We start from the raw sequence: 171,074 nt of genomic DNA, 5'->3' as shown, positions 1-171,074 counted from the left end.
TTAAGAACCTCTCGAACCTGCATACCCTCAAAGTATACGGTACCGACATCGGAGACCAAAGTATCGCCGTATTTAAGAATTTGGTGAAATTGAAAAGCTTGTATCTATGGGATACGAACATATCGGAAGTGGCATTGCAGGAGCTAAGAAAGGCATCCCCGGTACTTTTGATAGATAATGGGATTGATTCTGCCGTTCAACCATTTTTCGTGGGCGCCGATTCCATTCCGAAAGCGGGGGACGTAGAACAGTCAATCCAATAATTGATAGGCAATCGGAGGTGAAAGCACTGGGAATCCGGGGTGGCCATCATTTTTCTGCGGATTCAATTTCAATCCAATGCCCGATAAAGTATATTTGATATGTATTGTGAATTACCATAATAGCACGTATAAATATTAACACCGCATAAAAATGAAATTTGACTTAAAGGGAAAAACGGCCATCGTCACCGGGGGCGGCAGTGGAATAGGGCTTGCCATTTCAAATTAAGCGTTTCGAAAGATTTTCACTTAATCATCAGATAATTCTCTATTCCATAAAATATGGTTGTTCGGAAAATCATTCTATGAAAATTAAGGTTTTATTGAACTATCAAATATACTTTTTGCTGTATCTATGGTATTATCCCTCAGCACATGCCCGCTACGCTCCGTCCCGAGCAAAATGCTTCGTTCTAATATTCTTGGATTCAAGTCCCGTTTATCGAGTATCCATTTCACAAATCCAACGAATGTGAGATAGTGAACTTTAACAATATATAATACAGGACTAAAAATTAATTACTGCATCCAAAGCCTCATCCGCTTCTTTATGAATAAAATTCGCCTGATAGTTTATGGTGGTTTTTAAATCGCTGTGACGATAGAGCTTTTGTAGCATCAGTGGATGAATCTTATCTCCTGCAATATTGCCAAACGAATGACGTGCAATGTGCATGGTTATTTTTTTGCTAATCTCGGCCTTTTCAGCAATCTTCTTTAAATGTTTATTGAATTTTAAGGTCGCATTTTTTGTGCTACGAAGCATACGGTCCGTATTGTCACGGTCAATACCTCTTAATTCCGGAAAAATGTACTCATCCATGTCGAGAATAGTGACGGAATATTGGTTGATAATGTTTTGGAGCTTGTCTGATATTTTTAATGAGATTACCTTGCTGTTTTTATTCATTTGATAATAAAGCCGCCCCTCTTGAATATCCTTCCATTTTATTTTCAAAACATCTGCAATTCGCATTCCTGCCAAATAAAAGCTGAACAACCAAACATTCCGAGCATGTTTTAGAGGCGCATGTTCTGAAAGGTTTAAATTTTCGATACGGGCAATTTCTTTAACGGTTAGACCTATTTTCACTGATTGAGGGATTTTGATTCTAATCTTGCCCTTCTCTGATCCAAATGGATAAAATTCCTGTTTTACTAGTTTTTCTTGTATAGCCCTATTATATAGTGTCCGGATGAACATGAGAATATTTGCAATACTTCTGTCCCCTAGCGTGCCCCTGGCCTTTAAATAACTTTTAAGGCCTCTAAGAAAAGAAACAGTAATCTGGTCAAAGCTTAATGTCTTGTCCCCAACATAGTCTTTAATTCGATTAAGCAGTGGACGTTCGCTATCGATACGAGAAAGTTTCTTGCTTTCCTCTAACTGCTTAAAGTGTTTTTCAGCGTAATCAAAAAAGGAGTGCCCGGTTAGCGTTGTCGTTAATTGAGATTTCAGCTCTTGCACAGAAAAATGGTCACCATCTTTTGCGGCGGTATCCAATAAAATGGCATTCGCTTCAGCTTGCTTAATTGCGATCAGATTGTTTAAACGTGATGAATTAGGGTGTGATTTTTTCACACGCTGCTTTTTTTCATCCCAGTATTTCGGATCAAGATACTGTCCTGTATACAGATACGTGGATTTTCTATCCTTCGTGACGCGAACAGAAATAGGAAAAAGTCCTTTTTTGTTGCTTTTTTTTCTTAATATCGTAGTAATTGTTGCCATACTTCCTAGCGTATATCGGATCTTGTGGACGGTAAAGATACAAAAACTGGGTACAACATAGGTACAACAAATGATGGTTTTTCTTGGTTTAATATGGTCTTATTTGATTTTTTAGTTCGCTTAACTTGCACGTTTTCAGTCAAATAGATTTATATGGGGTTAAAAGCATATAAGTTCGAGTCCTAGTAGGCCAACGTGATAATCCCCTGATTCTAATAAAATCAGGGGATTTTTTATTTTCTGGCACGACATATTTTATTGTTCTAAATAGTATTTTGATGCACCAACATCAATAGCTGTTTTTTTGTGCGTGATTGTTTGCAATCTATCAATAGGGCGAAGTTGAGCGATAGCCACTTTAAAATTTTCCTATACCACAAAGAGTCTTGCATTATGGTGAAAATGGATTGGATGATTGATGATATCCGAAACCTTGCATAACTTTTTCAATGACTTTTTGATTTTCAATAGCTTTTTCGTAAAAAAAACAGTAGTCGACCCAGATTTTTTTCGTGGATAGGCAGGCTTTTTTATTCAATATTAGTAACAAGAATAACTATCTGAATAGTAATAATTTAAATTATAGAATTTCTTTTTTGTGTTGCATTGTGTAACATCGTTAGCTGCATGTTAATAATTAGGCGCTTATCAAATGGATACATTTTGTTTCCATAAAAAATCCATGAAAGTTGTTGTATGCAGTTTTTCATGTTATATTTCCATTTTTGTCCATAGCACAAAAAAACAAACCTCTGTCAAGTATCGGCCCAATTGTTTTAATGTAAGAATATACATGGCAAAGGGTTTAAAGTTCATGTTTTAGGTTTCTTATGGAATTGAATCGATTTTGAAGATGACAGGCGTACCATTGAAAAAGTTGGAACTCGGGTGGTTAGGGCAAAAAAATAATTAACCAAAATTTCAACAGCTGTCCTTAATGTTAGATTTATTGAAGCAGGAGAGACAAACAAATTAAAAATAACCAGAACACTTATGAATTTTTTCAACGTTTCAAAGCTTGACGTTTTCCTTTGTTTAGCTGTAATTTCTTTTTCTACAACAGGTATACTTGCCCAGAAAAACCCAAAAGATGAGCCCGCCATGGTAAACAAGGCGCCTTCTGTTTTTAATTCTGAATATGAGAAAGTCAAGTCTAGGGTGAGTTATGTTCCGGGGGTTAAGGTAATTAGAGGGGAGACCCATGTGATTGTTCCAGAGCAAGAATTTTTCTGCCCTGCCGGTAGTGTTTTCAAATATAACAATGGAGACATTCAAGTATTTGATAGGCGTTCAAATAATGGAGGAAAGACGTGGCGTCAGGTTCCCCATATTCTGGAAAATTCTACCTACCAGTTCCCTGGGCCAGAAGGGGAAGTGGTCATGTTTCAGTCGGATAATCAGGCGGGAGGTTCGACTAGCGCGGGAAGACCGGAAATTTCTTTGCAAAAGACTAATGAGGAAGGGGTTTTGGAAGCCAACTTTTTTCGTTCAAAGGATAATGGATTAACTAGAATAAGTGACCCTGCCAGGATTTATCTACCTGAAAAATTTAAGGATTGGTCGGGAGTTTTATGCCGCAATATTGTTGGGCTTGATGATGGCAGCCTTCTTATGAGTATGTACCTCAGAAGTGGAGTCAAGAACACCATTGAGAATAAATTTCGTGACATTGTTCTAAAATCCTCGGATAGAGGTAAGACTTGGCATTATTTATCAACCGTGGCTTTCGATATGTCAGAAGATAATAGGGGAGAGGGTTTTAATGAAGCATCCCTATTGGTTCTTCCCGATGGCAAAATCAACTGCTTCATGAGGTCGGGCGCTAGTTATCAAGCCTCCTTAGGTAGTTTTAATAATAACGATTGGGATAATAAAATGCCTTTCGGATTGGGGCAACAAACACCTATTTATAAGAGCGTTTCTGTTGATGGCGGTAAAAACTGGAGTATTCCGGATCCCATAACTGACCATGGTGTTTGGCCAGATGCTACTCTGATGAAAAATGGAATTACAGCATTAACTTATGGGCGGCCTGGCAACTGGATAATGTTTAACGAAGGTGATCGAGATACCTGGGGACCAATTATTCCATTCTACAATGATCTTTATCCCCCAGATTGTGGGAATTATGTTTCAGCGACGGAAGTAGCTCCAGACGTCTTGCTGGTAGTTTATTCCCGCACCAACCCAAACGATCATTGGAAAAGTGAAATTGTGGGCACGTATTTTAATGTTCAGGCAATGACCGAGTAAAATAAATTTAATATATGATGAATTCAAAAGTTTGCTACGTATTTCTTATAACCACAATGATACATAATTTGTGTCTTGGTCAAATGGATAAAACCTTTCTTGACCCGCCCAAATTGATAAAGAATCCATCATCAGTGGAAAATTATTCACCTGAAAGCAGAAAATTCACCGGTATTTCCAGCCTAGCAATAAGTCCTAAAGGGCGTATGTGGGCTACATGGTATGCCGGTATAACACCAGGGGAAGATTTTAATAATTATGTAGTTGTTGCTACCAGTGGGGATCAGGGAGAAACTTGGGAGGAAGTTCTTATAATAGATCCCGATGAACAGGGTCCTGTTCGGGCATTTGATCCTGAGCTATGGGTTGACCCTGAAGGTAAACTCTGGGTATTTTGGTCACAATCAATTCATAAGGAGATGGATAAGCATTACGATGGCATTAATACCGGTGTGTGGGTTTTGACGGTGGATGATGCAGAAGATAGTAACCCATCATGGTCAAAACCAAAACGGATTATTGATGGTATCATGATGTGTAAGCCAATCGTATTATCTACAGGTGAATGGGTTTTACCAGTTTCGACATGGCAAATAAACGATGGAACAAAAGCAGTTATATCAGTTGATCATGGCCAAAGCTGGCAAGTACGTGGTTCTGTTAACGTTCCGGAATTGTTTCGCAATGCTGATGAACACATGATTGTTGAGAGAAAAGATGGAACATTGTGGATGCTTGTTCGAACCAAATATGGGATAGGCGAAAGCATTTCAAAGGACAAGGGATATTCTTGGACTTCTCTAATACCTTCTAAAATTCAACACCCAACGGCTCGATTTTTTATTCATAGACTTAATTCTGGAAATCTTTTACTAGTAAAACATGGGCCAATAGATATGAAAATAGGCCGATCTCATCTGATGGCCTTTGTGTCAAAAGATGATGGACATTCATGGTCAAATGGGCTATTACTGGACGAACGAAAAGATGTTTCATACCCAGATGGTCAGCAAACAAATGATGGAACTATTTATATTACCTATGATTACAAACGTAAAGGCGATCAACAAATATTGGTAACTAGTTTTTCGGAGGATGATATAGCCTTGGGCTCAGATAGATCAATCATAGAGGTGTTTAAACGAAGAAAAATTATTAGCCAAGGAGGAAAAAAATAGTGCTTTATAAATGTTGAAGGTCCATTAGATTAACGAAGTAAGAAAATCCCGATACTGTATCGGGATTTTTTTATTAGAAGGAGCCAAAGTTGGTAATGTTCTGATGATGTACCTCATTCCTGTGATGTGGTCTTCTTGCTTACAAAGCCTTTGTCAGCTTGCCTTCCGCATATGATTTTCTGATTTCTTTCTTATCAAATTTGCCCACGCTGGTTTTGGGCACTTCATCGACTTCAACATAGTCCGTAGGAATTTGATATTTTGCAAAATCCTGAGCCAAAAATGCAATCAGCTCTTTATCCGTCGGGCGGTCTTGTGTGTTATTTAGAACCAAAAGGGCCAAAGGCCGTTCTACCCATTTGGCATCGGGAATGGCGATTACAGCGGCCTCTTTTATTTTCGGATGGGAAATAAGGGCCGATTCAAGAGCAACACTTGATATCCATTCACCACCACTTTTGATAAGATCTTTGGTTCTATCGGTAATATGCATATAGCCGTCTTCATCAATAGTACTTACATCCCCGGTTTTAAACCATCCGTCTTTGGTAAAACTTTCATGATTGTTCGTTTTGAAATAAGCACTCACCGTCCAAGCTCCTTTGACCTGTAACTCTCCCATGGTTTTTCCGTCTTTAGGAGCCAAGGTACCGTCGTCTTTCATGATTCTCAGTTCTACCCCGGGAAAAGCAATGCCTTGTTTGGCCCTTATTTTGAGTTTTTCTTGGTAAGGGAGCTGATCGTGTTTGGGTTGCAATCGACACAATGTTCCCAATGGTGATGTTTCGGTCATTCCCCATGCTTGAACCCCTTTTATGCCAAAATCTCTTTCAAAATTATCGATGAGGCTCATAGGCAGTGCCGAACCTCCAACGAGGTATTCCTCTAAAGCCAATTTCTCCTTAGGGGGATTCTTTTTCATCTCATCGTAAACACCAAGCCAAATAGAGGGAACCCCATTTGCCTTGGTAACCTTCTCTTCGATGAGTATTTTAATAAGGGCGTCGGGTTTTAAATTAGAGGAAGGCATAACCATATCAGATCCGGATAATAGGCACATGTAAGGGTAACCCCAGGCCATTACATGAAATTGGGGTACGATCAACAGGATAATATCTCTCGTACTTACATTTCCCGCATTAGGCGCAAGAATAGTAGATGCATGTAAAAAAGTTGATCTGTGTGAATAGAGAACGCCTTTGGGAAGACCGGTTGTGCCACTGGTGTAACACATGCCGCAAGCATCGTTTTCATCTAGGGTGGGCCAGTCAAAATCTTCCGATTGGTCGGCAATTAAATCTTCATAATGCATGGTGTTTGGCAATGTGGTCACAAAATCTTTTGGTGCATTAAGAAGTACAAAGCACTCTACTGTTTCAAATAGCGGAGCAATTTTTTCTAAAAGAGGCACTAAAGTGGCATCTACAAAAATGACCTTATCTTCTGAATTATTAACGATATATTCCGTTTGCTGTGCCGACAAGCGAATGTTTATCGTGTGACAAACGGCTCCAACACCGCTTATGCCATAATATAACTCGATATGCGGACCATGGTTCCAAGCAAAGGTGCCAACCATATCTCCTTTGGTAATGCCCAATTTTTGGGTCAAAGCATTCGCCAGTTGCTTACAGCGTTTATACATGTCGCCAAACAAATACTCATGGCGCGTACCATTGGGTAAATAGGTTATTATTTTTTTATGGTGAAAAACACTATTTCCATATTCAAGAATGGTGTTCGTGGTAAGCGGGTAATCCATAATTAAGCCATTCATCTCATAAAGTTTTTGGTGGTTGCTTTGGTCGGACTAATAATGCTATATTAAATTCATGATTTCCTAAAAACAAAATTCCCGAAAAACGGAAATGTCCTCTACAAGATACTAAATCTTTGGTGTTTTTGAAGTGAATTTTTCCATTCCCTAAGTCTTGGTATTGAGAAAAGTAGGTGGTATGGAACGTATGGTGGTGGAAATATTTTATTGGAAAAGTTCTGGGTAGTTTATCATGACTGATCTAAATATTATTTACGGTTCTTTCAATCATCCAATCCGTTATTTTTTCATAATTATAGCTCAAGTCGGCTTTTCCCCATTGTTCACAAGAGTATATTCCTTTATAACCAGCCTTTTCAAAAATTCGGATACATTTTTCAAAGTCAAAGGATATATGTTGCATCTGATCGGTGAAATCTTTGGTCTTTGCGGAAATCAACTTGGTGTAAGGGGCTATTTTTTCTAGGGCGTCGTATCTTATATCTGGTTTGAGATTACCAAAATCTGCGAGTAATGCCAAATTAGTTTGCGAAACATCATTAATAATCTTCAAATGGTTTTTTGTTTCAGAAAATAGGTCATTATGATTTTCGACCAGCACACCAATGCCCCTCGTTTGGGCGTATTTTGCTATTTCCTTCAACGAAGACCCTGCTTTCTCATAAGATATATGCATGGTTCTTATTCGAACCGATTCAGACTCAAGAAAGGCAGCAATGTCTATCCATTCTTTGATTTCCGCGATAGCTTTTAATCGATTTTCTTCAACGATATCAGAGGGGTCGAATTTTCCTTCGCTTTGTAAATTGATTAATTTGGAGCCGTTTCGCTTAAGTGCTCTCTTTAAATCTTTTAAATATGGTTTGCTGGTTGTTTCAAAATGTTTAGTCCAGATTTCTACATTATGCACACCGAATCTATCTGCGAAATATTCGGGTATTTCATGAAGGGTTAATTCATTCTTTAATTCTTGATTGCTAGGCTTGGTCAACTCAAATTGATTGCGAAAAATAACGGTGGTCAAACCAATACGCTCTAATTTTTTGGCTCTGGTGGGCCACAAGCCTGTTTGTGGTAAAATTAAAAGCGCCGTCGCCGAATATGTAGAATGTTTGATGAAATTTCTTCTTTTCATACACATTACTTTTTTATCATATTTCTATGTATCCAAGGCTTTGCGTCTTGAGCATATTTATCTTCTCCTACAATATCAAAATCGCCATCACCATCGATGTCAACAACACTACCCGAATAAATTCCTTTTCCTTCGGCCACTAGTACCGAATTCTTAAATTCACCTTTGTCGTTGATGAAAATTCTAATTTCCCGATTGTCCCAAGCTACGGCAGAAAGGATGTCTAAATCGCCATCATTGTCAAAATCGGCCAATTTTGCGCAATGTGCTTTGTTATAATTCGATTTTACTATATGTTTTCGCCATTCCTTGACTTCTTCCGGATTTTCAGGACCTTCATACCAAGCAAGGTCATAATTTTCACCACCATATTTTTTGAAGTGCTCGGCAGGCGAAAGTACAACATCTAATCTGCCATCATTGTTTATGTCTCCCACTTCTTCCTTAGTCGCGGGGTTTATGCTTTTATAGCCAGATTCGATATCAAATCTTTCGTAAGATTCGGTACGCGGATTTTCAGGCGTTCTGAACCAATGTCCGGTCATGGTAATATCAGGAGAACCATCTGAATTAATATCTCCAATGGCCAGCCCTTCCCCTGCTTGGCCCGTATAAGCGGTTACGGTCTGCCATTCATCAATCTTATTCTGAAAAACAATCTTTACCGATTCTGGATTTTTATGTCTTACAATTACGTCAAGCTTTCCATCGGCATCCATATCTGCAAGTCGCATATCATTGGCATGAAACCCATCAATACTTGATATTAGATGAAAACTCCATGGGTCATTAACTTTCTTTTTACCGGGATTCTCAAGGAGATAAACATTTATAGGCCCGGTTGAGTGCCCATCGTTACTAAAAATCAAATCGATGTCACCATCGTTATCTACATCACCACATCGCGCGGAACCGATAAAATCATCTAAAGCGGTGGGAATACTGAAATTATGCCGATTCCATTCTCCAGATTTGTTTTGCTCGAACCAAGCTAGGGTCGCGCGGTCTTCGGCGTGAACACCGCCCTCTAGCACAACAATGTCAATAAGACCATCACCATTAATATCTTCCGAATCAACACAAGAAACACCCGACACTGTTCCATTACTTACATCTAAGGGTTTTGCAAAAGTGAGGGCCTGACCCTGAACACCTAAAATGGTAGTTATGGATAAAATCCAAAAGGATAGACATATTTTTACTTGCTTCATTCTTGTTTTCAATTATTTCTGATGCTGTTGTATTTTGCGAAACATATCGCCGAAAATCTTATCGCGATTAAGAAAGGTAACGGTACGGTAGAAATGTCTTGAGTTATCAAAACTATATGTTATTTGATCTGTCAAAATGGGGGCATGCCTAATTTCTGATTGAAACCAAGAGGGGTTTACGGCATAGGCAATTGCAGAAATATCCCAGATAATTTTAGAATATGCATAATGATCTTTATGGTAAGCTTTGAAAATATCGATTAAATAATCGCCAATAGCTCCTTGCCCCTTTAAATAGGTTTCTAACTCGGGTATGGTCGTTTGAAGATGTGAGGTTACCGGTTCGGTGGGCAACTGAATGAGTGGCACCCCGGAATCAAAAAGTACTTTAGACGACAGCAAATCTTGTTTAAGGTTGAATTCATAGGCAGTTTTCCAATCGAGTCCTTTACCTCCCAACCAAACGACTACAATTTTGTTAATAATCTTGGGCTCCAATAAAATGGCAGAAGCCACATTTGTAGGTGCACCCAAAGTGAGCACATACAATGGACCTTCAGATGCCATTGCTTTTTTTATCAGGTCTTTCGCGGCATCACTTTGCAATGGTTGGGTATAGTCTTTTAAAAAATCTTCTGAACCCTTATGTACCAAACCTTTCGGATTTATCCCCAATTTTTCCATTAACCTAAGAATTTCTTCGTGACTTTTTTGCATACCATCTCGGGGACTTACCGAACGATTATTTAAGTAAGGAGCTGCATAAATCGCTTGTACTTTCATTTGTTCCGGGGATAACAGCGCATAGACAACGGCAAATTGATCATCAATTTCGTTATAGGTGTCAGTATCGATAACGACATTGATTTTGCCTGTAGCCGGTGCTAACCGGTGTAAGCGTAATTCTTCTGATAATTTGGGCATATCTTGCGAATACACATTTCCAAGACCAATAAAAAGAACAAAGGCAAAATATACTAGGCATTGTCTTACACGTAGTTTTTCCTGGTTAAGGGACCAATCACTAAGATGTTTAAAGCGCTGAATAACTTTGTAAAATGATATTTTAGTGTTCATTGTAAAATAGATCAGGTTTAATCTTAAAATTTAATGAGTACTAGTCAGTTAATTTGTTTTATACTCAAGCTGGTTTAAAACTAATGAAAACTGAGCGAAAATGGCGGCTCCTTTAATATTTACTCAAGTCCGTTAGTTTACGAAATAACTAATTTTGTTTTTATCGGGTACGATACAAAATGAAATGGAGGTAGGTGTCGGCACAGTGGACGGTATTGTTTGGAAAGGTTGTATGATAAAAAAAGCCTTTTTACAATTTTTTAAAATGGCTTTTTTATGTACGTTTATCATTTGAGGAATGTATTTTTTTTAACCGTTTAAAACGGCCAACACCCGCTCGGGGGTAAAAGGAAGGTGCCTCAACGGTTTGCCCGTTAATCGTAAAAAAGCATTAGCTATAGCGCAGGCTACAAGTGGAGTTGCCGTTTCACCTACACCTTCAGGAATTGAGGTCGAGGGTATCAAGGCGGTTTCAATACTTTCGGGAATATCTTCCATCCGTAATAATTGGTAGTCATCAAAATTGGATTGCTGTACCCGTCCGTCTACAATAGTGATTTGTTCTTTGAGTACGCTGCTCATTCCCATGATCAGGCCTCCTTCCATTTGTGCTTTTACATTGTCAGGTTGCACAATTACCCCCGCGTCCAAGGCGACCCAGAACCGATGTACCTTTATTTTTCCAGTTTTCTGGTCCACAGAAATTTCACAGACGCCCGTACCCAAGGATCCATGTTCTGCAAAGGCCACTCCTTTGGCGCGTCCTGCCTTTTCTGGTCCGTTCCAATCCGATATTTCCGTAGCTTTTTCCAAGGTGGCCAATGCCCTTGGCGATTTCACCATTAATTTTCTCCGAAGCTCGATGGGGTCGGCTCCTTGGTCCATGGCGATTTCATCCAACAGACATTCAATCGCAAACTTATTAGTGCCATGACCAACGGAACGCCAATGTTTTAGACGTACACCATGTGAAGTTTCCCGCCATTCGGCCCATTGATTGGGAATATTATAATGGTGGTTTTTTATGCCACTGGCTACCAGATTACCCCCATCACCTATCACAAAATGGGAAAGTCCGGTAATTGCACCATCTTTATCCGTACTAGCGGTCAACCGCTGCAAGGTCAAGGGTCGAAAGGCCCCATGCGTAACATCATCTTCGCGGGTCCATATCAATTTTACGGGACGTGGCGCCATCTCTTTTGCCAAAAGGGCACATTCTTCAACAAAATCGTTCATACTCCTTCTGCCGAACCCTCCGCCTAAATATTGCAAATGCACATTTACATTCTCAGGAGCAATATTTAAAAGTTTAGGTACGCCCAACTTCGTATCCGTACCTTGTTGGCTGCCGACCCAGACTTCTGCGCTATTAAAATAGGCCGAAACTTGTATCACGGCATTCAAAGGTTCCATTTGGGCGTGATAAACATAGTCGTTTTTAAAGTCGGTACGGTATGTTTTTGCAGCTGTACGCATCGCTTTTTTTACATCGCCCTGTTCTGTAATTATTTTACCGTTTTTTTTGCTATCAGCAATTTTTTCATAGTCATGGTAGATTTCTTGAGAGTTGTAACCTGTAGCCTGTGACTCGCTCCAATCTATTTTCAATCTCTTTTTTGCATTCAATGCGGCTTCTAAGGTGGTTGCAGTTATACCAATGGCATAATCGAACGGGATTACTTTTAGAACGCCCTCCAATGCTAGAATTTCCGTTTGATTATTCAGTGTAGGCTGCGAGCCGTGTAGATTTCCTCGTTCAAGTACACCATAAACCATATTGGGCAATCGAATGTCTATGGCAAACTGCGCCGTACCATTTACCTTAACCGGAATTTCAGTTCGAGGTATCCTCTTTCCCACTAATTTATAGTCCTTCGGGTTTTTGTATTGGTCTTCGGTGAAATCGGGTAGAATGTCGGGCATTTTTAAAAATGGAACTAGCGCTCCGTAACTCAGTTCCCTATGCGTAGGTTCGTGAATGACATTACTGTTCGCAGTAGTTAGTTCAGAAATGGGAACATTCCAGTGTTTTGCAGCCGAGTACATTAGCACATGACGCGCCTGGGCCCCTGCTTTTCGCATCACGGGATAATTACTTTTGGTCGTTCGACTTCCAACGGTAAACATAAGCTTGCTTCCCGGTGCCCATCCTTCTGAACCATAAATTTCTACTTCCTGTGGTGAAAATTCGACTTTGACCTTCGACCAGTCCGCGTCCATTTCTTCGGCAAAAAGTACCGGTAAAGAGGTCATGGATCCCTGGCCCATTTCGGCCGCAGGGTTGTAAATAGTTATCTCCCCCTCTTCCGTTATTCGTACCCATGCAGTAAGCTCATGTTTTGCTAATTGAGCGCGGACTTTATCTGTCTTTTTACAGGAAACCAGTTGGGGCAAAATACCGGATACCCCAATAAAAAGGGCCACACCACTCGATGTTTTTAAGAATTCTCTACGGCTGCTGTGTTTTGTCGCTGTTTTCATGATGCTTTAATGGCTCTTAAGTTATTGGCGTTTTATTTTCAGCAGCCAATTCAATAGCTTTTACGATTCGAAGATAGGTTCCACACCTGCAGAGAATACCATTCATGTATTCTTTGATTTCCTCCCTTGTCGGATTTGGATTTTCTTCCAAAAGGGCCACCGCCTGCATAATCTGTCCCGATTGGCAATAACCGCATTGCGGGGCTTGCGCCTCGATCCAGGCTTTTTGTACGGGGTGGTCGCCCTTCTCCGATAAACCCTCGATAGTCGTTATCCGTTGTCCATCGGCAAAACTATCGATTGGTAGCACACAGGCCTTCATCGGCGCATTGTCTATGTGAACGGTACAGGCGCCACATTGCGCAATACCACAACTGTATTTGGTGCCGGTCAATCCTAAATGTTCCCGCAGAACCCAAAGCAATGAAGTACCTTTCGCAACGTCGATCCGGTGTTCTTTGTTGTTGATATTTAAGGTGAATAGTGGCATAACGAAGATTTAGAGCTTAAGATAATGAAATTGCGGCTAAAAATTTATAGGAACGGATTATTTTGTATAGCTTAAACTAAAGAAACTTGTATCTAATGAGTTCATATTTTTAAAGTTGTAAGACATATTTTTTTTGTGATGTAAAATGGGCTATTTTTAGCGATGAAAGCACTTCGAATTGATTTAATTATTCATGCTTAAAAACTACATCGTGCATAAAAAAAACACCTCCCAATTATTCATTGTTCTCCTATTTTTATTTTCGTCCATTGCAGGGTATTCCCAAACCAATTATTCGGTATTGGATTTCTGGACTTATTATTCCGATGCTGAAAATGTGCTCTACAAGCAGCAAAGTGAACTGTCTTTTCAAAGTTTGGACCAAAGAAAACAAGATATAGCCGAGCTTCGAACAATAAATGACTGGATAGTACGCCAAGAGCTGGTCAAAGAAAAATTGAACGAATCCGTAGGGCCCTTTCCTGAAAAAACACCGTTAAATCCGGTAATCGTAAAGAAAATAAAAAAAGAGGGGTACAGCGTAGAAAAACTGTATTTTGAATCCATGCCCGGTGTAAAGGTTACCGCAGCCTTTTTCTTGCCTGAAGGAAAACGAAAAAATCTGCCAACCATAATTTACTGTAGCGGTCATACGGATCTGGCGTTTCGAAGTGATGTCTATCAACATGTTATTCTCAATTTGGTTAAAAAGGGTTTTGCCGTTTTGGCTTTTGACCCTTACGGTCAGGGTGAACGAATACAATATTTTGATGAGGGAATGGGGAAATCACGCTTTGGCTCCACACAAGAACATTCATACCCTGGCGCACAACTTTTTATCAACGGATCCTCTTCGTCTAAATATATGATATGGGATGGTATTCGTACCGTAGATTATCTGTTGACGCGTAAAGAAGTCGACAAAGACCGCATTGGTATTACGGGCCGGTCTGGCGGTGGTACCCAGTCTTCACACATTGCGGCCTTCGACGAGCGAATTAAAGCAGCTGCCCCTGAATGTTACCTCACCACCCTAGAATACCAATTGAAATCTGGCGGGCCACAAGATGCCGAACAAAACTTTCCTAGAGGTATTCGCCTTGGTTTAGATCATGCCGACCTTTTAGAGGTGAGGGCGCCCAAGCCTACTCTGATGATAACAACAACGCGTGATATTTTTAGTATTCAGGGCGCACGAGATACTTATGATGAGGCGCGAAAGGCTTTTAAAGCTTTTGGTCAAGAGGAAAATCTTGTTAAGATTGAAGACAATGCCGGTCATAAATCGACTTTGAAAAACAGGGAAGCCATGTATGCTTTTTTTCAAAAACATCTTGACAATCCGGGGAATTCAAAAGATGAAGAAACCACTCCTTTTCCTGTACAGGAATTGCATGTTACCGAAACAGGTCAACTTGCTACCTCATTGCAAAGTAAATTTTTGTTCGATATCAATAGGAACGTCGCCCAATCGAACAAAGATATATTAGAAGAAAAACGTAGTAACCTTGACCAGCATTTACAAGGGTTGAAGAAAAAGGTGAAAGAAATATCGGGCTTCGAGGCAAACGATAAAACCGGAAAATTGATTTTTTCAGGCCAGACTGACTTTGAAACGTATTTTTTGAATAAGTATTTAATTGTACAATCGGAACATAAAATAATTCCTTTTGTGACTTTTGAGCCCAAACAGGCTTCCGGACAAACCGTTCTTTATCTGGATAATCTGAACGAAAAAAAATCAGATTCACTTTACGCGCTTCCTTTAGAACTGGTAAAAAATGGAGCAACGGTAATTGCTCCCGATTTACCGGGGTTTGGTGAATTAGGTCCAGGATATTTAAAAGGAGATGCTTATTTTTCCAATACTTCGTACAACCAGTGGTTTGCCGGAATATTAAATGGGAAAAGCACGGTAGCGCTTCATGCCGAAGTTATAATAACGCTACTTCAATTTTGTAAGGACGAACTAAAACTTGGTGACACGAAAATTATAGGAATGGCGAAAGGCGGCTTTGCCTCTAGTTTATTACACACCTCTATTTTGGGTGTTGATTTCGATAAAATAGCGCTAATAAACCCTATGCCTTCATTTCAGAACATTGTTTCCGATAAAGGTTATGACCCCAAATTTATTCCTTTCACCGTGGCCGGGGCTTTGCCTAATTATGACTTACCAGACTTGTCGGCTGCTTTCGCTCCTAAGAAAATGATGATTGTTCAAGAAAAAGATGCGGACGAAGATCAGTCTTCTTGGCACGCTGATGTTGTGAAAAAACAATACGCATCCAAAGGGAAGCAAGCAAACCTTTCAATTGTTACCGATGATTCGGGTCGAGGGTTGCAAAAATTATTCGATGTATTTATGTCCCATCTATAGCGCTGTATCTATTTAAAATAACGAGTATATTATGAATAAAGTTACATTTCTTGCACTCTTGTCTTTAATTGGTATAGCCTGCTCAGATTTAAAATCGAAGGTTAAAATATCTGCAAAAGACAACTTGCTTTTTGACAAGGCCCAAGAGAATGCTATCGCAGCTAACGAAGGCTTTATTCGCTGTGAAAATTTTGTTCAGGGTTGGTTGAATCACAGCGATCCCGAATCAGGGCTTATTCCTAGAAATCTAGATGGGGATACGGATATATGGAATGCAAAAGATGCCGCAGCCGATAATTATCCTTTTATGGTTCTTACTTCCTTTTTTGTGGATCAACAATTATTTGATGGAAAAATGCTGGATATGCTTCGTACCGAAAAGCAATTGACCTCTCGGCTAAACTCACTTCCCGACACCTACTCCTTTTCTAAAAATGATTTTGAGAATCAGGAATTGGATATGGGAAGCATCATTTTCGGAACTTCGGAATATGTAAAAGACGGATTGCTGCCTTTAACCGAATGGCTGGGAGAAAGTCCTTGGTCAGAGCGTATGATTGAAATGATGTACGACTTAAAAAATGAAGTGGATGTCGCCGGTCAGGTACAAAGAGGTGGCTCGGGCAATTCTACACAGGAAGAAGTGAACGGTGAGCTGTTGCAAACGCTTTCCAGAATATACTGGATGACGGGCGATGCTGAATTTTTGAACTGGGCTATTAAAATTGGTGATCATTATCTACTGGGCGATCACCACCCGACTCGAAATCTTGAATATCTACGACTCCGCGACCATGGGTGTGAGTTGATTTCGGGTCTCTGCGAATTATATGTGGCAACCAGTTTCGCCAAGCCTGAAAAAAAAGAAGCGTACCAAAAGCCATTACATGAAATGCTGGACAGAATTTTGGAAGTAGGTAGAAATGAAGACGGATTTTTTTATGATGCCATAAACCCACAGACAGGTCAAATCGTTCAAGAGCGCATTGCCGATAATTGGGGCTATACGCTGAACGGTTACTATGCGATTGCTTTACTCGACGGTAAGCCGGAATATAAAGACGCAATCATAAAAGTATTTTCCAACTTAAACAAGTATAGAAATCATGATTGGGAAAATGGGAGTTCTGATGGTTATGCAGATGCTATAGAAAGTGCTCTGAATTTGTACAATCGTATGCCCGAAGCTGAGGTTGCAGATTGGATGGATAGTGAAATAAAAGTGATGTGGGGCAAGCAACAAGATGACGGAGTTATCGAGGGGTGGCATGGCGATGGTAACTTTGCCAGAACTTCTATTATGTATAATCTTTGGAAAAGTAAAGGGCTGTATGTTAAGCCTTGGAGAGAAGATCTGTTGTTGGGGGCAGAACAAAAAGGAGACTCACTATTGATTTCTATAACAGCCGAAAAGCCATGGACCGGGAAGCTTTATTTTGATACGCCGAGACATAAAACAAATCTTAAATTACCCATTGATTGGGCACGGATCAATCAATTTCCTGAATGGTTTACCGTAGTCGAAGACCGTAAATATCAGCTTGTAGATTTCGATAAACCCCAACCGACCACATATGTTGGCGGGCAACTTAGTGATGGCATCGCTGTTGATATAGAGCAGGGTAAAAAGCTGGTTGTTTATTAATTCAAAAAATAATTGAGCTGTCAAGTCAAAATTTATAGGAGTCTTTTAATTTGGAAAATGATCTACAATAACTAGTAATCTGCGCCATACCAAAAGGGTGCCAAGGGCGAAGTGGTTAGCATTATTGTAAACCACAAACAATAATGAATATGGTAAAAAATGACTTTGGTGTTCTATTGTCACTTAAACTGATAATACTCTCCGTTGTGCTAATTGGTTGTAGCAATGTTACTGAAAAAGAGCTATTGGTAAGTTCTCCTGATAAAGCAATCCGAATACAGCTTTTTGAAAATGGAGGAATATTGACTTATTCAATAAACCGAAATGGGAAGAATCTAATTTCAAGTTCTGAACTTTCCATCTTACCGAGGCAAATGGTATCGGTTATCAATACCAATATTAAGGAAGAGAAGAACAGTTGGAATCCGGTTTGGGGGCAGTTCAGTGAAATCACGGACCATTATAACGAACTACAGCTGTCTTTGGATTATGAAGGTGTTCCGGCTACTTTGTATGTTCGGGCTTATGACGGCGGTAGTGCTTTTCGTTTTGTAATCGATGACTTGCCTACAGAGATAAAACCTGCTTTTTTTATAGAATACGGTCTTTCCAATACCGATGAAATCTATATGCCGGCTGGGGAAAGTATGCCCAAAGGACCTATTGTTATAAATGATTTTGCAGAGATGGATTCCATTCCCTATCGTTGGCAGGTGCCTTTGGTCATAGAGACGAATCAAAATCAATTTATATCACTTCTCGAGTCTGATTTGGTCAGTGCACCGGGTTTTTCGGTAATCGATTTTGAATACGACCGAGAAAGAAAAAAAATTATTTCGAACAATGAATTTACTTTTCAAGAAAACAAACTGGTGACCCCTTGGCGCTTGATACTATTGGAGGAAAAAATCGGTGATCTGCTCACGAATACCGTGCCCCAAAATGTGGCAGCACCTTTGGCCCTTGAAGACCCATCGTGGATCAGACCGGGAAAAACATTATGGGACTGGCGCGTACATGGGTATACCACAGCAGATGGGTTTACCTATGGTATCGATACGGAAAGCTATTTGCGATTTATCGATTTTGCTTCAGAGAACGGTATTGAATATTTTATGATCGACGATGCCTGGTATACCGATGTTTCCGAAGGGAAAATCGAGATGTCCGATAAATTGGATTTGCAAAGGGTTATGGACTATGCCAATGATAAAGGGGTGTCTGTACTGTTATACTATGATAGACGCCAGGGGAGTTATGGTGACGAGGCACTTTTTCCGTATTATCAAAAATTGGGTGCAAAGGGCATAAAATACGGATTTATGGGCAGTAATGTTCCCTTTACCAGGGATGCTATTCAGTTGAGCGCAGCAAGTAAGCTTTTAATAGATTTTCATGATAGTCCAGTGCCGTTTACAGGTGTCACAAGAACCTATCCTAATGCCATAACCAAGGAATATTGCCATGCCCAACAAGATTCAAGACGTTCGTTCACCCCACAAGCTTTTATCAGAATGGCATTGATAAATGCTTTGCAGGGTCCGCTTGATATGAACAACGGTTGTTTTGATATTACCGGAATCAATGCAGGGGAACGGGAAAAAGGACCGAAGGCCCAAAACTTATATACCACGGTTACCGCTGAAGCAGCTAGAACCTTGATTATTTTTAGCGGTCTCGTTTGTATTCCGGATGCTCCCGAAGCCTATGCCGAAAAAAGCGACCTTTTTGAGTTTATTAAAGAAATGCCCGTGGGAAAATGGGACGAAACAAAAATACTTCATGCCAAAATGGACGCCTATATTACTACAGCTCGAAGACATGGTGAATCATGGTTTGTCGGCTCGGTATATAATGAGCCAGGGGGTACGCTTCCTGTCACCTTGGATTTTTTGGATGTGGGAAAGGAATACGATATCACCTATTATGAAGATACTGATGAAACTCACTTTAAGACCAATCCTGAGGCCTATCGGGTGCGAAAAGGAACGGTGAAAAAAGGAACTGTCATCAACGCAAAAATAGCCCCCGGCGGTGGACACTGCATGTGGATCAGACCAACAAAAGACTAAAGAATGATAATGCGATTCCATAGTATAAAGTATATTTTAAGTTGTATTTCCATGGCGTTTTTGATTTCATGTGAAAACAAAAAGGAAACGGTGGAAACGACCAAGAAACCGAATATACTTTTTATAGTGGTCGATGATTTGGGCTATGCCGATTTAAGCGTTATGGGAAGCTCGTATTACGAGACTCCTCATATTGACGAGTTGGCAAAGGCGGGCACCATTTTTACCAATGGCTATGCAACCTGTGCTGTTTGTAGTCCGTCACGGGCAAGTTTATTGAACGGACAGTTTACTGCAAGACATGGTCTCACACAATATGAGGGGGCAAAATCAGGGCGGGCTTGGAAAAAGCTGAACCGGCACACCAAATTGTTGCCCCCAGATTACAAACATCATTTAAATCAGGAAGATGTGACCTTGCCCGAAGTACTGAAAGAAAATGGATACACCACTTTTTTCGCGGGTAAATGGCATTTGGGTAGCGAAGCGGATCATTCACTTCCTACCGATCATGGGTTTGATGTCAATCAAGGGGGTTATGAAAAGGGCGGGCCATACAGCGGAGGTTATTTTTCTCCTTTCAACAACCCACAAATGAAAGATTATCCAGAGGAGAAAGGCATGCCTCTTTCTATGAAACTTGCCAAAGAAACTTCTGCATTTATCCGTGAACAAAAAGATTCGACATTTTTGGCCTATCTCTCTTTTTATGCGGTACACTCCCCAATACAGACCTCGCAGGCGAAATGGGGAAAATACCGTAATAAGGCCGACAGTATGGGCATTGCTGAAAAAGGCTTTGAAATGGAGCGGGTACTACCTGCTAGAAAGTATCAAGACAACCCTGTCTATGCCGGATTGATAGAGCAAGTAGATGAAGCCGTTGGAAGTGTACTTAACACCCTGAAAGAGCTTAATCTCGACAAAAATACGGTAGTCGTTTTTACTTCTGATAATGGAGGTGTAACCTCGGGCGATAATTTTTCTACCAACCAGCTGGAACTTCGTGGTGGCAAGGGCTATCAATGGGAAGGCGGATTGCGAGTGCCCTATTTTATTTACGTGCCATGGATGCTACAAGAAGGTGCTAAAAATGAAGTGCCGGTTTCCGGTGCTGATTTGTTTCCTACACTTTTGGATTTGGCGGATATTCCACTTCAACCAGAACACCATGCAGACGGAGTTAGTCTCAAACCACTTCTTAAAGGAAAGTCAATAGCCGATAGAGCCTTGTATTGGCACTATCCGCATTATGGAAACCAGGGTGGTGAACCCGTTTCCATCATGCGAAAGGGTAACTGGAAAATTATTCAGTATTGGGAGGATGGTCACACGGAGCTCTATGACCTAGATTCCGACTTGGGGGAGATCTATGATTTGTCAGGTGAAAAAGAAGCTACGATGCTTGAAATGAAGAAAGAACTGATGGGTTGGCTTAAAAAAATGGATACGCAATATGCAACAGCAGATCCTTTATGGGATGAAGCTGCATGGAAGCAAAAGCTTAGTGATAATAGGAACAATTTAATGCCAAGATTGGAGAGACAACGACAAGAAATGTTATCCCCCGATTGGCGGCCCAATGAAGATTGGTGGGGTAGTAAAAAATAATTTCAAAGAATCATTTTATGGGGCAAGACAGTATCCCTAATCTAATAAATAAGTATAGAGTTTATGAAAATAAATAGCGCCAAATTTGTATTCGTATTAGGTCTTGTGATTGTCATCGCATCCTGTAAACAAAATAAAAAAGAAAAACAAGCCGAAGAACCGACGAATGCGGTGAATTCTATTGACTACATTCCATATACGGATGATTTAAGCTTTATGAAAAGCCATACTCCGATAATAGAATTGTCCGATTCATCGGGCAGTAGCAAAGTTGCCCTTGCGCCAAACTTACAGGGCCGAGTAATGACCAGTAGTTCGTCGGGGGCAAACGGAAGAAGTTACGGGTGGATCAATAGGGAACTTTTCGAATCGAAAGATACGCTGGGTCATATCAATGCCTTTGGCGGTGAAGAGCGCTTTTGGTTGGGTCCCGAGGGAGGGCAATATTCCATTTTTTTTGAAAAAGGAGCTGAGTTTACGCTGGATACTTGGCAAACGCCAAGACTTATTGATTTGGAACCCTTCGATATCAAAAGTAGTGCCGCGAACAAGGTTGTATTTACCAAGAAAGCCTCTTTGGTAAATTATTCCGGATTTCGATTTGATTTGGGCATTGAACGTGAAGTAGCTTTACTATCCACAGAAGAAATACGAAAAGAACTTGGTATCGACACCTTGGGCGAAATAAGAGCGGTCGCCTATAGAACCACAAATACATTGATAAATACAGGACAACAAGATTGGAAAAAAGATACCGGATTGTTGTCTATTTGGTTGTTGGGCATGTTCAACCCATCGCCGAATACGACTATTGTTATACCTTATGTTTCCGGTGATGAAAAAGAACTGGGCATGGTCGTTAACGATACCTATTTTGGCAAGGTACCGCCAGAAAGATTGATTGTCAAAGAAAACGTACTATTTTTTAGTGGTGACGGCAAATATCGGAGTAAAATAGGGCTGTCTCCCATGCGGGCAAAAAATATCGCAGGATCGTATGATACCGAAAATGGTATCTTGACCATTATAAAATATGACAAACCAGAAGGTGTAATGGAGTATGTAAATTCTTTATGGGAAATACAGGACGAACCCTACTCGGGAGACGTAGTGAATTCTTATAATGATGGTCCACCTTCACCTGGGGAAAAAACACTAGGGCCCTTTTATGAACTCGAGACTTCCTCTCCGGCTTTAGCTTTGAAGTCCGGTGAAAGTGGCAGCCATGTGCAGATGACCTGTCATATAGAGGGCGGTGTTACTGCCTTGAATCCAATTATTGAAAAAGTTTTTGGGGTAAGTATTGAAGATATTGAAAAGGCTTTTGATTAAAAGAAATTAAAGAAAGAAATCGATGACAATATTGAAAAAAGACATACCATATTTCACAAGTGTCTGCCTTATGGTTGCATTAGTTTTTCTATTGGGGTGTAAATCAAAAGATAAAGAACAACCCCAAAGAGAAGTTGTAAATGTCCCTAATACCAACAGCGAACCGATTAGTTTTACCTATGATGAGGTCAAGGGTATTGGGCGAGACAGCCTTTTTAACAGACGAGACAACAGCGATATTATAAAAGTCGAGGATACCTACTACGTCTGGTACTCCCGTATGGACAGTCCGACGACCGCAGGATATTGGGCAACGATTTGGTATGCTACCTCAAAAGATGAGGGCTATACTTGGGAAGAGCAGGGTATGGCCTTGGATGTGGGGCCAGCGGATTCCTTTGACCACACCGCTGTTTTTACACCCAATATTCTGGTACGCAATGAAAAATACTATCTGTATTATACAGGAGTAAAGCCTACACCGGGAAACTCTGAAGGACTATTTGAAAATAATTCTAAAAATGATTTTACGGCAATAGGCCTAGCCGTAGCTGATAGTCCTGACGGTCCCTTCAAAAGAGTGAAGAACAACCCTGTTTTGAATATTAGTGATTCTGCCGAAGATTTTGATAGTTATCGAATTGACGACGCCAGTTTGATGATTAAAGATGACAAAATATGGTTGTATTATAAGGGAAGGTCACTTAGTCATGGCGAAAACGGACCGGGGCTTACAGAAATGGGAGTCGCGTATGCCGATATTCCGGAAGGGCCATTTGTTAAGCATGATGGTTCGCTTTTGGATAAAAGCCACGAAGTGTTGATTTGGAAAAAAAATAAAGGTGTGGCCTCTTTAGCTTCTATTGGTAAATCTATTAATTATGCCGAAGACGGCGTTCATTTTTCGGCTATCCAAAATAACTTGACGCAAATTCCCAAAGCACCGGGATTGTACCGCCCACATCTTGAAGATGGCAATCCGGAAACAGAAAGCCCGGGTTGGGGGATAGCCATGAATGGCGGAAAGGGACAAACCTATTTGTTGCGTTTTGAAATGAAATAGGATATGGAAAAACGAATTTAACTTCTAATCAATAATTCCTGATTTTGGCTGCAGGTTTTATGTGATTGATTGAAAAAGCGTGTACGTTTAGTCGAAGTAAGGATATTGAAGGCGTAAAAATTGTATTGCACGCATGTGATCCGTTGATTAATAGTAAATTCTTTTTTACAATTTTTCGGATTATCAATAAAATCCATACCAAAAAATTTATCATTCATTGATTTAGGAATGACTTTTTAAAATACTCATAAAACCTGCGATTCTACCACTGGGATGCTTTTTGAACTATCTTGTAGGCATCGGGCCTATCTAAATTTTTGAACAGGTTTTCGGTCCACTCATATGTTTTGGGCTGATTGCCGATGATAACCAATTCATTAGGAAATTGCAAACCTGCCACTTGCGCCAAATCGGTAACCCGTAAACAATTGAGCATTTCTATGGCTTCGCCTTTACCCGTAGGGTCGCTAGGCATGTTCTGGGTCTCTGGGGAATCTTTAAGCAAAAGTGTTTTTACATTACCGTCCAATAGGGCCGCATAGGGAGCTATGGCCGCCAATTCGCCGTGAGCGAGAATATTGATATTACTAGAGTCAACTCCTGGAATAGTACGAACGGCCTTCAAACACCTGAGCACGTCGTAGACCCTCATTGAGGCGATTGTTCTTCCTGTCCAAGCCGCTGCCCTTCGAATATGCCATTGCTGTGATGGTGACCAGCCCGTATCTCCGATTCCCCTGGCCTCAAAATAGGCAACAATCATTTTCTCTTGGAGACCAGCGGTCAAGGAAGGCGATTCATAACGTTCTTCGTTAGGATTTTTTAATACTACTAAAAGTGGTCGGTTCTTATCAGTTGGTTGGCCGGTTTGAAGAGAGACCTTCAAGCGCCAGCCTTCCTCGGAAACGAAGCTGTAGTCTTTTCTTTCATTGCCTGATTTACTTGATGATATAAAATCCAATCGCATATCCAACGGGTGGGGTTCATTGGGAAAAGCACCGAATGTCTTTTCTTTCAAAAAGGTTTTTACTTCGCTTCTATAAGAATCGAGTTGATCGATTGTTTCGATTACAGGTGGTGTGGCCAACTCCACGAACGAATCCTGTATGGTTTTCGTCCCATCGTCCTTTGGCACACCATTTACATAAGCTTTTAATTCTTCCTCGGAAAGTTCCTTGGTTGTATCAATTTTGCCAAGGGCTTCCGGTTTGACATTTTTTCCTTTTAATTCCTTTATGAAAAAAGCGAGAATTTCAGGTCGCAGTTCTTCTTTCGACCCATAACTATGTCCTCCCGTGGCATCTTTCATAATCAAATTTTCGGGTCTTCCGTAGACGGAATATATGCGTTTTGTTTTGTCGTACAAGGTATGTACCGCCTCTATGGAATAGTACAAATCACGATCGGGCTGTGCGATCATAAACGGCCGCGGAGCGATCAGTGCTCCGATGTCGGAGAAGTCGATGCCATAGGTATTGATAGGCATCATACAGTCGCAATGGTCATCGATTGTTTTTTGCGCTATTTGACCTTCTAGTGAACTTGCGCCTGCAACTGCTGCTGCAGCTTTTATCCGAGGGTCTGCAGCCGGCAGATACCAGCTTTGGGAGCCACCTCCCGAAATGCCGGTTACACCCATGTTATTTTTATCCACTTCTGGCATTGCGGATAACAAATCTAAACCGCGAATACCATTCCATACTTCTACACCGGCAGGATTGTAGCCTCGGCTGTACCAATGGAACCAGCCATTCGATTCTTGGCCTAAATGTTCCCCTTTTACCTCCCCGCGCTGAATGGTTTCGATAATCAGGCATACAAAACCGTTTTCGGCAAAACTTTTCGCGTGCGCCTGATAGTTATGTTTTTGTGTATGGGCATGGCCACAGACATATAATATGGCTGGTACCGGTTTTTTAATTCCGTCGGGAATGTAGAGATTAGCGGGTACATATAGGCCTGGTAAGGATTCATAGTACAACTTTTCTATCCTATAACCCTTTCTTTGAATGGTGCCCGTTTTTGTTACGTTAAGTGGGGACCTTTTTCCCCCAAAAGGCTTTCCCTGTAAACCCAACATCTCTAGAAACTGTTTGTGTCGTTCCTCGCGAACGGCCTCCCAACTCGTTAGATCATTGATGTCTTTTAAGGAATTATGGGTGATATCACTGGCAACCTTACATAGATATTGACGGATGTTGTTGGATTGATTAAAGTCCGCCGTGACCTTAGGCCCAAGAAATTGAGAAAAAGTCAAAATTGGCCAAAATATAGAAAGAATAACTAATACAGATTGCCTTATCATTAAACTCTGTTTTATCATTTTTACAATTTTATATTAAACTTGCCGTGCCATTAGCTCAATATCGACCAATAATATCGGATTTTTTTGATCATTTTCCGAAATACCGCAGCAAGGAAGCAAGGGTCTGATTTTTTCCTTTCAAGGAACAAAAAAACACGGGTGATAGCGTTTGCCATTTCTTTTTCATGCACTCCCGACATTTAGAATCAATAATGCCTCAAACGTTTAGAAAAGATAAAGGAGTTTTGTGTCTCGAACATATCTTGTGTTGCATGGCAATACCAACCCTTTCCCTTAGACTAAATTAACATTATTCCCATAGATTATGTTTAAGTTTTATCGCTCATGGCCCAAAATAAAGCGGTTACTTCAGTTACTTGGATGTGAAGGCAATTGTCTAGGCATCAATATCAAACCTCAAAACCCTAACATTATTGAAATTGGGTTTTTTGGGAATTATTTCCAAAAATCAACAATAATATGGTTTCATATCTATTTCCTAATTTTCTTTTCAAAATTCCGAAAGCTTTCGTTATCTGAGCTTCTACTGTTTTTGTAGAAATATCAAGGTGCTCCGATATTTCATTGTTGGTAAGACCCTCCTTTTTACTGAGGATAAAAACCTTTTGACATTTTGGAGGTAGTTTTTGAATTTCCGTATTTACGATGGTAATCATTTTCGCAATGGCGTTTTCGTCGGTATTCTCTACAACTTCGTGGGTCGACTCGACATATTTTTGATGCAAAAGCATCATGGCCTTATTTTTCTGATAGGTATTTATGAATTCATTGTAAACGGATTTGTATAAGAAACTACGAATAGAAAAATTGGGATTTAACTTTTTTCTCGACTTCCAAGTTTTTAAAAACACATTTTGAACAATATCTTGAGCCATAGCTGGATCGTGTGTCAGGGTTAGGGCGTAGGCATGTAGCTGTCTATGAAATTTGTCCAACAAGAACATATAAGCCTTTTCATCTCCCATTCTGAGATTTTCTGTCAAAACTCGATTATCGCTAAAATCCATGATAAAGTATTTATATCGCAAAATAAATCCAAAAATAATAGGATTATGAAAAAAATATTAAAAAAAAGTTAGGGTATTGGAAATTTGTCTTGTAGTATATATAAGAAAGATTATAAAATGATTTCCAAGGAAATTGAAAATTGTATAGTAAAATACCTATCACAATCGGCGGATGTTGCGGATTTGGATTTACTAAACAAATGGATTGTGGAGGAGGACAATCAAGTGATTTTTAAAACTTTCGTAAAAACTAATTTTGCGATAAACCTGGCCATGGACGACCCGAATAAAGATAATATTAGAGAACGGCTGCTTAAGGAAATTAGAAAGGAAAAAAGTTCTTTCTATAGACGCCGATTTTCGTCCGTTGCAAAATATGCTGCAATTGCCATTTTATTTTTAGGACTTGGTTTGTTAGTAAAACAAAGTTTTTTTGGAAAAAGTTCCAATCACGAAATAGTTCCGCGTGAAGATGTAATTACATTACAGTTGGGAAATGGGGATGTTAGAATAATTAATGAAGATGATAAATCTTATGTTATAAGAGCAAATGGAAATAAAGTTGGATTGCAAAAAGGAGACCGATTGATTTATAATAAAAGTTATTCTCAATCGGAATTAGTTTACAATACGCTTCGCATTCCCAATGGGAAAAGATTCAGTGTTATATTGTCAGACGGAACTAAAGTTCATTTGAACTCTGGAAGTTCTTTAACCTATCCCATTGAATTTATAAAAGATAGGGTTCGTAAGGTTCAGGTTGCGGGAGAGGCATACTTTGAGGTCACAAAGGATGAGAATCATTTATTTGTTGTAAACACTCAGGGTCTTAATGTACAAGTTTACGGTACCAAATTCAACGTTTCAAATTATTCTGAAGATGATGCTGCTGAAGTAGTTTTAGTAGAGGGAGAAGTCAGTCTATCCGATTCTGATAAAATCAGAAAGAAGGGCGGGGAATTCTTTTTAAAACCTGGTTTTATGGGCGTTTTCAATAAAATGAACAAAAAGATTAGCAACAAAAAAGTAAATACAGACCTCTATACTTCATGGATGAACGGAAATTTGGTTTTCCGAAATGCTACTTTCGAAAATATCATTCAAAAACTAGAGCGGCACTATAATGTCGTCATCATTAACAATAATAAGGATTTAGGTCAGGAAACTTTTAATGCCACTATAGAAACAGAGGATGAAACTATTGAGCAGGTCTTCAATTATTTCAATAAAGTATATCAAATAGAATATCAGATTGTAGAAAACAAAATTATCATCAATTAAAGTCAAGCGCTAATGAACAAAACCAATTTTTAAGAAACATCACTTTTACTCCAGTACATTGAATAAAAAAATCGGAAAATGCTGTAACATTTCCCGATTGCAAAAAGTGATTAAACCCAATTGAGTAACCACTAATAAACATTCAAAATTATGAAAAAACCACCAAAGTCTGGGGCTGTTTTCCCTTGGCGTCTAAATTATAATGCAAAAATGAAGTTGTCACTTCTGTTTTTCGTTACCCTAAACTTTATAATGCAGGCGAATTCTTCTTATTCGCAAAAAACTAAAATTTCCATAGATAAGGAGGATGCTATGGTTCGGGACATTATCGATGAGATAGAAACGACCACTGAATTCAAATTTTTATTCAACACCAAAGCAGTAGATTTAAATCGTAAGGTGTCAATTAAAGTAAAAAGAGTTCCTATAGAACGTGTCTTGGAACTGCTTTTTAAAGAAGTAGATACATCATACGAGCTAGAGGATCGTAAAATATTATTGAAAAGGAAAACGGAAAAAAAGGGGGCCTTAGTGGTTCCGCCCATAATTAACTCCACAATACCGCAGAAGACAATAAATGGAAATGTCTCAGACATGAACGGGCAGCCTTTGCCCGGTGCAAATATTGTAGAGAAGAATACGACCAATGGTGTGACGGCCGATTTCGATGGAAATTTTTCAATACAAGTTTCAGATGAAAATGCCATTTTGGTGGTTTCCTATATAGGATTTGCTACGAAAGAAGTATTGTTAAATGGGCAGGCCACAATTAATATAGCACTTGAAGAAAGTGCATCAGGCCTAGATGAAGTTGTGGTTGTGGGGTATGGCTCTTTGAAAAAGGGAGATATCACCGGTTCTGTCGGATCTTTGAAGATGGACGAAACTTTAAAGAGTAGGGCAGTGGTTGATTTTGGCCAGGCGATGTCAGGTAAGGTTGCAGGAGTACAAGTTCTTAATGGCAGTGGTAGGCCTGGTACATCATCATCGATTCAAATTCGGGGTATTAATTCTATATCGGCCGGAAGCTCACCTTTAATTGTAATTGATGGTGTTCAATTGCCCGAATATAATTTGAACTCCATAAATAGTTCAGATATTGAGTCGATAGAAGTCTTAAAAGATGCTTCATCTGCATCAATCTATGGATCTAGGGGTGCTAATGGAGTCATTTTAGTTACTACAAAATCTGGAAAAGTAGGTGAGCCAGAACTACAGCTAAATTATACGACTAGTATTCAACAGGTAATCCGAAAAATAGATGTTATGGATGCTGCGGAATATGCGCAGACCGCTATTGATGGGGCCCAGAATGGATGGATAGACAGTGGAGGAGACCCTAATGCCCCGAACACATTGGAAGCCAGGGGAAACTATAAATATACATGGCCTATTGAGCTAGAATCTCCGGAAAATTTAGCCAACACTGATTTTCAAAATTTAATTTTTAGGGCTGCCCCTATACATAAAATTGATTTGAGTTATTCGGGAGGGGATGAAAAATCAAATTATAGTATTTCTGGTGGATATATTAATCAGGAGGGTATCGTAATTACTTCAGATTATCAGAAGTATTCTTTAAATATGAATGTGGAAACTAGAATAAAAGATTGGTTGAACGTGGGTGCTATGTTGAATACTGTTTATGACCATGAAAATGAACCGTATCGAAGAATTGTAGAGTGGGCGGTACAATACCCGGCCATATATCCAATTTATGGTAATGATGGATATTTAGGAGGACCTTTAACGGTAGACGGATTTGAGAACTATTCAGCAATTTTATTCAGACCTAATAATGGCCATCCTTTATACCGTATTAATGATGATATCCAGCATCGTAGGTTCACTACAATGGGTAATTTTTTCACTGAATTTAAATTCAACGATTATCTAAGTTTTAAGACATCATTCAATGCATTTTATAAAAATGAAGGCAACACGGACTATAATGCCGGAGATCATAATTTAGGTGATTCGTTCAAAACGACCGCACGTTTCACAGTTGATAATAATAGAACATTAAGTTATACATGGGGCAACCTTTTGACTTTTGATAAAAAGATTAATGATCATAGTGTAAATATAATTGCCGGTTTTGAGTACAACCACCGTGATTATTATATGGATTTGGCAAGAAGACAAGGTTATGATAATGATAACATACATTCACTCTCTGCAGGACAAGATATAATTGAAGCCACCGACGCAGCCACGCAGACCAATTTGGTATCGGTATTGGGCAGAATTAATTACAATTATTTAAGCAAATATATTGTAGCCGCTTCTTATAGAAGAGATGGCTCTTCAAGATTTGGACCGAATACGAAATGGGGAAATTTCTATTCTTTTTCTGGTGCGTGGAGGGTTTCTGATGAAGACTTTATGAAATCGTTTAAAAATGTAAGTAGTTTGAAGTTGAAGGCAAGTTACGGCGTCACGGGTAATGATAATTTTGCCGACTATAGGTGGATCAGTAAGTTGACTCAAGCTAGAACTGCGATAGGAAACAGTCTTATAACCACTTATTATCCCTCGAACATTGAAAACCCTGATTTGGAATGGGAGGGCACGAAACAATCAAATTTTGGTCTGGATTTGGGGTTGTTTCAAAGCAGGTTAAACATAGGTGCAGATTTTTATCATTCGAAATCTGATAATCTTTTACTTGATATTCCAATACCCTCAACAAGTGGATATACCAGTGCTTTCACCAATAATGGAGAAGTAGAAAACCAGGGCCTTGAAGTTGATATTCAAACAATCAATGTTTCAAACGAAAAACTCACATGGAGTACGCAGTTGAACTATTCAATGAATAGAAGCGAAGTGACACAGCTTGGTAGAAATAATGCACCAATGATTTTTAGTCTTGGAACGGCTGGTGGGATGCAGAAAATCAATCAAATAGGGGAGCCTGTTTTTGGTTTTTATGGATATCAATATGACGGAGTCTATATGAATCAGTCAGAAATAGATGAGGACCCTTCGAGTCCGGCATCGGCATCTCCTGGAGACGGTCGTTACAAAGATGTGAATGGAGATGGAGTCCTTAATTCCGATGATCGTACGATAATTGGAAATGTCCAGCCCGATTTCACATGGGGCCTCACAAATAACTTTATAATGGGCAATTTTGATTTAAGCTTTTCATTTCAAGGTGTAGTCGGTGGGGAAATCTACGATGACAATGCGCATAGGTCATTGTTTTATCATGAAGGACGTAATTATTTAGAAGAAGTGAATGGTAGATGGCGTTCAGAGGAGGACCCTGGTGATGGATATCATTTTAAAGTTTCCGTAGATGTTGATGGCTTAGAAAAGACGGCATCAAGTTATTGGCTCAGCAATGGAACTTACTTAAGACTAAAAGATGTGACTATTGGGTTTAAGTTGCCGGAAAACATCATTTCTAATTTTGGGATTTCAAATGCCCGATTGTTTTTTAATGGGGTCAATTTGTTTACGATTTCGGATGCTCCGATTTTTGATCCCGAAAACTTCTTGAATGCAAATGTGACCAGTCCGCTTTATCGAGGTGTAGGTGGCTCTGCCTATCCATCTGCGAAGGTATATTCCTTAGGGCTTAATGTAAAATTCTAATAATAGCGCAATGAAATACATATATATAATTTTTTTGATAATTGGATTGCTTGTTGGTTCGGCATGTAGTAACAAACTTGATCTTTATCCAACTACCCAACAAACCGAAGGAACATTTTATCAAAATGAACAAGAAATTGAACAAACAGTTGATGAAATTTATCACCAGTTAGGGTTGGTTTATAATGCTAATGGATTACCTGATCTTTTCGGTGAGTTGTATTCAGATAATACTCAAATATTATTGCGAACGGGCGCAAATAATTTTGGAGAGCAAATTACCGATTATTTTTTGCAATCAGACAACGGCCTAATTCGTTCGGCTTGGGAATCGTGTTACGGTGCTATTGGTATTTGCAACAATGCCATTTATCAACTTGAAAATACATCGGTTAAAATTGAACCATCGAGAATAGACCAGTTAAAGGCCCAAGCCACTTTTGTTAGGGCATTACTATATTTTAACATGGTTAGGGCTTGGGGAGCTATTCCTTATATCGATACTAAGATAACACCGGAAGAATCCTATAGCTATCTTAGGGTGGAACCTGATGAAATATATCAAAACCTTATTCAAGACCTTAATTTTGCCAAAGAAAACCTACCAGAGTCTTATACGGGAAATGATATTGGACGAGTCACAAAATATGCCGCGTCAGCAGTTTTGGCGAAAGTTTATCTAACACAAGGCAATAGCTCTGCGGCAAAAACAGAACTCGAAATTATCATAAACAGCAACCGTTATTCTTTAGATGCTAATAACGATGGTACGGTTAACGAAGAAGACTATTTGTTTCTATTTAAATCTGATACTAAAAACAGTAAATCATCTATACTCGAAGTTCAATATTTATCGGGAGTCAATGCTAGTAACGCTAACCATCAAGTCAATTATACACCGTTCTTTTTCGATTTTCACCTTCCGGATCAAGATATCACTTTTCGAGGAAATGGCCATAACACACCCAGCGAAGATTTAGAAATCGAGTTTGAGGAGAATGATCCGCGTAAAGAAACTAGCATTTACCCTGGGTATGAGAACCTTTCAACGGGAGAGTTTGTTGACTATCCCTTTACCATGAAATTTTTTGATCCAGATTACGAGAACGAAGGACAGAATTTTGAAATTATCAGATATGCGGATATTCTACTTATGTATGCTGAGATTACCCAAGATGCTCAGTATCTGAATATGGTGCGTGAAAGGGTTGGAATGCCAACTTTTGGAGCGGTAGGTTACCCGTCTGGTGATTTTCCAACTCTTCCCTTGGCAATAGAGCATGAAAGGAGAATTGAACTTTGTTTTGAATTCCATCGGTTTTTCGATTTAGTCCGGACCAATAGGGCAGTTCAAGTAATGGAGTCAAAAGGGTATAGCATAAGTGAGAGTAAATTAGTATTTCCAATACCCTTGAACGAAATTGACATTAACCCTGAAATAACCCAAAATAACGGTTATAACTAAGAAAAGTTATTTTCCACTGAAATCTTCATTTCACATATAGATAACAATTATGTTAAATCGACACACTTCTATAAGGAATAGTATATGCCACGTAGCTCTTTTTACAACGTTCGTTGTTCTATTAACAAGCTGTAAGGAAATCAGAGCTACTAATATAAAAGTGGATAAACGACCAAATATTCTATTGTTAATGTCTGACAATCAATCTTGGAATCACCTTGGTTGCTACGGAAACAAGGTACTCAAAACGCCTGCAATTGATAAGGTAGCCAAGGAGGGTGTTCTTTTTACAAATGCCTATTGTGCGGCACCCTCTTGTTCGCCTGCTCGAGCGGCGATGCTAACGGGACAGCATATATGGAGGTTAAAGGAAGCTGCTAATCTATGGAGCAGTTTTCCCCAGGTAAAAGTCTACTCAAAATTATTGGAAGATTCGGGCTATACGGTCGGTACGGAAGGAAAAGGATGGGGCCCTGGCAATGCAACGGTAAATGGTTGGAAGCACAATCCTGGTGGGAAAAGGTTTGATTCTTTCACAGAATTTTATAATGGAATTGAAAATGGTAACCCATGGATGTATTGGTTCAGTAGTCGAAATCCGCATAGGCCTTATGATGCGAATAGTTTGAATAAACGAAACATAGCCTTGGGCGATATCGAGGTTCCTTTGTACCTTCCGGATAATGAAAATGTCAGGAAAGATATAATTGACTACTACCATGAAATTGAGTCGTTCGATAAAGAAGTAGCGTCATTTATTAAGCTGATGACAGAAACGGGGCAACTTGAGAATACGATAATAATAGTTTGTAGTGACAATGGATGGCAGATGCCCAGAGGCTTGGCCAATTTATATGATTTTGGAACCAGGGTGCCGCTTATTATTTCTTGGCCTGGTCGTTTTATGGGTAACAGAAAAGTAAACGATTTTACAAGTTTGAATGATTTGGCTCCTACCTTTTTAGAACTTGCGGGAATTGATATTCCCAAAGAAATGACCTCAAAAAGTTTACTAGACATCTTATCGTCAAAAAAGTCTGGCAGATTAGAAGAAGACAGGAATTTCGTGGTCACAGCTAGGGAAAGACATGCTTTTGTAAGACAGGGTGGTGTAGGTTATCCCGGGAGGGCTATACGTACAGACGATTATCTCTATATTAGAAATTATAGACCTGAAGAATGGCCCGCCGGTGAACCCCCGCTTTATGGTGACGTAGATGCCCATATGTTACAATATTCTTCGCCGACCAAGATATTTATGTTGTCAAACAAAGAGGATGCCCTTGTCAAACCATTCTTTGAAACGGCCTTTGGTAAACGGCCAAGTGACGAACTTTATGACTTAGCGAAAGATCCAAATCAATTAAATAACGTTGCGGGGGAATTAGAATATGAAGGAGTTGAGAACTATCTTTCAAAAAAACTCACTGATTATTTAGTAGCCACACTTGACCCAAGGGAGACAGAAGTCGGTTTTGATTGGGATGCCGTAGAATATTATAAAGAACTGGATAAGCATCCGAAGCCTAGCAAAGAAGCGATTATAGTTTTAGGTCTCGAGGAGGAGTATAATTATGTAATAGACTGAACTCAACCTAATGATTTCAAGACCTTTTTTGGTATTATTTCCGAAAATAGTTCTAACCGAAAAATGGTCAAACAGCATATTTGAGATTAACCGATGAAAATTTATTACATGAAAAGACTAAATATATCATTCGTATTATTCATTTTCGCTTCTCTGGTCTTTGGGTATACCCAAGGACAGAGCGGGACTGTAATGAATGAGGCACCCAATATCATAGTGTTCATGGCCGATGATGTCAGCTGGAACGACCTTGGCTGTTACGGAAATACGTTCGTCGACACTCCCAATATCGATAAATTGGCTGCCAACGGAATGGGGTTCGACAATGCCGTCTTGACGGCAAGCTCTTGCAGCCCCAGCCGAATAAGCATAATGACCGGGCGTTATCCACATAATACCGGGGCAGCGGAACTTCATACCGAGCCAAAGGTAGATTTCGGGTCGATCGCCTCTAGTTTAAAGGCCAATGGCTACTATACAGGTCAAGCGGGCAAGTGGCATATGGGCAGTTTGCTGCGTAAGGGATTCGATAAAATATATGAGAAGAAGGAAGACAATGGGGATGGAGGGGAGAACATGTGGGTCCCGTCTATCGAGAATAGGGACAAGAACAAGCCTTTTTTCTTTTGGTTCGCGGCTTACGATGCCCACAGGATCTGGGGCGAGAACAGTTTTTCCAATACCCACGAACCTTCACGGATCGGTGTTCCGCCAACCTTGGTAGATAACGACAGTACGCGTTATGACCTGGCGCAGTATTATGATGAGATTAAGCGATTCGACCACCATATCGGCAAGGTCGTGGAAACGTTAAAAGCACAGGGTGTCTATGAGAATACGCTGATATTCGTAATGGCCGACAACGGCCGCCCGTTCCCCAGGGACAAGACAAGGATGTACGACTCGGGAATGAAGACGCCCTTTATCGCGCATTGGCCCGCCCGTTCTTTAAAGGGTGCAAGCAATAGCTTGATCAGTAGCGTTGATCTCGCCCCCACGATCTTGGATGCCTGCGATGTGGCCGTGCCAAAGACTTTTCAGGGAAAAAGTTTTAAAAGACTCTTCGAAGATCCATCAAAGGAATTTAGAACCTATGCGTTTGCCGAGCACAATTGGCATGATCATGAGGCCCATGAGCGCATGGCGAGGACCAAAGATTTTATCTACATCCTTAATTCCAGGCCGCAGTTTCCGAACCAAGGCCCTGCCGACGCCCTTAACAGCCCTACTTTCAGGTCGCTGCAGGAGCAAAACAAAAACAACAGTTTGACAGGCGCACAGTACGACGTGTTCTTGGCACCCAGACCAGCCGAGGAACTATATTCTGTCAAGAACGATCCGTTGCAACTCGATAATATAATCGACCGTAAAGATTACGTAGCCGTTCAGAAGGAACTCAAACGGGAACTGCAAAATTGGATGGAGAAAACGGGAGACGAAATCCCCGGGAACTTAACAAAGGATTGGTACACTAGGGACGGAGGAAAAAAAATAGGGAAGAATTTTAATATCAGGGGAGAAATGCCGGGCGTTCAGAACGGGGGAGAGCGTAGAAATACAATTAATGGTTTTAACGATTAAAATAACATTCAATATGAAGAACTTTGGTATACTAATTCTTGGTCTATTCTGCTTATTCGGTTGCAATGATCAAAAGAAAGAAAGTGACCCGACAAAAATTGCCGTTGATCAGCGACCTAATATACTTTGGATAGTGGCCGAAGATTTAAGTCCGGTATTGCCATCGTTTGGAGACTCCACAGTCGTTACCCCCAATATCAGCCGTTTGGCCGCAGAGGGAGTTAGGTATACAAATGTATTTTCTCCATCTGGTGTCTGTGCGCCTAGTAGGGCCGCAATTGCCACGGGTATGTACCAGAACCATATAGGGGCGCAACACATGAGAACCAGGGGAAATGGAAAATTCTTGCCAGAAGTAATTCAACCTTATGGTGCAATGCCTCCCGCCGATATAAAGATGCACAGTGAACATTTAAGGCTTGAAGGTTATTACTGTTCCAATAACAGTAAAGAGGATTATCAATTTATGGCACCTGTCACAGCATGGGACGAAAGCAGTAAAAAAGCCCACTGGAGAAACCGTGGGCCGAATCAGCCATTCTTCTCGATATTCAATCTTGGGGTTACCCATGAATCACAGATATGGGCTAAAGCCAAAGATTCGCTGTGGGTGGATAAAGATTTAGATGTGCCCGTACCCCCCTATTTGCCGGACAATGAAATAGGGCGTACAGATGTCAGAAGAATGTATTCCAATGTTAAGGAAATGGACCATCAAGTAGGTGAAATACTGGCCCAGTTGGAAGAGGACGGCTTATTGGAAAATACGATTATATTCTGGTATGCCGACCATGGCGGACCCTTACCGCGGCAAAAGCGTCTTTTGTATGATTCGGGAATGAAATTGCCATTGGTAATACGATATCCGGAGAAGAAGAATGCGGGTACAATAGATGATCGTTTGATAAGTTTTGTAGATTTTAAGCCCACTTTGTTGTCTTTGGCGGGAATCCAACCGCCCGAAAATCTTGACGGTAGAGCCTTTGCTGGAGAATTCGAATCCAAGGACAGGAGAGAATATGTATATGGTGCAGCGGACCGGTTTGATAAACGATACGATATGATTCGGGCGGTTCGTGACAATCGCTATAAATATTTAAAAAATTTCCGCACGGAACAGGGCTATTATTTGCCCGTAGCCTATCGAGAGCAAATGCCTATTATGCAAGAATTACTTCGAATGCGGGATAATGGGGAGCTTAATAAAAATCAGGCACAATGGTTTCGGGACAAAAAGGCGCCCGAAGAATTATTCGATACTTGGAACGACCCCTACGAACTGAACAGTTTGGTAAGCAACCCCGAATTTAAAGAAAAATTGGAAGAACTGAGAAACGAATGTGAGCGCTGGATGACATCAATAGACGACAAAGGCTTAATGCCCGAAAAAGAATATGTAGCGTCAATTTGGCCCTCTGGAACCCAGCCTAAAACACAGGATCCCTTAATTGACGGGACAAATGATCGGATAGCAATTAGTTGTAAAACGGATGGGGCTTCCATTGGGTATCAAATTTTAAAGGATAAGGAAGAAGTCGGGAATGTGTGGCAGGTTTATAAAGAGCCTTTTTCTTTAAAAGAAAATGAACGTGTCACAGCCTTGGCCCATAGAATAGGATACCTACAAAGCAATCATGTTTCTTTCGGAAATGATTGAGTTTTAAACTTAAGGAATACTGTGGTTCAATTTCAAATAGAAATAATAGAATGAAAACAGAATACAATATACTTTTTGTGATTTTCATGGTGTGTTGGTATAGTTCTGCTCAAGAAATGGCTAGACCTAATATTCTTTGGATATCCGCGGAAGATATAAGTCCGGCTTTTGGGTGTTATGGTGATAAATATGCAACAACCCCATATATAGATGAGTTGGCAAAGAATGGATTAGTATTTACCAATGCATTTTCCACGGCCCCTATTTGTTCCCCTTCTCGCTCGGCATTGATTACTGGTTTATACGCCACTTCAGCAGGTACTCAAAATTTAAGGTCGGAGATAAATATCCCCGATTACCTAAAGACAATTCCAGAGATTTTAAGGGAGGAAGGATACTATTGCACAAACAATTCAAAAACTGACTATAATTTTGATCCTAAAGGACGTTGGAACGAGAACGGGAAAGAGGCCCATTGGAAGAATCGTCCAAGGCAAACTCCTTTTTTCAGCGTTTATAATTTTGGAGAAACTCATGAGGGAAATGGAAATAGTACAGATGATACTTTTACCAAGGAAGTAGTGAAAAAACATAATCCGCAAGAGGCTCAATTACCTGTTTATTTTCCTAAAACAGAAGAGTTCAAAAAGATATGGGCGAGATACTATGATTTGATAACGGTATTTGATAAGCGGGTGGGGAGCTTGGTTGCAGAACTTAAAGCTTCGGAAGAATTCGAGAATACAATAATATTTGTTTTTTCCGACCATGGTTTTGGTTTGCCTAGATACAAACGGTGGCTTTATAGCACTGGGCTACATGTTCCTTTGGTGATGCATATTCCTGAAAGATACAGAGATCAGTTTAGGATTGAAAATGGCACCAACAACCAGATGGTGAGTTTTATTGATTTTGCGCCCACGGTTCTTGAATTAGCAGGAATTGATGCTACGAGGTATATGCAAGGACAATCTGTTTTTTCCCCAGATAATCGAACCGACCATTTACTGGGGGCCCGCAGTAGGGCTGACGATGTCTATGATATTTCTAGGTCCATACGAACAAAAGATTTTATGTATATACGGAATTACATGCCCCATCTTCCGTATATACAGAATAGTCTCATATTTTCTGATAAAAAGAACAGTTTTGCTGAACTTTTGAGGTTAAAGTCCTTAGGGAAGCTAAACCCGGAAGCCGAAGAATTTTGGAATCCAAAAGCAACTGAAGAGCTGTATTATTTAAAAAATGATTTAGAAGAAGTAATAAATATCGCCAATAATCCAAAATACCAGGATGTATTGAAAAACATGAGGGAAAAACTCCATACTAAGATTTTGGAATCTAAGGATATCGGATTTTTACATGAATCCGAATATATGGAGAGGTCTAAGAATATAACGCCCTATGATTATGCTCAAAGCAAGAATTATCGCCTTAATGAAATTTATGAAGCCGCAGAACTGGTAGGTCGAAAAGAAGTCAGTAATGCGATATTATATGCTAAAGCAAGAGACAACGATAGTGGAGTGCGGTTTTGGGCTATAGTGGCTCTGCGTCAGCGTTTGTCTAATAATAAGGAACTAAAACAAATACTATTAAATGCTTTAGACGATTCTTCACCTGCAGTTGCATTGATAGCTGCCGAGACATTGTGTGCAATAAATATGGAAAATAGGGCACTTCCTGTAATCGAAAAATATCTTAAGGATGAGAGGCCAACGGTAGTACTTCAGGCCGCTATGACCGCAAGATTGATTGAAAGAAAAGCGAGCCCCTTGGTTAATGTTGTGGAGCATGAATTTGAGAAGTATAAAGGGGATGTATGGGGGAGATATAAAAATTGGTATTATCCTATGTTTATTGGTTTCGCATTTGACCAAATACTAATGAACTGTAGTGTTGAATAATTAATGGAATAATTCTTCTCTTTCTATAGGGTGTGATTTTCTTTTATCCGCTTATTAAGTTAATCTTTGGAATGTAACCCTAACTTGTTTTTAGGGAAGCTTAAAAACGAAATCCCTTTTTACGGCACTGAGGCTAATACAAAAGTAACAGTTCTAATCTTGAGAAAAAATATGATGCTGGGTTGCCGTAAAGTAGTCCCGGAATATTTGGTTTAAAACGGTGTTTTCATTACAAGATCGTATACCGAGCAACGGGAATACAGCTATGATACTTTTAGAAATTTCTTGTACCGAGCGCGATGCCGTATCATGAATTTGTTGGATCAATTCTTCGGAGAACGACTTTTCTTCGCTCAATAGCTGTTCTATTTCTTGAACATAAGTGTCAACTTGTTTGTTTGCGATGTTGACGATAGAGGTCAGGGTTGTCAGCTTACACTCATCTAAGCTATGGGAAGCCTCCTCGAGGTAGTGCTCTGCCATTCCGATGTAGTTGACCCACAGGGTTAAATCGGCAAATACCGAAAAATGGATTTTATAGACCAATTGGGGCAGGTAAAAGCGATTGTACAAAAAACTGTATTTATGGTCGACCACCACATTGTTCACGCTAAATGAACGCGTTGCCGTAGCTTTCATCCCCATAGTATCCCAATCGTCATAAATGGTCACCTGGTTTCGGGGAACAATAAAGGAACGGATCAGAGGATCCATATTTTCGTCTAGCAACGGCTCACCATTTTCCATAATTTTCGCATTTAAGGTGAAATGCGAAAGGTAGGGTGCCCCTGTGGCATATTTCCAAGTACCTGAAATCTTATAATTATTCCCTTGTTTTTCCGCGGTTCCGAAGGCCCCGCCACTACCTCCGAAACAAACGGGGCCTTGCTCATCGACAAAAATCTCTTGGGCGACCTCGGGCCGTAGGTTTCCTATAAAATAGTTGGCACCGCTACAGAGCGTGATCGTCCAACCTAGGCTTCCGTCGATCTTGGCCAAAGATTTAAGTGTATTCAGACCTTCGGGAAGGGTAGATTCAAGTCCTCCATACTTTTTGGGCACCCAAAGGTTCCAATAGTTGTGCTGCTCGATCCATTGCAAGGTTTCAACGGAGTAAAGGTCTTGGTTAAGACAGCGTTCCCTAACCGTCCGTATATCGTTAATTTGATTCATTTTTGACAATTTTCAACTGAACACCCTGCATCACTTTTAATTTGTGTAACTATGACCTCCTCCATATTTAGTTGCTGGTCATAACTAGGGAATCAGGGTTATTTTTATTCTTTTCGCTGTACTCGTGGAGTAGCCATTTCCCCCGAAAAGTTTTAGGCCCCAAAGCTATTATAATCCTCTTGTTAAAGAAATTAGTATCTGGAAAATTTGACGTTTTTTTTGTATCTTCTCTTCCATTATTTCAAATGCCTCCCCCAAGGTCTCCGGCAAGGAACGCCTTTTTACGTACATGCTTGGATTTTCCGTTTCGATTTTCAAGGGTATGCAATACATTATAAGTAATCAGCGTAAGAACAAAATAAATTTCTATGGCTTCAATATCACTTAAAGTAAACGGTAAGGTCTACCAGATCGAGGCAGAGGATGATATTCCATTATTATGGGCACTCCGTGATCATGTCGGCCTAGTGGGCACCAAGTATGGCTGTGGCATTGCTCAATGTGGCTCTTGCACAGTGCTTGTTGGCGGCGTGGCAACGCGTTCATGTATGATGCCCGCAAAGTCGTTGGGCGAAGCAGAAATTATCACCATCGAAGGCCTGGCCGAGAATGGGGGCAAGGCCCTACAAGATGCCTGGGTAGAGCACGATACGCCACAATGCGGTTACTGCCAAGCGGGGCAGATCATTTCGGCGGCAGGATTGCTGAAATCAAATCCCAATCCGACAGATGAAGAAATTGACACGGCCATGCGGGGAAATATCTGCCGTTGCGGGTCGTATGTACGAATCAAAGCGGCAATTAAGACGGCAATCAAGAAGGGAGGGGTTGTAGCATGACCAAGATAAATCTTAGCAGAAGGGGCTTTATAAAGGTTACAGGACTTGCAGGTAGCGGTCTTGTACTAGGTTTCCATTGGGCCGGATGTACGCCTGTTAGACCAGCGGAAGCGGCAAAGGTCGTACTTGAACCAAATGCATATATAAAAATTTTGTCCGATGGTATGGTAACACTCATGTCACCAGTTCCCGAGATAGGGCAGGGGATCAAGACCGCAATCCCTATGATCATAGCGGAAGAACTTGATGTAAGTTGGGACAACGTCATAATCGAACAGGCGCCGTTGGCACCTGATTTGTACGTAAGGCAAAGTGCGGGCGGTAGTCAGGCCGTTCGCCAATTGTGGACCACGGTTCGCACCGCAGGAGCTGCAGGCCGTAGGATGTTGATGGAAGCAGCTGCAAGGGAGTGGAAAGTGCCAGTAGCCGAATTAACGACGAGTGAAGGTATAATCAATCATGGGAAGAGTGGTAATTCCATAGGGTATGGAGACATTGCATCAAAAGCCAACGATATCGAGGTGCCCGAGGAAGTGACTTTGAAAGATCCCGGGAATTTCAAAATAATAGGAACATCCAAAAAGAATGTCGACGTCCGTGACATTGTGGAAGGAAAACCATTATTTGGAATGGACATGAAAAAAGAGGGTACTGTAATTGCAATGATCACACACCCTCCGGCCTTTGGAATGAAGCCAAAATCTGTAGATGACAGCGCTGCTAGGGCCATTCCCGGCATCAAGGATGTATTTACGATTACGGTCTTCCCTGAAGATATCGAAACACGCTGGTCGGGCAATAATGCGTTTCCTGAACTTGTCGTGGTTACCGGAGAAAGCACCTGGAACGTAATGAAGGCAAAAAAGGCGCTAAAGATCGAATGGGAAACGGTGACGCCCGGTGAAAACACGGAAGACCATATGAAACAGATGGAAAGCCAGATCAGCGGTAAAATGACAGCACCGGACAGGATAGATGGAGACCCGAAAGCGGCCTTTAGGAAAGCGGTAAAGGTAATTGAGCGTACGTATTCAGCACCTTTTTTACCACACAATACTATGGAGCCTATGAATTTTTATGCCCATGTCACTGGTGATAAAATAGAATTGGAAGGACCCACACAAACCCCCCAAAGGCTACGTGATATAACCGCTCAAATTATGGGTATTCCAGAAGAAAACATTACTGTCAATATCCTTCGCGCGGGTGGGGGATTCGGGCGTAGGTTATACGGGCATTATGGCGTAGAAGCGGCTGTGATCTCAAAGCGGATCAACGCTCCCGTCCATTTGATTTACACGCGTGAAGACGATATGACCCAAGGAACATACCGTCCCGATTATCGGGTCAGGTATAAAGCAGGTATTGATGCAAATAATAACCTCGTTGCCCTTACTGTTTCCGGTACAGGGACCAATGGAGGGCCAGTGGCGAGCAACCGTTTTCCTGCGGGTGCATTAGACCATTATGCAGCAAAAAATTACAGTTTGAAATCTAATATATCGACCGGTGCATGGAGGGCCCCACGGTCAAATTTCATTGCCGGGGCCGAACAATCGTTCCTTGATGAAGTGGCCGAGGCCTGTGGAAAGAATCCAATGGATTTTAGATTGGAATTGCTCGAAAGGGCCAAAAACGACCCAGTTGGTGAAAAGAATGATTACGACCCTGACCGCTTTATCGCACTGCTCAATTTGATCAAGGAAAAATGTGAATGGGGCAACAAAGTGGAAGGAGTACATCGGGGCATTTCAGCCTACTACTGTCACAACAGTTATATTGCACAGGTGATCGATATAGAAATGAAAGATAATAAACCAGTGATCAAAAAAGCATGGTGTGCGGTCGATTGCGGTATTGTTATCAATTTAGATGGAGCCAAAAACCAAGTTGAAGGCGGAATAATGGATGGCATTGGTCATGCCCTATACGGAAACATCACGTTTAAAGATGGGGTCGTCGATCAAAAGAATTTTGACACGTATCGTCTCATTCGGCACGGGGAAGGACCCGAAGCCGTAGAGACCTACTTTATTGATAACGACATCGACCCTACCGGATTAGGTGAGCCCGCCCTGCCACCCGTTGCCGGTGCATTGGCCAACGCCTTGTACAGGGCCACAGGGAAACGCCTCTACCATCAACCCTATATTCTTGAACTGGAAGGAAGGGAAATCAACTTGGGGTAATAAAACCAATACCAGAATAATTATACAGCGCCAATATTATCTATGGGCGCTGTTTTTTTGTGCTCCCTAACGATTTTGAAGAAAGCTTTAGTTTTTTTAATTATATTTTAGGAGTATAACTGCAATCATAAAAAATATCTCCAAAAGGTGTTATGTAAAAATATAGCTAGACGGCTGATTTCATAACGATATCGACAAATTTTGTTGACTGATACTCCTTTCGTAAATAAAATTCTATATTTCACCGATTTGTTAATTATTGGCAATAACTAAACATTTTTTTAATCTTGTTGCTTTAACAGTTTTACGATATTTAGGAATATAATAAACAACATTTTTTAATACAATTAAACGATGCGTTCCTACAATTGGAGATAAGTATCGGTTTGGAATTTCTAAGTTTATCCATATAGATTTTTGGGATACATGAGTTTTAATGTAAAACTTCAGTTTATATAAATATCGAGCAGTGGATTACAACAGATAATAAATAGAGGTTTGTATTTAGAAAAAAAGCGCAGATAAACTATGAAAAAAACTAATGGCAGAGTAAATGAGGGTAAGCTTGCGAGGCATGGTTTAAATACGCCCTGTCATTCACTTCCTTCTGTTAGTGATATCGAAGCGCAAAATATGCATATCCTGGGGATTCCCATTTCGAAATGAATCAGGGAGCCTACCCAGTAATAGAGAAGGAAGTCAAAAAGAGAGATATTGTTAAAGTAAAAATGGTTCAGGGAGGCGATCATGTGATTCGGTCGACAATACAATAGAGCACTAATTCAAAGAATACATTCCATCCATAAAAAATTAGAAGTTTTATGAAAACGCGAAGTCTATCCGCAATAAAAAACGCCCCCATTTTTTTAGGGGTTTTATTTACTATTTCCCTGCGAATCGCAGAAGTTATTGTCAAATAAATAAAAATCGATTTATGAGTAATATTTATAGAGTATTTCTTTCGCTTGTAATATTCTGTTGCGCGATGCAGGACGTGAATGGTCAAAATGAATTATGGTTTTCCGCTCCGGCAGAACGTTGGTTCGAGGCGCTACCCATTGGAAACGGCATGCAGGGAGCTATGGTTTATGGTGGAATAAAGGAAGAACAATTAGCACTTACTGAAAACACCTATTATTCGGGTGAGGTTTCGCAGAACATCCAAAAAGGTGCCTCGGGCTATATGCCGAAGATTCGAAAGGCTTTATTGTCAAATGACCACCAAACCGTGGAAACCCTTTCCAAGAATATTTTGGGAGAGAAGTCAAATTACGGCACCAATTTGCCCATGGCAAACCTTAAAATTGGTTTTGAACACGGTGAAAATGTAAAAGGTTATAAGCGTTCCTTAAGTCTAAATAATGCCGCAGTAAGGATTAATTATAATATAGGGAACGTTACGTATACTCGGGAATATTTGGCCTCCAACCCCGATGGTGTCATTGCCATCCGCTTTACAGCTAATAAAAAAGAAGCCTTGAATTTTACTTTGGAACTGGACGGTTACGAGCGCCCCTTGGAGGTTTCGAGCGATGGCAGCAATTTGTTTTTTACCTGTAAGGCGTGGGAAAAAAAACATAGTGATGGGCGAACGGGAGTAGATGGCCATGGTGCCATTTCGGTTACCGAAAACGATGGCACGACTTCCTATGAAAATGGAAAACTACTTATTTCCAAGGCTTCCAATGTTACCGTGGTGCCTACGATGGCCACTTCTTTTATGGGTAATGACTCCAAAAAGTACATTTCCGAAAAAATGGCCTTGGCGAAAAAGAAATCATTCCAACAGCTGAAAAAATCACATGAAGAAGATTACCGAAAACTTTTCCACAGGATGAGTTTTGCATTAGGCTCGGATTTACAAACGGAAGTGCCTACCGATGAGCGGGTGAAAAAAGTTGCCGCTGGCGGAACGGATACCGGACTCATTCCCCTAATGTATCAATATGCCCGTTATTTGACAATTGCGAGCAGTAGGGAAAATTCGGTTTTACCTAGCCACCTTCAAGGTATCTGGAATGACAACATCGCTTGCCAAATCGGCTGGACCTGCGATATGCACTTGGATGTGAATACCCAAATGAATTATTGGCTTACCGAGACCACGAACCTACAGGAATGCGCTACGCCCTTGTTTTCTTGGATCGAGAATACCTTGGTGCCTTCTGGTGAAAAAACTGCAAAAGGAGTGTATGGCGCAAATGGATGGGTAGCCCATACAGTATCTAATCCGTGGGGGTTTACGGCTCCCGGTTGGGATACGGGCTGGGGTCTACACCCGACCGGAGGGGCATGGGTTGCTTCGCATCTGTGGGATCACTATGCCTTTACGGGGGATGTTGCCTTCCTTAGAGATCGCGCTTATCCGGTTCTTAAAGGTAGTGCGGAGTTCTTTATGGATTATATGTTTCTTGATTCTGAAACCGGACATTGTATGACCGGGCCTTCCTATTCCCCCGAAAATAAATTTTTAATCGATGGCGAACGGTTCGCATTGGGCCGAATGCCGACTTCTGACCTTGTGGTAATTAGGAAAATACTAAAAACCTGTATCAAGAGCGCAAAAATTTTGGGAATCGATAAAGAATTCGCTGGCCGTTTAGAGAAGTATCTAGAGGAAATGCCTCCGTATCAGATTGGCTCCAAAGGGCAGCTTCAAGAATGGTATTTCGATTATGAAGAAGCGCTGCCCAACCATAGGCATATGACCCATTTGTTGGGTGTTTTTCCGTACGCTTCCATTACGCCCGAGGTTACACCTGAATTTGCCGATGCCGCTTGGAAATCGGTCTTGCTCCGAAAAACACCCAAAGAAAACTGGGAGGATACTGGTTGGGCCAGATCGATGCTTCTATTGAATTCCGCACGTTTATGGAAACCTGAGGCGGCCTATGAGAACTTGACCGATATGCTCAGATTACTTACGGAGGACAATTTGATGGTCATCCATCCACCAACTGCAGGGGCGCAATCCAATGTGTACGAACTGGACGGAAACACCGGAATGTGTGCAGGTGTGACCGAAATGCTTTTTCAATCGCATCTTACCGCGAAAGACATTAACGTTCAAAAATTGAAGAGCGCCGCCGATACGCCGATACTTCACTTGCTACCGGCCCTGCCCTCGGAATGGGCCGAAGGCGAAATAAAAGGGTTACTGGCTAGGGGAGGGTTTGAAGTGAATATTCGGTGGAAAGAAAATAAAAACATAGAGGCCAAAGTAACCTCCAAAACCGGCCGACCTGTGGTTTTACGATATCAAAATCAATTTATAGAATTGGATTTAAAACGTGGGGAATCCTACACTTGGAAACCGTAAAATGCATCTTTGTATCTAAGATAACACATGAAATTTAATAGAGTTTCCTAACCAAAAAGAAGAAATACTACCGTACACAGAACAAAATATTAGGAGTTAAAAAATTAAGTGGTTTAGAAATCTGAGTAAGGTGGGTTTGAGTATACTTGTGCCTTGCCTCTAATACGATTGGGGAAAATCTCTGATACCAGTACCCAAAAAACAGGAGCAAGAATAAGCACATAAATAGCTATTGCGTTAACGACCAAAACTACCAACAAAACCCTTGAAGTTTGAAAAAGTAGAACAGTACAGAATATCGTTTAAAAATGAAGTAACATCCTTCTTATCACAATCGGTGATGTTCACTATTTCGGGACGGTTTGTTTTGAGCCATTTGAGAAAATTCTTGATTTTGTTCTCATAGCCTCTTTTGGTCGTCGGGCTTTATATTTTTTCCTTGCGGGCAAATCGTATGCACTTTCGTATTCAAGGGCAACAAGTTCGTTAAAATTAGTCATAAAAAAACGGCTTAGCGAAAACTAAACCGTTGTTTTTAAATATTTTACTCTTAGTAGCGGGGACTGGACTCGAACCAGCGACCTTCGGGTTATGAGCTTGAAAAAATCCCGAATTTTTATGCTATTTATACCGTTATTCTAATTAATCGTGTACGAGAACGTGTACCCTGATTAGAAATAAATTTCACTCAAATATACATTAAAATTTTCACCATATTAAGTACTCTTTATTGTTGGGGTACATAACCCGTAAGCATGTTCACATTTGGTAAGTATAAGCCAAGCATTGAAGGATGCTCAATTGGATACACTTAATATTAGTATAGAAAATAGTTTTTCCCAATTTCTTTAAATTCGGACAGTTCTGGCTGCCATGAAGCAAAAATCTCATATGGGTGGGCATCTCCGTATATCATATCTTCTAATCGTTTTGTAGATATAAGTCTGTCCATAACCTTCTTGTTCCATTCCATTTGATCAGGATGAACTTTGTGAATTGCCCAAACCATTGCAATGCCTGCTTTATATGATTCGAAAAAATCTCGGTTTGTTATGTTGACATATATGCCTTTGCAGACTTCTCCTCCGAGATATGGGGTGCTGCCGTGAAAGCTCATTTTTTTCGGTGTGAATGTGACAGTATCAAATTGAACACCTTTTAGCTTTAGATTATTTAATAATTCTACGACTCGGTCATTATTAATCCAAGGAGCGCCAATATATTGAAAAGGTTTTTCAGTGCCTCTCCCGGCTGATATGTTAAGCCCCTCGAAAAGGCAAGTTCCAGTATAGGCAATCAACGATTCCAAAGAGGGAAGATTTGGTGATGGTTTAACCCATTTTAGCCCCGTCTGATCTAACCACATCGAACGCTTCCATCCCAACATTTCGATTACATGGAGCTTGGCTTTTTTTCTACCTCTGAGCATATTTTCTCCATTATAAAGATTAGCCAGTTCACCTATTGTCATACCATGAATGACAGGAATTTTACCAAAAGCACCAAATCCAAATAGGAATTGTTTACCTGTTAAAAAACCATCCATTTTCACCCCGGTAATGGGATTAGGTCTATCCAATACTACCACTTCAATATCGTTTTCAGCAGCAGCTTCCATTACGAAACCAAGAATATTGACATGTTCATAAAACCGTGCACCTACTTCTTGTATGTCAAATATTATGACTTGAACATCTTTTAGCATTTGGGGTGTTGGTTTATGATGCGATCCATAAAGTGAATATTTGGGGAGCCCGGTTTCCACATCTATATCTACTTCTTTGTCTTTTGGTATTGAATAATCGTTGGTCCGGATATTGAAATGCATTCCAAAAAGGGCGATCAGTTCAGAATGGGGGTAATTAAAAAGGCTGTCGGCGAGGTGTACTCCGTTTGACAGCCGCCCTGTATGATTTGAAACTAAGGCTAATTTTTTCCCTTTTATGAGATGGGCATATTCAGAAAATAATCTGTCAGCACCAACTTTGACCGGTCCTTTGGACGTTGAGAGGGAAGAAAGAGGTTCTTCCATTAAAAAATCGTGTGCAAATGTAGACGTGAAAATAAAGACTAATATAATAAGAAAAGCTTGGGTTTTCTTTTGTAAATATTGGATTGATTGGCCTGTAATTTGCATAGTGATATATTCTTTTAATTATTATTTAAACCTATTTTATATCTAAAGTAAGTTTATACCTTTTTTTCGGTATTCACTGAGGATTGAGTCTTTGGGGTCTAGTTCCGTTACTAAGGTATCTAGAGCGTGAATTTCGCAAATTTTGTATCGATTGGATGTATTGAGTTTTTCTGATATGGAGAGGGAGACAAATCGTTTGGAAGCATTGATCATGGCTCGTTTCATTTGAGCAATTTCCCAGTCAACTTCAGTAATTCCTTTTTCCAAATCAAGGTATCCGGCTCCTAAAAAACAAATATCTGCTTTAATATCATTCAATGTGTTAATGGCACTTCCCCCTACCGCTAATTGTGAATCCCATGACAACTTTCCGCCAATAAAATAAACCTCGTTACGTTTTGATTCCCTGCTAGTTAGTTCAATCGCCATGGGTAGGCTGGGGGTGAAAAAAGTCAAATCAAGTTTTTGGGGAAGTAATTTTGCAAATTCTAAATTGGTTGATCCTCCGCTTATCAATATTACATCACCATCTTTCAGTAGAGAAATTGCTTTTTGAGCAATAATGGACTTATTACCAAGGTCATAAATTTCCCTAGTTCGATCTGTATAAATGTTGAACCCATTGGACACCGCTCCTCCGTGGACTTTTCGCAGTTTCTTTGCTATGTCGAGTTCTTTGACGTCTCTACGGACTGTATCCATAGAAACATTTAAAATGTCGGCCAAATCTGTTAGTAAAACACGATTATGAATATGTACTTCATTAAGAATTATTTGATGTCGTTTTTTCTTTTCCAATGTTAGTTAGTTTTGAGCATGCGATAAAATAAAGCAAAAAAATCAATAATTGCATAAAAAAATTGCAAAAGGTTAAAATATGCTTAGTATCCTGCAATATATTATTGCATTATTTAAAATTATATTGATATGTTTGTTCAAAACCTTTCAAAAACGCACTATTATGAAAAGAACGTTTTACCTAATGCCAACTCTTCTGTTGGTGTTTTTTGCACAAATCCTTGCCGCTCAAAATCCCAGTGTGTCCGGGACTATAAAAGATGATGTTGGGGTTCCTCTTCCTGGAGCTAGTATCGTAGTTAAGGGCACCTCTACAGGTGTGGTCTCCGATTTTGACGGGAACTTCTCAATTAATGTTGAGGACAACGGAGTTTTGGTTGTCTCCTATTTGGGGTATTTAACTAAAGAAGTGACAGTAAACGGTCAATCAAATCTGGTAATCGATATGGTTCAAGATGCGGCTAGCTTGGAAGAAGTTGTGGTCGTAGGTTATGGTCAAGTCAAGAAAAGTGATTTAACAGGTTCTGTTTCTTCAATAAAGGGAGAAGATATCAGTCTACAAGCAGTGGGCAACCCTGTACAAGGACTTGCAGGGACTACAAGTGGTGTGCAGGTTCTTCAGGAATCGGGTCAGCCTGGGAGTAATCTGAGTGTTCTGATAAGAGGTGGAAATTCCCTACTCGGGGGAAACAGCCCTTTGTATGTTGTTGATGGCTTTCCGATTATCGGGGATATTAGCTCAATCAATCCAAATGATATTGTATCAATAGAAGTATTGAAAGATGCTTCTTCAACCGCCATATATGGATCCAGAGGAGCCAATGGTGTGATTATAGTTTCTACTAAAAGGGGTAAAGAAGGAAAGACAGTAATTGAATACAGTGGTTACACGGGATTTCAAAAAGTGAGTAAAACTATTGATATGTTAAATGCCAAAGAATTTGCAACACTTGCAAATCTTAGAGCTGCAAATGATGGTGACGCTGCCTTCTTCACCGATTCTGAAATAGCTTCATTTGGACAGGGTACCGATTGGCAGGATGAAGTTTTTCAAGAAGCTATAATACAAAACCATTCGGTAACCGTTTCAGGAGGGAATGATAAAACCTTATTTAATATTTCAGGTAATTATTTTAGTCAAGATGGGATAATTTTGAATTCAGGATATAAATATCTGCAATTAAGTACCAGTATCGAGCATAAAATTAATTCCAAGTGGAAAGTATCTTTAAGTAATATCATTAATAGGAGTAAAAGCAATAGTATTTTTAGTAATAATACCGAGAGGGGTGCCGGAGTTTTAAGTGGGGCATTGATTGCTCCTCCGACTGTACCTGTCTATGATAGTGAGGGTAATTATTCAAATGTCAGACAATACTCGTTTAGCCCTGATATTTTAGAACATCCAGTGGCTATGGCTTTGGAAAGAAAGCAGCTGGTGACTAAGAATTCATTACTGTTAAATTTAAACTTAGAAGGGAAATTAACGAAACACTTGGTTTTTAATACTTTTGTAGGGGCTCAACACGATAGTTCTAGGGGCGATAATTATTCCCCTTCGATTTTTCAACCCTCTGCAACTGGGTCGGCGTCCATATCCTATAGTGAATTAACAGACATAATTAACGAGAATCTCTTAACCTACACAAATGTGATAGGAGAGGATCATGATTTTAAGCTTTTAGGTGGAATCACCTCTCAAAAGACTACAAGTCAATCTCTAAATGCTAGTTCGACCGGGTTTCTTTCGGATGTTCTCGAGAATTACAGCCTTCAGTCAGGAAATACTCCAGGTACTCCACGTTCGGCAGATAGCGAATATTCTATTCTCTCTGGGTTGGGTAGATTGAATTACGGTTACAAGGGACGATATTTGTTTACAGCAAGTATGCGAGCTGATGGTTCTTCTGTTTTTGGTAAATCTAATAAATGGGGTTATTTCCCGTCTGCCGCAATTGCTTGGCGTGTGAGTGAAGAGGAATTTTTGAACAATAGTGATGATATCAGTAGTTTGAAATTGAGGGCAAGTTGGGGTAAGACAGGTAATACTGCTGTTTCTCCCTATCAGTCGCTATCAATTCTATCGAGTGTTCAGACAGTATTTGATGATAATTTGAATATAGGGTACGCACCAGGTAGCACGAGATCCAATCCTGATTTGAAATGGGAGACTACTGCCCAAGTCGACTTGGGGATTGATCTTGGACTGTTTAAAAATCGCTTGCTTTTTACTTTTGATTATTATATCAAAAAAACAGAAGATTTATTGGCTTCAATACCTGTTGTTTTGTCTTCTGGATATTCTACACAAGTCACTAATTTGGGTGATATGGAAAACAAAGGGTTTGAACTTTCTTTGAATTCTACGATTCTTGACGGGGCATTTAAATGGGATTTAGGGGGTAATTTCTCTGTAAATCGTAATGAGGTGCTTTCTTTGCCGGGAGGTGGAGATATTTTTGGCGTTGGCTTCACTGCTCTGCCAGCAATGAGCTTGGTGAGAGAAGGGTACCCAGTTGGTGTTTTTTATGGTTTGGTTGAGGATGGTCTTACCGATGATGGAGCAATTAACTATGTTGACACCGATGTTAACGGGGAGATCAATAGTCTAGACCGCCAAATTATTGGTGATCCTAATCCCGATTTTGTATTTGGCTTGAATTCTAGTTTGAATTACAAAAATTTTGGCTTAGACATTCTGATAAATGGAGTTCAGGGCAATGATATTTTAAATTATAATTTAGCCAATGTGGCGGATGGTTTTAGTTTTGGTATTAACCAGGTCAGTGATGTTTTGGGGAATTATTGGACACCGGAGAATCCTGACCCCAATGCTAAATATCCTAAAATCAGTAAGAATACCAGATATGAGGGATCTGACAGGTTCATTGAGGACGGTTCTTACGTTCAAATAAAAAATATCAAACTTTCTTACTCATTGAAAGGAGATGATTTTAAATTTTTGCCCTTTACAAATGCTCAGATATATGTAAATGCGCAGAACTTGGCAACATTTACTGATTATTCCTTTTATTCTCCGGCAACAAATACCCGAGGTGGAGGAATTTCAAAAGGTATTGATCAATTTGGATATCCCGATACCAGAACATTCATGCTTGGAATCCAAGCAAGTTTTTAAATTTTACCATTAACGTATAATAAACTGTCATGAGAAGAATACTATTATCAATACTAATTATACTTCCAATTGTATCGTGTAGTGATTTTTTGGAAGAAGTTCCTAACGATCGAATTTCAGAAGCAAACTTTTATCAAAATATGGACGATGCCATTGCTTCTGTAGATGCAATTTATTCGCCTATGAGAGATAACTTTAGATCTCTTTATATGTTGATGTTGGACATTCAGGCCGACTATGCTGATGGAAGGGGCTCCACTCAACCATTGGGCGCATACGAAGGGTTTGACCAAACAAATATCAACAGAGCGGAAACGATGTGGGGTCGGTTTTATCAAAGTATCAGAAATGCAAACATAGCCATTGAGCAGATTGATTTTATAGATATAGATGAAGCTAGTAAGAATGCCTTAATTGGGGAAGCCCGATTTCTTCGAGCCTACTGTTATTATCATATAGTGCGGCATTGGGATGGTGCTCCGTTGTATCTTGATACAGAAAACCTAGATACCAGTAAGAAAACTTCTGCTGAATTGTACGGGGCAATAATTTCTGATCTGGAAAATGGGGAAAGTTATTTACCTGCTTCTCCGACTCAATTCGGCCGCCCGACCAAGTGGTCGGCAAAGGCATTGCTTGCTGAAGTTTATTTGACAATTGGGGAATGGGGCTTGGCAAAAACAAAGGCCAAAGAGGTAATTGATTCCGGGGCATTTTCTTTGGTAGAGATAAGTGCTGCCGGAGATTTTAATAATATTTTTGGCCCCTCGGCAAATGGTACGAGTGAAGAGATATTCTATTTGAAATTTAATCATCAGGATGGTTGGGGTTGGCCAATGAATCTTCTATGGAGTGAAACAACATATTCTCCCTTTGGAAATTATGTTATCTATTCTGTTCCAGGACCATTTTTTGATAATTGGAATGATGATGATTTGCGGAAAGAATGGAATGTGTTTACCGAATACATCAATAGAGATACCGGAGAGTTAGAGACATTGCCTTCCTCAACACCAATACTTTGTAGCAAATTCAGAGACCCTGATTCCCCGGAGAGGGAAGGACATGCAAATGATTACCCTATTTTAAGATATGCCGATGTGCTGCTTATCTATGCTGAAGCAGCTGTTATGGACGAAAATTCAGTTTCTGATCTGGCCTTGGAATCTTTGAACAAGATTAAACGTAGGGGTTATGGGTACCCTTCAAATGCAATTTCTCCGGTTGATTTTCCGGCTAGTGGCTGGACACCCGATTCTTTTAGAGATGCAGTGTTGCAAGAGCGGGCATATGAGTTGTATATGGAAGGCAAACGCTGGTTTGATCTTAAGCGCTCCGGCAAGGTAAAGGAGTTGATTCTAGCAAACACGGGTAAAACGGTTAGTGATGTGCATTTACTGTGGCCAATACCGCAACAAGAGATTGATACCAATCCAGAAATTGGACAGGAAGATCAAAACCCTGGCTATTAGTATTAAGATATAAAAATCCATTTGGGAAAATGGCGTATACTGTTTTCCCTAAATTGAAAAATGTCCACTAAGTTTTTGCGATTATAATGATAGGATAGTAATGTATTGTTGATTGTAGGAGCGTTAATGTAATTTCTAAAAAGGAATGCTCAAATAAATGAGGATGACAAATAATTTACTAGATGTACTCAATCAAAGAGCGGTCTTTATAGGTGTTGTATGCTCTTTCTTCTTTCAAACCATTATAACCAAGGCCCAAACCCACGCAGAAGTAAAATTGACGGAGGGTGGACCATCACTCATTATAGACGGAAAAACCTATCCGCCTTTCGCGTATATGTCATACCTGGGGGAGGAAAAATATTATAAAGAGGTCGCCGATGCAGGCATCCATATTTATAATATTCCTGCCTACCTTGCTGATAGGGGTATCAATTCAATTTCGGGTATAGGAGCTTTTCGAAAACCCATTTGGGTTGGCGAGAACGAGTATGATTTTTCCAGTGTAATTGACGATTTTGATAAAGTCATAGCAGCGGATCCGCATGCCAAAGTGATCGTGCGCCTCTATCTGGATCCACCATTGTGGTGGGAAAGATTGCACCCCGAAGCTTCGGCCCATTTGCCTGACGGAAGTACCTTTCGCCAGTGTTATTCTTCTGAAATATGGAAAGCCAAAACGGGCAAAGTGCTTGAAGATTTTATCGAATGGCTGCAAAAATCATCGTATAACACAAATCTCGCGGGAATACATGTGGCCAGCGGACTAACCGAGGAATGGTTTTATCATCCCAAACAATACCAAGATCAAAACCCTGTTCGATTACACGCTTTTAGGCAATGGTTAAAAGATAAATATAGGAACAATGGTGCCTTGCGAAAGGCATGGAACATGCCTTCAGTTACTTTTGAAAATGCCCAATTGTCCAATGTCGATGAACCGGTAATAAGAAAGGAATGGAGGAATCCCGACCAGGATCAAAATTATATTGATACATATCGCTTCCATGCAGAGGTCTTGGTCGATAATATTGCCTATTTCTGCAAAATCGTTAAAGAAAAAAGCAATGGTAATCTTTTAACGGGAGCCTTTTCTGGATACCATTATTATGTAGGGGATGCTAGGCGTGGACACGGTGCCCTCGCAAAGTTGTTGGATTGTCCGGATCTTGACTATCTGTCGAGTCCCAATGTCTATCATCGTGTGATAGGGGAGGACTGGCCGGCTATGGCGGCGATAAATTCAGTTCACCTCCATGGTAAATTATGGCTTACGGAAAACGATACCAGGACGTCCATAACCACCTTGTTAAAAGATCGTTCAAACGGCATAGCCCCTCCGGGGCAGTATGAGAGCGGGGTATGGCTAGGCCCAGAGGATATGGATACATCTGTATCGTTTTTGTGGAAAAATACCGCAAGAATGCTTGCTTATGGTTATGGTGGCTGGTGGTTCGATATGTGGGGAGGATGGTTCAGTCATCCTGAACTATTGAATGTTTTAGAGAAAACTCAACAATTATATACCAATTTCTCACTGTCACCGGGAATAAGGATGAAACCACAAATAGGGATAGTGGTGGATGAAGAAATTTCTTTTTGGGACCCAACTTATGGCCATCTTACTGAGAATATTTTATCCAACCGGTATCCATTGGCGAAAACAGGAACCTCTTATGATCTTTTTCTTCGAACAGATCTAGAAAGCATGCCAACATCCCAATATAAGGTAGTTTGGCTTATGGGCTTACTTGAGCTAAGTGCAAAGGAAAAATCTAGTATAAAAAAGTGGAACAAACAGGGTGTAACTGTATTGTGGACGAATGGTAAAGGAACCGAAATCTTTAGTCCAAATGCTGATGATTTTTTTATGGAAGGAAAACTTAAATGGTCTGCCCCGGAATTGGCAGGGATATGGGATAAAGCAGGTGTACATAGGTATATAGATACCGATGATGTATTCTATATAGGCCGAAACTGGATGGGTATCCATACCATTGAAGGCGGTGAACGAACCATCAATTTTCCATTTAACGCCCAAGTGATAGATCCATTGGAGAATAAAATATTATACGATTCCACCAGACAGTTCAATTTGACTTTGAAACCAAAATCAACGGTGCTTTTAAGAGTGAACCCTTTAGAAGACTAAAATATAATCTAAAACAAATAGTGATGAAAACAATCAAAAAATATTACTGTCTACTTGTGTGCTTCATCATGTTAGGATCCCTAGTCTCTTGTGGTTCCAACGATGTAGGAGAGGATTTGTCAATTGACAACGGTAAATTAAAATTAAGTTTTAGTACAGAAAATGGCTCGCTGGTTGATTTCCAGGATTTAATCCATGACTATGAATTTTTAGACGATACAGGGACATTGGAACTGCCTTGGGAGGTCAATTTTAATGAATCCCAAGATTCTTTAACGGCGGCTCCCGCAAATTTCACCTATTCAAAATCGGGACCTCTTAAAGTAATTTTAAAATGGAGCGGCTTTAAAGGAGAAACCCATAAGGATTTCGGTATTACGGCAGAAGTAACTCTGGATGAAGAAAAAGCGCTGTCGTATTGGAAAATATCCCTCGACGGAACTCATGGTAAGCAAATCAATAGTGTTGTATTTCCTAAAATATCAGGGTTAAAGAACATGGGAGAAGAAAAATTAGCGGTTCCCACATGGATGGGGCAAATTTTAGATGACCCCAGGGAATATCTTTCACAAAGCACCAAAGACGAAAAGAAAATGGCATGGGAATATCCTGGGCCTTTATCATTACAATGCTTGGCGTTATACAATCCAGATAAAGTAGGTCTCTATACTGCGGCCAATGATACCGAAACATTTAGAAAGAGCTTTTCGTTCACACTTGACAAGTCAAATAATTTGACGTACCGAATGTTGAACTATCCCTCCTTTGATAAAGAGGTCAACTTGTATGCACCCTCCTATGAAGGGGTAATCGGATCATTTAAGGGAGATTGGATTACGGCTGCCGAACAATATAGAGAATGGGGGGGCGCCCAGAAATGGTCATTGGAAAGCAGGTTTGAAAAGGGTTTGAATCCAAAATGGCTGGAAGAAACGGCCCTATGGGTGTGGAACAGGGGGTATTCGGAAAATGTTCTGGTACCAGCAGCTGATTTAAAGCAACGATTGGGGCTGCCTGTGAACGTTTTTTGGCATTGGTGGCACGGGTGCTCTTACGACGAAGGTTTCCCGGAATATTTGCCACCTCGTGAAGGGAAAGAATCTTTTGTGCAGGCGATGAAGACTGCCCGCGATAAGGATATTAACGCTATTGTTTATATGAATTCATTTCAATGGGGAAATTCTACCGAAAGTTGGAAAACCGAAAATGCTTCAGAATATGCCGTAAAAGATATTAATGGCAATATGAGAACCCATTCTTATAATATTTTTACAGGCAATTCTTTGACAAACATGTGTATGGCAACACAGTTTTGGCAAGATAAATATACATCTTTATCCGATGATGTGGTAAATACGTACGGGACGAGCGGGGTGTATATGGATCAAGCCTGTATGAATAGAGCTTGTTATGATAGCAACCACAATCATCCGCTTGGGGGAGGCAATTATTGGCTAAAGAACTTTGGAAAACTTACCAATCAAATTCGGTCTAAATTTTCTGAAGAGAAGCCATCTATTTTGGCAGGTGAAGGCGGTGCCGAAGGCTGGATGCCATATTTAAATGCCTTTCTAACACTGCAGGTCAGTAGAGAGAGATACGCAGGAGTAAGCCGATGGGAAACTATACCGTTCTTTCAGGCTGTTTATCATCAATATGCGATTACTTACGGTAATTATTCATCCTTAGTAACACCGCCCTATGACGCCCTTTGGCCCGAGGAATTTAGACCTGATAATTTAGAGCGGCCGTTAGATCCGAAATTCAATAAGCAGTTTCTGATGGAGCAGGCAAGGTCTTTTGTATGGGGTATGCAACCAACTATTTCAAATTACCATAGTTTTTTAGCTTCCAAACGAAAAGAGGAAATAGATTATTTAATGGATATAGCCCGTGTTAGATACAAAGGATTAAAATATATGCTTTATGGAAAATTCTTGAGGGCGCCTAAAATTAAAATTCCTGAAGAAGAATTGAATATTTCCAAACTATCAATATATGCTGGAAGAAAAGGGAAAGGTGTTACTGCGTATAAAAAGGAACACCCTTTAGTCTATGTAGGTGCTTGGAAGGCTGATGATGGGAATATTGGCATACCATTGGCTAGTATTAGTGAAAAAAGCATCGATTTAAATTTTACCATTAACAAGGAAGATTATAAACTTCCAAGCAAAGGAAAAGTTTTTATTACCAATAAAGAGGGTAGGGAATTACTGTTTGACTTTAGCGAAGGGGATATTCAAATAAATTATGAATTATCACCGAGGGAAGTAAGTTTTATTGAAGTTGTGCCTTCTTCATAATCCAACACAAAAATGACAGGTTTGAGAGAAGAGTGCTCGTGAACTATAGGAAGCTTTTTATTGCATGCATTACTTCTACCTAAAATTATACAGATGAAAAAGGTAATTACCGGTCTTGAAGTTTTGAAAGGGGAATATTCCCGTTTTAAAGGGAATGTGGCATTATTATGTCACAATGCTTCTGTTGATTCCAATTGTAAGCATGCTACCTTTATATTCAAAGAAGTATTCGGTGCCAGGTTCATAAAAATTTTTGGTCCGCAACATGGTTTTTCAACTGATGCGCAGGACAATATGATTGAGACGGACCACGCAATACATCCTTATTTTAAAATCCCGGTATACTCTCTTTACTCTGAGACGCGGGTGCCTACGGATGAAATGCTTGAAGATATAGACCATCTCTTTATAGACCTTCAAGACGTCGGTTGTAGAATGTATACATACATATATACACTTACACTTTTACTTGAAAAATGTAATGATAAGGATATTGAGATATTGGTGTTGGATCGTCCAAACCCTATAAATGGGGTAGATATTGAGGGAAATATTCTTGAACTTGATTTTGAGTCATTTATAGGCAGGCATCCCATACCGGTCAGACATGGTATGACAATTGGTGAGGTTGCCCTAATGCATCAAAAATATTGGGCCAGGGAAAAAGTTGATTTAAAAATCATCAAAATGAATGGATGGGAAAGGGAAATGACTTTTGTGGATACATACTTGCCATGGCTATTACCTTCTCCCAACCTTTCAAGAGCTGAAAGTGCTTTTACCTTTCCAGGAGCAGTTCTTTTTGAAGGAACTAACTTAAGTGAAGGTAGGGGTACTACGCAGCCTTTGGAAATAATAGGGCATCCGAACATTGAACCCTTCGGTTTTTATAATAATCATTTAAAGGAAGCTGTCAAGAGAAGTCGTCTCGAGGGGTTTGTTTTTAGGCCTATCACATTCCTTCCAACATTCCATAAATATAAGGATGTTGTGTGTGGTGGGTTTCAAATACATGTAACTGATAAGAAGAAAATAAAACCTTGGCGAGTTGGTCAACTGCTTCTGAGAGAGCTGTTTCATCATTTAAAAGATGATTTCGAATGGTTAAAACCACCTTATGAGTACAATCACAAGAATGAGCCAATAGATATTATCAACGGATCTGACAAATTAAGAAACTGGGTGCAAGAGAATGACGCTATAGAAATGCTTGATTCTTTTGAAAATTTAGAGGGATACAAAAATCAGCTCGATTCCATAAAAATTTACTAGTAATTATAATTAATAAAAAATAGTCGTTTGAATCCAATATTAGTGCTTTCTGCCATTGTGATTTACTTCGTTTTGCTAATGACGATATCCTATTTTACGTCAAAGGGTAGAAGTGATGAAACCTATTTTACAGGAGATCGACAATCTCCTTGGTTTTTGGTGGCATTCGGTATGGTTGGAGCCGGCCTGTCTGGTGTTACATTCGTTTCACTACCTGGTATGGTGGGGAATAACAATTTCTATTTTTATCAATTTATTCTAGGTAATGTAGTCGGTTACCTGTTCATTACATTTGTTTTGATACCACTTTATTATCGATTAAGATTAGTGTCGGTCTATTCTTATCTCCAAGAAAGGTTTGGAAACAAAACTTACAAAACAGGTTCGTTGTTTTTTTTAGTATCCCAATCTTTTGGTGCTGCATTACGATTATTGTTGGCAGCTAAAATTCTTCAATTTGCTCTTTTCGATAAATTTAATATTCCTTTTTTCTTAACAGTTATTATCATCTTATTATTGGTGTGGTTATATACCAACAAATCGGGTATAAAAACGATTGTATGGACAGATACCATGCAAACTACTTTTCTGATTCTGGGAGCTGTTATTACGATTTATACCATAATGTCTTCATTGAATCTCTCTGTCGGTCAGTCAGTTCAAGAAATAGTAAATCACAAATACTTTGAAATCTTCAATTGGGATGGCAAGTCAAGCAATAATTTTTACAAACAGTTTATTGCTGGTATTCTCGTAGCCATCGCTATGATCGGTTTAGATCAAAATATGATGCAAAAAACGCTAACCTGTAAAAACAAATGGGATGCGCAAAAGAATACACTGACCTATAGTTTGATCTTGGCCGTTACGCAGTTTCTTTTCATGGGTTTGGGAGTTTTGTTATATCTCTATGCTGAGAATAAAGGAATTTCTCTGCCCATCGGTGATAAGGGTCAATTTTTGGACACGGATACATTATTTCCTGATTTAGCATTGAACCATCTTGGCCTAATTGCTGGAATGTTTTTTTTATTAGGTATAATAGCCGCTTCCTTTTCAAGCGTAGATTCTGCATTGACCGCCCTTACTACATCGTTTACGTATGATTTCCTTGATATTTCGCATAAATCTAGTAAAGAGAAAAGAAAATTAAAAAATTGGGTCCTAGTAGGTTTTTCAGGTGTGATTTTTGTCATCATCATGTTGTTTTCAAACAGTAGGGGAGATGTGATTTCGCTCATATTCAAAGTAGCAGGTTATACTTATGGTCCGCTTTTAGGACTTTACTTATTCGGAATGTTTACCAAAATTGTAATCTGGGATAAATGGGTGCCGTTAATTTGCGTGATGGCCCCGATAGCAACCTATTTATTAAGTATGTTATTGACAAATAACTGGGGTTTTGATTTTGGATTTATAAATATTGCCGTGAATGGTTTACTAACGATAATGGGACTGTTAATTATTAAAAAGAAATGAAAAGATGCACAAAGTGAAACTTATAACGGAACAACCTTCCAAATATGACAACCTCGAAAAAATGAGTATCCGAGAATTATTAAATAACATTAATAAGGAGGACAAATCTGTTCCGCTAGCGATAGAAAAAGCAATACCCCAGATAGATGAATTCGTGAGTACTGCTGTTGTAAAAATGCAGGATGGTGGTAGGTTATTTTATATTGGGGCAGGTACAAGTGGTAGGTTAGGCGTGTTAGATGCTTCTGAATGCCCTCCTACTTTTGGAGTTTCCGATAATTGGATAATAGGATTGATTGCCGGGGGTGATAAAGCATTAAGAAAGGCTGTTGAAAATGCAGAGGACGATGTGAATCAGGCTTGGAAGGACTTAGAAGAATTTGATATTAACCATAAAGATGTGTTGTTAGGCATTGCCGCTTCCGGGACAACTCCCTATGTAATTGGCGGTTTAAAAGAAGCAAAGAGAAATAATGTAATCACAGGAAGTATATCCTGTAACGAAGGCAGTCCATTATCTTTCGAAGCGGATTATCCAATAGAATTAATAGTAGGTCCTGAGTTTGTTACCGGTAGTACTAGAATGAAGGCAGGTACGGCGCAAAAATTGGTTTTGAATATGATTTCAACGGCCGTGATGATAAAGTTGGGCAGGGTGATGGGGAATAAAATGGTAGATATGCAATTATCTAATAAGAAACTGGTTAATCGTGGAGTTAAAATGCTTGTGGACGAATTGAACATCGATGAAAAAATTGCATTGATACTATTGGAGAAACACAAAAGTGTTAGAAAGATATTAGAGGAACATAAGCTTAATCCTGAAGAGTAGGGATTAGTTTTTATAATTACGAACTTCATTTATTGAGATTTTAAAGAAAAATTATATAAATACACTATTCGTCTAAAAATAAATAAATATGAAGAAGACTATCAAATTGACCATGTTTGCAGCACCTTGTATGCTGTTATTATTTGTTTCGATATTGAGTTGCGGACAAGGGTCCAAAACCTCTAAAAAAGAAACAATTGTCGAGGAGAAGGGTATTGTAGTCGGTGCAAATCAAACCGAAGAATATTTAGAGCTTTTAAGAAATAAAAACGTAGCTGTAGTAGGGAATAATACATCAGTAATATTTAAAACTGGTAACGGAGGAGAGCGCTATACACATCTCGTTGATTCGCTTATGTCAAGTGGTATTAATATATCCAAGGTTTTTGCTCCAGAACATGGTTTTAGAGGTGATGCCGATGCCGGGGAAAAAATTAAGGATTCAAAGGACAGTCAAACGAATATATCAGTGGTTTCTCTTTATGGTAGCAATTATAAGCCGTCTGCAGATCAGTTAGACGGTATTGACATAGTTGTTTTTGATATACAAGATGTCGGGGCGCGTTTTTATACCTATTTATCGACAATGCATTATGTTATGGAAGCCTGCGCAGAAAATGATATACCTGTTATTGTTTTGGATAGGCCTAATCCCAATGGCCATTATATTGATGGACCAATGGTGGAAAATGGGAATGAAAGTTTTGTCAGTTTACACCCTGTACCTATTGTTTATGGAATGACCATCGGGGAGTATGCAAAAATGATTAATGGTGAGAAGTGGCTTAAAAATGGGGTACAATGTGATTTAACGGTTGTGCCTTTGGAAAATTACACCCATAATACTGCTTATAGCCTTCCTTTGAGACCCTCTCCGAACTTGCCAAATGATAAATCCATAAACTTATATCCCAGTTTATGTTTGTTTGAAGGTACTGATGTCAACAGTGGTAGGGGGACAGAGAAGCAGTTTCAAATTTTTGGCTCACCATTTCTTCCTCAAGCTTCATATGACCACACTTTTGTGCCTGAACCCAATTTCGGAGCCAAAACTCCTAAGCATTTAGGGGAAGAATGTTATGGACTTGATTTGTCAAAAACACAAGACTTGGATAGCTTGAACTTTTCATGGCTTTTAGATGCCTATAACTTAACGACCAACAAGGAAAACTTCTTTAAACGATATAAGCATTTTGACAGGTTGGCCGGTTCAGAAAAGCTAAGAGAACAAATTGAGCAGGGAAAAACTCTCGCAGAAATTAAAGCAACTTGGAAAAGTGGGTTAGACGAATTCAAGAATGTACGCAAGAAATATTTGATCTATGAATAAACTTTCATATCATGAAAAATTCTGATTTTGTTTGAATTGTAATGAATTGCTTTGGACACGCTGACATTTGCTATCCTATTGAAGCTAAATAAAATGCTCATATATGATTAAAGCAGTCTTAATTATTTTAGGCCTAGTTAGTATTTCTTTGATGGGGAGTACTAAGGAAAAATGTTTCGTGACCTATCAAAAGAATGGTTTTAAAGGACATGAAAAATTCATAGTTTATGTCAGGGATGAGGTGAACCCTATTTACTATTATGGTTTCGAGATTTCTCATGAAGTAGACACCTCACTATTGATTAATACTAATCAATATCGACTTCAAAAAGCCAGTATATATGAGTTTGATGGTCGAGGGATGCGTTTAACTGGTCTGGAAGCACTGGCCACTGGGGAATCGGAATTCGTTTATAAAACTTTAGACGCAATAGACTTTACAGGAGGTTGGCATGGTGATGAAAGGTTGACTGAAGTCGATTTTTTTATAGACGGCCGGGCATTGTCTGAAATAGAATTGTCTAAGGGCTTTTCTTTAAAGCCCTGTACCGAATTTAGCTATGAGCAAAAATCATTAACCTATGTGACCAAAAAGAATGGACAAACGGATTATATTAATGATGAAGTTGAGGGAGTGCATTCGAAAACATCAACTTTTAGGAATAGTGGCTACAAAACCACAAATCGAATTATTTGGCAAAAACAAAGTTGTATTGCTATTGGCTATATGTCCATATCCTCGATAGCCACCGATATGGGTGAGTTTTGCCAATCAGATATTTCAAAGAAATATAAATTGGATCGATTATCCGGAAGGAAAATAAACGATAAGAATAGCACGATTTATATTTGGAATGAGACCAACGGCACTTCTGCAATAGTTACTAGTGAATTTAGTATTAACAACGACTCGGCAATTCAGTTCGTTTGGGACGTGCCGAATTACAATAAATATTATCGAAATGTTGTCTATGAAAACTCTATTTCGGTTAATAAGGGGAATGAATGGAAAAGTGTTACTAATGTTTTGTTTAATATGGAAAAAAAGTAGCAGTTCGCAGTACCAACTTAGGGACTATCTCCTACAGTGTGTAAGATTGTTTAATTCAAAGTCCCCCTTCCGTAGTTGTCATTTGTTATCATTTCTCTCTAATGCCAACTTCATCTACTCTTGAGATTGCTGTTTTGTCTTTTAGCCTTCTTGAAAACCTATTCAAGGACTCTTTAAAAATGGATTTGTTATTGTAAATATCTTCAAATTCGACTATGACACTCACTTGCGATAAAAAAGTACGGAGATTAAATAAAAATTCCTTCTCACTAGCACTAACTCCTGATTTAAGTTTTTTTTGCAACAAAGTAATCTCATCAGTCGATTGAAGAATTTCCTTATTGTTTCGGACATAGAAAGTGTTCCAGTATTCAAATTTGAGATCATCATTCATGAGATTTACAATCGACTCTGATTTTTTATTACCCGATATAAATTCAATAGAGTTAATTATAAGTGGACCATTTCCCTTATTTATAAATTTTATATAAATATCTATTTCATAATCTCCAGTTTCAATCATCGGTAGAGGCTTGAGCGATTTCTCGTTGTGTAGTTTCTGTAGTTTTATTGACGATTTTGTGTACAATAAAGCAATTAAACTAATTATAACGGCTATGGCTCCAATAATTAAATTATAGTCTATTTCCATTTATCCTAAGATTACTTTTTTAAAGATTGAAGAATATTCTGTAAAATTAGCATCCAGGATGCAGTTATGGTCTCCATACTTCAAAAGGTGATACCTTGTCTTTTCTCCATTGTATCTATTATTGAGTATGTTGAATTGTTTGGCTGAATTAGGGAATCTAGCGTCCGTATTGTAAAATAACAATATTTGCCCGGCAAAACTATTAAGCTTAGCTTCATTGTTATAGAATTCATTTAAACCAAGGGTTAGTTCATTTGTATTTATAAAACTATGTCCACCGTGAATCATTTGATCTTCTACAATGACTCTTTTTATCCATGCAACAGTATCAAGGATTCCATTCTCAATTATCATTGTTTTCGCCTGAATTTTGCTTGCAAGCTCTATGGCGGGTAATGACCCAAAAGACCTACCGAACACTATTGTCTTTTGGTTTTTGAGAATGTCTATTTCTTGAAAATATTGGAGATCTTCAAGTAAATTGATTAAATCTTGATTGCCCTGTCTAGTTCCAAAGCCTCTATATTCATATATTATATAATTAGACTTGATTATTTCAAACAAATTTTTATACGCATTCCAAAACTCATATGCGGATTCACCATTTCCATGAAAGCAGATAATTGTCTTATCGGAACCATTATCCTGAAATAGAAATTCTAATTGTTTATCTCTTATTACTTTAAATCCATCTGGGCAGCTCTGGTCCGTCGAAGGAAAAAAAATCAAAGAGGATACATCAGTAAGACTTTTCATGCTTTGTACGATAGGGTTGATTTTTAAAGGCTTATAATAATCCTTTGTAAGATTAGTTGACTTCCTTCCGGCAAACCGGACAGCTTAAAATTAGAATTTTTCAACTATAAATTTTAATAGCTAGATAAAAAAAACCATTCCAAAATCTCTACGCCACAATTATCCTTTAAAATCCCATCATCCAAAACATTTAATTTGCCGATAGCACATTGTTGGTCTTCATCTCCTTCAAAAGGAATAAATTCCGGTTTTCTTGTCCAAAGTGAAGGATAAAGTAATAGTGCTCGGTAGGAATTCCAATATCTATTGTAAACGAACATTTGGCGCAAATCATTGGCAGACGGTTTACCGACTCCTATATTTTTCCATTTTGTATCAATAACATATGTTTTGTCCGATTTCCGTATTACGATATCAGGTCTGATTTTTATGCCGTTCCAAAAGGATTTTGATTCCTGGCCTTTGACTAACAAGCCTTCCATGTGGACAGTTTTGAGCTTTGATAAAACATACTCTTCCCATAAATCATTCATGTCAAAAAGCAAGGCGAGCATCTTTTCCTTTCCACTGGATATGTTCGGGGCAAAATTCAATATAATGAGGCGTGCAATTTCCAGGGCCGTTTTGTACGGTTGGGTCTTTCTGTTGACGGTCAGCTTCTTAAAAGTATTGGCATTCACAGTAACCTGGGAAACTGCTGGAAAATCGGCCTGAACCCGTTTACATTTTGAATAGAGGTACGTTCCCGCTGAAAACTGACCGATAATATCCATTGCCAAGGATAAAATTTGATGGATTTGATGGTCATGATCGTAAATCTGATGTGAGGTATGGAAACGTTCTTTGTGGATCAGATTTTGGTTTATATGGGCTGCAAACTCCAATTTGCCTTTTAAGGCCTTGACATTACCTATTTTGGTACGATATTGTTTTATTAAACCTTGTCGAACCAATAACTGTATCTCGTTTAGAAACCATTCGAAATAAATGTCCAACAAATGAATTTGCTGTTTATTCACATTGGCCTGGCCCACTTTATTGACTTTTAATCGCTTTGTAGCACGTAGCATATTAATCAATACTTTTTGCCATAATTCTTCATCCGAAGAACCTCCGTCTATTTTTGGTAAAATCTCGATTGTCAATCCGTCTAACTTAATGACGCCGACATATTGAGAGAATTTAATTCCTCTATGCAGTAAGGTGAAATATTGATTGTTATGAAGTTGATTCAGCTTCGCTAGGGCGTTAAAGTGTTTTTCCTCAAACTTAACGTCATTATACTGACGACCATAGTATAGTGTGCTATGCTCAAAAACTTGCAATATGCAATTGCGCTTACTCATTTGAAATGCCAAGTAACAATTTTATTGCTTTTTCTATATCAACAATTGGAGAAATGAGATTGTAGATTATATCTGTCTCGGGTACTTCTATATTTTTGAATTGTGCGAACTCAACTTTTTTAGAGTCTTTTACCTCGACAAAACCCTCACCCAAAACCAATGCAATTTTTTCATAGTCGTTATAAAAGTACTCTTGCAACAAGGGAATAATATTGTTTTTAAAAACATTTGCAAGCGCTTTCGTATCGCCACTCTTTAATTTTATAAAGTATGAATGGCCAATGGTATGATCTCTATCCAATAGAGCTTCTATGCGAGCGTTTATCGTTTCCAATACTTGCATTAAATTGAAACCATCATAGCTTATATGCTCCAATAAACCTGGTTTCGGCAGTACCTCCTCGAACACAAATCGTCTTCTTAAAGCGGTATCAAGGGCTTCAACACTTCTATCGGCCGTGTTCATGGTGCCGATAATATGAATGTTCGGGGGTACACCGAACGGTAGTTTGCTATATGGCAGTTGTACTTGGAGTGCTTCCGGTTTTCCTAAACGTTTGTCAGTTTCTAAGAGGGTAATTAGTTCACCGAAAATTTGTGAGACATTGCCTCGGTTTATTTCATCGATAATCATAACAAAGGATTCTCCGTTTCTATCCTTGTAATCTTGATTCTTGAGGGCCCTTACCACCTCTATTTTTTCTTCGAAGGTGTAGTTCCTTTCCTCATTTTTTGGCGATTTAGAAAGTTGTTTCTTATTTCGAATTGCATTTAGAACCGCCCAAAAGGTAGTAGAATTGCTACCTCCAATTATTGATCTGAACTGGTCGTTAATATTGTTAAGCTCGTTTAAATCGGTAATGGCTTTTTGTAGTTTAGAGGCTCTGTCTTTGGAAACTGTATATGTTCTAGAGCCACCGTGATGCTTCACAATAATATTCCCGTTTTGGGAAATACTATCGACAATCACTTTGCCGCCAGTTTTTGTATCCAATTCAACGATTTCCTGGGTAGCCAATTTTTCTTCCAGTTCTTGAACAAAATTGTCAAAGGCCAGCGAAAAATCAAGTACGTTTTCAATTTCTTGCGATTCGTTTTGTTTTACCATTGCGAAAGAGGCATTGATGCATAATCTAGCGAAAATACCTTCCTCAATACGATAAACAACGGGATCTCCTTCTTTTTCAGGGACAACTGGTTTAATGCCTTCGATAAAGTCCTCATAGGCCATGCTCTGATGAAACGTGGTAAAAATAATTCGGCCTTCATTAACTTTGTTTTCGAACAAGTTTTTGACATCTGCTCGTTCAAGGTAATCAACCGACTCACCTAAAAGTTCCAATGATCTATTTATTGTTTTATAGGTCTTACCAGTACCTGGGGGACCATATAAAATTTGATTAAGCGGAAAGTCCATTGCCTTTGTAACGTCTTTGTTTTCCATAATACCGAATAAGCGTTCATAATAGTTATCGTAATCAGGGTGTTCTGATTTATAGTTGGTAACATTTGTAAGCGTTTTCAATACTAAATTCAATTCTCCGGTATCCCAACTTCCTTTCTTTTTCCAATTTACTTTTCGACGACTTTTGTAATTCTCGTCATTTTCTTCGTAATAATAATCTGATGCGATTTCTCCGTAACCTAAAAGCTTCGAGGTTCCCTTTTTAACAAATACAATGTCTCCAATATTCATTTCGGACATAAACTCGTAGTTTGCTGTAGCATCATTCTTTTTTGAACTATCTGTCTGGAACAAATTTTGGAGAGCCTTGACCATTTCTTTCTTTGAACTGTATTTTGTCAAATCTCCTAGGTCATCCCAGCCCAATGCCATCATTTTATTGGCATAAAAATTTTCCCATTCCTTCGAATTTTCTCCTGGCGCATATAACCAATAGCTTGGCTCTTTCGATGCGTAAGCGAAAATTGAATAAATAAAATCTTGAGTCAAGATGTTATTATCATCTTCCCTATAAGAATCGGCTGTTAATCTATTTTGATGAAGTTTAATTAATTCTTGGTCGCTGGATATAATTTGCTTTACTTGTTGGTTAATACTATTGTTAATCAATATTTGTTTTACTACTTGCCCGGCCTTTGGGGGCTCTAGTTCGAATTCTTCACAAAACCTTTTAAGTACACTGTGTTTGAACAAGGAATATTTAGCAGGGTACTTAAAACCAAGCAATATACTTATAGCTCTTGCATCTTGGTAATGCATCTTATCATCCCTTCCCGATGACTTGTTATAGTCAACGAGTAAACGGTCCATCACCGAAATATACTCTGGAATTCGCTGTTCTATGTCCTTGTCTTCATCTAGCAAGTTCTTTAAGGCTCCAACCACTGCGTTCTGATTGATCAAGGCAAATTCTTTAAGGGTATTTATTGGCAGGAAATGACTTCCGGCCCACAAATTTTCATTTCCCGGAAAAGAAGCTTCCAACATCGCCACAAAATCATCCGCTTCTGGATTCCAATGCTTTTGAAAGTTTTGTATGGCCTCCCATTTGTATATTTCATCGTACTCCCCTGAGCTCGTAATTAATTCTTTATATTTTTTTATGTAGGGTTGTAATGCTTTTTTTAAATCCATATTGTAAACACCACTTTCAAAATCAAACCCTTCTAAAAACTTGAAATAATTTTCCTTTCCTAAAATAGCAATGGGAATACCTTTACTATGCTTTCTATCATAATCGTAAAAACCTTTGTTCTTTAAGCGTTCTTTTTTAGCGTTTTTAGATTTTATATAATTGATCAATCCCTTGTAATTTTCCGCATCGACTAAAAACAGATCTCTCTCTGGAAAAAATTCATTTATTTCATCTAACCTTGAGATTACCGAATCAACAGTTTTACCTAAATATGATTTATATGATATGGGGGCTTTTTTAAGTAACCATTTAGCGAATTCTTGTTTCATATTCAATTTTTGCACTGCTAGATTTTTAGGAACTATGTCAAAACCATTTTTTTTAAATGCCTTAAAGCAGTCTGTATCGACTCCCCCTGCAAAATAACGCTCAATTTTCCTGCCGACGGCGTGAAAGTTGGCATAAGCCATAATAGCTTTTGGTGGAAAAGTATCCCCTTCATAAATTAAGTCGTATGTAGATGATGGGCCAAAGCCATTGGGTAGGCCTCTTTCATTGTAATCGAGAATTCCTTTTATGATGTGATTCTTATTGACTTTTTCAAACATAATATTGTTACTTGTTAGAATGAAGGCATGCCCCTTTTCGTACAGCGGTTATAACATACATAAATTGTTTTTACTTTAGAATCGTGTTGTTCCAAAATTCTTAATAATACTCCTTAATATAGGCATAGGCCCTATCAAATAATGTCTGGTCCTTGATTTTATATTTGGCCCAAAGAATCTTTCTGAGTGAGCTTTGTACTTCACGTTCCCCCTGATTGGATTGTTGCCAACCAGGAAAGCTTACCATTCGAACAATGGTATCAATATCAGTGACAATTCTTTCGACAACGGCAGGCGTCTTATCTGTTTTTAATTCCAGAAACAATTCGGTCAATGCAGCTTGGGGTGTTTTTTCCTGAACGAGGTCTGCCAATTCTTTTTCTGCTTGGACCGTTTCCTTGGCCAGTTTACAGAGTTCTTTGACAAACTCAATGGAACTTATTAAACCTTGTTCCGCTTTATCCCGCAATTCTTCCAAGCGCTCACTCAACTTTTTGAATTTTGGGTTGCCAGCATGCTTTTTAAATCTCTTTACTAAAATTTTTTCCAGCTTTTTTGCATTCTTAGGGTCTGGATTATTGAATATTCCCTCTATTACATCGGCATCCAAAATAAACTCATCTAATTGGTGTACGTTGCCAACGTGAATGTTTTCGTGTATCAATTTGGTAGTTTGCGCTCCAAGAGAAAACCAAAGTAGTTTTCCTAGATTATCACTTGCTGGTCTTACAGATTCGAAAACTTGGGAAAGCCATTTGTAATCTTCATTATAAATATCCAGTATATTATCTGGAGATAAGGATTCCCAAAGTTTGGACAGGTACTTATAATCTTTGGCAAAGGCATCTTTCTTTTCATCGGTGTTAATCGCATTCTGAGCTGCTTCCAAACCTTCAAAACCAGATAGGGTTCTATCAGTTTCTTTAAAATGGCTAAGCGCTTCAAGCATGGCCTTAGGTAGTTTTTCCCTTAAATTTGATAAATTGGTTATAACTGTTTTCACACTTTCTTCATCAAATTGCAGTGCTTTGGCCGCATCATCAAATACTCCGAAATAATCTACAATTCTACCAAATGACTTGCTGGGAAATAGACGATTAGTACGACAAATGGCTTGTAAAAGCGTATGGTCTTTTAAAGATTTGTCTAAATACATGGTCTGTAAGATCGGAGCATCGAATCCCGTAAGTAGTTTGGCGGTAACTATAATAAACTTTAAATCGGATTGTGGGTCATTGAATTCATCCACCATTTTTTCTTGTTGGCCCTTGTCCATTCCCCACTTCTGCTTGAATTCTAATGCATCATTGGCAGAAGTGGAAATAACCACCCTACTGGCTTCCGTTGAAAAATAGTTGTCCAATTCTTCCTTGTATTGAACGCAGGCATAACGGTCCGGGGTTACAATCATTGCTTTAAAACCATGCGGATTGACCTTTTCTTTAAAATGGATTGCGATATCGGCTACTATTTTGGAAACACGTTCAGGCGATTTTAAAAAGGCCGCCATTTTTGCCGATTTCTTGTTCAAAGCATCCGCCTCCTCATCAGTTAGGGCCGTACTTTCTTTAAACTCCTTGAATGCCTTATCTATGTTTTCCTTGTCAACATGCACATCTAACAATCTAGGTTCAAAATGCAACGGCAAGGTTGCGTCGTCCCTAATAGAATCTTGGAAGGTATAACGAGACATGTAACCGCCGGTATCATCTTCTGAACCAAAGGCCCAAAAGGTATTTTTGTCAGCCTTGTTCACCGGAGTGCCCGTAAGACCAAAAAGGAATGCATTGGGTAAGGCTGCGCGCATTTGTCTCCCCAGATCACCTTCTTGAGTCCTGTGTGCTTCATCTACTAGAACTATGATGTTCTCGCGTGTGTTCATATTGGGCTTGGCATCACGAAACTTAAATATCATGGATACGATAATCTTTCGAGTATCTCTTTCCAACATGCCCTGTAGTTCCTTGATGCTATCGGTAGTTTCTACATTGGCAATATCTGCAGCATTAAAAGTCCCTGATATTTGGGTGTCCAAATCAGTACGGTCTACGAGTATGATTACCGTTGGACTTTTGAGTTCCGGATCCCGCCTTAGTTTTTGCGCGGCAAACACCATTAAGAATGATTTTCCCGATCCTTGAAAGTGCCAGATCAACCCTTTCTTAATACGTCCTTCCTTTACGCGTTCTACAATTTTATTGGCCCCTTCATATTGTTGAAAACGGGGAATTATCTTTATTCTGCGCTTCTTTTTATCTGTAGAGAATAATGAAAAATTCCGTAGAATATCCAACAATCGAACTGGGTTTAGTAAATGCGATAATTCTTTCCCAATTTCTCCCAGGCCCAGTCTTTTGGATAGTGCGTCCTCATCATTTTCCAACCGCCAGGGCGCCCAATATTCTAACGGACATCTTATAGCACCGTAATACAGTTCTTTTCCTTCTGTAGCGAATGAAAGTATGTTAGGCACAAATAATTGTGGAACGGCATTCTCATAAATATCATGTACTTCATGCGCACCATCCAACCAACTTACCGAAGGACGAATTGGGGTTTTTGCTTCTCCCACTACAACTGGAATACCGTTAATCAGCATTACGATATCCGGAATTTTTGTTTCTCGATGATGAATACGGAATTGGTTGGTAACTGTATATTGATTATTTGAAAGATTTTCAAAATCTATTAGCCGGATTGGCACATGACGATTGTTCTCCCCAAAAGGCATAGTTTTTTCACCGGTCATCCATTTGAAAAATTCTTCATTGGCCTTTACCAAACCTACTTGGTTTACTGCCAACAGAATTGCCCTTAATTTGTAAATGACTTCATCTGCTAAATCTGGATTCTTACTAATCTCTGGATTTAGCCTTGTCAAGGCGGCTTTTAGTTCCGATTCTACCAAGACCTCATTAACGCCTCGTTGTTGTTCTTTGGCTAATACAAATCCCCAATTTTGAGTATAATTTGGAGTAGGCTCTTGAACATCGCCTTTATTTAAGTTTACCCCAGTAAGTTGGTGTATGATGTAATGTTCTACGCTATTAAGTTCGTTAAATGCCATCAATAATATTTTGAAATCTTTCTTTAATTATTTCCATACGCTCATCTGCCTGTTCATAATACAAGCTACCTCTAATTGCTGTCATGATTGTACGGTTTTCTGTAAGGTTTTCGAGTTTCTCGGACAAATACAATTTTAGCTCTTCATCAGATGCCAATACTTGCGTTTCAATATCAGTGGTGTAGTTAAATAAGTACACTAAATCTTCCAAATCATGGCTTGCATAAATGTCTTTGATACCTCGGTCAAAAAAAGCTTCCATTTTGGTGGCCAAAAAATAGGGTAGTGGTAAAACTTTTATGATGATATCCTCTAAAGCTACAGCTATGGCCTTATCGAACCCTTTCTCAAACCAGGGGTTGGAAGGGGCCCATCCAACGGTTTCGGTAGCCATTACATCAATTAATAAATCATCGTAATGAAATCTACAGGTAACGGTGTCCTCCGCACTTTGAGAAAATCCTTTTGCCACTAAGTCTTCTCGAAGTTGTTCCAATTTTGCATAGGTCGCAATTTGAAAGGTAAGGTCAATATCTTTGGTAGGCCGAATATCTTCTGCAGCATCATCATCTATATAAAGGCTTACCATTGCACCACCTACATAAACTACTTGTTCGTTTAATTCACCTAAGGCCAATGCTACTTTCATAGTAGCTAACCTATTTGTCAAAGTATTTTTTAGCATAAACGTTGTTCTAGAATCGCTAAAGCCCTGTTTTTCTCACGAGCACGACCAACACGAACGGCATCAAAGAGCGCCAATAATTCATGAAGATCTGTATCTAGAATGACTGCTTGTGGTACGGTTGGGTATAGCGGAGCAATACTTTGACCTCTAGATTGCCCTTTGGCGTAAGGCCAAACATATTTTTCATCACTTATGAACTCCAAATCTAATGGAGGAGCACTATGAGCAGTTACAGTACCTCGAACGATAGGACCTGGGTGTTGTGGAAATGAGACTGCCAATCCATACTTTATAAAGTCAAAAAATAGTTTTCGATTGATTTCCTTTCCATTGTTAATTAAAAGACCTGAGTATGTAGATCTAGATAAAGAACTGCTTATTTCTGATTGACTCATCTCTAGGCTTAACGCCAAGTCTATTTGTGTATACGCAGGGTCGTTTAAAGAAATTAACTTTGCCAACACCACGATATCTTGTGGTTTCATTTGGTGTAAATTGTTTTTTTTCATAATTATCGTATATCGCGATATGCAATAATAATACATAACATACATATATACAATTTATTATATAAAATTATCGCATATCGCGATATGCGATATTACCTGTATTTAATCAAATTTTTCGTAATTAACAACTTGGGAATCTCTTCTTGACTCACAATAATATTCTTTATCAGAATATGAAGATTTGTTTACATCCCCTTATTATATGCTAAGCTTTATTTCTTCAAAATATTTTCTTAGTAAGGCTTGATTTTTTTGTAAACCAAACCTTCTAATAAAGTAATACTCAAAATTTAATAAGGCTGTTCTCGCTAGTTCCGAAAAAGACTGATTGTTATTATATAACTTTAAAAGTTTCAAAACTTCATTTTTTACTACGTATCGAACAGTTTCCTTACCTACATTATTCTTGTTGAAATCATTAACAACTTTTTTAAGTTCAAACAAAACATCACTTATTAACTTTTTACGAGCAATTACTAGTGGGTTTCTATATAATTTACATTTCAAAATGGTTTCTTTTCCCTCATCCGTATTGCCCTTTATTTTTCCGGAAGGCAAAAATGTAATATGTTTTCTTGGACAAGTTACTTCTGGATTAATAATTAAGGGACCTTCATTTAAATAATCCACATAATAACTCCTTAGCTTGCTGAAGTTAAGTTCTCCTGATGATATGATTGAAGGATTATTTATTCTAGTTCCAGTTGATTTTATTGGGAAAAAATTTGCTTTTGATCTATTACATTTGGAACATGAATATAGCAGGTTTGACCACTCATAACCTAACCAATAATAACCTGGATGATTTGCCTCCTCTGTAACTTTAGCTTTTGGTCTGTAGTGTTCCACTTGTAAAGATGCTCCTGCTGTAGTGTCATTCTCACAAAAAGCACATTTATTATTATATATCTGAGATAACTTAGTTTTAATAATGCTACTGGCGTAATATGGGGTACTAAACTGATGCTTTCCTTTTTCAGATAATGATTTTATTACTTTACTCCTACAATTATTAGAGGTAAGAGATGAAGGTATATTTATAAAATCTTTTGTGACTTTTTTCATTCTAAGATTTATTTAATGAAGTCATTAAAGGTTTCATCATCTTTAGCTTTTAGAATATTCAATTGTTCGTTAAGTTCAATATCTAATTCATATTTATCAAAACTATCTAAAGTATTTACTTCTAAAACATTAACGTCTTTATGGGTGATTTCTTCTAAATCAAATAAATCTGAGGTTAATAATGCATTAGGTAAAAGATTTTTAAAATTTTCTTCTAAATCATAAAGTCTCGTTGTATAAACGCCCTTATCACAATCTCTATTGACAACAAAAAATGCTGAATCTTCAGGAGCTCCCAGTAATGGAATTGGACTGTGAGTGGTAACAATAAATTGTAAAAGCGGAAATGTTTCTGAAAGGGTAATTACTAAGTCTCTTTGGGCCTTAGGATGAAGATGTAAATCAATTTCATCTATCAATACGATTCCTCGTAATTCTGATGGGTCTGAAATTTTTGGTTGCTGGTAAAATAATCTGATAATTATATCTGAAACTAAATTTAAAATATTCTTATTACCTGACGATAATTCATTCCATTTTAAAGGTGTTAATTCTTCGCTACCTTTAGTATGGATTAGATATTCAATATCAAATTTACCTCGTCCTTTCCTTTTATATTTAATAGTTCGTAAGTCAGGAATCAAACGAGGCAAAAGAGATGCAATTTGATTCATTCTAGAATCTAAATTATAATTTCTTCTGTTACCTTCCCGGTCCCATAATTCTAGTTGTTTGTCAAAACTTAGAAGTTTAGAACCATCTTCAAATAGAGATTGGAATGAACCCTTTTTACTTAGCGCTTTTTTAAATGTTTGATCTTCTATTTTCCCAGAAGTTTGTTGTAATCTATAAGGTCCATACATGGCCAACCCTCTAGAGACTATAGCTCTTTTAAGCTTAACATTTTCGTTACCAAATCTGCTAAAAGGTATTGTTCGCCTTAATGATGAAAGTTCTGCGTTAACGGTAAAGTTTTTATCTCTTAATTCTTGAGGGGATAGAGTTCTGTTACCTAAAGTGGTACCAATCGCTCTTAATAGCATTGTTTTTCCAGAACCATTTTCCCCAGTTATAAATACCCAATTTGAATCACTGAAAATTAGCTCTTCATTTTTAATTAACCCGTAATCCTTAATAGCGATTTTATTAAGTATGTCAGCTCTATTTTCGTCTTCTACAGAGTATAATGTAAGTTCGGCAGATTCACTTTGGCGGAACCTAAATAAATTATTTATTCTTTCATTAAATTCTTTTGCAGGGAATTTGATAATGTTCTCATCAATCTGATATCCTTCATTTTCACTTTTATTAATTGTTTCAATAATATTATTGATATAGCGATAGTCGTTATTTAAAAATTTATCTAAAGAATTTATATAGTCGATAAGTGGGTAATTATAATTTTTATAAAAACTTTTACCATTATCGTCTTTAATTAATTCGAGTTTGTTCGTCCAAAACTCATTATTTACCAGAAAGTTTCTTAATCGTTCATAGATGTCTGATTGTATAATGAGTTTGCAAGGTTCATTAGGGTTGATTAAAAAAGAAATTGCTGGTCTATCTTTTTTATAGTCCATACCTGTCCAGAAGGAAATGGCTACAGTTTCTTCTCCATAAAACCAATAGCCCTTATCAAGATTACCTTTATTGTTAGAGGCTCTAACAACAAAATGTAAATCGAGAAAAGTTTCTGATTTTTCTAATAAGTAATTAAATATCTCTTCGTGTAGCTTAAAATAATCACCTTCTTTTTCTAGGTTGGATTCACTTTCATCATATCTTTTCTGGATAATATCAATTGATGCGTGTGTTGCATTGATTTCCTTAATTTTATCAAGACCAAAATTGGGTCTTACGGTTTTAACAGTTCCATATCTTCCACCGCCGATGGTCGCTTTTTGTATTCCATATCTTGAAACTCCTAATTTTGGATTGTCACGGATGTGTAAAACCCATTCTTTCACCTTTACCCTAAGAGAAAAATCTTTAGATTTATCTTCATAAACTTTGCTAACAATTCCAAAAGCAACTAGTTTTCGCTCATATTTTATTATTAAAATATCATTAGATTCAATTGAATAATAAGTGCCCTTTTGCTGGGTGTCAGGGTGTAAAGCAAATTCGTTGGTCTCAATAATGTCCGTGAAATTATCTTCTATATAATCTGACCCTGGTTTGCCTGCACTAACTACAAAGAAATTCATAATTCTAATTTTTAAATACCCTAATCAATATGATTTTTCAATCCCAAAAATTTTCGTAAATAAGTTCTTCATAGCGCCAAAGAGCCATTCTTGACGTTTGAATTTGAAACTGCGTTATGTTATCAGAATTGACTTTGTCATATTCCTGCAAAAAACTCTCCCAAACAACAATGTTTTCCTGCTTTTGATTTGGATAGATATTTATAGGTTTATTATTTATGCCCATCCCTTTTAACTTATGGCCTTTTAATTCAAATTCTTTTAAAGCGAGCACTAAAACTTCATAATTGTAGTTTTCAATATTCTCCTTAAAATTGTTCAATATAGGTTGGACATAAAGCAGCAAAATCTCAGACTCTTTATGTTTTAAATATTTAAAATCATAAATTGTAGTTATTAGAATAGGTCCAAATTCAAAATCTAATCTAAATAAACCCTGTTTAAATTTTGAAATTTTTGCACTTAGCTCATCGTATTTAATCATATTATAATTTAAATCTTCCTCGCTTAAAAAAAGCTTATTAATAATGTTGACAAAAAGCATAGCATTCCCATTAGTAAATCCCATAGCACCCATAATAGTATGTTCATTAGGGTGCATCCTAGAGTTTCGCATAACCCTGGCTCTATCAAACTCGGGTTGTAAAAAAGTTAGATATTTGCGTTCACAGATTTCTTCTATAACTTTGTAAAGTTTTTTATCGTAGACATCTCCTTTCTTATTGGGAGGTGATTTTAAATCAATTTCTAATTCCTTTGCTTTTAATTTTACAGCCATTTCCATTACAAGTAATATCTTACTCATAGCCTCGTCGTAAATGGGATAATAGAAGAAGGCATGTGCCATTAGATAAGTTGCTGTTTTAAAAGCTTCTACTATATCACTTGGTACTTTAGAATGAAATTTTCCTTCTACGACAAATTTTTCAACAAAATCATCTTTAGATTTTATATTCCATATCTTCCATCTATCATCAGGTTTATACCAATTCATACCCTAAAACACCTGATTAATTAAACTCTTTTGTAAGGCTTTGGAGCTTGATTTTTTGGATTCTAAACCAAATATGTTTTTGGAAATTGATTCTAGCTTTTTTGCTATTTCAATCTGTTTATTTTTATCAATTTTAGGTACTTTGACCTTGGCTAAATCAGAATTATAAATATGCATGACTGTGGCTCCTGTTCCATATTTATTCAATTGCTGTCTAACAAATTGAGAGTTCATTAGGTAACCTAGATAATATCCATTCATATCATATGGCCTAAATATAAGAGTATCGCTTCCTGCATAAGCTTCTATATTATCTACAAAAGAAGCAGATTTTCCTATTTCTGTTATAGTTTCACCAGAACCTGCAAAAAGAACATCATCCTTTTTAAGTAGTAGACTTTTTGATTTATCCTCTTGAGAGATAAATGAATTAAATTCTCTAATTATTCTATGGTGTTTTGTGTATAATTCTCCATATCTAACACAAGGAAAACCTTCTTCTTTAACAGCTGTTTTTGGGATTCCTTTACCTTTTAGTAATTCTCCTAAATTAATTAATGGAATAAGTTCTCCTATTTTAGAATATTCTTCTAAAATCTCGCGAATCACCTTACCTTTAATTGAAATACCATGAATTTCATTCTCAATATTTGAATTTAAAGTAGATTCTAATTTTTTTAAAGCATCATTCTCCCTCTCAATCACCTCATCCATAGCCCAAAGTAATTTAGCAAGTTTGGCCTGTTGGTCTTTTGGGGGGAGGAGGAATTCGTAGTTGGCCAGGTCTTTAAATTTTACTCTTGGAGAGAGGCCACCCGCGGAATGTTTTATAGCATAATCAAAGAATTTTTCATTCTGAACTACAAAGGGCAACAATTCTGGTAGCAAGTTCTCTTTAGCTCTAAAAACCGTAATATCTCCTGAACAAATTCCACTAAATGAAGCTTGTGCGGCTTTCTTAAGATAGGCCCTTCTTCTACCAAACAGTACATCACCTTTTGAGAAGCGTTTAGTAAAAGTAGTGGCTTCTTCCAAGGTTGCCGAATTTCGTAAGTGAATATCTTCCGATTCAATATGCTCTAAGCCAACTACATGCTCAATACCGTCAGCAATGGGGTTTTTAGTAGATTCTTTAGGTTCAAAAACGACGTCGCCGAACTTCACAAGAGTCCATCTTGTTTTGTCTATTGATAATCTTTCTTCTAACAACGCCTCCATTAACTTTCCAGTATTTCAAATAGTTCATTCATTGATGATTTCAGTTTTTTTCCTGCATCATTCCAGTTTTCATAAGCCGTTTCAAAAGGTAATACCCGATTTTTTTTACTCTTCTCCGGCTGTACGTAAAGACTTATTGCCATATTGGCATTATTGGCAAGAACATCTTCAATCTTTACCAATGCTGCAAAATGTTCTTGACTTTTAAACTTTTGATGGGCATCAAATATTTTATTGATGTGCTTCTCTTCGAGAAAACCAATTGTTTTTTCTTGTTTGACTTCTTCTACGGCATTAATAAAAAGAATTTTACCTTTCTTGTCTACAGGCTTATTGGTCTTGGTTATCAATAAGCAGGCTTCCATAGGAGAGTTATAAAACAAATTGGGGCCAAGGCCTATAACGCATTCTACTAAATCGTCCTCAATCATTTTTCTGCGCATGCCGGCTTCAGCGTCTCTAAATAAAACACCATGAGGCCAAAGGGATATGGAACGGCCATTTTCTAAATCTAAACTCTTCTGTATATGCTGTTGAAAAGCATAATCTGCACAACTCTGGGGAGGCACGCCCCAAAGGTTACGGCCATAAGGATCACTTTCAAAACTTTTACGGTCCCAGGCTTTTATAGAATATGGTGGGTTGGAGAGAATTACATTGAAGGTCTTCAGTTCATCGTTATGCAAAAAAGCGGGTCGGGCCAAGGTGTCGCCACGTACAATGCTAAACTCTTCTATGCCGTGCATAAACATGTTCATACGGGCAATGGCAGAGGTAATGAGATTGATCTCTTGCCCATATAACTTTAGCGTGCGGTATTCTTTGCCTTCTTCCTTCAAATGCAGGGCACAGTTCAATAGCAGTCCACCACTTCCGCAAGTAGGGTCGTATACACTTTCCCCGGCTTGCGGGTCCATAATCATGGTCATTAGCTTTACCACGGTGCGGTTGGTGTAAAACTCGGCCGCAGTATGGCCGCTGTCGTCGGCAAATTCCTTAATCAGGTATTCGTAGGCATTGCCCAGTTTATCGTCGGGAATATTGCTTAAACTTAGTTTGTGCTGGGAGTAATGCTCAATTAGGTTGGTGAGGGTTTCATCGCTCAATCGGTTTTTGTTCGTCCAGCTGGCATCGCCAAAAATACCGTACAAGGTATCGGGGTTGGCCTTTTCAATTTCGCGCATGGCATTTTGCAGTGCCAAGCCCACATTTACGGTAGTTTCGCGAACATCGTTCCAATGGGCGTCCTTTGGTACCTGAAAATGGTGGTGCTCCGCAAAGGAGGCATATTCCAAATCGCCATCACTTTCTTTAAGGGCAACTTCAAACTCCTCGTCATACACATCGCAGATACGCTTAAAAAACAACAACGGAAAAATGTATTGTTTATAATCTCCGGCATCTATGGTGCCCCGTAATTGGGTGGCCGCCCCCCAAAGGTATTTTTCTAGTTGTTGTTGGGTCATATTGTCTCTATAATGGAGGTGTGAATGTTTTTAAATGATGTGTGGTCTACTTCAAAACCTTTACCTTCTATATCATGATAAAGAACATCTAATTTAACATTGTCTAACGCCATAACTATTTGGTTGTTTTCTTGCATAGTCTTAGCATTAATGTTGCCGCCATAGACTACGACCATATGATATTTTAAAGTATCGGAAACAACCACGTCCCTTGCTTTTTGATTTTTTAGGTTTATCCAAGCTTTATTTCTTTGCTTCAGTTTCTCAATAAAATTATGTTTCTTGGTCACGTAATCTTTTAAATAACGGTTCCAACCTAGGTCTGTTTTCAAATCAAAATAATGGGTCATAACATTTTCATTATTGACTATCATTAAATCTGGCTTAAAAGAAATGGCCTTGGATCCGTCCATTTCTCTAAAAGAAATAACCTTGTCAACATAATAAGTGAGCTCGGTACTATTTATTTTTTTTGCAACGTATAAGGCAAATAAATCCTCCACATGTCCCGATATCGAATGGGCCATTCCTCTCTGAATGGTATAACCACCATCATTATAAATTAGATTTTTAGAATCTTTTGAAATGCACTTCACTTTATCGATAAAATCTATTTCGGTCATCTGAGAAACTCTTCTTAATTATTAATACGCTCATTAGTTTTACAAATATTGTCAGTGCACTATTTACGGAGGAAACCATATCAAATTGACAGAATTATTCTACATCCCAGTTTTAACACCAGGGCAATAGGTATTAATGACATATTGCTATATTTAAGATTTAAACAAACTCATTTTTTGTTTTAGTCTCTATGGTTTTCAAAACTGAGTTAATTATATCGTTGGCACTAATGTCATTGCCTTTCGTTAGTTGTTCTATAGCCGCAATTACAAATTGTCCACGTTTTTTAATGAAAGCGTTAAAATCTGCTTTGATCTTCTCTTTTTTCATTTCAGAAGTTAAGTTTTCGTATCCACCATTTTTTAATTCTTCAATTGGAATAAGATGTGATTTTAAACGGGTATTAACAATGTCCTCACTTGTCCAATCATACCGATCCTTCAAGTAAGTAAAAGGCTCCTTATTGCTTATGTTAAGATTTGTTTTGTCTGTGATTAGAGCACAATTTAAAGCAAGATCCGTTTCTATATCAGCCTTTTTCAGAATATCTCGAGGAAACACATGATGATAATGTCTTTTGTTGTCTATAAGCTGCTGTCTGTTGATTTGTGAGCCATCTGCAAAGTCTATTGCTCCTAACTTATTGAAAATTGCCATAATCCCTCTAGCTCTAATATTTTCTCGGTTGGGCCAACCAACTTGCATTAATTCTTCTAAGGTTGACAATGGATATTTATTTCTATTTAAAACTGGAACATCACTTTCTTTGGATAAAATCACAATCTCTTTCGATTTTTTTATCTGGTTTTTTAGAGCTACAAAATCGTTATAAGCATGTGTGGCGGCAGAATTTTCATAACGATTTGTAAAGAAACTGGACCATAGATATTTTCTTAGAAGAATTTCCGCTTGTCCCCGTGCATCAAGAATTTCTGGAATATGGGTGTAAAGAGCAGCAATAACCGCTAAGACGGCATTGGTGGGCAATCTTTTTTTATCATATATACCTTGACTTTCTAAGAAGTTAGCCATTTTGGATAATCCATCTGCCATCGAATCCCAATTGGCAATCATAGTATCTTTCTCCATATCCCACATTCCCCGCTGGTTTGGTAATTTTTCTTGAATTAAAGCCGAGGTTGCAAGTATTAAAAAAGGGAGTTCAAAATAATGTTGAATATTTGTATGCTTAGAGTTTAGATTATTTTGATAGTCATCAAGTGAAACTCCTTTTACTCCCTCAATCTCAGCTCTAATAATGTCGTACTGTGATAAAGGTTTGCTGTTTGTATTCATATTTATGAATACTTGTAAAGCTGTGTCTTTTGAGGTTGCTGATGGAAGAGCTAAATAGGGTAAATTAAAATGGGCAATTGTTTCACGTACATCTCTAATGATATTAAGAAGTTTTTGCTTGCCGGTCATCCAATCCATTAACAAACTCTCATAATCATCTTCCGAATTCATTGGTTTATACTGTAACATAGCCTTTTCGACCCAACTCTCATATTCTTCTGCAATATCTCCAGGCCTAAATAAATTCATGGGAATGTAGCCGCGAGACAATGTTTCGTTAGGTATATCTACCCATAATGGTTTTAATCTTTCCTTTTTATCAATCCATCTACCTAGGTAGAACACTGTATAATCTTCATAACAATCATCACCTTCCTCCAATGTGTCATCGTAGTCGCTCAAATAAATAAAAAAGGTTTCACTTTTATAATTATTGTGTAAAGCTCTCCATAACGCGGTTAACCTTTGTTGTCCGTCCAATAAATGTTCTGTTACTCTTGCTCCTGTTTGAGGTGCTGTAACAAGGTATCTAGAGATAAATTGCTCCTTGTCCACATTAAGTAATAAAGTTACTCCCAAAGGTAAATTTTGCACTACTGTATCTAATAGACTGGCTATCCGTCTTCTGTCCCAAGCTTGATGACGTTGAAATCTTGGTAACTTAATTTCACCATTTTCAATTTTTTGAAACCAAACAGAGATTGGTCTATCTTGGGCATTGCTAGAAGGCATTTTTCTTGAATTCATATTTTATAAAAATTCGTTTAATATTGTTTTGAACTTTTCTTCTGCTACTAAACTTCTGTTCCAGGCCTTTTTTAAATCAGCTAAAGCTTCATCTACAGACGGCAAATTGTCCTCTATAATTTTTTCTACATATAGTGGGATATTTAGATTGTAATCATTTTGGAGTAAGTCTTCTTTGGTAGCTACTTTTACATAATTCTCAACATCTTTATATGTTTTGAACCATTCAAAAATTTGGGTTACATGCTCCGGCTCCAAAAAATTTTGTGCACGTCCTACACGCACTTGTTCGGAAGCATCAATAAAAATAACTTTGCCTTTCTTCTCTGTTTCTTTAGCCTGTTTGAAAACCATTACACAGGCCGCCAATTGGGTGCCATAAAAAATATTTGGTCCTAGGCCAATAACCGCCTCCAACATATCTTGCTCCAATAATGCTTTTCTAATTTTGCCTTCTGCTCCTTTTCTAAACAGAGCTCCATGAGGCAACACCACGGTCATACGACCGGTACTGTTCATAGACTTGATCATGTGCTGTACCCAGGCCATATCTCCATTCCCTTTGGGGGGTACGCCGGCGATGTTTCTTCCGTAAGGATCATTGGCCCAATTTTCTGCTCCCCATTCCTTCAATGAAAACGGCGGATTTGCAATGACACAATCAAACGTTTTTAAACCATCTACTTCGAAAAAGGCAGGGTTACGAAGGGTGTCGCCACGAACTATTTGAAAATCCTCAATTCCATGCAAGAACATGTTCATTCGGGCAATGGAACTTGAAGTGAGGTTTTTTTCCTGCCCAAAAAGTTTTAATGTTCGGTAGTCTTCGTTGTTATGTTTAAGATGGTCTACACATTCCAAAAGCATCCCGCCCGTTCCACATGCAGGGTCATAAATGGTTTCGCCCTCATGTGGGTCTAGGATCAAACCTAGTAAATGGACCACCGATCGCGGTGTATAAAATTCACCTGCTTTTTTGTTGGTAAGATCGGCAAAGTGCTTTATCAGGTATTCATAAGAGGTACCCAGTAAATCGGAATCCACATTGCTATTCCATAAGTCGTATTGAGAGAAATGCTCAATAAGGTCTATCAACAAACGATCAGAAAGTTTGTTTTTGTTACTCCATTGCGCATCGCCAAAAATGCCATATAGAAACTCCTGATTGGCTTGCTCAATGCCTCGTAATGCCTTTTCAATGGCAAGTCCGACGTTGGTGGTAGTTTCCCGAACATCTTTCCAATGGCACCCTTCAGGAATTACAAAACGATGGAATTCCGGTAAATTAGCGTACTCTGTATCTCCATCAGATTCTTCAAGAGCAATGCGGTATTCTTCATCATAAACATCAGATAGCCGCTTAAAGAACAATAATGGAAAAATGTATACCTTAAAATCTGAAGCGTCTACAGGTCCTTTTAATATCCATGCGGCTTTTGATAAATATTGTTCTAATTGGGAGAGAGTGATTTTATCTTTGGTCATTATTCTATGTTGGTGTAATTGGTGCTTGTGAACAAACCTTAAAACTTTGGCAATTTCAATAAGTATTTACTTAATTCGATTCATCGGTTTCCAATGTTATTTGTTTTATTTAAAATTCATTTGCTTCGTTCCCTTAAAGTGCAACTTCTTGAGTGGCCTCCAAATGCCAATCTAAGCTTCGATAAATGAACGAATTTAAAGACCTCAATCTTTTTGCATATATGTAAAGGTCTTTTCGGCAATCGTCTACAATGGGCCAAATAAAAGATGCCAGTTTGTTTTACGATGATTTGTTCACTTGTTGTTACTGGTTAGTAGCTTGAACCTCTAAATATATCGATTTCCAATAAAATGTCACGGGGTATTTTAACAAATTACTAAAAAAGCAATGTGAGTACAATACGGATTTGTGTAATCCTAAAAATTTATGGGATTTTTTATTCTATGGCAAACAATACAAAGATTCTCGATTCATGTTTGCTGTTTCTCCTAAATTAAAACGGCACAGATAGGGTATTGGAAATTTTTCTTCAGAACTGTATATGGATTTCTGTTCTTATCAATCTTCATTTGCGACTATATCAGATATTGAAGTAACTTGTTTTCGGTTAGGTTAATACTTTGCACAAAGCTTTTACTTTGTAAATGGTTGATATTAATATGTACAAAATAATTTTACCCTATCCATACCCTATCTTAATTATTTGCAGATATCCTTCGGTGTTTTATAAAACGGTTTTGATAAGTCAACATCAAGGCAGGATTCGGGTGTTACGACATCCTAGTGCACCCTAATTATACGAATAAGGTATGATCATACCCTATTTGTTAACTATATATGGTATTGGTAATCAGTAACATAAAATTATCATACCCTATTCTATACCCTATCCGTACCCTATGCCATACCCTATGGATACCCTATCGTTTTTTCGCATACCCTATCTGAATTATTTACAGATATCCTGCGTTGTTTTATAACACCGGTTTTGACAAGTCAACATCAAGACAGGATTCGGGTGTTACGACACCCTGTTGCACCCTAATTACATCAATAGGGTATGACCATACCCTATTTTTAAATCATGTATAGCGTTGATAATCAGCAATATAAAATTATTATACCCTATCCGTACCCTATGCCGTACCCTATGCCGTACCCTTTCCATACCCTATCAAATACCCGATCGTTTTTTCACATACCCTATCTGAATTATTTACAGATATCCTGCATTGTTTTATAACACCGGTTTTGACAAGTCAACATCAAGACAGGATTCGGGTGTTACGGCACCCTAGTGCACCCTATTCCATACCCTATCCGTACCCTATGGTTAACCTATCGGTTTTTCGCATACCCTAACTGAATTATTTACAGATATCCTTCGATGTTTTATAAAAACGTTTTTGACAACTCAACCTCAAAACCTGATTCGGGTGCTACGACACCCTAGTGCACCCTAATTATGTGAATAGGGTATGATCATACCCTATTTGTAAATCATGTATAGTATTGATTTTGAGTAATATAAAATTATCATACCCTATCCGTACCCTATTTTATAGCCTATCCATACCCTATCCATACCCTATGCTATACCCTATCGGTTTTTCGCATACCCTATCTGAATTATTTACAGATTTTAAGTTGCTCTTTTAAAGACGTTGTCGATTAGATATCGAATGGCTTCGGCATCGGTCAATACCGGTCTTTTTTTCTTGTCGGATTTTTGTTTGGGATTCACCGTTTCCTTTTTAACAGGATCCGCTTCGGGTGTTTTGGTAGCCTCGGTATCGATATCCCGGTTCCTTTCGAACCCGAATTCGTCGTTGAGGTTGAGCAAGACCTTTAGATACGCCTCGAAAGTAACGATCTCGTCCAGTATCGGAACCGCCAAAAGAAGGGCATTGGCGAAAAAGCGGTTGTCGCCCATAAGGAAACGGGCCAGCCCTTCGGGGAAATTCACGATCAAATTTTGGGGCAGTACGTCACGTCGTATTTCCAAGAGCTCCATCTTTTCAGTATTGCTTACCCGTTGGCGTCCGTTCGGGCCTTTGTGCATCCGGATCATATCGATACGGTCCTGAAGTATTTTTTCCGCAATATACAGGTAATGGCCGCGGGCGACCTTTTTGACCTCCATTGGTTCCAAAAGGGTCGTTTGCCTGTTATAATTATAGAAGAAATCGATGAACATATTGGTGATCAGATCCGCATAGTTCGAGACAATGAAGTTATAGAATGCATCCATAAGTTCTTTACGGGGCTCAGTTACCTTTCTGCTGTTGGCTTTGGTGATGGCGATGGGGGTGCCGTCCAACGGTATGGATATCACATCTGTCGAATGGTAGAGCCCCTTGGCTACATAAAAAGCGATACGTTCTTCCTGCGAAAGTGAAAGGAGGTCCGTTTTTGCCAAAAGTCCGAAATAATCCATACGAGTTTTAAATATAGTTGTTTAGTTGTCGACTTCCCTCGATCTAAAAAGTGCGGAATAATCCTGGGGCAGCACCGCATCGATGTCCCTTAAATATTTTTCGAGTGCCGTCTGTGTCGTATGGCCAGTGATGAGCATCAAATTGCTCTTTACCTCTAGGGGAGTCATGGTCTTTTCCATTTCACGATAGAGCTTGGTGATATAAGTATGCCTGAAACTATAGAGCCCGTAATCCTTCCCAAGTCCAAAGTGCTCTTTGACCTCTTTGAACCGACTTGTAAAATAGGTACGCTTGTTCATTTCGGCGGTGTCCCAAACGCCCCCGATTCTTTCAGGGGTGAAGAGGGAATGTTCCCGGTCCATTTTCGACAGGTCGGGCAGTTCGTCCAATAGGATCTCGGGGATGATCTTTATTTTGACCGCTTTGTTCTTGGCGCGTACATATAATTTACCGTCTTCTATATCGAGGTCGCCTACTTTTAGTCGACATACCTCGATGGGCCGTAAAAAATTATAGGAAATGAACTGTATGAACAGGCGGAGCACCGGGTCGTTCTTCTTCAAATACAGATCGATTTCCTCGACCTGTTTGGGTCTATACGTTTTGTTCCGTTCTGGAACGGATTTCAGCACGTTTATTTTCAGGATAAAGTTTTCCGTAATCTGTTCGTTGTCCTCCAAGGTGGTAAAGAACGAGCTCAACGCGCCACGGGCATTATTGCGGTTGCGCGGACTTGTTTTTTCGAGAATGGCGTTCAGGTATTGGATAACGGTCTTTTTATCGATCTTGGTGATATCGGAGGTGTCATCCATATTTTCTTCCAGCCAACGTTGGAACTTTAGGATATGGCTCTTGTATTTCGGATAGGAATTCTCGTTAAGGATGCTTTTTTTGATACGTAGCCCGATCTCGAAAGCTTCCTTGACCGAAACTTTTTCCTCCTGTTCAGCTTCTTCGCCCTGCACGGGTGTTTGGGGTGTCCCGACACCCGTTTCAGAGGGTGCGGCCTGGGGCAGGGGAGAGGGCTTTTCTTTTACGACTGGTCGTGGTTCCGGTTCTTGGGTAATAACGGTTTCTGGATCCTGAATTTTTGTTTCCTCTTGTTTAACTGTTTTACCAAAAAATTTGGCCTCCAGTTCCGAGTTGTCCTTATAAGGGTCGAACCCGTACTCGAGCAATAGGAGCAGGTTGCGCTGTAGGGTCTTCAGGAACTGTAATCGTTTGGTCTTGGTCTTGTACCGATTGGCACCTGCCTTGATATTAGGAAGTCGTTTAAGTTTTCCCGTTTCGGAATCCCTAAAGGAAAAATAGACGTACCAATCCTTTTGCAGTGCCTCGGTCCGTTCCTTTTTCGATAGCTTCGACCAGTTGTCGACATCGACTCCACCGGTATAGATTTTGGGTTCGGAATAGTTCAATTTCATTGAAAAAACGTGTACGTTTTCGTGTACGTTCTGTAAAAGTACGGAAATAGCGGGCATAAAAAAACGGTCTGTGGGAACACAAACCGTTGAATTAATTAGCCTTTGGCCTAGTAGCGGGGACTGGACTCGAACCAGCGACCTTCGGGTTATGAGTTTGAAAATATGACTCAAAATGGCCTATTTCCCCCTATTTTTTAACTAAATCGTATTCGGAATCGTATGCGTTGATTAATATTCATCTGAATTCAAATATAGGTTAATATTTTGATTGTAATACATATTCATCATTGCCGTAATACATATCAGAGCATCCTGAAAAACTGAGAATAATTGTATGTAGAGTACCTGTCCTAAACTTTGGGGAATCTTCACAGGCCTATCACAATATAAATATCATAAAGGAAAAATCTGAAATATACACGCCGGATTTTGCACAAATTCAAAAGGCGAGAATTCCCTATATAAAACCCTTAAGCTCAAGGAAGCTCGCTAAATATATTGGATCCTGTCCAACTGTTATCAAGGATCCCGATGAGCGAAGGTATTTACAAACACTATTGGATAATATCTCGGAACTGCAGGTAATTCAAAAATTGGTACAGATTTTCAGAACGATGTTAAGAACAGGACGCGGTAATATAAACCGATGGATCGAATTTATTAAACGCTCAAAATACAAGATGGCAGGATTGACGACTTTTGCCAATGGTTTGCTAAGGGATATTAAAGCCGTTAAAAATGGGATTAATATGCCCTGGAGCATTGGTGCTGTAGAAGGACATGTAAACAGGATAAAGAGTATAAAAAGACAAATGTATGGCAGGGCTTGCTTTGACCTATTGCGTAAAAAGGTAATATTATCTCAAACCGGCTCATCCATTAAGGGGAGCTTACACATTTTTAGGGAAGGCTACAAAGTGGCTTGAATGGATCTGTCCTTTGCTGAATTAACGGAATTTACAACCGTTACAATTGTTAACTTTAGATTTTTCCAAAGATGTTGATTGGCAAACCTATTGAAAATCCAAGTGCTCCTTTTTCTTTTAAAGTAAGTGGACTTAGCTTATTCTTAATATCAGGAATTTCATATTTTAAAGTGAAACTGGCAAGTGTTTTATCTGTTCCCTTTTTCTTAGTAATTGGAATTGTTATTCCGAAACCAATGTCAGTCGATTTTAATTCTTTAGTAAGTGTTTGTTTTCCATATGTACTTAATCCAACATAAAAGTCTTTAGAAGGGGATATCAATGCCATTAAATTGTAATTAATGTTGGATGTGTTCTTTGTTATTATCTCTCCTTGTTTAATCTTTTTTTCGTCTGATGAAACTTCTATGATATTACCGTTTGCATCAGTTATCGATTCAATTTCACGGATGTTAACTGATTTTAATGAAGAATAATTGTTGTCATTTGTTTTGAATTCAAAGCCTAATTTACCGTTAAAAGAAAGCCAATTTGTGATGTTCTTAGAAGGGTAGAAGAAAAAGTTAACGTCTGATTTCAAAATTAAACTATTTAGGTTTTGTTCTGAAAACTTATCTTTATTTAAAAGTGTTAAATCTCTATTATAAGTTTCCAATGTTGAATAATTATAACCTGCTTTAAAATTTACCCACGACCAAAATAATTGAGAAGCTTCATTTATAGTTCCATTTTCAACATTTCCTCCGAATAGACTATTAATATCTGATGTATAAAATTTAGTAGTTGTAGTTAAAAACTTCGTGAAATTAAAATTTATTCCTAAGTCAGGTAACCATTCACCTTTTTTAACTAAGGGTGTATAATCATTAGAAGACCCTATTTTTCCGTCAATATAAAATTGATTAAAGACTCCATTGTTTAAAGGTATGTTAAACTTTAATTCAGGGCTTTGTGTTATGTCAAAGACGAAACTGGTTATGGGAGTTTCTGTATTTGTACCTACTATTTTTCCAATAAAATCGTTCAATTCGGCACGTCTGATTGAATCAGGTCTCTCGTCTAGTATTTGTTGGGCATTAGAAAGTAATACTCCAAAAATCATAAATCCACTTAAAATATACTTTTTCATATTATTAGGCTTTTTAATTAATTCTAATTGGATTGCGGAGGCTTTCCCATAATTGCTGCAATTATAATTCAGATTTGTTAAGAAATTGAACTCTGAAGCAATAATATAAATGTAAGAAATGGAACCTTATGTTTTTAAAATGTGTGTGTTAATTTTCTTACTTGAAGTGGATTTCGTTATTTCTGACTAACGGGTGTAGCCTTCCCGTTTTGTTGGCTTCCCCTTTTTGTAGGCTTCCCCTTTTTGTAGGCTTCCCTAAAACACTTGACAAATTGCTTCAATGTCATTACTGTTTCTAATCTGGCTACAAATGTTCGACCTTACTCCTTGGGGTAGTCGAGATAAAACGGCGTAGATATCTTTGAATTTCTGTCTTAATACTTTTCTGTGCCTGTTGACTATTAGGCGAAAATCAGGATCGAAAAAAGAGAAATCAAAAGGACCTGTGAGCATCCCCCGATCTTTAGTGGATAAGTATGCTGGAGATTTGAATATTGAAAGCAAATAGTCCTGTGAATATAACTGGTTTATATTTAGAGAACACGCGATTCTGTACTTTCTTAGTTTGTCAATATCCTTTGGTTTCTTGTAGGATTATGAAAGTGGATAGATACAACCTACCATTGGATGAATGGGTGCAAAAAACGGTCAAAGTGAACCACTTAAAACGGATTTTTTTGAACCACTATAAAAAATAGTTTAAGGTTATGTTGTAAAAGGGTTTGCAATAAATATTGCTATGCTCACTTTCATCCGGCGCACGTGGTTCACTTTGACCGGCTCATCCACTATGCGTACCTTGGTACGTTTATTTAAGTTGATTTCAACTTAAATGGAAAGTTATCTAAATAGTAAATTGTTGTAGTCGAATACTTTTTTGTTATAGATTTAAAGGAATTCAGGTGATATAGGATTAATGCGGTCCATTTAATGAGTCATTCTTAACGGATCAAAAGTCAATTTTGCAGCTAATTCAATTACTCCTATAGTACAGTTATTGTTCAGTAGATTGTTTAAATCCATTTCTCTTCTTAACAAATCATTATACTCTGTAACCATATCTGCATGCGATGTATATGTAAAAATATTGTGAAATGGGTCTAGAACAGTCATAATGTTATTTGAAATATTTCCATCGTCATCAGTTGGAAAATCCCCGCCAATACCGCCTATCGGGAATCCTCTCGAGCCCGCAATTCCAGTTAAGAACCCAGATAAAGCTGCTTCTTGGCCGTAGCCTGCAGGGTCAACATGTGTAAAAGCGGTTTGAGTTGAACCGGCATGACATCCTGAGCATGTGTTTTCAGAAAAACTCCTTAAAGCTTCGTGGTCGTTAATTTGAGTTCTGGAATCTCTTGTTCCATAGTAAGATGGGTGATTGCCGACAGGTGGAAATTCTGTATGGGCTTTCCCACCTAAAAAATCTTCTCCTTCAAATTTTTCAGGAACTGTATGCTTATTTCTTTTTATCAAGAATGCGAATGAGTTAATATACCTTTCAAGCCTTTGAACATCGGCATTTATTGGAAATTTATTATTATATTTTACTGCTGGTTCCTGTTTTACAGTTGTAGGTGACAATCCTGTATTCGTAAGAACAAACTCGCGTAGTTCCCAAGGTGAGTTAAGCGCAATTTCATTTGTTCTAAGTTGATTTAAAGAGCTTTCATTGGGTTTGCTGGTGTTTGTGCCACATTGAGTGAACTGATTTGTAATATTCTCTAATGCCGCATTATATGCCGGTGTTCCTATTGTTAAGTTATTCAAATTTTCCCACTCTTGAGCATATGCAACAAGATCCGTACAATTGGTTTTATTAATTCCATATTCTAAAATAATATTGAATTCTTTTCCAAGGAAGTGACAGTTATCTAGAACCGTGAATACGAATCTTCCTTCACCTGCATTAGAAAACCCATATCCTGAGTTCCCTCTCAAATCTAACCTATTTACTATCGCGGTTAGCTTCATTGGTGCGAATTTCATATCTAATACTCCTACTCCAGAAGGCGGTAATCCGCTTCTATCTTCCCATTCGCTGAGCACGTTAGATATATTTCTTGCGGCAACAGTTTCACCATTAATAGTTTGTTGTGATGTCCAAGTAGAAAGCCAATCTCTAACAAAAGCGGACACTTGAGCATCATTAGCAATTAAATTTGGAGAAGGAGATGCCAACTGCCTCATTAACTCTCCGAAAGTCCATACTCCGTTTGGATTTCCTTGATTACCCGACGTTGCACATGGATTAAAAGTTCGAGTAGGATCTTCTACGACCTTTGTATCTACTATTAATAGGTATTGTTTTCGCTGCGACAATGTACGTGGGGGACGGTTCAAGGGTAGTAATCCGATCGGAATTGAAATTTCTTCGTTTTTTGTAAATATTCCAAATTGAAATTTCTTAATATCTTCTATTGGGTGAAATTTCATTCTTCTTCTATCAAATGTAACCAAGCTATCATTTTTAATAATCTGTTTCTGTCGATTCAATAATTCGGATTGAAGTTTTTTGATATTTTCTTTAATTAAAATTGAGAAATTACCATCATGAGCATTATTATCTGCTCCTTTACCATCATCTCTTAAAACCACTTTTTGATTATCAATTAATAATGCTAGATAGCTTGATTGGATTTCGTTTTTTTCGAAAGTTGCTACCAATCTAATATTTTCATTTTCCGAAGTTGGGCTTTCCAGAATTTCTATTTTTATTTCCTTAGCAATTGGAGGTTGCATTTCGAATGCAGAATTGATTTTTGTTTTCTCTACAATACTTTTGTAATCATTCTTTTCTTTAGACAAATCACATGAAATAAGGAAAATTGTTGCTATTAATACGAACCATATTTTATTTGTATTCATAATGCTTATTTTAGCTAGGTTAGGTTTTTTAACATTTCATTCCGCATAAGAATATAGTATAGCCAAATCAAAGTTTTCATATTGCGTAGAATGATGTAATCAAGAATTGATTGTAAAAATATAATCTATCAGAAAATTATAATGTACCAATGTATAGTTGTAGGTTAATTCTGTATAATTAACTCATTTTGACGTACATATGATTATGTTGTGGTTATCACATTTATACTATCAAGACAATTCAATAAGTTGCAAAAATCGGTGATAGTATACCACTCTCGCCGCGTTAAACTGAGCCACCCAAAACTAGTCAAAGTGAACCACGTGCGTCGGTCGAAAATGAACCACTGAAAAAGTCGATTCTATTTGTAAAAAGCCAACGGTGTTTTTTTGATAAAATGACGATGGCTAATTGTAGCCTTACCCGTTTTGTAGCCTTACCCGTTTTCGGGCATTGCAAAATGCAATTTTTTTGTTATTAGTATCCTCAACTTCCATATCTATTTTTTGGTAGATTTGGACTTTTCGGTAGTTCAAACCCACCTTCCAAAATAAACTTCTGTAACAAGTTGTCTACACGTATATTAACTTTAAACTGAGGCAGCTTTTTACCCTCCAATTCTCCAAAGTAGATTTTGGCTTTTTCTTTGTCTACAGTATTTTTAAGGTCTGAGAACCTACCGTACTCGTTGATGCTTTTTGCACTAAGACCTGATTCCATCATACTACGCAGACGAGCTTCATCTAAACCCAACACTGTAGCTATTTTGCGTATTTGGTCATTTTTAGCATTGTACTGGTATAGTGTAATGTAGTCTTTAAGTGTTCTGCCCGCTTCTAGTTTTACATTACCACGCTGTACATCATGCAGGAATAAATTAGCATACTTCTGATGCTCTTGGGTAAGGCTTGCAAAAGACTTGTGAAGTTCATTCAGTGTTTGTTGCACATCTTCTTTCCTTACAGCCTCATCTTGTAGTTTTTTTAGATACTTCTCAAAACGAGAATTCATATAGTCAGCATCAATTTTCCCTGTATCAATCTCTGTGATATATCCTTCTATCTCGTATGGAACACCAGAACCCATTGCTCCTTCACCCGAGCCTGAAAGCTCTTTATAACGCAAAACTAAAATATCATAGGTATGTTTATCTAAAGCTAGCGTAATATTTTCTTTCTTTCTACCTTCTCCGAAAGTGTATTCTAATTTTTCCCACACAAAGCGTTGTACTTTAGCTGCTTCTAAGTACATATTGAAGGCATTAAACAACTTGGCAAAACGACCACGTTCCGTTAGGTCATCTGGTAACTTTTCAAAATTGGCAACTCCTGCAAGTTCAAATAGTTGTGCAATCTCATCATACACGGCATTTATTGCTTTTAAATTGTGGGGTAAACGCTCCACAAACAAGCCGGTTACTTTATCACCAGAATATAATTTTATGGCTGCGTTTATATTGCGCTCCATGGTGTGTGGCTTACGGTAATAACGTATGGTGCCGTGTGGTTTTTCATCACGTTTAAAGAGACGGTTGGTACGTGAAAATGCTTGTATGATGTTTTCATACTCCATCTTCTTGTCCATATACAAAGTGTTTACCCACTTGCTGTCAAAACCTGTGAGCATTTGGTCTACTACAATTAAAATGTCCAATTGCTTCTCGGGTTCTTTCTCTATTCTTAGGTATGGTGCTTTATGAGACATTCTAGAAGCAATATCTTTTTTCATTTTAGCGTAGTTCGCTAACTTAAAATCTTGTTCATATTGCGCATTGTAGTCTTCTATAATTTCTATAAGTGCATCTTCTTTATATTCAGAATTGCCGTTATTATCAATAGTAGGGTCAAAGAGTGTTGTAATTTTTAAGTCGGGTTTTACACGCTTTAATGTTCTGTAATAGCGCACAGCCATGGGTATACTACTGGTAGCAAATATGGCGTGGAATTTTCCATTCTGGCTCAAAATGAGCCAGTTGCCCAAAATATCTTCTACTACTTTTGAGATGTGTTGCTCACGGTCGTATTGGGCATTGGATAAATGGTCTTCTATACCTGTTTCATAGGTGCCTGCATCATTATATGAACCTGCCATAGGCACATCGTTCAAGTACTTTAGAAATATCTTCTTCTTTTTTGTATCGCCCAAGGCATCTTCTACACTAGATGCTTTAGATTTTTCTAAGGCCACCGCCTTGCGCAGGTCTTTATCTTTATAAGTAAGAACCTTGTATGGGTCAAACCCTAATACGTTGCCATCTCGTATACCGTCTGCAATGCTATAACGGTGTAGCTCGTCTCCAAAAACAGTAGCGGTGGTATTAAGTTTCTTTTGGTTTTCATCTTGTATGGGCGTACCTGTAAAGCCGAAAAATATAGCCCAAGGAAAGGTCTTTTTTATAGTAATTAGCATATCGCCAAAGGTGCTACGATGTGCCTCATCTACAATAAAGACAATACGCTTATTGTTCATCATGGCTATGTCTGCACCTTTAGTTCCTTCCTCCTCGGTAATAAGACTCATTTTTTGAATAGAGGTGACAATCAAAGTATTTGCTGGGTCGTCACTTTTTAACTTCGTCACTAAAACGCCAGTGTTCTCCGTTGCTTGTACATCTTCATTGTCATCACTAAAGCCACGGTATTCTTTTAAAGATTGTGTGCCAAGCTCTATTCTGTCCATTAAGAAGATTACTTTGTCCGCATCTTTTGAGTTGGCTATTAGCTGTGCACTTTTAAAACTGGTCATTGTTTTGCCAGAGCCTGTAGTGTGCCATACATACCCGCCTAGTGCTTGTCTACTCTTCCAATCTGTTTTTGCTACTTTATCACTTATAGCACTTGCTGCATAGTATTGATAGCTACGCATTACTTTAAGAACGCCATCACTCGTATCTGGTACGGTGTAAAACCCTATAAGCTGGTGCGCCATAGGTATAGAGAGTAAATAAGTAACTACATCACTCCATAAGTTTAAGGGTTCGTTATTAAAGTCTGCCCATTGAAAATAATAGTCTTTGTTGAATATACCATCTGGACCAGGGTTTGCAAAGTACCTTGTTTCGTTAGGCTCCATGGCTACAAAAACTTGTACTAAAGAAAACAAGCCTGTAAAGACACCAGCACGTGCGTACTTTTCTATCTGATGGTATGCTTGACTTACTGGAACATTACTTTTTTTAAGCTCTATGTGTATAAGCGGCATACCGTTTATAAGCAATATTAAATCTCCACGACGGTCGCCTAGTATGTTAGACTTGCTTTTGTATTGTGGTTGCTGTGCTATTTGATACCTACTTTGCCCAGCAGCAATTTCGTGGCGGTCATAAATTTTAAGACTTACTTCTTTACCAAAATGCAAAGTGTCCTTTTCGTTATCTCTTGTAATGGCTACCGTCTTACCATTTATAAAACCATTAAGCTTAAGTGGTGTACGTAAGGTGTTTACCTGCTCTAGTATTTGCTGCATCTCACCCTCCGTAAGTGGGTGGTCATTAAGGCGGTCTATATCGCGGTTGTTCTCAAAAAGTATATTTGCCCAGTTATCTAGTAAGTCTTTTTCTGTAGGTTTTTTAATGACCTCACTTTCCCAACCTTTATGCGATAAGGCTTCTATAACGGCTTCTTCAAAATCACTTTCTTTATTAAAAATCATATTTATAAACGGTACTAGTTGGGTTGGTTTTAAGCGACAAACATTTTACTAAGGCAGGCTTTTTTAATGCTGTTAAGTTTTTTCAGTTGCTCATTGTGATTTAAAATTAGGTTATCAAGGTTTTCAAAATACTGGCCTATTTTTATTTGTTCATTTTCAATAGGAAACTTGAAAACCATATTTTTAAATACTCCTGTTGTTATTTGATTTATTGTCGCTCCTAGGTTTTCTTCGACTTGCTTTTGAAATAATAGAGTACTTAACATAGCATTTAAAAAGGATGGTACTTTAGCTCGAATTCCTGTCATAAATGCACCTATTACCGTATTATTCATTGCTCTTTTTACTTGTGCATGCTTACCAATTAAGTTTCTTGAACCATTTCTAACTACAACTACTATATCTCCAACTTCCACATATGTACAATTAATAACACTTGAATCAACATATACGTTATCGGCATCAATAATTTCATCTCGTTTGACATTTGAGGAGCGCAAAACCAGCGTATCTGCCTTACTATCTACATCAAGAGGTGAATATGTTAAACCACTGAAAAAATGAACTTCATTGTCTAAAGTAGAATCTTCCCACTCCCCATCAAAGCCTTTAAAACGTATCTCTGGGATTGTAGCGCCCTCTTGTGGAAACATCTTAACTAGCATTGCTTTTTTTAGGTTTTTAAGTTTTGTGAGTTTAATCTTAGATACAGATATTGATTTATTTAAATTTTTAAAAAAATCACCAACAACTTTCTGTTCTTCTATATTAGGAAAGAAGAATTCCATTTTCTTAAAGGGACCAGTTGTAATTTGATTAATTGTTGCTCCTAGATTTTTTTGAATTTCTTTTTGAAAGGTTTGAGTATCCAGTAAAGCATTTATAAAATCAGAATTATTCTTAGGTCTTAGTCCGGTCATAAAAGCACCTATGACTGTATTTTTTAAAATTTCCTTTATTTGAGCATGTTTGCCAATTAGTGAACGTGAACCATTTCTTACTACTACAGCAATATCACCTTTTTCAACATTTAGACAATTTACAATCTCGGGATTTACAAAGACATCATCAGCATTAACAAGTTCACTGTTTTTTACATTAGATGAGCGTATCACAAATGTTCCTTCACCTTTTTGTACGTCTAGCGGTGAATAAGTTAATCCACTATAGAAATCAATTTCATCTTCAAGATAGTTTTTTTTCCATTTGTCATTAAAACCCTCAAACCGCACTTCTGGGCTTTTATTTTCTGTTGCCATATTAAATATTAGTTTTTAGTAGGTACTTAAACTCGCTTAGTGCTTTTAAATCGTGCTCGTTTCCTGTAAGGTTGCCCAATAGCCCTGCAAGTTCGTTTTCAGCTTGCTTAATATCTTTGGCTACATCACTATAGGTAGTAGCATATTTATCTGTTAGTTGCTGTAACTTTCGAGAAAGCGTATCTATAATGGCATCAGGCATATTTTCTAATGCTTTAACTAATGGTTGTACCCATTTATGTTCAAGCAGGTCATTTATCTGTGCATCGGTTAAATTTTCAATAGTTTCTTTAGTGAGCATGTGGAGTGCAGCAGCTTCTTTTTTAATTTTTGCTTTTAGGTCCTTTTGCTCTATAAGTAATTGGCTTGCTTTTACTACTTGGTATTCAAAAGTGTCTTCTTTAAATGTAAAAACACTCTGCAATTGAGACAGGTATTTGTTTACTGTAGTTTTACTATAGGTGCCATCTTTATTAGCATCCATAGCGCTCCATTGTATTGCTTTGTTGGCTTTTATAAAAGTTTCTTTTTCTAGTTTACGTGCTTTATTGTCTAGTAACTCTTGGTAGGCTTTAATCGCATTAATTTCTGGAGTTTCTACTTCTGCATAGGCTTCCTTTACCACTTCGTTTAACTCCTTGGCTACAAAGGCATCACTTTTATCATTAAGCAGGCTACTGTCTTTTTCTTCTTCTGGTAATGCTTCAATAATTTCGTCAATCTCCGTGGCAATAGCGGTAAGTCGGCTTTCATTTATAGTGAGCGCTTCAAGCTCCTTTGACAAATACCGTTCTTGAACTAGAGTAAATGGCATAATACGACCCTTCCAACCTTCTTGTACTTCAGTTTCTTTACCGTTTTTCTTTTTCATCACCATATTAGGGTCTACTACACGTGCAGCATCAAAGCCTTCGGTCTGTATAATTTCTAGGTCTACCTTTATAGTTTCCCAGTTATCATCTAACAGTTGGTAAGCTTCATATTTGTCTATAAGCGGTATGGTCTCTAGACGTTTAAAAATTTCGTTGCTTAATATTGTTTTCTCTTTGTTTACCTTAACAGCAGCTGTATTGCTTACTAATTGCTGGCTTAGGTACTGGTCAAAGTCCTTAAACGCCTGGGTATACGCATTCGCAAAAGCAGTAACATTAGCGTGATTTACAATGCTTTCTTTTATAGCTGTTACTTTCAACTTAGCATTTACGGCTGTAGTTCTTTCAAATAATGCTTCACGTAACTCTGTGAACGCATCCCAATACTTATGTAGTTCGTCTATCTCATTTACCGGAATACCACCAAACATAGAGGCATAGATATCCCATTTTTCGGCAGGCTCAGAAGAGTCTACATAGCGCGGTATGTTTAGGTTGTACTCGTTGTTACGTATTTCATCACGCTCAACCGTTCTAGAAAATTTATGTATGTTAGCTCTATCACGCACCGCATCTGCAATACGCCTTATATCACTAGCACGTAACTTGTTGTTTTTGCCATCTTTAAGAAAACCTTTTGAAGCATCAATAATTAAGGTATCGGTATTGGTACGTTTTTGTTTTAAAACAATAATAATAGTAGGGATGCCCGTACCAAAAAATATACCCGATGGCAAACCAATAATGGCATCAATGTGGTTTTTTTCAATGAGCTGTTTGCGTATTTTACCTTCTTCACCACCACGAAAAAGTACCCCATGTGGTAGTACAATATTCATAATGCCATCTGGCTTTAAATGGTACAAGTCGTGTAATAGAAAGGCAAAATCTGCCTTGGTTTTAGGCGCAAGACCAAAACGAGCATAACGAGGATCAGCTTCCTTATTAGTTGGGGTCCATTTTTGTGAATACGGTGGGTTAGATACTACCGCATCTAAATACAAGGTGTTATAAGTATGTACTGGGTCGTTCTCATCAAAGAATGGCCAATCGTCTTCTAAGGTATCACCATTTCTAGTCTGTATGTTCGTTGGTAAAATACCACGCATCACCAAATTCATTCTGGTAAGGTTATAGGTATTTTGCTTTAGCTCCTGTGCATAGTATTTAATGTTGTTTTCATCATCCATATACTTCGCAATGCTGTTACCTATGTTAATAAGCAATGAGGCAGAACCACTACATGAATCATAAATTTCAATTTGCTTACGGTCTTTTAAATGGTCTGAAATAATTTCTGATATAAGTACAGATACCTCATGGGGCGTATAAAACTCTCCTGCTTTTTTACCTGCGTTTGCCGCAAACTTTTCAATTAGGTATTCATAGATAAAACCAAGAACATCATAGTCTTGTTTGCCATCCATAGGGATGCTCTTAATTAAATGCAGCAAATCTGCAATGGCTTTGGTTTGCTTGGCTGCGGTATCACCTAATTTACTTAAACCTGTTTCCAAAGTATTGAAAATACCATCAAAAAGCTTTTTGTGTTTAGGACTAATTAGTCGGCTAAAAGCAGATAAAGCTTCTCGTACATTTGATACATCAAAATCTTTACCAGCACTGATCCAAGTGCTAAACAAATCATCATAGGCTATAAAGTATCCTATGTTTTTTTTAATGAAATCTACCGTTTCGGTATCTTCTTCGCTCAAGGCTTCAATATCCTCTTGGGTGAAATCTTGATTTTTAGCGAACTGTATTTGCTTTTCCGATAGGTATTTATAAAAGATGAAGCCAAGTATATAATCTTTGTATTCATTTGCCTCAATTTTGGAACGCATTTGGTTTGCAGATTCCCAGATTTTGGCGGCTAGTTGTTGCTTGTTCATTATTTTTTTAAGTTTATTCTTCTTTGTTAGAGACTAAAAGTTCTTTTGCATCTACATTTAAAATATGGGCTACTTCGTAAAGCACTTCTAAGCTAGGTTGGTTACGGTTTTGCACATACCCATTCACAGTATTAAAGCTCTTACCTAGCTTATCCGCTAGCCATACTTGCTTTATACCTTTTTCTTCCAATACCTCTTTTATACGATTCATCTTTTAAGTGTTTTTGGGGACAGAGATTAAAAATAGACATTACACTATATATACCAAGTATTGCATTATATTTTTATTCAATTATTTAGGTTCTTTTGATACAAATTTTTAAGCTCCTTTGTTTTTCGGTGGCGTACCCTCACGCAATGCCCGCACCTCATGAACTTTTGGAAAATACCCCCCCCCACTTTTATATTAGTTGATTTTTTGCTGAGACGTTTTATAAAATTGTTGTAATACAAAAAGGAACCCCATGTAATACACTTTGTTTTCCACCTAATAAAGGTATAAAGGGTAAAATTCCTGTATTACAGATATAATGATAGATAGAATGCGCTAAGTCCATCGAAAAATGATGTAATAAATGAGATTTTAGTATATTTAAGTATGTGTTATTCGACTACATTGGACAAGGAACATGACGAAGTGGAGGCAAGGATCCGAAGACGGTTCAAGGTGCCCTTGGAGTACAGACCTTACTACTACCAATCTGCCTTTAACCATGAGAACCTATATATTGTTCCCCAAAAGGAAAAAGAGGAGATCGTTCCGGCTGTTTGGGGCCTAGTTCCCGAATATGCAATGAAGGGTAATATTAGCGAGTTCTTGAATAAGAATTATACGAACAATGCCAGGGCCGAAACGATTTTTGAAAAGCGCTCCTATAAAGAGTTTCCATTAACCAATAGATGTTTGATCCTAGCTTCCGGTTTTTTCGAACCCCACCACCTTAAGAATACTGCCTACCCTTACTTTTGCCATTACACCGATAATTCCATTTTTTGTTTCGCGGGACTGTATTCTCAAATTGATGATGAAGTCTATAGTTGTACGATTATTACGGTAGAGGCCAACGATTTTTTTGCGGAAGTACATAACAAAAAAAAGCGGATGCCCTTGGTGCTTGATGAAGAATTTGAGGAGGAATGGCTAAGGAACGATCTAAGTAGACCACATATAGAGGAACTTATGAGGGTAGGGTTCACTACAAAGGAATTCGAGGCCTATTCCGTTACACGCAATCTATATAAGCCAAACTACGAACGCAATACACCGGAGGCAATTAAGTTTGTGGACTACTCAGAATTGAATCAACAGGGTTCGTTATTCTAGGGAATAAGCTCAATTGGTTCGAATCAATAGGCTCTTGTACGACTATATCATTATCATATAGCCAATACTGCATATAACCTACAAATTCATCTTCGTTTTCATCCGCACACTCCATACAAAAGTTGCATCCCAAACCAACCGCCTTATTGGGGAAATCATCCGGTTTCTCGATAGTGTAGACCTCGCCGCACTTGCAATGTAAATTTATATTAGATTCCATATCAGTTTTTATTATATGTGTTAAAATTACAAAAGAATATGGTCAAATTCCATAAATTTGGAAATAATCCAAATACTCTATAATTGCAATGCATACAATTGTCTTCCATAACCGAGATACAAAAGCAATTAGAAGTCTTTTAAAAGAGATAGGGGAGGCTAGATATAACAGTGCCCTAATGGATGAAGGGATTACGCAGCCCCCGATAACAATGAACGGATTCTTCTTAGAATTTGATACCAAGACAAATAACTTAAGCCTGTTCCACCGCTACCCGTCCCATGTAACACTTTTTATAATGTCCGTGTTAGGTTATTGGAGTGTGCCGAATGAAAATTGGATAATGGTAAGGAAAGAAAATAAATAGAAATAATGAGCCTATATAGACAGGAAAAATTGATTTATACCCTTTTAAAATTCAGGTGGAAAAAGTATGGCCTTACTCATATTAAAGTGGAATGCTATAATAGGTTTCAAGGTGATAAATACATCTGCCGATTAGAGGTCTTCAAAGGTGGTAGGGGAATCAAAAACAGATTAATGAAGTATGAGGCCCAATTGGAGGATAAGTTTGTTGTGGAAGCCGAAAGGAGGCTAAAGGAAATTCTTGTCGCTGTTCCTTGATAATTTTTCTAATTATAGAATCTGATTGATGCTTTTAATGGTTGATTGCCGTTTCCTTAGTGACGAAATTAGAGTAGTAGGTGTGGCAATCTCCAACTCGCAGGATTAATTAAGTTACTAGACATTCCTTAGCCAAAATTAAATCCGCTAAATCGTATCCATCTCGAATATTCTTTTTTCTTTCAAGAAGATCACTACACTCTATTTCGAAGCCCTCTTTTTCAAGAAGCTCCTTCTTGTCGTTCCATTTTAGAAATTCGGTCTTATCGGGATAAAGAATAATGTTGTGGTTTTTTAAAGGCTGTAACAATGGTTTTTTCAGATTTGATTTCGAACCCGTAGCCATCCAATGATAGGAGGGAAACCCCATGCTCATGATGATGGCCGTTTTTTCCGACTCAACAATGCAAACGGTATTTTTGTTCCGGTCATTTTCAAGTAGGTGTAATCCAAAAAGACACTGTTGTAATACAAAGTCCTTGACACGTAAAACCTTGTGCATCCAATTGATATGTGAGTAAGGTTTTTTTACTCTATTTCCTGAATTACAGTCATATAGCATGACTTTGCCCGTACGGATTCTTAATTCATTATCAATTTGCCAGAAAATCGTAGCCCCATTCCAATGGTTAGAAGTTCCTATGTAATACTCCTCTATTACTCGTATTACATCTTCCTCTTCGAAGTGTTTCAATAAAAAGGATATAAAATGGTTGTGATCATAATCAACACCGAATTCACCTATTAAACTTTCGTTCAAAAACGTGGGTTTATTAGGTGTTGGTACGAAGTTTAAATCGTTCAAGGGTTTATTGGACGATGGTGATGTAAAATAGCCACATTTGCTTTCGCGGTCGCAGCGCCCATAATTATAACCTGCATAATTACCGGACCCATTGTCGAAAAAACGTACATAGGATTTCCGGTTACATTTGGGGCAAAGGAACTTTTTACTTGACTTGTCCAATGAATATTTGTACTGCATTTCTTATTGAATTTTTACCTCGTACCCTCGTACCTTTATTCGGGGTACGAGGGTACGATTTGATATTATTGTAATACACGATGTTAACTACATAATGTTATCGATTAAGTATCTGATACCATCTTCTACCGTAAAATCCGGAAGTTTCTTCCGCTTTTTCTTGATCGGAGTTTTATTGGGAATATCTTGCCCGAGCATATAGTATAGCCGTTCCTGCTCTTTCAGGGAAAGTGCTTTGGCTATCTTATATACATCGGATGCTATCATTAGTCAATACCCAGTGTTTTCTTTCTTTTGCGAACAGTAGCCTCATTAATTCCCAATTGCCTACCTATTTCGACATTGGAAAGGCCTTGGGAAATAAGGGATTTCATGGCTTCATCCCTTTCGTCAAGTCCGTTACCGTTACTTGTATTACATCGTAGATGATCGTATTCGGAGTTATAATGGAGAAATCTGAATTCTAAAAAGTTTACATCTTTTTCCAATGAGCATGTAATGACATTTTCAGTATGATAAACTTGTTCCGTATTCCGCTGTTTTATCTGTTTGAGATAACGGTGCTTAGGGTCGTTCTGGCTAAAGCCTATGGCGAAGGCACTATCACAGAAGTTGATAAGCATTTTACTGCCTGCCAGATCGTTCTTGCTGATAGGTTTTGAATCGTCCCTTTTCGGAGTATGTGCCAAGACCAAAATGGAAACCGAAGACTCCTTGGTTATTTTTTTCAACTTCTTCATCAGTTCCAAGGCATGTTTGGACTTTTCATTATCGTTTCCCAAGAAAGTAAGGTTATCGATGATGACTACCTTGGCGCCACTTTTATTGATTATAGATTTGAGCTGGTCACATAAATAATCCTCGATTCCCTTATACTCTTTCGGAATGTCGGTAAGCGGGTTTATTTCCGCTCTAAGGAAATTTTGGCTAAACCGATAGTGGTTCTTATAATCTTTGGAATAACGATTTTCAAATTGTTTATCCGAAAGTTCAAAATCCGTATATACTACCACTTGTGCCTCGGCTTCCAACTTGAAGTTGTCAATAGGGATTCCACTACTAATACTCTCTGCAATTTGTACGGCAAGTATCGACTTCCCGACATTGGTATCCGCATAGAGAATGGCAAGTTCGTATTCATACCAGAATTCACTGAATAGCATATTCGGGATCGGTCTGCGTTTGGCCTCGTCTATCCATGTGTTGACCGGTTTTACTATCAGACAATTTTGGTCCGCCTTCTTTTTAAGGAGCTGAGATTCTTTGGACCTGATGTCTTCACGGATTGTCTCCTTGACTTTTTCAATTGATTGTTTACTGCTCATAGTTCCTTATTTTCAAGTGACCATAATTCATTGATCAGTAAACAATAATCGAAGGATAGAGCGTTGCCCGAAATGGGAAAGGTGAAATGCTTGTTCGAGTAGTCCGGTTCTACTACGAAGCGGTTTAAGTCACTTAGAACTTTTAAAAATTCCAACTTTAAGTCTTGAGAGAAGGAACTTCGCTTTAAGGTCTTTTCGACTTTGTACTTGATGCCGTTAATCGCCTCAATAGAATTGTTGTCCGTTGGCTGCATGTATTTATAGAACAGCCAAGCCAAAAGCGTCGTAAATTCATAACTTTTTTCAAAACCGGGGATAGGCCGCCCTTCATCCAATATTATTGGCTCCAGATCCAAATTAATGCTCGGTTCATCCAGTTCCTCATAGGAATCCTCCAAGTGAGTGGTAATTACATCTCTTATATAATCGGATAATGAGCAGCCAAAGTCTTCGGCTAGATTCTGTAAAGTAGTTTTCTGGTCATTACTGACCCTTAAATTAATCGTTGTATTCATTTTGTGAATTTTGGTTAATGCAAGTAACTGCGATTAACCAAAAAACACTTGTCCCGATTTATGTCCGAGGCTTGTCTTTTCTTGTCTGAAACTAGGGAAGTTTGTCCAGATTGTTAATGGTAAGGTATTCTAAGGGAAATTGTGCCATTCTTCTTGTAAGAATTCAACCCGTTCGCTGTGTTTGTCATTGATCAAATTGGAGTAATCTCTAATTTTGGTAATCCTAATTCCATGAACATCTAAAAGGAATTTCATAAAATCCTCTTTATTGCCATTTAATAGATTATTAGATCTGAGCACCTCGTGTAAACTTTCTATCCGGGCTGGTATTACATCTTCAAAACTCTCTATTTGGTGATGGACGAATTTATAAGTTGTAAAATCCTTGAATAATTTTTCATATTTCTCATACAGTTGTCTAAGGCCGTCCTTTCCGTTGAAAAGGCTATCTTCTTCGAACTGATATGTTTTATTTAAATTCAACAATATTTCCAAATTAGCCTCAAAGTCAATAATTTGATGTAATATAGGGGTGCTTTCAAATGTGTTACGATTGAAATAGTAGATTTCGCCTCGTAAAAAGGCCAATATTATAGATCTTTGGCTTATAAGCAATTCCTTGAATTGATTACGCTTTCCATAAAGGACTCCGAATCTGTTTCTGTAGGCATCGAGTTCACCTGGAAGACATTCTTTATAGATACGTTTAAATTCCTTCAAGGCCAACTTCTTTTTTTTCTTTTCCGAAAATCCGAATACCGTATTGTTGAACTTGGCATGAAATAAAATAGGGGCGTGTTTTAAGTATGCCTCATAAGTATTTAGAATGAATTTGTAAATGCTGTCCGTAAGCTCGTCACTAGCTATAAATTCCTTGTTGTCTTCCGAAAGACCAGTTTTAAAATTAATTTGTCCAGGTACGTTATCATCTATGTGTTGATTTGGGATGAAGGAAACAGAATAAGAAACACGGAATAACTTTTTCTCCAACAAATAGTTGTTCTGTTCGTCCCTGGTCATCTCAAAGAATGCGGGATTTTTTATGGAACCGAAATATTTATACTGCATTTATTCCAATAGTTTTGAATAGTCCTCGGGAAGCGCTGCATCAATATCCCTAAGGTATTGCTCCAAGGCTTTCATCGAACTGTGGCCCGTGATTAATTTCAATTTACTTTTGACTTCGAAAGGACTGGCGTTTTTCGCCAATTCCCTATATAATTTGGTGATGAACGTATGTCTGAAACTATACATGGTATAGTCCCCGCCCAACCCGAAATGGTCCTTGACCTTCTTAAACCGTTTTGTGTAAAAATTCCGCTTGTTCGATTCCGAAGTAAACCATACGCCTCCTATACCATCGACCGTGAACAGGAAGTCATTTTTGTCGAACTCTGTCAGGTCGGGAATTTCCTTTAGCAAGATATCAGGAATGATCTTTGTCTTTACTGGTTGGTTCTTGGCTTTTAGGTAAAGTTTTTTATCCGTTACATCGATATCCTTTATTTTTAACCTACATACTTCTACAGGTCTAAGAAAGTTGTAGCAAATGAATTGTATGAAAAGACGTAATACAGGGTCATTTTCCGATAAATGATTGTCGATTGTTTCTAAAAGTTCAGGTGTGTAACTTTTATGTCGGGTGGGTATCGCACGTAATACATTGATTTTCCTAACAAAATTGTGCTGTATTACATCATTGTCCTCCAAAGTTTGAAACAGAGAGCCCAAATCGGTTCGTGTATTGTTCCTGTTTCTTGCACTGGAACTTTGTAATACACTGTTCAAGTAGCGTATTACAAGTTTTTTGTCAATTTGGTCAATGCCTTCCTTTAGTTTGAAACCTTCGCTGGCCAGCCATTTCTTGAACCTTTCGATCCGGCTTTTAAATTGTGGGAAAGAACCTTCGGACAAGACGCGCTCCTTTGTTTCCAGAACAAGACTGAAGGCGTCAGCTATACTGATAACATTCTCCGTCCGGATTTTTTGTTCCGGAACTTGCTTCAAAGTAGTCTCCAAGGCCGGCTCTTTTTCCTTTTGGGGATCGAGGCGATTTTCCAGATATTCGATGAGCGATGCATTTTCTTGGTATGGGTCGAATCCCTCCCGAAGTACAATGGCGAGTGCCTTCTGCATTTGTTTAAGGATATGGTATCTGCTTTCCTTGTCCTTGTACCTGTTGGCACCGGCTTTGATCTGGGACTGTCTTTTTAGTTTTCCCGTTTTGGGGTCCCTGAAGGAATAATAGACGTACCAGTCCTTGCCTAGTGACTCTTTTTGTTGCTTTTTAGACAACGTGGACCACTGGGAAATATCGACCGCTCCAGTATAGATTTTAGGTTCGGAAAAGTTCATTTTCATGCAAAAAACGTATTCGTTTTCGTATACGTTTCGCAAATGTAGAAAAATAGAGGACATAAAAAAACGGATTGCACGCATGCGATCCGTTGATTTAATTGGCCTGTGGCCTAGTAGCGGGGACTGGACTCGAACCAGCGACCTTCGGGTTATGAGCCCGACGAGCTACCTACTGCTCTACCCCGCGATGTGGACGGCAAAGATACAACGCTTTGATGATCTTATCCAAATCTATTTTGAATTAAATGGAAAAAAAGCGGTTAAAATTTTCATCAAAAATTTAAAAAGACGTACTTGTAGTTTGCCATTTCCAAAATCTTGCTATTTTGTAACGATTTTAAGCAAAAATCCTTCACCTTAATGCACCCGATTATTTATGGATAACTATGGTTTTCTCTCAATTTTACCACCCATCATCGCTATTGTACTGGCACTCAAAACCAAACAAGTTTATATAGCCCTGCTTTTTGGGATATGGTTTTCTTGGATCATCATCAATGATTTTAATTTTCTTACTGGAACCTTGGCAACCATTGAGGGGATGGTGAATGTTTTTAAATCTCCGGGAAATACCCGAACCATTATGTTCAGTGCCCTGGTAGGTGCATTATTGCTATTTATTCAATACTCAAAAGGGGTAGAGGGATTTATAAACCAAATCAACAAAGTAATCCTGTATTTTGAGAAAAAGCAAAGCGGCTATAGTAGGGTGGTAGTGCAACTCATGGCATTGCTAACAGGCCTTTTGTTGTTTGTCGAGACCAGTATAAGTTCCTTAACGGTAGGAACGCTATATCGTCCAGTTTTTGACAAACTGAAGATTCCCAGGGAAAAATTGGCCTACATAGCCGATTCCAGTTCTGCCCCTTCCTCTATTTTAATTCCCTTTAATGCTTGGGGAGCCTTTATAATGGGATTATTGCTCACCCAAGGCATAGAAAATCCTTTCGGGACTATGCTTTCTTCCATAGCATATAATTTTTATCCTATTCTTGCCATAGTCATTGTTTTTGTGGTCATTATTACCAAAAAGGATTTAGGGCCTATGGCAAAAGCTGAAAAGCGCACAAAGGAAACAGGGAAATTGTTAAGTGATACAGCCAAACCCATGTTGTCCAGTGAGGTGACCTCTTTCGAGTCCAAAGAAGGAATCAAGGCAAAAGCTTACAATATGATCGTGCCGCTGGCTACTATGGTATTGATGATGCCAATATATTTGGCCTATACGGGTTGGGATGCCGTGGAGGATGCGGCTTCTTTCGGAGACCATATTTTTAAGGCAATTGGCCAAGGTTCCGGTTCATCGGCTGTGTTATATGCTGTGCTTACCGCAATCTTTGTGGCCATGGTACTGTACAGGTCTCAAAAAATAATGAAGACCAAAGAAATGATCGATCTTGTGCTAAAAGGGATAAGCGAGTTGATGCCCTTGGCCTTGTTAATGCTTCTTGCCTTTGCCATTGGCGATGCCTGTAATGAACTGGGAACCGGACAGTTCATAGCCAATTGGTCTAAAGACTGGTTGTCACCGGCTTTTTTACCGGCTGTTATTTTTGTAATCAGCTCATTTATTGCCTTTTCGACCGGAACTTCTTGGGGTACTTTTGCTATTATGATGGCGATTTCCATGCCTATGGCCGAAATTCATGGGGCACCACTGCCCTTAATAGTAGCCGCTACTTTAGGGGGAGGGGTTTTTGGAGATCATTGTTCGCCTATTTCGGACACCTCCATTATTTCATCTATGGCCGCGGCCAGTGATCACATAGACCATATTAATACGCAACTGCCCTACGCCCTTATCGGGGGGATTGTGACGGTTGTTCTTTACGTGATTTTGGGTTTAATTATGATATAAATGATCCTATTTAAGTAGAGATACTTCCCCGCTTGGGTGGCAGTTTCCTATTTATCAATCTTTTGTAGAGTTACAAACTACTATTTTCAGCCTTTGGATGCTTGGGACTGGGTAAGGTAAATTAGAATTCAGAAAGCATTTGGGACGGATTTGGTAATAAGCTCAAAACTTGCTCAATACCTGATGATACGGTGAAACAGCGCTATTTGGGAAAGTAAAGTCCAAGAATTTTTTTGGTTACCTTTGCAATTCAAATAGCTAAAAAGAGAAGATGTTGCATAAAGCCGGTTTTGTAAATATTATAGGTAATCCTAACGTGGGTAAATCGACCTTGATGAATGCCTTTGTAGGTGAGAAATTATCTATTATTACTTCGAAGGCACAAACTACGCGCCATCGGATTTTGGGTATTGTCAATGGGGATGATTTTCAAGTGGTCTTGTCAGACACCCCTGGTATCATCAAACCGGCGTATGAACTACAATCAAGCATGATGGGCTTTGTGAAATCGGCTTTTGAAGATGCCGATGTGCTTTTATATATGGTGGAAATAGGAGAAAAGGCGTTAAAGGATGAAAGCTTTTTTGATAAGATCCGTGGTAGCAAAATACCTGTGCTGTTGTTGCTGAATAAAATCGATACTTCAGAACAGGAAATATTGGAAGAACAAATTCAATATTGGCAAGAACAACTTCCGAGTGTCGAGATTCATGCCATTTCTGCACTACAGAATTTTAATGTAAAAGGAGTCTTTGAACGAATTATCGAGCTGCTACCAGAAGCACCTCCATATTATCCCAAAGACCAATTGACAGATAAGCCCGAACGTTTTTTTGTGAACGAGACCATTCGTGAGAAAATCTTGATACACTATAAAAAAGAAATTCCGTATTCCGTAGAAATCGAGACCGAAGAATTTGTCGAAGATGAAGACATCATTCGCATGCGGGCGGTAATCATGGTAGAACGTGATTCTCAAAAAGGTATTATCATCGGCCATAAGGGCAGCGCTTTAAAACGTGTTGGGGTAGAGGCACGTAAAGATCTGGAGAAATTTTTCGGCAAACAGGTACATATAGAACTTTATGTAAAGGTGAACAAAAACTGGCGTAGCGATGCGCGGCAGTTGAAACGTTTTGGGTACAATAGTTAAATGCCTGAACCATTTTAAACCGTTCAATTAAAGAGCTTGATTTTTTTTAACTTTCTTTCAAATCTCAAATTTTGTCTTTGACCATAAACGAAGACTAATATTAAAACCTTCAAGAACAGCTGCCTTTTAATATACCAGTTTCTTTCATAATCTTGAGACAGGCTTTCCTGAATTTATCGGGTACTCCAAATAGTGTAGCTTTGAATGAATATCTTTTAGTGGAATTTTTTGCGTCTGAAGGCTTTTGGTTATTCCTGCAAAAGAATCTTTCAACGATATAAATCTTCTTGTAATTATTAATATAGTCTTTAATACTGTTTCTATCTATCAAATCTACTAGTCTAATTCCCAATTTTTAACGGACTTAACATAACTTCAGAAAAGTGGATGAAACCCAGTGCGATTCCCTTTACATTTTTCATGATGCATTTGAACAGGTTCTATGAGATAGCATTTTTTCCTCGGATTTTTAATAGTACTTTTGTCGCAAAATACAAAGAATGAGTGCTATAGTGGCTATTGTAGGAAGACCCAATGTCGGGAAATCTACTTTTTTTAATCGTTTGATCCAGCGCAGAGAGGCTATCGTTGATGCCGTCAGTGGGGTGACTCGCGACCGGCACTATGGTAAGAGTGACTGGAATGGTAAGGAGTTTTCGTTGATCGATACAGGTGGTTATGTGCTGGGCAGTGAAGATGTTTTTGAAAAAGAAATCGATATCCAAGTAGAACTTGCCATTGGTGAAGCAGATGCCATCATATTTATGGTCGATGTTGAAACCGGGGTTACCGGCATGGATGAGGATGTCTCAAAGCTATTGCGTAAGGTAAATAAACCTGTTTTTTTAGCAATCAATAAAGTTGACAACGCGCAAAGGGCTGCTGATGCCGTTGAATTTTACGCTCTTGGGTTGGGTGAATATTATACCTTGTCAAGCATTAACGGTAGTGGAACCGGGGAATTGCTTGATGCGTTGGTAAAGGTACTGCCCGATGTTGAGGAGGTGGTTGAAGATTTACCGCGATTTGCCGTTGTCGGTAGGCCAAATGCAGGAAAATCATCTTTTATAAATGCTTTGATAGGCGAAGAGCGGTACATTGTCACCGATATTGCAGGTACCACTAGGGATAGTATCGATACACGGTACAATCGTTTTGGTTTTGAATTCAATTTGGTTGATACCGCTGGTATTCGCCGAAAAACCAAGGTCAGGGAAGATTTAGAGTTTTACTCCGTAATGCGATCGGTAAGGGCCATCGAACACTGTGATGTTTGTTTGGTGGTTTTAGATGCCACCCGTGGTTTTGATGGGCAGGTCTCGAACATATTTTGGTTGGCCCACCGGAACAATAAAGGTATTGTTATTCTGGTCAACAAATGGGATTTGGTAGAAGATAAGGAAACCAATACCATGAAGCAGTATACTCAAAAAATAAGGGAGGCCATCGAACCTTTTACCGATGTTCCTATTATCTTTATTTCGGTGCTTACCAAGCAACGTATTTTTAAAGCTATCGAGACCGCAATCCAGGTTTATGAAAATAGGTCGAAAAAGGTGGTCACGCGAAAATTGAATGATGTGATGTTGCCCATTATTCAAAATAATATGCCACCGGCCTACAAGGGAAAATATGTAAAAATCAAGTTTTGCACCCAGTTGCCCACACCGTACCCTCAATTCGCTTTTTTCTGTAACCTGCCTCAATATATTCGTGACCCCTATAAACGTTTTTTGGAAAATAAACTAAGGGAGAATTTTGATTTCACAGGGGTTCCAGTTACCATTTTCATGCGCAAGAAGTAGCATCGGTAGTTGAAAGATTATGATTTTTAGGCCATTTGTTTTTAAACTTTTGGCCTTTTATTTTGCCCTTGAACTTCCCGTAGCTGTACCCCCTAATTATAGGTAATTGATGTAACTCAACTATTAAAGTTATGTTAACCTAGTGATTAGAACTAAAAGATTAGTTTAATTTGATTGCATCAATTCATCAATCAAAATCAAATCAATTTGAGGAAGTCTACTATTGCCCTGTTTTTTTTCACTCTATTTTACACATTTACCAATGCCCAAGATTTCAGTATTAACGGAAAAGTGGTCGATTCTTTTTCTAAAGACCCCCTTGAAGCCACTACGGTATATGCAGAATCGATAAAGGACAGTACACTGATAACCTATACTATTTCTGATAAAGCCGGCTTTTTTGAACTAGAGGGAAAGTCAAATTTGACAGAAGTCAATCTTTTCTTTTCGTACAATGGGTACAAAACCACTCTTAAAAAAGTTGTACTTAAACCCTCATTGAGTCTTGGTGAAATTGCAATGGAAGAACAGGCCGAGGAGCTTAAAGGGGTAGAGGTCACCGGGGAACGGGTTCCAATTCGTATAAAAAAGGACACCTTAGAGTTTAATGCGGATTCTTTTAAGACGCGTCCTGATGCGACGGTGGAAGAAGTGTTAAAAAAGCTACCAGGTGTAGATGTTGATAGCAACGGAAAAATTACTGTAAATGGTAAAGAAGTAAGCCAAGTTTTGGTAAACGGGCAGGTTTTTTTCAGCAAAGATCCCAAAGTAGTGACCAAAAGCTTGCCTAAGGAAGTTATTGATAAGATACAGATAACCAGTACCAAAACCAAAACCCAAGAATTTACCGGCGAACAAGGTGATGGTGATAGTAAGACCATTAACCTCACTATTAAGGAAGACAAGAATAAGGGGTTATTGGGGCGGCTTTCGGGCGGGTACGGTACAGATGAGCGTTACCAGGCCAACGGACTTCTTAATTATTTCGATGGTCAACAGAGAATAAGTGCCATTGCCTCAAGCAACAACATTAACAGTGCAGGGTTTTCCTTTGATGAGATTTATGGCATGATGGGGAGAACGAGGGGAGGGATAAGTATGAATAGCAATGGTGGTTTTTCCGTTGGGGGTCTATCTTTTGGTTTTGGTGAGGGTATAACAACTTCCTCAAATCTAGGTGCAAGCTATGCAGATTCAAAAAAGGGGGAATATAAAGTGAGCGCAAATTACTTTTATGCGAACAGTGATTCCTATAACGACCAGAAAACTTCGCGGGAGAATATTCTACCGAACGGACGCTTTTTCACCGATTCGGAGTCTAGGTTTGAAGGGACTACTTCTGGCAATCAAGGTTCTGCAAATCTTGAATTCGATATCGACGAAACTTTACGTATATCGATCGAGCCTTCAATGAGTGTGAACCGTACAAATTCATCAAATGCTGGTTTCACCGTTTCTTCCGATGAGACGGGAGAAATTATCAACCGTAATGAAACCCGCACTGTGGGCGATGGCCAACAGCGTGATTTTACCAACAGAATGGATGTTTTTAAAAAACTGGATACCTTGGGCCGGTATATCAGGCTTTCCTTCTCAAATAATAACAGGGCTAATGAAGACATTACCAATTTGGAGTCCGTTCGGGAAGTTTTCGGGGATAATCCCGTTCAAGAAATACTTGATCAGCGCACTATGGTGACCGATAAGCACGATAATTACACCTTAGGGGCAACTTATCGAGAGGTTCTTGGCGATAAGCTGTTTTTGGACTTTGGGTATGAATATCGGAACAATAAAGATTATAATAAAAGGGAAGTTTTTGATTTTGATGATTCCATCGGTCGATATACTGATTTCAATGAGACTTTAAGTTCTGATTTTAACTTCAAGAACCGACAGCATTATCCATCTTTGGCACTAAACCGAAATGGAAAAAAACTTCGTCTCGGGGTTACGGCGAGCTTAATGAATACGAAACTCGAGAATGAAGATTTTTCTAGAAATAGCTCCTTCTCCAAAACATACAATAACTTTTTGTTCAGGGTATCGGGTAATTATAATATTGATCAGAGCAAACGAATTTATATGGGGTATTATTCCAGGTTGAATCTCCCTTCAATAAACCAATTGCAGCCGGTAGCAAATATCAACAACCCACTTAATGTTGTGATTGGGAACCCTAATCTTTCTCCATCGGTAAACCACAGTGTCAATTTAGATTTCAATAATTATAGTTGGAAAGAGCGAACGGGATATTTTATATACGCTTGGTTGTCTGCCGAGCAAAATAAGGTAGTACCGGTTACGGTTACAGATGAAAATTTCTTGCGAACCACCACTTATACAAATGTCAAAGGCAATCAAAACGGACAACTGGGAACACGGTACTCTAAAGAGTTCAAAAAAGATAGTACACTTACCGTAAAGGTAGATGTAAACCCTTATTTGAGTTATCGAAAAGAAATTGGTTTTAATAACGGCAATAGACTAGAGGCGCGAATATGGTCGATAACCCCTAGAATTACGACTACTTTTAATTATAAAGAGTTATTGGAAATCGTACCAGGATATCGTATTGCGTTCAACGATACAAAATACAATATCGATACTTTTAAAGATATCAATTTTATTTCCCATACGGCTGAATTTAAGACTACGACCTATTGGCCCAAAGGTCTGGTATGGGGTAATGATATAAGTTATACTTACAATGGCAATGTTGGCCCTAGTTTTGACCGAGACTTTTTACTTTGGAATATAAGTCTAGGAGTTCAAATGTTTAATGACAAGGGTACATTCAAAATACTGGCCTACGATTTGCTCGACCAAAATAACAATACGCGAAGATCTACGGGCCAAGACTACATTCAAGATTTTCAAGGCACGGTATTGCAACGATACTTCATGGCAAGTTTTACGTTTAAGTTCGACCAATTTGGTGGTAAAAAACCTTCTGGCAATGGTATGCGGTTTTTTTGATGTCCGATTTGTATTGAGAAACGTCTTTTTCTATGCATAGTGAATCGTTCGTTATGAAGAATTATTTTGTTAGTATTAAAGTTATGTTAACCGTACACCTTTAAACTATAAGATTAGTTTATTTTGAAACCACCAAGCCATCATCGATCAAAAACACTTCAGTTTGAACAAATCTTCTATTGCTCTCTGCTATCTTATTTTATTTTTTAGTTTCTCCAACGCCCAAGATTTTATCATCAAGGGTAAAATTGTTGACGCTTTTTCCAAAGTGCCACTGGAATCCGCTACGGTTTATGTCGAATCGCTAAAGGATAGTACGCTGATTACCTATAGTATTTCAGAAAATAATGGGGCGTTCGAACTAGAGGGCAAAACGAAGCTAAAGGAGGCCAACATTTTCTTTTCCTATAATGGATATAAAACTTTGGTCATGAAACTGAACATTAAGCCGTCGGTTGATTTGGCGACCGTACAAATGGAAGAGCAGGCTCAAGAATTAAAGGGCGTTCAGGTATTGGGAGAACGCGTACCGATAACTATAAAGAAAGACACACTCGAATACAATGCAGATTCTTTTAGCGTACGTCCTGACGCTACAGTTGAGGAAGTACTAAAGAAACTACCGGGTGTAGAAGTGGATAGTGATGGCAAGATAACGGTCAATGGAAAGGAAGTAAATGAAATAACGGTCGATGGACAAGTATTCTTCAGTAAGGACCCTAAAGTCGTGACAAAAAGTTTGCCGAAAGAGGTGATTGATAAAATACAGATTACCGATACCAAAACAAAGAAACAACAGTTTACGGGCGAAGAGAGTGATGGGGAGAACATGAGTATAAATCTGACGATTAAAAAGGATAAGAATAAAGGGTATATGGGTAGAGTCGCCGCGGGTTATGGCACTGATGAAAGATATCAGGCGAACGGTCTTCTCAATTATTTTAATAATAAAGAACGGATCAGCTTTATTGCAAGTTCAAATAATATAAATAATTCAGGGTTCTCTTTCGACGAAATTTATGATATGGTCGGAAATACTAGGGGAGGGTATTCCGGTGCACGTGAATCAGGTCTCATCAATAATTATGGCAATGGTATTACCACCTCTTCAAATTTGGGGGGCAGTTATGCAAATGCGAAGAAAGGGGAATATGAAATAGATGGTAATTACTTTTTTGCCTATAGTGATAATTATAACGACCAAAAAACTAGCCGAGAGAATATTTTGCCCGATCGTAGATACTTCAGCGATAGTGAATCAAGCTTTAAGGGTACGACAAATTCAAACCGTGGCGGTGCCAATATTGAATATGATATTGATGAAACACTTCGAATTTCGATAGAGCCCTCCATGAGTGTGAATAGAACAACTTCGAAGAGTATAAACAACGCCACTTCAACGGATGCTAATGGCGAGTTGATCAACAGTAATGAACGAACCTCTGATGATGATGGATTTCAACGTAATTTCTCCAACCAATTTAATATAATGAAGAAGTTGGATACCCTTGGAAGGTTCGTGAGTTTCTCCTTTTCAAATACAAATACCGAGAATAAGAATATATCTAATTTGGTTTCCAATCGTCAAGTTTTTGGGGATGATCCAAGTGAAGAAAATCTTGACCAGCTTTCTAATGTTGACAACAAACGTGATTCTTACGACCTCGAAGTATCATATCGACATCCCCTGACCGAAAAGCTGTTTTTAGATTTTGAATATGAATATAGACATGACAATAGAGACAATAAAAAAGATGTGCTAAATTATGAAGAGGCGACCAACAGGTATACCGACTTTGATGAGACCCTAAGTTCTGATTTCAATTTTAAGAATGTACAGCAAACCCCCTCGATAGGATTACGGATTAATGATGAAAAACTCAATTTTAACTTTAGGGCATCATATAAGTTCACAGATTTAAACAATCAAGACTTTTTACAGAGTACCACATTTTCCAAGGCCTACGAAAATTTACTTTTCAGCAGCAGATTGCGCTATACCATAAGTAAGAACAAGCGGCTTTACGCACGCTATCGTACTAGCCTAGACGTACCATCTGTCAATCAATTACAACCGGTTCCGAATGTGAATAATCCGCTGAATATCGTTATCGGTAACCCTAACTTGTCTCCGGGAGTAGAGCATAACATCAGTTTTAATTATAACGATTACAACTGGAAAGAGCGTACGGGAATTTATGCATACTCGGGCATCGAGGTGCAAAAGAACCGAGTATCGGCTATATCAACTACCGACGATAACTTTTTACGTACCACCAGATTCACCAACATTGACGGCAATTACAATGGCTACGCTGGCATGGGGTATTCAAAGCAGATAAAAAAGGACAGCACCTTTACGGCCAAATTTAACATAAGACCAAGTCTTAGTTTTGGTCAACAGGTCAGTTTTACAAATGGTGTAGAATTAAAGGCAAAAAGGTTTGACGTATCGCCCCGCATTTCCACCACATTTAATTTTAAGGAACTTTTAGAGATAGAGCCCGGATATGGAGTGTCTTTTAATAATACCAAATATAATTTGGATGGAATAGAGGATGTCAAGTACACGTCTCAGAATGCCAATTTAAGAATGACTTCGTATTGGCCGAAAAACTTGATTTGGGGCAACGATTTACGATATAGCTATAACGGCAATGTGGGTCCCGGATTTAAAAAAGATGCACTGTTCTGGAATATGAGCCTTGGCCTTCAGGTCTTAGAACAAAAGGGCACTATTAAAGTGCTCGCTTATGACTTGTTGGACCAAAATATTAATACCCGAAGAACAACGGGCGAAGATTTTATCCAAGATTATCAGGGCACAGTTTTGCAGCAATATTTTATGGCCAGTTTCACCTATAAATTTGATCAGTTCGGTGGAAAAAAGGATCGAGGAAGTCGGTCTTATAGAATGTAGCCTGAAGTCTTTTTTTGCAGAGAATACTTGTAGATGATGACTTCTAGTATGTATCCTGAATTCTAAGTTCTGGGGTAGGGGCAGATTTTATGATGGTTACCATCCTCCCGACGCGCCGCCACCACCGAAGCCACCGCCACCGAAGCCGCCTCCGAAACCACCGCCACCTCCAAAGCCACCGCCGCCTGAACCACCACCGCGGTAGCCACCTCGGCCCATGTTGCTCAGAATGATGATATCCCAAAGGTCGAGTCCGGAAGAGCGCTTGCCGCCATTTTTTCCTCCGCCACCCCTGCGATTTCGAGTCGATAGAATAACTAAAATAATAAAGAAAATCAGTATGGGTAAGAAAGATCCGAAAGGAAAGCCATTGCTGTCATCAAAAGAACGTTCTTCTTTGAATTCGCCTTTCAGTGCTTGAAAAATAGCGTCGGCACCATCATTTAATCCGGCATAATAATTATCTGATCTAAATTGAGGAACGATTACACTTTCAATGATGCGTCGAGATAGGGCATCTGTAAGATTACCTTCAACGCCGTACCCCGTATTAATCGCAATTTTACGGTCATCCTTGGCTAAAAGAACCAATACCCCATTGTCTTTACCTGCTTGGCCAATGCCCCATTTCTGTCCCCACTGGGCACCTAAATAGGTGATATTTTCTCCTTCGGTAGAAGCGATGATGGCGACTACGATTTGGGTAGATGTACTATCGGAATAACGTATCAGTTTTTGCTCAAGGGCCTGTTCTTGGCCTGCTGGTAAAAGGTCGATATAATCATAAACACTCGTTTGCTTAGAAGGCTTCTCGGGTATTTGAAATTGTGCCACGGCAGTGGTACACCAACAAATGATATATACAAAAAGACTAACCTTTAGATACCTCATTGCTTAGCTCATTTGTGTCGTTGGAATTCCAAGGAAAATGTGATTTTAGTTCGTTGCCTGCTTTTAAAATGCCGTCGATAATACCCTGTTTGAAATTACCTTGTTTGAACTGTAGTTCAATTGCATCTTTGGTGGTATTCCAAAAATCTTTGGGAACGACTTTGTTGATTCCTCCATCTCCGTAAATTACGAACTTCCGATCGTTAACGGCCACATAGATCAATACGCCATTTTCCTCTTTGGTATTGTCCATCTTAAGTAAATGGAAAACTTCTTTGGCACGAACAAAATGGTCAGAGCGGGTATGTGCTTCAATATGTACCCGTATTTCTCCCGAAGTATTTTTCTCGGCTTCGAGAATGGCCTGTACAATCTCTTGTTCTTCTTCTGCCGTTAAAAAATCTTCTACTCTTGACATTGGATCAATTGAAATCGAAATTCACATCAGGTGCCTGTTCCGATCCTGCATCGGCCTTATAACGTGCCATTTCTTCGAAACCAAATAACCCGGCCAAAAGTTTGCCTGGAAACTGCTTGGTATGTACGTCGTAAATGTTGACCGCCTCATTGAATCGATCACGGGCAACATTGATTCGGTTTTCGGTACCCTCCAATTGCGACTGAAGTTCCAAGAAATTCTGATTTGCCTTTAATTCAGGATAACGCTCTACGACGACCATCAATTTGCTGAGCGCTCCAGTAAGTCCGTTTTGAGCTTGTTGAAAAGCAGCGATATTGTCCGTAGTAAGATTATTCGCGTCGATAGTGGTAGAGGTAGCTTTTGCTCGGGCCTCGATGACATCTGTAAGTGTTCCGCGTTCAAAATCGGCAGCTCCCTGAACGGTTTTAACCAAGTTGCCAATAAGGTCATTTCTTCTTTGGTAGGCGCTTTCGACATTCGACCATGCGGTTTTGGCATCGGCCTCATATTGAACAGCGGTATTGTTGAAGCCAACGGCCCAACGGTAAAGGCCAAATGCGATGACCCCTAGAATTATTAAAATTATTAATCCTTTTTTCATGGTAGTGTTTATTAAAAGTGAATTATAGCTGGTCTTTTATTTTGGCAAGCTCCGTTTTTACGCGCTCCAACTTTTGAATGATATCAAAATTGTTCAATGTCTTTTGTTTGTTTTCCTTTAGGTGCGTTTTAGCGCCCTCAAGGGTAAAACCACGTTCTTTCACCAAGTGATAGATCAACTGAAGGTTCTTGATGTCTTGGGGCGTAAATTTGCGATTACCTTTGGCGTTCTTCTTAGGTTTTAAGGCATCGAATTCCTTTTCCCAAAATCGAATCAAAGAAGTGTTCACGCCAAAAGCTTTGGCCACCTCACCAATACCGTAATATCTTTTTTCAGGTAAATCTATGTTCATTAATCCAATGATTGATTTTCTTGGCTGGCGTATTTCAGCATGTTTTCAAATTCTTCTGCTGTTAAACTGCCGTAATAGAAATTAATCGGGTTGATTCGGTCCTTATCTTTCCATACCTCATAATGTAAATGCGGTGCTTCTGAGCGCCCGGTGTTGCCAACAAAGCCGATAAGGTCTCCCCGTTTCACTTTTTGACCTCTTTTTACATTGTAGTTGCTCAAATGTGCATAAAGGCTCATATAGCCGTAGCCATGTTCAATGCGAATGTGTTTGCCAAAGCCCGAAGCGTTATTGTCGGCTCGGGTCACTTTGCCGTCACCACTAGCATAAATCGGAGTGCCTTTGGGTGCTGAAAAGTCCATACCACGGTGCATTTTTCGTGCTTTGGTAAAGGGGTCGGAACGCCATCCATAGCCAGAAGCCATATGTCTTAGGTTTTCATTACGTATAGGCTGTATGGCAGGTATTGCCGCCAATAACTTTTCTTTTTCCGCTGCCAGTTTGGTGATTTCATCCAGCGACTTTGATTGGATCGCCATCTGCTTTTTAATGATGTCTAAACGTTTGGTAGTGGCAATGACCATTTCCGAGTTGTTGAATCCTTCCAATGATTTATACCGGTTTATTCCACCAAAACCAGCTTTTCTTTGTTCTTCGGGTATAGGATTGGCTTCGAAATATAAACGATAAATGTTATTGTCACGATCTTCGATATTCGCTAAGACCTCTTCGATCTGCTCCATCTTTTTGTCCAAAAGTTCGAATTGCAGTTCGTAATTCTTTAATTCACGTTGTAGCGATAATTCCCTTGGTGTGTTGATAAGGTTGGTATTTAATAACAAGACAAGGCACACTAATCCAAAGAGCATAGAGCCTAAAAAAAACAGCGCAAAATTGCGATACCGTTTAGATTTTTGGGGTTCAATCTTTCGGTAAGAGAGCGTATCGGGATCGTAATAATATTTTACCTTAGACATGAAGGGATTTTATCCTATTTTTGTGCATTCGTTTTAACAAAACAAACAAATATAAAAATTGTTTTGTAGAAACCGTTAAAATTTGTAAAACCTTAGCATTTTCTATGACTTCCAAGGAAACAAGGAATCAATTCTTAAACTTTTTCAAAGAAAAAAGCCATAAAATAGTTCCATCTGCACCGATGGTCATCAAAGATGATCCTACTTTGATGTTTACCAACGCAGGAATGAACCAATTTAAAGAGTACTTTTTGGGAAATACAGTTCCTAAAAGCACCCGTGTTGTCGATACCCAAAAATGTCTGCGCGTTAGTGGAAAACACAATGACCTTGAGGAAGTAGGTAAAGACACCTATCACCATACCATGTTCGAGATGCTCGGGAACTGGAGTTTTGGTGACTATTTTAAGGAGGAAGCCATAGCATGGGCCTGGGAGTTTTTGACTTCGGTCTGTAAAGTAGACCCGAATAGTCTGTATGTCTCTGTTTTTGAAGGGAGCGAAGATGCAGACAACCTGAAAATGGATGATGAAGCCTTTGGTCTCTGGAAAGCAATTGTGCCCGAAGACCGGATTATCATGGGCAACAAAAAAGATAACTTTTGGGAAATGGGCGATCAAGGACCTTGTGGTCCCTGTTCGGAGATTCATGTTGATATTCGTACGCCGGAAGAAAAAGCTAAAGTTTCAGGAGCTTCTTTGGTAAACAAAGATCACCCTCAGGTGGTAGAAATATGGAACTTGGTCTTCATGCAGTATAACCGAAAAGCCAATGGCGATTTGGAGCCTTTACCTGCAAAACATGTAGATACCGGCATGGGCTTTGAGCGCTTATGTACGGTGCTTCAAGGTGTTCAATCGAACTACGATACCGATGTTTTTACACCAATTATTCGGGAGATAGAAACAATCGTAAACGGTAAGAATAGGCAAAATGAAACAAAATATGGCCAAGATCCCGAGATTGATATTGCCATTCGCGTTATTGCCGATCATATACGGGCGGTGGCTTTTTCCATTGCTGACGGACAATTACCAAGTAATACCGGTGCCGGTTATGTAATTCGAAGAATTTTAAGAAGGGCGGTGCGCTATGGGTTTACATTTTTGAACACCAAAGAGCCCTTTATGTACCGATTGGTCACGGTGTTGGTGAATACTATGGGCAGTGCTTATCCTGAACTTAAAGAGCAACGTCAGTTGATTGAGAACGTAGTTAAAGAGGAAGAATACTCTTTTTTAAATACCTTGGATCAAGGTCTCGTTCTTTTAGATTCGATAATTAACAGTACGAAAGGCAAAGAAGTGGATGGCAGAAAAGCTTTTGAGCTTTATGATACCTACGGCTTTCCCATTGATCTAACAGCATTGATTCTCGGGGAAAAGGGCTATACCCTAGATGAAAAAGGTTTTGAAACCGCCATGCAGGCACAAAAGAATCGTTCGAAATCAGCTTCCGCGGTATCAAAAACAGATTGGACTATTCTCAGCGATGATGTAGAACAAGAATTTGTGGGCTATGATATGTTGAATGCCAATGTGAAATTGGTGAAATATCGTAAAGTAGTCTCGAAAAAGGAGGGCGAGCAGTATCAACTGGTATTTAATATGACCCCATTCTACGCTGAAGGTGGCGGGCAAGTTGGGGACAAGGGCTACTTGGAAGCTTCACAGGGCGATGTCGTTTATATTTTAGATACCAAAAAGGAAAATAACGAGACCGTACATTTCACCAAAAACCTACCCAAAAATTTAAATGTCACTTTTAAGGCTGTCGTTGATAAGAAACAAAGACATCGAACTGCTGCGAATCATACCGCTACCCATTTATTGCATCAAGCTCTTCGAGAGGTACTGGGGAAACATGTGGAACAGAAGGGTTCTGCGGTTCATTCGAAATATCTCCGATTCGATTTTTCCCACTTTGGAAAGATGACTCCCCAGGAGCTTCGAGAAGTGGAGAATTTTGTGAATGCACGCATCGACGGACAATTGGCATTGCAAGAGAATAGAAATACAACGATGAGCGAGGCTATCGAAGAAGGCGCTATGGCCTTGTTCGGTGAAAAATATGGAGATACGGTTCGTACCATACGGTTCGGGCAATCCATTGAGTTATGTGGAGGTACACATGTACAGAATACGGGAGAGATATGGCATTTTAAAATTCGCTCAGAAAGTGCCGTGGCAGCTGGTATCCGGCGAATTGAAGCCATAACTTCAGATGCCGTTAAAGATTTCTATTTTGAGAATAATAGAATGCTTTACGAGATTAAAGATCTACTGAACAATGCGCAGGACCCTGTAAAGGCAGTAGTAAATTTACAGGAGGAAAATGCCAAGCTCAAAAAAGAGGTCGAACAGTTGTTAAAAGACAAAGCAAAAAATCTCAAGGGTGAATTGCAGACAGAATTGCAAGATATCAATGGCGTCAAATTCCTTGCGAAGAAACTAGATTTAGATGCGGCTGGAATTAAGGACCTTTCCTTCGAAATGGGTAATAATAGAGACAATCTCTTTCTATTGTTCGCAACCGAGCAAAATGGAAAGGCTTTGCTTTCTTGCTATATATCTAAGGAATTAGTTGCCCTGAAAAATTTGAATGCAGGAACTATAGTCCGGGAACTCGGTAAATATATTCAAGGTGGCGGCGGCGGTCAACCTTTCTTTGCAACGGCAGGTGGTAAAAATCCCGCAGGTATTGCAGAGGCTTTAGAAAAAGGAAAAAATTATCTATCATCATAGCGGCCAAAGAAACGGTGCGAGCTTCTTCGATTTGGTTCTGAATAAGGCATTATGGTCTTATCGTGACACTGGTGCGTAAATATTCAAGAAAGAGATAATTCAAATGAAACTCCAGACCCAAATACCGCTAAACCCCGAAAAAAATCAAATCAGTTACGACAGCGAACTGTTGTTGATAGGGTCATGTTTTGCGCAGCATATCGGAAGTAAACTGGATTATTTCAAATTTCGGAACCTTCAAAATCCATTTGGAATTCTATTTCATCCCGTTTCTATTGAGAACCTAGTTTCAAGAGCAGTTCGTGGTATCCCTTATTCGCATGATGAGGTTTTCTTTTACAATGAACGGTGGCATTGTTTCGATAGCCATTCGGATCTCAGCGATTTATCCGCAGAAAAATTGCTGCAAAATTTAAATTTAAGGCTGGAACGCACCAGGGAGCAAATTGTCAAGGCGACGCATGTAGTCATTACTTTGGGAACGGCATGGGCCTACCGCCATATCGAACAAGGTACTTTGGTTGCTAATTGTCATAAAGTGCCCCAAAAAGAATTTAAAAAAGAACTGTTGTCAGCGCACGAGGTTGCCACCAGCATTAAAAAGACAATGCAACTTATACGAACGATAAAGCCAAATGCCTATTTTGTTTTTACCGTTTCCCCGGTGCGTCATTTAAAAGATGGTTTTGTTGAGAATCAACTAAGTAAAGCACACCTGATTACGGCGATTCATAAAGTTCTTGATACATCCGTCACGCAGAGCGATGTCGAAGCGTATTTTCCTTCGTATGAACTGATGATGGACGAGCTCCGCGATTATCGTTTCTATAAGACCGATATGGTACATCCGAATCAACTTGCAATTGATTATATCTGGGAGAAATTCAAGTTTGTCTCGATTGCCGAAAATGCCCATACAATTATGGACAAAGTTGATGTCATTCAAAAAGGAAGGTTGCACCGCCCCTTCAATGCTGCGTCTGAACAACATAAAAAGTTCGAAAAGAACCTCGATGAGAAAATTAAAGATCTTCAACGAGCGTATCCCTTTATGATGTTCTAACTTCCTTCTATAAAAAGAATGAAAATAAGAGTGAAGTTTAGGTTATTGCAGAGTACAAAGCAATCTGTACCTTTGAAATATACAATGAAAATTTTGTGTCAAGTTTTTAGTCGTGGCACATGACTTAACTATTCGAGACATCCATGAAAAAGATATTAATCGGTGTAGTGGTTACATTGGCGGTGGTACTCATCTTCCGGTCCTGTTCTGAGGAAAAGGAAAGCAAATCCATTCTTCAAGAAAACAGCATGCTTATTCAGCAACAAATCGAAAACGTATCAAAACTGATTGTTACCGAAGGATATTTTGCCGAGGTGTATAATTATAAAGATTCACAACAGCTCTTTGGTCCATTGATTACGGCGCATAAAAAAGCTTTGGTTGTAGTGAATGCAGAAGTTACCGTAGCCTACGACCTCAGTAAATTAGATTTAGAAATTGATCAAGAAACGAAAACCTTGCGCATAAAAAGTATTCCGGAACCTGAAATTAAAATTTATCCCGATTTCGAATATTACGATGTCACCGCTGATTATCTGAATCAATTTAATGAATCGGACTACAACAAAATTAAAAAGAGTGTAAATGCCTCTTTGATGAAAAAAGTAGAGGTATCTTCTTTGAAGACAAATGCCCAGAACCGATTAATAAGCGAACTTTCAAAATTCTATATTTTGACTAATTCTATGGGATGGACGCTAGTCTATCAAGATCAAATCGTAGATCAAAATCTTCATGAACTTATGCTCAAAAAATGATGTTTAAGTATACGAGAAGTAGGGTTTCAAGGAAAATATATTAAAAATCGCAGCTTACTATCGTCATAATTGCTTCTGTGCCCATTGAATATATTGCTCCCAATCGTAATCGGTTACGTCATGAATTCCGGTTCGAATGTGATAGGCGAGCGTGTTTGGAATAGGTTGATTGGTCATTGGCATTTCGTCGGTGGCAATACCATCTTTTTTAAACAATTTATATACTTCGGAAGCATAGTGAGCCGAAAGAAATTCACCTTTTGGGTCGGCCCATTGGTCTTCTTGGGCACTGGCGACATACAAGGGTCTCGGCGCAATTAATGCTAGTAATTCGTGCTGGTCTATCGGTAAGGCCTCCTCGTTATTGTTGTATGCTTTAAAATTACCGCTAAACCAATGGGGGAAAGATTCATTGATACGCCCAACGGTCTCTCCAACTTTCCGTTTTGACAATGCGGCCCCGCCGCAACCGGAATCATTGGAAATAACGGCAGCAAATCTTTCATCGGTGGCACCGGCCCACAAGGCGGCCTTGCCTAATCGGGAATGTCCGAAAACTACGACCTTTGACGAATTAATATCTTTTGACTTTTCGAAATAGTCCATAGCCCGACTATAACCCCAGGCCCAAGCCGCAAGACTTCCCCATTCATTGTCATTTGGTTTTTGTTGACCTTGAGAGTAGAGCAAAGAATGAACGCCATCAGTAAAATCATCTTTGTCGGGGTCGACTTCCCCATAGTAAATGGTAGCTAGACCAAAACCGGCATCGATAATTTCCTCAATTGCCCATCGGTTCGTGCGAATACCACGTGTGGCCGAAGTAAATTTGTTTCCGGAAATTCCGTATTTGTCACTATTTCTGGCCCAAGCTTCAGAGATTAGTATATTTTCGTCGTCGGCAACCGTATGGTTTCCTAAGAAGTTATATCCTAAAAATAGGGGGGCCTTTTTTACGTTCTTCGGTAAATAGATTAACATGGTGAAATGCAATGTTCTACCATTTCTATCGAAGGAAAGTTCGACCTGACGGCGTTTAGCCTTTCCGTTTATAGCGTTCTCCCCTTGCTCCAAGATCTTAGCGGAGAAATCATTGAACTCGGCAGGAATCTTTCCGTAAACATTTTCCTCGAAGAAGGTGTATAGCTCAGGTCTTCGTATGCGTTTCCATTGCCCTTTTCGTGTTATTTTCTGACCATCAAAAGTGGTTAAAGGGTCGGGAATATCAAAATTAGGAATTTTGCTCTCATCGTAATTGGGTTCAAATTGAGAGAAGGAGAGCTGTGTGTTCAGTAAAAGAAGGATGGCAATAAAAAATAGTTTTTTCATTTTATGCGGGTAATATTTAGAACCGAGCTTAGTGTAGCTACTTAGTGTTTATGGTGAGCAAATTAAATTAATCAATAGCATTAAAATTAAGAATATCGGTACTCCTATTTCCGAAATGACAGGGTAAGAATTGTCTCAGGTCGGGTAGTCATTCCTTTCGATTTAAGAGTATGTTACGAGGTCGATTTGCACTTCTTTGCTTAAGACAGAAAGCTCTTTCCAAAGCAAGTGTAAACGAGCTTTATCCGAACTATCCAAGGACTGGGGTTTCTTCCGACTGTTTAAGGTTAACTCTAGGCCTCGTAAGTTCATGAAATACTTGGCGCCGATTGAGTATTTCTTACCGATGACCGATTTGTTCTTGAGAATAAAGTCGTTGACTTTTTTTACGGATGGCGATACTTCTTGACCTCTTCCATTTTGCCATAAATAAGAGAATAATTCTGGATAATAATTACCGGCAATACATGAAATGCCCGCACCACCATGTTGAATAGAATGAAGTGCATCGGGTGAATGCGCATTGTAAATGCCTAAAGAAGAATTAGAAGTTATCGCTATTTTCTGCGCTACCAATTCCGCATTACAAGTGGTATCTTTAAAGTATAGGAATCGTCCGGTTTTTTGGAGTTGATCCAGCATTACAGGACTGACCTTCCGGGAATAGGGACTAGGGCATTCGTAAATACCCAAAGGGATATTTCCGGTCTGATTCATAATGCCTTCGAACGAATTTAATAGTGCAGTATCCTTTTCCTCCTTTTTGACCATCATGGAGGGGATCAAAACGACAGCCTGAACACCTGTATCATAGATTTTCTTTATAAAATCTGCATTTTCAGCTACTTGCTCTGAAAAGGTTCCGGTAGAAACTACGGGAACATTGCTATGTTCGACAACAAACTTTGTAAGATCGATGCGTTCTTGATTACTGAGGTCGTACATTTCACTAGAGCCACAGTTCGCGAATAGGCCCGTTGAACCAGCATCTTCATACCAGCGAATCAATCGTTGTAATCCTGCGTAATCAATAGATAAATCGTCATTAAAGGGCGTCATCATTACCGGCCAAAAGCCACCGGGCAACTTGTTTTCTTCATTATGAAAAGACAGATTTTCAAAACCCCTACTCAACCAAATTCCACCTATAGCGGTCATGAATCCGGTACCTATAAATTTTCTACGTGTCAAATTTGTGCCTTTCATTCTGTACTAATTTTACTTGCAGCTTATTTTAAGCTAAAATTGCCGGGTTAAGTTACTAAATTTTTGTTCACTAATGCTAGTCCATCATCTATCAAATGTCCGACTTTCGGACGGTTGTGTTTAATTTTTTCGAGATGCGCCGCAATCTCCGAAGCAAAGCTTTCATCACCATTGTTTTTAGCAAGCTCATATAGTTCGATGGGTAGCAGCCAATCTTTGGAATGCTTCTCTTGTAGTTCCTTAAAAACTTTATTGCGCGAAATTGTAGTATTCTTTCCTTCCCTGAAATGCCGAATTTGCTCGTAGTATCGTTCAAGTGACTTTCGCTTCTCGGAAGTTTTTGGTTTGTTGGCTGATGATGCTAGGGTATGGGTCACTAAATCAAAACTCTTAAGGTCGGCCGGTCCGTTGAAGGCAGACACAATTTCTTTGCCTACAGCCATACTGTAAAGTTCGGAAGGCGAGGTGAAAATGATACTGCCTTTGTGGGTAACTGTACAATTCTTAAACGTAATTAGAAGAATCTCACCCTGCAGATTTCTTGTGCCCGTAATAATTTGTCCGGCAACATGAATTCCGCCTTCGAATTCTAACGAAACGGTTTCTCCCTCATAAATTTTGTAAGCTTTTAAGTCGCGCGGACTCATATTTTCGATGGCTAAATTGATGCCTTTAAGTTTTCCAATGGGCGTTCCGAAACCGGTAGAGTGTCTTTTTGAGCTATGACCCACTAGTTCTTTTTCGCGATAGGCCAGTGCCGTTTCTCCTTTGGTCTGAACATAGACGGGCTTCCCGTCATGGGTGAGCACACTGTCGAAATTTCCTGAAATCTGTAGGCCCGTGCTTAGTTCAATAGTACCCAATGATTGAGAATCAATGAGTTTTTGAACACTATCGAGTCCTCCGGTTCTTAAAGCCATTGTGTCGGCAAAGTCTTCCAATACCTGACTCAGAAATGCAAAATCGGGTGTTACAAAAAGTTGGGGTTGTGGTTTGGTAATATCAAACGAAGTGTTCACGGCTTCCAGTGAATAGGGTATTTTTTTCACCTTATCGGTCATGCACCAAGCGCTTTCACCAATTGAGGATAGCAATCCTGCTCCATATATTTTGGGATTGTCGATTGTACCGATAAGGCCGTATTCTACAGTCCACCAATGAAGGTTGCGTATAAGGGCCATCTCACTGGGCTCCCCCATATTCTCTTGCAATAGTTCAATTTGTTTTTCGGCTTTTGCAATTTCTTTTTTTAAGGTCTCAGGGGCTTCTTTTATAATGCTGAGATGTCGAACTGCTTCATATAATTCAAAATCTTTGGCGCTTGAAATAGCTTTACACCCGATTTCGCCAAATCTTCTTAGGTATTCGGCATATTCAGCGTTGGCAATAATCGGAGCGTGACCGGCGCCCTCATGAATGATGTCTGGGGCGGGTGTATATTCGATATGTTCCAATTGTCGAATATCAGAAGCAATGACCAGCACGTTATAGGCTTGAAATTCCATAAAGGCGGAGGGCGGAATAAACCCATCTACGGCAACGGCTGCCCATCCGATTTCTTTTAAAATTCGGTTCATACCATACATGTTCGGAATATGGTCAATAGCAATGCCTGTTTTTTTTAATCCTTCGGTATATGTCTCATGGGCTACAGCACTTAAATAATCGACATTTTTTCGCATCACATAGCGCCATACAGCTTGGTCGATGGCCGTGTAGTCTGTATAGTTCTGCGGTTTAATAAACTGTTTTAAGTGTTCGGGTAATTTATCTAATATGGGGTTGCTCTCGTAGGTCATCGGTACATTTATATTTCGTCTCTGCTATGGCGCATGACGTATTATAAAGATACAAAAAGTCCCCGCTTTTAGAGAAGTGGGGACTTTGTGATAATAGAGTGGAGCTACTTTTTTGGTGGTGAATATTATTTGGCAACCACGGCATTTGGTGGGTATTCTTTAAGAATTTGAGATACAAACTCCCGAATGCGTTGTTCCTTTTTATCCATATTTTCTATGTTGCCAAGGTTTCCTATGCCTTTGCCCTGCCATACCAGTTCTTTGTTCTTGGCATCTATTAAATCGATGTACAATGAACCTTCAGTTCGTGTGCTTACATTATTTCCTCCCCAACCGGGTCCCCAATAATAAGGGTTCCATCCCCAGCCGTAACCGCCCCAATAGTTGTTGTAAATATCAACTTGTTCCTTTTCCTTTGTGAAAATGCTTATCAAAATGTCGGGATCCTCAGATTTTACAAAACCTCGAGAACTCAATTCGGCATCAATAGCTTTTAATATCCGTTTTTTGTCAAGGTCGGAAATTTGAGCCTTGTCAATACCAGTTTTGTAGAAGGCGTACGATTTGTAGGTAGTGAAGTCAGCTTCCTTGTCGAAATCGGATAAAACGCGTACAGAAGTACAGGAAGCCATAAACACCATGGCAAGTACGGGAAGCACTAAGATTTTTATTCTTCTCATAGCAATTTTTTTTTGAGTTAAATACGTTTAATTTTATCTAAAAATATCTCAAAAACTGTGCCGAATACGCTTTGAGCCATTGTTCCTAAAACGAAAAGCTATCTCGTGGTAGTCTTATTGTTATATCCATAAGGGCAGTGTCGACAGCTACTTTCGCAACAATAGCCTCTTTTAAGGTGGTAACGTTCGGTAAAAACCCTGTATCCTTCTTTTGATAGATAAAAATCACCTTCTTCCACAGGAATTATCTTCTTCATACGCCTATAAAATTACGAGATCTGTGTTGAAAAGTGTCTTTTTAAATCGTTAAACCGCCGGTTTTATGGAGAAATTGTGTAGTTGAACGATTTAAGACAATTGTTGGTAAAAAAATTGGTTACTTATATTTGCAACGTCTGTTTGTAACTAAATTTGTGAACACTCGTTTAAAAGCTGGATTATGATTTTAGTCTTTAAACATTTCTTTTATAAAAATTATGTTGGCCTTTCATTATGGCCTTTCATTTTTCTAAAGAACGACGCGCTCAAAGAAGATATAGTGCTCATCAACCATGAGAAAATTCATCTGAGACAACAGCGAGAACTTTTAATCGTTCCCTTTTATGTCTTTTATATAATAGAGTGGATTTTGAAATCCATTTTTTATATGGATAGATACAAAGGCTACCAAAACGTTAGTTTTGAGCGGGAGGCCTACGACAATGAAAAGAACCTTGATTATTTAAACGAACGGAATATGTTCAGCTTTATTAAATATCTTTGGCGATGAAAAATAGTCGCATTGGAGATTGAAAATCAACCCATTCACCTTCCTCTTCTCAAAGAAAAACAAGTATCCCTTTCTATAAAACGGGAAGACTTGATACATCCTTTTATTTCAGGTAACAAGTATCGAAAATTAAAGTATAATATCATTGCGGCCAAGTCGCAGGGGTTCAATACGTTATTAACTTTCGGCGGGGCTTATTCCAACCATATTGCGGCTACGGCCTATGCGGGAAAGTTGAGTGGTATTAAGACAGTTGGTGTTATTCGTGGAGAAGAACTTGTTGAAAAGTGGACTGAAAATCCAACCCTGAAATTAGCAAGTGCACATGGTATGCAGTTTAAATTTGTGGATAGGGAAACTTATCGCAACAAAGAAAAGCTAGAAGTTTTGAGCTCGCTTAAAGAAGAATTTGGACAATATTATCTCTTGCCGGAAGGGGGTACGAACAGCTTGGCAATACGCGGGTGTGAAGAAATTTTGACCCCTCAGGACGCTTCCTTTAACTACGTTTGTTGCGCTGTGGGTACGGGCGGTACGCTATCGGGAATTATCAGGGCCTCAAGTCCTAAACAGCAAGTTTTGGGCTTCCCGGCGCTAAAAGGCGACTTTTTAAACGAAGATATTCGTAAATTTGTACATAAAGAAAATTGGACTTTGCAAACGGAGTATCATTTTGGGGGATATGCCAAGGTATCACGGGAACTCATTAGTTTCATCAATGATTTCAAACGGAATACCCATATTCTATTAGATCCCGTCTATACAGGAAAGATGTTGTTCGGTCTGTTTGATATGATTACAAACGACTATTTTGTAGCAGGAACTAAAATCTTGGTTATTCACACAGGAGGGTTACAAGGTATTTCGGGAATGAACGCAGTTTTGCAAAAGAAAAATTTACCATTGATTGCCGTATGACTAATAAATTAATAGTTGCGCTAGTTTTAGGAATCTTCTTGATAGGCTGTAAAGCGAAAAAAAAGACGGCTTATGCCAAGTCGCATAAAAAATCGACTCCTGCCGTGGTCTCTAAACCTCCTGCCAAATCGACAAACCAAAATACCGATTATCCTTTTCCTGAAGATAACGGAAGATTTGAAAAATTTCCAATAGCTACAGTCGACCAATATATTGAGACCTTCGCTGAAATTGCCCAATTCGAGATGAAAGCTTATGGAATACCAGCCAGTATTACCCTTGCTCAAGGTATGTTAGAGAGCGGTTTCGGAAAAGGGGCCTTGGCGGTGAAGACCAACAACCATTTTGGAATCAAATGCCACACCGGATGGCAGGGTGATTTTGATCACCACGACGATGACGAAAAGGGTGAGTGTTTTCGTAAGTACAATCACCCCATGTACTCTTATCGGGATCACAGTCTTTTTCTAACCACACGCTCGCGTTATGCTTTTTTATTCGATTTACGTACCGATGATTATAGGGGATGGGCAAAAGGCTTGCGACAGGCAGGATACGCTACCGACAAACGATATCCCCATAAATTGATCGAGCTTATCGAGCGGTATGATTTGGGGAAATACGACAAAGCGATAGTAAAACAAGGGTATGGCCGAAAGCACGAAGTTGCAACGAGAGATTCTAAAATTGCAGCACACCAAAACATGGTACACGTAGTAAAACAGGGTGATACGCTCTATTCATTGTCTAAACGATACCGAGTTTCTGTCGATCAGCTTAAACGCTGGAACTACATGATGGGAAACACAATTTCAATTGGTCAGAAACTTACCGTGAAGACCGAATCTTATAACTAGTTTTTTATGCGATATCAAAGAAGTAGCGCCTTATTTGTAGAGGCCAAGAAATATATTCCAGGTGGCGTAAATTCGCCTGTTAGAGCTTTCAAAGCCGTCGGGGGTGATCCAATTTTCGTAAAAGAGGCCAAAGGAGCCTATTTTTATGATGAAGACGGAAATCGGTTTATCGACTATATCGCCTCTTGGGGTCCACTTATTTTGGGTCATGCCCATGCCCCCGTAATCAATGCTGTCATTGAAAAGGCTAAAAAGGGAACCTCATTTGGCATGCCAACGGAAATTGAGACAGAATTGGCTAAGCTCGCCGTTTCAATGGTGCCCAATATTGATAAGATACGTTTCGTAAATAGTGGAACCGAGGCTTGTATGAGTGCTGTTCGATTGGCGCGAGGATACACGGGCAAGGACAAGATTATCAAATTTGCTGGTTGTTACCACGGCCATTCCGATTCGTTTTTGATTCAAGCGGGGAGTGGAGCGGTAACTTTTGGAAGTCCAAACAGTCCCGGGGTGACACAGGGTACCGCTAAAGATACCCTTTTGGCAAAGTATAACGACTTGGAAAGTGTCAGGGCTTTGGTGACAGCGAACACAGATGAGATAGCCGCTATTATTATTGAACCTATAGCCGGAAACATGGGGTGTATTGTTCCACAGGAAGGATTTATGGCCGGACTTCGGGATATCTGCGATCAAGAAGGTATTTTATTGCTATTCGATGAGGTGATGACAGGGTTCCGTTTGGGCAAAGGAGGAGCTCAGGAAGCCTTGGACATCAATGCAGATATTGTGATGTTCGGTAAGGTTATTGGTGGCGGATTGCCTGTAGGGGCTTTTGCTGCAAGGGAAGAGATTATGTCGCATTTGGCTCCTGAAGGTCCTGTATACCAGGCGGGAACATTGAGTGGAAATCCCTTGGCTATGAGTGCAGGTTTGGCCATGTTGACCGAACTGGAAAAACATCCCGAGGTTTTTGAAAGCTTGGCAGATAAGACCGAGCATTTACATGAAGGCTTTGATAACGTGCTTAAAAATAAGGGCATACCCTATCAAATCAATCGTTACGGGTCAATGATATCATTACATTTTACAGATACTCCGGTAGTTGATTTTGAAAGCTCGGCCAAAGGAAACAATGCGCATTTTAAAAAATATTTTCATGGAATGTTGGATAAAGGAATTTATCTACCACCTAGTGCTTTTGAAAGTTATTTTCTGAACGATGCCCTTAGTTATGGCGATTTGGATGAAACCATTGCCGCGCTGGATAGTTTGACGTTCTAGTATTTATAGATGAGATTTTGAGCCAATTTTTGATTTGAGGTTTCGAACAATTAATGGAGTTTTACATTAAGCATAAGGTTGTCCATAGTTCGGGCAATGGCATTAGGGTCGACATTCTCTTTGATCGAAACGATGGCATGATGCTTATTTGGTAAATGCTTGTCCGAGTTCCATTGGTTGCTGCCATCTTCATGCACCGATACATAACCATTGTGGTTGATGTCAAAATAGAGCGAAATCTTAGCTTCATCTAGAAGCATTATTGCAACCTGATCCCATGCAGGTCGTCCAGCAAAATTATTGTACAACTCGTATCCAAGGTAAACGGGGTTGTGTTTGTTCAATCGGAATTTAAGATATGCTCCACCGGTAAGGATTTGATTACCTACTTCCCATCCACAGAAAACAACCTCTTTATTCCAGTTTTCTAAGCAATATATCGTTGAAGCAGGATCTGGCCGATAAAAATTGGCTTCCTTTCCTTCAGGATATGTACCTCCCATACACAACCACTTTTTTACTTTTTTTTCGACTAATTCTTTTCCCGTCAATTGTGAGATATCGTCACCTTCTGACTGTAGTAAATTTTGAAGACTGGTCAAGTGACCGATTGTAACAATGACGACTGAATTGTCCTCACTTTCCATCAAGAGTTTTCTATATACGCGGGCAGATTCGGTCGTTTGAGTAATAGAAGTTAGGTCGTGCGGAAAGGCTGCACTGACCTGTTTTGTATATTTTGATAAATTGTCAAGTGTTTCTTGCTGTTTTAAAAATCCAATAGGTATGTCGGGTCGTTGGTAAAAAGTATTTATGGCATCAACACATTGGTATGAATAGGAATCGGAACTTGTAACAACGACACCGAGCAAATCTATGATTCCTGATTTTTGATAGGAATGAAGCATGGCCAACGCCTGAACATCGTCTACATCAGAATCAATATCCGTATCGAGAATAACGTTGGTTTGTGCAGCACATGTTAACGTGAAGCATAGTATAAATATCCGAAAAAAGATTTTCATTGTATTGTTTATTTGGGAATCACCTTCCTTTTGTCCTTGAACTAGAACAGCCAACGATATATGTATCAATTGATCACTTGTTCCAATAGCGTCAATAAGTGCATGATGTTCTTTTAGCGTGATTCTATGTTTGTGAAAAAAGTTTATTTTTTTTGTTCCATTTAACCTTTGCTACAAACACACTGCCATCACTACCGTACTTCTCAACGCCTTCCGGCTGCATCCACTCAGACACCGTTACCCATGTTTCATAGGGAGATATATCGGTGACTCCGAAATTCCCTAAACGAGCCCCTCTTTCAGGAACAAGAATTTGTTCGGTATCCCGAATCACACATAATCGTTCGGGGTCGACCTCGGCCATGAAAAGTGGTGCCCGATGTCTAAAGATATGGTCGTTGTTCGCACCTTTTCGAGTGTATACCAAAAACAGTGCTTCACTATGCGTTAGCCAATGCTGCTGGGTATTATAGCTGCCAAGTTCTGTTCCATCATCAAATGTCCATGGTTGGTATTCATCAAAGTTCAATCCATCCTTGCTTCGTGCCACATAGCCTTTTTTATCATTCCGAATGGTCAAAAAATAGGTGTCATTGAATTTTGTCAAAGAAGGTTCTCCCAAACCACGCGTTTTATCATCTATATCAAGTTCGGTGCCATGCGAAAGATATTCCAGTTTCTTTCCGTCAAAGGAACATTCACAGATGGTAACTCTTGCATTTTTACCTTTGGGACTAAAATATATTGGGAGCAATATTTTACCATCTTTGAGGTCATAGCGCTGAACGCACCCTGCCCCGGCATTGAAAAATTTATCGCCCTTGGGCATTTCAAATTTTTGCCAATCATTCCATCTTTTTGTTTGCACATCATAAGTAGCGTATCCCGTATGTCTAGGTCGTGGATTGGAAACCTTCCAATCGGGAGTATAAACTACGGTATGCCCGGTGCCCAATAGGGTTTTTGACGCAACGTGCCATTTGGGCCAGAAATCACTTAGCGCTACCGGTCGTTCGATGCCATCAATGGTTTCGAATCTTGGGGCCAATGCTTTTAATTCCTTTGGGGCGGACCAATTTTTTGACAAGTCTTCGGTGTGCAGCTCGAACATTCCGTAAAAAACGTCACTACCCGCCAAATCAAGATTATTCATGGTCATCACCACTGAAGGGTTTCCATTGGTTCCCATTCCAGGTATTATACCTGCACGTGGGTGGGTCCAACACCTTTTACCATCAAACAGTTTTGTGGGAGCGTCTAATGCTAGTTCATAATTCAAAGTCTCTTGCTCGCAGCTATTGAAAAATGGAAGGAAAGAAATTGAAATTCCTCCGATCAATGAAGATTGTATGAACTTACGCCTATCTAAACTAAATTCTTTATTGCTATTCGTCATGGTGAAATATAGGTCCAATCTGAGACCTAAAGATACATAGTCGACGAAAAAGATGCCCTTAAATATTCAATTAAGGAAATGGAATTAATAGCTTGATTAACGGAGCGAGATTTTGAACTTTACAAATCAATGAAATGAATCTTGCCATTTAAGGTGGTTTTAGAACAGTTTTTAAACAAAAAGAAGGGTCAACCTTTTAGAGTTGACCCTTCTTTTTAGTGCTATTTACTTTCTAGCGCGTTGTCTGTCCTTATCGCCGCGATGATGGTTTCGTTTGCTATGCTTCATCTTTGTCCATTTTTCAAATTGGTCTTCAGAAAGTATTTTTTTCATTTCTGCTTTTTGAGCAATTTGATGATCTAACATTTCACTTTTCATTGCATAACGTTCTTCAGAAGTAGGCCTCTTGGCATCGCCCTCTTTTTTCGCCGCCTTTCTTTCTTCCATTTTTGTTTTCCTAAGCTCTGCATTCTCCAAATTCACTGCTTGAATCTTCGATTGCTGGGCTTGCGAGAGATCTAGGGCCAAGGTCATTTGTTTTGTTTGTAGGGTTGCTACTTGTTCCGGGGTCAAATCTTTCATTGCCCCTCGGTGATTGCCTTTACCTTTTTGCGCCATGGCCGTCATACCGACCAATAGCAATACTACTAGTGCTACATTTTTCATATTTTTTTATTTTAATGATATTGTAGGTAAGACAGGAGGTTATCCCAAAGGTTTAAAGACAGCCTTTGTTTTGTGATTATTTTAACCGAATCGCTTTTTGAAATAGTGGAAAAAGAAAAGGCGTGGATTATAATCCACGCCTTTTACTATATAAAGATAGGTTTGGTAATTTTTTATTTTATTTGCTCCAAAGGTAGGTCTGTAGAAGAAATTTGATTTGAATTAGTTTTGGCTAATTCTGTGGCTTCCGAATAATTCGCTTCCGTGGTTTCATCTTCAACATTAGAATACAAAACAAATGCAGCTACAAAACAAACGAAATATAAAAGACTTTTTACTTTATCTGACATGATTCGGGGTTTTTAATATTCTTCAGCTAAGATAGGCAATGCACAGGCTGAAAAAAGCGAATTGTTGTGAAATGCCCTCCTTAGTGTTGTCAAAAGTAGAAAAAATGTGGTTTAATTGTTTGTTTCATCGGCTATTTTTACCGTTCATCGGATTTTGTGTCTTTCCTTGTGTGGGGTCATTAACTAATTCGGTTCTAAAATTAAGGCTATTCGTGCTGTGATATCTTGTAGATGATAAAGGCTCATAGCATCAGATGTCTTGGGTATGGCTCTTTTAATGAGATTGTTTAAACCAGCAAGTTCAGCTCTGGCTACGGATCGAATATCCGATTGATTTGTGTTCACGGCGGTAGATTTTTGGTATCCACCGAAATCAGGCCTTTTGTTTTCGTTTCCGACAGTCATAAGATAATGCAATCTATCAATATATGCTTTTTGGAGATTTCTACGATAGGTATTGATTTCTTGTCCGCTTCGAAGTTCAGACCAAAGTCCGGTTCTTAGGTCGGTCATCATATCAAGCAATAGATAGGCATTACTTTCATTAATGGTTTCGTTTTCGATAATGCGTTGTAATTTTCCCAAACTCAAAATGTTGTTTAGTGTGGTTACCTGCATTTTTCGAATGGTTTCTATGGCACCGGAGTATTGTATTTTATTAAACAAGTTTTCATCAATTAGCCATTCTGGCGTTGTGAACAATTGTTCTTGAACAAAAAGTAGGCAGTTTTTCTGATGATCCCTAGCTACCGGGGTGTACACCGCACCTTCTTGGTCGTACGTTTTATGGTGTTCATATACGCCTCCAATATTATTTGACACATGACCCATATACCTGCTGAATTGGGCAATTACTTGACCATATAGTTTTTTGACATCATCATAGTTCTTTCCTTTTTCTGCGGTCCATGCCAACAATTCAGGCATAATACGTTTCAAGTTTCGTATGCCGTAATCACTGGCTTTTATGGCGTCATCCCCCAAATCTTCAGTTTGTGAACTAGGGTCGATAACCTCGCCCATTTGTTGATGACCAAAACGATATAGGGGGTCACCTGCATGTTCTAAAATCCATTCGTCTAAAATCTGTTTTTCTTCTTCAGGTGTTTTGTGAAGTATAGGTTTATAGCCCCAACGAATGGCATATTTGTCATAGATACCGATATCTGGCATCAAGGCTACATCACCATCTTCGGGTTGCGCCACATAATTAAAGCGTGCATAATCCATAATAGAGGGAGCTGTACCATACTTTTTTGTAAAGGTCGCCGAGCGTAATGAATCTACGGGGTAAGCAACACTGCTTCCCATATTATGTGGTAAACCTAAAGTGTGCCCGACTTCATGCGAGGAAACGAAACGTATTAATCGACCCATCACTTCATCTTTGAAAGATAGACTTCGGGCATCAGGATTAATGGCCGCAGTCTGTACAAAGAACCAATTGCGCAACAAGGTCATTACATTATGATACCAGTTGATATCGGATTCTAAAATTTCACCACTTCTAGGGTCGCTAACATGTGGGCCGTTGGCATTGGGTATGGGGGAAGCCAAATAACGTACCACGGAATAACGCACATCTTCGGGAGACCATTCTGGGTCTTCCTGTACTGTAGGGGGCTCTTTAGCAATGATGGCATTTTTAAAACCCGCCTCTTCAAAAGCGGTTTGCCAGTCTTCGATACCTTGTTTGATATAAGAAATCCATTTTTTGGGTGTGGCCCTATCGACGTAGTAAACAATCGGTTTCTTAGGTTCTACCAATTCACCACGATTGTATTTTTCAACATCTTCCTCTTTGACCTCAAGTCGCCATCGGTCTAAAAATTTTATTGTCTTACTTTCTTGAACATCAAGACCATAATCGGTCTGGCCTCTTGCGAACCATCCTACGCGTTCATCAAAATAGCGACGCTTCATCGGTTCGTTAGGTAGCAACACCATAGAGTTGTTAATTTCAACCGATATCGATCCTAGGCTGCCATTGCTGGGAGGTTTTTTGGCGATATAGGTTTTTACACTTCTGGCTTCTACATTTAAAGGATAACTTTTTAAAGATTCGATATAGCTACGGCTTTCGTCCAATTTTGATACTTTATATCTTTCACGATATGCTTCTGGTAAACCCAGGGCGGGTGCATCTTTTGAAAATAACGGGTCGACTTCGATTACAGTTGACGATGAGACACTATCTTTTTTGAAGGCCTTGATGTCAAAAGCGTACAATACCGGTTCAAAATTGGAATTCAGCACAGCTTCATGAACTGGGAGCGAATCAGCGGCGATAATGTTATAGCTGACAACCCTTAGCAGTACTTGTTTTGCTTTCTTTTCCCAGCGTAACACTTTAGTGTTTATTTTTCCTCCACCAAATCCTAGCCCCGATGCAGTCTTGGAAATGCGGCTGACCATCAACATTTCCTTATTGAATAGCGTATCGGGTATTTCATAAAAGTACTTGTCGTCAACGATATGAACATCAAAAAGACCTTTATCGGTTTTGGCCGTTTTTGTGATCACCTTGTCATACGGTTTGATTTTTTCCTTTTTAGGGGAGTCTTCCGATGTTTTAGTTTCTTTCTTTTTGAAAATCTGGGCTTCCCCCGTATGGGAACCTAATAATACAAGCGCAATAAAGATTTTGAGAAGTAATGGTTTACTCATTTTTTGATTTAGTTTATTGAAGTTTCAAAGTACCGAAAAATAAACAGATTTTTGAAATGACGGATGGTATGATGTAACATTTATAGTTTTCTACAGTCTTATAGGTAGAGAATCTTCATGAAAAGATTTGAATTAGCTTGGTAAAAGCCATCTACCTATGTAGGTGGCTTTTTCTATGGGTACTAATTACCCATTGTGCCAAGTCAATTTATCACCATTTTCACTTTAATTCTGGTTGGATAGCCTTATGAAATGGTTGATTTTAGTGTTTTGTTGAATCGATGAAAGGTAGGTTTACGACGTTATTATTCGACTCGGAGTCGATTAACTCAATTTTAACATTAAAAATCTTCAATTTTTTGTCGTAAAAAAAGCATTGAAAAAGTGTCAGGACGTTAAAGAACTATTTGTTAAAATAGGAAGTTGACAATTTTTACACGCAGATATTGCCAATGTTTCGTTTTGGGCATTTTTGCACTTTAATCCAGTAATAAGAAAATGCAATATTAGTCGAAAACCCCTGTTATATCTTTGCTTATAAATTAACCTACAAGCGTTATGATTAAAAGGACTTTAACATTAAGTATCGTATTTGGATTATTTATTGTCAACGGGATGTTGGCAAGCAATCCGAAAACAGAAGGTAGATTTGATATCAATAGTATTGTCTATATGGAGGAAGAGCCCGAAATTGAATTGGGTTTTGATACTGCGGATTATTTACCTGAAGGATTTGACCCTTACAAATTCTATTTTAATATAGAAGGTTTGAAATATATTGAGAACGACGAGATTGACTTGAATGGTTCTCAAACAAATTTGCCATTGGATTTCAATGCATATGCTTATCCTTCGGATGTAGAAAGCATTAATTACCTTGATCCAAATGACAACGTTAGTTTAGATTTAGAAACTGCTACCTATCTGCCAAAAGGCTTTGATGCGTTCGCTAGATAAGTCTTTTTTAACTTACAACTGATAAGCCTTCGTGAATAACGAAGGCTTTTTTTTTTGAAATTAAATTTATTGATTCAGAAGTGTTAGAATACTAATGGAATAATAAACTTGAACATAAGTATGAGTAGTGCTACCGCGATGAGGTTTAGTATGATACCCACTCTTGCCATTTCGTATACTTTTATATAGCCGCTGGCAAAGACAATCGCATTGGGTGGAGTGGCCATGGGGAGCATAAAGGCACAGCTACTTGCCATGGTCACAGGAATCAATAAATAGAGAATCGGTATTTCGAGACCGATGGCTATACCGGCGACCACGGGCGCTAAAACGGCGATCAGTGCGACATTGCTCATCAATTCGGTCATGAAGAGCATTAAAAATATAAGAAGAATGGCGGTAATCAAAACACTGATGTCGCTAGCAGCAATGGCATTGGCTACCAAATCGACTATACCACTGACCGACATTCCTTTAGCAAGCGCAAGTCCTCCCCCGAACAAGATTAAAATACCCCATGCAAGTTTTTGGGTATCTTTCCAGTGAATAATAAAATCGCCTTTTTTGATATTATAGGGCAGTGCGAAAAGCGCAATTGCGGCGAACATACTTATGATGGTGTCGGTGAGTTCCAATGAAGGAAAAATTTTGTTGATCAGGGTTCTGAAGATCCATAGAAAAACGGTCACTCCGAAAATTACAAGTACCATTTTTTCTTTACCGCTCATGGGGCCTAGTTTATGAAGCTCGTCGGTAATGACTTCTTTTGAGGCAGTGAATTTAAGTTGTTTGTTCGGAAACATCCATTTGACCATTACGAAATAGATAATGGCTATCATGACGATAGAGAACGGCAGACCGATAATCATCCATTTTAGAAAGGAGATTTCAATTTGGTATTCGTTTTCTAAAAGACCGATCATGACTGAATTTGGAGGGGTGCCGATGACCGTTGCTATTCCACCGGCATTTGCCGCAAAGGCAATACCCAGCATTACGCTTAAGGCAAAGTTACGGTCGTCTTTTGTAAAACCATCAGCATCGTTGATCAAGAGTCCGATGACCGACATAGCTATCGGAAGCATAACTACCGTGCTGGCCGTGTTGCTGATCCACATGCTCAATGATGCCGTTGCTATCATAAAGCCTAAAACAACCTTATTCGGTGTTGTTCCCGTTATTTTTATGATATTCAGGGCAATACGTTTGTGAAGGTTTACTTTTTCCAATGCCAAGGCAAGCACAAAGCCACCAAAAAAGAGAAAAATTATCGGACTGCCGTAATTGGCACCAACATCTGCCGCGGTCATTACATTTAGTATGGGAAACAAAATTATAGGCAATAGGGCGGTAACCGAAATGGATACGGCTTCGGTAATCCACCAAATGACCATCCATAAGGCAACTGCAATTACTGAATCGCCTATCTCGGAAATGAGAGGTGAAGGCAGGTTGACGATAATGAGAAAAAGGATCGGGCCTATGAACAGTCCCAGTTTTTTGCTAATATTCATTTGTTTTGGTTGGTGCCTCTAATCTATGTTTTTTCTTCTGGTTCTGAAAATTAATAAATTATAGAGTCCGATGGAATAGGCGGCAATTCGTAATTGCCATAATCAATGTTAATTTTACCATTGTTGAGACTTTGAATTCCAGATTTTTGTAAACCGCTGTTGAACAGGTAAACGGCCTGCAATTTCTTGAACTGAGCAAATTTTTCAAGTTGGGTTTCTTCAAATTTTGTAGCCGCCAGATTGATTGATTTTAAATTTTCTAGCTGGGCCAATTGTTCAATATTTGCACCGGTTATTGCTGTATTGTCTAATTTCAGAATAGTCAGGTTTTTAAGTGTGGCCAATTTTTTAAAAATGGCATCGGTCACTTGGGTTCCCCCGAGGTCTAAAATAGCAATTTGTTGACTGATCGGTTTTAATAGGTGAAAATCCGTATCGCCAAATGAAGGTTTGTTGATGCAGGTTACTTGAAGAAAGTTAGAGACCTTGCTAATATTCTGCACGTGTATGCCTTCTGATTTGATAACGTTAACGCTGTCTTGAGCAGCGGCAACGATTTCTATATCTGGATAATCATAATCATGTTTCTGCGGAAAAAAAGAGAGGAACAAGTTTTTCTCAAGGCCCAATTCACCAATGGAACCTTCAAAGGGATTGCCTAGGTCGATCCATGTTTTGACCAATGTTATTTCTTCTTTGGTTGGTTGGGTCTTCTCTTTTGGGGGCATATGATCCTCATCGTCTTTTGGTAGTATTAGCCGAGCATAAAGCGGACTATCCCCTGAATTATTTGTTTCGATGACCGGTCCGTTTTCACCTCCCTCTAAAATTCCTTCCTTAGAATGCAGTTCAAGTTCGCCCTTGGCTTTTTTACGATTGTGACAACTTGCACATTTATTGTTTAAAATAGGGTCAATTATATCAGTATAGAATTGTGCTTCTTGCCAATTCTCTTCGTTCAATGCGATTTCTTTTTCTTGGAAGGCCGTTATGCCCAATGTAGATTTTATCGAATTTGGTAGCGGTTCGGTCAAATACCCTTCCCCATGGGTGATATTGCCGCCCAAATGCCCTGTTAAGGAAATCATGGCCAATAACACTATCGAAAAATAGACCAGAGGCATGCTTTTGAAGATGGTTATTTTTCGAGGTTCCCGTAGACGTAAATACATCAAGAGACAGAAGACCGCCGTGGCTATACCTGACCAAAGATGAAATTTGATTGTATCGAAACCATATCCCTCACCCAGATACTGTAAGTATCCGGTAATACAAGCCAAGACTGCAGCTATAGCGCCCCACATAAATATGAATCCGATTACGAAACGGTACTCCCTTTTTTTGCGATCATGCCATTGTAACAGTAACCCTAAGATGATAAAACCAATAGGTAAATGAACAAGAAGAGGGTGCAGGCGCCCCAAAAGTTGTTTTAAAACGTCCATAAAAAGTTGCTTTTATTCAATGTTCATTCGCTTTAGCGCCTTAATGATAAGGACATTGGCCTTGCTTTGGTCGGCCACCGAAATTTGTGTATGAGATAACGTGGGTACATTGCTTGGTGGCCCAAATGCCGTGTTCAAAACAAATGGCCCCTGGGGTTCTTGTTGTTTTCGCGAAGAGGCGGAAGGTGTGGTTATGAATAAAATCAGCGTATAAAATAATCTCATTGAGTGGTAAATCGGTTGGTTAATTTTAAGTATTTGCCTTTTGAGCTTTGGAGATTTATGCCAGTATTTCTTTTATAATATCGCCTTCAACATCTGTCAATCGAAAAGGTCTTCCCTGAAAATCAAAAGTAAATTGCTCATGATCAAAACCGAGTAGATGAAGAATAGTGGCATGAACATCATGAACAGACACCCGGCCTTCTACCCCTGAAAATCCAATGTCGTCGGTTTGCCCATGGGAAGCACCTTTTTTAATGCCGCCACCGGCCATCCACATGGTAAAAGCATCGCCGTGATGATCACGACCTTTGTAGGCCATTTTTTTATTGCCCCTGTTTTCTTGCATGGGTGTTCTACCAAATTCCCCGCCCCAGACAATCAAAGTGTCATCAAGCAAGCCGCGTTGTTTTAAATCTAAAACCAAAGCTGCAATCGGGCGATCAATTTCACGACATTTGTTTCTGAGCCCTAAATCAACGGATCCCGCACGAATGTTGCCGTGGGTATCCCAGCCCCAATCGAAAAGTTGGACAAAACGAACACCATCTTCAACCAGTTTACGGGCCAATAAACAGTTGTTGGCAAAGGATTCCTTGCCAGGCTCAACGCCATACATTTGTTTTACATTCTCGGGTTCGTCATTAATATTCATGACTTCGGGCACCGCAATTTGCATGCGGTAGGCCATCTCATATTGGTTAATACGTGCCAAGATTTCAGGATCGGCATATTTGGCATACTCGTCTTTGTTGATTTTATTTATTGCCTCTATGGTGCTCTTTTTTAAATCACGAGTAACTCCTTCGGGATCTTCGATGTAAAGTACAGGATCGCCTTTGGAACGACACTGAACTCCTTGATAGACGGAGGGTAAGAAACCACTTCCCCAAACACTCTTTCCTGCATCAGGGGTATTTCCGCCCGAGGTCAATACGACGAAACCTGGTAGGTTTTGATTTACGGAGCCCAAACCGTATGTGGCCCAGGCCCCAATGCTGGGACGACCCAATCGGGGACTTCCAGTATGCATAAACAACTGGGCGGGGCCGTGATTGAACTGATCTGTATTTACTGCTTTTAGAAAGGCTACGTCGTCTATTATCTTTTTGAAATGTGGCATAAAGTCGGAGACCCAGTTGCCCGATTCTCCTTCTTGTGAAAACTCAGCCTGAGGACCCATTAATTTGGGTGTGCCTTTAATGAAGGCGAATTTTTTTCCTTCTAGCAAGGATTGGGGACAGTCTTGTCCGTCCAATTTATGCAATGCCGGTTTGTAATCAAACATTTCTAATTGCGAAGGTGCTCCGGCCATATGAAGATAAATGACCGATTTAACTTTCGGGGCATAAGGAGGTGCGAGCGTAGCCAACGGATTTAAATCACGTTCAGAGAAAGCGGTTAGTTTCTTTTCTGCTGGCTTACCAAGGGGATCACATCCCATAAAAATTGAACTTAGGGCGAGGCCTCCCATTCCTTGGGCACAACTTTTAATAAAATGCCTGCGGGTCTTTGCTTCTACTTCCCGAGCCAGTTTTTCTTGAATCAATTTTTCTATTACGTCTTTCATTAGGCCTTGGTTAAAAATTCGTCTAAATTCATAATCGCATTGGCGACAATCGTCAAAGCGCTTAATTCAGGGCTAGGTTTTGTTTCGAAGTGAAGGTATAATTCCGCAGACCCGGAATTTCGTTTAAACTCCTTCAACGACTCCTCATATAGCGACCGAAGTGTTTTCAAGGTCGCTGGCGTTATCTGGGTATAAGTGGCCCTTTCGTAACTGTCGGTAATGCTCTTGTCTATGTCATCTACAGTTTGGGTGTTTTTGGCCAAATGGTACGATGCTTCTAGATAAACGGGGTCATTGAGCGTAACCAATGCTTGCAAAGGAGTGTTGGTCACTGTTCTTCGAATGGTACAGACCTCTCGACTACCGGCATCAAAAGTCAAAAAAGATGGATAGGGACTAGTACGTTTTAAATAGGTATAAACGCCTCTTCTGTATCGATCTTCACCTTTACTTTCTTCCCATTGTGCGCCATTGTATACCGTTTGCCATACGCCATCGGGTTGAGGGGGCATTACACCTGGTCCGTACATTTTGTCACTTAGAAGTCCCGAAACGGCCAATGCTTGATCACGTATTTGTTCAGCACCTAAACGAATTCTCGGACCTCTGGCTAACAATTCGTTATGAGGATCGGTTTGGTACATCTCGGGAGTGCTTTCGGAATTCTGGCGATAGGTTCCCGACATCACTATTTCTTTTACCAACGCCTTTATACTCCAATTATGCTCGTTCATAAAACGGAGGGAAAGCCAATCTAACAAAGCGGGATGAGACGGTGCTTCCGATTGGGAACCAATATCTTCAATGGTTGATACTAGACCTCTGCCATAGATTTGATGCCAAACTCTGTTCACCAAAGTTCGTGCGGTCAGCGGATTCTTTTTATCTACAATCCATTTTGAAAGTCCTAATCGATCTTTTGGCCATTTGTCATTCCAAGCATTTAAGGTTTGAGGTGTTGCGGGTTCTACCGTATCTGTTTTCGATAACCAGCTTCCTCGGTCAAAAACCTGCGTTGTTCGCTTCATGTAATCAGGGTTCTCCGCTACAATGGGAACCGAAGGTGTCTCGGCATTCAAGGTCTCCATAAAACTACGGTTTACCGCTTTCCACCCATCTTTATCCTGACCGGGCATATCGGGTAAAAAGGTAATCCAATAGAGATTCATGATATTGGCCTCCTTGGCAGCTTTAGGATTATTGGTCTCAATATATATATCGGTTGTTTTGTCTATTCTGTTCAAAGGGAATTGTGAAGTGCTGTAACCTTGAGATTTGTTAATTGTAAACTTCCCCAAAACAGGTCCGTTGGCATCGTCTTCACGGATGGTCATTATCGTACCATCATAATGCGACCGATATTTGAGATACACATAGCCCGCATTATTGGTGTAGGCATTTCTTAAAATGCAGTTGCCCTTGTCCCATAGTACAACCGATGCATGGTCGTCATAGGCGCCATTTGTGATTTCCTCAAGAATGTGCGATTTATAAACAGGTTCGGTAAACTGCATAAAATTCTTATACACAGATAGAGATTTCTCATCACCATTTTTGCTTACCCAATCTAAAACTTGGTCAACCTTTTGTTGCTGTTCTTTATTGTAGAATTTTAAAATTGGAGATTCGTCAGGCGTATCTTCGTCCCTTGCATTATTGAAGAAAGCCATAAGTTTAAAATACTCTTCGTGTTTAAAGGGGTCATAAGGGTGACTATGGCATTGCACGCACCCAATGGTCGTACTTTGCCAAACTTCAAAAGTCGTATTGATCCGATCAATAACAGTAGCGACGCGATACTCTTCGTCGTCGGTGCCACCTTCATCGTTGTTCATTGTGTTCCGGTGAAAAGCGGTCGCTATCAGTTGATCGGTCGAGGGTTGGGGCAATAGGTCGCCGGCCAATTGTTCTGTAGTAAATTGATCATAGGGAAGATCTTTATTAAAAGTTTTGATTACCCAATCACGATATTTCCATATGGATCGCCCCATATCTTTTTCATATCCTTTTGAATCTGCGTAGCGCGCTAAGTCGAGCCACCAAGTAGCCCATTTTTCTCCGTAGGTATTTAGTGACAAAAGACTGTCTACCATGGTTTCATAAGAGATGTTTCCTTTATTGAAATCATTGAGCATTTGTGGGGTAGGGGGTAGCCCTGTAATATCTAATGCCAATCTTCTGACAAGGATATTGTTTTCTGCCGGAGGATTTGGCGCCAACTGCTCACTTTCTAATCGGGTCAGTACGAAATTATCGATTCCGTTTCTTAAGAAAGATGATGATTCCGTTGGCGAAAAGCCAGCCTGATCGGTTATCGTCGGAATTTCAACTTTCTCTGGTAATGAATAGGCCCAATGCTCGCCCCATTCCGCTCCTTGGTCTATCCAACGGGTCAACAGGTCAATATCTTCATCAGATAATTTTGGCTTTTCATAGGGCATGCGTAATTCGGGATCTTCTTCGTGCAGTCTTTTGATAAACTCACTTCCTGCCGCATCTCCAGGAATAATTGCCGGCTTGCCCGACTCGGTGTCTGCAAATGCTTCCTCTTCGAAAAGAAGGCTAAACCCCGCATTTTTTTTGACGCCACCATGGCAGGTAATGCAGTTTTTGTTAAGAATGGGCTTTATCTGTGTACTGAAATCAACTTTGTCAGGCGATTGACATGAGCTAATAAACAAAATAACCATTACAAGGGTTAGCCACCGGACTTCTTTAAAATTATCCTTTTTCATTTATTTATCTTCTTCATTATTTCATCCAATTGATGAAAATAGGGAATTTTGCTAATAACCTTTCAATTTATGAAATTGTTCAATAATATGAACTATTACTCAAAGATAAATAGTTAATTTCATTAAAAATTGACAATACTCTTAGAAGTCTGCTAATAATACTGAATTGTCTTATAATTACGTGAATAGTAGTCGACCGTTCCCCTTTTTGAAGAAGGTTTGTGTAATAGACTGTCGATAGGTAGTAGGTAATAACTAAAAAAGGAGCCTAAAAAAGCTCCTTTAAAAACATAATAATGTGGATGTTGTCTAGGCTTTCAATTCTACAATTTTTGATTCGCCATTCACAACTACTTTTACCAAGCCGTGATTCGAAAGGGCCTTCATCGATTTGTCCCATTTTTTGCCACTAAGTCCGGCTTTTCCTTTTAGCTTGTTCAATTCCATTTTGCCCGTTGGTTTTAAGAGTTGAACAATGGCTTTCTCTTCTTCGGAAAGTTCTACCTGTTTCTTCTCTGGTCTCATTTGCGGAAAGAATAAGACTTCCTGTATCGAGGCATTGTTGGTCATAAGCATTACTAGGCGATCGATGCCGATACCGATGCCCGACGTAGGGGGCATTCCGTATTCCAAAGCACGTAAAAAATCGTTGTCGATAAACATTGCCTCGTCATCACCTTTTTCCGAGAGCTTCAATTGCTCTTTAAAGCGTTCGCGTTGCTCTATGGGATCATTAAGCTCAGAATACGCATTTGCCAATTCCTTGCCATTGACCATCAATTCAAAGCGTTCGGTCAAGGCTGGGTTGGTTCGGTGCTCTTTGGTGAGCGGGCTCATCTCTTTGGGGTAATCGATGATAAAAGTAGGCTGCACATAATGGTGCTCACATTTCTCGCCAAAAATCTCATCGATAAGTTTGCCAACGCCCATGGTATCATCAACATCGATACCAAGTTTCTTTGCTGTTTCCTGCAATTCTTCATGGTTCATGCCTGCTACATCGAATCCCGTATGAATTTTAATAGCTTCTAATATTGGTACGCGGGCATAGGGCGCTTTGAATTCAATTTCATTTTTTCCTACGGTAACTTTTGAAGTTCCGTTGGCATCAATGGCCACTTTCTCGAGCAGTTGCTCCGTAGTGTCCATCATCCAATTATAATCTTTGTAAGCAACATAGAGTTCCATTACCGTGAACTCAGGATTATGGGTGCGGTCCATACCTTCATTACGAAAATCCTTGGAAAATTCGTAAACGCCATCAAACCCGCCTACGATCAAACGTTTTAAATACAGTTCGTTGGCAATTCGCAAATACAATGGAATATTCAAGGCGTTGTGATGCGTCAGAAACGGACGTGCCGCTGCGCCGCCGGGAATCGGTTGTAAAATAGGGGTCTCTACTTCGAGATACCCTTTTTCATTATAAAATTGGCGTATACTATTGGTGATTTTGGTACGCTTGATAAAAGTGTCTTTTACCTTCGGATTTACCACCAAATCAACATAGCGTTGCCTATAGCGTTGCTCGGGATCGTTGAATTCGTCAAATACATTGCCTTCGGCATCTTTTTTTGGCAAGGGAAGCGGACGAAGCGATTTGCTCAATAACGAAAAGTTTTTGACCATTACCGTTTTTTCACCCACTTGGGTTGTGAACAGTATACCTTCGATGCCAATAATGTCTCCGATATCGAGTAATTTTTTATAGACATCGTTGTACAGCGATTTATCCTCGCCCGCACAGATTTCATCGCGATTGAAATAGACCTGAATTCTACCCTCGCTATCTTGAAGTTCGGCAAAGGAAGCTTTTCCCTGAATTCTACGTGACATCAACCGACCGGAAAGCACCACCTCTTTTCCTTCGATATAATTTTGTTTGATATTGTTTGTAGTGGTATCCACCGGATACAATGCCGCTGGATAAGGGTCGATGCCTAGAGCTCTTAGCTGGGCCAATTTTTCCCTTCGGATGATTTCTTGCTCGGAAAGTTGCATATTCGTTATTAAGGCTGCAAATATAGCGAGTCTGAACTAATCTTTCAACGCAGAAACAATAAAAGGAGCTATTCGATCGACGAACATTTTATAAGCCTTGCCGGAAGGGTGTAATCCGTCATCTGCAACCAGTTCAGGTTGGTCAAGTCCTTGCCGGGAAATATCGGTAATGTTGACATAGGCTACGTTCTTTAGACTGGCCGTGCTTTCGGCAAAGGCATTATAGGTATCGATGTCTTTTGATATTGCTTGCATACCACCGTTTTCACCGAAAGGGGTGTACCCATAATCGGGAATGGATATAACTATTACCTTGCTAGGGTCATTACCTGTAAATTTTAAGGCTCGTTCTAATAGTAATGGAAACTCTTCCTCGTATTGTGAGAATGGCTGACCTTGGTATTGGTTGTTCACGCCGATCAGCAATGTCACAAAATCATAAACAGCTTCTAAAGAACTGCTTTTAATGCCGTCATAGAGATTGTCGGTACGCCAGCCTGTGGCGGCCACCATATCCGTATTTATCTTGGCATTAAGATTCTTTTCCAATAAGTTCTCTAGTTGTGCCGGAAAACTTTCGGAAGCATCTACATTTTGGCCTACCGTGTAACTGTCGCCCAATGCAAGATAGTTGTACTTGGCTCGCTTTTCTTCCGTAACCTGAGGTTCCTGCTGTATATCATAAAGGTTTTCGGTGGCCAGTATCGGTGAATCTTTTGATTTGCTACAAGCCAAAAGTATAAAGGTGAGTGCCAGTATATTGGTTATCGACATAAAGAAATGAGTTGTCCGCATATAATTAGATACGAGGTTTTTGATGTTTAGGTTTGCTGCTTGGCTAAAATTTCATATTCCAAGTTAAAATAATTGTAACAAAATCTCGATTTTTGCGTCTTACAGATACATCAATCAAAAAAATCAAAAATGGGTTGCTTACGTGTTTTGTTGGCCATTGTTTTTCCGCCGTTATCGGTCATCGGAAAAGGATGTGGTTCGTTTATAATTGTATTTTTATTGACGCTTTGCGGATGGGTTCCCGGTGTAATTGCGGCGTTGATTATTTTAAACAATCCGAATTAGGTCTTGTTCCCCACAACGTAGTCATGACCATTGGCTTATGAAACATTCTCGGGCTTTCATCGTATCTTTGTACCAATGAACAAAAGGGTAGACATACAAGATCTCGGACTTAAAGATTATAAAGAAACTTGGGACTTTCAGGAAGAGTTGTTCCAGCGAACGGTAGATTTAAAAATTCAAAACCGAAGAGGGAATGAACAGAGGGAAACCCCAAATCATTTGCTCTTTGTTGAACATCCGCATGTTTATACTTTGGGAAAAAGCGGTGACTTTGAAAATCTTTTAGTAACCGAAGATGAACTGGCAAAAAAGGGAGCCAAATTCTATAAAATTAATCGGGGTGGGGATATTACCTATCACGGTCCGGGACAGATTGTAGGGTATCCGATATTAGATCTTGACAACTTTTTCACCGATATACATAAATATCTTAGGCTTTTAGAGGAAATGGTGATTCTTACCTTGGCCGAGTACGGACTTAAAGCCGAACGCTCAAAGGGAGAAACCGGGGTTTGGTTAGATGTGGGTACGCCCTTTGCGAGAAAGATATGTGCGATGGGCGTTCGTGCAAGCCGATGGGTTACTATGCATGGTTTTGCTTTGAACATAAACACCAATCTGGGCTATTTTGATTTAATGATTCCCTGTGGAATTAAAGATAAGGCGGTAACCGCTTTAAATGTAGAGTTGGGTAAAGAAGAGGTAAATATTGATGAGGTAAAGGAAAAACTATTGAAACACTTCGAAGTGCTTTTTGAAGCAGAAGTCATAAAACAAAAAACCGAGGCGTAGTGCCTCGGTTAATTTTGTTTGAAGATTGTTTAGTTTGTAGTCAAACTCCATATTTGCTGGAATGGATCGGCGGCAAGTAATGGATCGGGTTGCGATTGTCCTCCGAGTATTAAGATATCATTATTCGTACTTATCAAGGTATGGCCGAAAAGGCTGGGAATTCGAGGATTGGCATAAACGCCTTGCCAATTGACCATATCCTTCGAATGCCAGATATCATTTTGTGTGCCATCAGTGGTTTTTCCACCAACAAGCCAAACCTGCCCATTATGTACGACTATGGCGTGTGCATATCTTGGAAGGAAATCTGATCGAACGCATCCTGAGGTTCTAGTTTCAACCAGCTCCCAGTTTTGTCCATTTGAACTTTTCCAAATTTTATCAGAGATTCCCGTATCGAAATTTCGGCCTCCTATAAAATAGATATGCTTATTAAAACCGATTGCCTTTCCCTCGCTCGCAGATGGGAAAGCGTTTTTATTGACCAAGGTCCAATTCCTTCCATCGGTTGACGAAAAAACTCTTTGTGACCCTCTATTTTCATTAAGACCATATTCGAACACGAATATTTTATTTTGAAAGACCACGGCGCCATTTGATTGGTCAGGTTGAAAGGGTGCATTGCTATTTTGTACCCAGTTCTCCCCATTCCCTGAATACCATACTTCCGCTGAGAGTTCAGGAAGTGCGTCTACTGGGCTCATACCGCCAATCATCCAAATTTTATTGTCATTAACGATAAGGGAGTGTCCAAACCTGCCCGAAAATTGAGGCGATGCTCGTAATTTCCAATCTTTCCCGTTCTTACTGATCCATACTTCAGAGCGTGCTGATTCCCAGCCGTCCTCGGCTACCTCGATTCTGTAGGTAATGCTCCAATAGTGCTCCTTGAAATACACAACGGAATTTGAATGCAGTTGTTCGAAGGGCACGGTTTTTCTTTCTACTCGTGATTCCACCATGCATTTTTGCAATGTATACCTAAAATTGGTGGTTTCGGTCGTGGCCTCTTGATGATCTTCGGGTAGGTATGAGTCCTCTTTGGTACAAGACCAGAAGACGACCGAAAGACTCATGATTGTTAAAAAACTAAGTATTTTCATGATTCATATATTTAAGTGAATAATTTGTTCTACCCTTTTATGGTTGCAAACCGACAAAGTTAACATCGATGCATGAAAAAAACCGAGTTGTAGGTTTTCGGTTTTTGATTTTCTTTATAGTTTAAAGGTTAATTTAATCCGTAATAACGAGCCACCTCGTCATAGTTATTGATATCTATGCCGGCAGCTTCTAATTCTTGCGACACATCTAGCTTGGTTCCCTTACGTGATATACTTCCAGTAGATTCGATGATTAGTATACGTAATCGTTTTAGGTCTCCAGCCCGAATAGCACTGTTCGGAATATTAAAAGTGCCCCCAATTTCTCTAAATGAAATGCTTCCTCTACCTACGGAGAAAACTATATTGACGTCTGAATTAAGGTAGCGGTCACCACCGAATCCGATCATCACCTTACTTGGTAATGGATAGGTAAATAACAAGGGTTCGGAAAATTGTAAATACGTCAGAATTGCATCATTTCTCAATACATCTGCGGTAACTTCTGGAATGTCAAAACCGTAGTATGATGAAGCCACAGCGTTAAGGTCGTACGTAAAAGATTGTACATTGGCATTACCATCCTCCCCGTTAATGCCATTACGTCCATCAGTGCCAGGTTCGCCCTGTGGGCCTGCTGGACCTATTTCGCCTTGTGGTCCTGTGTCGCCGGCATCCCCTTTAGGGCCTGTTGGTCCCGTTTCGCCTTGTGGTCCTGTGGCGCCAGTCTCGCCCTTTGGGCCCGTTGGTCCGGTAGCGCCATCGACACCGTCTTCACCGGCAACTCCTTGGGCACCATCTTGCCCTCTGATGTCTGTAGCCGCATTGCCATTCTGAACGGCCTGCGGTATAATTGCTTCATCTAAATTGTCTTTTTGGCAAGAGTTTAATGTTACCGAGGCAAACGTAATAATTGAATAAATAAAGATTTTCAATGTTGTTCTCATGATCAAATAGTTTAAAGATTATTTTTCTTTTAATGCGAGAACGGAGAATAGGTTAACGCTGGAGGAAGAAAAGTTGAGGTGCTGCTTGACTTTTTGAATTTATTGGTTTCACTGGTCGCGCTGGCTTTTTGCCATCGCACCCTCCAGCATTTTGTTGACTTTTAGCCTTAGTTCATTCTTTTTGTTCGGGTCTAAACTCGTGTTGTACACGTCGTATATTTTTTGAGCTTGTTCTTTTAGTTCTTTAGAGCCTTCCAACTGGTCTAAAAACTCCTGATAATTCGTAGCCCCGCCTAAAGGATTTTCATTCCTAGCTCCACCGATCTTGAAAACTTGATTGAGTATTTTGACCTGTTCATCCATTAGATTTATAGATTTTGTGGCGTCTGATTTTGCATTCTCCACCTCGAGACGTGTATTTTGATTCTCAAGGTTTGTTTGGCCCGTACAGGCCAGAAAACTGATTGATAAACAAAAAGTCAGTAGGGTTGAGCTTAATTTCATCTGTGTATAATTTAAAAAGGTTGTACCTAATTTAGGTTAGTAATAAAGAAAATGAGGATGGTGACAGTTGCTGTTAATGCCGCTACCAAGACGTACTTTATAATTTCCAGTGTTTCATAAGTGTCCATACTATTTAATTTAAGGTTTGTCTTTTTATGAATGTTATTTTGATTGGTTAACACCTACTTCTAATTTTTTAGTAGAAAAATTACAAATTCAACGGGAGCGAAGCGTATGGGAACAAAGTAGTAAGAGTCTTACAAGGGCTGATTTCGTTGGAATTATCTTAAATTTTGAGGATGAAGGCATGTAAAAAATATTAAATTAGCTTTCTTGACTGTTAACCATCTCATTAGATTTACATTAAATGCAAAACGAACAGGCGGAAGTAACACTTGAAGATTTGCGCATCGGATCTGATAGTGTTCTTAGAAAGGTATACGAAGAGAACAGGGATAAGTTTTTGAACTATGCCAGACGTTTCAACCTGTCGGAAGACGAGAATGTCGATGTGTACCAAGACGCTTACGTTATTTTTTATGATAACGTAATGAACGGAAAGATCGAGCGGTTCACCAGTAGCATTTCGACCTATCTTTTCAGTATCGGAAAATATCTGATTTTTGACAGGATGAGAAAAAATAAGAAGACAGTAGGGTCTAATTTTGACCTTTCCATTGTCAAAGATGAAGCAGCGTCTATAGACCATCTAGAAATCGATACGCCTGTACTTACCCGGGAGCAACAATTGTTGCGGCAACATTTTGGTGCATTGGGAAAGCAGTGCCGCGAATTGCTGACTTTGTTTTATTATCGAGGATTTACTATTCAAGAAATAATGGAATCAGAAAATTACAATAGTGAGAATGTGGTAAAAGCGGCAAAGTCACGCTGTATGAAGTCACTTAGAGAACGTATTAAAGCAAATGCCTCTTAGACATGGACAAGGAAATTTTACTTTATAGATATTTTTCGAACCAGCTTACAGAGCAGGAGAATACGCAGCTGCAAGAGCTTTTAAAGACCGATAGCGACTTTAGGCAACAGTTCGATTTTGAGAGTAGTTTGAAGCGCATTATTAAGGATAAGGAAAACAAAGATTTAAAAACAAAACTAGGAGGCTTTGAGAAGGCTATTTCCGAAAAGAAAGCTGTTAGAACATTGTGGTACGGTAATTTTGGTAAATGGTCAATAGCAGCCTCAGTGGTGCTTTTGGTCGGACTAGGTTGGTTTTTTAATAATTTGTTCAGCACTAATTATGAAGAACTTTATGAGAACAATTTTCAACAATATCCGAATACAGTGTATTCCATAACGCGAGGGGAGTCGGCCAAGTCAATTGAGGGCGATGCTTTTGTCGCTTATGAAACAGGTGACTTTCAAAAGGCGTTGTATAATTTTCATGCGATAAACGAAGAAGATAGAAATGACTATGTTGACTTCTACATGGCACAATCTTATCTACAGATAAACCAGATGGAGAAGTCAAAAGAGCATTTTCAAAAAGTGATTGATGAAAACGGAGAATTCGCCGCAGAAGCGCATTGGTACTTGGCGCTTATCGCCATAAAACAAGAGGATAATGAAATGGCCAAACAGCAATTGAACGAACTGATTTCGAAATACGATTATAATAAGGATAAAGCAATCGAACTTCTTTCTGAATTGAACTAGCGTCTTCTACAATAAAGTAGCAAGAGTACAGCACCTAAAACGATCACTGCAGTTACAGACCAAAGCCAAGGAATAATTGGGGCATTATTCGAGCGTAATGGGCTATTATCACCAATGACAATTAAGGCCGCCCAAAATGATGGTGATATATTGGTGCCACGATACGTATTTATATAATCTATTTTAGCCTTTCGTAAGGCCGCAGCTTTGGTCAGGCCTTCATTCAGTCCGTTATAGAATGCAACCATTATATCTTTACTGGCTTTATCATTAATGGTCCATAATGATGATACAACACTTTTTGCCCCAGCATGGAAAAAACCACGTGCCAAGCTCATCGCACCTTCGCCCTTTTTAAGTTCGCCGAGTGAGGTGTTGCAAGCGCTCAATACCACCATGTCGGCCTGGTTCTTCGTGGCATATATTTCGTTCAAAAATAACTTCGTGTCACTAAAGGCGATCCATGGATTGCCATTTTCTCCAACATCGGCATGTGTTGAGAGGTGAACTATTTTATAATTGTTCACAGCTGACAACAGGGTCGACTTTGTCGCGTTGCCGTTTAATAAAGAAATTCCGTGATAGATTTTCTCGACTTCCACTACTTCCGCTCCACTAAATGCAAGTCTAGGCAGCCCCAATGCGGTGAACTGAACAGGAGCAATGCCGAGCAATTCGTTTTCGGGCCTATGCGAAACTTTTGTTTTAATATCTAGATATGACATCGAATACGCATACCGGGTTTCTACTTCTTCGATCAAATAGTTGCCCTTGTCAACATTGACCATTAAGCCCTCAAATGGCAGTTGCTGTAAAATATAATCTGTAACAATGGTCAGTTTTTTTCCTCTTATGGCCTGATAAACCTTCTCAGGTACAAGTGCTTTATAAATTTCGTTTGATAGGTTTTGGTATTCGACAATTTTGTTCTTGCTCGAAACAAAATCCGTTAGTTTTTCATATAACAAGAATATTTTCCCATTTAGAATCTTGCAATCGTCGAGCTTAAAAAAAATGGTTTGATCAGTAGAATTCAAAAGACCATAGCCTTGCTCATCATTTAGTATGTATTGTAAAACGACCTCGTCATTGGTAAGGTAGGTTTTCTTGAAATCGCTATGGGGGAGTATATCGACTTTCTTTTTAAGATTGGCATATTGTGGAAAAGCCGTAGCCAAAGCTTTGGCGAATTGTTCATAGTGTCGCTTATTTGAGTAAACTTTTTGCCTAAGGGTCTCAATTTCATTGCTAGACTTCGATAAATTCAGCTGTAGTTCGTTTTCCGATAAAAATATGGCCCGTTTTAAATCAAATTCTTTTTTTGCAATGGAGTCGGGTAACCGAGCAATATCCTTGGCCTGTTCATTGGAAACATCCTCTAACAATAACAATGCCTTGTTGCGTTCCATATAATAATAGGCATCTTCAGGTCTGTCCAATAGATAAGATACTTCTACTGCTTTCATATAAAGTGAGGCTCCTTTTTCCCTCCAAAAAAGCTTTGATTGGTACTCCGTACTTTCTGAACGTATAATGTCAACCAATTGATCGGCTAGGGCGAAGGTTTCTAACGCATATAGTAGATACTTCTTGTTGTTGTCATATTGGTAATATTTTAGCCAGCCGTTTGCTTTTGATATAATATGGTTCAGTAGCTTTATTTTTTCCGTTGCTAAATCTAAATCTTCAAGACTTATGAGGTTTTCGTAGTTCACTTCTCTAGTCTTGTCGATTGCGTAGACTATCGCTTTTTGGTAAGAAATCAATCCTTCTTTAAATTTATTTTGCGCCAAATACAAGTCACCTAGACTTTCATAGGGTAATGTATAATCTGGGTCAAGCGAGATGGCTTTGTTAAGATCAATTAAGGCGCTATCATACATCTTGAGCTGTATTTCTGATAATGCGAGGCCATTGTAAATTTTTCCTAAATTCTCAGAATCTAAAAACTCGGCGCGGGACAAGACTTTTCGGAAACGACCGGTAGCTTCCAAATGGTTGCCAACTTCAGCTAAGCGGTTTCCTTCTACGTGGTCAATGCTACTGCGATATATTTGGGGCACTTCTTTTATCTCATTTAATATGGAGTCTGCCCGAATTAAGTTGGTTTTGATTTCATCAGAGTGTTCTATGTATCCCATTTCAGCGTAGGTTTCGGCAATGAGTAGGTTCAGGTCGGCAAATCTGAGGAGTTCTTCCTGACTCATCTCATCCTTTTTCTTGTAGAGAAATTGTAATTCTTTGAAGCGATTAAGCGCTTTATAAAAATCTCCTACTGTAAGGTAGAGCATACTTAGCTGTTGGTTGGCATCCAGGTAAAAGTCTCCTGTACTCCCTAAATCAACGAGTTCCAAATTAGTTTCAATGGCTTGAAAAAATTCATCATTCATAGATTGGAAAAAGCCAAGGTTGTACAACGTTTGCCCGAACGAATCAATGTGTAAAGTGTCTATTTTCCTTTTTATCTTTGCTGCCTGTTGAGTATAGGAGATGGTATTTGAAATATCTGATTGATTGCCATCATCGAGCCATTTTTGATAGTACCATTGACTGGCTATGTTATGGTACAAGTCAGCTAGATCGATAGGAGATAGCGTTTTTTCATCGACTTTGAGCAATGAGTCGAGCTTACGCTGCTTATTTTCTACGGTAAAGTCAGAATCTATGATGTCAAGAAGTACCTGAGTTTGGGCTTGGCTTAAAGAACCAAGAAAAAGGAAACATAGAAAAATTGCTCTCATAATTAAATATAGTACATATTCATGGTGCCAACAAAAAGGGCCATGCCTACAATTGGTCTATGAGAATCGAAATGCGTTAATTATTTTTCATTAAACAAGGATCCCGATTGAAAATCGGGATCCTTGTTTATGTTTAGGGTGTCGGTGGTTGTTCTATAACCCGCCCTTCGGCTACAAAGCTGTTTAAGCTACTTATGGGTTCGGTTAAATTTAGAACATGACCTCTTAAGTTGGGTATAGCCATATTATTACCTTTTTCTTTTGCGGCGATTCCGCTAACATAGGCGGCGCCATATGAAGTGCCTTGAAGATTGGTTATGGTAATTGGTGCAGAGGTGGCGTTGAATTCCAGATTGTAAGGCCCGTAGAGCGTGGCCAAATCGATGCTGCTGGTTCCGCGATTTGAAGAAGCGTGTATTTCAATGGCTCCGCTCGAATCAAGGCCATAACCTCCAACTGCTAAGATATTGGGAGAATCAAATCCTGAAGGGAAATGACGTATGTCGCCCGTGTCAATTTCTTTTCCTTCATTACCGGCCGAAGCCACAATTACTGTATCATCCCCAAGTTTTTCGATGAGATCGGGCAAAAGTGTTAAGCCATTGAATTCAGCTACGGTCATGGTGCCTCCAAAACTGGCATTGACAATATCGATATTTTTACCTGCCGCCTCCTCGAATTTGTTCAGGTAGCCAAAAGCACAGACAAGGTCTGAGTAATTTCCTTTACCATTTTCATTGAAGACCTTCAATGGTATAATTTTAAATCCGATCCCATCGGGTTCCAGAATATTTCTAATGATTTTAGTAACGTAGGTGCCGTGGCCATGTTTATCAATTGGATTATCTGAATCGTCAACAAAGTCCCAACCGGTATAACTATTGTCACAAATGAGCCCTTCCGTATCTAATAAATATTCATAATCGATACTATCATAATAATAGTCTATTCCTGTGTCGATAATGGCGATGACAACATCATCATCTACTCCCAGGGTAGATGAACCATTATCATCACCACCTGCGGCAATCTGTTTATCAATCGGAATTGTAATTTCAAAATCGATATCACCCTTGACTCTTCCGCCTCCGCTATTTCTATTTAAGCGGTCTCTTGCTCTTTCAATATCTGTATCTGTGGCGGTGGTGTCTATAGTCCATAATTCAATGTTGGGGTCTCCACATTTACATTTTTCCGGGGGAGATATAAAGGAGAAGTTGTCTCTCAAAGTATCTTTGTCATTCCCCTCCCATGAATCATCGAATTGAACAATCATTTGATTTTTAGAGAATTTGATTGTCGACTCTTTTGTGATGGGTAGTTTGTCGGTATTTTGGTCATCCAATTTATCACATGCGGTCAAAAAAATGACAAAAAAAAGCAAAACGTATATTTTCATAATGCGTAGTTTACAGGGTTTGTTTTTTAGTTTATGAATAAAAAACAAATAGGTTAACTGTTATTGGGTTCAAGTTTTTAGCTAATCTGTTAATCATTATCACCCTGAAATTCATCCAATATCTAACCCCCCCGAGATTCCGGTTTTGATCAATAATATTTATCAAAAGCCACAACCTCAAGATTACGTGGACTGGTCTTTCTTTCTTAATGATTCGCTACTTGCTAAACTTCGTTAATTCCATACGACTCATTAAATTGCCGTTCTTTTTGTATGATTCTTGTTTGACCATGCCTACCCCTTCGGCGAGCCAAAGTTTATTGTCGGTCTCAATAGTTGCTCCCATGGTTTTTGAAGTACTGGTTTCGGTAATAAGGTAACAGTCAAAGGTGCCAGCAGCTGTGGTAACACTTTCTTTTTTCTCGACTTTTCTGTTTGACGTATCTACAGTAGTATTCATTTTAATGCCGCTCATGTTCATCGAAACCGAAACATTCGCATCTTGCAATTCTTTGCCCACGCTGAGGTCATTGGGTATTTTAATGTCAGTACCGCTAATATCCATTTCAATGCCCATGTCTTCATATTGCTTCATCATTGATGAGGGAAAAAGCGAGGCATAGTCGATTTTTATGCCATCTTCGGAACAACTGATATTATAATCGGTGTTAAATATATCTTTACCCTTATCGTCAGTAAATTTAATGTCAAAAGTTGCTGAAGTTGAACCACCTGAATTGGCAACGTTGGTAATTTTGTAATCGGTAATCCCATCGGTCTTCCCTTTTTTGTTATAAATGGTATATTGAAAAGAAGCCCCTTCGACCAAAGGGTAGTATTTACTGCAATTATCTTGTGCAGTGATACTTAAGACGATAAGCGTACATAAGATTGAGGTCAATGCTAATTTTTTCATTTTCATATTTTAGGTTACAGTTGATTTGAAATATTTCGGATTATTGTTTAATGAACTCTACTCTCCTATTTTGTGCTTTGCCATCGGCGTTTGAGTTATCACCAATGGGTTCGGTTTCTCCTTTACCCTCAGTAGACAACCTATCGGCCCCGATCGAATATATTGAGACTAAAGCGTTCTTAACGGCATCTGCCCGTTTTTGTGAAAGCTCTAAATTGGTGGCATTTTCGCCATCGGCATCGGTATGGCCCACTATTTTTAGTTTCATAGTGGTTTCTTGTTGCAGAACTTGTGAAATCTGACGAATAATGCCCATAGATTGCGGTTGTATATTGGCTGAACCACTATCGAAAAGGATTCCGTTGGTCGACACTTTTCCTTCTGAAATAAGGGTTCTTCTTAAATCAAGACCTCCTTCGGCTACCTTTAAATTCGTAATGAAGATGCGCTCCTTTCCATCCTTAAAGTTATTCATATGGAATTTTAAGGTTTTTAAGACAGCTCCTTGAGGTACAATTCTGGGGATATCTATGTGCTTTTCCTCATTTACCCAGAGGCGAAAACGTTCTTTGTTCACGGCAATGGATATATGGGGTCTATTCAATACTTCTTCCCGAAGGTCGGCTCTTACTGTACTATATATTTCACGTTTGTTATTGATGTGGTTTGCCATGGTGATTCCAATTGCGGAATATTGGCAGAAAGGAAGGTGGGCATGCACAAAGTTGGCCCCGTCCTTAAATTTGTCATCATCACTCAAGGCAACGCGCAATATGGCGGTAGATGAAGTCTTATTGTCCAATCCCAAGGCCAAAACATCAAACTCGATAGTATATTCTTCGGGTAAAATGGGTACATCCGGAATGAAATAAAGACCATAGCCCGAAATTAATTCGAACCATTTTTCGGGTGAATCGTTCATGGTTACAATCTCACCCCCTCCATTAGTATTCCATTTCGAAGGAAAATCACCAATAAAATCGTTGGAGAAATCGTCGAAAAACAACGTTTTATCCCCAGGAACAAAATCGAACTTACTATATACGGTAATCGATTTTGGACCACTCTCACCGGTCTGCATTCCTGAATTTTCTCCAATTTGTTTTTGATTTCCTGTTCCCGGGTTTTTTGCGGAACCAGTATCATGGGGAATAGGGGCAGATTGGCCCGTCTTGGGAGTTGGGTCTTTCTTTTGACCGGGTTCTAAAATGCTATCGAGCACTTGATCTGTTTTTTCCGTGGTTTCCTTTTCGACCCTGCGCTCAATGGTTCGCTCTGCAGCCTTTTCAGCCCTTTTACCAAGCTTTTTTAACAATTGTCCGTTTACAGGAAAAAACACGAACATTAGTAACAAAGATGTCATTAAGCGTGTGAGGCGGGGAATAGCTTCCATGATATTTATTTTAGTATTTTAAAGTAACAAAAACTTAATTAGGGTTAAAATCATTTTCAAGTCTCAAAGCGCTAAAAAAGAGATGTTTGTAAGCCTTTATTAAAGTAAATTACTATGGTTGTAACCCTTTTCTTACCGCTGTTTTTCATCTAAACTAAAAATAATCCATGTGGTCTGATATTCATGTGATTTTTGTACGATCGGGTAGTTTTTATGTATAAGTGGTACGCAATTGTGTGCTGGTCTAAAGATCGAGTGACAGCTGATCTGGTAGTAGACGGAAACTTTTACGGTGGTATTTTGTAGTCCCAAATTCTCGAATGGCATTGCGGTGTTCGCGGGTAGGGTATCCTTTATTCTTTTTCCAATTGTACATGGGGTATTCTTCATGTATTCTTTCCATATATGCATCGCGATAGGTTTTTGCGAGTACCGATGCCGCAGCGATACTCATGTATTTGCTGTCACCTTTTATGATGCATTCATATAAAATGTCTTGATAGGGTTTAAATCGGTTCCCATCAACAATGATAAATTTCGGAGGGTCTTTTAATTGGTCTATGGCCTTGTGCATGGCCTTTATTGATGCATTTAGAATGTTTATTTCATCTATTTCGGAGGGAAATATATGTGCCACCCCAAAACTTAAACTTTCTTCTTCTATAAGGGGCTTCAAATAAACTCGCTTTTTATGCGATAGCAACTTTGAATCGTTAAGTATTTCATTAGAGTAATTGTTAGGTAATAATACGGCCGCAGCGGTTACTGGGCCTGCGAGACAGCCTCTGCCGGCTTCGTCAGTGCCAATTTCGTCAACAAATTTGTAGTAGGGTCTTAACAAGCTCATTAAAAATTTTATCTGTGACAAGATAATATGAATCGCACGAATCGGCAATTAATATCACTTGTATAGGTGCTAAATAGTTTGTTGTTAAACTTTCACATTTCATTAGCAACAAAAAAATTACCTTTGTTATTGATATTATTTTAATAACCGTCTATGGCCTTTTTTAAAATAGTTGAATTAACTTGGGGCTATATGAAACCCTGAGCCGGTTCTTCGGTTGAATTGATCCCACCGGCACGTGCAAAATGAGAGAGCAACTACCCGGAATTAGTTTAATGCCCCGCAGGGCAATTAATTTTTTTAATGAGATATATCCTCTTTTTTCTTCTTTCCATCTTTTTTAACTTCTCTATATTTTCCCAAGATGATGCCAGACCGCCTGAAAGAGATCGAGATTCTTCGGGGCAACTGAAGATGAATAGCCGAGAACAATTGGCGAAAGGGCAAAGGGTAGGCCCAGATGAAAAGACCGTCACGATTAAAGACTATAAGATTATCTCCCATGCTCGTGATACTACCTTTTTAGATACCACCTTGACGATACAGAAGGAGTATAGGTATAATTACCTGCGAAAAGATGATTTTGAATTGATGCCTTTTGCAAACGTCGGCCAACCTTATACCAAATTGGGTGTTGATTTTGAACGTTTCGATATGTATCCTAAAATGGGGGCAAGAGCAAAGACCTTCAATTATTTAGAGATAGAAGGTATTGATTACTATAATGTTGCTACGCCGATGACCGATCTTTTTTTTAAGACGACATTTGAGCAAGGCCAGTTGTTAGATGCCATGTTGACTTTTAATACATCCGAGCGACTCAACTTTTCGCTGCACTATAAGGGTTTTCGGTCTATGGGAAAATATCAATGGAGTGAAGCCGAATCAGGAAACTTTAGAACGACCACCAACTATGTGACCAAAAACGGAAAGTATCGATTGAGAGCACATATAGCGGCACAAGATATACTAAGCGAAGAAAATGGGGGGTTGAGTAATAAAGAAGAGCAATTTGAATCCGGAGACGATAATTTTACAAATAGAATAAGAGTTGATGTTAGGTTTGCCGACGCCGAGAGTAAGATATTGGGTAAACGCTACTATCTCGATCATATCTATAAACTGCTACGAAGCCAAAAAGATTCTAGTATGGCGGAAAGAACGGCATTATCGATTGGGCATAAATTTAGCTACGAAACCAAGTATTATCAATATCAGCAAACCGCCCAAAACGATTATTTCGGGGATGGCCTTTTAAGTAGTATTGACGATAAGGCCAACTTGAAAACAATGTTCAATGAATTTAATGTAGTATTTAATAATTTGACCTTGGGCAGGCTAGAAGGAAATATTAGTCTCTATAATTACGATTATTTTTTCAATAGTATCTTGATTACGGCCACCCAGCGTATTCAAAACCGATTAAATGGGGAGGAAATAGCTTTAGGCGGCAGTTATTCGAAACAGTTTGGTAAGCTAGGTATAGAAGGAAGGGTTAAGTATAATCTGGTCGGGGATCTCACCGGAAGCATTTTAGATGCTTCGGCAACCTATAAGTTTAATGAAAAGAACAAGTTTAGACTCGGGGTGCATTCCTCAACGTCGATGCCAGACTTCAACTTTTTATTGTATCAAAGTGATTATACCAATTATAATTGGCAGAACACGTCGGCTTTTGAGAAGGAGAAGGTAAATGGACTCCGCGTTAATTTTGATTCCAAGGTTTGGGGAGATTTATCTTTGGATTATACAACAGTCGGTAATTATTCCTATTTCGCTTCAGCTCCCGGTATTGTGTTAGAGGATGATCAAGAGCAAGCGACGGTAAAGCCCTTTCAAGAAAAGAATATCTTGAACCATACCAAAGTACAATACCGTAAAGAGTTTAGGGTCGGTAGTTTTGCTTTGAACAATACCTTAATGTATCAAAATGTCTCACAGGCGAACAATGTTTTGAATCTGCCTCAATTTGTAACTAGAAACACCTTGTATTTTTCTTCCGATGTATTTAAGAAGGCTATGTTCTTACAAACAGGTATTACCCTTAAATACTTTACGGCTTATAATATAGATGCCTATAATCCTGTGTTGGGTGAGTTCTACATTCAAAACAAAGAAAAATTGGGTGGCTTCCCCATGTTGGATTTCTTTATCAATGCCAGAATACAGCAAACACGAATCTATTTAAAGGCAGAGCATTTTAATTCTTCGTTTGGGAAGAGTTATAATTTCTATGCTGCACCCAACTATCCCTACCGTGATTTTGTTATCCGTTTTGGGCTAGTCTGGAATTTCTTTTCTTGACAAACTGCTTCAATACTTCGTTTTATCCATTCTAAAGCGTTTAAATGACGGCTCTTTTAATTGGAGTTGGTAAGGTTTACCAATTAGTAATTGTGATTTCTTGTGATGTAGTATTCTATTTTACGTAAATCCCCGATTTCTTTTGCTTGTATTAAACTATTTGGCATTTTTTCAGGGGTCTACGAGTGTACATATTTGTGATTCAGTTGCTTATGATTTATAGGTATTATGTGAGAGGCTCTAATTGGCTGTCTTATTATAATGAATGTTATTTCTGTTTAAAAAGGAGGTACTCTCAAATCAATATTTTTTTTCATTTTTATCCTTGTAGGATTGCTTGATATTCAGTATATTAGAACTCCTTTTTTCGGAAAAATAAAAAACGCATGAAAAAAGTGTTGCGTAGTATTGAAAAGGTTGTAGATTTGCAGCCCGAAACGATGTAAGTCGTAGTAGGGAAACGGCCTTCGGGCCACGTTCATTGATCGTGTTGTTTTTGCCGGAGAGGGATAAAAAAAGTTTTTTTCATTTTTATTTGGCAGTGTCGAAAAGGGTCGTATATTTGCACCCGCTTAGAGACACAGGGACAGGATTCAGGTCCTGTACGACAGGAGAGATCGAGAGCGGCGGCCCCGATGGCGGGGACGTTTTTTAAGGAGTTCATTGAAATATTGCAAAGACAGCGTAGGCACGTTTCGCCCCAAGGGGAGGAATGT

122 protein-coding genes and 1 tRNA gene are annotated in these 171,074 nt (G+C 39.0%); 50 read left to right on the top strand and 73 right to left on the bottom strand.

Annotated elements, in window-relative coordinates; translation table 11 throughout:
* Positions 1-263: hypothetical protein (locus tag BLS33_RS24940; protein WP_218129609.1), on the top strand; the 263-nt coding region annotated here is incomplete at its 5' end.
* Between the two features lie 508 nt (positions 264-771).
* Here the strand turns inward: BLS33_RS24940 and BLS33_RS19205 are convergent.
* Complete coding sequence (locus tag BLS33_RS19205; protein ID WP_089893520.1) at positions 772-1,995, bottom strand: site-specific integrase; 1,224 nt, start codon at positions 1,993-1,995, stop codon at positions 772-774.
* Positions 1,996-2,988: 993 nt separating this feature from the next.
* Here BLS33_RS19205 and BLS33_RS19200 point away from each other — a divergent pair.
* Both BLS33_RS19200 and BLS33_RS19195 read left to right on the top strand, forming a co-directional pair.
* A complete protein-coding gene (locus BLS33_RS19200; RefSeq protein ID WP_089893517.1) occupies positions 2,989-4,248 on the top strand; it encodes a sialidase family protein in 1,260 nt (419 codons plus the stop codon).
* A gap of 83 nt (positions 4,249-4,331) precedes the next feature.
* A complete protein-coding gene (locus tag BLS33_RS19195) occupies positions 4,332-5,426 on the top strand; it encodes a sialidase family protein (RefSeq protein WP_176801453.1) in 1,095 nt (364 codons plus the stop codon).
* Positions 5,427-5,565: 139 nt separating this feature from the next.
* On the opposite strand, the gene BLS33_RS19190 is transcribed toward BLS33_RS19195, so the two are convergent.
* From BLS33_RS19190 to BLS33_RS19165, 6 genes are all read right to left on the bottom strand, one after another.
* Positions 5,566-7,203: a long-chain fatty acid--CoA ligase gene (locus BLS33_RS19190; RefSeq protein ID WP_089893514.1), complete on the bottom strand. Its 1,638-nt coding sequence runs from the start codon at positions 7,201-7,203 to the stop codon at positions 5,566-5,568.
* Positions 7,204-7,444: 241 nt separating this feature from the next.
* The gene (locus BLS33_RS19185) at positions 7,445-8,338 is read right to left on the bottom strand and encodes a sugar phosphate isomerase/epimerase family protein (RefSeq protein ID WP_176801452.1); all 894 of its coding nucleotides are present in this window, start codon (positions 8,336-8,338) and stop codon (positions 7,445-7,447) included.
* Between the two features lie 5 nt (positions 8,339-8,343).
* The gene (locus BLS33_RS19180) at positions 8,344-9,549 is read right to left on the bottom strand and encodes an FG-GAP repeat domain-containing protein (RefSeq protein ID WP_089893508.1); all 1,206 of its coding nucleotides are present in this window, start codon (positions 9,547-9,549) and stop codon (positions 8,344-8,346) included.
* A 12-nt stretch (positions 9,550-9,561) separates the two neighbouring features.
* On the bottom strand, positions 9,562-10,626 hold the full coding sequence (locus tag BLS33_RS19175) for a nucleoside hydrolase (protein ID WP_218129608.1): 1,065 nt from the start codon (positions 10,624-10,626) through the stop codon (positions 9,562-9,564).
* A gap of 309 nt (positions 10,627-10,935) precedes the next feature.
* Positions 10,936-13,110 (bottom strand): xanthine dehydrogenase family protein molybdopterin-binding subunit, encoded by a 2,175-nt coding sequence (locus tag BLS33_RS19170; protein ID WP_089893506.1) that lies wholly within the window; start codon positions 13,108-13,110, stop codon positions 10,936-10,938.
* A 16-nt stretch (positions 13,111-13,126) separates the two neighbouring features.
* Entirely contained in the window at positions 13,127-13,600 is a 474-nt protein-coding gene (locus BLS33_RS19165) for a (2Fe-2S)-binding protein (RefSeq protein ID WP_089893504.1), read from the bottom strand.
* A 211-nt stretch (positions 13,601-13,811) separates the two neighbouring features.
* Between BLS33_RS19165 and BLS33_RS19160 the strand changes: the two genes are divergently transcribed.
* From BLS33_RS19160 to BLS33_RS19135, 6 genes are all read left to right on the top strand, one after another.
* Positions 13,812-15,980, top strand: a complete 2,169-nt coding sequence (locus tag BLS33_RS19160; protein WP_176801451.1) for an alpha/beta hydrolase family protein — start codon at positions 13,812-13,814, stop codon at positions 15,978-15,980.
* 31 nt (positions 15,981-16,011) lie between these two features.
* On the top strand, positions 16,012-17,625 hold the full coding sequence (locus BLS33_RS19155; protein ID WP_089893498.1) for a hypothetical protein: 1,614 nt from the start codon (positions 16,012-16,014) through the stop codon (positions 17,623-17,625).
* A gap of 143 nt (positions 17,626-17,768) precedes the next feature.
* Positions 17,769-19,697 carry a glycoside hydrolase family 97 protein gene (locus BLS33_RS19150; protein ID WP_218129607.1) on the top strand — a complete coding sequence of 643 codons (1,929 nt, stop codon included), beginning with the start codon at positions 17,769-17,771 and terminating at the stop codon, positions 19,695-19,697.
* Positions 19,698-19,748: 51 nt separating this feature from the next.
* Positions 19,749-21,308, top strand: a complete 1,560-nt coding sequence (locus BLS33_RS19145; RefSeq protein WP_245731560.1) for a sulfatase — start codon at positions 19,749-19,751, stop codon at positions 21,306-21,308.
* A 63-nt stretch (positions 21,309-21,371) separates the two neighbouring features.
* Positions 21,372-22,640, top strand: a complete 1,269-nt coding sequence (locus BLS33_RS19140; protein ID WP_218129606.1) for a DUF6786 family protein — start codon at positions 21,372-21,374, stop codon at positions 22,638-22,640.
* Between the two features lie 22 nt (positions 22,641-22,662).
* Complete coding sequence (locus BLS33_RS19135; RefSeq protein WP_089893490.1) at positions 22,663-23,703, top strand: family 43 glycosylhydrolase; 1,041 nt, start codon at positions 22,663-22,665, stop codon at positions 23,701-23,703.
* Positions 23,704-23,965: 262 nt separating this feature from the next.
* Here the strand turns inward: BLS33_RS19135 and BLS33_RS19125 are convergent, their stop codons facing one another.
* Positions 23,966-26,026 (bottom strand): alpha/beta hydrolase family protein, encoded by a 2,061-nt coding sequence (locus BLS33_RS19125; protein WP_143017648.1) that lies wholly within the window; start codon positions 26,024-26,026, stop codon positions 23,966-23,968.
* Between the two features lie 413 nt (positions 26,027-26,439).
* Positions 26,440-27,036: an RNA polymerase sigma factor gene (locus BLS33_RS19120; RefSeq protein ID WP_089893481.1), complete on the bottom strand. Its 597-nt coding sequence runs from the start codon at positions 27,034-27,036 to the stop codon at positions 26,440-26,442.
* A 117-nt stretch (positions 27,037-27,153) separates the two neighbouring features.
* Here BLS33_RS19120 and BLS33_RS19115 point away from each other — a divergent pair, with 117 nt between their 5' ends.
* From BLS33_RS19115 to BLS33_RS19085, 7 genes are all read left to right on the top strand, one after another.
* Complete coding sequence (locus tag BLS33_RS19115; protein ID WP_089893477.1) at positions 27,154-28,317, top strand: FecR family protein; 1,164 nt, start codon at positions 27,154-27,156, stop codon at positions 28,315-28,317.
* Positions 28,318-28,467: 150 nt separating this feature from the next.
* Complete coding sequence (locus BLS33_RS19110; protein ID WP_089893474.1) at positions 28,468-31,920, top strand: TonB-dependent receptor; 3,453 nt, start codon at positions 28,468-28,470, stop codon at positions 31,918-31,920.
* A 10-nt stretch (positions 31,921-31,930) separates the two neighbouring features.
* Complete coding sequence (locus tag BLS33_RS19105) at positions 31,931-33,385, top strand: RagB/SusD family nutrient uptake outer membrane protein (protein WP_089893471.1); 1,455 nt, start codon at positions 31,931-31,933, stop codon at positions 33,383-33,385.
* 49 nt (positions 33,386-33,434) lie between these two features.
* Positions 33,435-34,973 carry a sulfatase family protein gene (locus BLS33_RS19100; protein ID WP_089893468.1) on the top strand — a complete coding sequence of 513 codons (1,539 nt, stop codon included), beginning with the start codon at positions 33,435-33,437 and terminating at the stop codon, positions 34,971-34,973.
* Between the two features lie 108 nt (positions 34,974-35,081).
* Positions 35,082-36,554: a sulfatase family protein gene (locus BLS33_RS19095; protein WP_089893541.1), complete on the top strand. Its 1,473-nt coding sequence runs from the start codon at positions 35,082-35,084 to the stop codon at positions 36,552-36,554.
* Between the two features lie 13 nt (positions 36,555-36,567).
* Positions 36,568-38,211, top strand: coding sequence for a sulfatase family protein (locus tag BLS33_RS19090; RefSeq protein ID WP_089893465.1), 1,644 nt, complete (start codon positions 36,568-36,570; stop codon positions 38,209-38,211).
* Between the two features lie 50 nt (positions 38,212-38,261).
* Positions 38,262-40,121: a sulfatase-like hydrolase/transferase gene (locus BLS33_RS19085; protein WP_218129604.1), complete on the top strand. Its 1,860-nt coding sequence runs from the start codon at positions 38,262-38,264 to the stop codon at positions 40,119-40,121.
* A gap of 153 nt (positions 40,122-40,274) precedes the next feature.
* Here the strand turns inward: BLS33_RS19085 and BLS33_RS19080 are convergent, their stop codons facing one another.
* Positions 40,275-41,294 carry an acyl-CoA dehydrogenase family protein gene (locus BLS33_RS19080; RefSeq protein ID WP_089893462.1) on the bottom strand — a complete coding sequence of 340 codons (1,020 nt, stop codon included), beginning with the start codon at positions 41,292-41,294 and terminating at the stop codon, positions 40,275-40,277.
* 368 nt (positions 41,295-41,662) lie between these two features.
* Here BLS33_RS19080 and BLS33_RS19075 point away from each other — a divergent pair, with 368 nt between their 5' ends.
* From BLS33_RS19075 to BLS33_RS19065, 3 genes are all read left to right on the top strand, one after another.
* Positions 41,663-42,133 (top strand): (2Fe-2S)-binding protein, encoded by a 471-nt coding sequence (locus BLS33_RS19075; protein ID WP_089893460.1) that lies wholly within the window; start codon positions 41,663-41,665, stop codon positions 42,131-42,133.
* On the top strand, positions 42,130-44,322 hold the full coding sequence (locus BLS33_RS19070) for a xanthine dehydrogenase family protein molybdopterin-binding subunit (protein WP_089893458.1): 2,193 nt from the start codon (positions 42,130-42,132) through the stop codon (positions 44,320-44,322). The genes BLS33_RS19075 and BLS33_RS19070 overlap by 4 nt, the downstream gene beginning before the upstream one ends.
* A 934-nt stretch (positions 44,323-45,256) precedes the next feature.
* Positions 45,257-47,641: a glycoside hydrolase family 95 protein gene (locus tag BLS33_RS19065; RefSeq protein WP_089893455.1), complete on the top strand. Its 2,385-nt coding sequence runs from the start codon at positions 45,257-45,259 to the stop codon at positions 47,639-47,641.
* Between the two features lie 113 nt (positions 47,642-47,754).
* On the opposite strand, the gene BLS33_RS24685 is transcribed toward BLS33_RS19065, so the two are convergent.
* From BLS33_RS24685 to BLS33_RS19055, 3 genes are all read right to left on the bottom strand, one after another.
* A complete protein-coding gene (locus tag BLS33_RS24685) occupies positions 47,755-47,940 on the bottom strand; it encodes an MFS transporter (protein ID WP_143017649.1) in 186 nt (61 codons plus the stop codon).
* Between the two features lie 518 nt (positions 47,941-48,458).
* On the bottom strand, positions 48,459-49,778 hold the full coding sequence (locus BLS33_RS19060; RefSeq protein ID WP_089893452.1) for an exo-beta-N-acetylmuramidase NamZ family protein: 1,320 nt from the start codon (positions 49,776-49,778) through the stop codon (positions 48,459-48,461).
* A 42-nt stretch (positions 49,779-49,820) separates the two neighbouring features.
* Positions 49,821-50,576 carry a DeoR/GlpR family DNA-binding transcription regulator gene (locus BLS33_RS19055; protein WP_089893449.1) on the bottom strand — a complete coding sequence of 252 codons (756 nt, stop codon included), beginning with the start codon at positions 50,574-50,576 and terminating at the stop codon, positions 49,821-49,823.
* A 163-nt stretch (positions 50,577-50,739) separates the two neighbouring features.
* Here BLS33_RS19055 and BLS33_RS19050 point away from each other — a divergent pair, with 163 nt between their 5' ends.
* The 9 genes from BLS33_RS19050 to BLS33_RS19010 all read left to right on the top strand — a co-directional run bounded on the left by BLS33_RS19050 (position 50,740) and on the right by BLS33_RS19010 (position 65,606).
* On the top strand, positions 50,740-53,715 hold the full coding sequence (locus tag BLS33_RS19050) for a SusC/RagA family TonB-linked outer membrane protein (protein WP_176801450.1): 2,976 nt from the start codon (positions 50,740-50,742) through the stop codon (positions 53,713-53,715).
* 29 nt (positions 53,716-53,744) lie between these two features.
* Complete coding sequence (locus tag BLS33_RS19045) at positions 53,745-55,187, top strand: RagB/SusD family nutrient uptake outer membrane protein (RefSeq protein ID WP_089893443.1); 1,443 nt, start codon at positions 53,745-53,747, stop codon at positions 55,185-55,187.
* Positions 55,188-55,350: 163 nt separating this feature from the next.
* A complete protein-coding gene (locus BLS33_RS19040; RefSeq protein ID WP_176801449.1) occupies positions 55,351-57,339 on the top strand; it encodes a beta-galactosidase in 1,989 nt (662 codons plus the stop codon).
* 23 nt (positions 57,340-57,362) lie between these two features.
* Entirely contained in the window at positions 57,363-59,642 is a 2,280-nt protein-coding gene (locus BLS33_RS19035) for a DUF6259 domain-containing protein (protein WP_143017647.1), read from the top strand.
* Positions 59,643-59,735: 93 nt separating this feature from the next.
* Entirely contained in the window at positions 59,736-60,914 is a 1,179-nt protein-coding gene (locus tag BLS33_RS19030; RefSeq protein WP_089893432.1) for an exo-beta-N-acetylmuramidase NamZ family protein, read from the top strand.
* Positions 60,915-60,941: 27 nt separating this feature from the next.
* The gene (locus BLS33_RS19025) at positions 60,942-62,393 is read left to right on the top strand and encodes a sodium:solute symporter (RefSeq protein WP_089893430.1); all 1,452 of its coding nucleotides are present in this window, start codon (positions 60,942-60,944) and stop codon (positions 62,391-62,393) included.
* A 4-nt stretch (positions 62,394-62,397) separates the two neighbouring features.
* A complete protein-coding gene (murQ, locus tag BLS33_RS19020; protein WP_089893427.1) occupies positions 62,398-63,225 on the top strand; it encodes an N-acetylmuramic acid 6-phosphate etherase in 828 nt (275 codons plus the stop codon).
* A gap of 88 nt (positions 63,226-63,313) precedes the next feature.
* Complete coding sequence (locus BLS33_RS19015; RefSeq protein ID WP_089893423.1) at positions 63,314-64,555, top strand: exo-beta-N-acetylmuramidase NamZ family protein; 1,242 nt, start codon at positions 63,314-63,316, stop codon at positions 64,553-64,555.
* A 103-nt stretch (positions 64,556-64,658) separates the two neighbouring features.
* On the top strand, positions 64,659-65,606 hold the full coding sequence (locus BLS33_RS19010) for a hypothetical protein (RefSeq protein ID WP_089893420.1): 948 nt from the start codon (positions 64,659-64,661) through the stop codon (positions 65,604-65,606).
* Between the two features lie 88 nt (positions 65,607-65,694).
* On the opposite strand, the gene BLS33_RS19005 is transcribed toward BLS33_RS19010, so the two are convergent.
* The 17 genes from BLS33_RS19005 to BLS33_RS18925 all read right to left on the bottom strand — a co-directional run bounded on the left by BLS33_RS19005 (position 65,695) and on the right by BLS33_RS18925 (position 90,854).
* Positions 65,695-66,258 carry a hypothetical protein gene (locus BLS33_RS19005; RefSeq protein WP_089893417.1) on the bottom strand — a complete coding sequence of 188 codons (564 nt, stop codon included), beginning with the start codon at positions 66,256-66,258 and terminating at the stop codon, positions 65,695-65,697.
* Positions 66,259-67,014, bottom strand: coding sequence for an alpha/beta fold hydrolase (locus BLS33_RS19000; RefSeq protein WP_089893414.1), 756 nt, complete (start codon positions 67,012-67,014; stop codon positions 66,259-66,261).
* 113 nt (positions 67,015-67,127) lie between these two features.
* The gene (locus tag BLS33_RS18995; RefSeq protein WP_089893411.1) at positions 67,128-68,360 is read right to left on the bottom strand and encodes an McrC family protein; all 1,233 of its coding nucleotides are present in this window, start codon (positions 68,358-68,360) and stop codon (positions 67,128-67,130) included.
* Positions 68,353-71,568, bottom strand: coding sequence for an AAA family ATPase (locus BLS33_RS18990; protein ID WP_089893409.1), 3,216 nt, complete (start codon positions 71,566-71,568; stop codon positions 68,353-68,355). Before BLS33_RS18990 ends, BLS33_RS18995 begins: the two co-directional genes overlap by 8 nt.
* Before the next feature lie 100 nt (positions 71,569-71,668).
* Positions 71,669-74,635 carry a type I restriction endonuclease subunit R gene (locus tag BLS33_RS18985; RefSeq protein ID WP_089893405.1) on the bottom strand — a complete coding sequence of 989 codons (2,967 nt, stop codon included), beginning with the start codon at positions 74,633-74,635 and terminating at the stop codon, positions 71,669-71,671.
* A complete protein-coding gene (locus BLS33_RS18980) occupies positions 74,625-75,284 on the bottom strand; it encodes a nucleotidyl transferase AbiEii/AbiGii toxin family protein (protein ID WP_245731556.1) in 660 nt (219 codons plus the stop codon). Before BLS33_RS18980 ends, BLS33_RS18985 begins: the two co-directional genes overlap by 11 nt.
* Positions 75,285-75,313: 29 nt before the next feature.
* Complete coding sequence (locus BLS33_RS18975; protein ID WP_245731554.1) at positions 75,314-75,832, bottom strand: hypothetical protein; 519 nt, start codon at positions 75,830-75,832, stop codon at positions 75,314-75,316.
* Between the two features lie 198 nt (positions 75,833-76,030).
* Entirely contained in the window at positions 76,031-76,897 is an 867-nt protein-coding gene (locus BLS33_RS18970) for an HNH endonuclease family protein (RefSeq protein WP_089893401.1), read from the bottom strand.
* An 8-nt stretch (positions 76,898-76,905) separates the two neighbouring features.
* On the bottom strand, positions 76,906-79,104 hold the full coding sequence (locus BLS33_RS18965) for an AAA family ATPase (RefSeq protein WP_089893398.1): 2,199 nt from the start codon (positions 79,102-79,104) through the stop codon (positions 76,906-76,908).
* Between the two features lie 37 nt (positions 79,105-79,141).
* Positions 79,142-80,098: a hypothetical protein gene (locus BLS33_RS18960; protein WP_089893394.1), complete on the bottom strand. Its 957-nt coding sequence runs from the start codon at positions 80,096-80,098 to the stop codon at positions 79,142-79,144.
* Positions 80,099-80,101: 3 nt separating this feature from the next.
* Positions 80,102-81,316 (bottom strand): restriction endonuclease subunit S, encoded by a 1,215-nt coding sequence (locus BLS33_RS18955; protein ID WP_089893391.1) that lies wholly within the window; start codon positions 81,314-81,316, stop codon positions 80,102-80,104.
* Positions 81,316-82,782 (bottom strand): type I restriction-modification system subunit M, encoded by a 1,467-nt coding sequence (locus tag BLS33_RS18950; RefSeq protein ID WP_089893388.1) that lies wholly within the window; start codon positions 82,780-82,782, stop codon positions 81,316-81,318. Before BLS33_RS18950 ends, BLS33_RS18955 begins: the two co-directional genes overlap by 1 nt.
* Positions 82,779-83,405, bottom strand: coding sequence for a hypothetical protein (locus BLS33_RS18945; protein WP_089893385.1), 627 nt, complete (start codon positions 83,403-83,405; stop codon positions 82,779-82,781). The genes BLS33_RS18950 and BLS33_RS18945 overlap by 4 nt, the downstream gene beginning before the upstream one ends.
* 160 nt (positions 83,406-83,565) lie before the next feature.
* Positions 83,566-85,449 (bottom strand): DUF262 domain-containing protein, encoded by a 1,884-nt coding sequence (locus tag BLS33_RS18940; RefSeq protein WP_089893383.1) that lies wholly within the window; start codon positions 85,447-85,449, stop codon positions 83,566-83,568.
* A 3-nt stretch (positions 85,450-85,452) separates the two neighbouring features.
* Entirely contained in the window at positions 85,453-86,934 is a 1,482-nt protein-coding gene (locus BLS33_RS18935) for a type I restriction-modification system subunit M (RefSeq protein WP_089893380.1), read from the bottom strand.
* A 1,643-nt stretch (positions 86,935-88,577) separates the two neighbouring features.
* Positions 88,578-89,372, bottom strand: a complete 795-nt coding sequence (locus BLS33_RS18930; RefSeq protein WP_089893377.1) for a hypothetical protein — start codon at positions 89,370-89,372, stop codon at positions 88,578-88,580.
* A 21-nt stretch (positions 89,373-89,393) separates the two neighbouring features.
* On the bottom strand, positions 89,394-90,854 hold the full coding sequence (locus tag BLS33_RS18925) for a tyrosine-type recombinase/integrase (RefSeq protein WP_089893375.1): 1,461 nt from the start codon (positions 90,852-90,854) through the stop codon (positions 89,394-89,396).
* 242 nt (positions 90,855-91,096) lie between these two features.
* On the opposite strand from BLS33_RS18925, the gene BLS33_RS25445 reads away from it, so the two are divergent.
* Positions 91,097-91,723, top strand: a complete 627-nt coding sequence (locus BLS33_RS25445) for a transposase (protein WP_394330907.1) — start codon at positions 91,097-91,099, stop codon at positions 91,721-91,723.
* 55 nt (positions 91,724-91,778) lie between these two features.
* Here the strand turns inward: BLS33_RS25445 and BLS33_RS18915 are convergent, their stop codons facing one another.
* The 6 genes from BLS33_RS18915 to BLS33_RS18890 all read right to left on the bottom strand — a co-directional run bounded on the left by BLS33_RS18915 (position 91,779) and on the right by BLS33_RS18890 (position 103,603).
* Positions 91,779-92,852: a hypothetical protein gene (locus BLS33_RS18915; protein ID WP_089893371.1), complete on the bottom strand. Its 1,074-nt coding sequence runs from the start codon at positions 92,850-92,852 to the stop codon at positions 91,779-91,781.
* Between the two features lie 927 nt (positions 92,853-93,779).
* Positions 93,780-95,717: a hypothetical protein gene (locus tag BLS33_RS18910; RefSeq protein ID WP_143017645.1), complete on the bottom strand. Its 1,938-nt coding sequence runs from the start codon at positions 95,715-95,717 to the stop codon at positions 93,780-93,782.
* A 487-nt stretch (positions 95,718-96,204) separates the two neighbouring features.
* Positions 96,205-99,369, bottom strand: coding sequence for a type I restriction endonuclease subunit R (locus BLS33_RS18905; protein WP_089893365.1), 3,165 nt, complete (start codon positions 99,367-99,369; stop codon positions 96,205-96,207).
* Between the two features lie 29 nt (positions 99,370-99,398).
* The gene (locus tag BLS33_RS18900) at positions 99,399-100,628 is read right to left on the bottom strand and encodes a restriction endonuclease subunit S (RefSeq protein ID WP_089893362.1); all 1,230 of its coding nucleotides are present in this window, start codon (positions 100,626-100,628) and stop codon (positions 99,399-99,401) included.
* 1 nt (position 100,629) lies between these two features.
* Positions 100,630-103,392: a type I restriction-modification system subunit M gene (locus tag BLS33_RS18895; RefSeq protein WP_089893358.1), complete on the bottom strand. Its 2,763-nt coding sequence runs from the start codon at positions 103,390-103,392 to the stop codon at positions 100,630-100,632.
* Between the two features lie 13 nt (positions 103,393-103,405).
* The gene (locus BLS33_RS18890) at positions 103,406-103,603 is read right to left on the bottom strand and encodes a helix-turn-helix domain-containing protein (protein WP_089893356.1); all 198 of its coding nucleotides are present in this window, start codon (positions 103,601-103,603) and stop codon (positions 103,406-103,408) included.
* A gap of 387 nt (positions 103,604-103,990) precedes the next feature.
* Between BLS33_RS18890 and BLS33_RS18885 the strand changes: the two genes are divergently transcribed.
* The 3 genes from BLS33_RS18885 to BLS33_RS18875 all read left to right on the top strand — a co-directional run bounded on the left by BLS33_RS18885 (position 103,991) and on the right by BLS33_RS18875 (position 105,560).
* Entirely contained in the window at positions 103,991-104,716 is a 726-nt protein-coding gene (locus tag BLS33_RS18885) for an SOS response-associated peptidase (RefSeq protein WP_089893353.1), read from the top strand.
* A gap of 308 nt (positions 104,717-105,024) precedes the next feature.
* On the top strand, positions 105,025-105,303 hold the full coding sequence (locus tag BLS33_RS24930) for a hypothetical protein (RefSeq protein ID WP_089893350.1): 279 nt from the start codon (positions 105,025-105,027) through the stop codon (positions 105,301-105,303).
* A gap of 5 nt (positions 105,304-105,308) precedes the next feature.
* Positions 105,309-105,560, top strand: a complete 252-nt coding sequence (locus BLS33_RS18875; RefSeq protein WP_089893348.1) for a hypothetical protein — start codon at positions 105,309-105,311, stop codon at positions 105,558-105,560.
* A 109-nt stretch (positions 105,561-105,669) separates the two neighbouring features.
* On the opposite strand, the gene BLS33_RS18870 is transcribed toward BLS33_RS18875, so the two are convergent.
* The 7 genes from BLS33_RS18870 to BLS33_RS18840 all read right to left on the bottom strand — a co-directional run bounded on the left by BLS33_RS18870 (position 105,670) and on the right by BLS33_RS18840 (position 110,930).
* Positions 105,670-106,545 (bottom strand): DUF6371 domain-containing protein, encoded by an 876-nt coding sequence (locus tag BLS33_RS18870; protein WP_089893345.1) that lies wholly within the window; start codon positions 106,543-106,545, stop codon positions 105,670-105,672.
* A gap of 87 nt (positions 106,546-106,632) precedes the next feature.
* Positions 106,633-106,812, bottom strand: coding sequence for a hypothetical protein (locus BLS33_RS18865; protein ID WP_089893342.1), 180 nt, complete (start codon positions 106,810-106,812; stop codon positions 106,633-106,635).
* Positions 106,812-107,870: an AAA family ATPase gene (locus BLS33_RS18860; protein WP_089893339.1), complete on the bottom strand. Its 1,059-nt coding sequence runs from the start codon at positions 107,868-107,870 to the stop codon at positions 106,812-106,814. The genes BLS33_RS18865 and BLS33_RS18860 overlap by 1 nt, the downstream gene beginning before the upstream one ends.
* Positions 107,867-108,385 (bottom strand): DUF6290 family protein, encoded by a 519-nt coding sequence (locus tag BLS33_RS18855; protein WP_089893337.1) that lies wholly within the window; start codon positions 108,383-108,385, stop codon positions 107,867-107,869. Before BLS33_RS18855 ends, BLS33_RS18860 begins: the two co-directional genes overlap by 4 nt.
* Positions 108,386-108,514: 129 nt before the next feature.
* Positions 108,515-109,453 (bottom strand): hypothetical protein, encoded by a 939-nt coding sequence (locus tag BLS33_RS18850; protein WP_089893334.1) that lies wholly within the window; start codon positions 109,451-109,453, stop codon positions 108,515-108,517.
* Positions 109,454-110,746 carry a tyrosine-type recombinase/integrase gene (locus tag BLS33_RS18845; protein ID WP_245731552.1) on the bottom strand — a complete coding sequence of 431 codons (1,293 nt, stop codon included), beginning with the start codon at positions 110,744-110,746 and terminating at the stop codon, positions 109,454-109,456.
* Between the two features lie 111 nt (positions 110,747-110,857).
* Positions 110,858-110,930: transfer RNA gene (locus BLS33_RS18840), tRNA-Met, on the bottom strand.
* A 189-nt stretch (positions 110,931-111,119) separates the two neighbouring features.
* Between BLS33_RS18840 and BLS33_RS18835 the strand changes: the two genes are divergently transcribed.
* From BLS33_RS18835 to BLS33_RS18810, 5 genes are all read left to right on the top strand, one after another.
* Positions 111,120-112,601, top strand: a complete 1,482-nt coding sequence (locus BLS33_RS18835; protein WP_089893329.1) for a Na+/H+ antiporter NhaC family protein — start codon at positions 111,120-111,122, stop codon at positions 112,599-112,601.
* Between the two features lie 271 nt (positions 112,602-112,872).
* Positions 112,873-113,754: a GTPase Era gene (gene era, locus BLS33_RS18830; RefSeq protein WP_176801448.1), complete on the top strand. Its 882-nt coding sequence runs from the start codon at positions 112,873-112,875 to the stop codon at positions 113,752-113,754.
* A gap of 500 nt (positions 113,755-114,254) precedes the next feature.
* Positions 114,255-115,559 carry a ribosome biogenesis GTPase Der gene (der, locus tag BLS33_RS18820; RefSeq protein WP_089893323.1) on the top strand — a complete coding sequence of 435 codons (1,305 nt, stop codon included), beginning with the start codon at positions 114,255-114,257 and terminating at the stop codon, positions 115,557-115,559.
* Positions 115,560-115,766: 207 nt separating this feature from the next.
* Positions 115,767-118,538, top strand: a complete 2,772-nt coding sequence (locus BLS33_RS18815; protein ID WP_245731551.1) for an outer membrane beta-barrel protein — start codon at positions 115,767-115,769, stop codon at positions 118,536-118,538.
* Between the two features lie 163 nt (positions 118,539-118,701).
* A complete protein-coding gene (locus BLS33_RS18810) occupies positions 118,702-121,458 on the top strand; it encodes an outer membrane beta-barrel protein (RefSeq protein WP_089893320.1) in 2,757 nt (918 codons plus the stop codon).
* 96 nt (positions 121,459-121,554) lie between these two features.
* Here BLS33_RS18810 and BLS33_RS18805 read toward each other — a convergent pair whose 3' ends face one another.
* The 5 genes from BLS33_RS18805 to BLS33_RS18785 are packed head-to-tail and all read right to left on the bottom strand — an operon-like array spanning position 121,555 to position 124,700.
* Positions 121,555-122,349, bottom strand: coding sequence for a TPM domain-containing protein (locus BLS33_RS18805; protein WP_089893317.1), 795 nt, complete (start codon positions 122,347-122,349; stop codon positions 121,555-121,557).
* The gene (locus tag BLS33_RS18800; protein WP_089893314.1) at positions 122,330-122,767 is read right to left on the bottom strand and encodes a TPM domain-containing protein; all 438 of its coding nucleotides are present in this window, start codon (positions 122,765-122,767) and stop codon (positions 122,330-122,332) included. The genes BLS33_RS18805 and BLS33_RS18800 overlap by 20 nt, the downstream gene beginning before the upstream one ends.
* A gap of 4 nt (positions 122,768-122,771) precedes the next feature.
* Entirely contained in the window at positions 122,772-123,371 is a 600-nt protein-coding gene (locus BLS33_RS18795) for a LemA family protein (RefSeq protein ID WP_089893311.1), read from the bottom strand.
* 22 nt (positions 123,372-123,393) lie between these two features.
* Entirely contained in the window at positions 123,394-123,723 is a 330-nt protein-coding gene (locus tag BLS33_RS18790) for a MerR family transcriptional regulator (protein ID WP_089893308.1), read from the bottom strand.
* Entirely contained in the window at positions 123,723-124,700 is a 978-nt protein-coding gene (locus tag BLS33_RS18785; RefSeq protein ID WP_089893305.1) for a M23 family metallopeptidase, read from the bottom strand. Before BLS33_RS18785 ends, BLS33_RS18790 begins: the two co-directional genes overlap by 1 nt.
* Positions 124,701-124,804: 104 nt before the next feature.
* Here BLS33_RS18785 and alaS point away from each other — a divergent pair, with 104 nt between their 5' ends.
* From alaS to BLS33_RS18770, 3 genes are all read left to right on the top strand, one after another.
* The gene (gene alaS / locus BLS33_RS18780; protein WP_089893302.1) at positions 124,805-127,444 is read left to right on the top strand and encodes an alanine--tRNA ligase; all 2,640 of its coding nucleotides are present in this window, start codon (positions 124,805-124,807) and stop codon (positions 127,442-127,444) included.
* A gap of 103 nt (positions 127,445-127,547) precedes the next feature.
* Positions 127,548-128,507: a GSCFA domain-containing protein gene (locus tag BLS33_RS18775; RefSeq protein WP_089893299.1), complete on the top strand. Its 960-nt coding sequence runs from the start codon at positions 127,548-127,550 to the stop codon at positions 128,505-128,507.
* Between the two features lie 143 nt (positions 128,508-128,650).
* Positions 128,651-129,265: a DUF4230 domain-containing protein gene (locus BLS33_RS18770; RefSeq protein ID WP_089893296.1), complete on the top strand. Its 615-nt coding sequence runs from the start codon at positions 128,651-128,653 to the stop codon at positions 129,263-129,265.
* A 63-nt stretch (positions 129,266-129,328) separates the two neighbouring features.
* Here BLS33_RS18770 and BLS33_RS18765 read toward each other — a convergent pair whose 3' ends face one another.
* The 5 genes from BLS33_RS18765 to BLS33_RS24925 form a co-directional block, all read right to left on the bottom strand.
* Positions 129,329-130,594 (bottom strand): alpha/beta hydrolase family protein, encoded by a 1,266-nt coding sequence (locus BLS33_RS18765; protein WP_089893293.1) that lies wholly within the window; start codon positions 130,592-130,594, stop codon positions 129,329-129,331.
* Between the two features lie 162 nt (positions 130,595-130,756).
* Entirely contained in the window at positions 130,757-131,800 is a 1,044-nt protein-coding gene (locus BLS33_RS18760) for a dihydrodipicolinate synthase family protein (RefSeq protein WP_089893290.1), read from the bottom strand.
* 47 nt (positions 131,801-131,847) lie between these two features.
* Entirely contained in the window at positions 131,848-133,599 is a 1,752-nt protein-coding gene (locus tag BLS33_RS18755) for an aromatic amino acid hydroxylase (RefSeq protein WP_089893288.1), read from the bottom strand.
* Between the two features lie 125 nt (positions 133,600-133,724).
* Positions 133,725-134,279, bottom strand: coding sequence for a DUF4136 domain-containing protein (locus BLS33_RS18750; RefSeq protein ID WP_089893285.1), 555 nt, complete (start codon positions 134,277-134,279; stop codon positions 133,725-133,727).
* A 98-nt stretch (positions 134,280-134,377) separates the two neighbouring features.
* Positions 134,378-134,536, bottom strand: a complete 159-nt coding sequence (locus BLS33_RS24925; RefSeq protein WP_176801447.1) for a C1orf53 family protein — start codon at positions 134,534-134,536, stop codon at positions 134,378-134,380.
* A 182-nt stretch (positions 134,537-134,718) separates the two neighbouring features.
* On the opposite strand from BLS33_RS24925, the gene BLS33_RS18745 reads away from it, so the two are divergent.
* From BLS33_RS18745 to hemL, 4 genes are read left to right on the top strand one after another with little or no spacing between them, the layout of a single operon-like run.
* Positions 134,719-135,048 carry a hypothetical protein gene (locus BLS33_RS18745; RefSeq protein WP_089893282.1) on the top strand — a complete coding sequence of 110 codons (330 nt, stop codon included), beginning with the start codon at positions 134,719-134,721 and terminating at the stop codon, positions 135,046-135,048.
* A 12-nt stretch (positions 135,049-135,060) separates the two neighbouring features.
* On the top strand, positions 135,061-135,966 hold the full coding sequence (locus tag BLS33_RS18740) for a 1-aminocyclopropane-1-carboxylate deaminase/D-cysteine desulfhydrase (protein ID WP_089893280.1): 906 nt from the start codon (positions 135,061-135,063) through the stop codon (positions 135,964-135,966).
* Entirely contained in the window at positions 135,963-136,823 is an 861-nt protein-coding gene (locus BLS33_RS18735) for a glucosaminidase domain-containing protein (protein WP_089893278.1), read from the top strand. Before BLS33_RS18740 ends, BLS33_RS18735 begins: the two co-directional genes overlap by 4 nt.
* Before the next feature lie 6 nt (positions 136,824-136,829).
* Positions 136,830-138,110 (top strand): glutamate-1-semialdehyde 2,1-aminomutase, encoded by a 1,281-nt coding sequence (hemL, locus tag BLS33_RS18730; protein ID WP_089893275.1) that lies wholly within the window; start codon positions 136,830-136,832, stop codon positions 138,108-138,110.
* 50 nt (positions 138,111-138,160) lie between these two features.
* Here the strand turns inward: hemL and BLS33_RS18725 are convergent, their stop codons facing one another.
* From BLS33_RS18725 to BLS33_RS18710, 5 genes are all read right to left on the bottom strand, one after another.
* Entirely contained in the window at positions 138,161-139,135 is a 975-nt protein-coding gene (locus tag BLS33_RS18725; RefSeq protein WP_143017644.1) for a nucleoside hydrolase, read from the bottom strand.
* A 124-nt stretch (positions 139,136-139,259) separates the two neighbouring features.
* Positions 139,260-140,531 (bottom strand): sialidase, encoded by a 1,272-nt coding sequence (locus BLS33_RS18720; protein WP_089893270.1) that lies wholly within the window; start codon positions 140,529-140,531, stop codon positions 139,260-139,262.
* A gap of 225 nt (positions 140,532-140,756) precedes the next feature.
* The gene (locus BLS33_RS18715) at positions 140,757-141,197 is read right to left on the bottom strand and encodes a DUF4890 domain-containing protein (protein ID WP_089893267.1); all 441 of its coding nucleotides are present in this window, start codon (positions 141,195-141,197) and stop codon (positions 140,757-140,759) included.
* Positions 141,198-141,370: 173 nt separating this feature from the next.
* Complete coding sequence (locus BLS33_RS24920) at positions 141,371-141,547, bottom strand: hypothetical protein (protein ID WP_176801446.1); 177 nt, start codon at positions 141,545-141,547, stop codon at positions 141,371-141,373.
* 183 nt (positions 141,548-141,730) lie between these two features.
* Entirely contained in the window at positions 141,731-144,214 is a 2,484-nt protein-coding gene (locus tag BLS33_RS18710) for a zinc-dependent metalloprotease (RefSeq protein ID WP_089893264.1), read from the bottom strand.
* A gap of 558 nt (positions 144,215-144,772) precedes the next feature.
* Here BLS33_RS18710 and BLS33_RS18705 point away from each other — a divergent pair.
* On the top strand, positions 144,773-145,171 hold the full coding sequence (locus tag BLS33_RS18705; protein WP_143017643.1) for a hypothetical protein: 399 nt from the start codon (positions 144,773-144,775) through the stop codon (positions 145,169-145,171).
* 83 nt (positions 145,172-145,254) lie between these two features.
* Here the strand turns inward: BLS33_RS18705 and BLS33_RS18700 are convergent, their stop codons facing one another.
* The 7 genes from BLS33_RS18700 to BLS33_RS18670 form a co-directional block, all read right to left on the bottom strand.
* Positions 145,255-146,685, bottom strand: a complete 1,431-nt coding sequence (locus BLS33_RS18700; protein WP_089893260.1) for an SLC13 family permease — start codon at positions 146,683-146,685, stop codon at positions 145,255-145,257.
* A gap of 50 nt (positions 146,686-146,735) precedes the next feature.
* Positions 146,736-148,130 (bottom strand): c-type cytochrome domain-containing protein, encoded by a 1,395-nt coding sequence (locus BLS33_RS18695; protein WP_089893257.1) that lies wholly within the window; start codon positions 148,128-148,130, stop codon positions 146,736-146,738.
* Between the two features lie 12 nt (positions 148,131-148,142).
* Positions 148,143-148,355: a hypothetical protein gene (locus tag BLS33_RS18690; RefSeq protein WP_089893254.1), complete on the bottom strand. Its 213-nt coding sequence runs from the start codon at positions 148,353-148,355 to the stop codon at positions 148,143-148,145.
* Between the two features lie 55 nt (positions 148,356-148,410).
* Positions 148,411-149,922, bottom strand: coding sequence for a DUF1501 domain-containing protein (locus BLS33_RS18685; RefSeq protein ID WP_089893251.1), 1,512 nt, complete (start codon positions 149,920-149,922; stop codon positions 148,411-148,413).
* Positions 149,922-152,657 (bottom strand): DUF1553 domain-containing protein, encoded by a 2,736-nt coding sequence (locus tag BLS33_RS18680; protein ID WP_089893248.1) that lies wholly within the window; start codon positions 152,655-152,657, stop codon positions 149,922-149,924. The genes BLS33_RS18685 and BLS33_RS18680 overlap by 1 nt, the downstream gene beginning before the upstream one ends.
* A gap of 309 nt (positions 152,658-152,966) precedes the next feature.
* Positions 152,967-154,658, bottom strand: a complete 1,692-nt coding sequence (gene lysS, locus BLS33_RS18675; protein ID WP_089893247.1) for a lysine--tRNA ligase — start codon at positions 154,656-154,658, stop codon at positions 152,967-152,969.
* Between the two features lie 36 nt (positions 154,659-154,694).
* Complete coding sequence (locus BLS33_RS18670) at positions 154,695-155,432, bottom strand: SGNH/GDSL hydrolase family protein (protein WP_176801445.1); 738 nt, start codon at positions 155,430-155,432, stop codon at positions 154,695-154,697.
* Positions 155,433-155,582: 150 nt separating this feature from the next.
* On the opposite strand from BLS33_RS18670, the gene BLS33_RS18665 reads away from it, so the two are divergent.
* Positions 155,583-155,738: a YqaE/Pmp3 family membrane protein gene (locus BLS33_RS18665; RefSeq protein WP_089893241.1), complete on the top strand. Its 156-nt coding sequence runs from the start codon at positions 155,583-155,585 to the stop codon at positions 155,736-155,738.
* Between the two features lie 75 nt (positions 155,739-155,813).
* Entirely contained in the window at positions 155,814-156,530 is a 717-nt protein-coding gene (lipB, locus tag BLS33_RS18660) for a lipoyl(octanoyl) transferase LipB (RefSeq protein ID WP_089893238.1), read from the top strand.
* Positions 156,531-156,559: 29 nt separating this feature from the next.
* On the opposite strand, the gene BLS33_RS18655 is transcribed toward lipB, so the two are convergent.
* From BLS33_RS18655 to BLS33_RS18645, 3 genes are all read right to left on the bottom strand, one after another.
* On the bottom strand, positions 156,560-157,633 hold the full coding sequence (locus BLS33_RS18655; protein WP_089893236.1) for a DUF6242 domain-containing protein: 1,074 nt from the start codon (positions 157,631-157,633) through the stop codon (positions 156,560-156,562).
* A gap of 128 nt (positions 157,634-157,761) precedes the next feature.
* Complete coding sequence (locus BLS33_RS25325) at positions 157,762-158,580, bottom strand: collagen-like protein (protein ID WP_089893234.1); 819 nt, start codon at positions 158,578-158,580, stop codon at positions 157,762-157,764.
* Positions 158,581-158,688: 108 nt separating this feature from the next.
* A complete protein-coding gene (locus BLS33_RS18645; protein ID WP_089893231.1) occupies positions 158,689-159,084 on the bottom strand; it encodes a hypothetical protein in 396 nt (131 codons plus the stop codon).
* A 367-nt stretch (positions 159,085-159,451) separates the two neighbouring features.
* On the opposite strand from BLS33_RS18645, the gene BLS33_RS18640 reads away from it, so the two are divergent.
* Both BLS33_RS18640 and BLS33_RS18635 read left to right on the top strand, forming a co-directional pair.
* Positions 159,452-160,021, top strand: coding sequence for an RNA polymerase sigma factor (locus BLS33_RS18640; RefSeq protein WP_089893228.1), 570 nt, complete (start codon positions 159,452-159,454; stop codon positions 160,019-160,021).
* Between the two features lie 2 nt (positions 160,022-160,023).
* Positions 160,024-160,758: a tetratricopeptide repeat protein gene (locus tag BLS33_RS18635; protein WP_089893226.1), complete on the top strand. Its 735-nt coding sequence runs from the start codon at positions 160,024-160,026 to the stop codon at positions 160,756-160,758.
* Here BLS33_RS18635 and BLS33_RS18630 read toward each other — a convergent pair.
* The 5 genes from BLS33_RS18630 to BLS33_RS18610 all read right to left on the bottom strand — a co-directional run bounded on the left by BLS33_RS18630 (position 160,755) and on the right by BLS33_RS18610 (position 168,054).
* The gene (locus BLS33_RS18630; protein ID WP_089893223.1) at positions 160,755-163,499 is read right to left on the bottom strand and encodes a CHAT domain-containing protein; all 2,745 of its coding nucleotides are present in this window, start codon (positions 163,497-163,499) and stop codon (positions 160,755-160,757) included. The two genes, BLS33_RS18635 and BLS33_RS18630, sit on opposite strands and share 4 nt — an antisense overlap.
* A gap of 133 nt (positions 163,500-163,632) precedes the next feature.
* The gene (locus BLS33_RS18625; protein WP_089893217.1) at positions 163,633-164,898 is read right to left on the bottom strand and encodes a S8 family serine peptidase; all 1,266 of its coding nucleotides are present in this window, start codon (positions 164,896-164,898) and stop codon (positions 163,633-163,635) included.
* Positions 164,899-165,115: 217 nt separating this feature from the next.
* Positions 165,116-165,820: a TapB family protein gene (locus BLS33_RS18620; protein WP_449405323.1), complete on the bottom strand. Its 705-nt coding sequence runs from the start codon at positions 165,818-165,820 to the stop codon at positions 165,116-165,118.
* 34 nt (positions 165,821-165,854) lie between these two features.
* The gene (locus BLS33_RS18615; protein WP_176801444.1) at positions 165,855-167,207 is read right to left on the bottom strand and encodes an OmpA family protein; all 1,353 of its coding nucleotides are present in this window, start codon (positions 167,205-167,207) and stop codon (positions 165,855-165,857) included.
* 244 nt (positions 167,208-167,451) lie between these two features.
* Complete coding sequence (locus tag BLS33_RS18610) at positions 167,452-168,054, bottom strand: ribonuclease HII (RefSeq protein WP_089893214.1); 603 nt, start codon at positions 168,052-168,054, stop codon at positions 167,452-167,454.
* Positions 168,055-168,357: 303 nt separating this feature from the next.
* Here BLS33_RS18610 and BLS33_RS18605 point away from each other — a divergent pair, with 303 nt between their 5' ends.
* Positions 168,358-170,358, top strand: a complete 2,001-nt coding sequence (locus tag BLS33_RS18605) for a putative porin (RefSeq protein ID WP_089893211.1) — start codon at positions 168,358-168,360, stop codon at positions 170,356-170,358.
* The last annotated feature ends 716 nt before the right edge of the window (positions 170,359-171,074 follow it).

Origin of the sequence: Kriegella aquimaris (genome assembly GCF_900103215.1) — a bacterium.
Lineage (GTDB): Bacteria > Bacteroidota > Bacteroidia > Flavobacteriales > Flavobacteriaceae > Kriegella > Kriegella aquimaris.
The sequence above is the reverse complement of the archived record's forward strand: the minus strand, read 5'-3'. Positions and strand labels throughout refer to the sequence as shown.

What these genes read in the sequence shown, in the direction of transcription:
- BLS33_RS18695 (WP_089893257.1), bottom strand. Translation starts at nt 148,130, where the DNA reads ATGGACGTTTTAAAACAACTTTTGGGGCGCCTGCACCCTCTTCTTGTT.
- era (WP_176801448.1), top strand. Translation starts at nt 112,873, where the DNA reads ATGTTGCATAAAGCCGGTTTTGTAAATATTATAGGTAATCCTAACGTG.
- BLS33_RS19040 (WP_176801449.1), top strand. Translation starts at nt 55,351, where the DNA reads ATGACAAATAATTTACTAGATGTACTCAATCAAAGAGCGGTCTTTATA.
- BLS33_RS18960 (WP_089893394.1), bottom strand. Translation starts at nt 80,098, where the DNA reads ATGAATTGGTATAAACCTGATGATAGATGGAAGATATGGAATATAAAA.
- BLS33_RS19125 (WP_143017648.1), bottom strand. Translation starts at nt 26,026, where the DNA reads ATGATAAAACAGAGTTTAATGATAAGGCAATCTGTATTAGTTATTCTT.
- BLS33_RS19015 (WP_089893423.1), top strand. Translation starts at nt 63,314, where the DNA reads ATGAAGAAGACTATCAAATTGACCATGTTTGCAGCACCTTGTATGCTG.
- BLS33_RS18710 (WP_089893264.1), bottom strand. Translation starts at nt 144,214, where the DNA reads ATGAGTAAACCATTACTTCTCAAAATCTTTATTGCGCTTGTATTATTA.
- BLS33_RS18900 (WP_089893362.1), bottom strand. Translation starts at nt 100,628, where the DNA reads ATGGCAACAGAAAATAAAAGCCCAGAAGTGCGGTTTGAGGGTTTTAAT.
- BLS33_RS18955 (WP_089893391.1), bottom strand. Translation starts at nt 81,316, where the DNA reads ATGGAGGCGTTGTTAGAAGAAAGATTATCAATAGACAAAACAAGATGG.
- BLS33_RS18625 (WP_089893217.1), bottom strand. Translation starts at nt 164,898, where the DNA reads ATGAAAATATACGTTTTGCTTTTTTTTGTCATTTTTTTGACCGCATGT.
- BLS33_RS19195 (WP_176801453.1), top strand. Translation starts at nt 4,332, where the DNA reads ATGGATAAAACCTTTCTTGACCCGCCCAAATTGATAAAGAATCCATCA.
- BLS33_RS18800 (WP_089893314.1), bottom strand. Translation starts at nt 122,767, where the DNA reads ATGTCAAGAGTAGAAGATTTTTTAACGGCAGAAGAAGAACAAGAGATT.
- BLS33_RS18915 (WP_089893371.1), bottom strand. Translation starts at nt 92,852, where the DNA reads ATGAAAAAGTATATTTTAAGTGGATTTATGATTTTTGGAGTATTACTT.
- BLS33_RS19060 (WP_089893452.1), bottom strand. Translation starts at nt 49,778, where the DNA reads ATGCAAATTACAGGCCAATCAATCCAATATTTACAAAAGAAAACCCAA.
- BLS33_RS18665 (WP_089893241.1), top strand. Translation starts at nt 155,583, where the DNA reads ATGGGTTGCTTACGTGTTTTGTTGGCCATTGTTTTTCCGCCGTTATCG.
- BLS33_RS18635 (WP_089893226.1), top strand. Translation starts at nt 160,024, where the DNA reads ATGGACAAGGAAATTTTACTTTATAGATATTTTTCGAACCAGCTTACA.
- BLS33_RS19185 (WP_176801452.1), bottom strand. Translation starts at nt 8,338, where the DNA reads ATGAAAAGAAGAAATTTCATCAAACATTCTACATATTCGGCGACGGCG.
- BLS33_RS18910 (WP_143017645.1), bottom strand. Translation starts at nt 95,717, where the DNA reads ATGAATACAAATAAAATATGGTTCGTATTAATAGCAACAATTTTCCTT.
- BLS33_RS18975 (WP_245731554.1), bottom strand. Translation starts at nt 75,832, where the DNA reads ATGAAAAAAAACAATTTACACCAAATGAAACCACAAGATATCGTGGTG.
- alaS (WP_089893302.1), top strand. Translation starts at nt 124,805, where the DNA reads ATGACTTCCAAGGAAACAAGGAATCAATTCTTAAACTTTTTCAAAGAA.
- hemL (WP_089893275.1), top strand. Translation starts at nt 136,830, where the DNA reads ATGCGATATCAAAGAAGTAGCGCCTTATTTGTAGAGGCCAAGAAATAT.
- BLS33_RS18750 (WP_089893285.1), bottom strand. Translation starts at nt 134,279, where the DNA reads ATGAGAAGAATAAAAATCTTAGTGCTTCCCGTACTTGCCATGGTGTTT.
- BLS33_RS18690 (WP_089893254.1), bottom strand. Translation starts at nt 148,355, where the DNA reads ATGAGATTATTTTATACGCTGATTTTATTCATAACCACACCTTCCGCC.
- BLS33_RS19080 (WP_089893462.1), bottom strand. Translation starts at nt 41,294, where the DNA reads ATGAATCAAATTAACGATATACGGACGGTTAGGGAACGCTGTCTTAAC.
- BLS33_RS18775 (WP_089893299.1), top strand. Translation starts at nt 127,548, where the DNA reads ATGAAACTCCAGACCCAAATACCGCTAAACCCCGAAAAAAATCAAATC.
- BLS33_RS18795 (WP_089893311.1), bottom strand. Translation starts at nt 123,371, where the DNA reads ATGAAAAAAGGATTAATAATTTTAATAATTCTAGGGGTCATCGCATTT.
- BLS33_RS19175 (WP_218129608.1), bottom strand. Translation starts at nt 10,626, where the DNA reads ATGAACACTAAAATATCATTTTACAAAGTTATTCAGCGCTTTAAACAT.
- BLS33_RS18845 (WP_245731552.1), bottom strand. Translation starts at nt 110,746, where the DNA reads ATGAAAATGAACTTTTCCGAACCTAAAATCTATACTGGAGCGGTCGAT.
- BLS33_RS18630 (WP_089893223.1), bottom strand. Translation starts at nt 163,499, where the DNA reads ATGAGAGCAATTTTTCTATGTTTCCTTTTTCTTGGTTCTTTAAGCCAA.
- BLS33_RS18895 (WP_089893358.1), bottom strand. Translation starts at nt 103,392, where the DNA reads ATGAACAAGCAACAACTAGCCGCCAAAATCTGGGAATCTGCAAACCAA.
- BLS33_RS18890 (WP_089893356.1), bottom strand. Translation starts at nt 103,603, where the DNA reads ATGAATCGTATAAAAGAGGTATTGGAAGAAAAAGGTATAAAGCAAGTA.
- BLS33_RS19150 (WP_218129607.1), top strand. Translation starts at nt 17,769, where the DNA reads ATGAATATGGTAAAAAATGACTTTGGTGTTCTATTGTCACTTAAACTG.
- BLS33_RS18755 (WP_089893288.1), bottom strand. Translation starts at nt 133,599, where the DNA reads ATGACCTACGAGAGCAACCCCATATTAGATAAATTACCCGAACACTTA.
- BLS33_RS19095 (WP_089893541.1), top strand. Translation starts at nt 35,082, where the DNA reads ATGAAAAGACTAAATATATCATTCGTATTATTCATTTTCGCTTCTCTG.
- BLS33_RS24925 (WP_176801447.1), bottom strand. Translation starts at nt 134,536, where the DNA reads ATGAAGAAGATAATTCCTGTGGAAGAAGGTGATTTTTATCTATCAAAA.
- BLS33_RS19115 (WP_089893477.1), top strand. Translation starts at nt 27,154, where the DNA reads ATGATTTCCAAGGAAATTGAAAATTGTATAGTAAAATACCTATCACAA.
- BLS33_RS18990 (WP_089893409.1), bottom strand. Translation starts at nt 71,568, where the DNA reads ATGTTTGAAAAAGTCAATAAGAATCACATCATAAAAGGAATTCTCGAT.
- BLS33_RS18725 (WP_143017644.1), bottom strand. Translation starts at nt 139,135, where the DNA reads ATGAAAATCTTTTTTCGGATATTTATACTATGCTTCACGTTAACATGT.
- BLS33_RS19200 (WP_089893517.1), top strand. Translation starts at nt 2,989, where the DNA reads ATGAATTTTTTCAACGTTTCAAAGCTTGACGTTTTCCTTTGTTTAGCT.
- murQ (WP_089893427.1), top strand. Translation starts at nt 62,398, where the DNA reads ATGCACAAAGTGAAACTTATAACGGAACAACCTTCCAAATATGACAAC.
- BLS33_RS18790 (WP_089893308.1), bottom strand. Translation starts at nt 123,723, where the DNA reads ATGAACATAGATTTACCTGAAAAAAGATATTACGGTATTGGTGAGGTG.
- BLS33_RS18905 (WP_089893365.1), bottom strand. Translation starts at nt 99,369, where the DNA reads ATGATTTTTAATAAAGAAAGTGATTTTGAAGAAGCCGTTATAGAAGCC.
- BLS33_RS18835 (WP_089893329.1), top strand. Translation starts at nt 111,120, where the DNA reads ATGGATAACTATGGTTTTCTCTCAATTTTACCACCCATCATCGCTATT.
- BLS33_RS18805 (WP_089893317.1), bottom strand. Translation starts at nt 122,349, where the DNA reads ATGAGGTATCTAAAGGTTAGTCTTTTTGTATATATCATTTGTTGGTGT.
- BLS33_RS19075 (WP_089893460.1), top strand. Translation starts at nt 41,663, where the DNA reads ATGGCTTCAATATCACTTAAAGTAAACGGTAAGGTCTACCAGATCGAG.
- BLS33_RS18870 (WP_089893345.1), bottom strand. Translation starts at nt 106,545, where the DNA reads ATGCAGTACAAATATTCATTGGACAAGTCAAGTAAAAAGTTCCTTTGC.
- BLS33_RS25325 (WP_089893234.1), bottom strand. Translation starts at nt 158,580, where the DNA reads ATGAGAACAACATTGAAAATCTTTATTTATTCAATTATTACGTTTGCC.
- BLS33_RS18745 (WP_089893282.1), top strand. Translation starts at nt 134,719, where the DNA reads ATGATTTTAGTCTTTAAACATTTCTTTTATAAAAATTATGTTGGCCTT.
- BLS33_RS18620 (WP_449405323.1), bottom strand. Translation starts at nt 165,820, where the DNA reads ATGAAAATGAAAAAATTAGCATTGACCTCAATCTTATGTACGCTTATC.
- BLS33_RS19000 (WP_089893414.1), bottom strand. Translation starts at nt 67,014, where the DNA reads ATGAAAAGTCTTACTGATGTATCCTCTTTGATTTTTTTTCCTTCGACG.
- BLS33_RS18940 (WP_089893383.1), bottom strand. Translation starts at nt 85,449, where the DNA reads ATGAATTCAAGAAAAATGCCTTCTAGCAATGCCCAAGATAGACCAATC.
- BLS33_RS18720 (WP_089893270.1), bottom strand. Translation starts at nt 140,531, where the DNA reads ATGACGAATAGCAATAAAGAATTTAGTTTAGATAGGCGTAAGTTCATA.
- BLS33_RS18615 (WP_176801444.1), bottom strand. Translation starts at nt 167,207, where the DNA reads ATGGAAGCTATTCCCCGCCTCACACGCTTAATGACATCTTTGTTACTA.
- BLS33_RS18855 (WP_089893337.1), bottom strand. Translation starts at nt 108,385, where the DNA reads ATGAATACAACGATTAATTTAAGGGTCAGTAATGACCAGAAAACTACT.
- lipB (WP_089893238.1), top strand. Translation starts at nt 155,814, where the DNA reads ATGAACAAAAGGGTAGACATACAAGATCTCGGACTTAAAGATTATAAA.
- BLS33_RS18865 (WP_089893342.1), bottom strand. Translation starts at nt 106,812, where the DNA reads ATGATAGCATCCGATGTATATAAGATAGCCAAAGCACTTTCCCTGAAA.
- BLS33_RS19120 (WP_089893481.1), bottom strand. Translation starts at nt 27,036, where the DNA reads ATGGATTTTAGCGATAATCGAGTTTTGACAGAAAATCTCAGAATGGGA.
- BLS33_RS19050 (WP_176801450.1), top strand. Translation starts at nt 50,740, where the DNA reads ATGAAAAGAACGTTTTACCTAATGCCAACTCTTCTGTTGGTGTTTTTT.
- BLS33_RS18885 (WP_089893353.1), top strand. Translation starts at nt 103,991, where the DNA reads ATGTGTTATTCGACTACATTGGACAAGGAACATGACGAAGTGGAGGCA.
- BLS33_RS18700 (WP_089893260.1), bottom strand. Translation starts at nt 146,685, where the DNA reads ATGAATATTAGCAAAAAACTGGGACTGTTCATAGGCCCGATCCTTTTT.
- BLS33_RS18640 (WP_089893228.1), top strand. Translation starts at nt 159,452, where the DNA reads ATGCAAAACGAACAGGCGGAAGTAACACTTGAAGATTTGCGCATCGGA.
- BLS33_RS18925 (WP_089893375.1), bottom strand. Translation starts at nt 90,854, where the DNA reads ATGCCCGCTATTTCCGTACTTTTACAGAACGTACACGAAAACGTACAC.
- BLS33_RS18735 (WP_089893278.1), top strand. Translation starts at nt 135,963, where the DNA reads ATGACTAATAAATTAATAGTTGCGCTAGTTTTAGGAATCTTCTTGATA.
- BLS33_RS18670 (WP_176801445.1), bottom strand. Translation starts at nt 155,432, where the DNA reads ATGTCGATAACCAATATACTGGCACTCACCTTTATACTTTTGGCTTGT.
- BLS33_RS18655 (WP_089893236.1), bottom strand. Translation starts at nt 157,633, where the DNA reads ATGAAAATACTTAGTTTTTTAACAATCATGAGTCTTTCGGTCGTCTTC.
- BLS33_RS19045 (WP_089893443.1), top strand. Translation starts at nt 53,745, where the DNA reads ATGAGAAGAATACTATTATCAATACTAATTATACTTCCAATTGTATCG.
- BLS33_RS18950 (WP_089893388.1), bottom strand. Translation starts at nt 82,782, where the DNA reads ATGACCCAACAACAACTAGAAAAATACCTTTGGGGGGCGGCCACCCAA.
- BLS33_RS19100 (WP_089893468.1), top strand. Translation starts at nt 33,435, where the DNA reads ATGTTAAATCGACACACTTCTATAAGGAATAGTATATGCCACGTAGCT.
- BLS33_RS24930 (WP_089893350.1), top strand. Translation starts at nt 105,025, where the DNA reads ATGCATACAATTGTCTTCCATAACCGAGATACAAAAGCAATTAGAAGT.
- BLS33_RS18605 (WP_089893211.1), top strand. Translation starts at nt 168,358, where the DNA reads ATGAGATATATCCTCTTTTTTCTTCTTTCCATCTTTTTTAACTTCTCT.
- BLS33_RS19135 (WP_089893490.1), top strand. Translation starts at nt 22,663, where the DNA reads ATGACAATATTGAAAAAAGACATACCATATTTCACAAGTGTCTGCCTT.
- BLS33_RS18760 (WP_089893290.1), bottom strand. Translation starts at nt 131,800, where the DNA reads ATGAAAGGCACAAATTTGACACGTAGAAAATTTATAGGTACCGGATTC.
- BLS33_RS19140 (WP_218129606.1), top strand. Translation starts at nt 21,372, where the DNA reads ATGAAAATAAATAGCGCCAAATTTGTATTCGTATTAGGTCTTGTGATT.
- BLS33_RS19090 (WP_089893465.1), top strand. Translation starts at nt 36,568, where the DNA reads ATGAAGAACTTTGGTATACTAATTCTTGGTCTATTCTGCTTATTCGGT.
- BLS33_RS18645 (WP_089893231.1), bottom strand. Translation starts at nt 159,084, where the DNA reads ATGAAATTAAGCTCAACCCTACTGACTTTTTGTTTATCAATCAGTTTT.
- BLS33_RS18875 (WP_089893348.1), top strand. Translation starts at nt 105,309, where the DNA reads ATGAGCCTATATAGACAGGAAAAATTGATTTATACCCTTTTAAAATTC.
- BLS33_RS18705 (WP_143017643.1), top strand. Translation starts at nt 144,773, where the DNA reads ATGATTAAAAGGACTTTAACATTAAGTATCGTATTTGGATTATTTATT.
- BLS33_RS18985 (WP_089893405.1), bottom strand. Translation starts at nt 74,635, where the DNA reads ATGGCATTTAACGAACTTAATAGCGTAGAACATTACATCATACACCAA.
- der (WP_089893323.1), top strand. Translation starts at nt 114,255, where the DNA reads ATGAGTGCTATAGTGGCTATTGTAGGAAGACCCAATGTCGGGAAATCT.
- BLS33_RS19165 (WP_089893504.1), bottom strand. Translation starts at nt 13,600, where the DNA reads ATGCCACTATTCACCTTAAATATCAACAACAAAGAACACCGGATCGAC.
- BLS33_RS18930 (WP_089893377.1), bottom strand. Translation starts at nt 89,372, where the DNA reads ATGGATTATTTCGGACTTTTGGCAAAAACGGACCTCCTTTCACTTTCG.
- BLS33_RS18785 (WP_089893305.1), bottom strand. Translation starts at nt 124,700, where the DNA reads ATGTCTAAGGTAAAATATTATTACGATCCCGATACGCTCTCTTACCGA.
- BLS33_RS18965 (WP_089893398.1), bottom strand. Translation starts at nt 79,104, where the DNA reads ATGAATTTCTTTGTAGTTAGTGCAGGCAAACCAGGGTCAGATTATATA.
- BLS33_RS19030 (WP_089893432.1), top strand. Translation starts at nt 59,736, where the DNA reads ATGAAAAAGGTAATTACCGGTCTTGAAGTTTTGAAAGGGGAATATTCC.
- BLS33_RS18980 (WP_245731556.1), bottom strand. Translation starts at nt 75,284, where the DNA reads ATGAAAGTAGCATTGGCCTTAGGTGAATTAAACGAACAAGTAGTTTAT.
- BLS33_RS18685 (WP_089893251.1), bottom strand. Translation starts at nt 149,922, where the DNA reads ATGAAAGACGTAATAGAAAAATTGATTCAAGAAAAACTGGCTCGGGAA.
- BLS33_RS18935 (WP_089893380.1), bottom strand. Translation starts at nt 86,934, where the DNA reads ATGACCAAAGATAAAATCACTCTCTCCCAATTAGAACAATATTTATCA.
- BLS33_RS19085 (WP_218129604.1), top strand. Translation starts at nt 38,262, where the DNA reads ATGAAAACAGAATACAATATACTTTTTGTGATTTTCATGGTGTGTTGG.
- BLS33_RS19005 (WP_089893417.1), bottom strand. Translation starts at nt 66,258, where the DNA reads ATGGAAATAGACTATAATTTAATTATTGGAGCCATAGCCGTTATAATT.
- BLS33_RS18995 (WP_089893411.1), bottom strand. Translation starts at nt 68,360, where the DNA reads ATGAGTAAGCGCAATTGCATATTGCAAGTTTTTGAGCATAGCACACTA.
- BLS33_RS19065 (WP_089893455.1), top strand. Translation starts at nt 45,257, where the DNA reads ATGAGTAATATTTATAGAGTATTTCTTTCGCTTGTAATATTCTGTTGC.
- BLS33_RS18715 (WP_089893267.1), bottom strand. Translation starts at nt 141,197, where the DNA reads ATGAAAAATGTAGCACTAGTAGTATTGCTATTGGTCGGTATGACGGCC.
- BLS33_RS18970 (WP_089893401.1), bottom strand. Translation starts at nt 76,897, where the DNA reads ATGAAAAAAGTCACAAAAGATTTTATAAATATACCTTCATCTCTTACC.
- BLS33_RS19190 (WP_089893514.1), bottom strand. Translation starts at nt 7,203, where the DNA reads ATGAATGGCTTAATTATGGATTACCCGCTTACCACGAACACCATTCTT.
- BLS33_RS19180 (WP_089893508.1), bottom strand. Translation starts at nt 9,549, where the DNA reads ATGAAGCAAGTAAAAATATGTCTATCCTTTTGGATTTTATCCATAACT.
- BLS33_RS18680 (WP_089893248.1), bottom strand. Translation starts at nt 152,657, where the DNA reads ATGAAAAAGGATAATTTTAAAGAAGTCCGGTGGCTAACCCTTGTAATG.
- BLS33_RS19145 (WP_245731560.1), top strand. Translation starts at nt 19,749, where the DNA reads ATGGCGTTTTTGATTTCATGTGAAAACAAAAAGGAAACGGTGGAAACG.
- BLS33_RS19110 (WP_089893474.1), top strand. Translation starts at nt 28,468, where the DNA reads ATGAAAAAACCACCAAAGTCTGGGGCTGTTTTCCCTTGGCGTCTAAAT.
- BLS33_RS19035 (WP_143017647.1), top strand. Translation starts at nt 57,363, where the DNA reads ATGAAAACAATCAAAAAATATTACTGTCTACTTGTGTGCTTCATCATG.
- BLS33_RS18860 (WP_089893339.1), bottom strand. Translation starts at nt 107,870, where the DNA reads ATGAGCAGTAAACAATCAATTGAAAAAGTCAAGGAGACAATCCGTGAA.
- BLS33_RS19105 (WP_089893471.1), top strand. Translation starts at nt 31,931, where the DNA reads ATGAAATACATATATATAATTTTTTTGATAATTGGATTGCTTGTTGGT.
- BLS33_RS18610 (WP_089893214.1), bottom strand. Translation starts at nt 168,054, where the DNA reads ATGAGCTTGTTAAGACCCTACTACAAATTTGTTGACGAAATTGGCACT.
- BLS33_RS19155 (WP_089893498.1), top strand. Translation starts at nt 16,012, where the DNA reads ATGAATAAAGTTACATTTCTTGCACTCTTGTCTTTAATTGGTATAGCC.
- BLS33_RS19010 (WP_089893420.1), top strand. Translation starts at nt 64,659, where the DNA reads ATGATTAAAGCAGTCTTAATTATTTTAGGCCTAGTTAGTATTTCTTTG.
- BLS33_RS18945 (WP_089893385.1), bottom strand. Translation starts at nt 83,405, where the DNA reads ATGACCGAAATAGATTTTATCGATAAAGTGAAGTGCATTTCAAAAGAT.
- lysS (WP_089893247.1), bottom strand. Translation starts at nt 154,658, where the DNA reads ATGCAACTTTCCGAGCAAGAAATCATCCGAAGGGAAAAATTGGCCCAG.
- BLS33_RS19070 (WP_089893458.1), top strand. Translation starts at nt 42,130, where the DNA reads ATGACCAAGATAAATCTTAGCAGAAGGGGCTTTATAAAGGTTACAGGA.
- BLS33_RS19205 (WP_089893520.1), bottom strand. Translation starts at nt 1,995, where the DNA reads ATGGCAACAATTACTACGATATTAAGAAAAAAAAGCAACAAAAAAGGA.
- BLS33_RS24920 (WP_176801446.1), bottom strand. Translation starts at nt 141,547, where the DNA reads ATGTCAGATAAAGTAAAAAGTCTTTTATATTTCGTTTGTTTTGTAGCT.
- BLS33_RS19170 (WP_089893506.1), bottom strand. Translation starts at nt 13,110, where the DNA reads ATGAAAACAGCGACAAAACACAGCAGCCGTAGAGAATTCTTAAAAACA.
- BLS33_RS18850 (WP_089893334.1), bottom strand. Translation starts at nt 109,453, where the DNA reads ATGCAGTATAAATATTTCGGTTCCATAAAAAATCCCGCATTCTTTGAG.
- BLS33_RS18765 (WP_089893293.1), bottom strand. Translation starts at nt 130,594, where the DNA reads ATGAAAAAACTATTTTTTATTGCCATCCTTCTTTTACTGAACACACAG.
- BLS33_RS18770 (WP_089893296.1), top strand. Translation starts at nt 128,651, where the DNA reads ATGAAAAAGATATTAATCGGTGTAGTGGTTACATTGGCGGTGGTACTC.